General features: G+C 61.1%; 206 protein-coding genes and 4 pseudogenes (2 of these 210 cut by a window edge). 139 read left to right on the forward strand and 71 right to left on the reverse strand.

Features of this window, described 5'->3' with window-relative positions; translation table 11 throughout:
• The 5 genes from hemA to NKJ93_RS12575 all read left to right on the forward strand — a co-directional run.
• On the forward strand, positions 1–1,337 hold the 3' portion of the coding sequence (gene hemA, locus NKJ93_RS12550) for a 5-aminolevulinate synthase (RefSeq protein ID WP_502904385.1). It extends 22 nt beyond the left edge of the window; 1,337 of the gene's 1,359 nt are visible here — the last part of the coding sequence; its start codon lies beyond the left edge, outside the window; its stop codon occupies positions 1,335–1,337.
• A 54-nt stretch (positions 1,338–1,391) separates the two neighbouring features.
• The gene (gene groL / locus NKJ93_RS12555; protein WP_352494533.1) at positions 1,392–3,035 is read left to right on the forward strand and encodes a chaperonin GroEL; all 1,644 of its coding nucleotides are present in this window, start codon (positions 1,392–1,394) and stop codon (positions 3,033–3,035) included.
• 605 nt (positions 3,036–3,640) lie between these two features.
• Complete coding sequence (locus NKJ93_RS12560) at positions 3,641–4,060, forward strand: aquaporin (RefSeq protein ID WP_352515656.1); 420 nt, start codon at positions 3,641–3,643, stop codon at positions 4,058–4,060.
• Between the two features lie 812 nt (positions 4,061–4,872).
• Complete coding sequence (locus NKJ93_RS12570; RefSeq protein ID WP_352589344.1) at positions 4,873–5,379, forward strand: recombinase family protein; 507 nt, start codon at positions 4,873–4,875, stop codon at positions 5,377–5,379.
• Positions 5,380–5,387: 8 nt separating this feature from the next.
• Positions 5,388–6,578 (forward strand): recombinase family protein, encoded by a 1,191-nt coding sequence (locus tag NKJ93_RS12575; RefSeq protein WP_352589624.1) that lies wholly within the window; start codon positions 5,388–5,390, stop codon positions 6,576–6,578.
• Between the two features lie 604 nt (positions 6,579–7,182).
• Here the strand turns inward: NKJ93_RS12575 and NKJ93_RS12580 are convergent.
• From NKJ93_RS12580 to ltnD, 6 genes and pseudogenes are all read right to left on the reverse strand, one after another.
• Positions 7,183–7,389: an SDR family oxidoreductase gene (locus tag NKJ93_RS12580; RefSeq protein ID WP_084642602.1), complete on the reverse strand. Its 207-nt coding sequence runs from the start codon at positions 7,387–7,389 to the stop codon at positions 7,183–7,185.
• Positions 7,314–7,562 carry an SDR family oxidoreductase gene (locus NKJ93_RS12585; RefSeq protein ID WP_023718657.1) on the reverse strand — a complete coding sequence of 83 codons (249 nt, stop codon included), beginning with the start codon at positions 7,560–7,562 and terminating at the stop codon, positions 7,314–7,316. The genes NKJ93_RS12580 and NKJ93_RS12585 overlap by 76 nt, the downstream gene beginning before the upstream one ends.
• Positions 7,552–8,307 (reverse strand): SDR family NAD(P)-dependent oxidoreductase, encoded by a 756-nt coding sequence (locus NKJ93_RS12590; RefSeq protein WP_352494531.1) that lies wholly within the window; start codon positions 8,305–8,307, stop codon positions 7,552–7,554. The genes NKJ93_RS12585 and NKJ93_RS12590 overlap by 11 nt, the downstream gene beginning before the upstream one ends.
• Positions 8,308–8,467: 160 nt before the next feature.
• Positions 8,468–9,734, reverse strand: a pseudogene (gene otnK, locus NKJ93_RS12595) (3-oxo-tetronate kinase).
• Entirely contained in the window at positions 9,731–10,513 is a 783-nt protein-coding gene (gene otnI, locus NKJ93_RS12600; protein ID WP_023718654.1) for a 2-oxo-tetronate isomerase, read from the reverse strand. The pseudogene otnK and the gene otnI overlap by 4 nt, the downstream one beginning before the upstream one ends.
• Before the next feature lie 13 nt (positions 10,514–10,526).
• Positions 10,527–11,456, reverse strand: a complete 930-nt coding sequence (gene ltnD, locus NKJ93_RS12605) for an L-threonate dehydrogenase (protein WP_352494530.1) — start codon at positions 11,454–11,456, stop codon at positions 10,527–10,529.
• 154 nt (positions 11,457–11,610) lie between these two features.
• Here ltnD and otnC point away from each other — a divergent pair, with 154 nt between their 5' ends.
• The 15 genes from otnC to NKJ93_RS12680 all read left to right on the forward strand — a co-directional run bounded on the left by otnC (position 11,611) and on the right by NKJ93_RS12680 (position 23,703).
• Positions 11,611–12,276 (forward strand): 3-oxo-tetronate 4-phosphate decarboxylase, encoded by a 666-nt coding sequence (gene otnC / locus NKJ93_RS12610; RefSeq protein WP_023718652.1) that lies wholly within the window; start codon positions 11,611–11,613, stop codon positions 12,274–12,276.
• A gap of 94 nt (positions 12,277–12,370) precedes the next feature.
• Positions 12,371–12,880: a flavin reductase family protein gene (locus tag NKJ93_RS12615; RefSeq protein ID WP_023718651.1), complete on the forward strand. Its 510-nt coding sequence runs from the start codon at positions 12,371–12,373 to the stop codon at positions 12,878–12,880.
• Positions 12,881–12,932: 52 nt separating this feature from the next.
• Positions 12,933–14,081 carry an LLM class flavin-dependent oxidoreductase gene (locus NKJ93_RS12620; RefSeq protein WP_352494529.1) on the forward strand — a complete coding sequence of 383 codons (1,149 nt, stop codon included), beginning with the start codon at positions 12,933–12,935 and terminating at the stop codon, positions 14,079–14,081.
• A gap of 1 nt (position 14,082) precedes the next feature.
• The gene (locus NKJ93_RS12625; RefSeq protein ID WP_031193900.1) at positions 14,083–14,907 is read left to right on the forward strand and encodes an ABC transporter substrate-binding protein; all 825 of its coding nucleotides are present in this window, start codon (positions 14,083–14,085) and stop codon (positions 14,905–14,907) included.
• Between the two features lie 56 nt (positions 14,908–14,963).
• Positions 14,964–15,626: an amino acid ABC transporter permease gene (locus tag NKJ93_RS12630; RefSeq protein WP_352494528.1), complete on the forward strand. Its 663-nt coding sequence runs from the start codon at positions 14,964–14,966 to the stop codon at positions 15,624–15,626.
• Between the two features lie 2 nt (positions 15,627–15,628).
• Positions 15,629–16,285 carry an amino acid ABC transporter permease gene (locus NKJ93_RS12635; protein ID WP_023718647.1) on the forward strand — a complete coding sequence of 219 codons (657 nt, stop codon included), beginning with the start codon at positions 15,629–15,631 and terminating at the stop codon, positions 16,283–16,285.
• Positions 16,282–17,040 (forward strand): amino acid ABC transporter ATP-binding protein, encoded by a 759-nt coding sequence (locus tag NKJ93_RS12640; RefSeq protein WP_352589348.1) that lies wholly within the window; start codon positions 16,282–16,284, stop codon positions 17,038–17,040. Before NKJ93_RS12635 ends, NKJ93_RS12640 begins: the two co-directional genes overlap by 4 nt.
• 36 nt (positions 17,041–17,076) lie before the next feature.
• Positions 17,077–17,838, forward strand: coding sequence for an SDR family NAD(P)-dependent oxidoreductase (locus NKJ93_RS12645; RefSeq protein WP_352589351.1), 762 nt, complete (start codon positions 17,077–17,079; stop codon positions 17,836–17,838).
• Positions 17,839–17,856: 18 nt separating this feature from the next.
• A complete protein-coding gene (locus NKJ93_RS12650; RefSeq protein WP_352589654.1) occupies positions 17,857–18,198 on the forward strand; it encodes a RidA family protein in 342 nt (113 codons plus the stop codon).
• Positions 18,092–18,316, forward strand: coding sequence for a RidA family protein (locus tag NKJ93_RS12655; RefSeq protein WP_352589627.1), 225 nt, complete (start codon positions 18,092–18,094; stop codon positions 18,314–18,316). The genes NKJ93_RS12650 and NKJ93_RS12655 overlap by 107 nt, the downstream gene beginning before the upstream one ends.
• A gap of 106 nt (positions 18,317–18,422) precedes the next feature.
• A complete protein-coding gene (locus NKJ93_RS12660; protein WP_352589354.1) occupies positions 18,423–19,172 on the forward strand; it encodes a GntR family transcriptional regulator in 750 nt (249 codons plus the stop codon).
• 117 nt (positions 19,173–19,289) lie between these two features.
• Complete coding sequence (locus NKJ93_RS12665) at positions 19,290–20,240, forward strand: MurR/RpiR family transcriptional regulator (protein WP_245278568.1); 951 nt, start codon at positions 19,290–19,292, stop codon at positions 20,238–20,240.
• 267 nt (positions 20,241–20,507) lie between these two features.
• Entirely contained in the window at positions 20,508–21,584 is a 1,077-nt protein-coding gene (locus NKJ93_RS12670; RefSeq protein ID WP_352589358.1) for an ABC transporter substrate-binding protein, read from the forward strand.
• Positions 21,585–21,645: 61 nt separating this feature from the next.
• Positions 21,646–22,461 (forward strand): ATP-binding cassette domain-containing protein, encoded by an 816-nt coding sequence (locus NKJ93_RS12675; protein ID WP_023718640.1) that lies wholly within the window; start codon positions 21,646–21,648, stop codon positions 22,459–22,461.
• Positions 22,462–22,500: 39 nt separating this feature from the next.
• Positions 22,501–23,703, forward strand: coding sequence for a sugar ABC transporter permease (locus tag NKJ93_RS12680; RefSeq protein WP_023718639.1), 1,203 nt, complete (start codon positions 22,501–22,503; stop codon positions 23,701–23,703).
• 218 nt (positions 23,704–23,921) lie between these two features.
• Here the strand turns inward: NKJ93_RS12680 and NKJ93_RS12685 are convergent, their stop codons facing one another.
• Entirely contained in the window at positions 23,922–24,956 is a 1,035-nt protein-coding gene (locus NKJ93_RS12685) for a LacI family DNA-binding transcriptional regulator (protein WP_352494546.1), read from the reverse strand.
• A gap of 172 nt (positions 24,957–25,128) precedes the next feature.
• Between NKJ93_RS12685 and NKJ93_RS12690 the strand changes: the two genes are divergently transcribed.
• The 14 genes and pseudogenes from NKJ93_RS12690 (at position 25,129) to NKJ93_RS12755 (ending at position 37,781) form a co-directional block, all read left to right on the forward strand.
• Complete coding sequence (locus NKJ93_RS12690; RefSeq protein WP_023718637.1) at positions 25,129–26,175, forward strand: sterol desaturase family protein; 1,047 nt, start codon at positions 25,129–25,131, stop codon at positions 26,173–26,175.
• 97 nt (positions 26,176–26,272) lie between these two features.
• Positions 26,273–27,238 carry a sugar ABC transporter substrate-binding protein gene (locus NKJ93_RS12695; protein ID WP_352494524.1) on the forward strand — a complete coding sequence of 322 codons (966 nt, stop codon included), beginning with the start codon at positions 26,273–26,275 and terminating at the stop codon, positions 27,236–27,238.
• Positions 27,239–27,339: 101 nt separating this feature from the next.
• Complete coding sequence (locus tag NKJ93_RS12700) at positions 27,340–28,392, forward strand: ABC transporter permease (RefSeq protein WP_352589361.1); 1,053 nt, start codon at positions 27,340–27,342, stop codon at positions 28,390–28,392.
• Positions 28,389–29,411, forward strand: coding sequence for an ABC transporter permease (locus NKJ93_RS12705; protein WP_502897180.1), 1,023 nt, complete (start codon positions 28,389–28,391; stop codon positions 29,409–29,411). The genes NKJ93_RS12700 and NKJ93_RS12705 overlap by 4 nt, the downstream gene beginning before the upstream one ends.
• Before the next feature lie 127 nt (positions 29,412–29,538).
• On the forward strand, positions 29,539–30,384 hold the full coding sequence (locus tag NKJ93_RS12710) for an ATP-binding cassette domain-containing protein (protein WP_352589364.1): 846 nt from the start codon (positions 29,539–29,541) through the stop codon (positions 30,382–30,384).
• 86 nt (positions 30,385–30,470) lie between these two features.
• Positions 30,471–31,475 carry a Gfo/Idh/MocA family oxidoreductase gene (locus NKJ93_RS12715; protein WP_023718632.1) on the forward strand — a complete coding sequence of 335 codons (1,005 nt, stop codon included), beginning with the start codon at positions 30,471–30,473 and terminating at the stop codon, positions 31,473–31,475.
• Positions 31,472–32,431 carry a sugar phosphate isomerase/epimerase family protein gene (locus NKJ93_RS12720; protein ID WP_023718631.1) on the forward strand — a complete coding sequence of 320 codons (960 nt, stop codon included), beginning with the start codon at positions 31,472–31,474 and terminating at the stop codon, positions 32,429–32,431. The genes NKJ93_RS12715 and NKJ93_RS12720 overlap by 4 nt, the downstream gene beginning before the upstream one ends.
• 11 nt (positions 32,432–32,442) lie before the next feature.
• A complete protein-coding gene (locus NKJ93_RS12725) occupies positions 32,443–32,751 on the forward strand; it encodes a MocE family 2Fe-2S type ferredoxin (RefSeq protein ID WP_023718630.1) in 309 nt (102 codons plus the stop codon).
• Between the two features lies 1 nt (position 32,752).
• On the forward strand, positions 32,753–33,535 hold the full coding sequence (locus NKJ93_RS12730; protein ID WP_352547748.1) for a TIM barrel protein: 783 nt from the start codon (positions 32,753–32,755) through the stop codon (positions 33,533–33,535).
• 9 nt (positions 33,536–33,544) lie between these two features.
• A complete protein-coding gene (locus NKJ93_RS12735; protein WP_352589367.1) occupies positions 33,545–34,369 on the forward strand; it encodes a 3-methyl-2-oxobutanoate hydroxymethyltransferase in 825 nt (274 codons plus the stop codon).
• Between the two features lie 127 nt (positions 34,370–34,496).
• Positions 34,497–35,498, forward strand: coding sequence for an inositol 2-dehydrogenase (gene iolG, locus NKJ93_RS12740; RefSeq protein ID WP_352589369.1), 1,002 nt, complete (start codon positions 34,497–34,499; stop codon positions 35,496–35,498).
• Between the two features lie 137 nt (positions 35,499–35,635).
• Positions 35,636–36,482: pseudogene (gene folD / locus NKJ93_RS12745) on the forward strand (bifunctional methylenetetrahydrofolate dehydrogenase/methenyltetrahydrofolate cyclohydrolase FolD).
• Between the two features lie 21 nt (positions 36,483–36,503).
• Positions 36,504–37,388 (forward strand): formyltetrahydrofolate deformylase, encoded by an 885-nt coding sequence (gene purU / locus NKJ93_RS12750; protein WP_352589372.1) that lies wholly within the window; start codon positions 36,504–36,506, stop codon positions 37,386–37,388.
• 84 nt (positions 37,389–37,472) lie between these two features.
• Positions 37,473–37,781 (forward strand): MurR/RpiR family transcriptional regulator, encoded by a 309-nt coding sequence (locus NKJ93_RS12755; protein ID WP_084642600.1) that lies wholly within the window; start codon positions 37,473–37,475, stop codon positions 37,779–37,781.
• Between the two features lie 414 nt (positions 37,782–38,195).
• Here NKJ93_RS12755 and NKJ93_RS12760 read toward each other — a convergent pair whose 3' ends face one another.
• The 5 genes from NKJ93_RS12760 to iolD all read right to left on the reverse strand — a co-directional run bounded on the left by NKJ93_RS12760 (position 38,196) and on the right by iolD (position 44,246).
• Positions 38,196–39,329, reverse strand: coding sequence for a Gfo/Idh/MocA family protein (locus NKJ93_RS12760; RefSeq protein ID WP_023718623.1), 1,134 nt, complete (start codon positions 39,327–39,329; stop codon positions 38,196–38,198).
• Positions 39,330–39,361: 32 nt separating this feature from the next.
• On the reverse strand, positions 39,362–40,432 hold the full coding sequence (locus tag NKJ93_RS12765) for a sugar phosphate isomerase/epimerase family protein (protein ID WP_031193888.1): 1,071 nt from the start codon (positions 40,430–40,432) through the stop codon (positions 39,362–39,364).
• 125 nt (positions 40,433–40,557) lie between these two features.
• Complete coding sequence (locus NKJ93_RS12770; protein ID WP_352494519.1) at positions 40,558–41,373, reverse strand: SDR family oxidoreductase; 816 nt, start codon at positions 41,371–41,373, stop codon at positions 40,558–40,560.
• The gene (gene iolE / locus NKJ93_RS12775; protein ID WP_352589375.1) at positions 41,370–42,275 is read right to left on the reverse strand and encodes a myo-inosose-2 dehydratase; all 906 of its coding nucleotides are present in this window, start codon (positions 42,273–42,275) and stop codon (positions 41,370–41,372) included. The genes NKJ93_RS12770 and iolE overlap by 4 nt, the downstream gene beginning before the upstream one ends.
• 126 nt (positions 42,276–42,401) lie before the next feature.
• The gene (gene iolD, locus NKJ93_RS12780; RefSeq protein WP_023718619.1) at positions 42,402–44,246 is read right to left on the reverse strand and encodes a 3D-(3,5/4)-trihydroxycyclohexane-1,2-dione acylhydrolase (decyclizing); all 1,845 of its coding nucleotides are present in this window, start codon (positions 44,244–44,246) and stop codon (positions 42,402–42,404) included.
• A gap of 108 nt (positions 44,247–44,354) precedes the next feature.
• Between iolD and iolG (NKJ93_RS12785) the strand changes: the two genes are divergently transcribed.
• From iolG (NKJ93_RS12785) to NKJ93_RS12810, 6 genes are all read left to right on the forward strand, one after another.
• A complete protein-coding gene (gene iolG, locus NKJ93_RS12785; RefSeq protein WP_023718618.1) occupies positions 44,355–45,374 on the forward strand; it encodes an inositol 2-dehydrogenase in 1,020 nt (339 codons plus the stop codon).
• Positions 45,367–46,803: an NAD-dependent succinate-semialdehyde dehydrogenase gene (locus NKJ93_RS12790; protein ID WP_023718617.1), complete on the forward strand. Its 1,437-nt coding sequence runs from the start codon at positions 45,367–45,369 to the stop codon at positions 46,801–46,803. Before iolG (NKJ93_RS12785) ends, NKJ93_RS12790 begins: the two co-directional genes overlap by 8 nt.
• A gap of 12 nt (positions 46,804–46,815) precedes the next feature.
• A complete protein-coding gene (locus NKJ93_RS12795; protein WP_352589378.1) occupies positions 46,816–47,628 on the forward strand; it encodes an HpcH/HpaI aldolase family protein in 813 nt (270 codons plus the stop codon).
• Positions 47,628–48,593 (forward strand): hydroxyacid dehydrogenase, encoded by a 966-nt coding sequence (locus NKJ93_RS12800; RefSeq protein ID WP_352589381.1) that lies wholly within the window; start codon positions 47,628–47,630, stop codon positions 48,591–48,593. The genes NKJ93_RS12795 and NKJ93_RS12800 overlap by 1 nt, the downstream gene beginning before the upstream one ends.
• Positions 48,594–48,890: 297 nt before the next feature.
• On the forward strand, positions 48,891–49,640 hold the full coding sequence (locus NKJ93_RS12805; protein ID WP_023718614.1) for an ATP-binding cassette domain-containing protein: 750 nt from the start codon (positions 48,891–48,893) through the stop codon (positions 49,638–49,640).
• 55 nt (positions 49,641–49,695) lie between these two features.
• Positions 49,696–50,721: an ABC transporter permease gene (locus NKJ93_RS12810; RefSeq protein WP_502895039.1), complete on the forward strand. Its 1,026-nt coding sequence runs from the start codon at positions 49,696–49,698 to the stop codon at positions 50,719–50,721.
• A gap of 118 nt (positions 50,722–50,839) precedes the next feature.
• Here the strand turns inward: NKJ93_RS12810 and NKJ93_RS12815 are convergent.
• Together NKJ93_RS12815 and NKJ93_RS12820 are read right to left on the reverse strand one after the other, a co-directional pair.
• Positions 50,840–51,043, reverse strand: a pseudogene (locus tag NKJ93_RS12815) (FAD-dependent oxidoreductase); the annotation flags it as partial.
• A 61-nt stretch (positions 51,044–51,104) separates the two neighbouring features.
• On the reverse strand, positions 51,105–51,917 hold the full coding sequence (locus tag NKJ93_RS12820) for a class I SAM-dependent methyltransferase (RefSeq protein WP_352589386.1): 813 nt from the start codon (positions 51,915–51,917) through the stop codon (positions 51,105–51,107).
• A gap of 143 nt (positions 51,918–52,060) precedes the next feature.
• Between NKJ93_RS12820 and NKJ93_RS12825 the strand changes: the two genes are divergently transcribed.
• From NKJ93_RS12825 to NKJ93_RS12835, 3 genes are read left to right on the forward strand one after another with little or no spacing between them, the layout of a single operon-like run.
• The gene (locus NKJ93_RS12825; protein ID WP_352589630.1) at positions 52,061–53,170 is read left to right on the forward strand and encodes an ABC transporter substrate-binding protein; all 1,110 of its coding nucleotides are present in this window, start codon (positions 52,061–52,063) and stop codon (positions 53,168–53,170) included.
• Positions 53,160–54,239, forward strand: coding sequence for a FecCD family ABC transporter permease (locus NKJ93_RS12830; RefSeq protein WP_352589389.1), 1,080 nt, complete (start codon positions 53,160–53,162; stop codon positions 54,237–54,239). Before NKJ93_RS12825 ends, NKJ93_RS12830 begins: the two co-directional genes overlap by 11 nt.
• Positions 54,233–55,072 (forward strand): ABC transporter ATP-binding protein, encoded by an 840-nt coding sequence (locus tag NKJ93_RS12835; protein WP_023718607.1) that lies wholly within the window; start codon positions 54,233–54,235, stop codon positions 55,070–55,072. The genes NKJ93_RS12830 and NKJ93_RS12835 overlap by 7 nt, the downstream gene beginning before the upstream one ends.
• Before the next feature lie 88 nt (positions 55,073–55,160).
• Here NKJ93_RS12835 and NKJ93_RS12840 read toward each other — a convergent pair whose 3' ends face one another.
• Entirely contained in the window at positions 55,161–56,039 is an 879-nt protein-coding gene (locus NKJ93_RS12840) for a GNAT family N-acetyltransferase (RefSeq protein ID WP_023718606.1), read from the reverse strand.
• A 238-nt stretch (positions 56,040–56,277) separates the two neighbouring features.
• Between NKJ93_RS12840 and argE the strand changes: the two genes are divergently transcribed.
• The 5 genes from argE (at position 56,278) to NKJ93_RS12865 (ending at position 61,425) form a co-directional block, all read left to right on the forward strand.
• On the forward strand, positions 56,278–57,402 hold the full coding sequence (argE, locus tag NKJ93_RS12845) for an acetylornithine deacetylase (RefSeq protein WP_031193881.1): 1,125 nt from the start codon (positions 56,278–56,280) through the stop codon (positions 57,400–57,402).
• A 17-nt stretch (positions 57,403–57,419) separates the two neighbouring features.
• Positions 57,420–58,343, forward strand: a complete 924-nt coding sequence (locus NKJ93_RS12850; protein WP_023718604.1) for a 2-hydroxyacid dehydrogenase — start codon at positions 57,420–57,422, stop codon at positions 58,341–58,343.
• Between the two features lie 14 nt (positions 58,344–58,357).
• Complete coding sequence (locus NKJ93_RS12855) at positions 58,358–58,714, forward strand: cupin domain-containing protein (RefSeq protein ID WP_023718603.1); 357 nt, start codon at positions 58,358–58,360, stop codon at positions 58,712–58,714.
• Between the two features lie 173 nt (positions 58,715–58,887).
• Positions 58,888–59,931, forward strand: a complete 1,044-nt coding sequence (locus NKJ93_RS12860; protein WP_023718602.1) for a tartrate dehydrogenase — start codon at positions 58,888–58,890, stop codon at positions 59,929–59,931.
• An 18-nt stretch (positions 59,932–59,949) separates the two neighbouring features.
• On the forward strand, positions 59,950–61,425 hold the full coding sequence (locus tag NKJ93_RS12865) for an NAD-dependent succinate-semialdehyde dehydrogenase (protein WP_352589392.1): 1,476 nt from the start codon (positions 59,950–59,952) through the stop codon (positions 61,423–61,425).
• A gap of 156 nt (positions 61,426–61,581) precedes the next feature.
• Here NKJ93_RS12865 and NKJ93_RS12870 read toward each other — a convergent pair whose 3' ends face one another.
• Positions 61,582–62,271 (reverse strand): haloacid dehalogenase type II, encoded by a 690-nt coding sequence (locus tag NKJ93_RS12870; protein ID WP_352547741.1) that lies wholly within the window; start codon positions 62,269–62,271, stop codon positions 61,582–61,584.
• Positions 62,272–62,593: 322 nt separating this feature from the next.
• Between NKJ93_RS12870 and NKJ93_RS12875 the strand changes: the two genes are divergently transcribed.
• Complete coding sequence (locus tag NKJ93_RS12875) at positions 62,594–62,830, forward strand: hypothetical protein (RefSeq protein ID WP_023718599.1); 237 nt, start codon at positions 62,594–62,596, stop codon at positions 62,828–62,830.
• A gap of 96 nt (positions 62,831–62,926) precedes the next feature.
• Complete coding sequence (locus NKJ93_RS12880) at positions 62,927–64,303, forward strand: aspartate aminotransferase family protein (protein WP_031193879.1); 1,377 nt, start codon at positions 62,927–62,929, stop codon at positions 64,301–64,303.
• Positions 64,304–64,629: 326 nt separating this feature from the next.
• On the opposite strand, the gene NKJ93_RS12885 is transcribed toward NKJ93_RS12880, so the two are convergent.
• Positions 64,630–65,106, reverse strand: a complete 477-nt coding sequence (locus tag NKJ93_RS12885; RefSeq protein WP_023718597.1) for an Lrp/AsnC family transcriptional regulator — start codon at positions 65,104–65,106, stop codon at positions 64,630–64,632.
• A 10-nt stretch (positions 65,107–65,116) separates the two neighbouring features.
• Positions 65,117–66,190 carry a tartrate dehydrogenase gene (locus NKJ93_RS12890; RefSeq protein WP_023718596.1) on the reverse strand — a complete coding sequence of 358 codons (1,074 nt, stop codon included), beginning with the start codon at positions 66,188–66,190 and terminating at the stop codon, positions 65,117–65,119.
• An 846-nt stretch (positions 66,191–67,036) separates the two neighbouring features.
• Between NKJ93_RS12890 and NKJ93_RS12895 the strand changes: the two genes are divergently transcribed.
• The 5 genes from NKJ93_RS12895 to NKJ93_RS12915 all read left to right on the forward strand — a co-directional run bounded on the left by NKJ93_RS12895 (position 67,037) and on the right by NKJ93_RS12915 (position 73,698).
• Complete coding sequence (locus tag NKJ93_RS12895) at positions 67,037–68,701, forward strand: ABC transporter ATP-binding protein (protein ID WP_023718595.1); 1,665 nt, start codon at positions 67,037–67,039, stop codon at positions 68,699–68,701.
• A gap of 23 nt (positions 68,702–68,724) precedes the next feature.
• Entirely contained in the window at positions 68,725–70,395 is a 1,671-nt protein-coding gene (locus NKJ93_RS12900) for a peptide ABC transporter substrate-binding protein (protein WP_031193878.1), read from the forward strand.
• 78 nt (positions 70,396–70,473) lie between these two features.
• Positions 70,474–71,424: an ABC transporter permease gene (locus NKJ93_RS12905; protein ID WP_023718593.1), complete on the forward strand. Its 951-nt coding sequence runs from the start codon at positions 70,474–70,476 to the stop codon at positions 71,422–71,424.
• A 32-nt stretch (positions 71,425–71,456) separates the two neighbouring features.
• The gene (locus NKJ93_RS12910) at positions 71,457–72,335 is read left to right on the forward strand and encodes an ABC transporter permease (protein WP_031193877.1); all 879 of its coding nucleotides are present in this window, start codon (positions 71,457–71,459) and stop codon (positions 72,333–72,335) included.
• A 112-nt stretch (positions 72,336–72,447) separates the two neighbouring features.
• Complete coding sequence (locus NKJ93_RS12915; RefSeq protein ID WP_502899443.1) at positions 72,448–73,698, forward strand: NAD(P)/FAD-dependent oxidoreductase; 1,251 nt, start codon at positions 72,448–72,450, stop codon at positions 73,696–73,698.
• 140 nt (positions 73,699–73,838) lie between these two features.
• Here NKJ93_RS12915 and NKJ93_RS12920 read toward each other — a convergent pair whose 3' ends face one another.
• Both NKJ93_RS12920 and NKJ93_RS12925 read right to left on the reverse strand, forming a co-directional pair.
• Positions 73,839–74,354 carry an ornithine cyclodeaminase family protein gene (locus tag NKJ93_RS12920; protein WP_352589398.1) on the reverse strand — a complete coding sequence of 172 codons (516 nt, stop codon included), beginning with the start codon at positions 74,352–74,354 and terminating at the stop codon, positions 73,839–73,841.
• Positions 74,355–74,418: 64 nt separating this feature from the next.
• Positions 74,419–74,733 (reverse strand): annotated as a pseudogene (locus tag NKJ93_RS12925) (ornithine cyclodeaminase family protein); the annotation flags it as partial.
• A gap of 121 nt (positions 74,734–74,854) precedes the next feature.
• Here NKJ93_RS12925 and NKJ93_RS12930 point away from each other — a divergent pair.
• From NKJ93_RS12930 to NKJ93_RS12990, 13 genes are all read left to right on the forward strand, one after another.
• Positions 74,855–75,892 (forward strand): GNAT family N-acetyltransferase, encoded by a 1,038-nt coding sequence (locus tag NKJ93_RS12930; protein ID WP_352483210.1) that lies wholly within the window; start codon positions 74,855–74,857, stop codon positions 75,890–75,892.
• Positions 75,893–75,903: 11 nt separating this feature from the next.
• Positions 75,904–77,082, forward strand: coding sequence for an alanine racemase (locus tag NKJ93_RS12935; protein ID WP_023718587.1), 1,179 nt, complete (start codon positions 75,904–75,906; stop codon positions 77,080–77,082).
• Between the two features lie 56 nt (positions 77,083–77,138).
• Positions 77,139–78,413, forward strand: a complete 1,275-nt coding sequence (locus NKJ93_RS12940) for an NAD(P)/FAD-dependent oxidoreductase (RefSeq protein WP_352589401.1) — start codon at positions 77,139–77,141, stop codon at positions 78,411–78,413.
• On the forward strand, positions 78,410–79,864 hold the full coding sequence (locus NKJ93_RS12945; protein ID WP_352589404.1) for an aldehyde dehydrogenase family protein: 1,455 nt from the start codon (positions 78,410–78,412) through the stop codon (positions 79,862–79,864). Before NKJ93_RS12940 ends, NKJ93_RS12945 begins: the two co-directional genes overlap by 4 nt.
• Positions 79,865–80,358: 494 nt before the next feature.
• Entirely contained in the window at positions 80,359–81,681 is a 1,323-nt protein-coding gene (locus NKJ93_RS12950; protein ID WP_352589633.1) for an NAD(P)/FAD-dependent oxidoreductase, read from the forward strand.
• Complete coding sequence (locus NKJ93_RS12955; protein ID WP_352589407.1) at positions 81,668–81,874, forward strand: hypothetical protein; 207 nt, start codon at positions 81,668–81,670, stop codon at positions 81,872–81,874. Before NKJ93_RS12950 ends, NKJ93_RS12955 begins: the two co-directional genes overlap by 14 nt.
• Before the next feature lie 297 nt (positions 81,875–82,171).
• Positions 82,172–82,813 carry an NADPH-dependent F420 reductase gene (locus tag NKJ93_RS12960; protein ID WP_352589410.1) on the forward strand — a complete coding sequence of 214 codons (642 nt, stop codon included), beginning with the start codon at positions 82,172–82,174 and terminating at the stop codon, positions 82,811–82,813.
• Complete coding sequence (locus tag NKJ93_RS12965) at positions 82,810–84,309, forward strand: aldehyde dehydrogenase family protein (RefSeq protein WP_352589413.1); 1,500 nt, start codon at positions 82,810–82,812, stop codon at positions 84,307–84,309. Before NKJ93_RS12960 ends, NKJ93_RS12965 begins: the two co-directional genes overlap by 4 nt.
• Positions 84,306–85,076: a type 1 glutamine amidotransferase domain-containing protein gene (locus NKJ93_RS12970; RefSeq protein ID WP_031193870.1), complete on the forward strand. Its 771-nt coding sequence runs from the start codon at positions 84,306–84,308 to the stop codon at positions 85,074–85,076. The genes NKJ93_RS12965 and NKJ93_RS12970 overlap by 4 nt, the downstream gene beginning before the upstream one ends.
• A 144-nt stretch (positions 85,077–85,220) precedes the next feature.
• On the forward strand, positions 85,221–85,565 hold the full coding sequence (locus NKJ93_RS12975; protein ID WP_023718579.1) for a hypothetical protein: 345 nt from the start codon (positions 85,221–85,223) through the stop codon (positions 85,563–85,565).
• 74 nt (positions 85,566–85,639) lie between these two features.
• Complete coding sequence (locus NKJ93_RS12980) at positions 85,640–86,434, forward strand: helix-turn-helix domain-containing protein (protein ID WP_023718578.1); 795 nt, start codon at positions 85,640–85,642, stop codon at positions 86,432–86,434.
• A 46-nt stretch (positions 86,435–86,480) separates the two neighbouring features.
• Positions 86,481–86,696, forward strand: coding sequence for a YdeI/OmpD-associated family protein (locus tag NKJ93_RS12985; protein WP_036244599.1), 216 nt, complete (start codon positions 86,481–86,483; stop codon positions 86,694–86,696).
• Positions 86,697–86,881: 185 nt separating this feature from the next.
• Complete coding sequence (locus NKJ93_RS12990) at positions 86,882–87,697, forward strand: MBL fold metallo-hydrolase (protein ID WP_352589416.1); 816 nt, start codon at positions 86,882–86,884, stop codon at positions 87,695–87,697.
• A gap of 82 nt (positions 87,698–87,779) precedes the next feature.
• On the opposite strand, the gene NKJ93_RS33615 is transcribed toward NKJ93_RS12990, so the two are convergent.
• Together NKJ93_RS33615 and NKJ93_RS12995 are read right to left on the reverse strand one after the other, a co-directional pair.
• The gene (locus NKJ93_RS33615; protein ID WP_156948055.1) at positions 87,780–87,881 is read right to left on the reverse strand and encodes a DUF2274 domain-containing protein; all 102 of its coding nucleotides are present in this window, start codon (positions 87,879–87,881) and stop codon (positions 87,780–87,782) included.
• Positions 87,882–87,979: 98 nt separating this feature from the next.
• A complete protein-coding gene (locus NKJ93_RS12995) occupies positions 87,980–88,849 on the reverse strand; it encodes a LysR family transcriptional regulator (protein WP_352589419.1) in 870 nt (289 codons plus the stop codon).
• A 213-nt stretch (positions 88,850–89,062) separates the two neighbouring features.
• Here NKJ93_RS12995 and NKJ93_RS13000 point away from each other — a divergent pair, with 213 nt between their 5' ends.
• Positions 89,063–89,218 carry a YjiS-like domain-containing protein gene (locus NKJ93_RS13000; RefSeq protein ID WP_352589422.1) on the forward strand — a complete coding sequence of 52 codons (156 nt, stop codon included), beginning with the start codon at positions 89,063–89,065 and terminating at the stop codon, positions 89,216–89,218.
• Positions 89,219–89,228: 10 nt separating this feature from the next.
• The gene (locus tag NKJ93_RS13005) at positions 89,229–90,212 is read left to right on the forward strand and encodes an aldo/keto reductase (protein WP_352589425.1); all 984 of its coding nucleotides are present in this window, start codon (positions 89,229–89,231) and stop codon (positions 90,210–90,212) included.
• Between the two features lie 168 nt (positions 90,213–90,380).
• Here NKJ93_RS13005 and NKJ93_RS13010 read toward each other — a convergent pair whose 3' ends face one another.
• From NKJ93_RS13010 to NKJ93_RS13020, 3 genes are all read right to left on the reverse strand, one after another.
• Positions 90,381–92,540 carry a calcium-binding protein gene (locus NKJ93_RS13010; protein ID WP_352494506.1) on the reverse strand — a complete coding sequence of 720 codons (2,160 nt, stop codon included), beginning with the start codon at positions 92,538–92,540 and terminating at the stop codon, positions 90,381–90,383.
• Between the two features lie 381 nt (positions 92,541–92,921).
• Positions 92,922–94,031, reverse strand: coding sequence for an acyltransferase family protein (locus NKJ93_RS13015; protein WP_352484581.1), 1,110 nt, complete (start codon positions 94,029–94,031; stop codon positions 92,922–92,924).
• Between the two features lie 64 nt (positions 94,032–94,095).
• A complete protein-coding gene (locus NKJ93_RS13020; RefSeq protein WP_352589428.1) occupies positions 94,096–94,944 on the reverse strand; it encodes a class I SAM-dependent methyltransferase in 849 nt (282 codons plus the stop codon).
• 428 nt (positions 94,945–95,372) lie between these two features.
• Between NKJ93_RS13020 and NKJ93_RS13025 the strand changes: the two genes are divergently transcribed.
• The 8 genes from NKJ93_RS13025 to NKJ93_RS13060 all read left to right on the forward strand — a co-directional run bounded on the left by NKJ93_RS13025 (position 95,373) and on the right by NKJ93_RS13060 (position 106,543).
• Positions 95,373–96,083 carry an AAA family ATPase gene (locus tag NKJ93_RS13025; RefSeq protein ID WP_023718570.1) on the forward strand — a complete coding sequence of 237 codons (711 nt, stop codon included), beginning with the start codon at positions 95,373–95,375 and terminating at the stop codon, positions 96,081–96,083.
• A gap of 89 nt (positions 96,084–96,172) precedes the next feature.
• Positions 96,173–97,453, forward strand: a complete 1,281-nt coding sequence (locus tag NKJ93_RS13030) for a hypothetical protein (protein WP_352589430.1) — start codon at positions 96,173–96,175, stop codon at positions 97,451–97,453.
• Between the two features lie 278 nt (positions 97,454–97,731).
• Complete coding sequence (locus NKJ93_RS13035; protein WP_084642590.1) at positions 97,732–97,965, forward strand: Trm112 family protein; 234 nt, start codon at positions 97,732–97,734, stop codon at positions 97,963–97,965.
• A 337-nt stretch (positions 97,966–98,302) separates the two neighbouring features.
• Positions 98,303–99,526: a glycosyltransferase family 4 protein gene (locus NKJ93_RS13040; protein ID WP_352589433.1), complete on the forward strand. Its 1,224-nt coding sequence runs from the start codon at positions 98,303–98,305 to the stop codon at positions 99,524–99,526.
• A complete protein-coding gene (locus NKJ93_RS13045; RefSeq protein WP_023718567.1) occupies positions 99,523–100,779 on the forward strand; it encodes an O-antigen ligase family protein in 1,257 nt (418 codons plus the stop codon). Before NKJ93_RS13040 ends, NKJ93_RS13045 begins: the two co-directional genes overlap by 4 nt.
• A 4-nt stretch (positions 100,780–100,783) precedes the next feature.
• A complete protein-coding gene (gene asnB, locus NKJ93_RS13050) occupies positions 100,784–102,781 on the forward strand; it encodes an asparagine synthase (glutamine-hydrolyzing) (RefSeq protein WP_352484587.1) in 1,998 nt (665 codons plus the stop codon).
• A gap of 1 nt (position 102,782) precedes the next feature.
• A complete protein-coding gene (locus NKJ93_RS13055) occupies positions 102,783–105,005 on the forward strand; it encodes a GumC family protein (protein ID WP_352484589.1) in 2,223 nt (740 codons plus the stop codon).
• Entirely contained in the window at positions 105,002–106,543 is a 1,542-nt protein-coding gene (locus NKJ93_RS13060; protein ID WP_352484590.1) for a lipopolysaccharide biosynthesis protein, read from the forward strand. The genes NKJ93_RS13055 and NKJ93_RS13060 overlap by 4 nt, the downstream gene beginning before the upstream one ends.
• Positions 106,544–106,725: 182 nt before the next feature.
• Here NKJ93_RS13060 and NKJ93_RS13065 read toward each other — a convergent pair whose 3' ends face one another.
• The gene (locus NKJ93_RS13065; RefSeq protein WP_352589636.1) at positions 106,726–107,808 is read right to left on the reverse strand and encodes an NAD-dependent epimerase; all 1,083 of its coding nucleotides are present in this window, start codon (positions 107,806–107,808) and stop codon (positions 106,726–106,728) included.
• A gap of 305 nt (positions 107,809–108,113) precedes the next feature.
• Complete coding sequence (locus NKJ93_RS13070) at positions 108,114–108,824, reverse strand: helix-turn-helix transcriptional regulator (protein WP_031193850.1); 711 nt, start codon at positions 108,822–108,824, stop codon at positions 108,114–108,116.
• Positions 108,825–109,113: 289 nt separating this feature from the next.
• On the opposite strand from NKJ93_RS13070, the gene NKJ93_RS13075 reads away from it, so the two are divergent.
• Positions 109,114–110,853, forward strand: coding sequence for a PAS domain S-box protein (locus NKJ93_RS13075; protein ID WP_352589436.1), 1,740 nt, complete (start codon positions 109,114–109,116; stop codon positions 110,851–110,853).
• Between the two features lie 182 nt (positions 110,854–111,035).
• Here the strand turns inward: NKJ93_RS13075 and NKJ93_RS13080 are convergent, their stop codons facing one another.
• Positions 111,036–111,710: a LuxR C-terminal-related transcriptional regulator gene (locus NKJ93_RS13080; protein WP_352484593.1), complete on the reverse strand. Its 675-nt coding sequence runs from the start codon at positions 111,708–111,710 to the stop codon at positions 111,036–111,038.
• Positions 111,711–112,219: 509 nt separating this feature from the next.
• Here NKJ93_RS13080 and NKJ93_RS13085 point away from each other — a divergent pair.
• From NKJ93_RS13085 to NKJ93_RS13105, 5 genes are all read left to right on the forward strand, one after another.
• Positions 112,220–112,942: a nucleotidyltransferase family protein gene (locus NKJ93_RS13085; RefSeq protein ID WP_031193847.1), complete on the forward strand. Its 723-nt coding sequence runs from the start codon at positions 112,220–112,222 to the stop codon at positions 112,940–112,942.
• Between the two features lie 47 nt (positions 112,943–112,989).
• Positions 112,990–114,126: a DegT/DnrJ/EryC1/StrS family aminotransferase gene (locus tag NKJ93_RS13090; protein ID WP_352589439.1), complete on the forward strand. Its 1,137-nt coding sequence runs from the start codon at positions 112,990–112,992 to the stop codon at positions 114,124–114,126.
• A complete protein-coding gene (locus NKJ93_RS13095) occupies positions 114,123–114,797 on the forward strand; it encodes a sugar transferase (RefSeq protein ID WP_031193846.1) in 675 nt (224 codons plus the stop codon). The genes NKJ93_RS13090 and NKJ93_RS13095 overlap by 4 nt, the downstream gene beginning before the upstream one ends.
• Positions 114,798–114,871: 74 nt before the next feature.
• A complete protein-coding gene (locus NKJ93_RS13100) occupies positions 114,872–115,876 on the forward strand; it encodes an SDR family NAD(P)-dependent oxidoreductase (RefSeq protein WP_023718555.1) in 1,005 nt (334 codons plus the stop codon).
• A gap of 66 nt (positions 115,877–115,942) precedes the next feature.
• The gene (locus NKJ93_RS13105) at positions 115,943–117,205 is read left to right on the forward strand and encodes a polysaccharide biosynthesis/export family protein (protein WP_023718554.1); all 1,263 of its coding nucleotides are present in this window, start codon (positions 115,943–115,945) and stop codon (positions 117,203–117,205) included.
• A 47-nt stretch (positions 117,206–117,252) separates the two neighbouring features.
• Here the strand turns inward: NKJ93_RS13105 and NKJ93_RS13110 are convergent, their stop codons facing one another.
• Entirely contained in the window at positions 117,253–118,551 is a 1,299-nt protein-coding gene (locus tag NKJ93_RS13110) for an HlyD family type I secretion periplasmic adaptor subunit (protein WP_352589441.1), read from the reverse strand.
• Positions 118,552–118,793: 242 nt separating this feature from the next.
• The gene (locus tag NKJ93_RS13115) at positions 118,794–120,545 is read right to left on the reverse strand and encodes a type I secretion system permease/ATPase (RefSeq protein ID WP_352589444.1); all 1,752 of its coding nucleotides are present in this window, start codon (positions 120,543–120,545) and stop codon (positions 118,794–118,796) included.
• A gap of 408 nt (positions 120,546–120,953) precedes the next feature.
• Here NKJ93_RS13115 and NKJ93_RS13120 point away from each other — a divergent pair, with 408 nt between their 5' ends.
• Positions 120,954–121,646 (forward strand): N5-glutamine methyltransferase family protein, encoded by a 693-nt coding sequence (locus NKJ93_RS13120; protein ID WP_023718551.1) that lies wholly within the window; start codon positions 120,954–120,956, stop codon positions 121,644–121,646.
• A gap of 87 nt (positions 121,647–121,733) precedes the next feature.
• Here the strand turns inward: NKJ93_RS13120 and NKJ93_RS13125 are convergent, their stop codons facing one another.
• The 9 genes from NKJ93_RS13125 to NKJ93_RS13165 form a co-directional block, all read right to left on the reverse strand.
• Entirely contained in the window at positions 121,734–122,000 is a 267-nt protein-coding gene (locus NKJ93_RS13125; protein WP_023718550.1) for an acyl carrier protein, read from the reverse strand.
• A 56-nt stretch (positions 122,001–122,056) separates the two neighbouring features.
• The gene (locus NKJ93_RS13130; protein ID WP_023718549.1) at positions 122,057–123,613 is read right to left on the reverse strand and encodes a class I adenylate-forming enzyme family protein; all 1,557 of its coding nucleotides are present in this window, start codon (positions 123,611–123,613) and stop codon (positions 122,057–122,059) included.
• Positions 123,610–125,631 carry an asparagine synthase (glutamine-hydrolyzing) gene (asnB, locus tag NKJ93_RS13135; RefSeq protein WP_352494500.1) on the reverse strand — a complete coding sequence of 674 codons (2,022 nt, stop codon included), beginning with the start codon at positions 125,629–125,631 and terminating at the stop codon, positions 123,610–123,612. Before asnB (NKJ93_RS13135) ends, NKJ93_RS13130 begins: the two co-directional genes overlap by 4 nt.
• Before the next feature lie 3 nt (positions 125,632–125,634).
• Positions 125,635–126,618 (reverse strand): NAD(+) synthase, encoded by a 984-nt coding sequence (gene nadE, locus NKJ93_RS13140; protein ID WP_031193946.1) that lies wholly within the window; start codon positions 126,616–126,618, stop codon positions 125,635–125,637.
• Entirely contained in the window at positions 126,615–129,353 is a 2,739-nt protein-coding gene (locus NKJ93_RS13145; protein ID WP_352494499.1) for an AMP-binding protein, read from the reverse strand. The genes nadE and NKJ93_RS13145 overlap by 4 nt, the downstream gene beginning before the upstream one ends.
• Before the next feature lie 267 nt (positions 129,354–129,620).
• Positions 129,621–129,869 carry a hypothetical protein gene (locus NKJ93_RS13150; RefSeq protein WP_023718545.1) on the reverse strand — a complete coding sequence of 83 codons (249 nt, stop codon included), beginning with the start codon at positions 129,867–129,869 and terminating at the stop codon, positions 129,621–129,623.
• Positions 129,870–129,881: 12 nt separating this feature from the next.
• Entirely contained in the window at positions 129,882–130,313 is a 432-nt protein-coding gene (locus tag NKJ93_RS13155) for a hypothetical protein (protein WP_352494498.1), read from the reverse strand.
• 98 nt (positions 130,314–130,411) lie between these two features.
• Positions 130,412–131,311 carry a proline iminopeptidase-family hydrolase gene (locus NKJ93_RS13160; protein WP_031193844.1) on the reverse strand — a complete coding sequence of 300 codons (900 nt, stop codon included), beginning with the start codon at positions 131,309–131,311 and terminating at the stop codon, positions 130,412–130,414.
• 172 nt (positions 131,312–131,483) lie between these two features.
• A complete protein-coding gene (locus NKJ93_RS13165) occupies positions 131,484–132,209 on the reverse strand; it encodes a LuxR family transcriptional regulator (protein ID WP_023718543.1) in 726 nt (241 codons plus the stop codon).
• Positions 132,210–132,510: 301 nt separating this feature from the next.
• On the opposite strand from NKJ93_RS13165, the gene NKJ93_RS13170 reads away from it, so the two are divergent.
• The 10 genes from NKJ93_RS13170 (at position 132,511) to NKJ93_RS13215 (ending at position 143,205) form a co-directional block, all read left to right on the forward strand.
• Positions 132,511–134,184, forward strand: a complete 1,674-nt coding sequence (locus tag NKJ93_RS13170; RefSeq protein ID WP_352589447.1) for an ABC transporter substrate-binding protein — start codon at positions 132,511–132,513, stop codon at positions 134,182–134,184.
• Positions 134,185–134,291: 107 nt separating this feature from the next.
• On the forward strand, positions 134,292–135,320 hold the full coding sequence (locus NKJ93_RS13175; protein WP_023718541.1) for an ABC transporter permease: 1,029 nt from the start codon (positions 134,292–134,294) through the stop codon (positions 135,318–135,320).
• Positions 135,320–136,294, forward strand: coding sequence for an ABC transporter permease (locus NKJ93_RS13180; RefSeq protein WP_023718540.1), 975 nt, complete (start codon positions 135,320–135,322; stop codon positions 136,292–136,294). The genes NKJ93_RS13175 and NKJ93_RS13180 overlap by 1 nt, the downstream gene beginning before the upstream one ends.
• On the forward strand, positions 136,284–137,306 hold the full coding sequence (locus NKJ93_RS13185) for an ABC transporter ATP-binding protein (RefSeq protein ID WP_352589450.1): 1,023 nt from the start codon (positions 136,284–136,286) through the stop codon (positions 137,304–137,306). The genes NKJ93_RS13180 and NKJ93_RS13185 overlap by 11 nt, the downstream gene beginning before the upstream one ends.
• Entirely contained in the window at positions 137,303–138,289 is a 987-nt protein-coding gene (locus tag NKJ93_RS13190) for an ABC transporter ATP-binding protein (RefSeq protein ID WP_023718538.1), read from the forward strand. The genes NKJ93_RS13185 and NKJ93_RS13190 overlap by 4 nt, the downstream gene beginning before the upstream one ends.
• Positions 138,290–138,634: 345 nt before the next feature.
• Entirely contained in the window at positions 138,635–139,843 is a 1,209-nt protein-coding gene (locus tag NKJ93_RS13195) for an ABC transporter substrate-binding protein (protein ID WP_352484604.1), read from the forward strand.
• Positions 139,844–139,854: 11 nt separating this feature from the next.
• Positions 139,855–140,628, forward strand: coding sequence for an ABC transporter ATP-binding protein (locus NKJ93_RS13200; RefSeq protein ID WP_023718535.1), 774 nt, complete (start codon positions 139,855–139,857; stop codon positions 140,626–140,628).
• Positions 140,621–141,331 carry an ABC transporter ATP-binding protein gene (locus NKJ93_RS13205; protein WP_352484605.1) on the forward strand — a complete coding sequence of 237 codons (711 nt, stop codon included), beginning with the start codon at positions 140,621–140,623 and terminating at the stop codon, positions 141,329–141,331. The genes NKJ93_RS13200 and NKJ93_RS13205 overlap by 8 nt, the downstream gene beginning before the upstream one ends.
• A gap of 7 nt (positions 141,332–141,338) precedes the next feature.
• Complete coding sequence (locus tag NKJ93_RS13210; RefSeq protein ID WP_031193840.1) at positions 141,339–142,226, forward strand: branched-chain amino acid ABC transporter permease; 888 nt, start codon at positions 141,339–141,341, stop codon at positions 142,224–142,226.
• A 1-nt stretch (position 142,227) separates the two neighbouring features.
• A complete protein-coding gene (locus NKJ93_RS13215; protein WP_352484608.1) occupies positions 142,228–143,205 on the forward strand; it encodes a branched-chain amino acid ABC transporter permease in 978 nt (325 codons plus the stop codon).
• Between the two features lie 19 nt (positions 143,206–143,224).
• Here NKJ93_RS13215 and NKJ93_RS13220 read toward each other — a convergent pair whose 3' ends face one another.
• Genes NKJ93_RS13220 through NKJ93_RS13235 form a run of 4 tightly spaced genes read right to left on the reverse strand, consistent with a single transcriptional unit; the run spans position 143,225 to position 147,251 of the window.
• Positions 143,225–144,397 (reverse strand): ABC transporter ATP-binding protein, encoded by a 1,173-nt coding sequence (locus NKJ93_RS13220; RefSeq protein WP_352589453.1) that lies wholly within the window; start codon positions 144,395–144,397, stop codon positions 143,225–143,227.
• Complete coding sequence (locus NKJ93_RS13225) at positions 144,390–145,532, reverse strand: extracellular solute-binding protein (protein ID WP_352484610.1); 1,143 nt, start codon at positions 145,530–145,532, stop codon at positions 144,390–144,392. Before NKJ93_RS13225 ends, NKJ93_RS13220 begins: the two co-directional genes overlap by 8 nt.
• A gap of 22 nt (positions 145,533–145,554) precedes the next feature.
• The gene (locus NKJ93_RS13230) at positions 145,555–146,376 is read right to left on the reverse strand and encodes an ABC transporter permease (protein WP_352589456.1); all 822 of its coding nucleotides are present in this window, start codon (positions 146,374–146,376) and stop codon (positions 145,555–145,557) included.
• Positions 146,373–147,251, reverse strand: a complete 879-nt coding sequence (locus NKJ93_RS13235; RefSeq protein WP_023718528.1) for an ABC transporter permease — start codon at positions 147,249–147,251, stop codon at positions 146,373–146,375. Before NKJ93_RS13235 ends, NKJ93_RS13230 begins: the two co-directional genes overlap by 4 nt.
• Before the next feature lie 247 nt (positions 147,252–147,498).
• Here NKJ93_RS13235 and NKJ93_RS13240 point away from each other — a divergent pair, with 247 nt between their 5' ends.
• The 7 genes from NKJ93_RS13240 to NKJ93_RS13270 all read left to right on the forward strand — a co-directional run bounded on the left by NKJ93_RS13240 (position 147,499) and on the right by NKJ93_RS13270 (position 154,460).
• Positions 147,499–148,425 carry an ArsR/SmtB family transcription factor gene (locus NKJ93_RS13240; protein WP_352494491.1) on the forward strand — a complete coding sequence of 309 codons (927 nt, stop codon included), beginning with the start codon at positions 147,499–147,501 and terminating at the stop codon, positions 148,423–148,425.
• Positions 148,426–148,429: 4 nt separating this feature from the next.
• A complete protein-coding gene (locus NKJ93_RS13245; RefSeq protein ID WP_156948152.1) occupies positions 148,430–148,591 on the forward strand; it encodes a hypothetical protein in 162 nt (53 codons plus the stop codon).
• Positions 148,592–148,609: 18 nt separating this feature from the next.
• Positions 148,610–150,121 (forward strand): arabinosylfuranosidase ArfA, encoded by a 1,512-nt coding sequence (gene arfA, locus NKJ93_RS13250; protein ID WP_352484061.1) that lies wholly within the window; start codon positions 148,610–148,612, stop codon positions 150,119–150,121.
• A gap of 50 nt (positions 150,122–150,171) precedes the next feature.
• Positions 150,172–151,263 carry an ABC transporter ATP-binding protein gene (locus NKJ93_RS13255; RefSeq protein WP_352589459.1) on the forward strand — a complete coding sequence of 364 codons (1,092 nt, stop codon included), beginning with the start codon at positions 150,172–150,174 and terminating at the stop codon, positions 151,261–151,263.
• 19 nt (positions 151,264–151,282) lie between these two features.
• Positions 151,283–152,200, forward strand: a complete 918-nt coding sequence (locus tag NKJ93_RS13260; RefSeq protein WP_051409714.1) for a carbohydrate ABC transporter permease — start codon at positions 151,283–151,285, stop codon at positions 152,198–152,200.
• Positions 152,197–153,045 (forward strand): carbohydrate ABC transporter permease, encoded by an 849-nt coding sequence (locus tag NKJ93_RS13265; RefSeq protein WP_352484059.1) that lies wholly within the window; start codon positions 152,197–152,199, stop codon positions 153,043–153,045. Before NKJ93_RS13260 ends, NKJ93_RS13265 begins: the two co-directional genes overlap by 4 nt.
• 95 nt (positions 153,046–153,140) lie before the next feature.
• On the forward strand, positions 153,141–154,460 hold the full coding sequence (locus NKJ93_RS13270) for an ABC transporter substrate-binding protein (RefSeq protein WP_352589462.1): 1,320 nt from the start codon (positions 153,141–153,143) through the stop codon (positions 154,458–154,460).
• A 181-nt stretch (positions 154,461–154,641) separates the two neighbouring features.
• Here the strand turns inward: NKJ93_RS13270 and minE are convergent, their stop codons facing one another.
• The 9 genes from minE to NKJ93_RS13315 form a co-directional block, all read right to left on the reverse strand.
• Positions 154,642–154,914 (reverse strand): cell division topological specificity factor MinE, encoded by a 273-nt coding sequence (gene minE, locus NKJ93_RS13275; protein ID WP_023720709.1) that lies wholly within the window; start codon positions 154,912–154,914, stop codon positions 154,642–154,644.
• The gene (minD, locus tag NKJ93_RS13280) at positions 154,911–155,726 is read right to left on the reverse strand and encodes a septum site-determining protein MinD (protein WP_023720708.1); all 816 of its coding nucleotides are present in this window, start codon (positions 155,724–155,726) and stop codon (positions 154,911–154,913) included. The genes minE and minD overlap by 4 nt, the downstream gene beginning before the upstream one ends.
• Positions 155,727–155,745: 19 nt before the next feature.
• Positions 155,746–156,465: a septum site-determining protein MinC gene (minC, locus tag NKJ93_RS13285; protein WP_031194495.1), complete on the reverse strand. Its 720-nt coding sequence runs from the start codon at positions 156,463–156,465 to the stop codon at positions 155,746–155,748.
• A 233-nt stretch (positions 156,466–156,698) separates the two neighbouring features.
• On the reverse strand, positions 156,699–157,700 hold the full coding sequence (locus NKJ93_RS13290) for a substrate-binding domain-containing protein (RefSeq protein ID WP_352589465.1): 1,002 nt from the start codon (positions 157,698–157,700) through the stop codon (positions 156,699–156,701).
• A 107-nt stretch (positions 157,701–157,807) separates the two neighbouring features.
• The gene (locus tag NKJ93_RS13295) at positions 157,808–158,860 is read right to left on the reverse strand and encodes an ABC transporter permease (RefSeq protein WP_352484056.1); all 1,053 of its coding nucleotides are present in this window, start codon (positions 158,858–158,860) and stop codon (positions 157,808–157,810) included.
• Positions 158,860–160,377, reverse strand: a complete 1,518-nt coding sequence (locus tag NKJ93_RS13300; RefSeq protein ID WP_352484055.1) for a sugar ABC transporter ATP-binding protein — start codon at positions 160,375–160,377, stop codon at positions 158,860–158,862. The genes NKJ93_RS13295 and NKJ93_RS13300 overlap by 1 nt, the downstream gene beginning before the upstream one ends.
• Positions 160,374–161,372 carry a LacI family DNA-binding transcriptional regulator gene (locus NKJ93_RS13305; RefSeq protein ID WP_352484067.1) on the reverse strand — a complete coding sequence of 333 codons (999 nt, stop codon included), beginning with the start codon at positions 161,370–161,372 and terminating at the stop codon, positions 160,374–160,376. Before NKJ93_RS13305 ends, NKJ93_RS13300 begins: the two co-directional genes overlap by 4 nt.
• Positions 161,373–161,630: 258 nt before the next feature.
• The gene (locus NKJ93_RS13310) at positions 161,631–162,737 is read right to left on the reverse strand and encodes a glycosyltransferase (RefSeq protein ID WP_352484054.1); all 1,107 of its coding nucleotides are present in this window, start codon (positions 162,735–162,737) and stop codon (positions 161,631–161,633) included.
• Between the two features lie 8 nt (positions 162,738–162,745).
• On the reverse strand, positions 162,746–164,296 hold the full coding sequence (locus NKJ93_RS13315) for a GumC family protein (protein WP_352484053.1): 1,551 nt from the start codon (positions 164,294–164,296) through the stop codon (positions 162,746–162,748).
• Positions 164,297–164,621: 325 nt separating this feature from the next.
• Here NKJ93_RS13315 and NKJ93_RS13320 point away from each other — a divergent pair, with 325 nt between their 5' ends.
• Entirely contained in the window at positions 164,622–165,689 is a 1,068-nt protein-coding gene (locus NKJ93_RS13320) for an acyltransferase family protein (RefSeq protein ID WP_023720700.1), read from the forward strand.
• Positions 165,690–165,844: 155 nt separating this feature from the next.
• On the forward strand, positions 165,845–167,155 hold the full coding sequence (locus NKJ93_RS13325) for a VpsF family polysaccharide biosynthesis protein (protein WP_023720699.1): 1,311 nt from the start codon (positions 165,845–165,847) through the stop codon (positions 167,153–167,155).
• Between the two features lie 19 nt (positions 167,156–167,174).
• On the opposite strand, the gene NKJ93_RS13330 is transcribed toward NKJ93_RS13325, so the two are convergent.
• On the reverse strand, positions 167,175–168,482 hold the full coding sequence (locus tag NKJ93_RS13330; RefSeq protein WP_352494486.1) for a glucosamine inositolphosphorylceramide transferase family protein: 1,308 nt from the start codon (positions 168,480–168,482) through the stop codon (positions 167,175–167,177).
• Between the two features lie 336 nt (positions 168,483–168,818).
• On the opposite strand from NKJ93_RS13330, the gene wecB reads away from it, so the two are divergent.
• From wecB to NKJ93_RS13345, 3 genes are read left to right on the forward strand one after another with little or no spacing between them, the layout of a single operon-like run.
• Entirely contained in the window at positions 168,819–169,973 is a 1,155-nt protein-coding gene (wecB, locus tag NKJ93_RS13335) for a non-hydrolyzing UDP-N-acetylglucosamine 2-epimerase (RefSeq protein WP_023720696.1), read from the forward strand.
• Positions 169,966–171,297 carry a UDP-N-acetyl-D-mannosamine dehydrogenase gene (gene wecC, locus NKJ93_RS13340; RefSeq protein WP_352484049.1) on the forward strand — a complete coding sequence of 444 codons (1,332 nt, stop codon included), beginning with the start codon at positions 169,966–169,968 and terminating at the stop codon, positions 171,295–171,297. Before wecB ends, wecC begins: the two co-directional genes overlap by 8 nt.
• Positions 171,294–172,097 (forward strand): WecB/TagA/CpsF family glycosyltransferase, encoded by an 804-nt coding sequence (locus tag NKJ93_RS13345; protein WP_023720694.1) that lies wholly within the window; start codon positions 171,294–171,296, stop codon positions 172,095–172,097. The genes wecC and NKJ93_RS13345 overlap by 4 nt, the downstream gene beginning before the upstream one ends.
• 211 nt (positions 172,098–172,308) lie before the next feature.
• Here the strand turns inward: NKJ93_RS13345 and NKJ93_RS13350 are convergent, their stop codons facing one another.
• From NKJ93_RS13350 to NKJ93_RS13360, 3 genes are all read right to left on the reverse strand, one after another.
• Positions 172,309–172,590, reverse strand: coding sequence for an isocitrate lyase/phosphoenolpyruvate mutase family protein (locus tag NKJ93_RS13350; protein WP_352589468.1), 282 nt, complete (start codon positions 172,588–172,590; stop codon positions 172,309–172,311).
• A 1-nt stretch (position 172,591) separates the two neighbouring features.
• Entirely contained in the window at positions 172,592–173,128 is a 537-nt protein-coding gene (locus NKJ93_RS13355; RefSeq protein ID WP_352589471.1) for an isocitrate lyase/phosphoenolpyruvate mutase family protein, read from the reverse strand.
• Between the two features lie 229 nt (positions 173,129–173,357).
• Positions 173,358–174,797 (reverse strand): lipopolysaccharide biosynthesis protein, encoded by a 1,440-nt coding sequence (locus tag NKJ93_RS13360; RefSeq protein ID WP_023720692.1) that lies wholly within the window; start codon positions 174,795–174,797, stop codon positions 173,358–173,360.
• 169 nt (positions 174,798–174,966) lie between these two features.
• Between NKJ93_RS13360 and NKJ93_RS13365 the strand changes: the two genes are divergently transcribed.
• Positions 174,967–176,085 carry a glycosyltransferase family 4 protein gene (locus NKJ93_RS13365; protein ID WP_352589474.1) on the forward strand — a complete coding sequence of 373 codons (1,119 nt, stop codon included), beginning with the start codon at positions 174,967–174,969 and terminating at the stop codon, positions 176,083–176,085.
• Here NKJ93_RS13365 and asnB (NKJ93_RS13370) read toward each other — a convergent pair.
• Both asnB (NKJ93_RS13370) and NKJ93_RS13375 read right to left on the reverse strand, forming a co-directional pair.
• Complete coding sequence (asnB, locus tag NKJ93_RS13370) at positions 176,059–177,984, reverse strand: asparagine synthase (glutamine-hydrolyzing) (RefSeq protein WP_352589477.1); 1,926 nt, start codon at positions 177,982–177,984, stop codon at positions 176,059–176,061. The two genes, NKJ93_RS13365 and asnB (NKJ93_RS13370), sit on opposite strands and share 27 nt — an antisense overlap.
• Positions 177,985–178,157: 173 nt before the next feature.
• Complete coding sequence (locus tag NKJ93_RS13375) at positions 178,158–179,399, reverse strand: glycoside hydrolase family 5 protein (protein ID WP_352589480.1); 1,242 nt, start codon at positions 179,397–179,399, stop codon at positions 178,158–178,160.
• Positions 179,400–179,515: 116 nt separating this feature from the next.
• On the opposite strand from NKJ93_RS13375, the gene NKJ93_RS13380 reads away from it, so the two are divergent.
• From NKJ93_RS13380 to NKJ93_RS13390, 3 genes are all read left to right on the forward strand, one after another.
• Entirely contained in the window at positions 179,516–181,444 is a 1,929-nt protein-coding gene (locus NKJ93_RS13380) for a heparinase II/III family protein (protein ID WP_352589483.1), read from the forward strand.
• Positions 181,445–181,643: 199 nt separating this feature from the next.
• Positions 181,644–182,639 carry a sterol desaturase family protein gene (locus tag NKJ93_RS13385; RefSeq protein WP_352589486.1) on the forward strand — a complete coding sequence of 332 codons (996 nt, stop codon included), beginning with the start codon at positions 181,644–181,646 and terminating at the stop codon, positions 182,637–182,639.
• On the forward strand, positions 182,636–183,805 hold the full coding sequence (locus NKJ93_RS13390; RefSeq protein ID WP_352589489.1) for a GNAT family N-acetyltransferase: 1,170 nt from the start codon (positions 182,636–182,638) through the stop codon (positions 183,803–183,805). Before NKJ93_RS13385 ends, NKJ93_RS13390 begins: the two co-directional genes overlap by 4 nt.
• A 20-nt stretch (positions 183,806–183,825) precedes the next feature.
• On the opposite strand, the gene NKJ93_RS13395 is transcribed toward NKJ93_RS13390, so the two are convergent.
• From NKJ93_RS13395 to NKJ93_RS13415, 5 genes are all read right to left on the reverse strand, one after another.
• Positions 183,826–184,137 (reverse strand): UBP-type zinc finger domain-containing protein, encoded by a 312-nt coding sequence (locus NKJ93_RS13395; RefSeq protein WP_352589492.1) that lies wholly within the window; start codon positions 184,135–184,137, stop codon positions 183,826–183,828.
• Entirely contained in the window at positions 184,134–185,822 is a 1,689-nt protein-coding gene (locus tag NKJ93_RS13400; protein ID WP_352589495.1) for an FAD-dependent oxidoreductase, read from the reverse strand. The genes NKJ93_RS13395 and NKJ93_RS13400 overlap by 4 nt, the downstream gene beginning before the upstream one ends.
• A 315-nt stretch (positions 185,823–186,137) precedes the next feature.
• Positions 186,138–187,064, reverse strand: coding sequence for an NADP-dependent oxidoreductase (locus NKJ93_RS13405; RefSeq protein WP_352589498.1), 927 nt, complete (start codon positions 187,062–187,064; stop codon positions 186,138–186,140).
• Positions 187,065–187,209: 145 nt separating this feature from the next.
• Positions 187,210–187,647 (reverse strand): CBS domain-containing protein, encoded by a 438-nt coding sequence (locus NKJ93_RS13410; RefSeq protein WP_352524889.1) that lies wholly within the window; start codon positions 187,645–187,647, stop codon positions 187,210–187,212.
• 527 nt (positions 187,648–188,174) lie between these two features.
• The gene (locus NKJ93_RS13415; RefSeq protein WP_352589639.1) at positions 188,175–188,972 is read right to left on the reverse strand and encodes an AraC family transcriptional regulator; all 798 of its coding nucleotides are present in this window, start codon (positions 188,970–188,972) and stop codon (positions 188,175–188,177) included.
• Positions 188,973–189,249: 277 nt separating this feature from the next.
• On the opposite strand from NKJ93_RS13415, the gene NKJ93_RS13420 reads away from it, so the two are divergent.
• The 6 genes from NKJ93_RS13420 to NKJ93_RS13445 all read left to right on the forward strand — a co-directional run bounded on the left by NKJ93_RS13420 (position 189,250) and on the right by NKJ93_RS13445 (position 198,256).
• Positions 189,250–190,716 (forward strand): alpha-glucosidase/alpha-galactosidase, encoded by a 1,467-nt coding sequence (locus NKJ93_RS13420; RefSeq protein WP_352589501.1) that lies wholly within the window; start codon positions 189,250–189,252, stop codon positions 190,714–190,716.
• 122 nt (positions 190,717–190,838) lie between these two features.
• Complete coding sequence (locus tag NKJ93_RS13425) at positions 190,839–192,923, forward strand: ABC transporter substrate-binding protein (protein ID WP_352589504.1); 2,085 nt, start codon at positions 190,839–190,841, stop codon at positions 192,921–192,923.
• Positions 192,924–193,027: 104 nt separating this feature from the next.
• A complete protein-coding gene (locus NKJ93_RS13430; RefSeq protein WP_031194486.1) occupies positions 193,028–194,035 on the forward strand; it encodes an ABC transporter permease in 1,008 nt (335 codons plus the stop codon).
• A gap of 1 nt (position 194,036) precedes the next feature.
• Positions 194,037–195,170, forward strand: coding sequence for an ABC transporter permease (locus tag NKJ93_RS13435; protein ID WP_352589508.1), 1,134 nt, complete (start codon positions 194,037–194,039; stop codon positions 195,168–195,170).
• Positions 195,171–195,179: 9 nt separating this feature from the next.
• Entirely contained in the window at positions 195,180–196,847 is a 1,668-nt protein-coding gene (locus NKJ93_RS13440) for an ABC transporter ATP-binding protein (RefSeq protein ID WP_352589643.1), read from the forward strand.
• Between the two features lie 20 nt (positions 196,848–196,867).
• On the forward strand, positions 196,868–198,256 hold the full coding sequence (locus NKJ93_RS13445; protein WP_352589511.1) for an alpha-glucosidase/alpha-galactosidase: 1,389 nt from the start codon (positions 196,868–196,870) through the stop codon (positions 198,254–198,256).
• Here the strand turns inward: NKJ93_RS13445 and NKJ93_RS13450 are convergent.
• Positions 198,242–199,444: an ROK family transcriptional regulator gene (locus NKJ93_RS13450; protein ID WP_352589513.1), complete on the reverse strand. Its 1,203-nt coding sequence runs from the start codon at positions 199,442–199,444 to the stop codon at positions 198,242–198,244. The genes NKJ93_RS13445 and NKJ93_RS13450 overlap by 15 nt on opposite strands.
• 595 nt (positions 199,445–200,039) lie before the next feature.
• Here NKJ93_RS13450 and NKJ93_RS13455 point away from each other — a divergent pair.
• The 3 genes from NKJ93_RS13455 to NKJ93_RS13465 all read left to right on the forward strand — a co-directional run bounded on the left by NKJ93_RS13455 (position 200,040) and on the right by NKJ93_RS13465 (position 203,340).
• On the forward strand, positions 200,040–200,927 hold the full coding sequence (locus NKJ93_RS13455) for a c-type cytochrome (RefSeq protein ID WP_352589516.1): 888 nt from the start codon (positions 200,040–200,042) through the stop codon (positions 200,925–200,927).
• A gap of 147 nt (positions 200,928–201,074) precedes the next feature.
• Positions 201,075–202,316, forward strand: a complete 1,242-nt coding sequence (locus NKJ93_RS13460; protein WP_352494541.1) for an acyl-CoA dehydrogenase family protein — start codon at positions 201,075–201,077, stop codon at positions 202,314–202,316.
• A gap of 7 nt (positions 202,317–202,323) precedes the next feature.
• Complete coding sequence (locus NKJ93_RS13465) at positions 202,324–203,340, forward strand: phosphotransferase family protein (protein WP_352589519.1); 1,017 nt, start codon at positions 202,324–202,326, stop codon at positions 203,338–203,340.
• A gap of 44 nt (positions 203,341–203,384) precedes the next feature.
• Here NKJ93_RS13465 and ftsZ read toward each other — a convergent pair whose 3' ends face one another.
• Both ftsZ and NKJ93_RS13475 read right to left on the reverse strand, forming a co-directional pair.
• The gene (ftsZ, locus tag NKJ93_RS13470; RefSeq protein ID WP_352589522.1) at positions 203,385–204,392 is read right to left on the reverse strand and encodes a cell division protein FtsZ; all 1,008 of its coding nucleotides are present in this window, start codon (positions 204,390–204,392) and stop codon (positions 203,385–203,387) included.
• A 210-nt stretch (positions 204,393–204,602) separates the two neighbouring features.
• Complete coding sequence (locus NKJ93_RS13475; protein WP_352589525.1) at positions 204,603–205,721, reverse strand: NAD(P)/FAD-dependent oxidoreductase; 1,119 nt, start codon at positions 205,719–205,721, stop codon at positions 204,603–204,605.
• A gap of 142 nt (positions 205,722–205,863) precedes the next feature.
• On the opposite strand from NKJ93_RS13475, the gene NKJ93_RS13480 reads away from it, so the two are divergent.
• Positions 205,864–207,240, forward strand: a complete 1,377-nt coding sequence (locus NKJ93_RS13480; RefSeq protein ID WP_352589527.1) for an aspartate aminotransferase family protein — start codon at positions 205,864–205,866, stop codon at positions 207,238–207,240.
• Positions 207,241–207,245: 5 nt separating this feature from the next.
• Here the strand turns inward: NKJ93_RS13480 and NKJ93_RS13485 are convergent, their stop codons facing one another.
• The 4 genes from NKJ93_RS13485 to NKJ93_RS13500 all read right to left on the reverse strand — a co-directional run bounded on the left by NKJ93_RS13485 (position 207,246) and on the right by NKJ93_RS13500 (position 211,906).
• On the reverse strand, positions 207,246–208,346 hold the full coding sequence (locus NKJ93_RS13485) for an alcohol dehydrogenase family protein (RefSeq protein WP_352589530.1): 1,101 nt from the start codon (positions 208,344–208,346) through the stop codon (positions 207,246–207,248).
• A 32-nt stretch (positions 208,347–208,378) separates the two neighbouring features.
• On the reverse strand, positions 208,379–209,758 hold the full coding sequence (locus NKJ93_RS13490) for an aspartate aminotransferase family protein (RefSeq protein WP_352494465.1): 1,380 nt from the start codon (positions 209,756–209,758) through the stop codon (positions 208,379–208,381).
• A 35-nt stretch (positions 209,759–209,793) separates the two neighbouring features.
• The gene (locus NKJ93_RS13495; RefSeq protein WP_352589533.1) at positions 209,794–211,287 is read right to left on the reverse strand and encodes an NAD-dependent succinate-semialdehyde dehydrogenase; all 1,494 of its coding nucleotides are present in this window, start codon (positions 211,285–211,287) and stop codon (positions 209,794–209,796) included.
• Positions 211,288–211,414: 127 nt separating this feature from the next.
• Positions 211,415–211,906, reverse strand: a complete 492-nt coding sequence (locus NKJ93_RS13500) for an Lrp/AsnC family transcriptional regulator (RefSeq protein WP_352589536.1) — start codon at positions 211,904–211,906, stop codon at positions 211,415–211,417.
• An 82-nt stretch (positions 211,907–211,988) separates the two neighbouring features.
• Here NKJ93_RS13500 and ehuR point away from each other — a divergent pair, with 82 nt between their 5' ends.
• The 10 genes from ehuR to doeB all read left to right on the forward strand — a co-directional run bounded on the left by ehuR (position 211,989) and on the right by doeB (position 221,709).
• Positions 211,989–213,374, forward strand: coding sequence for a MocR-like ectoine utilization transcription factor EhuR (gene ehuR, locus NKJ93_RS13505; RefSeq protein WP_352589539.1), 1,386 nt, complete (start codon positions 211,989–211,991; stop codon positions 213,372–213,374).
• 122 nt (positions 213,375–213,496) lie between these two features.
• Complete coding sequence (gene ehuA, locus NKJ93_RS13510; protein WP_352589542.1) at positions 213,497–214,282, forward strand: ectoine/hydroxyectoine ABC transporter ATP-binding protein EhuA; 786 nt, start codon at positions 213,497–213,499, stop codon at positions 214,280–214,282.
• A 65-nt stretch (positions 214,283–214,347) separates the two neighbouring features.
• Positions 214,348–215,199, forward strand: a complete 852-nt coding sequence (gene ehuB / locus NKJ93_RS13515) for an ectoine/hydroxyectoine ABC transporter substrate-binding protein EhuB (RefSeq protein WP_352484026.1) — start codon at positions 214,348–214,350, stop codon at positions 215,197–215,199.
• Between the two features lie 188 nt (positions 215,200–215,387).
• Positions 215,388–216,047, forward strand: coding sequence for an ectoine/hydroxyectoine ABC transporter permease subunit EhuC (gene ehuC, locus NKJ93_RS13520; RefSeq protein WP_023720654.1), 660 nt, complete (start codon positions 215,388–215,390; stop codon positions 216,045–216,047).
• Between the two features lie 16 nt (positions 216,048–216,063).
• The gene (ehuD, locus tag NKJ93_RS13525; protein ID WP_023720653.1) at positions 216,064–216,723 is read left to right on the forward strand and encodes an ectoine/hydroxyectoine ABC transporter permease subunit EhuD; all 660 of its coding nucleotides are present in this window, start codon (positions 216,064–216,066) and stop codon (positions 216,721–216,723) included.
• On the forward strand, positions 216,720–217,493 hold the full coding sequence (gene eutA / locus NKJ93_RS13530) for an ectoine utilization protein EutA (RefSeq protein WP_352589545.1): 774 nt from the start codon (positions 216,720–216,722) through the stop codon (positions 217,491–217,493). The genes ehuD and eutA overlap by 4 nt, the downstream gene beginning before the upstream one ends.
• A 10-nt stretch (positions 217,494–217,503) precedes the next feature.
• Entirely contained in the window at positions 217,504–218,496 is a 993-nt protein-coding gene (gene eutB, locus NKJ93_RS13535; RefSeq protein WP_352589548.1) for a hydroxyectoine utilization dehydratase EutB, read from the forward strand.
• Positions 218,493–219,485, forward strand: coding sequence for a cyclodeaminase (locus NKJ93_RS13540; RefSeq protein WP_352484023.1), 993 nt, complete (start codon positions 218,493–218,495; stop codon positions 219,483–219,485). The genes eutB and NKJ93_RS13540 overlap by 4 nt, the downstream gene beginning before the upstream one ends.
• Before the next feature lie 38 nt (positions 219,486–219,523).
• The gene (gene doeA, locus NKJ93_RS13545) at positions 219,524–220,702 is read left to right on the forward strand and encodes an ectoine hydrolase DoeA (RefSeq protein ID WP_352484022.1); all 1,179 of its coding nucleotides are present in this window, start codon (positions 219,524–219,526) and stop codon (positions 220,700–220,702) included.
• A gap of 5 nt (positions 220,703–220,707) precedes the next feature.
• Positions 220,708–221,709 carry a N(2)-acetyl-L-2,4-diaminobutanoate deacetylase DoeB gene (gene doeB / locus NKJ93_RS13550; RefSeq protein ID WP_352484021.1) on the forward strand — a complete coding sequence of 334 codons (1,002 nt, stop codon included), beginning with the start codon at positions 220,708–220,710 and terminating at the stop codon, positions 221,707–221,709.
• Between the two features lie 2 nt (positions 221,710–221,711).
• On the opposite strand, the gene NKJ93_RS13555 is transcribed toward doeB, so the two are convergent.
• Positions 221,712–222,371: a GntR family transcriptional regulator gene (locus tag NKJ93_RS13555; RefSeq protein ID WP_352589645.1), complete on the reverse strand. Its 660-nt coding sequence runs from the start codon at positions 222,369–222,371 to the stop codon at positions 221,712–221,714.
• 322 nt (positions 222,372–222,693) lie between these two features.
• Here NKJ93_RS13555 and NKJ93_RS13560 point away from each other — a divergent pair, with 322 nt between their 5' ends.
• The 8 genes in view from NKJ93_RS13560 to atzF are tightly spaced (at most 20 nt apart) and all read left to right on the forward strand, a layout consistent with a single transcriptional unit that may run on beyond the window.
• Positions 222,694–223,821, forward strand: coding sequence for a BMP family ABC transporter substrate-binding protein (locus NKJ93_RS13560; protein ID WP_352484020.1), 1,128 nt, complete (start codon positions 222,694–222,696; stop codon positions 223,819–223,821).
• Between the two features lie 20 nt (positions 223,822–223,841).
• Complete coding sequence (locus NKJ93_RS13565; protein ID WP_352589551.1) at positions 223,842–224,966, forward strand: ABC transporter permease; 1,125 nt, start codon at positions 223,842–223,844, stop codon at positions 224,964–224,966.
• Positions 224,966–225,892, forward strand: a complete 927-nt coding sequence (locus NKJ93_RS13570; RefSeq protein ID WP_023720644.1) for an ABC transporter permease — start codon at positions 224,966–224,968, stop codon at positions 225,890–225,892. Before NKJ93_RS13565 ends, NKJ93_RS13570 begins: the two co-directional genes overlap by 1 nt.
• Before the next feature lie 14 nt (positions 225,893–225,906).
• Positions 225,907–226,608 carry a biuret amidohydrolase gene (biuH, locus tag NKJ93_RS13575; protein WP_023720643.1) on the forward strand — a complete coding sequence of 234 codons (702 nt, stop codon included), beginning with the start codon at positions 225,907–225,909 and terminating at the stop codon, positions 226,606–226,608.
• A 10-nt stretch (positions 226,609–226,618) separates the two neighbouring features.
• A complete protein-coding gene (locus NKJ93_RS13580; protein WP_023720642.1) occupies positions 226,619–228,151 on the forward strand; it encodes an ABC transporter ATP-binding protein in 1,533 nt (510 codons plus the stop codon).
• Positions 228,151–228,819: a cysteine hydrolase family protein gene (locus NKJ93_RS13585; protein ID WP_352589554.1), complete on the forward strand. Its 669-nt coding sequence runs from the start codon at positions 228,151–228,153 to the stop codon at positions 228,817–228,819. Before NKJ93_RS13580 ends, NKJ93_RS13585 begins: the two co-directional genes overlap by 1 nt.
• Positions 228,812–229,162, forward strand: coding sequence for a cupin domain-containing protein (locus NKJ93_RS13590; protein ID WP_023720640.1), 351 nt, complete (start codon positions 228,812–228,814; stop codon positions 229,160–229,162). The genes NKJ93_RS13585 and NKJ93_RS13590 overlap by 8 nt, the downstream gene beginning before the upstream one ends.
• A protein-coding gene (gene atzF / locus NKJ93_RS13595) for an allophanate hydrolase (RefSeq protein ID WP_352589557.1) crosses the window boundary here: on the forward strand, positions 229,159–229,611 show its beginning. The gene runs 1,356 nt beyond the window's last position; 453 of the gene's 1,809 nt are visible here — the first part of the coding sequence; its start codon is at positions 229,159–229,161; its stop codon lies off the right edge, out of view. Before NKJ93_RS13590 ends, atzF begins: the two co-directional genes overlap by 4 nt.

Below are 229,611 nucleotides of genomic sequence, written 5' to 3' on the forward strand. Positions count from 1 at the left end.
ACACCGGCAAATCTGGCGGCGTAAAGAACGTCATTGCGCCGCGACGATTTGGACCTCCGATGACCGGAGATGCGGGCGATACGGCCGATGGGCAAGGCGGTATCTTGGAGCCAGGCATTACGAGTTATGACGGTTTCTTTGCGGATGCGATCGCGCGTCTGCAGGGGGAATGGCGCTACCGTGTGTTCGCGGACCTGGAGCGCATCGCCGGACGCTTTCCCAATGCCGTGTGGCATTCCCCGCGTGGACCGAAGGACGTCGTGATCTGGTGCTCCAACGACTATCTCGGGATGGGGCAACACCCAAAGGTGGTCGCCGCCATGGTGGAGACTGCTACCCGCCTGGGAACGGGGGCCGGCGGGACGCGCAATATCTCCGGCACCAGCCATCCGCGCGTAGAGCTCGAGGGCGAGCTTGCCGATCTCCACGGCAAGGAGGCGGCACTGGTCCTCACGTCCGGCTATGTTTCGAACCAGACTGGCATCTCGACCATCGCCAAGCTGATCCCCGGTTGTCTGATCCTGTCCGATGCGCTCAACCACAATTCGATGATCGAGGGCATCCGCCAGTCCGGTAAGGAGAAGAGCATCTTCCGCCATAACGACGTCGATCATCTCGAGGAATTGTTGAAGGCGGCGGGTCCGGATCGGCCAAAACTCATCGTCTTCGAAAGTCTCTATTCGATGGGCGGCGACGTCGCGCCAATCAATCGCATTTGCGACATCGCCGATCGTTACGGCGCAATGGCCTATCTCGACGAGGTCCATGCTGTGGGCATTTACGGCCCCCGCGGCGCCGGCATCGCTGCGCGCGACGGCGCCATGAACCGGATCGATGTGATCGAAGGCACGCTCGCCAAGGCTTTCGGCTGCCTCGGCGGCTATATCACGGGAAGTGCTGTGCTGATCGATGCGATTCGTTCCTATGCTCCGGGTTTCATCTTCACCGCCGCGTTGCCGCCGGCGATCTGCGCCGCGGCCACAGCGGCGATCAGGCATCTGAAAGCCTCGCAGTGGGAGCGCAAGCGCCAGCAGGACCGCGTCCGGCGGGTCAAGGCGGCGCTAGGGGCCGCTGCGCTGCCGGTCATCCTGGGCGACACCCATATCGTTCCGGTGGCTGTCGGCGATCCGGCGCATTGCAAAGCGGCGAGCGACCTGCTCCTGAGCGAGCACGGCATCTATATCCAGCCGATCAATTATCCGACCGTGGCGAAGGGAACTGAGCGGCTGCGCATCACGCCGACACCCTGTCATGAGGACATCATGATTGATCGGCTCGCGGCAGCTCTGTTCGATGTCTGGAACCGGCTCGGGCTGCCACGGGACAATCTCGCCTGAGCGGCCGAATGAGGCGTCGCCGTTCCCGAAAATTGGGTCTTAAGGATCAAGGAAATGGCTGCCAAGGAAATCATGTTCTCGTTCGAGGCTCGCGACAGAATGCTGCGCGGCATTGACACCCTGGCGAATGCGGTGAGCGTCACGCTTGGCCCGCTAGGGCGCAACGTCGCGATCGGTAGGGAGCACGGCGCGCCGCGGGTCACGAAGGACGGCGTGACCGTCGCCAGAGAAATCGAACTCGACAACAAGTTCGAGAACATGGGCGCCCAGATGGTGCGCGAGATCGCAACAAGAACTTCCTATCAGGCCGGCGACGGCACGACCACCGCCGTCGTGATCGCGCATGCGATCGTCCGGGAGGGCGCCAAGGCGGTGGCCGCCGGCATGAATCCCATGGACCTGAAGCGCGGCATCGATCTCGCGGTCGAAGCCGTCGTCGCGGAACTCAAGAACAACGCCACGAAGGTCACCTCGAACATCGAAATTGCGCAAGTCGGCACCATCTCGGCCAACGGCGATAGGGAGATTGGCCGCTGCCTAGCCGACGCCATGAAGAGGGTCGGCAATGACGGCCTGATCACTGTCGAGGACGGGACGTCGCTCGAAACCGAACTCGAATTCGTCGAGGGCATGCAGTTCGACCGCGGCTACATCTCGCCCCATTTCATCACCAATCGCGCAAAGATGCGGGTCGAGATGCAGGATGCCTATGTCCTCATCAGTGAGAAGAAACTGTCCAGCCTGAACGAAATACTGCCGCTGCTGGAGAAGGTGGTGCAGGCCGGCAAGCCGCTGCTCATCATCGCCGAGGATGTCGAGCGTGAGGTGATTGCGGCGCTGGTGGTCAACAAGTTGCGCGGCGCTCTCAAGGTTGCAGCAGTCAAGGCGCCGGCCTACGGAAACCGCCGCAAGGCGATGCTGCAGGATCTCGCGCTGATGGCCGGCGGAACGGTGATCTCGGAGGATTTGGGCATCAAGCTCGAGCATGCTTCCCTCGATATGCTCGGGCGCACCAAGAAGGTGATGATCGACAAGGCAAACACCACGATCGTCGGCGGCGCCGGCAAGCGGGCAAGCATCGAGGCCCGCATCGCTGAGATCAAGCTCGAGCTTGCGGAAACCACCTCCGATTACGACCGCGAGGAGCTCCAGGAGCGGCTGGCCAGGCTCGCCGGTGGCGTCGCCGTGATCCGGGTCGGCGGTGCCACCGAAGTCGAGGTCAGGGAAAAGAAGGATCGCATCGATGACGCGATGAACGCGACAAGAGCCGCGGTCGCAGAGGGCATTCTCCCGGGCGGCGGGGTCGCCTTGCTGCGCGCCGGCAGGGCGCTTAAGAAGCTCAAGGGCGGCAACGAGGACCAGCAGGTCGGCATCGCGATCGTCAGGAAGGCGATCACCTGGCCGGCTCGGCAGATCGCGATCAATGCCGGCCTGGAAGGCTCGGTCGTCATCGCCGGGATCCTCGAAAACGACGACAACGCCTATGGCTACGATGCCCAATCGGGCGTGTACGGGGATCTGGTGTCAAAGGGCATCATCGACCCGGCCAAGGTGGTGCGAACGGCGCTCCAGGGCGCGGCCTCGGTTGCGGGTCTTCTCCTTACAACGGAAGTCATGGTGGCCGAAGTGCCTGGCCCGCCGCCGCCGGAGCTTCCCGGTCACGAGCATCATCATCACGACATGGATATGGATTTCTGAGCGCATTGCGGGCGGCGGAAGCACCGAAGTGTCCGGACTGGATCGCCGCTGGCGACTGCTAGAGAAAGCCCACTCGTCCGAACCGCGGCCAACACAGCAGTATTCGGGATCAACTCCTGGAGGCACTCCCGGCTGAGCCATGATCATCGGTCGGCGATTCCGACGTGACGGTGACAGGCGGGGTGGTTCAATTTTGGGGTGCCTATCGTCCAAAGAGGACCGGGCTGCATCGCGCGTTCTGGCCGAGACTATCGCGGGCCTGCGCGAAGTTCAGGATCATCGGGTCTCGATCGAAAAAATCCCCCCAACCGCGTCTGACGCCACCCGGCAAGCGCGTCGCTTGGTATCCTATCCGTCCGTGTGCGGTAGAGATCTAGCTGCACACAGCCGCATCTTCCGCTTACTGTCGTGGCGGACGGTTGTCCGCGCGCGCAGTGGCTACCCGCTGCGCTGCGGCAAACAAATCCGGTCCATGGCCGCAGCGGCGCACTGCATTCGGCTCCAAGTCGTGAAGAGTGAGGCCTCACAATTCCAAGGGGATATGCTCATGAAAGCGTCGCCGCCGAGCTTTTCGGCACCTTCTTGTCTTCGGCTGCGCGTCAGTGGTGACAGGCGGTTTTGGCGGGCTGCTGCCGGCTCGGTCGCTTGGCATCGGCCTCAGCTTCGGCATCGCTGTAACCGCCCTGGCTTACGCGATTGGGCCACTCTCGGGCGCGCACCTCAATCCGGCCGTCACGCCGTGGACGCCTCCCACAAGGGCCACTTTGTATCCTGTTTCCCACATCGCCGCAGTCCTCAACGAAGGTCTACAGATGGCGCATTTGGTCCTTATCGGCTGCCGCAGAGCCAATCGCTCTCGAGTGCAGGCACTCCAGTGGAGTCCAGACGTTGGATTGGACCTCGACCTCTACAAAAGCACACTGAGCTTCCGGTCGGGCTACGACGGCATTCCGAAGCGATCGCTTCGGCGAGAAGTCGTCGTTCTCAATCGGGCGACCGGGGATACATCGGCGAAGACGGCATAAGGGAGGATGGGCCAGACCGAGCCGACGGAAAGGTCGTAGCCAAGGCCTTGGGGCGCATAGCGCCTGGCCGGGAGGCCGCCGCCAGTCAGACTGACGCGACGCGTCGTTGAGCGAGGTGGAGACCCGAGCGGGCTCGACGAGGGTCCACGGCGGTCACAATGTTGTGGTGATGATCGCAGTAGACGCGATCCGGCGAAGTTGGCCCAGCACAAAAACGATAACCGCCGGGTACTGACGGGTCTTCGCTCACCGGGAAACGGCACTGATAGAGGCCTAGCTGAATGAGGGGGACGTCTCTCGAAGTTAGTCTGATATTTTCAGGCATGATGGTTTCCTAGTTCATAGCAATTGCCGGCTGACGGCCGCAGTGCGACCCGTCGGGGCGAGCTAGGACAACGGTCGAAGCCAGTCCGTGATTTGAACCTATGGCTTCGGATCGACAATCAGCGGGTTGGCCGCATCCAGGTGGCAAGTGTCCAACAAACTCAGCAGATGATCTTGCTGGCGGCTGTCCTTTTCACACGTCGTCGCATCCGATCTGTACGACCATGCGCCTGGCCCTCTTCCTTAGCACCGCACGGCCTCACATCCTTCACTCCGATGAAACAGTCGGAGAACAAACGGAATGCTGCGGGGCCAAGTGCTTGCATGCGTCAGGCGTTGGAGCATGCGCTCGATCCCACGTTAGTTCAGTTCGTGGAAGCTCTTGCGATTGCCGACGCTAGGCGCGATCATCTCGCTGTGAGGCTATCTGCTTCGACACCTAACTTGGATGTCGTCGAAGCAATTGGCTGCAACGGCGAGGTTCGTGAATGATACGCGCAGCCATTTACGCCCGGTTCTCGACCGAGCTGCAGAACGAGAAATCCACCGATGACCAGATCGTCCTTTGTCGCGCGTATGCAGCACGGCATCAGCTTGATGTGGTTGCGGCTTACGAGGACAAAGCTCGCTCGGGAGCTTCGATGTTTGGCCGTGCCGGCCTCATGAGATTGATGGATGCGGCGCGCGAACGAAAGTTTGATGTCGTCATTGTTGATGCACTCGATCGCCTTTCGCGCGACATGGAGGATCTCGCTGGACTGCACAAACGACTGTCATTCCTAGGGATCGAGATCCAAGCTGTTCACGACGGCACAGCTGACGCAATCTTGATCGGAATACGAGGTTTGGTGGGCGAGGATGGCGCAAAAAAGGTACGTCGAGGAATGGCCGGAGTGGTTCGCGACGGGCGCCACGCCGGCGGTCGCGCATTCGGGTATCGGGCAGTTCTTGGGCGTCCCGGTGACTGGAGATCGTTGAAGAGGAGGCTGAGGTAGTTCGCCGGATCTTTGCGGCCTACACCTCTGGCCGGCCACCACGCGAAATCGCACAAGATCTCAATCGCGAGGGGGTTTGTCCGCCTCGCGGCACTCGTTGGAACGCCTCTACCATCAACGGAAACGCACAACGCGGCGCGGGGCTGATTTTGAACGAGCTCTATTTTGGGCGCATCGTCTGGAACAAGGTTCGGATGGTTAAGGACCCAGATACCGGCAGGCGTCTGTCCCGTCCGAATAGCCGCGACCAGTGGCAGACGATTGATGTCCCACACCTGCGTATCGTTGACGAAGAGATATGGCGACGCGCGCAGGACTTGAAGACAGAAAGATCTCGTCTGAAATTGAACGTGAAACGTCGGCCACCGCATCTCCTCTCGGGCCTGTTGCGATGTGGCTGCTGCGGTTCGGGCATGTCGGTGCACGATCGCGACAAGACTGGCAAAACACGAATCCGCTGCTCGACAGTTCGTGAGAGCGGCAGCTGTCCCAATCGTCGCATAGTTTACCTGCGGAGCGTGGAGAATGCTGTATTGGATGGAATGCGTGACGAGCTGAAGGACCCGCGTCTCATTGAGATCTACGTCCGGAATTATAATGAAGAGCGTCAACGGCTAGCAGCCCGTGCGTCCAACGTTCGGGTCACCCTTGAGACAAAGATCGCACGGATTGAAGCCGAGCGACAACGCAGCATTGACCTGGTGGTCAAGGGAATTATTGGTGATGACGACGCCCGAGAGCGTATCGCCGAGTTGAAAGATCGACGCATCGAGGCGGAGGCAGAACTTGCCAGTCTTGAAGAGGCGCCATCGACCCTTACTCTGCATCCGGCAGCGATAGAGAAGTATGTCAAAACGGTCGATGAGCTCGCTTCGGTCTTAGCTCATCACGCCGAGGCGGATGACGATCGGGGCGTGCTGGTCAAGAGCTTCCGCGCGCTCGTTCATTGTGTGACGGTTCATCCCAAAGGGCCGCGACAGGATATTGAGATCGAGGTCAAAGGCAAGCTTGCCGCCCTCATCGGCGGCAACACATTCCCCCAAGCGCGGTATGCTGGAGAACGCGCGGTGGCCGAGGAGCGCCACAGGCAAGATCCCACTATTACGTACGATAGTGGGTTTAGGGTGGTAGCGGGAGAGCGCTACCGCCTTTCCCCCCACTCATCGAACCACCAGTTCCGGCTTCGTTGCTGCGGCTGAGCGAGATAAGTCGAGCGGCGACAATGCCTTTGGTCGCCGAAGGCAGACCGTCGTCGCCGATCAGCCGCCGGACTTGTCGAGAACTGGAACTGTGCGCGATTTCGCCCGGTCGGCTTCCATCGTGACGCAAAAAATGCGGACCGCCGCGGACGGGTACAGTCGGTCCCGCGTCTCGGTCTGCGGCCGGCGCTATGCTGACGCTCCTACGGCTGTCCCGTTCACCGCCCGCGGCGGGGGCGAATTTCCTCCGTCCCGCGCGCGACAACTGTCCACTGTTGCGGACGCGCGCAGGACTGCGGGTTATACGCCATCTTTCTTAGAGCGCCGACGACCGCCGGCGCGAAGATCAACGCGGTGCGTCGTTTGGAAAGACGAATGAGGACGGCGTCATCGCTACTATTCGCTCCCGTCGATTCTCTCCTCGATGGGACGCACCGGGAGATAGGCGTTCGTCTCCAGCCATTCGCGCAATAGAGAGCCCATCCAACTACAAATTTGGGAGGCAGGGCTTGCTCTCCGAATTCTTGCATCCAAGGTCAGCGATGGGAGTGTCGTGCGCACCCGATGGTGAGGTTCACTATCGGCCGTTCCCGCTCGCATCGGGTCAACTCCCCAGGCCACCATCCACCACGTGCACCTGGCCGGTAACGTAGCTGCTCATTGAGGATGCCAGATAGAGGGCGACGCTGGCCACCTCGTCAGGGTCGGAGTGGCGCTGCAACGGAACGGCCTTGTTCACCGCCTCCGTGACATTGACGCCGCTGATCGCGCTGATGCGGTTCTCGATTTCGTGCTGGAACGTGTTGTGGATCGGACCTGGATTGAGGCATTGACGCGGATGCCGCGCGGCGCGAGCGCCCGGGCCGCCGCGCAGACCACGCCGACCTGCGCATGCTTGGCGACGGTGTAGCTGATGTTCTGCCCCGCACCTTCGCCACCACGCAGGCCGGCGAGGCTTGAGATGACAATGATGCTACCGGGCACTGTAGCCGCCGTCGGCCATCAAGATATGCCCTGTCACGAATGACGCGTTCGGACCAGCAAGATAGACAAGGGCATCGGCGATTTCACTAGGTTCGGCCCAGCGGCCAATGGGATGGGCGCTCTTGATGGCCGCCTCGCCTGCGGCTGGGTCGTCCAGGCCTTCGAGGTAGCGAGTCAGGAACGGCGTATTGATTGATCCTGCTCCAACAGCGTTCACACGGATGCCTCGGGAAGCATAATCTACGGCCATCTGTCGTACCAGTTGAAGCAGGGCGCCTTTGGCCGCGCAATAGGCTGCCTGTTCCGGCAAGCCGACGACGCTTGAAATGGATCCCGTCGCGACGATCGAACCGTGGCCACGCGCGAGCATCGAAGGCAGCGCGCGCCTCGACATCAGGAAGAAGGATTTGGCGTTCGCATTCATGACAGCGTCCCACTCATCCTCGCTGGTTTCGTGAGCGGACTTCGAAATGATGAAGCCGGCGTTGCTGACGAGCACGTCGACCGGACCGAACCGCTGTTCTGCCGTCGTGAATATTTTCTCGACGTCAGCGACCTTGGTGACATCAGCGGCAACCGCGACGACATGATCGGGCGAGTCTCGTTCCAGTTCGTCGACGGCCGGGTTAAGATCTGTTGCGCATACCTTGGCACCGTTTTCGATGAAAAGTGAAACTGCAGCCCGGCCGACACCTCCCGCCGCTCCTGACACGACGACGGTTTTGCCCTCAAAGCTACTGGTCATGATGGTTCTCCGATCGTTGATGTTGGTACTAAATTGTAAGCGGCTGGCTCGGGGGTCGCTCACAGAGAGAAAGCAACCCTGTCTATCAGGCGGCCAGAGCCGAAACCGACGGATCAGCCCGACCCACGTTCCTTTCGGCCGTCGTATCCTCTCTTCGTTTTCAATCGAGCCTCGCAAGCGCTTCCGCAAAGAAGTTTACGTCGCCGAAATTGCCGGATTTGAGTGCCATCATCAGTTCGCCTCCCGGGTATCCGATGGTGCGCAGCATCGGGACGCCGGGGGCAAGTTCATCGCCGACCTCGAACGAGCCGATCGCCAGCTTGTCCACCACGGCGCCCGAGGTCTCGCCTCCCGCCACCACGAGCCGCCGAACGCCGGCGTCGACGAGCCCGATGGCGATTTCCGCCAAGGCGTTCTCGATCGTCTGCCCGGCCTCGTGCTTGCCGTGCTGCCGCTGGAGGGCTGCAACCGCATCGGGGCTGCCGGAGGACGCGATGAGCACTGGCCCAGCCGCGAGCTGCCGTCGAGCGAATTCAAGGGCCTCTTCGACGGCGCCGCCGCCGCCGGAGACAATGCGCTGCGGATCAAGGCGTAGCACCGGCATATGTCTTTCGGCGGCATCGATCTGCTCCAGTGTCCGGGCGGAACAGCTGCCGGCAATGACCGCCGATCGGCCACCGACAGCAGCAAGGTTCCATTGATCCCCGGGCTGGGCGTGCGGCCAGAGCGGCCCTTGCGAGTCCGTAGCCAAGTCCGGACGCACCCGTCGAAACGGCGCCGCCGGACGCCAATTGGCCGAGGACATCGAGATCGCTGTCCCAGATGGCGTCGGCGATGATCGATTTCCGCCGGCCAGGCATTGCGGCGATCTTCGCTCTGCAGCTTTCCAGGCCAAGTGCGACCGTCTGGCAGTCGAGACTGTGAACAGCGTGCTTGGATTGCCTCGCAAGAACACGCGTAAGATTGGCGTCATGCATCGGGTTCAAAGGATGGTGCCGCAAGGCGCTTTCGTTGAGTGGGACATCGTTGACGAACAGGTGCCCCTTGTAGACGGTGCGTCCGGTTTCCGGAAACGCCGGCGTAACCACGGTCCAGTCCTGTCCAGCCCGCTCCATGAACGCATCGGTAACCGGACCGATATTGCCCGCATCGGTCGAATCGAAGGTCGAGCAAATCTTGTACATGACGTGGCGGGCGCCGATCCGCCGGAGCAATTCCTCGGCGGCGAGCGCACTTGCGACCGCATCGACAGCCGGCACGGAACGGATCTTCAGCGAGACCACAAGCGCATCAATCGTTTCGAACAGACGGCTATCGACCGGGACTCCTATGGTCTGGACGGTTCGAAGGCCGCATTTGCGCCAGGTGTTCGCAAGATCTGAGGCCCCGGTGTAGTCGTCGGCTATGGCTGCGAGAATGACCGTCACTGCCTGCGCCCCCTATACGGCGCAAACCAGCCAAGGCCAGCTTTCGTCTCGCCAGCGGGCTGATACTCGCAGCCGACAAAACCGGAATAATTGCTCGTCTCAAGCTGTTCGAAGAAGTGCCGATAGTTGACCTCGCCGGTATCCGGCTCGTGCCGTGCAGGCACCCCAGCTATCTGGACGTGCCCGATGAGCGGCTGCAGATGCCGGAAGCTCTCGGTGATGTCACCATGCATGATCTGTCGATGGAACACGTCGAACTGAAGCCTGACGTTCGGGTGATCGAGTTCCTCAATAAATGCTGCGGCACGCGCAAAGTCGTTCAGGAAATAACCGGGCATGCTGCGGCCGTTGATCGGTTCCAACAGAAGGTTCAGGCCTTGGGCGGCCAGCTTCGATCCGGCGAAGTCCACGGCACGCCTGTAGCTTCTCAACGCTTCTGCGTCTGACGGGTCCGCAAGGCCGGCCATCATGTGGAGGGAGCGCACGCCAGTCGCCGGGGCGTAGTCCAGCGCCTTGTCGACGCCTGACTGGAACTCTTCGAAGCGATGCGGCAGGGCAGCGATGCCGCGTTCGCCCGCAGCCCAGTCTCCGGGAGGAAGATTAAACAACGCCAGTTCGAGTTCGCATGCCCTCAGTCGGCTGCCTACGGTTTCGGGTGCGAATTCATAGGGGAACAGGAATTCCACGGCTCCGAAGCCGGCTTCCGCGGCAGCCTCGAAGCGGTCAAGGAACGACCATTCCGTGAACATCATGGTGAGGTTGGCGGCGAAGCGTATCATGCGGCGAGATCGATCATGATGCCGCCTTGGCTGTTGGCAGCGATGCGCCGGACAACTTGGCATAGGTGCGTGCAACCGACGCGTCGTCGTCATGTCCCATGCCTGCGCCCGAGGTCGCGAGATACATCTGGAGGGCCGCCGCTGCGAGCGGCACGGGATATTGTTCGGCCCGAGCCATGTCCTGGAGAATGCCCAGATCCTTGACGAATATTTCAACCGAACTCAGCGGCCTGTAGTCGCCATCGAGGATATGCGGGACACGGTTCTCGAACATCCAGGAGTTTCCCGCGGACGCGGTTATGACCTCGTAGACAGTGGAGAGGTCCAAGCCGAGCTTGGATGCGAGCACCATGGCCTCGCATGCGGCCGCGATATGGATTCCTGCCAGATGCTGGTTGATCATTTTCACCGAAGCGCCGATGCCGGGTTCGTCGCCCAGGCGATAGACCTTCGCCGCGACCGCATCCAGGACATGCCGCGCCCGTGCGAAGGCATTCGGGCTGCCCGACGCCATGATCGTCAGGGCGCCGTTCGCGGCTTTCGCTGCGCCGCCCGAGATCGGGGCGTCGAGATAGAGGATTTCGCGCTCCGCGAGGCGCGAGGACAGGCGTTTTGCCTCCGACGGCGCCATGGTCGCTGACGAAATGAATACCGAGCCCGGTGGCATCACCGGGAACACGCCGCCGTCGCCGAAAAGCACCGCGTCGGTCTGCGCGCTGTTCACGACGACGCAGAGGACGACGCTCGCATTGGCAACAGCTTCGCTCGGTGATTCCGCTATCCGCGCGCCGCTTGCAACCAGCCTTTCCGCAGCGGTCGCGGAGGGATCGTAGCCGACGACCGCGTGTCCGCGTCGCACAAGCGAACTCGCCATGCCAAACCCCATCGAGCCCAACCCGATGACGGCGACGTTTGATTTTTCCGCGCTTTTGCCAGCAGACATGCGTATCCAACCTCTTGCTTTCAATCCAATCATAATGCAGATTATCTACAATCTGCAACGGGCTGTCGCCGCACTTTTGAGATTTTCAGGTTGGCGTCCGTGGGTAAGCTCAGTGCGTTTGGCTTCGTGCCATGCGCCTAGAATCTCGGGTGATATGGATCAGACGAAACTCTGTGAACAGATTGTCCGCTTCGGCAGGTCGCTGTTCGATCGCGGACTCACCCCCGGTTCCTCGGGAAACATCTCTGTTCAGCTCGACGAAGGCGGCTGGCTTGTGACCCCGACAAACGCGTCGCTCGGATTTCTGGATCCAGCGTCCATTTCCCGCCTTGACGCAAAGGGCAATCTTGTCTCGGGCGACAAGCCGACGAAGGAGATCCCCCTGCATTCCGCGCTCTACGACACAGTCAAAGGATCTCGGGCTGTGGTGCATCTGCATTCGACGCATTCGGTCGCCGTCACGATGCTTCCCGAGATCGATCCGAAGTCGGTGCTGCCGCCGATGACGCCGTACTATCTCATGCGCGCTGGCCGAACGGCGCTGGTGCCGTATTTCAGGCCGGGCGATCCGGCGGTCGCCGGGGCCATCAAGGGATTGGCCGGCAAATATACGTCGGTCCTGCTGGCCAACCATGGGCCGGTCGTGACCGGCAAGGACCTTGAGGGCGCCGTCTTTGCGATCGAGGAACTCGAGGAAACAGCAAAGCTGTACCTTCTGCTGCGCGGTCTCAACCCGCGATATCTATCTGCGGAGCAAGTCGAGGATCTGGCCAGGCAATTCCCGCTCCCGGGCCCTGACGGAGCGCACGACCACCATTAAACAAGGCAGTTTCGTCTGGAGCGGGTGGTCCAAAAACACATTGACAGATTGTAGACAATCTGCAATTTTGAAGATGGGAACAAGGAAGCAAATAATGCTCTCGCAGGACCTGAGTACCGAGCATTTCCGGCAATCGATGCGGCGCGTGGCGTCGACGGTCTGCGTGATCTCGTGCAGGCACGACGGGCGCCGATATGGCATTACCGTCACGTCGGTCACGCCGCTCAGCTTCGCTCCCATTTCGATCCTTGCGTGCGTCAACCGCAACTCGTCGATCAATGTGCCGCTCAAGGAAGAGGGGCAATACTGCATCAACGTGCTTCGGGCCTCGCAGGCTGACATATCCAACTCTTTCAGTGGCGGACGGCCGTCCGAGAGGCGTTTCGACATTGGCGAGTGGACCGAAAAGGACGGCATCCCCTACCTGGCAAGCGCGCAGGCGAACCTGTTTTGCGAGATGGATCAGGCGATCTCCTATGCCACGCACGACATCATCATCGGGCGGGTCGCAGGGGTGGCATTTGCCTCCGATGTCGACCCGCTGATCTACCATAACGGCGCCTACGCGCTGACTTCACCCATGGTCCTGCAGAAGGCTGGATAGGACTGTTTACCAACGTCGACAGCCGTCGCCGAGGGATCTTAGGAGCAAATGAATGCAGCTTGGCCTTTTTAACCTGATGACGCTTCGCGATCATCCCGACGGTGCCCAGGGCGTGATGCGCGATACCCGCAAAATGGTGGAGACCGCCGATGAGCTCGGCTTCGATGTCGCGTGGTTCGCCGAACACCATTTCGCCAACTATTCGAGTTCGCCGTCGCCGCTGATGATGTGTTCCTACGCGGCCGGATGGACCAAGCGGATCAAGCTAGGCCCGGGCGTTATCGTGCTGCCGCTCTACAATCCGCTTCGTGTCGCCCAGGAGATCGCGGTCGCCGACACACAGACCGAGGGCCGCCTCGTCATCGGCCTGGGTACCGGCTATCAGCGCTATGAGTTTGATCGCTACAACATCGTGCTGGACGACAGGGTCGACGTTTTCCTTGAGTATTGGGACGTCATCGAAAGAGCGCTCGTCGATGGCGAGGTCGAGTACAAGGGAAAGTACATTTCCCTCCCCAAGACCAGCTTCGCGATCAGCACCCAGCAGAAGCCTCTTCCCCCGATTTTTGTGACCTCCTCCCACCCGAAGCTTCTCGATCGCTTCAAGAAGTGGAAGGCGGTCCCGTTCCTTGCAGCCAGCACGCTCGGATCGCCCGTGCTCTACAAGATGGTCGACGGGCTCAACGACGCCTGGACATCCATCGGCGAGCAGCCTTCGACCAAGCCCTTGGCGATCATGCAGTACCTGGCCATAACCGACAGCCGCAGCGAGGCATTGGTCGTGGCGGAGCGGGCCCGGTACGTGGGGCGTATGGCGCATTATCTGCGCCAAGCCTCGCCGCCGCTGGACGACAACAGCTACATCAGCAACCAGACGTTCGAAGGCGAGTACACGCTCGACCAATATGCGGACAACATGGTGGTAGGCGATCCGCACGCCGTTGCCGAGAAGATGGTCGCGGACATCAAACGTCTCAATCCAAGCAACTACACCTGCAACTTCTCCTTCGGCTGCATGCCAATCGAGTTGGCGCATCGCTCGCTCGTTCGATTCAAGAACGAAGTCGTGCCCCTGATCGAGAAGGAAGTGGGACCTATCGAAGCTCGGCGTGACACCCAGGCTGGCGAGAAAGGCGAGTTGAGCGGTCTCAATTGCTCAGCCAACAAACTACTTGGTCTGCAACAAAGAAAAGGGGAATGAAATGAAAATGGTTATGAGGGCTCTGCTGGCTACGGCGGTCGCCACATTCACGCTGGCTGGTCAGGCGCATGCCGACTCCGCGCTCGACACGATCATCAAGAACAAAAAGCTGCGTTGTGGCATCATGCTGGACAGTCCGCCTGCCGGCTTCCGCGACTCGAACAACGAGCCCGACGGGTATGACGTGACGTACTGCAAGGACATGGCAAAGGCGCTTGGCGCAGAGCCGGAAATCATCGAGACGCCTTCGCCGGATCGTATCCCGGCGCTGGTTTCGAACCGCATCGACGTCCTTATCGCCTCGACTACGCCGACCCCGGCACGTGCGCTGACCGTGGCGTTCACCCAGCCATACACCAACAACGTCATGGCAGTCGTGACCCGCAAGGACACCGGCATCGCCAAATACTCTGACCTGGCATCCAAGAAGCTTGGTGGTGTCGTTGGCACCACGCCTGAGCAACTCTTCAAGGATGAGCTGGGCAAGGGCTGGGAGGGTACGGGTGCGACCTACACCGGCTTTGCGAGCGATGCGGAAACCTTCCTGGCTCTGCAGCAGGGCAAGATCGACGCCATCGTGATCAATGTCGCCGTCTTCAACTCGCTATCGCAAAGTGGTCAGTTCCCAGAGTTCGTGATGGCCGGACTTGCCCCTCTCGCCGACTTCGGATCGATTGCCGTCAAACGTGACGACCAACAATTCCTGAACTGGGCGCGGGTTTTCGTGTTCACTCAGGTTTCGAACGGGCGTTGGGCCGAGGTGTACCACAAGTACTACGGCAATGGTCCGCTGCCGCCGCTGACAGCTGAAGGCATTAACTTCTAAGCATAGAGCTTATGCCGGCAGGAAAACCCTGCCGGCATGAGCATGGGATGATTGGCATGAACGGCTATCAGTTCTACTGGTCCATAGTCTGGGATTCACTGCCCCTGCTGCTGGCCGGAGCCTGGGTGACGATCCAGATCACCATTCTCGCCTTCATTATCGGCACGCTCATTGCGATGCCCATGGCTGTCGCGCGCCAGCAGGGCGAGGGATGGGCCTACCGGTTTTCGACCTGGTGGGTGGAGCTGTCGCGCAACACGCCTGCTGTCTTTCAGCTCTATCTATTTTATTTCGGGCTGGGCGCCTTCCACATCAACATCCCCAGCTACGCCGCCGTCCTCATCTCCGTTTCCTTCAACAACGCCGGATACATGACAGAAATCTTCAGGGGTGGTCTCAACGCCATCCCGCGACAGCAGCTGTCGGCTTCGCGCTCACTCGGCATGACCAGCCCGCAGAGCTTCATCCATGTGATCTTTCCACAGATGTTCAAGGTGATCTTCCTCGCCTATGTCACTCAAGGCATCTGGGGAATGCTGAACACCTCGCTTGGCATGCTGGTCGGACTGCAGGAGCTCTCGGGCGCCACGCAGTACGCGCAGTCCGCATCCTTCCGGACATTCGAGTTCTTTCTGGTCACGGCGCTGATCTATTACCTCATCGCCAAAGGGCTGCAGTTCTCGTCCCACCTGGCCTTCCGCCTCATATACAGGAGCTAGGCGTGCAGTTTCAGTTCGCAAACCAAGGCCTCGCCTGGTCGGATGCTTATTTCCTGGCTCAGGGGCTGCTCAACACCGTCAGGCTGGCCGCCGCAGCAACCCTTGTCGGCACCCTTGCCGGGATCGTCCTTGGCTGGTTGCGCACCGTGTCAATGACCGTGAGGATCGCCACGGCCCCCTTCATCGACATCCTGCGCAGCGTGCCGATGATCATCCAACTGATACTCGCCAACAGCCTTCTATCGATCCTGGGCTTCGGCACTTCACCCTTTTGGTTCGGTACCGTCGCACTTGGTGCCTGGATGTCGGCAGTAACTGCCGAGGTGGTCCGGGCGAGCCTGCTCTCAGTCCCGGTTCAATACCGCAAGAGCGCTCGCTCGCTCGGCATGAACGGCTACCAGGAGCTCTTGTACATATCCATGCCCCTGGCATTCAGGACGGGTCTGGCTCCGTGGATCGGGCTCGTCCTCAGCCTGATCAAGGACAGCGCTCTCGCAGGCGTGGTCGGCTACATCGAATATATGCGTTCCACCCAGATACTCATCACCAGGACACATGAGACCTGGCTGCTGCTGATGGGTGCGGGGCTTTTCTATTTCCTTATCTGCTATCCTGTTTCCCGGTACAGCCGGCACCTCGAAAGAAAGGTCCGCGTATGATCCGCATCAGCAACGTCCAGAAGGCCTTCGGATCGGTGATCGTGCTCAAGGGCATCGATCTCACGGTCGAAAAGGGCGAACTCGTCTGCCTCATTGGCGCGAGCGGGTCGGGAAAATCTACGCTCCTGCAATGCATCAACGGGCTCGAACCGATCCAGGGTGGCGAGATCCTCGTAGACGGCATCAGCGTCCACGATCCGAAGACGGATATCAACAAGCTGCGCAGCAAGCTGGGCATCGTCTTCCAGCAGTACAACGCCTTCCCGCACCTCACGGCGCTGGAAAATGTCGCGCTGGCACCCCGGGTGGTCTCAAAGCGAAGCCGCGCTGTGGCGCGCGCACTTGCGCAGAAGCACCTCGAGCATGTGGGGCTGGGCGACAAGGGCGACAGCTTGCCGTCTCAGCTCTCAGGCGGCCAGCAGCAGCGTCTCGCCATCGCCCGAGCGCTTGCAATGGAGCCGAGCTACATGCTCTTCGACGAGGTCACCTCCGCCCTGGATCCCGAACTTGTCGGCGAAGTGCTTGAGACCATGCGCCTCCTGAAGAGCGAAGGCATGACGATGGTGGTTGTCACGCACGACATCAATTTCGCTCGGGAATCGGCGGACCGCGTGGCCTTTCTCTGCCAGGGCGAAGTCTGCGAAATCGGCACGGCCGAAGAGGTGATCGACAATCCCCGCAAAGAACAGACACAGAAGTTCCTGCGGCGCGAGAATCGTAAGCCTATTGAAATCGTCAGAAGCTCAGTCGCCTAGCGAATTCCATCCAAACGCAGCATCGAAGGGTAACTCATGATCTCGTTCAATCTCACGGGAAAGGCGGCGCTTGTCACCGGGGGCGCGTCGGGCATCGGCCTCGAAACCGCGCGGATGATGGCCAAGGCAGGCGCCAAGGTCGCAATCAACTATCTACCGGCCGACCAGAGGGGCGAGGCTGCTCTCGCTGGGCTCCAAAGAGAGGGGCTCGACGTCATCGGTGCTCCAGGCGATGTCGGCGACGGCGGGCAGGCCAAGGCAATGGTGCTCGAGGCGGTGGCGAAGCTCGGCCGTCTCGATCTGCTTGTCAACAACGCGGGAATACCGGGCGTGAAGGTCCCGGTGCCGATCAACGACCTGGACAGCATAACGGAGGAGCTTTGGGCAAATCTGCTGAACGTCAACCTGATGAGCGTTTTCAGGTGCTCGAAGGCCGCGGCGCCTGCTCTCAAGGTGGCCAAAGGTTCGATCGTGAACACCGCTTCCATCGCCGGCTTCGGCGCCGTGGCCAGCACCATAGCCTATAGCGGCTCCAAGGCCGCGGTCATCAACCTGACGAAGAACCTGGCGCGTCCGCTCGCGCCCGATGTGCGGGTCAACGCGGTGGCGCCCGGCGTCGTCGAAAGTTCGTGGGCGATTGAATGGTCGGAGGAGCGTCGCCAGAGCACCCTCGCCAGCACACCTCTGAAGAAAGTCTGCACCACTGCGGATGTCGCGGAGCTTATCGTCTTCCTCGGTTTCGCCGGCGCGCTGATCACCGGTCAGACGGTGGCGATCGATGGCGGCATCTCGATCTGATCAGCACTGGAGAACGGCATGGAACTCGTGAAGCTAAAGTCCGGCAGCATCCTGGAAGAGAAGGAAGGCTATTCGCGGATCGTCGCCCTCGACAACTGGATCTTCATGTCCCTGACCGCAGGACGCGACTACAAGACCCGTGTGATGCCTGAGACGGTCGTCGAGCAGGCAAGGCAAGCGATGAAGAACGTCGAAGGCGCGCTTGAGGCGGGTCGGCAGCAGCCTTGCGGATGTTGTGCGGCGACGCATCTTCATTCCGCGCCAGGAAGACGTCCCGGAAGTCATGGCCTATATGGGCGAGAAGTTCCGGGACATCTCTCCGGCAAGCTGCGTCAGCTGTGGTCCGTTGGGCGGACCTGAGTATCTCTTCGAAATAGAGCTCACTGCGTATCGTGGTGCTGGCTCCCGGCGAAGAACCTGGTGGTCTCGCTCTAACGGCAAGTCAGGCGGGACAGAACGTTTTCCACTTATTCCGTAAGGATAGCTTAGTGGCAGGCTTCTCATTAGATTATCGCATTCGTATATAGTCTACATTCCGAATGCCTGTGCAGCCGATCTCCTGCGGTCGCCTTATGAGGATCTTGATGCGACACGCGAATGAAACAGGCGCCATTCTGGCTCCCATGACGCAGATGGAAAGCACGCAGTTCGCTGCGGAGCAAATCCGGAACGCGATCATTGCCGGGCACTTCAAGCCCGGCGACCGGCTCGTCGAGCAACAGCTTACCGACATGTTGAACGTCTCCCGGCATCCGGTCCGGGAAGCATTGCGCCTGCTTGCTCGCGAGGGGTTCGTCGAGATCAAGCGGAACAAGGGAGCATCTGTCAGGGCGGTGGACGCAGACAGCGTCATCGAAGTCTACAATATCCGGATGGCCCTAGGAAAAATTGCCCTGGACCATCTGCTCGCGGAACCAGGTAGCCTAGCTTCGGTTGACCTCAAGCGTCTCGAAAAATTGGCTGAGAATGCCGTCAAGTTTGCTAACCTCGATAGCCAGGTCGAGACCGTTCGCAACGATCTTGAGTTCCAGCAAGCGATCATTGACGCGACGGGATTGCAGCGGACCATCCGCTACTTTTCCGAGCTGACCGCAGATGTGAGGCGCTTCAACCATCAGTTGGGCGTTGTCTATACAGACCGAAAGGGCGACGCCGAGAAGTATGTCGTCAAGCTACTCGAAAGCTTGCGCGACGGAGATCTCCGCACTGCGCATGAGATCTGGCAAGCCAAGTTCTCGAAGGCTCTCGAGCGCTACCTTTCGCTGATTGCCGACAGTGAATCAGATGGGGCGAGCCGCAACAGCGTGAAGACCGGTCGACCCTCACGTCGGTAGCAAGGGACGGCCTCGCACGAAGCATCTTCGCGCGTTGATTGTCCTCCCGATTTCGGCATCTAGGTCATGATGCGGCTCGGGCTTGATCGCCAACATGCACGCGCTTTTGCTTAAACAATGTTGCACCTGATTTCACTAGCAGAATCGACGCAGACGCGTCATTGTGCAATGAATATTGCGAAAGAGTGCAACATGAAACCGACCGCTGAAGCGCCGCGTGACTATGAAGAGCTCATCCGGCTCATCCACGACCGCTACGACGAAATGAGCAAATCCTACCAGAAGATCGCGCTCTATCTCACCCAGAATCCTAACGACGTTGCTGTCAGGTCGGTGAATGCAATTGGGGATAGCAGCGGAGTGCATGCCTCAAGCTTCGTGCGCTTTGCGCAGGCGCTCGGTTATGAAGGCTTCAAGGAACTACAGTCTCTCTTTCAGAAGCGCCTGTCGACCGCCGCGCCCGGCTTCGAGGCTCGTATCAAGGCGCTGGAAGGCGAATTGGGAGCGCGAACAGATCGTAGCGAAGTCGGATTCATGCGCGACCTCGTGGTTCGCGACATTGCCTCGCTTCAGGACATGCTGACACAGATACCACCCGAGGATCTGGCCAAGGCAGTGACCCTTCTCGAAAAGGCCGACGCGATCTACCTGATCGGGCAGTTGCGATCGACGCCTGTGGTCGAACTTCTCCGCTATATCTTGACGATGCTGGGCAAACGTTGCGTGCTGCTTGATCCCGGCGGCGGACTTGCTACGCATATGGCGCGCATGATCCGCAAGACCGATGTCTTGTTTGCCGTGTCCTTTCGCTTCTACGCCAATGAAGTGGTCAATGTCGTGGAAGAGGCCGCTCGCAGCGAAGTTCCGATAATTGCTATTTCCGACAGCACGCTGTCTCCGCTAGCCAAGAACGCCAGTGTTCTCTTCGCCGTACCGGAGCATGAATATACCTTTTCCCGTTCGCTTGCCGCCCCAATGTGCCTCGCCCAGGCGCTGACGGTTGCACTCGCGGCGCGACTGCAGAACAACGCTGTCAGTCCGCGCATACCCACCGTCACCGGGCAGTAGCGGTTCCCCGACAACAACCCGGGCGTTCCGCGTCCTTGGCATTCCGGTTGCGAACCAAGCGCGCCAGGTGCACTCGAGCCTGGATGTCGCAATAGAAATTGCGCGTTTCGCATGATGCAAAGATTTCATTGTCGCATCGTTGACACATCGTTCATTGCGGAATATTTATATCTTGCAATTTTCGTTGCAGCCTATCCTTAAACCGGTTCGGGGGTGCCCCGTGCCGTCGTGAAGGGGGGCGAACTGAGTATTCCATGGGAGGAAACTATGAAGCGACTTCTGACCGCATTTCTGACGGCAACCGCTATGGCAAGCGCCTTGGCGGCGGCACATGCTCAAGATGCCAAGAAAGTGTTCTTTTTACTGCCGAATACCACGACAATTCGCTTCACAAGCCGGGACGCGCCGTTCTTTGTCGCGGCAATGAAGGAGAAGGCGCCGGACGCTCAGGTGACCGTGCAGAATGGCGAGGGGGATCCGGCGCGGCAGCAGCGGCTGGTCGAAGACGCCATCACCCAAGGCGCCAGCGTGATCGTGCTCGCGGCGACGGACGCAAACCTCGCCGCTGGCAGTCTTAAGGCGGCAGCTGATGCGAAGGTGCCGGTGGTCCTTTATGATCACGACGCGGTCGGCGGCAAGGCCGAAGCGCACGTCGTCTTCGACTCATTGTCAGTTGGCCAAGCCCAAGGCAAGCGCGCCGCCGAGCTGATCAGCGCAATGAAGAAGTCGCCGGTCAAGGTTGCGCGCGTGAAGGGTAATGAGGGCGAATACGGTACAGGCCAGTATGAAAAGGGCCAGAACGAATTCCTTCAGCCGTTGATCGATTCCGGCAAGGTGAAGGTCGTCTGCGAGCAGTACACGCAGAACTGGGATCCGGCGCTGGCTCAATCTTTCGCCGAAGACTGCCTGACCCGCAATGGCGGTGATGTCGATGTCTTCCTCGGCATGAATGACGGTACCACCGGAGGCTCGGTTGCCGCTCTGATCAGCCAGGGGGCCAAGCCTGGCGACAAGCTGGTGACCGGCGGACAGGACGCGACCGTTGAAGCGTTGCGGTACGTCGCACAGGGATGGCAGGACAACTCCGTGCTCAAGGATCTCAAGGTTGAAGCGACCTATGCGGCGGACGTCGTGGCTTCGATCCTGGATGGCAAAGGAGTGCCAAAGGATCTGATCAACGGCAAAGTGAACAACAAGTTCATGGATGTGCCGGCTGTCTTCCTGCCGGTGAAGAACATCACCTTGGATAATCTCTCGGACGTCGTCACCGCCGGCGTCTGGACCTGGCCAGAAATCTGCAAGGGCATCGAAGACACCGAAGTCTGCAAGAAGAACAACAAATAGCGAGATCGACCGAAGGACAGCGGCGCTCGCTGTCCTTCGGTCACCTGATGGGAGGAGCCTGATGGTCAAAGCGGCAGCAACGCGCGGCGGCGCCGATGTTCGTGCGGCGCATAAATCCACGCCGCTAATTTCGATGCGCAATATCCGTAAGTCGTTCGGGTCGGTCCATGCTCTTCAGGGGGCTTCGGTGGACGTCCACGCCGGCGAGGTGGTCGCCCTGGTCGGCGACAACGGCGCCGGCAAGTCCACGCTCGTCAAGATCATGGCGGGCGTCTTCGGCTTCGACTCTGGAGAGTACACCATCGAAGGCCAACCGGCGAAAATCGGCAATCCTGCCGACGCCACTGCCCTTGGGATCCAGACCGTCTATCAGGATCTAGCGCTCTGCAACAATCTGGACGCCGTGCAGAACCTGTTTCTCGGGCGCGAGCTGACCGGTCCGACATGGTTCGGCCGACGGATCCGGCGTGCCGAGTGCGAAGTTCGTGCCCGCGAGGTGCTGACGCGCATGCGACTCGGCCAGCTGTCACTGACGCGTCCTGTCGGAGCAATGTCTGGCGGCCAGCGACAGAACATAGCCATCGCACGTTCCATTCTGTGGACGCCGAAGGTCGTCATATTCGACGAGCCGACAGCCGCACTCAGCCACTCCGCAGCCGAACAGGTCTCGGCCCTGGTCCGCACGTTGGCCGACGAAGGGCTCGGCATAGTCGTGGTTAGCCACGACATCCACAATTTCGTCGTCAACGCCACCGACCGCATAGAGGTCATGCGCCTGGGCGCGAACGTCGCGAGTTTTAAATCGAGTGAAGTGACAGGCGAGCAAGTGGTCAACGCGATGGTCGGTGGCAACGAGGCAGTCAACCTCGCTGGCTGAGCCCCGCGGGGCGAAAAGTATCAGAAGGATACGTCAAGAATGGCAAACTCGGCCGCCGCTTCCGGTGACGTCAAACGCCGCACCATCGGCGAAGTGCTCAACAGCGACATGCGTGCGCTGCCCGTCATAATCGGGCTGGTGGCGCTGTGGGTGTTCTTCGCGCTCCAGAGCAATGTCTTCCTGACACCGCAGAACCTGTCGAACCTGCTCGTCCAGAGCACGGTTGTGGGCATCATGGCGATCGGTCTGATGTTCGTGCTGCTGGTCAAGGAAATAGACTTGTCGGTCGCAGCGATCAACGGCGTGACATCGGTCCTGATGGCCAAGCTGGTTGTCGACTACGGCGTTTCGCCCTGGCTGGCGGTGACGGTCGCAATCGTAATGGGTGCTGCTATCGGCAGCTTTTCGGCGCGCTGGGTCACGTTTGTCGGCGTACCGTCCTTCGTGGTGACGCTGGGGCTCGGACTGGCTCTCAATGGCTTGCAACTCGTGCTTTTGCCTCCGACCGCCCGCTACGGTTTGATGGGAACCGGTATCGACAAGATTGCAGAGACTAAGATTTCGGGGATCACGTCATGGAGCGCGCTGGCGATTGGGCTCGTCGCGTTTGCCGCTCTGGTCCTGTCGGGCATTGCCCGCAGAAAGCGCGCCGGTCTGGAAGCTTCCCTGTTCAGCCGATTTGTGCTGCCGCTCGGCGCGGCCGCGATTTTTGGCGCCATCGTCGTGATGATCCTCAACGCACATCAGGGCATACCAGTTGTGGTTTTGATCTTTGCGATCCTGCTCGGGATAGGCGGGTATATCCTCAAGGAAACCCGGTTCGGCCTCTATCTTTATGCGGTCGGCAACAATGACGAGGCTGCGCGACGGGCCGGCGTCAAGGTTGCGCGCATCAAGATGGCGGCCTTCGCTATTGCCGGCGCTATCGCTGCGCTGGCTGGCGTACTGGGCGCGTCGCGGGCACTAGGCGTTGGCGTCTTCTCCGGTGGCGGAGTAGGGGGCGGCACGCTGCTGCTGGAATCAATTGCCGCCACCGTCATCGGCGGCGTCAGCCTGTTCGGCGGCCGCGGCTCCATTCACGCGGCCCTGTTGGGCGCGCTTGTTATCGGAACAGTCCAGAACGGGCTCAACCTGATGGGCGTCGAGAACTACGTTCGCCTCATCGTGACGGGACTGCTTCTCGTGCTGGCGGTATCGATCGACAAGCTGATCGAAAAGGCCATGGGTCAGCAGAATTTCTGATTTGCTTCAAACCCACTCTGAACGACCGAATTCGATACCTTGGCGGTCGTTCAGTTTCGAAGGTTCGATGACGCGATCTGACCCGAAGCAGACTCGCAGGTGAAGCAGGGCATAGCCGCTCCGCGCCCAAATATAGCCGTTGAGGTCCGTTTGTGCGTCACCTGAAAGCGACATCCTATCGGGTCGCAGGACGCCCGCGCCAGTAGCTGACATCTGCGTCAGATATTCTCCGGCGTGACGATTTCAAAAGGTATGGATCGCTGAAGGGTGGCAAATGGTGCTTGCGGTCCAATGACATCGATCATCGTTTGGACAAGAAGGGCCGAGGTCGATTCGAGCGGGTGGCAAAGAGCTGCAGTGATCAGGCCCTCAGACAGTCCCTTTCGAGTTTCGGGTCCAATGTCACGGCATACTACTTTGATACCCGACCGCCGCTCAGGAGACACCTCCCTCAAGGCACGAAGTACACCAGTTATTCCGCCGCCGACGATCAGAATTCCGACAAGATCGTCAGTCGATTTCAGAAGCTCAGTCACCATTCGATAGGCCTCACTGGCTTCCTCGTGGGTCGGACGGCTTTCCTCTACCGCTAGCCGTGGAGCGTGCTCGCGCAAATAGGAACGGAAACTGGCGTCTGACACATCCTGGCATTGATACCGGTGGTTGCCTATGAAAACCGCTATACGACCCGGTCCGTGAGTGGTTTGGGTAATCAGGAAGGCTGCAGTGCGCCCCAGCTTCCAGTTGTCGGTGCCTACATATGCGGCCCTTTCCGGCGCGGACTGATCCGTGATGTAGGAGACAACCGGTTTGCCCATCTCGTTCAGCGAACGGATGGCCTGGCCAATGATGGGATGATCTGCCGCGACCACCGCAACGGCGTCGCATGAATCGCCCAGCGCAATCAGACCGCTCGCGATTGTCTCCGGCGTCAGCAGATCCACGAAGTCGACTATTGGATCGATGACCTCGTCGCGACGCTCGCGACAGGCGGCAATAATCTTCTTCCCGAACAATTGGTAGAGATCACGGGTCGACTGCTGAAGCAGGAAGCCCAATCGGTAGTGTGGAGATATTTTACGAGCCCGATCATCAATGGCTCCGATTCCGTAAAACCCAATTTCCTCCGCTGCGCTTTGTACTCGTTGGACGGTCTTCGGGCGTACTGAAACGGTGCCACTTAGAATTCGATTCACGGTCGCCACCGAAACGCCTGCCGCAGTAGCGAGATCGTGGATTGTCGGTCGCCTCATGAGCTCCATCCCATCTATATCATCATGACTGATATTAAATGATACAAATGTCGCTTTGATACTATTTTCGCCTTCTAGAAATATCAAGCCTCCGATATGAATGCCACCCAATTGAGGGCCGATGTTTGGACGAGCCCAGTTGGGAATAGCTCCGCAGGGAGGCGCTGTTACGATGGATGACCTTCAGTATGGAACGCGCGATAAACGCGGTAACTGGGCTCCGCATCGCCGGGCCGAGCCGGCGCCAATCTGGCATCATCCGTTCAATGCAAAGAAGGTGGTGGCGTGGATTCCTGAATTTCTCTGGCCGTGGAACGCCTTTCATATTGCCACGTCGATTATTTGGGTGAACTTCCTTATCCCAAGCTGGCAGAGCCTCGCGACCTTCTCAGTTCTCAACTACTTCTGGCTATACGGCCTAAACGCCGCCGGCATATTCCTTTTCTATGGCTTCTTCGAGCTGCGCTATTACTTCCAGCGGAAGCAACAGAACCGCTTCAAATATAATCCAAAATTCCCTTCGGACGCGCCGTCTGACGTGTTTTGGTTTCAAAGCCAGAACATCGACAATTTCACCCGCTCGTTTTTCGTCACGATACCACTATGGACAGTGGTCGAGATCGTGATGCTGTGGGTCTATGCAAACAGCTGGGCGGTCTGGCTGCCATGGACGACGAATTGGCTTTACCTCTCGTTCCTGGTGCTTATCGCGCCGGCCGTGCATGAGGTCTATTTCTTCTTCCTTCACCGGGCGATCCATTGGCCGCCGCTCTACAAATGGGTGCATTCGGTCCACCATAACTCGATCAATCCAAGTCCCTGGTCGTCGCTGTCGATGCACCCAGGCGAAGGCTTCCTCTATCATGCTGAAGCCTGGCTGCACCTGTTGATCCTTTCTAATCCGGTCTGCGCCTACTTCACGCTGCACGGAGCGGGATTTGGAGCGGTGAACGGCCACCTCGGCTTCGAGACATTCGAAATCACCGACAAGGTTAAACTCGATAGCCATTCGTACGTGCACTACCTACACCACAAGTATTTCGAGGTGAACTACGGCGGTGATGGGCTGGTACCCCTCGATAAGCTGTTCGGCACTTGGCACGACGGCAGCAAAGAAGCCGATGAGGTCATGAAGGCCCGCTTCCGCAAGAAGAAGGAAAAAATGCGTGGCCAGCAGGAAGGCCGCAGCGATCCCACGTCTGGAATGCCGGCGGAATAACGATCCAAACGCTGTTTCGACTGCGCCTGAGAGGAGTGGGCCCGGGACAGCAAGACTTTTTTGTTGAGACCCCACGGGGTAAATTGGGAGGAAGATTATGAAGCTTTTCAAGACACTCGTGTCGACAGCGGTGCTGATTGGATTCAGCGCCGGCGCGACGCTCGCTGCCAATATCTTCGTGGTTGGCGGCAAGCCGGACGATCCGTTTTGGTCGATCGTAAAGCGCGGTGCTGAAGACGCTGGCAAGGTCGTCGAGGCCCAAGGTGGCAAGGTCACCTGGCTCGGGCCGCAGAACTATGACAATCTGGGCGTGGACGCCGCCGAATTGATCCGTCAGGCCATCGATCAGAAGGCCGACGCCATCGTCGGCCCGGACTGGGTGCCGGAAGCGATGGACCCGGCGTTCAAGGCAGTGAGGGATGCTGGCATTCCCCTGATCATCTACAACGCCGGCGGGCTGAAAGCGGCCGATCGTCTTGGCGCCATGAACTATGTCGGCTCAGACGACTACAAAGGCGGTGTCGCGGCTGGCGAGTACCTCACCAAGGCCGGCAACAAGAAGGGCGTCTGCATCAACACGCTGCCCGGCGCCGCCAATATTGAGGCCTTCTGCGGCGGCTTCAAGGAGGGGATGAAGAACGGCGGTGGCGAAGCCGACGTCCTGCCATTGCCCGCTACATCCTTCGGCTCGGCAACGGCCGTCGCCCAGGCGGTCAAAGCCTATCTGCTGCAGCACCAGGACGTGAATGCCGTCTTTACCATCGGCAACGTTGACGCCAACTCGGCCATGAACGGCCTTACCCAGGCCGGCAAGGTTGGGAAAGTGCAACTCTGCGGCATGAACTTTGACGAAACCATCCTGAACAACATCAAGGATGGCAAGCAAGCCTGCGCGATCGACCAGCAAGGCTACCTGCAGGGATACCTAGCTGTAGCGATCCTGAACGGCCACGTCAATTACGGCTTGGCGGTGCCCACCCGCGAAATCCTTACGGGACCAGGCATCATCGACAAGACAAACGTCGACGCCACCATCGCCGGTGTGAAAGCAGGGGCGCGATAATCCTCCCGCCTGGGCCGCCCTCGCTTTACAGCGGGCGGCCCTTTTTCCCTCTCTCTGCGGCGGCCACATCGCGGCCGGCCGCGTGATCGCGGATTACCCTAATGGCACATCCCGTGACGTCCACATTAACCCCGGCGCCTCACCGCACGCGGTCCGGACTAGCCCTCGGCCGGCTGGCGCGTCGACCAGAGGCGGGCTCGTTCCTCGGGCTGGTCGCAGTTCTGCTTTTCTTTGGCCTGTTCGGCGGAAGTGCCTTCACGTCGGCAGCCGGCACGGCCAGCTGGTTGAACATCGCGTCTGAGATCGGGATCATCGCGCTGCCGATAGGGTTGCTGATGATCGCCGGGGAACTCGACATCTCGGTCGGTGCCGTGATCCCCGCGGCGTCTCTCACCGCTGCCATCGTCTCGGGTCACTATGGGTTGCCCAACTGGCTTGGCATAACGGCCGCGCTTGGTCTCGGCCTCGCTGTCGGCTTTCTCAACGGGCTGTTCGTGACGAGAACCACCATCCCGTCGCTCACAATCACCATTGGCACCATGTTCCTCACGATGGGTCTGACGCTAGGTCTCACCGTCAAGATCGCCGGCAGCACCGGCGTCTCGCTCGTGCCGGACCCGCTCACCAAGGTAATCTTCGGCGACTATCTCGGCGGCATGTTTCAAGTCACGATCCTATGGTGGGTGGTGTTCGTGATTGGCTTGTTCTGGCTATTGCACATCTCCCCGATAGGCAACTGGATCTATGCACTCGGCGGTGACAAGGAGAGCGCGCGTAATGTCGGCATTCCGACCAAACGGCTGACCATTGGTCTGTTCATGCTGTCCGGCTTCAGCGCCGCTTTCGTTGGGGTCAGCGAGGTGATGGTTTACCAGAGTGCGCAGGTTCTGGCCGGTCAGTCCTTCATCTTCAATTCCATCATGTGTGTGGTCATTGGGGGCGTTCTGCTCACGGGCGGCTTCGGCTCGATCGTTGGCATCGTGTTTGGCACGATTACCTTCTCGATCGTGAACCAGGGCATCTACTTCACGAGCATGGATCCCAACATCGGTAGCGTCATAATTGGCGCGCTTCTTTTGATCGCGGTGCTGACCAACGACACCTTCCGGCAGCTGGCGCTCAGCTATTCGTCGAAGAAGGGGCCGCAGTCATGATGGACGCAATCAAATCGGTGCTGCGCCGTCCCGAAGCCGGCTCGATCCTCAGTCTTATCGGCGTCGTGCTGTTCTTCGTTCTGTTCGGCGGCGCCAGTTTGGGCACGCTCGTTGGTGCAGCGAGTTGGGTCAATTTCGCGGCCAATCTGGGCATTGTCGCCATTCCAGTCGGGCTGCTGATGATCTCGGGCGAACTCGACATCTCCATCGGCGCTTTGATCCCCGCGGGTTCCATGACAACCGCCATACTCACCGGCTATTACGGACTGCCCATTGGGGTGGGAATTGCTGGGGCGCTGACAGTCGGCGTGGCGGTCGGCCTGGTCAACGGCCTGCTGACGATCCGCACCTCCGTGCCCTCGCTAATCATTACTCTGGCCACGCTGGTCGCCATGCAGGGGGTGGTGCTCAGTGCTTCGGTGCTTCTGACCGGGACTGCCAGCGTTGCCCTGACCGCGCCGGGCTGGGCCAAATTCCTGTTCGGCCAGTTGATCGGTGGCAGTCACCAGGTCATCATCATCTGGTGGATCGCATTCGCCGTGATCATCGGCTTCGTTCTGCACAAGACCCGTTACGGCAACTGGCTGTTTGCAATGGGCGGCGATCGTGTCAGCGCCCGCAACGCCGGAATTCCGACAGACCGCATGACCATTGCGCTGTTTGTGTTGTCCGCAGTCAGCGCCACCTTTGTTGGCATCTGCCAGGCGATCCTGTTCAATTCCGCCCAAGTCTCCGGCGGCATGAACTTCATCTTCAACGCCATCGTGTCCGTGGTGGTGGGCGGCGTATTGCTGACCGGCGGTTTCGGGTCGGTTGTTGGTATCTTCGTCGGCACCATCACCTTCGCCATAGTCAGCCAGGGCATCTACTTCACCCAGATCGACCGAAACTGGTCGAACCTGATCATCGGTGTGATGCTCTTGGTGGCCGTGCTGATGAACCAGTCGTTCCGCGATTTGGCTTTGTACTTCAGACCGCGGGGTAAGCGAAGCCTGCCGCGGGAGCCAGCAAACCCATGAGAAACGAGTTGTTACAGCAGCCGGGCCCTGAACTCGTTTCCGTCAACGGGCATCGAGCTTCGATGAATACCCTGGCCGATCAACCGCATCAGCCAAGCCGGTTCGCAGATGAAGAGGTGCGCACGCCATGAACGACAAACCTGCCATTCTCGAGCTGAAAAGCCTCAACAAATCCTTCGGGCCGATCGATGTCCTGCACGATATTTCGCTGAGGGTGCGCGCCGGCGAAGTGCTTTGCCTTCTCGGCGACAATGGCGCCGGCAAGTCCACCCTCATCAAAACCCTGGCCGGGGTCCACAAACCAACCAGCGGCCAGATACTGATGGATGGTCAGCCGGTGACCTTTACTGGGCCGAGTGATGCGCAGGGACGGGGCATCGCCACGGTGCACCAGTTCGGCGGCACGTTTCCGCTGATGAGCATCGGGCGGTCCTTTTTCGTCGGCGTCGAGCCGACCAAAGGTTGGGGACCGTTCAAGATCTACGACCGCAAGCGCGCCAACGAGATCGCGGTGAAAGCGGTCCGGGATTTCGGAATTACCCGCATTGATGACGGTGACCGCCTAGTCGGCGGCCTGTCGGGCGGAGAGCGCCAGTCGCTTGCCATTGCCCGCGCTGTGTATTTTGGAGCGCGCGTGCTGATCCTGGATGAGCCGACCGCGGCGCTCGGCGTCAAGCAGGCCTCCCACGTGCTGCGTATCGTCAATGAGTCCAAGAAGCGTGGCTTGGCGGTGGTCTTCATCACCCATCAGGTCATGCACGCCATGACTGTCGGCGACCATTTCGCGGTGCTGATCCGCGGCGCCATCGCCGATGATTTCCGCAAGGGCCAAAGGTCCCGCGAGGAGATCACGGATCTGATGGCTGGCGGCGAGACCATGGCCGGCCTGGAAGCCCAGGTCGAAGGTTACATGGCCGAGCATGAAGGCCATCCGCCGTCCTTCCAGGTGCTGGAGGGATCAGCCGCTCCGTAGACCCTTCCCTGGAGCCCCGGCAAGTCGGCTGCGCATCACGGCGCGCCGCTGCCCGGTAAATTAGAAACGCAAAGAATAGGACTAAGATGACAATCCGCATTGCGGTGATCGGCGCCGGCCTGATGGGCGCAGATCATGCCAAGATAGTCGCCGAGGAGCTTCCAGGCGCAAAGCTCCAATTGATCTGCGACATGGATCAGCAGCGCGCTCGCCTGGTCGCCGATGCATGTGGTGCCGTCGACATTGCCACCGACCCCAACGGCGCCATCGCGCGGCACGACGTGGACGCCGTGATCATTGCGAGCCCCGATTTCACGCATGCACCTCTCTCGATGGCCTGTATTGCCATGGGCAAGCGCGTTCTGTGCGAAAAGCCCCTTTCACAATCGTCCGCTGACTGCATCGCCGTGATGGAAACCGAACAGAAGGCAGGGGCGAAATTCGTCCAGCTCGGCTTCATGCGGCGTTACGACCGCTCCTATCAGGAAATGAAGCAAGCGCTCGATAATGGTCATCTCGGCCGGGCGCTGATGATGCACAATTTTCACCGCAATGTTGAGACACCTGCGGCCGATTTTACCGGCGCTATGGCCATCACGAATTCGGCACCGCACGAATTCGACGTCGTGCGTTACGTGCTCGGGACAGAATATGCCTCTATTTCCGCGTTCCAGCCGCGCCGCTCGGACGCGCGTGTCGCACCTGTCGTCATGGTGCTGGAGACGGTGGACGGGCAGCTCGTCAATATCGAGATCAACAACAACGCCGCCTACGGCTATGACGTCCGCGCCGAACTGATCGGCGAGCGCGGAGCGGTGGCGACGAACAACATTGCCTACACCCACAGGGAGTCGGCGCTTGCCCAAAGCACAAGCTACGACGCCGACTGGCGGACCAGGTACTATGATGCCTATCGCCGCCAGAACCGCGACTTCCTTCGCTTTGTCATGACCGGTGAGTTCCCCACGACCGCCTCGGATTGCTGGGACGGCTATTGCGCCGCAATCGTTGCCGAGGCTGGCGTGAGTGCGTTGAAGGAAGCCCGTCGTACGCCTGTGCAGATGATTGCAAAGCCGGAGTTCTACGCGTGAAGCTGGGTTTCGTTTCAGACAGTCTCGGCAATCTGCCGTTCGACGCGGTGCTTAATCATGCCCAGCGCATGGGGGTATCCGGCATCGAAGTAAACGCCTGCGGCTGGTCGACCGCCCCGCATTTCCGGCTTTCGTCCATGCTGGGTAACAGGGAAGCGCAGAAGCGGTTTGCTGCAGCCTTCGAGGAACGCGGCCTGGAGATCATCAGCCTCAACGCAAACGGCAATCCGCTGCACCCGACCGATCCGGCCCAAGGCCAAGGATTGAAAGACACGATCCGCGTCGCCGGAGAGATGGGCATTCGCACCGTCTGCACCATGAGCGGTCTGCCGGCTGGCAGCGCTGGCGACAGCATGCCGAACTGGGTCGTCTCGTCTTGGCCGCCGGAAACGCAGACCATCCTTAGATATCAATGGGAAGATAAGCTGATACCCTTCTGGACCGAGATCGCGGCGCTGGCGAAGGAAAACGGTGTCGATCGCATCGCGCTCGAACTCCACGGCAATCAGTGCGTATACAACGTGCCCTCGCTCCTGAAACTGCGGGAAGCGGTCGGACCTGTCCTAGGCGCCAATCTCGACCCCTCGCACCTGTTCTGGATGGGCGCTGATCCTCTCGCTGCCGCCGACGCGCTAGGCGAGGCCGTCTATCACGTTCACGCCAAGGATACGATGCTCAACCGGCCGGTTCAGGCAACGACCTCGCTGCTTGAGAATGGGAGCCTGATGAACATTCCGGCACGGTCCTGGAGCTACATTACACTTGGGTTCGGGCACGGCGAGGAGTGGTGGCGGCAGTTCTGCTACCGACTCAAGATGGCTGGCTATGACGGCTGGCTTTCCATCGAGCACGAAGACGTCCTTCTGAATTCGCTGGAGGGACTCGAGAAGTCCGTCGCGCTGCTCCAGGGCGTGATGCCGTCCGCTCCCGCAGACTTCAAACCGCAAGATATCTGAGGAGAGAATCAATGCCCTGGGTTGACGCTTGTGCCGCTGATGAAATCGAAGCCGAGGAAGCTAAACGCTTCGAGAATGGCGACCGTACCTTCGCAATCTTCCGCAACGACGCGGACGAATTCTATTGTACAGACGGGCTTTGCACGCATGAGAAGATCCACCTTGCCGACGGTCTTGTCATGGGGAATACGGTGGAGTGCCCCAAGCATGCTTCCGTTTTCGACTTCACGACCGGCGAAGTAGAGACGCCACCGGCGTGCGAGAACCTCAAGACTTACAAGACAAAGGTCGAGGACGGCCGCGTGTATATCGAGGTCTGACATGTCCGATACCTTTACGCTTGCGGCATGCGCCGAGATGCTCTGGCGCGACCGGCCGATGGAATGGCGCGTCAAGCGCCTCACCGAAATAGGCTTCCAGGTCGGCCTCTGGAACTGGCCCGATCACGACCTCGCAATGCTGGAGAAATCCGGCGCGATCTTCTCGATCATGAACGGCTATCTGCGCGGCAGGCTTGCCGACGACGAGGGTGCCGCCGAACTGTTGAAGACAGCAAAGGAGACGGCGGCGGTTGGCAAGCGCCTCGGCGTCGCGCGGCTCAATTTGCACGGCACCGGGCTCGGCGATGGCGGCATGCCGGTCACGCCTTGCGAAACGATAACCGGCGCGATGTGGCTGAAGGCGCGCGAGACGCTGAACCGTATCGCGGATCTAGCCGAGGCCGAGGGAGTGACCTTCACGCTGGAGAATCTGAACCTTCCGGTCGACCATCCCGGCGTGCCGTTTGGGCGCGCCGAAGACACACTTGCGCTGGTGTCGAGCGTCAACCGACCGGGCCTGCGCCTCAATCTCGATCTCTACCATGCGCAGATCGGCAAAGGGAATCTGATCGCGCTCTGTCGCGCCTGTCTGCCTTGGATCGGCGAGGTCCAGGTGGCCGACGTTCCCGGACGCATGGAGCCCGGCACCGGCGAGATCAATTACCGGGGCATCGCCCGCGCGCTTAAAGACATGGGCTACCGCGGGCCGGTTGGGATGGAGGCGTTTGCCTCCGGTGATCCCGAGGCGGCGCTACTAGCCTTCCGCGAAGCTTTCACCGTCTGAGGAACAAGAATGGTCACCAAGAACACCCGGCCCACCGTCGCAGACATTCGCGCCATGAAGGCGCGCGGCGAGAAGATCTCGATGCTTTATGTCACCACGGAAGAAGAGGCCGCGGCCGCGAACGCGGCGGGGATCCAGATGCTGTCGATCGAGGGGCGCTTTTTCAGTCCTCAAATGCGTGAGGCGGCTGGGCGCTGCTTCGTCCAGGTCGGTCTGCCGTATGGTGGCTGGGGAACCTTTGAGGGCCGACCTCTCGCAACTGCCGAGGACTATCTGCGAGCAGCTTTCCACTTCGCAGCGATGGGAGGTGACTGCTTCTATTGCGCTGCCTCCTATGACATCCAGAAGACATTATGCGATAATCACGTGCCAATCGTCGCACATGTCGGCCTCATTCCTTCCTACATCACCTGGACAGGCTTTCGGGCGGTGGGCAAGACCGGGCAGGAAGCCCTGAAAGTCTGGCAGCAGGTGAAGCAGCTTGAGGCCATCGGCTGCTTCGGCGCCGAGCTTGAAGTTGTCCCTGACAAAGTCGGTGCATTCATCTCGAAGAACACTTCGATGATCATGCTCGGCATGGGGGCCGGGCCGGGAGCCGATGCGCAATATCTGTTCGCCGAGGACGTGCTTGGCCATACCGATCGCCATAAGCCGCGCCATGCCAAGACCTATCGCAATTTCGCGGCCGAGTATGCGCGGCTCCAACAGGAGCGGATTGCGGCGTTCAAGGAATTCGTCGCCGACGTCGGTTCGGGAGCCTACCCGCAGCCGCAGCACAATGTTGCGATCGCGGAGGCGGAATACCGCCAATTCCTGGAGCAGGCGAAAGCCTAAACCAGATCCAGAGACATCCTTCAAATGGGGAGGGACGGGCTCGTCCCCCATCAGCGGGCAAGCGCGTTCAAAACTTTCTCGCTGATCTAAAGATCAACCAGACACACAGCAAAGCTAGAGGACAACTATGCTCAAAGTCGGCCTTCTCGGTGCCGGACGTATCGCCGGCGTTCACGCGACGGCTATCTCGTCGCATCCCGACAGCACGCTCGTCGCGGTGTCGGACATCAATGCCGCAGCCGCGGAAAAGCTCGCTTCCCAGTATGATGCCGAGGCTCGCACCACTGACGCCATACTCAACGATGTCTCGATCGACGCGGTGCTAATCGCAACTTCGACCGATACTCACTCCGACCTGATCGAGCGGGCGACTGTCGCCGGCAAGGCCGTGCTTTGCGAGAAGCCTGTGGATCTGAGCCTTGCCCGCGCACACGCTTGCCAGAAAGTTGCCGCCGGAACTGGCCGCCCGGTGATGATAGGATTCAACCGCCGCTTCGATCCGAACTTTGCATCTCTGAAGGCGGCCGCTGACAGAGGTGAGATCGGCAAGTCCGAACTCCTGTCGATTACGTCCTTCGACCCGGCGCCGCCTCCGGTTGCCTACATCAAGGTATCTGGTGGCCTGTTCCGGGACATGATGATCCACGATTTCGACATGGCGAATTTCATCATGGGAACTGCTCCCGTAGCGGTCACGTCGGTGGCATCCTCTATCGTCGATCCGGAGATCGGGGCAGCCGGAGACGTCGACACGGCTGTCGTCACGTTGACCTACGCGGACGGCCGGATCGCGGTCATCAAAAACTCCCGCCGCGCTGTCTACGGCTATGATCAGCGCGTGGAACTTCTGGGGTCCGAAGGGCTACTGCAGGCGCAGAACATGCTGGAAAACACGGTGGTGAAGTCCACCACCTCTGGCGTGACGGGGGCCAAGCCGACCTACTTCTTCCTGGAGCGCTACATGCCGTCCTATGCCGCCGAATGGGCCGGTTTTGTCGAGGCAGTCAATGGTGGCAAGGCGGTTCCCGTCACCCTAGACGACGGCATTGCCGCGCTGGCGATGGCAGAGGCAGCAACGGTGTCGGCGAAGACCGGTGCCCCCGTCAGTCTAGCGAGCGTTCTGGGCTGAGCCGGCGGATCACCAAACGTCGGGACTCTTGCCGGATCAGAAAGCATGGGCCCTCCGGCTTCGTCATTCGGAACCGGTGCAGGCAGTATCTAGCGTTTTGGAAAACAGGATTTGCCATGGAAAGTCCACGTCCTGAAATGATCATCGACGGGAAGGCCGCTGCGGCCGTTCTGGCGGGCAAGGTCACCGCTGATGTTGCGACACTCAGAGCGAAGACCGGCCTGGTGCCTGGTCTGGCGGCCGTACTGGTGGGTGACGATCCGGCCAGCGCCGTCTATGTCTCCTCAAAGCATCGCCAGACTGTTGCCGCGGGGATGGCTTCCTTCGAGCACCGGCTGCCCGTGCGGACCACCGAAGATGACCTCCTCGGGTTGATTGAGAAGCTGAACGGCGATCCCGCAGTGCACGGCATCCTCGTGCAACTCCCGTTGCCGCCGCAGATCGATGCAAGCGCCGTGCTCAATGCCATTGTGCCGAGCAAGGACGTTGATGGATTTCATATCCAAAATGCCGGCAGCTTGGCGACCGGCCAGGAGGCGCTGGTGCCGTGCACACCACTTGGTTGCCTGATGCTCCTGAAGGAAAGGCTCGGCGACCTGTCCGGACTGCATGCCATCATCATCGGCCGCAGCAACATCGTCGGCAAGCCGATGGCCCAGTTGCTGCTGTCCGAAAACTGCACCGTCACCATCGCGCACTCGCATACCCGCGATCTGGCGCCGGTCAGCCGACATCCTGGTGGCAGCAGTGGGAAGGGCAGAGATGATCCGAGGCGATTGGATCAAGCCAGGTGCGGTCGTGATCGATGTCGGCATCAACCGCGTGACGCGAGACGGTAAGCCGCAGCTCGTGGGCGATGTCGCATTCGCAGAGGCGGCCCACGCCGGCGCCATAACGCCGGTCCCTGGCGGCGTCGGCCCCATGACGATCGCCTGCCTGCTTTCCAATACGCTGACGGCGTTCCGCCGCAGCCTTCAGGCGTAAGTCCGCCCAGGAAGAGAGCCAATGTTGAACTTTGCACTTCGCGTCAAATGCCGCTCGACCAGGGGGATTGTCGCGGCGATCTCGACGTTCCTCGCCGACCAAACCTGCAACATTACTGACAGCGCGCAGTTCGACGACGCCGACACCGGCAACTTCTTCATGCGGGTGAGCTTCCGCTCCGAAGGCGGATGGGGGCTGGAAGAACTCCGTTCGGGCTTCAAAGCAATCGCCTCGCAGTTCGGCATGGAGTGGGAATTCTTCGACGAGAGCGTCAAGCGCAGGGTCATCATAATGGTCTCGCGGTTTGGCCATTGCCTCAACGACCTTCTGTATCGCTGGCGTATCGGAGCGCTTCCGATTGACATCGTCGGAGTGATCTCCAATCACATGGACTACCAGAAGGTCGTCGTGAACCACGACATCCCGTTTCACCTCATCAAGGTAACGAAAGAGAACAAGGCCGAGGCAGAGGCACATCAGATGCGCGTGGTCGAGGACGCGGGCGCCGAGTTGGTCGTCCTGGCGCGGTACATGCAGGTTCTCTCGGACGAGATGTGCCAGAAAATGTCTGGCCGGATCATCAACATCCACCATTCCTTCCTGCCCTCGTTCAAAGGCGCCAATCCGTACAAACAGGCCCACGACCGAGGTGTGAAGCTGATCGGGGCTACGTCGCATTACGTGACGGCTGACCTGGACGAAGGACCCATCATCGAGCAGGACACGATCCGCGTGACGCATGCGCAGTCCAGCGAGGACTATGTCAGCCTCGGCCGCGACGTCGAGGCACAGGTGCTCGCCCGGGCAATCCACGCCCATATCCATCGTCGGGTTTTCCTCAACGGGAACAAGACCGTCGTATTCCCCGCGTCGCCTGGATCGTTTGCTTCAGAGCGATTGGGCTGACGTGGCTCGTGAACGCCTTGCCGTCATGGGCTGGATTTCAGGGCTAGCTGGCTACCGATTCTTCGAAGGTCTGGAGGGTTTCGGATGAAATCGCCTGTACTTGCACACAGACCCAAATGTCTTGATGAGATCAAAACTGCGATCGCGAAGCGCGAGCTTCGATTGACCCCCGCTCTCGAGAAGGTAGCTCGGCAAGCACTTGAAAAGCCGGAGATCATTGCATTTGAAAGCGCGGCCGCGATTGCCCGCCGCTGTGGCGTGGGCACTACTGCGCCGACAAGGCTTGCCCGCTGTTTTGGATTCTCCGCTTTTCGCGAGATGAAGAAGTTCTTTCAGGATAGTATGCGCGTTCGGGGCGGGCGTCCTTTGCCGCCAAGCCACGAACGTGGTTGACCAGCCTGAAAATCTTCGACACGCGTGCAGAGCTAGCGTTGGTCGTCAGATTGCTATGCCGACTAATCAAATCGCATTGAGTAGCGCCGGCGGCATGATCGCGTTCCGTTTACGCCGCAGACCGGCTGGAACTCAATGCTAGAAAAGGTCAGGTGGTGACGACGTCCACCCCACCTACGGTCCGCTCTCTAAGGTCAGTAGCACGAGAGCTGCCATTCCGCGTCCAGCCCCAATGAAGTCATTCCGGAACATGCCTCCGAACGGCCGCCATTGGCGCTAACTTCTCGTTCCGGCAGCGGGCAACTCCCCTTCCATCCTGACCACTTGGGTAGCCAGCTACTTGAGTTTTGACCCAGACTCCCCGGAAGGATTGAGGGCCCGCCGACCTTGCGTCGGCGCACCCCCGATGGCCTGTCAGACGGCGTGAGGTTTCAGCCATGGCTGCCCTTCGGCTTCGGCGCTATCGACGACTGCATCGACGAATGCCACACCCTTCAGCCCGTCATAAGCGGTCGGCACGTTCAACCCTATTGCCGCTGCCTTGCGCCCCTCGCGACGGGCGTGGATGGCTTCGGCAAAGCCGCGATAGAGATTGGCGAAGGCCTCCAGATAGCCCTCGGGATGGCCGGGCGGTGTGCGGGTTCGCACCTTCGCTGCCTCACTCAGATCGTCAGCACCCCGCTTGATGGTCTCGGTGCGACCGAACAGCGGTGAGAAAATCAGCTCGTTCGGTTGCTCCTGGAACCAGGTTAACCCGCCCTTTTCGCCGAAGACACGCAGCCGGATCCCGTTCGAGCAGCCGAGTGCGACCTGTGACGACCAAAGCAGCCCTCGCGCGCCCCCTTCGTAGCGCAGCAGCACATGGGCGTTGTCGTCAAGCACGCGTCCCTCGACGAAGGAAGCGAGGTCTGCTGTCAGGGACTCCAGCTTCAGCCCGGTCACGAAGCCAGCCAGATGATAGGCGTGCGTGCCGATGTCGCCGATCGAGCCGCCACGCCCCGATCGCTTCGGGTCGGTGCGCCAGGCGGCCTGGACATTGCCGGCGGTCTCGATGGCCGTCGCCATCCATTCCAGGGGATACTCCACCTGCACGATGCGGATCGCGCCAAGCTTGCCTGCTGCCACGATCTCGCGCGCCTCATGCACCATCGGATACCCCGAATAGGTATAGGTCACGCCCATGAAGCGTCCGGTCTCGCGCACCAGCTGCTCGAGCGCGATCGCGTCTTCGAGTGTGTTAGTCAGCGGCTTTTCGCAGATCACCTCGTAGCCGGCCTCGAGAAAAGCCTTGGCGATCGGAAAATGGGTGTGGTTTGGCGTGCAGATCGCCACCACGTCGATGCGATCCTCGCGATCGTTTTCCGCGGCGATCATGGCCTTGAAGTCGTCATAGGATCGGGCGGGATCGATACCTTGGGTTGCCGCGAAGCGGTGGCCGCGCGCTGCATCCGCGTCGAACGCGCCGGCTACAAGCTGGAAGGCGCCATCGAACCGGGCGGAGATGCGATGGATGTTGCCGATATAGGCGCCTTCGCCGCCGCCGACCATGCCGAGCCGAAGCGGTCGCTGAAAATCAGCAGTCACGAGCGTGCCCCCCTGTCGATACCTAAAATGGCATCGTTGATCGTGCGGTCCGCACTGGCCTTGACGAAGTCGTCGAAGGCGCGTTCGGAAACGCGGATGATGTGATCGGCGATGAAGCGGGCTCCCTCAGCCGCGCCGTCCTCTGAATTCTTGAGGCAGCATTCCCACTCGAGCACCGCCCAGCCGTCGAAGTCGTAGCCGGAGAGTTTCGAGAAAATCGCCTTGAAGTCGATCTGTCCGTCGCCTGGGGAGCGGAAGCGGCCGGCGCGCCGGATCCAGGGCTGGAAGCCGCCATAGGCGCCGGTCTTACCGTCCGGCCGGAACTCGGCATCCTTGACGTGGAACATTTTGATGCGCTCGTGATAGTGGTCGATGTAGGCGAGATAATCGATCGCCTGCAGCACGAGATGGCTGGGGTCGTACATGATGTTGCAGCGCGGATGGTTGCCGACGCGCTCCAGGAACATCTCGAAGGTCAGCCCGTCATGCAGGTCTTCGGCAGGATGGATTTCGTAGCACAGGTCCACGCCACTCTCGTCGAAGGCATCAAGGATTGGCCGCCAGCGCCGAGCCTGCTCATCGAAACCGTCGTCGATCAGCCCATCCGTCCATTGCGGATAGGGATAGAGGAACGGCCACAGCAGCGAACCTGAGAAGGTGACATGGCGGTCTATGCCGAAACGCCTCGACGCCTTGGCGGCGAGATGAAGCTGCTCGACTGCCCACGCCTGCCGTGCGGCCGGATTGCCCCGCACCTCGGGTGCGGCGAAGGAATCCGCCGGATGATCGTAGGCGGGATGCAGGGCCACAAGCTGACCTTGCAGATGCGACGCCAGTTCGGTGACAACCAGGCCGTGTTCGGCGAGCTTGCCGGCATAGTCATCGCAATAGGTCTGGCTTTCAGCCGCTTGCTTCAAATCGATGACGCGCTTGTCCCAGGTCGGTATCTGCACGCCCTTGAAGCCCTTGGCCGAGGCCCAGCCGGCCAATCCCTCGATGCTGTTGAACGGTGCTTCGTCGCCCGCGAATTGAGCCAGAAACACAGCTGGCCCCTTAATGGTCCGCATCTTGCTCTCCTTCTGGCGGCAGGGCCGCCGGTTCATCCGTTATCGGAGCCGCCCAGAAGAGTGATGTGGGTCCTCACAGGGCAGCTGCTTTCTTTTCCGTCTCCGCTTCGACGGTTCCAATGGCTTCAGAGCGCCATCGCCTTCTCAGGCACGGCCATGGGACCGGGTGCGGCGCCAAGCACGGTCTGGTCGTAATCCACCACCGCACCCGTCATGAGACCCGCATCGTCCGAAACGAGAAAGTTGACCGCTCGTGCCGCCTCGCGGGGGTCGATCAGGCGTCCGAAGGGCAGGTGTGCAACGGCTTTCGCTTCCCAGTCGGGATCGCCCTTCTCGCTCGCCTGCAATTCCCGCTCGTGGTCGGACGCCATCCAGCCGATATCCAGCTGGTTGACGCGGATGCGGTTCTTCATGACGGAAAATGCCGTGTTGCGGGTCAGTGTCGCCAGTGCCGCCTTGGTGGCGCAGTAGACGTTGATGAAGGGCTGGCCGGCCTGCTGCGAAATCGAGCCGATGTTGCAGATCGCACCCTCGATGCCATGGCCGATCATGTGCCGGATGGCTTCCTGCATGAGGAAATAAGGTCCGCGTACATTCACGGCGAACAGGGCGTCGAACAATTCTGGCGATGTGTCGAGGATCGTGCCTCGGTCCGTCCGCGCGCCTGCATTGACCAGCACGTCGATTCTTCCGAAAACGCGCTCCGCTTCCGCGATCACGCGGCGGCAATCCTCGACATTGCCAAGATCGGCGTTGACATAGTGCACGGGCACGCCCGTGGCGTGCGAAATGTCTGCGGCCACCGCGCGGCCCTTGGTTTCGTTACGACCAAGTGTGACGAGGCCAGCGGCTCCGGCTCGGGCGAGCTGGCGAGCGATAGCCGCGCCCAGTCCTTGCGTCGATCCGGTGACGACGCAGATCTTACCATCCATCCGGTTCATGCCTTGTCCTCCACTGTGTAGCCAGCCGCGGCCATGACGCGCAGCAATTCCTTGTGACCTATCTTCGCCATTTCGAGCGGCGGGCTTTTGACGGGATCCTGCTCGGCTTCAACGACGAACCAGCCTTCGTAGCCGTGGCTCGCCAAGCGCTTGATCATCGCCTCGAAGTCGAGCGAGCCGTCGCCGGGCACGGTGAAGGCTCCCTTGACCACCGCGTCGAGAAAACTTTCCCGGGTGCGGTCGAGCCCGTCCACGACTGCCTGGCGGATATCCTTGGTGTGTACATGCGAAATGCGGGCGTGGTGCTTGTCGACCACCCGCAGCACGTCGCCGCCGGCAAAGGCCATGTGGCCGGCGTCGTAAAGCAGGGCCAGACCCTCGCCGGAATGTTTCATCAGGAAGTCGAGCTCTTCCTCGGTCTCGATCGGCGCGGCCATGTGGTGGTGGTAGGAAATCGGCATGCCCTCGTCCGAACACCATTCGGCGAAGGCAGTCATCTTGCGACCATAGATTCTGATCTCGTCTTCCGAGAGCCGCCGCTTGGTGGAAAGCGGCGCGGAGCGATCACCCTGTATGGTGCCTGCAGTCTCGCCGTAGACGATGCAGGGGGCATCGACGGCCTTGAAGAGCTGCATCTGCTGGGCGATGCGGTCTTTCTCCGCTTCGATATCGCCGTCAAGCAGCAGACCGGAGAACCAGCCGCCGCAGACGCTCATGCCGTGCTGCCTCAGAATGGGCTCGAGAACCGCCGCGTCCATCGGGAAGCGGCGGCCGGTCTCCATGCCGGTGAAGCCGGCCTCACGGGCCTGCCGCAGATACTCCTCCAGCGAAACGTCGTCGCTCAATTCGGCGAGGTCATCGTTCCACCAGGCGATCGGCGCGATGCCGAGCTTGGCTCTCATCTTGATCTCCATCATCATTCCAGCTGCCGCCGCCCACTTTTGGCGCCGCGAAAAAACTGCCGGAACAATGCTCAGGGAGTGTGGCATCGTTCCGGCAGAGGACGCCCCAGGGGGCGTCCGAAAAACCTAGACTCCGATGCGCTGCCGTTTGCGGCCTTCGGCTTGAACCGAATGGGCCTCGCGCACCTCGGCCCGCTCGCTGACCTGCGGCACGCCGACATCCCACCAGGCGTCGCCGGGTGTCCAGGTGTAGCCATCGGAGACGATGGTGATCACGGTGGTGCGATCCGTCCCTTTGGCCCACTCCACAGCCTGGCCGAGATCGGCAAGGCTCTCTACCCGCCGCGTGAGGGCGCCCATGGCCTCGGCGTGCTTGGCGAAGTCGACCGAAAACGGCTCCTTGACCCGGCAATCCTTGATCATGTTGTTGAACGACGCGCCGCCCTTGGCATTCTGCAGCCGGTTGATCACCGCATAACCGCCATTGTCACAGACGATCAGGATCATCTTGTGGCCGGCGAGGACCGATGAGTAGACGTCGGAATTCATCATCATGTAGGTGCCGTCGCCGATCATCACGATTGGCGTGCGGCTCGGATCCGCCATCGCCGCACCCCATCCGGCTGAGATCTCATAGCCCATGCAGGAAAATCCGAACTCGCAGTCGAAGGTGTTCGGCTCTTTCACGCGCCAGTTCTTCATGACTTCCCCGGGAAGCCCGCCTGCCGCGGTGATCAGCAGATCCCGCTCGCCGGCCTTCGCGTTGACCACGCCGACGACCTGCGCGTAAGTCGGAACCGGGTCATTCGTGGGTTTTTGGAATCCGTCGAGCGCGGTGTTCCACTTGGCAAACTCGACCTTGCCTTTTTCGGTCCAGCCGCTTTCGGCTTTCCAGTCACCGAGCGCGGCCTCGACCTCGTTGATGGTTTCCAGCGCATCGCCGACCACGGCGAGAGCCCGGTGCTTCGTGGCATCCCACCGCGCGGCGTTGATCGAGACGAATTTGGCGTCGGGGCTGAACGCACTCCACGATCCCGTCGTGAAGTCCATGAGCCGCGTGCCGACGGCCAGGATCACATCGGCCTCACCCGCAAGCGCGTTCGCCGATGTCGAGCCGACGATGCCAATGGGCCCGACATGGGCAGGATGGTCGTGCGTCACCGTGCCCTTACCGGCGATGGTTTCGGCAAGCGGAATACCGCGCGCCTCGGCGAATTTCGCAACAGCAGCCTCCGCACCGGAGTAACGCACGCCGCCGCCTGAAATGATCAGCGGACGCTTTGCCGCCTTGAGAAGACGCACCGCCTCTTCGAGACGCGCGCGATCCGGCCGGGGGCGCGGAATCGCATGGACCGTGGGTTCGAAGAAGGACTCGGGATAATCCCAGACGACCTCCTGCACGTCTTGGGGAAGGGCGATGAAAGCCGGCCCGCAGTCGGCCGGATCAAGCAGAACCGCGACCGCCTGGGGCAGCGAGGAGATGATCTGTTCGGGATGGACAATACGGTCCCAGTAGCGAGTCACCGCCTTGAACGCGTCGTTGACGTTTACTGTAGGATCGCCGAAGTGCTCGACCTGCTGCATCACCGGATCCGGCCGGCGGCTGACAAAGGTGTCGCCGGCAAGCATCAGTACCGGAAGCCGATTTGAATGGGCGACGCCTGCGGCGGTCACCATGTTCAGAGCGCCCGGGCCGATAGAGGTAGCGGCGATCATGATCTGGCGCCGGCGCTTCGCTTTCGCGAACCCGATCGCAGCCAGTGCCATCGACTGCTCGTTCTGGCCGCGCCATGTTGGCAGGACGTCCTGCGCGGCCTCCAAGGCCTCGGACAGGCAGGTGACATTGCCGTGACCAAAAATGGCGAACACGCCCGCAAACAGCGGAGCCTTGCTGCCGTCGATAACGGTGAATTGATTGCTTAAATAGCGCACGAGCGCCTGCGTCATGGTCAGACGAATGGTCTTCGTCATCGCTTCCTCCCTGGCGAATTTCCGTTGTGCAGACTATTACGAAATAGCCATTGACAAATCAACCTCTTTGCAACGATCATTGCAAAAATATTGTTGCGGAGGAATGCAATGCTGAGAATTGGCGTGCTCGGTTGCGGGCGCATCGGGCGCATGCATGCGGCCAATATCGCTGCACACCCACGAACGAAACTGGCGGCGGTGTATGACGTCAATCGCGCCGCCGCCGACGAAGTGTCAGCCATGCTCGGCCTTCCCGCGTTGGACTCGGCCGACGCCATGTTTGACACGGACGATGTGGACGCCGTGTTGATCGCGACGGCCACCGATACCCATGTCGACTACATTGAGCGGGCAGTGGCGGCCGGAAAGCCAGTGTTGTGCGAGAAGCCCATCGACCTTGACCTGATGCGTGTCGATCGCTGTGCCGCGAACATCCGTGGAAGCAAGCTGCCCATCATGATTGGCTTCGTCCGCCGCTTCGATCCCGGGCATGCTGCGGTGCGGGCGGCTCTCCAGAGTGGCGAGCTCGGCGAGCGCCACCAGGTGATCATCACGTCGCGGGATCCTGGCATGGCGCCAGCTGCCTACATACGCGTGTCCGGCGGCATATTTCGCGACATGACAATCCACGATTTTGACATGGCTCGCTTCATGCTCGGTGAAGAGCCCGTTGAGGTCTTTGCGACCGGCAGCCGGCTGGTCGACCCGGACCTGATGGCCGAGACGAATGACTGGGATACGGTGACCGTGGTTTTGCGCACCGCCAGCGGCAAGCAGTGCATCATCAACAACTCACGACGCGCGGTCTATGGATACGATCAGCGCGTCGAGGCTTTCGGATCGGCCGGCATGGCGATTTCCGAGAACCGACGCGCGCATGAGGCCCGTATCTATGCCGATGGGCTGAGCGATCGGGCGCAGCCATACCTTCACTTCTTTATCGAGCGATACAGGGAAGCGTTCAACGCTGAAATCGACGACTTCGTCGACGCCATCGAAAATGGACGCCAGCCGTCGGTCGTATTCGAGGACGGACGCCTTGCGCTGGTCCTCGCCGAAGCAGCGATCAAATCTGTCGCAGAGCGTCGGGTGGTCAGCACCAGCGAGATCGGTGACGGCAATGTATGACAAATACGGACTTTTCATCGACGGTGAATGGCGCGCCGCTTCCGACCGAAGCACGGCGACCGTAGCCAGTCCCGTCACCGAACGCTCACTGGGCGACACTCCAACCGCGACGCTGGACGATACACAATCTGCCTTGGCGGCCGCCGAACGTGGCCTTTCTGCCTGGCGAGCAAAGAGCGCGTTCGAGCGCGCCGACGCGCTTCACGCTATCGCCGACGAAATGGGCCGGCGCAAGGACGAAGCCGCCCGCATGATTACGCTGGAGACGGGCAAGCCCATTGCCCAATCCGAACGCGAGTGGGTTCTGGCGACGGATCAGTTCCGGTGGTACGCCGAGGAGGCTCGGCGTGTTTATGGCCGTATCATCGAGAGCCGTGTCCCCGGAGGTCGCTTCGAAGTGCTGCATGAGCCGATCGGCGTCGTGGCGGCCTTTACGGCATGGAATTTTCCGGCCGCGCTCGTCGCCCGCAAGGTCGCCCCGGCGCTTGCCGCCGGTTGTTCGGCCATCCTTCGGCCTTCGAGCCAGACGCCAGGGGTCGCGATGGTGATGATCGACTGCCTGCGTGCGGGCAGGCTCCCCCCAGGCACGGTCGGTCTTCTCGTCGGGTCCACGGCCACAACCTACGTGCCGCTGATGGCGTCGGCGCTTGTGCGCAAGGTTTCGCTGACCGGGTCTACACGGGTCGGGCAGCAAATGCTGCGCGACGCAGCCGATACGGTGAAGAAGGTGTCGATGGAGCTTGGCGGTAACGCGCCTCTCATCGTCTTCGACGACGCGGATATCGAAAGCGCGCTCAACGTGTCCGTGCCCACGAAGTTCGCCAATGCCGGGCAGGTTTGCGTCACGCCAGACCGCTTTTTCATCCACGAAAAGGTCCATGATGCTTTCGTCGACGGGTTCGTCACGCGGGCGAAGGCCCTGAAGCTGGGTGATGGTCTCGATCCGACGGTGCAGATGGGCCCCTTGATCAATGCCAGGAGGACCGACGAAATCGAACAAATCGTTACCGACGCGGAAAAGGCCGGTGCCAGGATTGCCGCAGGCGGCCGCCGCTCGCCGGCGTTCAACGCCGGTCATTTCTTTGAGCCGACGGTCCTTACCGATGTTGCTGACGACATGACCGTGTTTGCCGAGGAGAATTTTGGTCCGATCGCGGCCATCACCCGTTTCTCGTCCGAAGAGGAGGTCCTGGGACGGGCAAACGCCTCGAAGATGGGGCTTTCTGCCTATGCCTTCACCCGGGATGCGGGGCGCGCCCGCAGAGTTGTCGCGACGCTCAAGGCCGGAATGGTCGGCATCAACAGCTTTGCGCTAGCGGCTTCCGAGGCGCCGTTCGGCGGGACCAACCATTCCGGCATGGGCCGGGAAGGCGGCGCGGAAGGTATCCGGGACTATCTCGATACCAAGCTGGCTCATATCGTATTCTAAGGAGCGTTTTTCATGATCAAGTACAGGCTCAAGCAGCTTTGGGCCGATGGGAAGCCCACCATCAATGGCTGGCTTTCGATCGGCAACAGTTTCACCGCCGAGATCATGGCGGCGCAAGGTTACGACTGCATCGGCGTCGACCTCCAACATGGAGCGCTCGATTACAGCGGCCTGCTGCTAATGCTCCAGGCGATGCGTGCCTCCGCTACGGTGCCGCTCGTCAGGGTGCCTTGGCTGGAGCCAGGCATCATCATGAAAGTGCTCGACGCAGGTGCTTACGGCGTCATCTGTCCGATGGTGAATACCGCCGAACAGGCGGCCGAGTTTGTCAGCTACGTGCGCTATCCGCCACTCGGCAGCCGAAGCTTTGGTCCGACACGTGTGAATTTCGCGGCCGGTGCCAATTACGCTTCTGAATCCAATGGCGAGATACTTGCCTTTGCCATGGTTGAGACGGCCGAGGCGATGGACAATCTCGACGCGATCGCTTCGACCCCTGGACTGGACGGGATCTACGTTGGTCCGGCCGACCTGACCCTCGGCATGACCCAGGGCCGCTTGCCGCCTGCCTTCGACCGCGAAGAACCGGAGATGATCGAGGCCATCCAGCATATCGTGGCGGCCTGCAAAAAAGCCGGCATAGCCGCGGGATTGCACTGTGGAACTCCGGCTTACGCGGCGCGTGCGATCGGGTGGGGCTACAACATGACCACCGTCTCCAACGACGTGCGCATGCTGGCCGGTGCGGCGGAAGCGAACGTCAAAAAGTTCAGGGAACTCACGGGCGGATCAAGCGTCAGCGCCGGTTCCAAGGGAGGGTACTGATGCCGCATGTTCTAGTTGCCGGGAAACTCCATCCGGCTGGAATTTCCTTGCTCGAACAGGCCGCCGGCATCACCTACGATTACGTGGAGGAAGTCTCCGAGCCAAGTTATGCCCCGCTGATCGACAAGGCCGACGGGCTGGTGATCCGCACACAGCCTCTCTCGGCGGCGACCGTTGAGATGGGGCACAGGCTCCGGATCGTGTCCCGCCACGGTGTCGGCTACGACTCTGTCGATTTGCCGTCCCTCAACAAGCGTGGGATCACGCTCGCCGTCGTCGGAGACGTCAATTCCATATCTGTCGCCGAGCACACGATGATGATGCTCCTTGCCTGCGCCAAGCATGCTGTGCGCGGCGACCGGTCAGTTCGCGAGGGTGTGTGGAATTGGCGCAACCGGCTGGAAGCTTCGGAACTGGCCGGCAAGCGCCTGCTGATTCTTGGCTACGGCCGCATCGGCCGGCATCTCGCGAAGATGGCGGCTGCCTTTTCCATGGAAGTCGCCGCCTACGATCCGTATCTCGAAAAAATCGGATGGCCGGAAGGCCCTGCTAAAGCCGTCTCCGATCTGGCGTCGGCCCTTCAATGGGCGGATGCGATTTCCGTCCATGCTCCCAAGGGCGATGCTCCTGTGATCGGCGAGCGCGAGTTCGCCCTTCTGAAGCCGGGAGCCTGGCTCGTGAACACCGCGCGCGGCGGCGTCGTCGACGAAAAGGCACTTCTTGCAGCCCTTGCGTCTGGCAAGGTGGCGGCCGCTGGCCTCGACGTGTTCGACGAGGAACCCCCCGCCGCCGACAATCCGCTTCTGTCCTGCGATCAGGTGATCCTGTCGCCGCATATTGCCGGCCTCACCGCCGAATGCGGTGAACGGATGGCCGTGTCAGCTGTGCGCAATGTGCTCGATTTCTTCGAGAGCAGGATCGACCCGATGCTCGTGGTCAACGGCAAAGAGCTGAACGGCCATTGATAGCATCGCAGCCGCTAAGCAACCACCGGAAGCCGCTACCCAAGGTCTGTCAGTCCGGTGCAACAGGAAACCGTTGCAACAAAGCAGATGCCGCAATTGGGCAATCGCTTGAAAGCGATTCCGCATGAAGTCGCGCAAAAACATATCATATTAAAAACAGTTAGTTAATTGACATCAAAATAGTTGTTGCAAATTATAAAACTCTGCAATAAGCATTGTTGCACAAGAACTTCATATGCAATTTCCGTTGCAAAATGAGGCGAGGCGAGACTCCAAGAGCCGCCGGTCCACGGGAGGATGAACCACGTGTCTTTGCTTGAAGTGCAGGGCGTCGGCAAAAGCTTCGGAGCAATCCGCGCGCTGTCCGACGTCAGCTTTTCGATCGAACCCGGTGAAGTGGCCGGCCTGATGGGGGACAACGGCGCCGGCAAGTCGACAATGGTCAAACTGATTTCGGGAAATTTTCCCCCGACCGAAGGGCAGATCAGAGTCGGCGGCAAGGCCTGCCACTTCCATAAGCCGCTCGATGCTCGCGCCGAGGGGATCGAGGTCGTGTATCAGGATCTCGCGCTGGCGGACAATCTAACCGCCGCGCAGAACGTGTTTCTAGGCCGAGAACTCAAAAAGGGCATCTGGCCTTTCCGAATACTCGATAAGCAGGCGATGATCGATCGCTCCGCGGAGCTGTTCAGCGAACTGAAGTCAGAAACGCGGCCACGCGATCTCGTAAAAAAAATGTCGGGCGGTCAGCGCCAGGCAATTGCGATTTCACGGACCCGTTTGTCCAACGCCAGACTCGTCATTATGGACGAACCGACCGCTGCGATTTCCGTGCGCCAAGTTGCTGAGGTCCTGGAATTGATCCGGCGCATGAAAGCGCGCGGTGTCGCGGTGATCCTGATTAGCCACCGCATGCCAGACGTTTTTGCCGTGTGCGATCGCATCGTCGTTCTACGGCGCGGAACGAAGGTTGCCGACAAACCCACCCTTCAGACATCTCCGGAAGAAATCACCGGACTAATCACGGGAGCGATCCGTGCAGCCTAGTCAACCCGAAGCGATCCAGGAAAGCCACGCCTCGATTGCCGACGTCGTCGGCATCATGGAACAAACTGCGCTTCAGAAGTTGAGAAGTAGCCAGGCCTTCTGGGTCTCGGTCGCGCTCTTCGTCCTTGTCGCGTTTATGGCAGTGTTGGAACCGAGCTTCGGCACAGCCGAAAACGCAACCAACATCACCCGGAATTTCGCGCTGATCGCCATCATGGGCCTGGGCATGACCGTGGTGTTGATTACGGGCGGGATCGATCTTTCCGTTGGGTCAGTCATGGGCCTCGTGGCCATCGTGGCCGGTCTTCTACTGACCTGGCATTATCCTTGGTACGTGGCGTTCGCCTCCGGCCTTCTCGCTGGAGTTGCCTGCGGCGCGTTCAACGGCTTTTTCGTCGCCTATATCGGCATGCCGTCCTTCGTGGTCACACTCGGCATGTTGTCGATCGCTCGTTCCCTTGCCGTGGTGCTGTCAGGCAACCAGATGCTCTACCAATTCGGACCTGACGCGCCGATCGTGAAAGCGATCGGCCAAGCGAAGTGGCCGGTGCACTCGCTGGAGGGATGGGCTCCTTACTGGATACCGCAGTTCTCGTCCCATTTCTGGGTGATGGTGATCATGGCGCTAGCCCTCGGCTGGGTATTCATCTTCACCGCGTGGGCCCGCCATCTGTTCGCGATCGGCGGTAACGAGAATGCGGCACGCATGACGGGCGTGCCCGTCGATCGGATCAAGTTCCAGGCGTATGTTTTCTCGTCCTTCTGCGCCTCGATCGCATCCCTGCTGCTGCTTGGCTATAGCGGTTCGGCGATCAACGCCGTCGGCACCGGGTATGAATTGCGCGTCATCGCCGGCACAGTTATCGGCGGCGCAAACCTGATGGGGGGCTACGGCACAGCCTTCGGCGCGGTCATCGGGTCGGCCTTCCTCGAGGTCATCCGCAACGCCCTATTGATGGCAGGCATCGATTCCAACTGGCAGGGTGCCTTTGTCGGCATCTTCATAATTCTCGCTGTGCTTCTGGGTCTGGGTACTTCCGGCAAATCGCTGAAGTCCTTCTTCACCATCAAGCGTGGCTAGAGCTCTGCCGGCTTATGCCGGTGGAATATCCTGAGGTGAACACAACAAACGGAGGAACATCGATGAAGAAATATCTGTTGGCGGTGTCGGTCGGCCATATTGGGGCCTCTCGATGGAATCAAGTTAGCATGTCCTTTAGCCGATAATAGGTGCCTACCATCGGCAGGAACCACGGCCTGCCGGTATGCAGCGGGACTGCATTCCAGTGCATGCCATCGATTGGATTGGTATCCGTGCGGCCCATTGCAATGTCTGCTAAAACACTTCCGATCAGCGTCGATAATTGCGCGCCATGCCCCGAATAGCCCATGCCGTAGATCAGGCGGCACCGAGTAGCTGGGGGCTGGCGCCACCGGCCTCCGGAGCACGATGCCCGATGCTGGTCAGCGTGTCGGCGAACCCATGCGCAAGGCCGGCTTCGTCACGCAGATCGCGTAGCGATGTTGCATCGACCGTTCCAGGACCTTGAGGAAGTTCATGTGCCGCGCCTGCGCGCGATGAATCGCGCCGAGCCGGGTGTCGACCACAGGTATTTCGAAGCCAGCCTCGACGAGAAGCACGCAGACCTCGTCCGCTTTGGCGCCGTGCGAAAAGTGGAGCCGTGACAGGATGCTGCGATGGCGGCCCACCATCGCCTGATCCACTCCGTGGACTGGCCCGACTGTCCGGCCAACAGCCCTTTCCAGGACTTGTCGCAGAGGGGTTACCCAGGTCCTACTGACGAAATCACCATCAATGATCAGCAGCCGTCCGCCAGGCTTGAGCAGCGACAACCATTCGGCGAACGCCGCTCGCGGATCCACCAACGTCCAGACGAGATGACGGGTGACGAGGACGTCGTAGCTTTCTCCTTTTTCAAGGGTGCGCTCGGCGTCGCCGATCAGAAACCGGATGCCGCTTTCCCTCTGCGTCGCCTTTGCACGCGCGCGGGCAAGCATGGCCTCTGACCAATCGAGCCCGGTCACGGCATAACCCAGGTCGTGCATGAGATGGGATACAACCCCGGTGCCGCAAGCGAGGTCGAGCGCGCGACGCCCATCCCCGGGGCCCAAGTGCTTGAGCATCAGCCTGTGCCAGGCCATGCGTTCCCGCTGTGAGAAGATTTCATGCCCCACCGAAAGGTCGAATGTTTCGGCGCGCGTCGACCAATAGTCGCGTATCTCGTCCCGCAGCGAATAATTGGGCTCGCCCGCCATTCCAGACCCCTTGTCGTCGTACCAGTCTGGAATTGCTCTAAAAGATATTTCTTGAGAATTGAAGTCATCTTTTATAAGGCACCTCTGGCTAATCCACTTCAAGAGAGGGCGCGATGAATTTCGGAAAGGTCCCAGCAGGGACGATGGCGGCCGCTATCGTCGCCCTGTCGATGACGCTGGCCGCCAGGGCCGAAATGGTTGCAGTGACTGACATCACGGGCCGCCAGGTCGAGGTGAACGTCCCGGTCGAGAGGGTAATCCTAGGTGAGGGCCGGCAGGTCTATCTCGTCGCGGCGCTCGACACCGAGGACCCGTTCAAGCGCATCGCTGGCTGGCGCGAGGATTTTAGCCAAGCGGATCCGGACAACTACGCCGCCTATCTCGAAAAATTCCCCAGGATGGCGGAGATCCCCACCTTCGGCGGTTTCAAGGACGGCACTTTCGACGTCGAGCAGGCGGTGTCGCTCAAGCCCGACGTCATCCTGATGAACATCGAGTCGAAGCAGGCCACGGAAGACGCCAAATATATCGAGAAGCTCGCCGCCGCCGGCATTCCGTTGGTCTATGTCGATTTCCGCGAGCGTCCCTTTACCAACACCGAACCCAGCATGCGCCTGTTCGGCAAGCTGTTCGGCAAGGAGGAGCGCGCCGAGGAATTCATCACCTGGCGCGCCGCCGAGATCGCGCGCGTTACCGACGTCATCGAGAAGGCCAAGCCGGAAAGGCCCAAGGTCTTCATCGAACGCGCCGGCGGCTATTCGGACGATTGCTGCATGAGCTTCGGCGACGACAATTTCGGCAAGTTCGTCGAGATGGCGGGCGGCGACAACATCGCCAATGACATCATCCCCGGCACGTTCAGCACACTCAATCCCGAACAGATCATCGCCTCCGACCCGGATCAGATCATCGTCACCGGCGGCTCGTGGGAAGCCTATGTGCCGGGCGGTGCCTGGGTCGGCGTCGGCCCCGGCCGTGATGAGGCAGAGGCGCTGCGCAAGCTGAAGGCGCTGACCGAGCGGCCGGCGCTGACCGGCGTGAAGGCCGTCGAGGACGGCGCCGTGCATGCCATCTGGCATCAGTTCTACAACAGCCCCTATCAGTTCGTCGCCATCCAGCAGATGGCGAAGTGGCTGCATCCGGATCTTTTCGCCGATCTCGATCCCGAGGCGACCTTCAGGGAGTTGCACGAGAAATTCCTGCCCGTCGCATACAGGCCCGGCCACTGGGTCTCGCTGACCGATGTCGATTGAATCGACGGCCATCAGCACCGCGCTCGACAGCACCGATGGACGAGGGCGTTACCGCGCTCTCGTCTGGCGGCGGCAGTTGATCCTTGCCGGCCTCGGCGCTGCCCTGCTCTTCAGCCTGTGCGTCGACCTTGCGGTCGGTCCCGCCCGCTACGGACTTGCCGAGGTCGTGCGGGCGCTTGTGTTTCCCGACACGGTGCCGCAGCAGGTGCGCGTGGTGCTCTGGGACATCCGCATGCCGGTAGCCCTGATGGCCATCGTCGTCGGGGCGGCGCTCGCCGTGGCCGGCGCACAGATGCAGACCATCCTCAACAACCCGCTGGCGAGCCCCTTCACGCTCGGCATATCCGCCGCCGCGAGCTTCGGCGCCGCGCTTGCACTTGCCTTCGGGGTGAGGCTTATCCCCGCCGCAGTCGAATATGTAGTGCCGATTAACGCCTTTGTGATGGCGATGCTGGCGGCCTTCCTCATTCACGTGCTGAGCGTAAAGCGCGGCGTCAGCGCGGAGACCATCGTGCTGCTCGGCATCGCGCTGGTTTTCACCTTCAATGCGCTGCTCGCGCTCGTCCAGTTTTTCGCGTCGGCGGAAGCGCTGGCGGCGGTCGTCTTCTGGACAATGGGCAGCCTCACCAAGGCCACCTGGCCCAAGCTTGCAGTCACCACATTCATTCTCCTCGCAGTCTTACCCATTTTCGCCCGGCGCACCTGGGCGCTGACGGCGTTGAGGCTTGGTGAGGACAAGGCGGCCAGCTTCGGCGTCAAGGTCGGCCGCCTGCGGCTTGAGACGCTGATTCTGGTGAGCCTTCTCGCCGCCATCCCCGTTGCCTTCGTCGGCACCATAGGCTTTATCGGACTTGTGGGCCCGCACATCGCGCGCATGGTCATCGGCGAGGACCAACGCTTCTTCCTGCCCGCCTCGGCCCTGTCGGGTGCGCTCATCCTGTCGGCCAGTTCGGTCGTCAGCAAGTCGCTTATCCCGGGGACGGTCTTCCCGATCGGCATCGTCACCTCACTCATTGGCATCCCGTTCTTCATCTCGCTCATCCTGTCTAGCACGAGGCGCTCATGGTGACGATCCGGCTCGAGGCGCTCGGCGCGCGCTACGGCACGAGCCTCCGGCTTCGGGATGTGACGACGCCAGCGTTCGAGGGCGGAGACATCGTGGCGGTGATCGGTCCGAATGCCGCCGGGAAGTCGACGCTCTTCAGGCGCATCGCCGGCCTCCTGCACGGACCGGGAGCAATGCATGTCGAGGGGGCCATTCGCGGGAAGAGCGGCATCTGCTACATGCCACAGGAAACGTCCGCCAACGCGGTGCTCACCGTCTATGAGTCAGTGTTGCTCGCCCGCAAGCAGGGTATGGGCTGGTCTGTGAGCGACGATGATCTGGCTCGCATCGACGAGACCCTGGCGGCGCTCGGCATCGCCGATATCGCTTTCCGCAACATCGGCGAGCTTTCCGGCGGCCAGCGGCAACTCGCCAGCCTGGCACAAACGCTTGTGCGTGAGCCCGAGGTCCTGCTGATGGACGAACCGACATCAGCACTCGATCTGTCGCGGCAGGTGGAAGTGCTCGGTCTCATGCGGGAACTTGCTCAGGCGCGAGGCATGGTCGTGCTGATCGCCCTGCACGACCTCAATCACGCCCTGCGCTTCAGCGATCAGACAATGGTCATCGCGGACGGCCGGCTGGTCGCATGCGGGTCATCGCCGGACGTCATCACATCCGATCTGCTGCGGGACATTTATCACCTCAACGCGCGCATTGAGCCCTGCTCGCGCGGCATCGGCCATGTCATCGTGGATGGCGTGGCGGATGGGCGTCGGACGGTCATAATGCCGGCAGCGGAAACCGAATCCGGGATTAGGAGCAGATTCGAAGCGGCAGCCGTTCCGGCCGCGTGACGGCAACCGAATTATGCCGGTTGATCGACGCGCGCACTGATCGACCTGATCCTCTGGCCGCTGGTTGAAGGCGACAGTGTGCTTGCATTCAACTCAAGGCGTGGCCGGCCAATCCATAGACCCAAGGCCCATTGTCTTCCCGGTTCAGAAAGCGGTGCCCTTTGGACATGGTCGTAACGGTCTCGGCGATGCCGAGGCCGCACTGCTGGAGAAACGCGGCAAACACGCCATCCTTCTCGCGCGTATCGACGCGGGCGAACCGTCCTGCCAGTTCCTTCAGATGCACGGCTGTGAGATGGACCGCGTCTAGATCGTTGCGCGCGACCATGGGGCCGATCACGTGGCCACGCCCGAACTCGCGACACATGGAATAGCCGACGATCTCGCCGCCACGGCTCAAAGTGCAGATTGAGGCATCGGCCGCGAGCAACGCGAGCAGCCTCTCGCGGTTTGTCCCAAACGCGCGCGTATCCAACGCCGTGATCTCCTTCAGCCTGTCGCTCGATAGCGCCTGCAATTGACCGTCCAGGGCCGGCATTGTTGGGGGTGTCTGTGGGACCTCCCCCTGGCGCATGTATACGATCGCCTCGGTCGTGAAACCGAGTGAGACATAAAGAGGATAGGCAGCATGGGTAGCATTGAGTGCCAAGTTGCGATCGCCGCATTGCTCGAGCACCAAGTCCATGAGCCATCGGCCGCCTCCTTGCGCTTGCGTGCGCGGCGTTGTGATCACTACGCCGATGGTGGCGAAATCGTCCCCGTGGGGAAACCACATCGCGCTCCCGAAAACGCGTCCAATACCATCAACGGCAACAATGCCGCGGCCGGCGCGGCGCAGAAAGTCCCAATCCTTCGGCCGATGAGGCCAGCGGACTGAGATCGACAGCGCGTGCAGTAGCTTGACGTCGACATCATCAATGTCCCGCGCGACCAGTTCGAAGGATTTCAGGCGTACTGATCTCTGCATCTCAGTCGATCCGGTCCTTCAACGAATGCGCAAGGCACGCGGTGCTAAGGCTCCGATTGCCATGTTTGCGACAGGCCTCTTTTGCAGCATCTTTACAGGGGAAAGCCAGCAGGTTTCGCTGGTTTGAGGTGCTTTTTCGCAATCTTCGGCCAAAGCACGGCGCGATTCGGCAGGGAACACTTCTCCATACGGGTAGGCTGGTCGCGACCGGTGATAGTGTGCAAGCAGAGCGACCGCCATGAACGTGGAAGAAATCCTCGCGACTCTGGTTGCATTTCCCTCTGTTGTGGGCACGCCAAACAGCGCGATCGTCGATTGGATCCGCGACTACTGTCAGGCGGCAGGAGCCGAGGTGACAGTTCTCCCCGGACCCGAGGGTGACCGGTCCAACCTCTTCGTCACGATCGGCCCGCGCCAGGCTCGGGGCTATATCATCTCTGGACATATGGATGTCGTGCCGGCCGGCGAGCCGGAATGGAACTCGGATCCGTTTGTCCTGCGCCGCGAGGGCGGCAGGCTTTACGGCCGCGGCACCACCGACATGAAGGGCTTTCTCGCCTGCGCATTGGCCGTGCTTCCCGAACTTTTGGCGATGAATCTGCGACAGCCAGTTCATCTCGCGTTCTCCTATGACGAAGAGGCGGGTTGCCGTGGCGTGCCGCACCTCTTAGCGGCGTTGCCGAGCTTATGCGAGAAGCCGCTTGGCGCGATTATCGGCGAGCCGAGCCGGATGCAGCCTGTGCGCGCGCACAAGGGGAAGGCGGCCGCACGGCTCGAGGTGATCGGGCGATCCGGCCATTCGTCACGCCCCGATCTCGGACTCAATGCGGTGCACGCCATGGCCGGTGTCATCACGCACGTCGTGGCCTATGGCCAATCCCTCGCCGACGGGCCGTTCGATGATAATTTCGAGCCCCCATATTCTTCCTTGCAGGTGGGCGTCATCGCCGGTGGACAAGCCGTCAACATCATCCCCGACCGTTGCACCGCTGACGTCGAGGTGCGTGCCGTGCCCGGCGTTTCTCCATCCTCCCTGCTTGAGCCGGTCAAGGCCCGGCTTTTCGATCTGCGCGACAGTGGCTTCGATGTGGCGTGGCACGAGTTGAGTTCCTATCCCGCCCTTGCGCCCGCGAATGGGAGGGATCTAGCGGCCGTTATGACGGAGCTGACGGGGCAGGAGCCGCTGGCAGCCGTCAGCTTCGGTACGGAGGCCGGGCTTTATCAGCAGGCCGGAATCGATGCGGTCATTTGCGGCCCCGGCGATATCGGCCGTGCCCATCGTGCCGACGAATATATCGAGATCGGTGAACTCGCCGCTTGCCGGAAGATGATCGAGGGGCTCGGCGCGCTTCTTGCGGCCTGAAGGAAGGGGCGGTCACCATGGCGTTTCTTTTCAATTCCGATGCCGCGCGTGCCGCGGTCTTCCGCGAGATATTTGCGCGCCAGATCCCGGATCTGGAATTCCTCCATTCCGGCGATGAAATGGAGCCAGAGAAGGTGCGCTATCTCATTACCTGGACGGTGCCGGACGAGATTTCGCGCTGCCGCAATCTGGAAGTGCTGTTTTCCACCGGCGCGGGCGTCGACCAGTTCAAGCAGGACGTGGTGCCAAGCCATGTGAAGCTGGTGCGCATGGTCGAGGATGGCATCATACGCATGATGCAGGAATACGTCGCGCTCGGCGTGTTGGCGCTCCACCGGCAGATGCCCGCCTATCTCGAGCAGCAGAAAAGGTGCCTCTGGCAACCGATTGCCGGTCGACAGGCGGCCGAACGCCGGGTTGGCTTCCTCGGCCTTGGCATGCTGGCCCGCGCGGCTATCGAGCGCTTGAAGCCGTTCCAGTTTCCGCTTGCCGGGTGGAGCCGCAGCGAAAAGCGGATAGAGGACGTCGCCTGTTTTCACGGCAGGGACCAACTCGCGGGCTTTCTGAAGCAAACGGATATTCTCGTCTGCCTGCTCCCGCTCACGGAACAAACGCACGGCATGCTCGATGCAGAGTTCTTCGACTTACTGCCCGTCGGGGCGCAGCTGCTGCATGTCGGCAGAGGTCCGCAACTAGACCAGGCCGCGCTGATCAACGCGCTCGACATCGGTCATGTATCTGCGGCGATGCTTGATGTCACTGATCCAGAACCGCTCCCGGAAGACCATCCGCTCTGGTCGCATCCGAAGGTGATGATAACGCCGCATATCGCCTCGGTGACGCAACCGCATACGGCGGCACAATCCGTCGTGGACAATATCCGGCGCCACCGCGCCGGAGAAGAACTGATCGGCCTCGTCGATCGGACACTCGGCTACTAACCAGGAAACATCACATGTCACTTCTGATCACGATCGACACAGTTCCAGACTTCGCGCCGAAGGAGGCATTACCGGCTCCGGAGCGGCTCATTTCCGGCACTCCATCCTTCAAGACCTGGGCGCAGGATGCCTCAAAAGGTGAGAAAGTTCTGACCGGCGTCTGGGAAGCGACGCCCGGCGAGACGCATTCGATCAAGGGAACTATCTACGAGTTCTGCCACATCGTTTCGGGTCTCGTCGAAATCGAGGAGAAGGGCGGTGAGACCAAGACCTACCGCGCCGGCGACAGTTTCGTGATGAAGCCGGGTTTCGTCGGCGTCTGGCGCACGATCGAGACCGTACGCAAGATCTACGTCAGCGTTTATGACTGAGTTCAGTGCTCAAGGTCCGGCCGAATAGAGCGCGCGGCGGTTCCAGAACAATCGGCTTTCCAAGTTCCGCCTGACGCGATTCGACGCCGTCGGGCGGCTCATCCTCGACCGAAAATGCGGCGGGCGATCCACTATTGTTCCGATGACGCTAGTGCGAACGAGGACCTCCATCAATGAAGACCTACAAGATAGCGCTCATCCCCGGCGACGGCATCGGCAAGAACGTGACGCAGGCGGCATGGCAGGTGCTGCAGGCGGCGGCTAAGCGGGGCGGTTTCGCCCTTGCTGACACAAGATTCCCATGGTCGTGCGCCTACTACCTGGAGACCGGTGCAATGATGCCGTCAGACGGCATCGAGACACTTCGAAAATTCGATGCGATCTATCTCGGCGCTGTGGGCTGGTCCGCAGAAGTGCCCGACTCAGTATCGCTTCACGGATTGCTCCTGCCGATCCGCAAAGGGTTCACGCAGTACGCCAACATACGACCGCACCGGCTGTTGCCGGGCGTTCAGGGGCCCCTCCGCTCCGATGGTTTCGACATCCTGTGCATCCGCGAGAATACGGAAGGCGAATATTCCGGCGCCGGCGGGCGCGTCCATTCCGGCACAGCCAATGAGGTCGCGATTGAGACAGCAATCTTCACGCGTGCGGGTGTCGAACGGATCATGCGTTTCGGTTTCGAACAGGCGCGGGCGCGCCGCAAGAAGCTGGCATCTGTCACCAAATCCAACGCGCAGAAACATTCCATGGTTTTCTGGGATGAGGTCACGCGCGAGATAGCGAAAGACTATTCCGATGTAGAGGTCTCGCACTACCACATCGACGCCATGGCTGCCCGCATGGTGCTGGCGCCGGAAAGCCTCGACGTAATCGTCGCCTCGAACCTGTTTGGCGACATCCTCACTGATATTGGAGCGGCCATCCAGGGCGGGCTGGGTTATGCCGCCTCTGCCAATATCAATCCCGATCGCAGCGCGCCTTCCATGTTCGAGCCGGTCCATGGTTCGGCGCCCGACATCGCGCATCTCGGCGTCGCCAATCCGATCGCCGCGATCTGGTCCGGTGCGATGATGCTCGGGCATCTGGGTGAGGGGCAGGCTGCGGCAGAAGTGATGTCGGCGATCGAGTCCGCAACCGCGCGGGGGATTGGCACGATCGCAGGCAAGGACAGGACTGAAACAATCACGCAGGCCGTGCTGGCAGGATTAACCTGAAAGAGCAGAGGAAAGACCATGAATGCGATGACGAAGATTGGTATGTTCAACGATTCCGACCTTTTCCGCCAGCAGGCGCTGATTGGCGGTGTCTGGTGGGATGCGGAAACGAAGGGCGTGGTCGATGTCATTGACCCTGCCAGCCAAAGTGTTCTCGGCACCGTTCCCGAAATGGCGGAGAACGAGACGAGAGCCGCAATCGACGCTGCGGCTGAGGCCTTCAAAGGCTGGAAGAAAAGGACCCATGCCGAGCGTGCAGGATTTCTGGAGCGCTGGCACGACCTCATCCGCCAGCACGAACAGGATCTCGCGCTCCTGCTGACGCTGGAACAAGGCAAGCCGCTTGCCGAGGCGTTGGCGGAAATCCGCTACGGCGCATCTTTTGTGAAATGGTTTGCGGAGGAGGCGCGCCGGATCGGTGGCTCGACCATTCCGTCACCCACGGCCGATCGCCGCATTCTGGTGCTGAAAGAACCCGTCGGCGTCTGCGCCATCATCACGCCGTGGAATTTCCCCAACGCGATGATCACGCGCAAAGTAGCACCGGCGCTGGCCGCAGGTTGCACGGTTGTCATCAAGCCGTCGGAATTTACGCCATTCTCGGCGCTCGCGCTCGGCGTCCTGGCGGACCGAGCCGGCATCCCGGCAGGCGTTATCAACATCGTAACCGGCATGCCGGCGGAGATCGGCAAAGAGCTGATGGCCAACGAGACGGTGCGCAAGATCTCGTTCACCGGTTCGACCCGCGTCGGTGCGCTGCTCATGCGTGGCGCGGCCGATAGCATCAAGCGGCTGAGCCTGGAGCTTGGCGGCAACGCGCCCTTCATCGTCTTTGACGACGCCGATCTGGATAAGGCAATTGAAGGGGTGATCGCATCCAAGTTCCGCAATGGCGGTCAAACCTGCGTTTGCGCGAACCGGATTCTCGTGCAGGAAGGCGTTTACGCCGCTTTCGCCGAAAAGCTGAGCCAGCGCGTCACGCGGATGAGGGTTGGCGCAGGGACCGACGAGGGCACTGAGATCGGCCCGATCATCAACGCGGCCGCGATCGACAAGATCGAGCGTCACATCGCGGATGCACAGGCGAAAGGTGCGCAGATCATCGCCCAGAGCGAGACGGTGCCGGAGGGCAAGCAATATGCACGGCCCGTCGTGCTGGGAGAGGCTACTACCGAGATGCTCCTGGCATCGGAAGAGACGTTCGGTCCGGTGGCGCCGCTTTTTCGCTTCGAGACGGAGGAAGAGGCCATCGCCATCGCGAACGGTACGCCGTTCGGCCTTGCCGCCTACTTCTACACCGACAACCTCCAACGGTCATGGCGTGTTGCCGAGGCGCTGGAGTTCGGTATGGTCGGGCTCAACACAGGCATGATCTCGACCGAGGTTGCGCCTTTCGGCGGTGTCAAGCAGTCAGGAGTGGGGCGCGAAGGATCGCAGCTCGGCATCGAGGAATATCTCGAGGTCAAGACGCTTCATGTTGGCGGGCTTAACTAGTTATCTTGCAAGCAGGTGGAAACACTTGCAGCCCCTAAAGCGTTGGAACAACAAAGAAAGGGGCGGTGAAAACCGCCCCTTTCTCTATTGCGACCAGTGATTATTAACGTTTTGGGAGCACCTCAGTCTGGCGCGACTGCGCCAGCAAACAGACGTTCAGGCGAATTCCCGAACGGGCTCCAGTCCGATGGCGCCGGCCAGACCGCCGATATCCTTGATTTCGGTATATTCGTAGAAGGGGTTTGCAGGCTCGTGGCCGCGGTTCACCCAGACCTTGCTCTTGATACCGAGATCATAGGCGGTCATGAGATCATAGCGAAATGAGGACGACACGTGCGTAATGTCCTCCGGGCCGCAGCCGAGCTTCTCGAACATATATTCGAAGCCCTTCATCAAAGGCTTGTAGGCGCCGGTCTCCTCGGCCGTGATGACCATGTGGAACGGCGCGCCGAGTTTTTCCACGTTCGACATGATCAGGCTCTTCATGGAGTTCGACAGGATCACCAGCGGGATTTCCTTGGCGACCTTGGCCAGGCCCGCCGGGACATCCGGGTGCGGACCCCATGTCGGCACTTCCGCATAGATGCGCTGGGCATCCTCGGGCCGGAATGCGACGCCGTTGCGTTTGCAGGTCCGTTCCACAGAATTGTGCACGACCTCGCTGTACGGCTTCCAGGCGCCAAGAACCTCATCGAGGCGATAGGCCGAGAAATCCCTGATGAACTGCGCCATCCCAGTTGGAGAGAGCTGCGCGCCGTATACGCGTCTCGCCGCGCCCGCCATGTCGAAGTTGGTCAGTGTACCGTAGCAGTCGAAGGTGATGTATTTCGGTCTGAACTGGGTCATGAGCGTCGATCCTTCCAATCCTGTCGGCACAGCGTGCCTTTAACAGCAAGGATCATAGTGAGAACCGAGAAGACTAGTCGCCGCATTCGATGTGCCCTGAAGCAGATTGTTTTGTATTGCGTGAGAGCTTTGGCAGAGAGTTGCGCCTGAGTTCGTTTCGAGCTTCGGCGGGAGCGCGACCTTTCAGCCGTGCGTCGGCATAAGATACGGCGCCAGCGGCAAAGGAAAGTCAAAACGCCTATCGCTCAGGTTCTGGTCGGGAGGAACTGCTGTCCGCGGCAGCCTATCTTGGGCCTAGGAGAATTCAGGCCCGGAATGAACCATGACCGCGCAGCAGATCACGCTGGAAACGATGACAATGGCGCATCTGAGCGGTGTTGTCGAACTGTCGCGGCAGGTTGGTGGGCCGGTGGTGGCGAGAAGCAATTCCGAAGCACCGAACCTGATCGACTTCCTGCTGGCCGACAGTGCGGGCGAGTTTGTCCGTATCGACACCGAATCTACAGATATCGGCGAATGGCTCACCCGTCCTGCCTGGCTCACGTCGTCGGTGGCATAATGATGCGACGAACCGCAGATGAGCTGAAGGACGAAACCACACCACACCGGACTTATGCTCTCGTCAGTCAGGCACTACGCTGAATCGGAGGAAGAAATGCTGGCAAACTCACTGATCGAACTCGATCGCGCACATCTGGTTCACCCGTTTTCATGCTATCGGAGCCACGAGGAGACGGGCGTGCGGGTGCTCAAATCCGCCAAGGGCGCAACAGTGACCGATGCAAGCGGGAAAACCCTGCTGGACGGATTCGCCGGTCTATGGTGTGTAAACATCGGATACGGCCAGGAAAGCGTCGTTGAAGCAGCCGCAAAGCAGCTAAGAGAGCTTCCCTATGCGACGGGATATTTCGGGCTAGGATCCGAGCCTGCCATTCGCCTTGCTGCCAGGCTTGCCGAACTGGCGCCCGGCGATTTGAACCATGTCTATTTCACGCTTGGCGGCTCCGACGCGATAGACAGTACGATCCGCTTCATTCGCTATTACTACCATGCCACGGGTACGCCGCAAAAGGACCAGTTCATCTCGGTCGAGTATGGCTACCATGGATCCTCGACGGCAGGGTCAGGTCTGACCGCGATCCCGGCTTTCCATGCGGGTTTCGGCGTGCCATACGACTGGCAGCACAAAATTCCTTCGCACTACGCCTATCGCAATCCCGTCGGTTCCGACCCGCAGGCGATCATCGATGCATCGGTCGCGGCCCTGCGGGCCAAAATCGCGGAACTCGGCGCGGGCCGCGTTGCGGCCTTCTACGCCGAACCCATCCAGGGTTCGGGCGGTGTCCTCGTTCCACCAACGGGTTGGCTGAAGGCTCTGCACGCCGTGTGCAAGGAACACGACATTCTGTTCGTTGTCGACGAAGTTATCACTGCCTTTGGCCGTACCGGCCCCCTCTTCGCCTGTGAGGAAGACGAGGTCGTGCCGGATTTCATAACCACGGCGAAGGGACTGACCTCGGGCTACGTGCCGATGGGCGCCGTCTTCATGTCGGACCACGTCTACAATACCATCGCGGACGGAGCCGGCAAAGCGGCTGTCGGCCATGGCTATACTTATTCGGCCCATCCCGTGAGCGCGGCGGTCGGGCTCGAATGCCTCCGTCTCTATGAAGACAGCTTGCTCGAGAATGGGCGCAAGGCCGGGAAGCGCCTGATGGACGGCCTTCGCTCGCTCACCAACCACCCGCTGGTTGGCGACATCCGCGGTCGCGGCATGCTGGCAGCAATTGAGTTGGTCACCGACAAGGAGCGCAAAACGCCGCTGCCGGCGGCGGCCGATCCGGGGCGCCGCATCTTCGAGCGCGCGTGGGCGAACGGCCTTGTCATCCGCTCCTTCAACAGCGGCATCCTCGGCTTTGCGCCGCCGCTCTGCTGCACCGAGGACGATATTGATGGAATCCTCGAACGTACCCGAATGACGCTGGATCAAACCCTCGAAGACAAGGACGTTCGGTCAGCGATGAAGGGATGATCATTGCCATCGCCGAAGCGACCTCGGTCACTGCGGTAGACGCCTAATGCATGTCGCGCAAAAGTGTGCAGCGGTTTTGCGATAACGACATGCATCAAAACAAGAACCTAAAGAAAACAAGAACCTAAAGCGCGTCGCACGAGGCCGGTCGAACGCGACGCGCGTTAGCGGCCCCAAAGCAAATCCTCAGGTGATGCCGCCGTCTGCCAAGTGCAAAGCAATTTGCCGGTATGTGGATTCTCTTGCCGTTGCACAAGCGCAGCGAAAACAGCAACAGGGAGCGCTGGCGCGCGGCTCTCCAGGTCCAAGACTGCGGAGCAGCTTTCTCATTTGTCGAAAATGATGTCGAGAGGCAAATGGGATTTCACGATTGGGGACTTCAGCACGACGAAGCTGAAATATTTGTCGATTCCGATATCCAATTCGATCATGCGCTCCATGATCGTCTGGTACTCGCTGATGCCCGCTGTGACAAACTTCACTAGGTAGTCGTAACCGCCTGAAACCAGATGGCATTCGATGACAGAATCGACTTTCTGAATTGCGGTGAGAAATCTCGCGAAGTCGTTCTGTTGATGGTGCTTGAGCGTGACTTCGGTGAAGATCGTTAGAGTCTGTCCGAGCTTGGACACGTCGATCTGGGCGGAATAGCCGGTGATGAAGCCTTCCGCCTGAAGCTTCTTCACCCGCATCAGGCAAGGGCTCGGCGAAAGGTTGACCAGGTCGGCTAGCTCGACATTCGTGACCCGCCCGTTCTTTTGCAATTGGGATAAGATCTTGATGTCGATCTTGTCGAGCTTCATTGGAAATCTGTCACACGTTCGAACCGCGGATCGTCCGGCAGACGGCGTCCGTCACTTCCTGCGTGGTCGCTGTCCCTCCCACGTCGGGCGTCAGCACCCCTTCACTCGTCGCCGTTTCCACAGCGCTCATCAACCGGACGGCCGCTGCGCTCTCGCCCAGATGTTCGAGCATCTGGGCAGCGGTCCAGAAGGTGGCGACCGGGTTGGCGATACCCTTGCCGGCGATGTCGAATGCCGAGCCGTGAATTGGCTCGAACATCGAGGGATAGCGCCGCTCGGGATCAATGTTGGCGGTCGGTGCAACGCCGAGACTGCCCGCGAGCGCGCCTGCAAGGTCCGACAATATGTCGGCGTGAAGATTGGTGGCGACGATCGTATCTAGGCTCCGAGGTTTCAACGTCATACGCACTGTCATAGCATCGACTAGCATCTTGTCCCACTCGACGTCGGGGAATTCCCGCGCCACCTCGGCTGCGATTTCGTCCCACATTACCATGCCGTGACGCTGCGCGTTGGATTTCGTAACAACAGTCAGGAGCTTTCGCGGCCGTGACTGCGCCAGCCGGAATGCATAGCGCATGATGCGGGTGACGCCGACGCGCGTGAAGATCGCGACCTCGGTTCCGACCTCCTCGGGGAGGCCGCGATGGGCGCGGCCGCCGTGGCCCGAATACTCGCCCTCGGAATTCTCACGCACGATCACCCAATCCAGATCGCCAGGGCCAACGCCCGCCAGCGGCGAAACAATCCCGGGCAATATCCTGGTCGGCCGCACGTTGGCGTACTGATCAAAGCCTTGGCAGATCGGCAGCCGGAGGCCCCAGAGCGTGATGTCGTCGGGCAGATCGGGAGCGCCTACCGCGCCAAAGAAGATGGCGTCGAAGCGCTTCAGTTGCGCCACTCCATCTTCGGGCATCATCCGACCATGGGCCTTGTAATAGTCTGAGCCCCAGTCGAAGTGCTGGACGCGCAGCTTGAAGTCGCCGCAGCGCTGCTGCAGCACCTCAAGCGCCTGGAGACCTGCGGCAATCACCTCCGGGCCGATCCCGTCGGCAGGAATGGCGGCAATCTCATATTCGCGCATCGTTACTTCCCTGTTTTTGGTGCTGGCCGCCTCGTGACCTCAATCTCGTGCGCGACCGATTGTACCTTGGCAAGACGGTCTTCTCAGAATTCAGTGACCTGGCCCCACGCCACGGTCTTCAGGCGCTTCGGTCAACTAGGACGCGGATCGACACTGGTCTCGCTGCCCAAGCGCAGCCTAGCGTATGGGCCTCAGCCGTAAGCCGTGAACTTTGTACGAGGGCGGAACATCCTGCCGTTTGAGGGATGAAAGACGGGCAATTGTTGCGACGAATGACCGGTTGGGTCGCACCTCACCTGCGGAGTCGATCATACACTCATTGCATCGGATCGACCCCGGATGAGTATGAGGGTGACACGGTAATGAAGTTTGCTTCCTACTGGCACGATACTTCGGTTCCATTGGCGGATCCGTGGCCGATCCGGTCTCGGGGGATTTCGAGGTGGCCGTGATTCACACCGGCAAGCCATGGTTTCCTCCCATGCCTCCCACGGTAGGCACATACTATCGTCTGAAGGATGCGGTCGCGTGACCCGGGCGGCGGAAAACGCGCAGAGTGAAATGCCAAATTTGGCCTCCTTTGCAGAAGTTCCTGCTGCCTGCGTGCTAAGTTTCAACGACTCTGCCGGCCAGAAGGGGTCACACTCATTGTCGACTAAGGTCCGTTACTCCCCGGACATCCGCCAAGAGGCAGGCAGGCTCCGCAGGGCCACGACAGGGAGGCTTGAAAGTGAGCCGGAGAGCTCACGATAGGGAACAGTTTGACCGATTGATCGCCACGAGGCGGAGATCGAAAACGCAATCCGCAGCGGGCTAAAGAGCGCGGCTGAGAAGGGAGAGGTCTCGATGATCGCCAGCATCCAAGCTGTAGCTCCTCATGAAGTTGCGCTTTCGGTGCGCGACCTGACCGTAAGCCTGCCGGCCGGCATGGAGCGGGTCCATGCGGTCGAGAATATCTCGTTTGATCTGAAACGCGGCCAGATCCTCTGCATCATAGGCGAGTCCGGATCGGGTAAGTCGGTCACGGCGAACGCGATCATGGGGCTTCTGCCAAAGGTGATCCGCCTCTCATCGGGTGTCATCCAGCTGGAGGGGATGAACATCATCGGCATGTCGCCAGACAAGCTGCGCAACCTGCGTGGACGGGTCGTATCGATGATCTTTCAGGATCCGCTCTCAGCGCTCAATCCCCTGATGACGGTGGGCGCGCAGATTGACGAGGTCATGGCCGCGCATGGCTTCGGTACGCCACAAACCTGCCGCAACCGCGCCGTTGAGCTGCTCACTGAAGTGGGCCTACCAGATCCCCAACTCATGTATCACCAGTATCCTTTCCGGCTTTCGGGCGGGCAACGGCAGCGCGTCATGATTGCCATGGCCTTGGCGCTCGAGCCGACGGTGCTGATCGCCGATGAGCCAACCACCGCCCTCGACGTCACCACCCAGGCACAGATCCTGCAACTGATCAGCGACATTCAGCGGCGCAAGGGCATGAGCGTGATGTTCATCACCCATGATTTCGGTGTGGTGGCAGAGATCGCCGACAGCGTCGTGGTGATGGAAAAGGGCCACATCGTCGAACAGGGTAGCGCCGAGCAGGTGTTGAAGTCGCCCAAGCATCCTTATACCCGGCGCCTGATCGCGGCCGTACCGCATTTGACCGGCGAAGATCGCCCTCGTCTGGAGTCGGCCAGCAAGGAGCCGATCCTGAAGGTTGAGGGTCTGGTGAAGACCTATCGTGGTGGCAGCGCGCTGTTCGGCGCGCAGCGGACTGTGACAGCGGTGAACGAGGTCTCGTTCGAACTCGCGCCCGGCCGCACGCTGGGGGTCGTAGGCGAGAGCGGTTCGGGAAAGTCGTCGCTGGGCCGGCTGTTGATCAAACTGCTGGACAGCGACGGCGGCGGGATTTTGTTCGAGGGATCTGACATAGCCAAGCTTTCCGAAGCGAAGTTCCGCCCTCTTCGACCGCGGATCCAGATGATCTTCCAGGATCCCTTCGCGTCGCTGAACCCACGCTCAACGGTTGGCCACATCATGACGGTAGGGCCGGTGGCACACGGGATGCCTTATGCCCAAGCGCGCGAGGAAGCGCGTGCGCTCCTGGCTCATGTCGGTCTCGATGCCGGCGCCTTTGGCCGCTATCCGCACGAGTTCTCGGGTGGGCAACGCCAGCGCATCGGCATCGCTCGTGCGCTGATGTTCAAGCCGAAGCTGCTCATTGCCGACGAGGCGGTCTCCGCACTCGACGTCTCGATCCAGGCGCAGATCCTGCAGCTTCTGGACCAGATCCAGCGCGAGACCGGCGTGTCGATGGTTTTCATCACACACGACCTGCGCGTCGCCAGCCAGATCTGCGACGAAATCGCTGTGATGCAGAAGGGCCGGATCGTCGAGCGCGGACCGCCCTCGCAGATATTCCTGAACCCGCAAGCAGCCTACACGCGCCAACTCGTAGCGGCAATTCCAGGAGAGCGGCCGGGCAATGCCCGTCCAGTTGCAGCAAACGCATAAGAAATAACAAGAGAGGAACTACCATGACCAGAAATTCATCGACTACGTCCAACTACTCGAGGCGCGAAGCGCTGCGACTGATGGCGATAGGTGGGGCTGCAGGCCTCATCGCGCCCAACCTGCTGGGCAAGCCCGCCTTCGCCAAGACCCCTCCTGCGGGCCCGGCCGGTCGCGTCGTCGTCGGCCTCTCGCAAGAGCCGACCGTGTTCAATCCGTTGATGGCGCATATCGAAGTCGATGACGCGGTCCATTTCTCGGTTTTCGACGCGCTGGTCCGCATGGATCCCCAAGGTGGCCTACATCCAAACCTCGCAGCCGAGGTGCCAAGCCAGAAGAATGGCGGCATTTCGGAGGACGGTCTCAACTGGCGCATCCGGTTGCGTGACAATGCCCGCTGGCACGATGGTGAGCCCTTCACGGCCGAGGACGTGAAATTCACCCTTGAGCTCATCACGAACCCGAAGTTTCGCGCTTGGCGCACGAGCGGCCATTCGCTCGTGCAGGACATCACAGTGGTTTCGCCCACCGAGATCACTTGGCGGATGAAGGAGGCTTTTGCGCCCTATCTTTCGTTCTTGGCCGAAACCTTCATCGTGCCCAAGCACATTCTGGAGAAAGAGGCCGATCCGAATACAGCCGCGTTCAACCAGGCGCCAGTCGGCACCGGCGCATTCAAATGGAGCCAGCGCGTCGCGGGCGATCATATCGAGCTCGTCGCCAATCCTGAGTACGCGGGCGAGGGCCCCTATATCGAGCAGCTCATCTTCAAATACATCCCCGATATGACGGTGCTCTACACGCAGTTCAAGAGCGGCGACGTGGACCTGGTCGATCAGTCGTTCATCACCGCCGACCATTATACTGAAGCCCGCGAACTACCAGACCGCGTGGTGACACTGGAGACAGGGGCATCCTTGGAGTCGATCTACCTCAATTTGGGCCGCCCGCAGTTCAAGGAGTTGGCAGTGCGCCAGGCGCTCTACGCCGCGTTGGACAGGAAGGCGATCGTCGACACGATCTATTACGGCGTGGGCACTCTCACCGAGACCTTCATGCCGAAGGAGTCCTATTACTACGACCCGAACCTGCCGGTTCAGGAGTTCAATCTGGACCGGGCGCGCCAAATCCTGGATGAGGCCGGCTGGGCGCCGGGGCCGGATGGAATCCGCGCCAAGGATGGGGTGCGACTGTCCTTCTCCAACTCAACAACTTCTGGCAACAACCTCCGCGAGCAGACGCAGCAGTTCCTGCAGCAGACGTTTGCCGAGATCGGCGTCGAGATGACGATCTCGAATTTGCCGGCTGCAGTCATGTGGGGCGAGTTCTGGCTGAAGTCGCAATTTGACACCGCCATGGTGGGCGTCACCTATCTGATTGCCGCGGACCCCGACGCCACAAACCGGCTCCATACGAAGGCAATCGCCGCTCAAGGCGGACACGGTTCGAACACCGGGCAATATTCCAACCCTGAAGTCGATGCCCTGCTCGAAAAGGGTGCTCGCAGCTTCGATCCGGAAGAACGGCGCGGGATCTATAATCGCGTGCAGGAAGTGGTGCGCCATGATCTGCCCTTCCTGCCGCTGTTCGCGTACACAATCGTCCTTGGGCGCAAGAAAGGGTTGGACGGCTTCGAGCCCAACGCCAACACCCGCACCGCGTCGTGGGATGCCGCGGCCTGGCAGTGGAAGGCCTAATCCACGCAGTTGCCGCCGCCCGATCCACTGCGGCGGCGGCAACACACTAAGATCATCAACCCACAATGGAGGACTCGGATGCGCGGCTTCCTGCTCAATCGCCTCTCGCAGAGCCTGGTGCTGCTTGTGATCGTCTCGATCATCGGCTTCGGCATTCTGAACCTCCTCCCCGGCGGCCCCCTGGCACAATTCGGACTCGATCCCGGAATGACCCAGCAGGATATCGAGCGCCTCAAGGGGCTGCTGGGCCTTGATCGCCCTATATGGATCCAATATCTGGACTGGGCATGGCGGCTGGTGCGGGGCGACTGGGGTCACTCCTTCCGCGACGGAGCGCCGGTATTGGAGATCATTGGCAGCCATCTGTTCGCCACGCTGCTGCTGATGGGGTCCTCAACCGCGATTGCGATCTCCATTGGCGCCTGGATTGGAATTCGGGGCGCCACGCGCCGCTACTCACTATTCGACTATCTCGCAACCGTTGGCGCCATGGTCGCATTGTCGGTCCCTACCTTCTGGTTCGGCCTCGTAGGCATCTACATCTTTTCCTTGAAGTTAGGCTGGCTGCCCGCGGGCAATATGTCCGAGATCGGCGATAGCTCGATCCTGGGCTATCTCCACCATCTGATCCTGCCAAGTGTCGTATTGTCGCTGGTCCATGTCGCGATCTGGAGCCGCTACATGCGGACGGCGACACTCGACGCCATTAGCCAGGACTTCGTTAAAACGGCTCGGGCCAAGGGGTTGAGTGAACGCCGGATTCTGATGAAGCATGTCGTTGGCAACGCGCTTTTGCCGATGATTACCTTGGCCGGGATGCAGCTTCCCAGCATTCTGACCGGCGCGCTGGTGACCGAAACCGTCTTTACCTGGCCGGGAATGGGACGGTTGTTCCTCGATAGCCTTGGTTACAGCGACTATCCGGTTGTGATGGGGCTACTGATGTTCTCCGCCATCCTCGTTCTGCTTGGAAACCTGATCGCCGACATTGTCGTCGCTATTGTCGATCCGCGCATTCGTCTGGCCTGAGCGCGCAACTTCCCCGACAGGAGACAGCCGATATGACCGCTCTCACCGCAAATGCAGCTCCAAGCCGATGGAGAAACAACCGCGCGGCACTTCGTTTCATGCGGCATCGCTTGGCGCTGCTCGGGTTGGCGATGATCATCTTCCTGAGCCTCGCTTGCGTCCTCGGCCCCCATCTCCTGCCTTATGACTCCCTGTACATCGATCTGCGGGCCCGCTTTGCCCCGCCGCTGACGGGTTATCACTTTCTAGGTACCGATCCGCTCGGCCGTGACCTTGCGGCAAGACTCTTGATGGCGGGACGAATCTCGCTGCTGGTGGGTTTCTTCGCCATGGTGTTGTCGACGCTCATCGGCACGCTGGTCGGCGTGATTGCAGGCTATCGCGGCGGCTGGGTTGGGGCGGCGCTGATGCGCACCGTCGATGGATTCCTGTCGTTCCCATCGATCTTTCTGCTGCTGGCGCTGGCTGCGGCACTGAAGCCCAGTCCTGTGATGATCACCATCATTATTGCCCTCACCAGTTGGATGGAGGTTGCCCGCATCGTCGAAGCGGAGGTCCGCTCGTTACGCGAACGCGAGTTCGTCCTGGCTGGCCGAATGCTGGGGCTGAGCGGCACGCACATCATGTTCCGCGAGATACTGCCCAACGCAATGGGCCCGATTATCGTCGCTTCCACCTTGACGGTCGCGCGCGCCATTCTCATGGAAGCCTACATCAGCTTCCTCGGCTACGGGATCCAGCCGCCACTGCCCAGCTGGGGCAACATGCTCAATGGCGCCCAGCAATATCTGGGCAGCGCACCTTGGCTGGCAATCATTCCCGGAGCTGCAATCACCATCGCGGTAACCAGTTTCAATTTCATTGGTGACGGACTGCGCGACGCGCTGGACGTACGAGATGACCATATTTGAGGTACCGCGACCGATCGCTTTCTTAATCCCTGGAACATCAAGAGAAGTCAGTCACGTGCACGAGCCCAAAATCGAGAAGAACACGCCCTATTGGTGGGAAGCGGCGCCCGTCATGCCGCTGCCGCGGAAGCCCCTCGCAAAAAAGCTTGACGTGGCAATTGTCGGCGCCGGTTATGCCGGGCTTTCGGCCGGGCTTGTGCTGGTGCGCGAAGGACGCTCGGTCGCAGCCTTTGATACGATGAATCCGGGCGAGGGTGCTTCTACACGCAACGGCGGAATTACCAGCGGAAGCATCCGGCCGGACTATGCCACGATCACCCGGCGCTTCGGTGAAGAGAAGGCCATGGCGATCGAGGCCGAGGGCAAGATCGCGCGCGAATTCCTCTACGACTTCATCAGGACCGAAGGGCTGGACTGCGACTTCCGACTGGTTGGCCAGTTCAAGGGCGCTTTTGGATATCAACAGTATGAGAAGATGGCGCGCGGCGCCGAGACGCTGGCGAAGAAACTGGGGATCGAGTCCTTCGCCGTTCCGCATGCTGAGCAGCGAAATTATATCGGAACCGATTTCTACCGCGGCGGAACCGTTCGGATGGACATTGGCGCGCTGCACCCCGCAAAATTCCACGCTGAACTCCTGCGGGTGGCGCTCGCATCCGGGTTGACGGTCCATTCGCATACAGTGGTCAAGTCGATCGAGAGGAATGGTTCGGGGTTCCGCGTCGCGACTTCGGCAGGGACGGTGGATGCACGGCAGGTTCTGGTCTGTACCAACGGCTATACCGACGGCGCCGCTCCCTTCCTTCGGCGCCGCCTGGTTCCGGTCCGCAGCCGGATCATCGTGACCGAGGAACTTGCGCCCGATGTCATGGCGCGACTGATGCCGAAGCTGATGACGATCACCGAGAACCGGCAACTCGGTTTCTATTATCGTCCCTCGCCCGACGGAAAACGCATTCTGCTGGGGGGACGTGACAGTTCTCGCGTCGGCGACCCGGCGGCGCCGAAACTTCTCCTACGCAAGGGCCTCGTGAACCTTTTCCCGGAGTTGGAGAACGTGCGCCTTTCGCATTGCTGGTTCGGCAATGTGGCGATGAACCGAGACATGCTGCCCCGCATCTTCGAAAAGGACGGTATGGTCTATGCAACCGGCTTCTGCGGTTCGGGCGTGGTCTGGGCGCCATGGATCGGTATGCGTGCGGCGCACAAGCTGATGGGGCATGGCGAGCAGTCGCGCACGGCGTTCGACTTTCGACCGCCTTCGGCCGTCCCGCTCTATCGTGGCAATCCGTGGTTCATGCCGGCGATTATCCAGGGCTATCGGTTGCAGGACCGTCTCGCCTTCTGGCGCGCCAGACGCTAGTCGCCGACATCGGGGGCGATCCGTGGTTCATGCGGGCACCCTTTGGCGCGCCCGCCGCTGACACGACTGCGGGATCGCGCGGGGTCACCTTGTTGCCGTGTCGAAAAATCCGTCGGGACTGGGGCCTGGGGCGAAACTGATCAGCGGTGGGACGCCTTTGCGCGGATCAGCGCGTCGGCCATGTAGAGGTCCTGCAGGGAGATGCCGGAACTGTCGAAGACGGTGATCTCATTGTCGAAGCAGCGTCCGAGCGCACGCCTTTCAATAACGTCGCCGATTGGTGTTACCGCAAGCACGCCGACGTCGATCTCGTCGCGCACGTATTGGAACTCGCCGATCTGGACGGACTGGGAAAGCAGATCACAAAACAGACGTGCCTTGGGAAACAATTCGCTCGGCAATTCGCGTTTGCCTGGAGCATCCGACCCGATGCTGACGATATGGGTTCCGGGTCCCACCCAAGCGGCATCGAACAGCGGTTCGCGTGCGGGTGTCGCCGTCACCACGATGTCGGCCGTGCGCACGGCATCTTCCGGCAAGGCAGCGCGCGCCTTCAGTCCCCTTTCGCCGATCTGATCGACAAAAGCGTCGCGCCGCGGCGAAGGCCGGGCCACGACCAGCACGGTTTCGATTGGGCGGCTGCGTGCCAGCGCCATCCACTTCGAAGCTCGCCTGGTTGCCGGCCCCGAAGATCGCCAGAACCTTGGCTTGCTTGCGCGCAAGAAGATCGGCCGCAACCGCGTCGGCGGCGGCCGTCCTGTAGGCGTTGACCTTCCCGGCCTCGACTACGGCGCCGAGCCGACCTGTATGCTGATCGAGCAGCACGATGGTCGAGTTGTGGCGGGGAAGGCCACGTGCCGGGTTGCCCGACCAGAAGGAGCCAATTTTCACGCCGGTCAGTTCGTCCGACGAACCGGATTTGATTGAGAAAGTATTGGTCGCATCATGCGTGCGCCCGAGAACAGCAGGAAAGACCCAATTCTGCCGCGATGCTGAGACGAGGGCGGCTGACTCCTCTTCGCTGATGTAGATCATCCAAAATTCCTCCTGAGCATCAAGCGTTTCATCGCCGGGGAGTGTTGCGGCTATGCCATTGCCATTGGGGATCGTGCGGACGTGACGCCGATCACGGGCAACCACAAAGCGGCGATTCAAAGTGCCAGGTATTCCTCGCCTGATTTGCGCGATTTGGCATGCCGAGGAACTGCTTAAAACGAACAATCCCGCTGATTTGAAGGGGCAAAACAGCAGCGAAATCTGTCCGCCGGGCGCGACTCTAAGGTCCGACTTCAATCCGACTCTGGATCAAGTGACAGCGTTGCACCTTATGACCGTTGAGCATGACAGAGATATCGTCAGCGCCCCGACCGAGCTGATGAAATTGGAAACCCGCCATTTGCCGGGCGCGCTGAAGCTGTCGCAGGAGATGGCCTGGCCCTACCGCCAGGAGGATTGGGAATTTGCCCTGATGGTCGGCAATGGCCTGGTCCTCGAGAGGGCAGGACAGGTGATTGGCACGGCCATGTCCTGGAATTACGGACATTCCTATGCCACGGTCGGGATGATCATAGTTACTGGCTCCGCGCAAGGCGGTGGCAACGGCGCCCGGCTCTTTGATGGGTTGCTTGAGGCGACACACGGCCGCAACGTGCTGCTCAACTCAACCGAAGAGGGGCTGGCGCTCTACAAGCGACGCGGCTTCACTGCCTGGGGCACGGTGCTTCAGCACCAGGGCTCGCTGACTGTCCCCGTGACGCGGAGTACCGGCGACGACATCCGTCAAGCGACAGCCTCCGACCTCACGCCGATCCAGGCCTTCGACGAATCGGCCACGGGCATGCCCCGGCTGGCGATGGTGGCTGCGCTCGCCGATGTGGGCAACGCACTGCTCATTGAGCGCAGGGGACGGATTGCAGGCTACGCTATCGCGAGGAGGTTTGGCCGCGGCTATGTGGTCGGCCCTTGTGCAGCCGAGAGCGACCAAGACGCGCGGCTTCTGATCCTGGCCCAGCTTTCGAAGCTTCACGATCAATTCGTTCGCATCGACGTCTATGCCGAGGATGGATTGGGTGACTGGCTTGAGAGCCTTGGCCTTCAGCGGTCCGGCAGTGCGACCGCCATGGTCAAAGGGCAACGGCCCGCCGTCGAGGGGCCAGCCCATATATATGCATTGGCAAACCAGTCGTTCACTTAGGAAATGAGATTATGAACAAGGTGGCGGCAAACCTGGCAGTGAGCGAGACGGCTAGGACGATCGACGCCTTGGTCACCCCGGCGCTGCTTCTGGACCGTGGCCGGCTCGAGCAAAACATCCAGGGTCTGGCTGGGCGCGCCAAGAAGCTTGGCGTGGTGCTGCGCCCGCATATGAAGACGGCCAAAAGCATCGACGTCGCCCGATACGCGTTCCACCGCGAACCCGGTCCGATCACGGTTTCGACCATCGCCGAGGCGGAGTATTTTGCGGGCCATGGCTTTCGAGACATGACCTATGCGGTCGGCATCTCGCCGGCCTCGGCCATGCGTGCCATGGAGCTTTGTCGCCGAACCGGCGCTGATGTGAAGCTGTTGCTCGATTCCGTGGAGCAGGCCGACGCCCTGGCCGGCGTGCGCGAAGCCACCGGCATGACGCCATCTGTTTTCATCGAACTGGACTGCGATGACCATCGCGGTGGCTTGAAGCCGGACGACCCGAAGTTGCTCGACGTGGCCAGCAGGGTCGTCGCTGCCGGTGCCAACCTCGCCGGCGTCCTCGCCCATGCAGGCGAGTCCTATGGCTTGAACACGCCCGATGCGCTGGTCAAGGCAGGCGAGAACGAGCGTTCAGCCACCGTTCGCGCCGCTGAAATCCTGCGCGCCCATGGCCATGCCTGCCCGATCGTCAGCGTCGGCTCGACGCCGACAGCGCATTTCGCCGACAATCTTGATGGAGTCACCGAGCTGCGCGCTGGAGTCTACATGTTCTTCGACCTCGTCCAGCACGGGGTTGGGGTCTGCAACCGCGACGATATCGCCATTTCCGTATTGGCCACGGTGATCGGCTCCAAGCCGGAAAAGGGATGGGTGCTGGTTGACGCCGGGTGGATGGCGCTTTCGCGCGACCGGGGAACCGCAAACCAGCAGATCGACCAGGGTTACGGGGTGGTCTGCGACGAAAAGGGACGGGTGCTTGAAGATGTGATCGTGGCCCAGGCCAGCCAGGAACACGGTATCCTCGCTATTCGTGCCGGTTCTGGAAAGTCCATGCCCGAGTTGCCGCTCGGGTCTCGGGTCCGGATTCTGCCCAATCATGCGTGTGCGATGGCCGCCCAGCATGATTTCTACAGCGTCGTCAACGGAGCCAGCCCCAAGATTGAAGCGCGTTGGGAGCGGATGCGCGGCTGGTAGGCGCGCAACTTCGCTCGGACGTCGCCCTACTCAAATCAACACTGGTGGTCAAGAAAATGAAGTTTACCTCTTATTGGCTGGATACGTCTCAGCGGTTCAATGAAGGGTCGTCCAAACCGCTCGAAGGCCACTATGACGTGGCGATTGTGGGCGGCGGCCTGACCGGCTCCTCGGCCGCGCTGGCCCTTGCCAAAAAGGGCGCCAGGGTTGCCCTGTTGGAGGCCGAAACGATCGGCAACGCCGCGTCCGGCCGCAATGGCGGGATGTGCAACAACGGCTTTGCCCAGAATTATGCAATCATGGCTGGCAAGCACGGCAAGCCCGCCGCAAATGCGCTCTACAAGGCTTTCGACGCTGGCGTCGATATGGTTGAGCGGTTGGTGCAGGAAGAAAAGATCGACTGCAGCTTCTCCCGCGTCGGCAAGCTCAAGCTTGCCGCCAAGCCCGAGCATTACGACATGCTGGCGCGCAGCCAGGAACTGCTGGCGGCCAATGTCGATCCCGAAACGAGGATGATCGCGCGCGACGACCTGCGAACCGAAGTCGGCACCAACCGCTACCATGGCGGGCTGCTCTTTCCCAAGAGCGCGGGCATGCATGTCGGCCGGTTCGTCCGGGGCATCGCGACCGCCGCTGCCCGGCGTGGCGCAGACGTCCATGAACGCTCGCCCGTAATGGCGATGCGCAAGGTTTCAGGCGAGCATGAGGTAACGACGCCAAAGGGCAAGATCGTCGCGCGGCAGGTCCTGTTGGCGAGCGGCATTTCCCAGGTTGGTCCGCTCGGCTGGATCCGCCGGCGCATGATCCCGGTCGGCGCATTTCTGATCGTGACCGAGCCGCTATCGCCCGACCACCTTAAGCGCCTCATGCCGACCGGGCGCATGGTCGTCGACACGCGCAATCTCGTTGTCTACTGGCGGCTCACGCCGGACAATCGCCTTCTGTTCGGCGGGAGGGCGCGCTTTGCCGTGTCCAATCCTCAATCCGACGAAAAAAGCGGCCGGATACTGAAGGCGGCGATGGTCGAGGTTTTTCCGGAACTGGCCGGCACCCGGATCGATTACTGCTGGGGCGGCATGGTCGATATGACCCGCGACCGCCTGCCGCGCGCCGGAGAGCGCGATGGCATCTATTACTCAATGGGCTATAGCGGACACGGGACCCAGATGTCGACGTTGATGGGCACCATCATGGCCGACGTCATGGACGGGCACCCCGAGCTCAATCCCTGGAAGAATTTCGACTGGCCAGCGATCCCCGGTTATTTCGGGCGTCCCTGGTTCCTGCCGATTCTCGGCGCCTATTACCGCATGAAGGACCTTGTAGGGTGATGACGCCCCTCGAACACCTGTCCCGCAATGGCCACCTGGACAGGTTTTTCATCGACGGTCAATGGGTCGAGCCGAGCGGCACCGCGACGGGCGTCGTCGTCAATCCCGCCACAGAAGAGGTCGTGAGCCAGTTTCCGCTTGGCAATGGCGAGGACGTGGACGCGGCCGTTGCAGCGGCTCGCAGGGCATTCGCCACCTGGAGTCGGACCACGCCAGAAGATCGCGCGGGTCTGCTCGATCGCCTGCAAGCGCTGCTTGAGGTGCGCGGCGAACTGCTGGCTCAATGCCTGAGCCTCGAAATGGGCGCGGCGATCGGCTATGCGCGCAGCGCGCAGGTGCCGCTGGCGATCACGCATGTTAAGGTCGCTCGCGATGTGCTGACAGCCTTTCCCTTCGTCAAGCAGCGGGGTCAAACCGCCGTCACTCACGAACCGATCGGTGTCTGCGCCTTGATCACTCCGTGGAACTGGCCACTTTACCAGATCACCGCCAAGGTTTCGCCGGCGCTCGCGGCAGGCTGCACGATCGTGCTGAAGCCGAGTGAGCTTTCTCCCTTGGACGCCCTGCTGTTCGCCGAGTCGATCGAGGAAGCCGGCTTCCCTGCCGGGGTTTTCAACCTCGTGCAAGGTGACGGTCCAGGCGTGGGTATGGGTCTCGCCTCCCATCCAGATGTCGACATGATCTCCATTACCGGGTCCACCCGCGCGGGCATTGCTGTGGCCCAGGCGGCAGCGCCAACGGTCAAGCGTGTCGCGCAGGAACTCGGCGGCAAGTCGCCGAACGTGATCCTGCCGGACGCCGATCTCGATCGCGCCGTTTCTCTGGGCGTAGTCGCCGCCTTCCGCAATCTCGGCCAGTCATGCAGCGCCCCGACGCGCATGATTGTGCCACGCGTGCTGCTCTCCGAGATCGAGGAAATCGCCAAGGGGGCCGCGGCCCAGATCGTCGTCGGCGATCCTCTTTCGGAAGCCACAACTCATGGTGCAATCGCCAACCGCGCCCAATTCGATCGCATCCAAACCATGATCGGCGTCGGCATTTCTGAGGGCGCCAGGCTCCTCACCGGAGGACCGGGTCGTGCGCATGATCTGAACGTCGGGTTCTATGTGAAGCCGACCATTTTTTCCGACGTGCGTACGAGCATGCGCATTGCCCAGGAAGAGGTCTTCGGGCCAGTTCTCTGCATCATCCCCTACGCCACAATCGAGGAGGCCGTCACCATCGCCAACGACACGGTGTACGGCCTGGGGGGCCATGTGCAGGGCGAAGATGTGAACGCCGTCAGGGACGTGGCCTCACGGATTCGCTCCGGTCAGGTGCATCTCAACTACCCGGCCTGGGATCCGCACGCCCCGTTTGGCGGTTTCAAGCAGTCCGGAAACGGACGCGAATATGGCATCGAGGGCATGTTGGAGTATCTCGAGGTCAAATCCATCCTCGGCTATTTCTAGGCGACATCTTCACCCAGCGCAGACGGCGGGATGCCGAGCAACATGGGCAATCCGGGCTCAACCCGGCGATGTATCGGCTCAGGAACCGGATCGGACGACCAGTCTGGCTCTGTCGTCGGGACCACATCCGTGTGACCGGACAAAATGCAGCCGGCGACGTCAGGCGGGCCTACCGTTGCGAAAAGGTCGCTACCGTCGCGCTGCCGGGCCGGGGCAACACAATCGCGGCAGCGCCGCAGCTGGCGGCATCTTGCTGGAGTCCACGATTTCCCCATTGAGCCTGCCAAGGACCGTGGGAAAGACACGAGGCGCAGCGATTTTTCGGCAGTCCACGGAGCACCAGGACAGTTCGAGTGGGAAAACTGACACTACGAAAGAAGCGCGCGTTCCGTGTCACGATATTCGGCGAAAAATACCGAAAATCGGCGCCAGTTGGAGCATTTCTGCGGCACCAATCGCCGATACTGCTAGCTCCATTGATCGCCGAGGCCGCCATGTCCCCTGTTATCCACCAAATCAGTAGCGATAAAGCGCTACCCGAGTCAGGAGACGTCGTGGTGGTCGGCGGCGGGATTGTCGGCGCCAGCGCAGCCTATTTCCTGGCGCGGCGCGGCCTGTCGGTGGCGCTTGTCGAAAAGGGGTATGTCGGCTGCGAACAGTCGAGCCGGAACTGGGGCTGGTGCCGTCGGCAGAACCGCGATGCACGTGAGTTGCCGCTTGCCAATCTGTCGATGCGCCTGTGGGAAGAGCTCACCAAAGAGATTGGGCACGACCTTGGCTTCCGCCGTTGCGGGCTCACCTATGCGACAAACGATCCGAAGCGGCTCGCCGAATGGGACAAGTGGCGCGAGGTTGCGCGGCGGTTCGACGTCAATACGCGGATGCTTACCGCCGCCGAGGCTGCTGCCGCCGTTCCAGCGGCGGGCGGCAAATGGCTGGGCGGCGTCTACGCAGCAGACGATGGCAAGGCCGAACCCTGGCTTGCCGCCCCTCGGATCGCCGAGGGCGCGCGCAAGCATGGCGCGACTATTCATCAGAACTGCGCGGCACGCGGCCTGGATATCACCAATGGGCAAGTGAGCGGCGTCGTCACCGAGAAAGGCCTTATCCGCACCAGCGCGGTGCTATGTGCCGCCGGCGCCTGGGCTTCTGCTTTCCTGCGCATGCATGCGGTTTCGCTGCCGCAGGCCAGCGTCCGTCAGACCGCCTTACGGACCGCTCCTGCACCGGATTTTGGCGAGGCTGTCTATACTTCCGACTTTGCCATGACGCGCCGGCTCGATGGCAGCTACACGATCGCGGTCAGCGGCAGGGCGACCCTCGAGATCACGCCGCAGGGGATCCGCTATGTCCGCCCGTTTCTGCCGATGTTCATGAAACGGCTGAAGGCCGTCGAGATCGGCATAGGCCGCTCGTTCTTCCAGGGCCCGGAAACACTCCGTCGCTGGCATCTCGACAGGCCGACCCCCTTTGAGCGAATCCGCGTCCTCGATCCTGCGCCGGACAAGCGAATGGTGGCAACCATCATGACGCGGGTAAAAGCCCTGTTCCCCACCGTTGCCGATGCCGGCGTCGTGTCCTCCTGGGGTGGATATATCGACTCCACACCGGACGCCGTACCCGTGATTTCACCGGTGGACAGCATCGGTGGAGTGTTCGTCGCCGCAGGCTGTTCCGGACACGGCTTCGGCGTCGGCCCTGGAATTGGCCATCTGGCGGCGGATCTGGTCGCAGGTGACGCGGCAAGCGTCGACCCGACTCCATTCCGCCTGTCGCGCTTCACGGACAGATCGAAAATTGAAGTTGGCGACTTCTGATGCAATTTTGCCGCGTAGCGGCAGCAAAGAGCGCTGGGTCTGGCCGCATATCTACGGGCTCAAGCGCGATCTGGACCGTTTCGTGACCGCTATGGCCGATGCGGTCGCACAGGTGCATCGCAGGGAACTCGCACTGCAGGAGCTGACGGTCGCGGATACGTGCGGCCAGGCGATCAGAAGATGGGCGAGATGATCCGTGATCTTCCTGGCAACTATGCCGCGGTCTTCTGGCAAATCATGGCTCGGTATTGCAACCCAAGACCTGGAGAGCGCCGTCGACGGAGCCGATGAACTGGAAGAAACCGCCAACGTCTGCTGCAAGGCGCCGGAAGAGGATTCTCGCGCGAGACCAGGTTGATGAACTGGTCCAAACATCCGGTTCCGCCGCCGATCCATGTGACGAGTGCGCCCGATCGTGCAAGGGCAATTCGTGAAATAAGCGCGACTGCAATGGTGCTAGGCAAGCCCGACCGCGTGTCGGGAGGCAGTTGTGAAAGTTGCGATCATCGGACCAGGCTCGCTCGGCAAGGCCTTGGCGAAATGTCTTGGCCTCGCCGGGCACGAAATTCGCCTCAGCTTCAGTCGTGACGAAGGCAAGTTGCGCGCAATCGCGGCAACCCTCCGTGTTGACTTCGGTGCCCCTGACGAAGTGGCGAGATGGGCCGACGTAATTGCCCTGGCGACGCCATGGCCGGCTCTCGAGTTGGCAATGGACGCGCTTGGCGATTTGTCGGGCAAGATCGTCTGGGACAATACCAATGCAGTCGCGCCTGATCTTTCCACGATGCTGGTCGGCACTACGACGTCGGTAGGCGAGGAGGTTCAGAGGCTCGCGCCGGGCGCGCTTGTCGTCAAGTGCATTCCGACCTTTGCCGAATTGCTTGACAGGGATGATCCGCGTCTCAACGGCGATCCGGTAACGAGCTATGTCGCCGGCAATGACGCAGATGCCAAGGCGGCGATTTGCCGGCTTCTCGCCGATCTACCGACAATGCCGGTCGATGTCGGCGATCTCACGGCCTCGCGCCTGATCGAGCCGATGATGCTGCTATTGGTCCAACTCGCCTATCGGCGCGGGATGGGGCCGAGAATTTCCTTCAATCTCATTCGACAGGACGGGACCGGTTCATGACTGATTATCTACCCGCGCGGCGCAAGGCGATTCCAGTAGGACGTCTGCTGATCGATGGCCAATGGCGCGATGCTGTCAGTGGCGAGACGTCGACGACTTTTGATCCGACCACGGAGGCGGCGATCACCAATATTGCGAAGGCTGGCGTCACCGACACAAGCGATGCCGTCGCGGCCGCGCGGCGGGCTTTCGAGCAAGGACCCTGGGCGCGGATGCATCATGAGGAGCGCGCGAAGGTCCTGTTCCGCATCGCCGATCTGTTGGACGAGCGCGCCGAGGATTTCGCGGTGCGCGAGGCGATGGACATGGGTATGCCCTATCGCGATTTCCGCGATATCATCATGCCGCACTGCTCGGGACTGTTCCGCTTTCATGGCGGGCTCGCCATGAGCGCAATGGACGGCGCCTATCGTACCAGCTACGAACCAAATATCAGGATCCTGACGCGGCGTGAGCCGCTCGGCGTGGTCGCTGCGATCACCCCGTTCAATTTTCCCCTCGCGCTGTCCTGTTCGAAGATCGCGCCGGCACTCGCGGCGGGTAACACGGTCGTTCACAAGCCTGCGACCGACACGCCCCTGACGGCCCTCGCCTTGGCGCAAGTCATCCTCGACGCAGGCGTGCCGCCAGGCGTCTACAATCTCGTCACCGGCCCAGGCGGCACCATCGGCGACGCGCTGGTCAACGATGCCCGCGTCGACAAGATCGCCTTCACCGGGTCGACCGCCGTTGGCCAGGGCATCATGCGCAACGGTGCCGGGACGATGAAACACCTGACCATGGAGCTCGGCGGCAAGAGTCCCAATATCGTTTTCGCCGATGCCGATATCGATGCCGCGATACAGGCAGCCTTCTGGGGCATCTTCTGGAACAAGGGCGAAGTCTGCGTGGCCGGATCGCGCCTGCTGGTCGAACGCGCCTGCTATGACGAGGTCGTCGAGAAGCTGAGCGCCATGGCGAAGTCGGCGACGCTCGGCGATCCGCTGGACCCTGCGCCGATGATCGGGCCGATCGCGTCGCGCGGCGAGTATGACAAGGTCTTGAGCTATATCGAAGAGGGCAAGCGCACCGCGCGACTGACCGCGGGCGGCGGCACCCGCCAGGTCAACGGCAAGGGCCTTTTCGTCGAGCCGACTATCTTCGCCGATGCGACCAACGACCTAAGGATATCGCGCGAAGAGATTTTCGGCCCCGTCCTGCCGGTGATTCCATTCGACAGCGAGGAGGACGCGATCCGGATCGCAAACGACACGAGCTACGGGCTCGCCTCGGGCATCCAGACCAGCGATCTCGGCCGCGCCTTGCGGCTCGCCGACCGGATCAAGGCAGGCACGGTCTGGCTGAACTGCTGGCACAAGTACCATACTAATGCGCCGTTCGGAGGCTTCAAGATGAGCGGCTATGGCCGCGAGCAGGGCCGCGAGGCGTGGGAAAGCTACACCCAATACAAGACGATTTGGGCGAATCTTGGCGAACCAGTCGAGATGGCGCGATGAGCGTGCGTGATCCCAACCCACTCGACCCGCTGCATCCAAAGCGGGTCGCGATGGTCCTTTCAAACCCGGCTGTATCAACCACCACAGGCTGGCCGGTCGGGTTTTGGTGGAGCGAGTTAACTCATCCCTGGCTCGCCTTCACGGAGCGCGGATACGAAGTCGCGATCTTCTCGCCTGAGGGCGGCAAATGCGAGGCGGATGTGTTGAGCGACCCGCGTGATCCGTCCGGCTATTCGGATACGGATCTGATCTCGCTCGGTTTCCTGTCGACGCCGAAACTGGCGGCGCTGGTGGAGACGACCCGGCCCATCGCAGAGCTGTCGTTCGACGCGTTCGACGCGATCGTCGTCGCTGGCGGCCAGGCGCCGATGTTCACCTTCCAAGGCGCGACTGAGTTGCAGCGGCTGTTCGTCGCCTTTCTTGCGGCCGGCAAGGTCGCGGCCGCCTTGTGTCATGGCGTCGCGCTGCTGCGCTACGCGCGCCTCTCAACCGGCGAGTTGCTGGCCAAAGGGCGCACTGTCACAGGTTTCGCCAATGTCGAGGAAGACTTCGCCGATAATGCCGTCTGGGAGATGGGCGCGCTGCCGCACGGTACGCATCTGATGCCATGGCGGATCGAGGATGAGATGCGTGCGCTCGGCGCGAACTATATTCAGGCCGGGCTGTGGCGCGATTTTGCCGTGCGCGACGGCAATTTGATCACCGGCCAGCAGAACTTCTCCGGAGCTGCGACCGCCCGTCTTGTCATCGAGGCGCTCGGTGGCTGAGGACCAAAGGCCGCTCCTGTGGGTGAACTTCGGGAGTCAAACTCGCGGTCAGGACAGCGATGCCAAACGACATCGGCCCAATAGATTCGGGGCCCGTCCAAGAACTCCACTTCAAACAACCATTATCAGCAGCGAGGATGAACCATGGCCGTAGTGACGACACTTGATATTGCCGGCCTGACGGCCGAAGATTATAGCCGCATCCTCGATCGGATCGGCGTGGAGAAACGGCCCGCTGGCGGCATCTACCAGCACATCGCGCATGCCACCGACGATGGCTATCGCATCATCGAGATATGGGACGACAAGGCAGGCCTGGAACTCTTCTTGCAGGACACATTGTTTCCCGCCGCACAGGAACTGCAAATTCAGCGTGAAATGACCATTATGACCCAGACACTGCACAACATCTTTGTGCCCCGGATCGGTGACCTGACTGCCCTGGCAAATGATGCCCCTGGTGGACCAGTCAAACGGGCAAAAGTGTAGGCGTCAAGGATCGAGGATGCGGCGATCGATCATCGAAGTCCTGGAGGAACTTGCGTCCGGACGCCCGGTACACGATGGTGACCGCGGCAAGTGCAAAGAGGTTGTTCTTTCCTGCCGGCGACTATCGCCATGCACCGGCCGGAGTCGTTCAGCTGCGTGTGATTCGCAGCGGTTCATCCTATGCAGAGATCGATCTTGGCCGCGGGCTGCGGCGCGTCTTCACGCGCCCCGGTGATCTGCTGCTCAGTCTTCCCGAGCGGGCCACGCGGTTCAAGATCGAGGAGCCGCGAGAGCTGACGATGATCACCGTTGACTCCGCGCTGGCGTCAAGGCTCCTGGTATCCGCAGCCGGGACCCTTGAGGACCTGGTGATCCTGACCGATCGACCGATACGCGATTCGCTGGTTGCCGAGTTGTGCCGACGCCTCGAAGGCGACCCGCCAGCCAATGCCATCGTCCGTGAATGGACGCTGGGCCTGATTTTCGTGAACCTGCTCCGTCTCGGGCATGCACGCCAGCGGCGGCAGAAATCTCCGCTCCTGACCTCGCAGCGGTTCGACCGGGTCCTCGCTGCGATTGACGGCGATCTGGAAAAGGGGATCTCGATCGACCATCTTGCCGGAATCTCGGGAATGCCACGACGCGTCTTCACCGCCGCCTTTCGCGAGGCGACGCAATTGCCGGTACATCAATTCATTTTACGCCGCCGCGTTGATCGCGCGGTCGAGCTTTTGGAAAATAGCGATCTGCCGCTGGCCGAGATTGCTCAACATGCGGGTTTCACTCACCAGGCCCATATGAATCGCGTCGTGACCCGATTGAAAGGGCTGTCGCCAGGCCGGCTGCGGTCTCGCAGGCGCGAGGGCTGACTTGTGATCTATTCCATCATCAGAATTCGAATAGCGGAGACGTGATTTGCTGAAACGTCCGTTGGCTAAAATGCCCGACAGTTTGCGTGCAGAGCTCGAGGCCGCAAATCTGATGCCTGCTTTCAAGCAACGGCCTCCCTATCAGCGCAATGATTACTTGCACTGGATCGCGCGCGCCCGTCACCCGGAAACACGCCGAAAGCGCATAAATCAGATGATTGAAGAGCTTACGAAGGGAGGAATCTACATGGGCATGCAATAAGAGCTGGCATCGCCACGAAGCTAGCAGGTCGGTCAACGATCATTTTCCAATCCGTCGCTTATCGAGATCTGATGCTTTCCGGATTGATCTTCACCGGTTTCCCCACGACTTTGCGTAGAGGGTGCAGAGAGCCAATAGTGACAATCGAACCTATCCTCCATTTTCGTTTGCGGCAGGTGGCCTTAATGATCGTGACATCGCAAAGCAGCAACGTGCTTGGCAGCACGTCGGGAAGGTGGCGCGTCTGGTCGCTCTCGGACGGTTACATCGAGATGCCGGCGGACCTTCTGCGGGATCCGCAGGATAATCCGGTGCCGCAAGCTGCGCAGGCAGGGGCGCTTCGCCTGTCTGTCAATTGCTTCGCCCTTGCAGGTCCAGGCGTTGACGGCGTTCTTATCGACAGCGGAGGAGGGGGCTGGGCCCCGACAGTGGGGCGTCTTGAGCAGGCCATGGCGGAAGCCAGGATTGACCCGGCTTCGATCACGGTCTTGGCGCTCACCCACGCCCATCAGGATCATGTGCACGGACTTTTGACCCCCGACGGCCGAGCGCTCTTTCCAAACTTGAAGGCGATCGTAATTCCCGAGGCGGCTGTGGAGAGCTTTTTCGCTTACGCGCACCTTGCGCAGTTCCGGCCCCTGCTGAAGCCCGTCCAGAATGGCGACCAGGTGGGTGAGCGATTGAGGGCGGTCGCCCTGCCCGGTCATGCTGCCGGCCATACCGGCTACGCGTTCGACGCGGACGAGGACCGTTTCCTATTCTTCGGGGACATCGTTCATGTGCCGGCCTTGCAGTTCGGCAATCCCGCGTTCAGTTGGGGCTATGACGACGATCAGCTGACCGCGCGCGCAACCCGCCTAAAGGTTTTCAGTGACGCGGCCGAGGCGGGGACGTGGATCGCCGGCGCGCACCTTGGCTGGCCGGGCATCGGTCGCGTGGCGCGTAAGGGCGAAGCATACGGCTATGAGCCGGCTCGAGCGATGCCGCCGCGTTCAAAGTGATACCGCATCTTTCCCGTCGCGCTGTGCCTTGGCTAAACCTCGATCCCTGGCCATGAAATGCTCTATCACGAAGGAATGCGCTTTATGGGACGGGAGACGTGTTTGCCTGGCTCCAGCGCAGGACTTCAGCATAAGTGACCAACGCCCGATGCACCGCCGCCGAAAGCTCTTGCGTCACCTTCATTTTGGCACACGAAAAGATCAATTAAATCAACGGCAGCGGCATCTCGTCCGGCCCACCAAAGTATTCTTGATCCACTGCGGCCGATCGACACCTGAGGCTTACCGGAACGGCGTCTCGCCACGAAACAGCGGCTGGTGCGCCCGCATCAAGGCGACAATCCGGTCGGCGACTTTTCGTACCGGCGGCGAGTGACGTTCCTCGTGATGGGTGACGATCCATTGGTCGGTTTCGAGTTCGGGGATAGGCTGAGCGACGCGAACCAGCCGCGGATCACTGTCACCGACGAAGCACGGAAAGATCGAAAGGCCGGCGCCGGCGGCTACCAGTTCGCGCACCGAATGGGTGTTGTTGCCGCGAACGGCGATGCGGTCGCCGTGGTGGGCTTGCAGCCAGCGCGCCGAGGCAATGTTTGCCCCTTCGCCGGTGACGCCGACGAACAATCCGGCGGCGATGCCGTTGATCAGGTGGCGTCCGGAATAAATGGCGTGGGCGACCTTGCCGCTCAGACGGCCGGCCAGCCACTGCTCGGTCGGGCGCTCGCTGCGGATGCCGATGTCGGCGGCGCGGCGGCCGATGTCGACCCGGTCGGTGGTGGTGACGAGTTCCACCCTTATGCCATCATCGACCGTCCAGATCTCGCCGATATGGGCGGAAACGAAGGCCGAGGTCCATGGCCCAGCCGAGACGCGGACAATGCGGTCGGGCAGGTTTCCCTCGCGCCAGCGGGTCAGCGACTGCATTGCTGCCTCGACGTCTTCGGCGCGCCGCAGCAGTTCTTCCCCGACCGGGGTCAGCCGGTAGCCGGTCTGCTGGCGCACGAACAGCGGTTCGCCAATCTGCTTTTCGAGCGCGGTGACGCGTCGTCCAAGGGTGGCTGCGCTGAGGCGCGTGGTTCCCGTCGCTGCGCTCAAGCCACCCAGCCGCGCAACGTCGAGAAACAACCTCAGATCGTCCCAGCCAATATCCATTTTGCAGAAATGAAAAACTCCTTGCGACCGTGGCTGTAGCGCGAAGCGGGCATCGCGCGCAAGTATGCAGGAATTGGAGGCGTTGGATATAAGCGCCTCGGCTGGCCAAGAAGCGAGCGCCATCTTTTCGATCGAGCATGCGATTCGCGCAGATGCTTTGCGCTTTCGATCAACCCAGGCGCGCGGGCATTCTGCGCGCCAAAGGAGACGACCATGTTGTATGAACTTCGATACCGTTTCACCCGCTGGATTGCCTATCGCCAGACGCTTGCGAGCTTGAGGCAGGCCCCGGACAGCACACTGGTGGATGCTGGCATTTCCCGCGATGAGATCCGCGAGCGTGCCCGCCATGCCAGCCTGCGTCATTGAGGAAACGGGCATGGAGATGATGGAGCTTTGGGATGGCCGATCGGTGCCGCGCATCGGGATCGGCACCTGGGCAGCGGGGGGTGCCGCGCGCTGGCGCGACACGGCGACAATCTATGGCGAGGTCGACGATATCAGGTCGCAAGCCGCGCTGGCGATGGCCTATGACATCGGCGCGCGGGTGTTCGACACGGCTGCCGCCTATGGCGCCGGCAATGCCGAACTAATCCTCGGGCGGGCGTTGAAGGGTAAGGACGAAGCCGTCATCGTCACCAAGGTCGGCTATTTCGGCGATCCCGAAACGCGCAAGATCGCTCCCGAGGATGCCTCTGCCGCGGCGATCCGGACATCGATCGACAATTCGCGGCAGCGCCTGCAGCGCGATTTTGTCGACGTCGTGCTGCTATACATCAACGAATATCCGATCGAACGCGCCGGCGAGGTGTTCGATACGCTCGGCCTGTTGCGCCAGGAGGGCAAGATAGGCGGCTTCGGCTGGAGCACCGATCACTGCGAACGGCTTGCGGCCTACGCGCCGCGCGAGGGTTTCGTCGCCGTAGAGAACGACTTCAATGTGTTTACCCCGGCGAACGAGCTGATGGCCGTTGCGGCGCGCGAGCACCTCGTCTCGTTCAGCCGGCTGCCGCTGGCAATGGGACTGCTCACCGGCAAATACACGCCGGCCATGAGGCTGCCCACCGATGACGTGCGCGGCGGGAATGCCGATTGGATGGTGTTTTTGAGGGATGGCGCCGCCAACCCGCAGTATCTGTCAAGGCTCTCGGCAATCCGCGACCTGCTCACCTCGGGCGGACGCACGCTTGCGCAGGGTGCGCTCGGCTGGATCCTCGCCAAGTCGGCAATCGCCTTGCCGGTTCCCGGCTTCACGCGGCCCGAGCAGGTCGCGGACAATCTCGGTGCGCTGGAAAGAGGGCCGCTGCCGGCAGCGGTGATGGCCGAGATCGACGCCGTGCTGAAAATTGCCGAGACCGCTTAGTGTTGCGAATCCGAAATTCGCATTTGGTGATGATGCCGACCAACTTCGATCTCTCCGATGTCCGCCGGTATCTTATCTTCCCTTGGCCAAGCTTCCGTGGCGCAATTGAACAAAGACGGAGCGGCGGACCCGACTCCATTTGAAGGTCCGCCACTCCGGGTTTTCAGATCACAAAGACTGATGCTGCCACGGGAAATGGGTAGCGAGCTGCGCTTGAGCTGCGCCGCCGACTTCATCGCTGTCGATAGAGAGCGATCCGGTTGTACTGTCAAAGATGATGTGGTGGGAACCATCATCGGCGGCCGTATCAGCAGAGGAAGCATGCAATGAAAGCCCGCCCGACTTAAGCTCGGTAAGAGCGGGTTGATCGAGGTGGAGCTTGTCCTGGAGCTTGCTGAAGTCGAAGGCGTCGTTGCCTCCGTGGCCGGACATGATCTCGGCGGCGCCATTTTTTGCCTGGGCGCCGACATTTTCATCGGGCTGGACGGTCTGCGCGAACCCGTGGCGAACCAGGCTGGTTGCCGTTGTGTCGGACGGGTCGTTGGTCGGGAGAAGCTCCGAGCCGGCCGAAAGAGAATGGTTCAACGCAGCCAATATGCGGTCAACGCTGCTGCCCTCGCTTACCTTGTCGCCGGCATTATCGTGGGTGGTGTCAGTCGAACTGCCGTCGCTGGCAAGGAGGTGCGAAAGCGCGGTCTTGCTATCACTGCCATCGCTTGTGGTGGCGCCGGAAGCGGCGGTATCAGTCGAACTGCCATTGCCAGCGAGGAGGTGCGAGAGCGCGGTCTTGCCATGACTGCTATCGCTGATGGTGGCGCCGGAAGCGGTGGTATCAGTCGAACTGCCATTGCCGGCGAGGAGGTGCGAAAGCGCGGTCTTGCCATGACTGCCATCGCTGGTGGTGGTGCCCGAAGCGGCGGTAGCAGTCGAACTGCCGTCGCTGGCGAGGAAGGGCGAAAGCGCGGTCTTGCCATGACTGCCATCGCTTGTGGTGGCGCTGGAAGCGGCGGTATCAGTCGAACGGCCATTGCCGGCGAGGAGATGCGAAAGCGCGGTCTTGCTATCACTACCATCGCTTGTGGAGGCGGCGGTGTCGGTCGAACTGCTATTGCCAGCGAGGAGGTGCGAAAGCGCGGTCTTGCTATGATTGCTATCGCCGGTAGTGGTCTCGGCAGGGGCAGTCGCAGTCGAGCTGCTATCGCCGGTGATGGCCCCGGAAGGGGCGGTGGCAGTCGAGGTGCTGTCGCTGGGGGTGGCCCCGGACGGGGCCGTGGCAGTCGAGGTGCTGTCGCTGGGGGTAGCCTCGGACGGGGCCGTGGCAGTCGGGGTGCCATCGCCGGTGGTGGCCTCGGCAGGGGCAGTCGAGGCGCTATCGCCGGTGGTGGCCTCGGACGGGGCCGTGGCAGTCGAGGCGCTATCGCTGGGGGTGGCCTCGGACGGGGCGGTGGCAGTCGAGGCGCTATCGTTGGGGGTGGCCTCGGACGGAGCCGTGGCAGTCGAGGCGCTATCGCCGGTGGTGGCTTCGGAAGGGATGCTCGCCGTAGAACTGGGATCAGTAGCCGCGGCTTCGGAAGGAGCAGTCCCTCCAGTGTTGAGATTGTGTTCCCGGAAAACGGCCTGCAGTTCCGAAGAGCTCTCCAACGCTGTGTCGCCTCGCTGCGAACCCCAGGCGTATGCGTAGTCGAAGGCGGGTGACGGAACCAGCTTGGCCCAGTGGTCCATCATGGTTTCCATCTGGGTGGCGGTGGGCACGACATATTTGCCACCCATGTCGGTGTTATAGTCGCCACCTCCAAACGTCTGGTAGCCTGGAATGATCTGGCTCGTCGGGATGCCCGATGCCTGAGCGGCGGCGACGAATTTGTCGATCATGTTGTAGTCGACCGCGCCATCCGTGCGGACAGGATAGACATCCACGCCGTAGTAATCGATACCCGTACTGGCGGGATTGTAGGTGTTCGAAAAATCTGGATTCGCCGACGTCCCCAGGCTCATCATCGTGATATAGGTCTTGGCATCCGGCACATTGGAATGAATCCAGTCGGATTCTGCCTTCAGATTTGCGGCAGAGGCGTAGGTACCCCATTGGCCGGTGGGATCCGGCTCGTCAACCAGGAAGAATCCGAACAGCTTTGGATTACCGATGAAGGGCGTGACCTTGTCGACAAAGGAGGAGGTTACTCCGTCGGTTTCGTTCAGATAGACCATGCCTTTCATACCGTCCGGCAGCGCATTGAGTTGGTCAACGGATGAAACGTCAGCCAGATTGAATCCGGCTTGAGCAATTTCCGTGCCCGATCCACCTGACGTGTAATGCAGAGTTGTCATCCAATATTCCTTTTTCTGTTTCGACAGCGCCCTACCTACAGACTGCGTATATTAGCGCCAAATCACATACCGGCACCCCGTGAGAGAAACTTTGATCGTAAGTTGATACACACAGTGCGACCTTCTCCCCGATAAGCCCTTCGATGCGGTGCCAGGTCGCAAGAGAGTCTTGCGCCATGTGCCGGACCTGGCGTGCGCTATTTGGAGTGCGCTTCGCTGCTCTTGAAGCCTCGTCATGCGGGGTGCTGGGGAATCGGCTGAGCCGTCAATGAAACCGGAAGCGGGACACATCCAGTGTGCCGTACAGCGTGCCAAGCCCGGATACCCCGGTGTTTCGCGATTAACGCGAATCTTTCTGGGACACCCGCCGAGCGCCTCTGATCACGATGTTCGTGCGGACGAGGTTGGCCGGATTGGCTGCGAGGCTGGTGCAAGGCGATATATCCCAGACACCAGAGCGCGAACGAGCGGCTTGCGTACCGGCGTCTCGATGAAGCGCCAGACGAGAAAAGAGGCAAGAAGAATCCCGGCAAATACAACGAAGAATGCGGCGTTCTTTCCGACATGCGGCGCCAGCGCGTTAAGCGAGATGTAGCCAATATACTGATGCAAAAGATATAGCGGATAAGTCAATCCTCCGAGCATCATGACAACCTTGGATGGAGCAATCACGGAGCGGAGCAGTATCGCGCCAGAGAAGACTCCGTAGACCACTATATTGGCAGCGAGGAGAGCAGGATACGAAATGGCAGCGCCAAAGTGCTCATGCATCCAGTTGTGAGAGAAGATTATGGTCTGGCAAGACACCAGGAATGCGACGGCAAGAAGCAGGAACGCAGCCGGCGAACGGCCCCTTGCAACGATGTCTTCCGCGAGGATGCCGGCGGCAAACAAAGGCGCATAGTTTGTAATAAAGAGAATGCGTATCACCGCGTTCTCAAAGAAGAACTCGTTGCTTGCCGAAATTGCGAGCCAGATGGCAGCGATAGGTATTTTCCAGCGCTGAAAGGCACCCGCAAAGATCAGCACTGCAACCCAGCCGTAGAACAGGATCTCGAGCATGATCGACCAGTAGGCCCCATCCATGGATGGTCTGCCGAAGAGGCGGGCGAACATAGAGAGATTGGCTACATAGGTCGCAATATCGGTCGGAAAACGCTGGTCTTTGGCGACGACGAGAACAACAAAAGTTGCGGTCATGCAGACGAGGAATCCGGGATAAAGCCGGGCGAAGCGGGCGACCGCGAATTCCTGCCAGGTTCGACCTTCGGCCGACCACGCGATGACGAAACCGCTGATCAGGAAAAACAGATTGACGCCGAGATAGCCATAGATGGCGTAAGGTGCTGCGGCAGGATATTCCACATCGAGACTTCCGGCGATCGCGCCGCCAAAAAGATAATGATAGAGCACGACCGCGAGGGCTGCGGCCAAGCGCAGCAGGTCGAGTGATGCCATGCGCGCCGGAATGGCCTTGCCTGCCGGTTCCACAGCCACCTCCCGTCGCCGTTTCAGCTTTTGACACCCATCAGCGGCTTGATCCGCAATGCCAGTGCTAACGCAAAGGCTGCAAACCGGCGGCAGGCCACGCCTTTACCTTCTCAAGTACGAACAGCTGCTCGCAGGACAGGAACCGGAGGACGCTGAAAGAGCGTACCAGTTCGAGCCCCGCCTCTGCGAAATCCTGTCGTGCAACGTTAAGATTGACGGGATGAGGCGCCGACAGCCTTCCGGTGATTATCTTCCGCAGCCTTAGTCGCATTCTCTGGAGGCGGGTGCCAACGCCGTAGGATACGATCAGACGGCGGCTGGCAACGCGCGCGAGCTCCATGATAATGTCGCGCCTGAGATGTGGCGGGATAAGATGGATGAGGCGAAGACAGACCACCGTGTCAAAGCTTTCGTCGGCGAACGGCAGTTGCGTCACGTCACATCGGATGAATCCCCGAAATCCGGGCTGACCTTCATATGCTGACTTAGCCAGGGCCATCATTTCCATTGAAATGTCTGCAGCCAGCACCTGACAATCATGCCGGCCCAGCACGCCAGCCAGCTTCCCGGTTCCGCATGGGATATCGAGCACCTGGGATGGAGGCGGGCTGCACCTCTCCAGCGCCTTGGCGATGCAGCGCTGCTCCCGTCGCGCAATGACGTAGGATGCAATTGTAGACAGCTTCAAGCGGCCTGCATATCCGTCCAGGTACCAGCTCGCAAAGCTCGGATCCTGATATCTCTGCTTTGTTGGGAGATCATAGGCCGCGGCCGCGACTTCGGCGTCGTAACTAGTAGGCATAGCGGCTGTAGCCCCTGCTGACGGATATGACTTGAGGTCCTCGCTCATCTGCCCGCTTTCATACGATTTCTCCTGAGATGGAATCGAAGATTTTTTGTCCAACCTATTCATTGGATGCCCCACCAAGCTGTTCTATTGGCGATAGAGGCGGCAAAAGATCAGTTCTGGGTGGGGCCATCGCAGAGGTAAGGTTTCCAGATGGCTGGGTATCTCGCATCCCCCGAACGGATGAGACATGCCGAACTTATGACTACTGAGCCCCGTGGAGGTGCGCTGGGGCATTGGGCTACTGCACAGCCCTGTCGGGGACGGAACGGCAAACGGATGGAAGGCAATCGGGAAGGATAGTGACCGAAACGCACTCCTTCCGTTCACGATTATGGCCTTCGTCGATATCCTAACGTGACCACACCGTCATTCATACGGATGGCGCGAATTCCTGGCTCGTCGGCTAGACATCCCGGGAAGAGATGGGCGTTCGCTTCAGCAAATGGACATAACATCACTGCCGGAAGGCTTCCCTCAGTCTGGATTGAAAGATGATCTTGGAGCTATTTGGGCCGTCCGGTGCTGGTAAGACGACGTTGGCGTGCGAGCTGGTGCACGTTCTGCGAGCTCAGGGCTACTCTGTTGTTTTGCAGACCGGCGACCGTCGACACCCGGTTAGAAGAGCCGCCTTCAAACTAGTCTCCGGCTTGCATTCAAAGTGGATTGGACAGCGTTCTCTCGGTGCAGAAGTGCTTAAGATCCTTCCACCCAAGAATGAGCTGTGGGCCGCTCGTCTGAACTGGCATCTTGAAGCTCTTCTACAAGCCTGGCGCGCGGCAATAGCGTCCAAGGACACGATCTCAATTTTTGACCAGGGTATGGTGCAATTCGTGTGCTCGCTGGTTTTGTTCAGCGGCATAACGGATCGTGAAAGGGTGTCGTGCGCCCTCGAGCTTCTACCCAAACCGGACCTGCTTGTCCGATTGCAGGCGCCACGAGAGATTCTAGAGGCGCGGTTGAGGGAACGCCGGCGTAATCTCGGCATCATTCAGAAGTTCCTCGAAGTTGATCTGCAGAGCAGTCTTGATCATATCGACCACGTTAATCTTATCGAGGAACAACTTGGATCGTTCCCGGTACCGACAACTTGCGTTGAAAGCTTAGATTCAGACGGGCTCGCTGCCGCCACCGAAATAATAGCGCGTGGAGTAATTGACAAGTTTGGCGCGGCGCGGGCGAAATTTAAAAGGGTTGAAGCTTAGAGAGATACGGTTTTGAAGCGTCGAGAAGAAGGTATCCAATAAAAACGGAAATCGAACTATTGAGACGGAACCGCGTGAGTTGACACGACATGCGCTTTTTTCGCTACCAAATTGTCTTGGCGTTGACGCTAGCTGCCAGCGCGACATCCATAGATCTGCGCGGAGCGGTGAGTGAAGAGGATGTGGCATCGACAAAGTTCGTCGCGCCGGTGGCCATGGACCTGCCTGATTACCTGCACCCGGCGAAGGATGCGGCATTTGGCACAACTTTCACGCGAATAACCAAACCCGGAATCCTCGGCGCCGGCGTCGCATGCGGGAGCAAATATTGCAGCCACCGCTATTCGAGCGCTCAGGCCTGGAATTCGGATCAGAGCCTTCTTGTCATCAGCAACGGCTGCGGCGGCTTATGCTTCCTGGATGGGCGCACCTACGCTCCGCTTTTTCGCCGTGTTCGATCGATCGAATGCGAATGGCACCCTCGCGATCCCCACCTGATGATCTGCGTCGGTGGTCGGAAAATCTCGACGTGGGCGCCACGCACCAATCATGAGGAGGTCCTGTTTGTTTCGACTGACAGTAGCGATCTCCAGTTCGGCCCTTATAAAGGCAATCCGAGCCGTGACGGCAGCCGTATAGCCGTGCGCGCGGTTCGCGGGGACGGCAAAGCGGTCGTCTTTGCCTACGATCTCAAACAGCGGCGGAAGTTTCCGGAAATCGATCTCGCACAGCTTGTCGGGACCAACAGCGCCTGCTCAATCTCGCCGCTAGGCGTCAACATCTTATGCATTCAGTACCTAAAAGACGAAACTGAACAGACGTTCATCTTTTCGGTTGACGGCGTTCTGCGCCAAAAATGGACCGAGCATCATCGGCCTGGCCATGGGGACATGACGGTCGATGCCGACGGCAGCGAAATCTATGTGGGGATCAGTAAATCCGATCCGGACATATTCCAGGTGGTCAAGCGAAGGCTGTCAGATGGGAAAGTCACCTCGCTGATGAGATATGGCGAAGCACAGCATGCATCGCTCAGGTCACTGGACAGGCCGGGTTGGGTGTTCCTTAGCTATTCCGGCGACCCGGACGAAGTATCGAAATATCCGAATTGGGCGCCGTATGCGCGGGAAGTCATCGCGCTGCGCATCGACGGCAGCGGAGAGGTTCGACGTATTGTGCAGACGAAGAACGCTCCATTCGACTACTGGAGTGAGACCCACGCCTCGCCGTCCCCAGACGGTTCACAGGTGGTCTGGTCAAGCAATTGGGGAGTACCCGGCGGTCCGGTTTACGATTTCGTCGCCCGTATTGACTGGCCGGAACGGTCAAACACTGGCTCGAGAGCATTAACCGCGAGCGGTCTTCAATAACGAAACCTTCCGGTCACCTATCACGGTTGTCTCCGATCGTGCTTACCCATTGTGCGTTCAACACCTCACCTCCAACTTCGCCGCCACGCAGCTCCGTTCAATGTCAATTCATTCAAACAGACGACGACAGGTGGCCAAGCCTGCACCTACCGTGAAAGTGCAGTTTGCAAGGCTTATGACACTTGCCGGAACTCTACGATTTACAGAAATGACTCGAACGTCGGGTGATGGCTTTTGTGCGAAAGACGCTCGCGTCGGAGCCGAGAAAGGAATAGCAGATGGATGCGGATAGGCGAGCCGAAGAGAATGCCTCTTTCAATCCTGAGTTGTTGAAACGGTTAGTATGCCCAGTGACCAAAGGCTCACTTGCCTGGGATGGGGATCGCGACGAACTCGTATCGAAGAGCGCAGGACTTGCCTACCCGGTACGCGACGGCATTCCGATCCTGCTAGCATCGGAGGCACGGGCGATCATCTCCCGCGTGGTCAAACTTCGCGCATCCAGAGGATGAGCTAGCCGCGCAAATTAGGCGGCATTCCGACGGCAACCAGCACCAAGACAGGAAAGTGCCGCGGAGCGCGAGCCGTTTGTCAACGGACCACTCCGTGCTCGGGCATCTGGGCAGTGCCGACCTTTTTGATGCAACGCGCGGCTACCTGAACCGGCTGGGCACGGCGATCCGTTTCCGGGACACGGTGTGTGTCATTCAAACAGACGAGGACAGTGGCAAGGCCTGCCCCTACCGTGATCTTGGGCGTGATGGGTAACGAAACCAACACTATGAAAGCAAATTCAACGGCCGGCCACTTCGCGCGATCGGGCTACGGCGAACGGTCAGGAGACGCAGGATGAATCCGCACCTCGTGTGTGTTGGAGGCGAGGATCACGCCCTGCGAATCCCCTTCCTGATGTCGCTGCGAGAGAAGGGATTCCAGGTTACTGCGGTTTCGAGCGGCGGTGAAGCCGCATTCCTGCGGCATGGCATTCCGCATCGCAGCTACGGTTTCGACCGCTTTTCCAGCAGCAGCGGGGAATGGGCCGCCATCAAAACCATTCGAAAGCTGATGGCGGAACTCCGGCCGGATATTATCCAAAGCTTCGACACCAAGCCCAACCTGGTGACGCCACTTGCGGTGCGCGGGAGCGTTCCAGTCGTGCGCACAATCAACGGTCTGGGCTGGACGTTCTCGTCCCTGGAACCGCGCGCCCTGGCCCTGCGCCCAATCTTTTGCGGACTGCAATGGCTTTCGTCCTTATGGACGGCCGCTACGGTGTTCCAAAATCGGGACGATCAGTCATTCTTTGAACGCTACCGACTGATCATACGTGGCAGCGGACGAGTGATCCGCAGTTCTGGAATCGACGTCGATGCGTTCGCCATGGCAAGGCATCTTGCCCCGTCGGCGATGAAAATGCGCGAGGAGCTTGGGCTCCAATCCGCCGAGATCGTAATTTTTGTCGGCCGGCTAACTCGCCAGAAAGGCATCCCGACACTCCTCAAGGCAGTCCCTCGCATTTTGGCTGAAAGGCCCTATGCCCGTTTCGTGCTTGTCGGGCCATTGGAATCCGAGGGCCCATTTGCGGTGGACAAGGCGGAGATTGATCGACATGCGCCCCATGTCATCGCCTTGGGCCCACGACGCGACGTTCCTGCCCTGCTTGGCATGGCCGATCTGTTCGCCTTTCCGACACAATATCGCGAAGGGATTCCGCGCGTCCTGCTGGAGGCAGGGCTTGCAGGATTGCCTATCGTCGCCTCAAGGATGCCTGGCTGCAATGAGGTGGTCGAAGACGGATGGAACGGCCATCTCGTCCCACCGCACGATCCGAACAGCCTTGCATCTCGAATTATAGACCTCTTGTCCGACCGCCGGAAAGGAAGGACCATGGGCGCTCGCTCTGTCGAGCTGGTCCGGACGCAGTTCTCGCTGCCCTGGGTGGTCGAGCAATATTGCGATCTCTACGACAATGTCCTTAGCGCCAAATCCCATGGCGGCTTCGCTCGACCGGCGTCGCCCGCGTTGCTTGAAGAGGCTGCTGCAAACCGCGCATTGGGTGGAGCGCGCCGATGATCCGCGACGCGTTGCTGGCCTGCGGCGTTGCGATGTCCTATGCGGCGCAGCTCACCATTCCGGGAGTGCCACTCGGCTATGGCGAGCTGTTTCTCGCGCTTTGGATCATGCTGTCGATCGGCCGGGTGCTCGCCGGCGGTCATTTGGTAGTCAGGCCCGCCCTGATCCGTGTCGCGGGCTTCTGGCTGATCATGACGCTTGCTCTGGGGATTGGCACCATCGTCGGCTATCTGACCACGGTGCTGTACCTGTCGGTGGTGATGCACGATATGATAGCCTACCTGCTGCTGATCTGCGTCACCTGCCTAGCCGCCGCGGAGCCCGAGGCTGATCGTCATCTGCGCAGTACTGCCTGGTGGGTGGTCGCGATCGCGAATGCAGGCTTTATTGTTCAGCTGGCACTTGGATGGGGTTGGATCCACCAATCCGGCGTCGATCCGTGGTACTGGGATCGCTTCCGCGGCTGGTCCGAGAACCCGAACCAGCTCGCGCTCTATTGTGCACTCTTTGGCCCATTCGCCTTGCATCTTGCGACGACCACAAGCAATCCGTGGGCGAGATTGGCCGGGCTCAGCAGCCTTATCCTGACCATCTATATCGGAAGGCTGACGAAGAGTGATACCTATCTGTACACGACGGTCCTGGCCTGCTTGATATTTCTTGGGCTGCGGGTTCGGACATGGCTCGCAACCGGTGACGGCAAGGCCAGCTTTTCCCGGCAAGTTACCCTCCTGTTGATGATTGGCTTCCTTCCGTTGGCCTTGTCGATGACGCCCTACATTCTCACGGAAGCGGGCAGCGTCGAACAGTTCGCCTTAAGTCTCACCAAGGACAAGGGCGGCGACGCAACCGCCGAAACCGCCGCACTTCGCCTCCATCTCTGGGGAGATGCATTGGGCAAGGGCCTGACGTCAGGATCCCTGGGCCTTGGTCCTGGGCCGCATCTGGAGCGCCCGCCCATTTCCTACAGCCAGTTTCTGCCCCGGCCTTTCGAGGCTCACAACACGATTCTCGATCTATACACTCAAGGTGGTTTGATTGCGGTCCTAGCCCTGGCCTGGATTGTCGGCGCGGCGGCTTTATGCGCATGGCGTGCAAAGCTCGATGCCCTGTTCGTGCTCGTCGTGTCGATCGTTATCTTCGGGATGCCACATCTGATCATCCGCCATCCAATCGTGTGGTTTGCGCTGACCATTTGCCTTGTTGCCGGAACGCCGCAAACGGTTTCGGCAACCTCGAGCGACCGGAGGTGATGGCATGTGTGGGATTGCCGGAATTCTCCTTGCACCCGATGCAGCCAGTGCCAGGCCGCTCACGGCCATAGGGCAGATGACGACGGGCCTTCGTCATCGCGGGCCTGATGGTGAAGGCTTCTGGGTCAACCGTGAAGCCGGCATCGCCTTCGGCCACAGGCGTTTGGCTATCGTCGATCTATCGGAGGCGGGACGCCAACCAATGCATTCGGCAAGTGGCCGATATGCCATTACGTTCAACGGCGAGATCTACAATTTCCGCGATCTGCGCCGCGAACTTGAAGGCGCTGGCCATCGGTTCCGTGGCGCCAGCGATACCGAAGTCATGCTGTGCGCAATCGAGAGTTGGGGTCTCGACACCGCACTGACGCGCCTCGCTGGCATGTTCGCATTTGGATTGTGGGATCTGAAGACCAGGACCCTCCATCTCGCCCGCGACCGAATGGGCAAAAAGCCGCTCTATGTTGCTGCAACACGCGATGCGCTTGTTTTTGCCTCCGAGTTGAAGGCGATCAATCGTTTTCCAGGGTTCTGTCAGGAGCTCGATCTCGACGCGGCTGCGACGATGCTTTCGAAGGGATGGGTGCCGGGTAACAGTTGCATCTGGCAAGGCGTATTCAAGTTACCTCCTGGCTCGGTTCTGTCTGTGACGGCGGCAGATTTTGCCGAGGCGCGCAGTGCCGCATCCCTTTCGCAACGCGTCCGACACTGGTGGTCGCTGCCTGAAGTCGCCGCGAACGGTCGACTGAATCCAATCGCCGGCACCGACGAAGAACTGACCGACGAACTCGACGACCTGCTGCGACTTGCCGTTCGGGAACGCATGGTAGCCGATGTGCCGCTGGGTGCCTTTCTGTCTGGTGGCATCGACAGCTCCGCCGTTGTGGCGCTGATGCAGGCTCAGTCGCCGAAGCCGGTGCGCACATTCACGATTGCTTTCGGAGAAGGCGGGTTTGATGAGGCTCCCCACGCCGCGGAGGTTGCGCGGCATCTGGGCACCAATCATACTGAACTACACCTTTCGGCCGCCGCTGCGCGCGAGGTCATTCCAGAATTGCCGCAGATCTGGGACGAGCCGTTCGCCGACGAATCGCAGATACCAACTTTGCTGGTGGCGCGGCTCGCCCGCCAGCATGTTACCGTGGCCCTGTCAGGCGACGGTGGCGATGAATGCTTCGCCGGTTACGCCCGCCACTTCATGGCGGCGCGGTTGAAACGACAGCATGCGCTGCCGTCGCCGCTGCGTCACACGCTTGCTGCAGGGGTCGAATTGCTGGCCCGTGCGGCGCGCTACGATCTCGTCAGCAAGCTGCCGCTTTCGGCGAGTGCACGGCTCGCGCTGCGGAGCGATCGGCTGCACCGCCTCGCTCGGCTGCTCGCCGCAGCAGATGAGGACGAATTGTATCAACGGCTGACCGGAGTATCGACCGAGAGCCTCACACTCCACAAGCCGCCCACATCAATTCAAGAGTCACCCCGGCTTGATGGCCTGCTGTCCCGTCTCTTGTACGACGACATGGCCGGCTACCTGCCCGACGATATACTGGTGAAGTTGGACCGTGCCAGCATGGCCAACAGCCTCGAGGGCCGGTGCCCGCTTCTCGACCATCGGGTTGTCGAATTCGCTTGGCGGCTGCCCGCACATGCGAAGGTTCGCAATGGCAAAGGCAAGTGGATACTTCGTCAGTTGCTGAGCCGCTATCTTCCGCAACGGCTGATCGACCGGCCGAAGCAGGGTTTCGATGTTCCCATAGCGGTCTGGCTGAGAGGCCCGTTGCGCGACTGGGCCAGCGATCTGGTCGCCGATATGCGCCTCTCCGGAGATGGGATCTTCGACTTTGCGAAGGTCGCGATGTGCTGGCGCGACCACCTTGACGGAACACAGGACCATTCTCGTGATTTGTGGCCCGCATTGATGTTCCAGGCCTGGCGCAACGAGGCCGGGCGGCCCCCAGGGCCGGCAACGGGCATGTCTACAGTGCTCGAACTGACAGGAGTATAAGATGGAAGGTTCCATAGTCAGCCGCATTCACCTTCCGCGCGCCACTGAAATGCACGTGCCGACGCGCGAGATCAACCCGCGCATGAGGCCATTCCTGCGCGAACAGATCGACGCGCAGACCCCCTTCCATCAACTCCTTATTACCGTCGCGAGGAGAAAATGGTTCCTGCTTGCAATGGTGATTTTGGGCGGTGTGTTGGCTGGGCTTGCGGGTTTTGCGCGTCCCGTCCTGTTCGAGTCGACCGCACAGGTGATTGTCGATGCTCCTGGCAGGAATGCGGCTCCCGGAGGCGCAGATTCTGCGCAGGAGATGCTGGATGCGAGCATTGATGACCACTTAACCATGCTCTCTTCGCAGGGGCATCTGCGTCGCGTGGTGGCAGCCCTGCGCAAGACGGAGGTTGGTAACATTGCTGAGCAAGGGGATGTCGTAACCGGAAATTCACGCCCCGCTCCGGCCGGCGGCGACTTGCAGAACATACGCACCTTCGCAGCCGGTCTGCTGGAAAGCATTTGGCCGCAGGGCAAGCCGGCGGCCGCCGATGAAGACGAACTCAAGGCATTACGGAAGGGCATGAGGGTTGGACAGGAACTGCGATCAAGAGTGATCACGGTCGGCTTCACCGACAACGATCCGGCGCGAGCCGCCCTTGTGGCCAATACGTTCGTCCAAGTATACATCGACGATCTCGCACAGAAGCGCAGGGCGTCAGACAGACTGGAACTCGCCTCGATCGTCGCTAGCCTACCGGTCGTACAAAGCGACTTGGCGAAAGCAACCGACCGCCTGGAAAAGTATCGGCTGAGCCATGGCGCGGTCGATCAAGGTGCGGCGGACAACGCTGCCAAGGAGACAGCCGAGCTCAGCCAGCAGATATCTTTGTCGAAGGCGGATCTCTCCGCAACGGAATCTCGCCTTCAACACATCGAGGCTTTGCGAAAGGAAGGAGCATCGGTCGCGGCGCTCGCCGAAGCGATCGGGTCACCGGTACTGGCCGACATGGCGGCTCGCCAAGCCAACGACAATGCGGATGCGGGCCTGAGTACTGCAATCAACCGCGAGATCGAACAAGGCACTGGTCGCATTGCTGCGGAGGCGAACATCTACCGTGCCCAGATTGCGGCTCTGGAGGGGCGCAAGAATGTGCTTGATGCGGTGGTGGCCGACACAGCCGGCCGGCTTTCCGGCTTGCGTGCGCTCGAGCCGCAGGTCAGCATCTTGACGCAGCGATACAACCAGCTACTCACGCAACAACAGGATCTGGTGCAGCGTATCGCAACCCCCTTGCCCGGAGTCTCGATCCTTTCAGCGGCGTGGCCGCCGACGAATCCAAAAACCCTGCCGCCCATCTTCCTTATTCCGCCCGGCATGATCGTGTTTGGTCTCATTGGCGGGATCTTCGTGATGGTCCGCAGCCGCCTCAATCAGACCTTGTGCGGCGAGGCCGAAGCTGAAGCCGCGCTCAGGGTCCCATGCCTGGGGCTGATACCGGAAGCGCCCACAATACACGCGAAACGACTTCAGCAGCTGGTTCTTGGCCAACGAAAGTCCAGCTACAGCCGAGCCATCACTTCCCTCCTCGTCACCGTGACACTCAACAAGGCGAGGGGCCGCGCTTCGCACGTCATCCTCGTAACGTCCAGTATCCGGCATGATGGCAAGACCGAGCTTGCATGGAGCCTGGCGTTGGCAGCTACCCGACTTGGGGGACGAGTGCTTTTTCTCGATCTTGACAGCACGGGGGCCCGCCTCACGAACGAGTTCCTGAACGAATTCGGCGCGCTCCGGCCGCATAAATCCTTTGGAGACTATATGAACGACCGTTGTCCCCTGCACGACGCGGTCACGGGAATGCCTGAAATTGGAATCGACTTCATGGCGCTGGCACCATCAGAGGATCTGCTGCCGCAGCTGTCCATGATCGACGGATCCCTGGTCACAGATGAGCTGCGCTCAATCTACAGCGTCGTCATTATAAATGGACCGCTGGGACTTGGAGGACCTGAGGCCAGGCTACTGACGGGCTGGGCTGACGCGGTTCTGTTCGCCGTTCGCTGGGGCAGGACGCGTCGCAGCATCGCGCGCGGTGTTCTGCAGCTGCTGACGGAGGACGAGACGGCTCAGGTCCCCGTAGGCAGCGTTCTCACGCACGTCAATCTACAGAAACACGCTGGCTATCGGTTTGGGGACAGCGCAGATCTCTTGCTCGAGAGAACATCATGAGTGTCACATGCGGGCTTCCGCGTAACGACCGTCGCGGCAGTCAGTCTGTCGAGCGGAAGATAATATCGAAGAGTTCGCAGACCGGAGCTGGGCCCGCCGGCGCAAGAGACATCGACGATTGCAGCGATCCGAAGCTCGCCCGCTTCCCTGCGGCCTCCGTTGCTCCAACAAATATGGTTTTGCCGCACAAGGAGGACACGGGCCGGGGTCTCGGCTATGCCAGCATCTTCGCTCTTTTGGTCTATATCGGGGGTGCGGGCTTGACCAGCTTGGCGCAGTTATTGATTGCGCGCATCGTTGGCTCCACCAGCTATGGCATCTACTCCTATGTTCTGGCCTGGACCTCGGTGCTTGCCTATCTTGCAACGCTTGGGTTCCATGTATCCTTGCTGCGTTTCGTCTCCGCCTACAGTGCCAAAGGGCGGCTTGACCTGGTACACGGGGTAATCAGGTTTGCTCTGCAAAGGTCGCTGGCGGCAGCGACACTATTCGGCATCATTGGCGCCGCCTTGGTCTTGTTCTTTTCGGATTCTTCTCACAAGGAGCTTCAAACCAGCCAGCTGCTAGGCATGGCAGCAGTGCCTTTGGTCACCGCCTACGCGTTGGGCGCAACACTTGTTCGTGCTTTCGGCGGCGGTGTCTCGGCCCTCATGCCGGAACGCATCGTGCGCGACGGCCTATTGTTGACGTTGCTGGGAATGGCGGTCTTATCCGGATCATGGACCCCCAACGCACCGCTGGTGATGCAGGCGGTGCTGGCAAGTTCAGCCATCACGGTCGGCCTGGTGTTCATCATGGCGGCAAAATTTCAGCCGCCCGGCTTGCGGCAGGTTCAGCCAGGCAACGAGTCGCGGGAATGGTGGTCCGCGGTTCCGCCAATGATGCTCATGGCCGGGCTCGATGTTTTCATCAGCCGGGCCGGGGTCATGGTGCTGGGCTGGACGCATCACATTCGCGAAGCGGGCATTTTCGCCTTGGGATTGAACGTCGCATTGCTTGTGAGCCTTTCCCTGGTCGCTGTCTCGACGATGTTTGCGCCGACAGCGGCCGCCCTTCATGCCCGAGGCGATCGGATGGCTCTGCAGCAGCTTTTTTCACGGGCCGCCCTACTTTCCTCTGGCGGCGCCATAGCGATGGCCATCCCGATGCTTGCGATTATTGAACCTCTGTTGAGCTGGTTCGGCGGAGATTTCAGTACAGCGGCACCCGTCGCGCGGATACTCATTCTCGGATATGTCTTTGTCGCGCTATGCGGACCCCAGATGCTCCTCTTGATGATGACTGGAAACGAATGGGCGGCAGCCGCAACCATGATCGCCGGCGCCGCGGCCAGCATCATGGGCTGTGCCGCAGGAATTGCACTCTACGGCGCGCCGGGCGCCGCAGTGGGCCTCGCGCTTGCGTTGGCGATTTGGAATGTGGCGATGTCGATTTATATCAGCAAACGGCTGAAAATTATCCCTGGGCTGATCTTTGCGCTGGCGTCGCTCAGAACGCGCGCAGTCGAAGGCCAGCCGCCTCATTGGTTCCTGCGCTGATCTGATGTTATCGCGCCCGATACTCGACGGCATCAGCGTTCAGGAATTTCGAGTCCAAGATTGTGTCGGATAGAGGCTGGCGGGGGCGGCTTTGGGGCCGACACTCGCTTTATTCTCTGTCCGAAAAAAATGCGAAATCTCAAATTTGCCGAGTGGCAGATCGTTGCCCGACAAGGCGCGGCCTACACTGTGGCCTCATCATTCACCGACGTTTGTTGCCGTATGCTGACCGCGTCATCCGTTCCATGAAAGTCCCGGTACCATTCGACAAAGCGTTGCACTCCGTCCTCAAGCGGTGTCGCCGGGGCGAAGCCGACGGCCTTGCGGAGATCGCTGACGTCGGCGCGCGTCTCCAGAACGTCGCCAGGCGGCAACGGCACATCCACGCGAAGCGCCCGGCTGTCAAGGGCGGTCTCGATGATCGAAATCAGTCGGTTGATTTCCTCGGGCCGGTCGTTGCCGATATTGTAGACGCGACACGGCGCGGAACTTGTAGCAGGGTCGGCGGTGCAAGGGTCCCAATTCGGATCGGGCCGCGGCGGTGCAGCGAGTGCCCGAACCACGCCCTCAGCGATATCGTCGATATAGGTGAAGTCTCGCCAGACGCGGCCGGCATTGGCTACTTCGATTGGCTTGCCCTCGATGATCGCGCGCGTGAACAAATAGACTGCCATGTCGGGCCTGCCCCAGGGGCCATAAACGGTAAAGAAGCGCAGTCCCGTCACGGGCAGGTCGAACAAATGGCTGTAGGAATGCGCCATGAATTCATTCGAACGCTTGGTGGCGGCGTAGAAGCTGACGGGATGATCGGCGCCGTGGTGCTCGGAAAACGGTATGGTTCGATTTAAGCCGTAGACGGAGCTCGAGGAGGCGTAGACGAGATGACTGACGCCGTAATGCCGGCAGCCCTCAAGGACGTTTAGAAACCCCACTATGTTCGATTGCACGTAGGCGTGCGGGTCAACAATTGAATGACGCACGCCGGCCTGAGCCGCGAGATGGACAAAGTGTGAGGGGCGAACGTTTGAAAACAGCAACTGAACGCGCGCGGCATCCGCCAGATCCATTCGTATCGGCGTGAACTCCGCCTCGCTACAGAGGCGTGCAAACCGCGCTTCCTTGAGCCGCAGATCGTAATAGGGTGTGAAATTGTCGACGCCCACGACTTTGACACCCAGACGCAAAAGCCGCGAGGCCACGTGAAAACCAATGAAACCTGCTGCGCCGGTGACGACGATCGGTCCTGTCCGTGCAAGTCTCTTCACCGCTTGATCCGAACGCGATCGGGCGATTTCCACCTTCTCCGTTGCGGCAAGGACAGACTCGCTGCATAGATCGTTGTCCAACTTGTCGCCTTTCGAATTCCGTTCGACAGTACCGAATTGCCGGTCCGAGATTCCAGCTTCCGATATTTACGTCAGCGCATCGAACCTGGTGGAGTTCAGGCGACGTCGGTGCCACGAACCGCGCAACGCGATGCACGACCTGCCAAATCATGACACTCCAAATTGCGTCGTCTGGATCCCGGGCGGACGCCGACGTCCGGCGATTGCATTTAAGTGGCCGGCCCTTATGGCAGGACCGAAATACGCCCAAGAAGGGCCACCAGTTCCGCCTGGCGTTTCGTTTCGGTCTTGGCGAACAGCGAGGCAAGCTGGGAGCGGATCGTGGTGCGGCTGAGACGCCAGCTGCGAGCGATCTCCAAAGGTGCGTCGCCCTGAGCCAAACGCAAGGCGAGGTGCGTTTCTGCGCTCGTCAAGCCAAACATTCTTTGCAACGTGCGAGGATTTGGCCCCGACCTGTTGTCCCGGTCCAGCAACGCCACGATGCTCGTTCCGTCGGGAGCAATAACTCCGTTCTCGTTCAATATCACCGGCCGGTCGCCCCTGCTGCGGATTACCACCCAGGATAACGAGCCCGGCAGGAATTGGCCCGGAACATTCGCGATCAGCCGCCTTAGTGCGGCCGTAAGCCCGCTCGCCGTGTCAGCCGCTTCGCCCTGGCGCTCAAGCGTGGTTTGGGCGGCTGCGTTCCACTCGACTACTTTTCTTTCGCGATTCAGCACGAGATAGCCACAGCCAATGCGATCAAGCACGCCGGTTATGGATTCCAGACTGCGGCCTTTTGGTTCCCCAAGCCGTGCGTCCAATGGATCCGATGCGCGATCGGGAAGGTGACCAGAAGAGGGTCGCGTATTCCGCGCGTCAAAATCGTACTTGGTCCTCGTAGCAATGTACCTACCGCCCGAAGAAGCATCAACATGTCTATCGATCAGATTCATTTTCTACCCCTAACCCAAAGTTTCACACACGCCCGAAAATAAGTATTCGGGATTCGGATAGTCTTTTATGTTTAGATGGATTCTAGTCTTCTATGCGCTGACGGATAACGTGTTCATCACCACCTTGAAAACTCAATATGATCTGACAGTTCTAAGGCAGCTCATAGCCCCTGCTGCATCCGATAAAATGCGCGCTATGATAGCGGTATGGCAATCCGGCAGTGGTACTAAGCTGTACGTTTTTTGCTCTAGTCTCGACGGGCTAGTCAGAAGGTTGTAGTCTGTGTCCATGAGCTCGCAGTCGCGCAGGTCGAATTCGAAACCGTCGGGCAGATTGCTAACTCATATTGCCTCTGCATCCGTACTAGCTGCCACACTGATATTTGAAATAAAATCGTCAGCCTATATTGGGCAAGGCGCCAGTTTTCTGGAATTTGTTCCGGCTATTATTATTATCGCTTATCTCGAAGATCGTGTGCCTGCGCTCGCTGCGACCATTCTGATGGTGGCGGTCGGCCTTTGGGCGCGAGGATACGATCAGATTTCAAATGGCGATTGGGCACGCGCAATCCTGCTTCTGGTTTCGGGTGGGGTGATTGCCATGACGTTCCATCGCCTGCGGCAGGACTTGCGTGAGCTGCTGGAAGTCGCGGAGGCCAGGCTCGCTGCCGTCGAGGCGACCGAAAGCCGCTATCGTTGGGCCTTCGAACGTGCTGCCATGGGATTCGCGAACACCAACGAGAAAGGTGAGTTGCTGCAATCCAACAGACGCCTTTGTGAGATGACCGGGTACAAGGAGGAGGAGCTTGCCCAATTGCAGCTCGATACGCTCGCCCACCCGAACGACCGGGACACCTTGGCGCAATTGTTGGCGGGCCTAGGCAACGACATTGCTTCGTTCGTTTCGGAGGTCCGTCTTTTAAGAAAGGACGGTACGGCATTCTGGGCCAGGCTAACGCTTTCTTCGTCCGTGCCCGAGGGGGGACTCTCGGAGAGCATCTTCGTGGTGGTCGACGATATTTCGGAACGACGAGCTGTTCACGAAGCGCTTCGGGCTCAGAAGGAATGGCTAGACCTCGCTCTGTCTGCTGGACGCTTGGCCACGTGGCGGATCGACCTTAAAGACGGGACAGTCACAGGCTCGGACACGTTCTGGGACGTTCTCGGCTTGGCCCAGGCCAATAGCCGCAGTTTGGAGGAACTATCAGCTGTCGTTCATCCGGCGGACTGGCCAAAGCTGGCGGCATCGAGAAAGTCCGCATCATCGGTCATGAATTACGATGTTGAGATACGCGTCCGTCGACCGGACGGGCATATCCGCTGGGTTGCCCTGCGCGGAAGGGAGGAAAGACAGGGTGATGGAGGACAGCGGCTTGGAGTGGCTGCCGACCTGAGCGAGAGACGACAAACCACGCTGCTGCGCGCCGCGGCAAAGAAGCGGGAGCGCATTATGCTCGAACAACGCCACAGGTTCGGCAACGTTTTCGCGGTGATCACGGCGCTCGTGAAAATGGTCGATGTTCCTGGAAACAATGTTGCCAAATACAAGGAAATGCTGATCGACCGGATACGCGCGCTCGAGGCAACCCATCTGCTTCTTTCACGCAACGGCAGCGTATCGGGGGCGCTAAACGATCTCGTTGCTCAAGAGTTGCAACCATATATGGGAACACGCGCCATATCGGTCAGCGGTCCTTCCGTGGTGATGTCGGGAGGCGCCGCCGAGAGTTTTGCAATGATCGTCCACGAGCTTGCCACCAATTCCATGAAATATGGAGCGCTTGGCGATCCAAAAGGCCGGATCGACGTAAGCTGGACATTTGCACCTGAAGACACAGGCAGTGAGATCGTGTTCGAGTGGGTGGAATCGGGACGGCGGCGGACCTCGAGCGTAGTCCGTCATGGCTTCGGTTCCATGATAATCGGAGTAGATGGAGCGCCGCTTGTCGGTCACTCTCCCAAACTGGAAATAACTGACCACGGGTTGCGGTATTCGCTGCGGCTATCACGCAAGGAAATCGGATCCTAGTGCAGTGCTCCGATCGAAAAGCAGATACCTAAAAGACGCGTCGCGCTGAATGGCCTTGGAGATGCGCTTAGGTTCTTTTCCAGGGATGTCGTTGGCCAAAGGCCGCAGCGCAGTTTCGGTATATGCAGTATATGCATGAAACCTTGGGCGCCGTTTGCATGTCCAAAAGGACGCGCGGCGCTCTAGCTGGCATGTCTCGAAAGCCATGTCTTCAGCATAACGGCAGCTTCTGTCCGATTGCGTACCCCCAACTCACGCAGGACCGCAGCAGCGTGGATTTTCGTGGTCGCCTCTGCGATTTCCAGGTCGCGAGCAATTTCCTTGTTTGAATAGCCTTCCGCCATCAGCTTGAGGACTTCCTTTTGCCTCGAGGTCAGCCTGCCAAGGTTGAGGCCTGTGGTACGTCGCTGTGGGCCTTTCTCGGAGTGTGTATGCGCGTGGGTTGTTTGCGTTGCACCCGGGCGTGACAGAAGTGCAGGAACATAGATGCGGCCGGAGAGGATTTCATTGACAGCCAAAACGACCTCTTCGTCCGTCTGCGACTTTACGATGTAGCCATGAAGCCCGATCGAAAGAGCCGTGAGTATTTCCGAGCGTGAATCGTTTCCGGAAACGATCGCAAATCGCGTGTCCGGATAGGCGGACAGGATCCCGCCGAGCACCTCCTGATTGAACAGGCCCGGCATATTCAGGTCCAGGATCGCAAGATCCACGAACGATTGCTCTGCCAGCAAACTGAGCACCGCGTCGAAACAAGACGCTTCAAATATCTCCACACCTGGAATGCCTGCGGTCAGTGCCAATCGCAAGCCACGACGATACAAGCCGTGATCGTCGGCGATGACGATTCGATACATTGAACTACCCCAACGCGTATCTGAATGGATTGAACGGTGATGGGCCTGAAAGTCGTAGCCATTCACTCGTCGATTCATCCAGCCGACGCCGCGGCACCCCAACGCCGCAAACGCCAGATTTCTAATATAATCTTAAATGACGGGAAACGCTCCTCTTTTTTTGCCCCTTGTGAGCGAAACCCGCCGAACGTCGTCGAACATGTGTTCTGACCTCTTGGAAAGCTGACAGATCGGCTGGTCTCAGCACTGCCATAGGTCTGTAGGTATAGAACAGCAAAACGGCTGAATTGTTACCATTCGAATGCACGACGACACGCACCCCGACGGCCACATACCATCCAGATGCAATGTCCGGATCAGGGATCGGTGGGGAAATCTCACCGGTCTTCTACGGGAAATCTCACCGGTTCTTCTGAGGGGACAAGAACGCGTTTCCCGGGTGCTGACCAGGGTAGGATAACCGGCCCGTGACGATGGCGTTCAGGCCGAATGAACAAGGGAGGACCAGGATGAAAGCGGTGATTCAATGTGGTGGAATGGGAACACGCCTCCGCCCCTTCACTTCGATCTTGCCGAAGCCGCTCATGCCGATCGGTGCACGGCCGGTTCTCGAGATGCTTCTGAAATGGTTGCGACGCAACGGTATTCAGGAAGTCTATATTACAACCGGATATCTCGGCCACTTGATCCGCACCGTGTGTGGAGATGGCTCGCAGTGGAACCTGAAAATTCGATACACGCAGGAGATGGAGCCGCTGGGCACCATCGGGCCATTGTCTTTGATCAGGGACGAACTGACGGAGCCATTCATCGTTCTCAATGGCGATGTCCTTACGGATCTAAGCCTCAGTCGATTTGTAGCAGCGCACCGTAAGCACACCGATCCAGTGACGATCGCAACAGCCTGTCGCCTGATCAAGATGGATTTCGGCGTCATCGACGAAGTCGACAATACCGTGCAGACCTTTCGCGAGAAACCGACGCTGTCGCATCTGGTCAGCATGGGGATTTACTGCATGAATCCAGACGTTCTGCAGTTCATCCCGTCCGGCATACCCTTTGGGTTCGACGACCTGATGCTCCAGATGATGCAGAACGGCACAACCGTGCACGTGTACAAGCATGAAGGTCTCTGGCTCGATATCGGGCGCGTCGACGACTTTCAGAACGCACAGACCATTTCCTGGGAAGACCAGTCGGCCTCGATCGAGGTCACTGCGACGGCTGCATGATGAAGTCACCAGCGCGGTTCCCACAGTTATCAGTCTAGGAGGTTGTGATGCTCTTGGTCAGTGCCCCGATCTTGGGTGTGCCGGAGAAGACTGCTTTGACCAAGGTCATCGACAGCGGCTGGCTGACCATGGGGGAGCAGGTACGAGCCTTCGAACAAGCCTTTGCCGACGTGCATGGTGCGGAGGATTGCGTCGCGGTCAGTTCTTGTACCGCAGCGCTTCATCTCATTTTGCACGCACTTGGTATCGGTCCGGGCGACGAGGTGCTGGTCCCATCCTTGACTTTCGTGGCGACCGCAAATGCGGTCCTCTATGTTGGTGCGACCCCCGTTTTCGTCGACATCGAGTCGGCCGATGTGCCGCTGATGTCCATCGCGGAAGCCGAAGCGAAATGCACGGCCCGCACCAAGGCAGTCATTCTCGTCCATTTCGCCGGCTACCTCGCCGATCGGGAACAATGGCAGAAGTTCGCCCGTGCCCGTGGGCTGCATATCGTCGAGGACGCGGCGCATGCGCCCGGCCTGAAGGAGGTGGGGACATTTGGTGCCGCGGCCGCCTTCAGCTTCTACGGCAACAAGAACATGACCACGGCGGAAGGCGGGGCGGTGATTGCCAGGGATGCCGGTCTGCTCGAGACGATCCGCCAGGCGCGTGGACATGGGATGACCACCGGGACACGTCAAAGGCTGAACAGCCGCACCCCGCAGTATGATGTCACCATGCTCGGATTCAATTATCGCATGGATGAATTGCGGGCTGCGATCGGATTGGTCCAGCTGCAAAATCTGCAGGAGTGGAATGAGATCAGGCGTATCCTGGTGATGCTGTATCGCCGTCTCATCGCGAAGCATTGCCCGGCCGTGACCATCCCGTTCCACGAGCCGCGGACGTCGGCCTACCACATCATGCCTATCCTTTTGCCGCGTTACGCCGACAGGCAAGACGTCATCGACGCACTGCGCGCGCAAGGGATACAAACCACTATCCACTACCCGCCGGTGCACCAGATGACGCTCTATCGTGAGCTCATTCCCGGTACTCATTTACCGCGCACGGAAGATTTCGCCCAGCGCGAACTCACTGTACCGCTGCATCCGCAGATCACCGCACCTTTGGTCGAAACGGTAGTGGTCGCTCTTGCCGCGGCGGTCAATAACTGCGCTCAGACAGGAACAGCCGCATGAATGCCCTGGACCTAGCCATTCACCGGCCTAACGTCTCGAGCGCCGCCCACGGGGCTGTGAGACGAGCAATCGATCTCGTCATTGCTGCAGCCGCGGCGATCGTCTTCGCTCCGCTGATGCTGCTGATTGCCCTGGCGCTGCTGCTGGAAGGCGGTCGGCCAATCTTCTTTACGCAGACCCGCGTCGGGGCCGGTGCTCGCCCATTCCGCATGTACAAATTCCGCAAATTCAGAGTGCGATGCGATCCCGGTGGCCTGGCGCTGACCATGGCCGATGACAGCCGCATGACGCCAATCGGGCGGTTCCTCGCCGCCACCAAATTCGACGAGCTGCCGCAGCTATGGAATGTCTTCAGAGGCGAGATGGCAATCATCGGTCCACGCCCGGAGAGCCTTGCCTTTGCCGATTGTTTTCGTGGGGGCTTTGAGGACATTTTACAATACAAGCCAGGCTTGTTGGGTCCGGCCCAGGTTCTCTTCCGGAATGAAGCGCATTTTTATCCGCGATCCGTGGACCCGCTATTGTTCTACCGCCAGGTTCTGTTTCCTGCCAAGGCCAGGCTCGACCTTTCCTATTATCCGCAGCGCACGATCGTCTCTGATGTCGTCTGGATGGTGCGCGGCTTGCTGGCGGTGCTTGGCGTCGTTTCGCCGCCGCCGATCGGAACGTGAGAGCAGGTAGAATACCCGCGCTCTCGTGGATTTGCAAAGTCAGTGCCTCACGTCATAGGGGGAACGCTTGGGTCATGGCATACAAGGGCAGGAAAGTTCTGGTTACCGGTGCCGATGGGTTCATCGGGTCGCATCTCACCGAAGCACTCGTCCGTAGCGGCGCGGATGTCACTGCGCTGGCTCTCTACAATTCGTTCGACAGCCACGGCTGGCTGGACGATTTGCCGGACACCATTCGAAGCCAGCTGAACCTCATCCGCGGTGATGTTCGTGACAGCGCGTTCCTTAACCGGATCGTGCGTGGCCAGGCGGTGGTGTTTCATCTCGCCGCACTGATCGCGATCCCATATTCGTATGCCGCGGCCCAGTCCTATGTAGAAACCAACATCCTGGGCACGGTCAACGTCCTCGAAGCGGCGCGGCAATGGGAGACGGAGCGGGTGGTGCACACCTCGACAAGCGAGGTTTATGGCACCGCGCTGACAATGCCCATCAGCGAATCACACCCGTTGCAGGGACAGTCACCATATTCGGCATCCAAGATCGGTGCGGACATGATGGCGGAGTCGTACGCCAGATCGTTCGACGTCCCCGTGGTCATCATGCGGCCCTTCAATACGTATGGCCCACGCCAGAGCGAGCGGGCCATCGTACCGACCATCATACGTCAGGCTCTCGACAAGAAATGCTCGGCGATCATGGTGGGAGACACCAGCCCGATCCGCGATCTTACTTTCGTGGAAGACACTGCGGCGGCGTTTTTGACCGCAGGTTCGGCCGAGCTCGAATTTGGCCATGCCTACAATGCCGGAAGCCAGCGCGCCGTGACGATCTCGGACATATTGGATCTGGTGGTCGAGTTGAGTGGCTGCAAGAAACCAATTCACCGCGACGAGCGCCGCCTGCGGCCGCAGAATTCAGAGGTGCGTGCCTTGCTGGCTGATTCTTCGCTCCTCGAAAGCAAGACTGGATGGCGCGCCCAGACCAGCCTGCGCGAAGGGTTGGAGCGGACCATCGGATGGTGGCAGGGACGCCTCAGCGAAGGCCGGGTGCGCCATGAGATGGGTTACATGACATGAGCTTTCGCCTGGGTGGATTGGCTCCGCCGTTGTCGCTGGATTCGAACCAGAAGGAGATTGTCACCAATGGTCCTTGTTAACCGAATCCTTCTTGTCGTGCTCGGCATGCTGGCTGCCATGGATACGGCCGCTGCAGCGGAAGCGCAGGTCGCCTATCGACTTTCCGCCGGCGACACCGTCGAGATAGGAATTGCCTCCATCCCGGAGCGAACGCAACGTGCCGTGGTCCAGATGGACGGCACGATCGCGCTTCCCGAAGTCGGGATGGTTTCGGTGGGCGGCCTAAGCCCGGCCGAACTGCAAACACGCATGCAGACGATCCTGCCAACCAAGATATTCCACCATCGTCTGCCTGACGGGCGGGAGCAAATGATCGTCATCAAGCCGACAGACGTGACCGCCGTGGTCGCAGAATATCGGCCGATCTATGTGACAGGGGATGTGCTCACTCCCGGACAGCAGGCCTACCGGCCGCTGATGACCGTGCGGCAGGCGATTGCCGTGTCAGGTGGTTTCAGCCTTTTGCGGTCCCGGGCAAACCAGGTTGGCCCCGATCCGGTGGATCTGCGGCGCGATTACGAATCGCTTTGGGGGGAATACACGAGAGACTACTATCACAGCGCCCGCATTCGCGCCGAACTTCAGGGCAAATCGAGCTTCGACATGCAGCCACCACAAGGATCGCCCTTGCCGGCAGTTTTTGCATCGGCGATCGCCCAGGCCGAAGCAGAAGGGCTGAAGCTCTCGTTGGACAACTTCCAGCAAGAGCAGAGCTTTCTCGATAAAAGTGGCAAGGATGCCGCTGCACAAACCGAGACCTTGCTCAAACGCGAGCAGGCCGAAGCGGATGGCGTGAAGGCGGACGAAGACGAGCTGGCGCGCGTAAGGAAAGCGTTTGAGTCCGGAAATCTCACCAATAACCGGCTCGCCGACGTCCGGCGCGCTTTGGTACTCTCTTCCAGCCGGGCACTCGAAACGTCGGTTGAACTTATGAGAGCACGACGTCAGCAGGCTGATTTTGCCAGACAGCACGAACGCAATGACAACCAAAGAAGGATAGGTCTGCTGACTGAGTTGAAAGATACCAATGTGCGTCTTGCCGACATCAATGCAAGACTTCGCGCCGCCAGCCAGAAGTTGCAGCCCACGGGAGCTGCCGCCCTGCCGTTGCCGGTTGCCGGTGAGACGATCCAAGCCGAGGTCACGATCGTTCGCAGGGTCGGCGAAGAATGGCGGAAACAGCCGGCCCAAGAAGACACCGAGGTCATGCCGGGAGACACGATCGAGGTAAGGTTCAGCAGCGCTCTCGAGAGCGCGGCGATCCGATAGATCGGCTGCGCCTCGAGCCAAGCGGCCGCCACTGGGTTGGCAGCCGCTTACTGCCTGAAAGCTCTGGAAAATTGGTCGGTAAGAGGTTTCATCAAGTAGGACCAGACACTGCGCTCGTCGGTTCTTATATGGACTTCGGCGGGCATGCCCGGTTTGAGGATTTTCTCTCCTGTCAGGCAGGTCGCTTCGTTCTCGACATCGATGCGCGCCGAAAAATAGGAAAGCTGACGTTGCTGATCCTTGATCAGATCTGCGGAGACGCGGTTGACCGAGCCTTCGCAAGCCGGTGTAGTGCCGGCGTCGAACGCCGGAAAGCGGATCGACACCTGCTGTCCGGGATGGATCTCATCAATGCGCGACGGAGGAATGGAAGCGTCTACGACAAGGTTGTCGGAATCGGGCACAATCATCATGAGCACCTCTCCGGCGCCAATCACGCCTCCGACGGTGTGGACCGAGGATTCTTGTACCGTGCCTGATTGCGGGGCGCGAATGTCTGTCCTGCCGAGCTCGTCTTCGGCCACCACCTTGCGCTCACTGAGTTCGGTCTGCTTGGCTTCCGTTTCGCGAAGTTCGTTGGTCACGTCGCTCCGCATTTGTTCGTCGAGCTGAAGCACCTGCAGGTCCGTTTCACTGATGTGAGCTTGTACCTCCGCTATCGCTGCGACAAGGCGTCCCGATTCGCCGCGAGTCCGGGTCTTCTCCAGGCTGACAGTGCTCAACCTCTCCTTGGAGACCAACTTCTTTGCGTAGAGAGATTCAACGTCAGCAAGGTTCTTGGTCAGCAGATCCAGAGACTCATCCGTCGCAGACTGCTGCGATTTGAGGCCATCGATCTGACGTTCCAGCTGCTTCGCGCGGCTTTGCAATTGTGCCTTCTGGCCAGCCAGCGCCGCAGCACGGCTTTCGAACAAGGCACGTTCGCCACTGACAAGCGCCGCCACTTGCGGGTCACCCATTTGAACCCGAAGGCCAGGCGGGATCTGCATTTCCGGCAGACCCTGGCGCTCGGCTTCCAGCCGGGCCAGACGAATGGTGGCTCGATTGAGGTCCTCGGTGATTATCTGCAGGTTTGCTCGGGTCAATGTGTTGTCCAGCCTGACCAACACGTCGCCGGCCTTAACGTGATCGCCGTCCTGCGCGAAGATTCCGCCGATGGTGCCGCCGGTTTGATGCTGGACTTTTTTTATGTTGCTTTCGACCACCACAGTTGCAGGCGCAATCACCGCGCCGGCAATCTTGGTCAATCCCAACCACAGCCCTCCGCCAAAGATCAACAGCAAGCTGGTTGCCAAGCCCAAGAGCAGATTGGCCCGGATGCCATCCGGATCCGGCTTCGTTTCCAACGAACGGCTTTCGCCACCGGGCGCGGCGTATGGCGACACGGTAACAGTAGAGCGATACCTCACATATGCCCGGCTGCACCTCTGTGCAGCGGAACGAGAATGTTCTGCCAGGCTCCGGAGCAGATTGCCCCAGGGTAAATTGGCTCGAATGCCATCCGGCTCTGGCTTCGCCCCGGTCGGCTGGCCTTCGCCAGCGACCGCAGCATATGACGACATGGTCACGTTAGACACTAAGCAATACCTCACGCATGCCCGCTTGCACCGTGCTGCAGCGGAACGACAATGTTTGGCTTGTCCGGACGCGGGAAGGGCCGGATCACATTTGCCAGAACGTCTTCGCGCGAACCGAACGAATGGAGCATCCCGTTCGACAGGACGAGTACCTGATCGATGTTGACGAGAGCGGAGGGGCGATGCGCAACGACGATCACGATACCGCCGCGCTGACGCACTGCCAGGATCGCGCCGGCCAAAGCAGCATCGCCGTCTGCATCCAGATTGGAATTTGGTTCGTCAAGAACGACGAGGAATGGATCACCGTAAAGTGCCCTGGCAAGTCCGACGAGCTGCCTCTGCCCAGCCGACAGGGCTGCGCCGCCTTCTCCGATGCGTGTTTGAAAACCCTGCGGAAGACGCATGATCATCTTGTCCACGCCCGCAGCTTTGGCAGCTGCCAACACGCCCCTTGCGTCGCTTTTGCCGCCGAACCTTGAAATGTTGTCGGCGATCGTGCCGTCGAACAGCTCAACGTCCTGCGGCAGGTAGCCAATATGAATGCCGAGCAGCTCTGAATTCCACTGATCGAGCGAGGCGCCGTCCAATCTTACCGTTCCTCGAATCGGCTTCCATGCCCCGACCAAAGCGCGCACGAGCGTGGTCTTGCCGGAGCCGCTCGGGCCGACGACCGCCAACCCTGCGCCCCTCGCCAAGCGGAAGCTTACATTGAAGATTGTTGGCTTCTGCAGACTTGGTGGCGCGACCGTCAATTCCTCGACCGCAAGCTCCGCCTTTGGGCGTGGCAGTTCCATTGGCTCTTGCTGGCTATCAAAAGCATCCAGCGCTGCCGCCAGCTCGGAATAGCTTTTGCGGGTTGCCAGAAACCCTCTCCAATTTGCGATCGCCACATCGACCGGCGCCAGTGAGCGGCCCAGCAATATGGACGACGCTATGATCACACCCGGCGAGGCCTCGCCCCCGATCACGAGGTAGGCACCAAGCCCCAGCACGCATGATTGCAAGGCCATTCGGAGCGTCTTCGACAGTGAGCTCGCTGCGCCAACGACGTCGGAGAGCCGTTCCTGGTTCTTCAGATAAAGATGACTGACCTCGTTCCAGCGCCGGCTAAGCGGGGCGGACAGGCCCATAGCCTGAACAACCTCTGCGTTGCGGCGGCCGGAATCGGCCAGAAGCCGCTGCGCAACGAGTGTTTCAGACGCACGAGCCGCAGGTTTGCGGCCGATGATCTCCGCAGCCACCGTCAAAAGCACAACGGCGCATGCGCCGAGCGTTGCCAGCACGCCAAGCGCAGGGTGCAGCAGATAGATGACCACCATATAAAATGGTATCCAGGGAGCGTCGAATAAGACTGTCGGCCCCAGTCCGGAAAGAAAGCCACGTAGCTGGTCCAGATCACGAAGCGGATGTACCCGGTTCGCATCCGGCCCGGCAACGAGGGGCAGGGAAAGCGAGGCTGCGAACGCCTTTTGCTGCAGATTTCTATGCAGGCGGCTGCCGATGCGGACCAACAGGCGAAGCCTCACGAAATCGAGGAGCCCGTAGGCCGCGTAAAGTCCCAGCATCCCGACTGTAAATCCGACAAGAGTCGGCACGCTCTGCGAAGGCAGCACGCGATCGTAGACCTGGAGCATGTAGACGGAGCCGGTCAAGGCGAGGATATTTATCAATGCGGAGAAAACGCCTACGCCAACGAGGCCGTGCACACAGCCGAACATCGCGGATCGTAGATCGAGCGAGCGCCCTTTGGTTGACTTCATGATATGCGCTCTTTGACGCGAAATTGCCGCGCAATCTCGTCGGTTCTTTCGATGAGGGACAAACTTTAACCTTCCGGGAAGCAGCAGCTCCGCCCTTCGCTGCTGGAACATTACGAATTGCTTACATATGTGCCTTCTTTGATTAAAATGTAGCAAAATCGTGACGCCAGGCTGAGAATTCGGCAACTGGCTCGCCAGGCTGGGGATAACCGGGTCTGGTAAGGAGATATTCCTAATCATGACACAGCGCAGAAGCTTATGGTCATCTTTGTAGCATCAAGGCGTCGAAGCGTCTGGGGACGGATGGGTTTTGATTTTGTCGATCGAGAGTTAAACGGTTTTGAGATACACTTCATCGGAACGCAATTGTCGGCCACCAACGCCGGCTAAAACGGGGAGGCGAGTGTCGTGAGCGAAGAGATCAATGTTGCCGACGCCTACGGCAGGGGCCGCAGCACCTTCATGGGATTGCAGCTGCTGGTCTCGCCCGGTGCGCTTGTTCCTCGGCCGGAAACGGAACTGCTCGGCAACGCCGCTCTCGATGTTCTGAGCCAACTGAACTTGCCGGTGCCTCGCGTTGTCGACATGTGCTGTGGGGCGGGCAATCTGGCGTGCGCCATCGCGCACCACGCTCCCACCGCGCGCGTGTGGGCAAGCGATCTTACCGACGGATGCGTGGAGGTCGCGCGCCGCAACGTCACCCATCTTGATATGGAGGAGCGGGTAACGGTGCTTCAGGGCGACTTGTTCGGCGCCTTCTCCGGCTTGGAGCTTGACGGCACGATCGACGTGATCGTTTGCAACCCGCCCTATATTTCGGAAAAACGGCTCGAGGGCGATCGTTCGCATTTGGTCGAGCTCGAGCCGCGTGAAGCGTTCGCAGCCGGACCCTACGGTCTGAGCATCCATATGCGAGTGCTCAAGGACGCGCCGCGTTATTTGCGGCGCGGAGGCATCCTGCTTTTCGAGGTTGGGCTTGGCCAGGACCGGCAGGTCATGAGTTTGCTCGAGCGTTCCAAGGCTTATGAGAGTATCCGGGCAGTCACCAACCAGGCCGGCGAGGGCAGGGTGGTTGTGGGGCATACGAAGGCGCAGGCGTAAGCACCGCCGTCGCGACAGGCCTAGACGCGCTGTCGCAACCGGAAACGGTCGGGGACTTGAAACAGAGTTGCGCGAGATGTCGGCAAATCAGTTTCTCTTGCGCATGACATATTGCGCAATTCCCTCGATGGAATCGAGATTCTCGGGCAGCAGCTCGCTGTCTTCGACCGTGATGCCGAAGGTCTCCTCGATGAAGCCGATAACCTCGAGCACCCCCGTCGAGTCCACGATGCCTTGGTCGAGAAGCGAGGTGTCGCTCTCCAGGCTCTCTGGATCGGCTATATAGAAATTCGACGCCAGGAAAGCGCGAATTTGATCGCTGCAGGTATCGGTTCTATCCTTGGTAGACAACATTGATTTCGCCTCCGGTACAAAAAATGAATGCTGATCAACTTCGCCCTGATACCGACTCATGACAGGGCGGTTTTTTTGAGTTTGCCCGTGTCGGTCATCGGCAGACTGGGTACGATGACGATCGACTTTGGAACCATGAAGTTTTCCAGTCGTCTCTGGCACTCTTTCTGCAACTGCTTTTCACCGATCATGCTTCCTTGCTCCATCACGACAAATGCCTTCACTGCTTGTCCAAGCAACTCGTCCGGAACGCCGATGACCGCGGCTTCCCGTACGCCCGCAATCTCCATCAACACGTTTTCCACCTCCTTCGGCGCTATCTTCTCGCCCCGCGATTTTATGATCTCGTCGCCGCGACCGACAAAGTAGAGGTAGCCCTCGGCGTCCATCCGGCAGTAATCGCCGGTGTACAGGACCTGCTCGCCCGGCAGCGGTCCGGGCTTGAGCTTCCTGGCCGTCGCCTCCGGCTTGCCCCAGTAACCCTTCATCACCGTCGCTCCGCGGATGACGAGCTGGCCAACGACACCGTGGCCGACCCGCCTGTCATGCTCGTCGACAATCCACATTTCCGTATTGGGGATGGCGATCCCGACGCTCAACGGCTTTCGCTCGAGATCCTCCGGCGGCAGGTAGGTACAGCGCTTGCATTCGGTAAGGCCGTACATCGAATAGATACGGGCACGAGAAAATAGCTCCTGAAGCAGGAGAATGTGCTTGAGCGGCAGAGCGGCCGCAGTGTTCGTGACATAGCGAATACTCGAAAAATCCTGATCCCTGAGAGACTTGAGCTCCCCGAGTGCGGCGAAGATGGTCGGTACGCCGGGAAAGCCCGTCACCCTTTCTTGCTTGATCAGCCCAAGGATCTGCGCGGGGAAGGCGAACGAGCGTTCAAGCACCAGCCGGGCGCCCGCGCCGAATGCCATGATCATCTGGTACAGGCCGTAGTCGAAGGCGAGCGGCAGGACGTTGAGGATCACCTCGTCTTCAGCAAGCGCCAGGTATGAGGAAATCGAGGCGCACGCGGCAACCATGTTTCGGTGCGTCAGCATCACGCCCTTGGGCTCGCCCGTCGAGCCGGACGTATAAATGATTGCAGCAAGATCGATATCGATGCAGCGGCGCGCGGGCGGCGTGCTGCGGGCTGCCGCGACCGCAGTTTCCCAGCGCACAGCATGCGGCAGTTCTTGCAGGTCGTCGCGTTCGATCGGCCCGGAGACGATCATGCAGCGCAACGATGGGCAATTCCGCGCCGGCTCCCTGAAAATCGAATGCAGGTGGTTGTCGGTGATCAGTGCCGTCGGGCGGCAATCGTTGAGCAGATAACCAAGCTTGTCGCTTTTGGTGAGTGGATTGACGATGCACACCACGGCGTTGGCCTTGAGCACGGCCCAGAAAGCGACGACGGCCTCGACAGTGTTGTCGGCGAAGATCACCACCCGATCGCCGCGCGCGATTCCGGCCTGGCTCAAATGATGCGCTATGGCGTTCGAGCGCATATCGAGATCGCCGTAGGTGACACGTTGATTACCGCACACCAGGGCCACCTTCCCGCCGAGCCGGCTGGCAGAGTGGATGAGATAGTCGTGCAGGAGCGGTACGGCGCCATGCATCATGCGAGCACCTCTGCGCGATGCTCGCGGTCGATATCGACGCTGAGCTTGAGCGTGCGAGCTCCACTTGGTCGGCTCGCGATAAATTGCTCATGAAGAAGCTGCGTCGACAGCACCCCGACCAGCGCCATATTGTCGGAGTTGGACAGGTCGGCGCCGCCGGCGCTGGCCTGGCACTTGCTCAGGAGACGGGCAACCGACTTAGGATCGAAGACGTTTGCCTCGCGCAGCGCCGCCTCCGAAAGTGCTTCGCGAATATAGGCCGGAGCGCCATCGGCGACGAAGCAAAGCGCGTTGGGGGCCCGGTAGGGCTGCTTCTTGCGAGTGACGATTTCCGACGGCACAATCGGTTGCGCCACACGCTTCAGAACATGCTTTTCATCGAGCACGCGCAGCTTGTAGGCGGCCGGAAGCGAATTCGCGAGCCTCACGAGTTCATGATCGAGGAATGGGAAGCGCCCCTCGACGGAATGGGCCAAGAGCATCCTGTCCCCTTGCGATGAAAGCAGGTATCCCGACATCAGCGTCTGGATCTCGATATGCTGGTCCTGCGCAAGGGAGTCCCATCGCGAAAACTCCGCCGGCAGGCGGGCAAGCAGCTCGGACACGGCGTTGCGGCGCTCCGTTTGGGCGCGCATGTCTGCCGAAAACAGCCGCTTGATGGCGCTCGTGGTACGCCAGCGCGTGCCATGCGCAAAACCAGGTGCGTCATGGGCGTGGATGTCGCGCCCGAAGAACTGGCGTGCCATCGCCTGCTGTTGCACCGGCGAGCGGCTGAGATAGGGATAGAGGCGCTCCAGCAGCCGGGAGCGTCGCGTCGAGGCGGGCTGGCGTCCCCAGAAACGGCGGACCTTGCCCTCGCGGAACAGATCGTAGCCGGCGAACATTTCGTCGGCCCCTTCGCCGGTCAGCACGACCTTGATGCCATGCTGACGCACCAGTCTCGATAGCAGGAACAGCGGCGCCGGCGCGGTCCTGAGGATTGGCCGCTCGGTGTGGTAGATCACCTCAGGGAAGATGCCAGCGATATCGCTGCGCGAAACAACCACCTCATGGTGCTCGCTTCCCGCCACGCCGGCAACCAGACGCTGGAAATGAGTCTCGTCATACTCGGCGTCGGCAAAACGCAGGGAGAAAGTCTGGAAGCGCCCGCCGGCGAAGCGTCTCCCAAGCGCGGCGACCAGCGAGCTGTCGAGCCCGCCGGACAAATAGCAGCCGACCGGCACGTCGGCGCGTACTATCCTGAGCGCCGTAGCGGCTTCCAGGGCGCCGCGCACTTCCTCCACCGCGTCATCAAGTGAACCGGCGAATTCGTCATCGCCGGGTCCGTCAACCTCTGGATAGCTTGGCTTCCAAAAAGCCCGCTCGCGAACGATGCCACTGTCATAAATGCGAATGTGCCCTGGAGTGAGTTCGCTTACTCCTCCAAACACGCCTTGTGGCGGCACGACAGTCCAGAGCGTGAAAGTCTGATCGATGCCGGCTGGATCGAAGGCGCGGGGTATATCCGCATCGGCCGCGAAAATGGCCTTCACCTCGCTGGCGAAGTAAAGCCGTCCGCCGTGCTCGCAAAAATGCAGCGGACAGATGCCGAACCGATCCCGCGACAAGACGAGTCGACCCGCCACGGAGTCCCATATGGCGACTGCCCATTGCCCATTCATCCGCTCGAAGGCGGCCTCGCCCCAGGCATGATAGGCATGGACGATGACTTCCGTGTCGCTGCGTGTGCGGAAGCGATAACCGAGCGCGACCAGGTCTTGTCGCAGCTCGATGTAATTGAAGATTTCGCCGTTAAAGACGATCCACATTGTGTCGCCCGCGCCAGCGAGTGGCTGCTGGCCACTGGCGAGATCGATGACGGACAGACGGGCATGCGCCAATCCCGCACGTTTGTCCCGGTAAAGACCGCGCTCGTCCGGGCCGCGATGCGCCAGTGTGCCTACCATGCGCATCAGCGCATCACGGGAAGGGGGCGCCGCGGCGGCGCTCAGCGACACAATTCCGGCGATGCCGCACATCGCCTAGCCCTCGCCCATTGAAGAGGACACCAACGGCCGCGCGTGAAGATAGCGTGCGGCGCGCCGTTTGCTGTCGATATCCTTGAAAACTTTCTGAACCTGCACCACGGTGAGACCGGTGGCCTCGGCGACGTCTTCGCTAGCGATCCCGTGGTTTAACCCGTAGAGGCACAAATCCATCAGATAATAAGGCAGTGCGAAGTAGAACTCCTCCTGGCTCTGCGCCATCGAGAAGGTGTCCGTGGTGGGCGGTCTGCGCCGGACCTCTTCCTCCACCCCAAGATATTCGGCCAACTGGTAGACCTGGGTCTTGTAGAGGTGAACGATTGGCATCAGGTCGGCGATTCCGTCGCCCTGCTTGACGAAGAAGCCCTGGTCGTATTCCAGGCGGTTCGGCGTGCCCGCTACCGCGTAGTTGAGGCGGTCGGCATGATAGTACTCGGTCATCTTGCGCAGGCGCTGCTTGTAATTGGTTGCGGCGACGATCTGCAGATAGGCTGCCGACGGCAGACGCACCGTGTCGGTCCTGCCCTCAGGGTCCTGAACCGTGAGGCGCGTGATGTTGAGACCATTGCTCTCGAGAACTGAGGCCAGCACCAGCTTGCATTTCCAGCCGTCCCCATAGTCGGGAACGACAGTCTGGATTGCCTCGGTCTGCCGACAATAGGCGCCGATCGCTTCGAGGGCCGGTGTTATGTCCTCCAGGATCGCATCGATGCCAAGCTGTGCGGCGACAGTGCGGCCAAGCCTTAGCGAGTCACCGGAGGAGTGGCGCTCCGGCATGAATATTCCGAGGACCTTGTCTTTCCCAAAGGCGCGAACACACAACGCCGCGACGACGGAGCTGTCGATGCCGCCTGAGAGGCCGACAACCGCGCCTCGACGTCGCAGCGTGCCAAGGACCTGCTGGCGCAGGATCTGGACGATGCGATCGACCTCCGCAGCAGCGTCGAGCACAAGCGCGTCCTTGCTGAATGTTGAGATCAGGTCGATAGCTTGTACTCCAGTTTGCGAGACTCGGTTGGCGAATAGGTTTGCGCCACCGCTTTCTCGATAAGCGGGCGGTTGGTGGCGAGGTGAGGTTCTACGACCAGATCGATGTGGCTGCCGACGATCGGAATCACGTCCAGATGTCCGAAAGCGCGATCCCAGCCGATGGCCAGAGGCATTCCGGGTCGAGCACAGCGGAACAGGGTGCCTGTGATCGGCAGCGCCGGCTTTGGCTCGGCCACCCACTGGAAGAAGGCTCGCGCGCGCAAAACCTCTTGCAGTTCCAGTTTGGTTCTAAAACTCGTCGCGTTGAACTGTCCCTGAGCGAAACGATCGAGAAACCGGACCAGTTGCGCCTCGCGCCGCATTGCCACGGCGACTTTCGCGAGGGCCCGGCAAGCCATCCGATAAGCGGATACGCGGTTGGTTCGGATTCGATTGAATGTGCGCGTAAACGTCTCCCAGCGAGCGCTTCGCTCGCCGACGAGACTGGTGTCGAGAATGCCAAGGAACCTTACGGTCCGCCCCGCGGCCAGCAGCCGCGCCGCAACTTCGAAAGCGACAGCACCGCCGAGCGAATGACCGAGAAGTCGTATATGACCCGCGGGTTGAGCGCGGCGGATCTGCTCGACGGCGGCATCGGCCATGTCGGAGAGGCTGTTTTGCCCGCGCAGGATCATGGTCAGGGCTGGGTACCTGATCGGGGCAACGCGGGTGATCTTGCCCATCGCTGCTGCAAAGGCAGCAAGGCTCGGGCCGTAGCCGACGGATCCCGGGAACAGAAAAAGAATTGGAGGATCATGCTTCTGGGCGCGCGCGCTTTGGTCGCCTGCCTGTGCAGACGCGACCGCCTTGACCATCTCGTCCAGGCTCATTCCAACGGTGAACGCCTCAAGGCCGAGTTCCTGCCCGATGGCGCTTTCGATTTCCATGACGCAGTGCAGCAGCTTCAGCGAGTCTCCTCCGGCGTCATCCCAGCGTCCCGCCGCTACGCGCGTATTGAGGATGCTGGTCCACGCCCGCTGGACGATCTGCTGCGCCGTCAGCTTGCCTCGCGGCTCGAGCGGACGCGCCGTCGCTGCCGTCCCTCTGGCTGAAAGATCCATCTCTGCAAGTGTCGAGATGTCCACCTTGCCGCTTGGCAGACGCGGGATCTCGGCGATCGTGTGTAACCGCAAGGGACGCAGCGGCGGTGGCAGATTGGTCCTCACAAGCTGGCGAAGCTCGTCCGAAAAGCTCGCTTCGGCCGAGCGCCGAGGAACGGCAAAGGCGACAAGCTCATTGGCCGCAGTCACGATTGCCACGGCATCCGCAACAGCAGGCGCGCAACGCAGCACCCGTTCGAGTTCGGCTGGCTCGACGCGTCGACCGTTGATCTTTACCTGCCGTCCCTTGCGACCGACGATGTGCAGTAAGCCTTGATTATCAAGTCGGACGAGGTCACCTGTCGCGAAAATCCGAAGGCCTGGATCGTCCGGGTCTGATGTCGCCGGCATAACCGCCCCATCCTCCCAATGGCCAAGCAAGACATACGGGCTCCTGATCAGAAGCTCTCCGCTGCGGCCCGATTGAACGCAGCGGCCCGCTTCGTCGACAATTGCGAAGGTGATTCCAGGCAGCAGCCAACCAACTGGAACCGAATCTCCATGCTCCGGCCAGTCTCGCGGCAAGAACCATTGTGAGCCGGTGGTCTCGGTTGACGAGTAACCGATCTGGATGAGGCACGTATCGGAGACGGCCTTGCGCAGCAGTGCGATGTCGGTCCAGGGCACCTTCTCGCCACCGATCCGGGCGACTCTAAGCGAATGGAACGCTTCAGCAGGTCCGTCGGCCATGAGCGCGCGAAGCAGCGCCGGCACCAGATAGGTGATTGTCACGCCTTCGGATCGCACTAGGCGCTGAACGGCGCGCAAGCCGACCGCTTCGACTTCGACCAGATGCAAAGTGGCCCCGGTGAGAAGGGCTGCAAGAATCTCCCGGTACCCGGCGATTGTGGCGGGTCCGGTCAATGGCAGGAAAACATCATCCGAGTTGATGTGGCATGCATCGACATATTGCTGGACCCGGCACAGCAAGCTGCGCTGGCTGTTAACGATGCCTTTGGGGCGGCCTGTGCTCCCTGACGTATAAAGCACGATGGCGGGCGCATCGACCGAGACGGGGTAAGGCTGAGGCACTTGTACCGATTGCGAGGCCGCACTGGTGGGCACATCGATCCAACTGACTTGGTGAGGCAAACCGGCGGGTCGGACATTGCCCTCGCCCAGGATGGCCGAGAGCCGCGCCCCCGCCACGATTTCCAGGATCCGCGAGCTGGGATCTCGCGCGTTGAGTGGCACCGAAAGTCGCCCAGCCGTCATGCTTGCCAGGATGGCGATGGGATACCAGGCCGAGTTGGCCTGAAGAATCCCTATCGCCTGTCCGTCTGGGACGGCGGCAGCGATCTGGTAGGACAGCGTCTCAACTGACCGGAGAAGCTGGGAATAAGTCAGACGATTGGCGCCGTCGCTGATTGCGAGCTTGTCGGGGTACTGGCGGACCATATTTCTCAGGTGATCGAATACGGCAACGTTGGTAAAATCGGTGCCCAATCCTTGAAATGGGCGCAGTACCGGACCACCCTGATCCAGTGCGTATTGTGGAACACTTGACCATTTATTGGAGGTCGTTGTCTGACAATCCACCGCTAGATCCTGATCCGCGACTTCTGATCCCAAATATGCCGAAGACATGAGTTGCCCACGCTAAGATTAGGATCACTTATCGCCTCCCGCCCCAATCTTTTCATCGATCATTCTGATGATGCCCCGATCTTCGCCCAAGGACGCTTGGTTAGTCACTTCGCCTGTTTCGCAAGCCGCCGGCAGAGCCAATCATGCCGGGCTCGCGTGGTGCGCTTGACGCAGCGAGCACTGGCGTTCGTGCCAAGTTGGCAACGCCTGTTACACATCTGCCAAGGTGGGATCGAAGACGGAATCGCCGCTATTCAGGCACATTGCCTATTCTGTGGTTCTCCCGGGCGATACCGGCAATGGTTCAGTATCGGAGTAGCTGCCGGCGACAAAACAATATGCATAGATCTGTCCCCGATTTTCGTCAGTCACGCGGATCCAGTCTTTTTCCCACTTTCGGAAGGTAATATGTCCATCGGTCACCATGGCCGCAGCCTTGAACGGACTCGGCGCGTTGACGACGCGCACCGAGATCACATCGTCGCCGTCCATACGCTCGACGAGATACGTCTGCATGAAAGCCTCCCGCTAAACCACCCGCACTTTAACGCCGGCTAATAGATTCGGTTGCAACGTGCTTGGCGAAACTTGGGGTGGACACGTTCCATACCTGCAGGCACCTTCGCACTCGGCGTCGGCCGCGATGGTCTCGCCTGTCGGCAACGGTTCGCGCGCCCTGAGCGTCGAGACCAAAAGAAGCTCAAGACAGCTCAGCGGGCTGAGATATCGGCCGGATGGCTGAGCGCGCAGCCTGCGCGCCGCCCAGACCGGCACCATCGCCGCGCCGATTTCGGACGTCACCAATCCCTTTTTCGCCGAGTTCGTACGCGGACTGGAGACGCAGCCCACCAGCGCGCCGAGCGCTATAATATTCTGCTGTTCAGCACCGAGGAGAAACACGGCACGCGAAGCGCGCGAGATCGACCGGGTGCTGGAGCGCCGCATCGACGGCATCGTCATGGCACCGGCGGCGGCAACGAGGAGTTGCTCGCCGACCTCGCCGAGAGCGGACTGTCACTCGTCTTCGGCCACCGCAGGCTGAAGGGCGTGCTGGAACGTCAGTCGTATTTGGCCAGGAAGCGCCCGACGGCGGCGAGGCAGTCGTGCTTTTCCTCGACATGCGGCATGTGGCTGGAATTCGGGAAGACCAAACCTTCGACGTGCGGGATAAGATCCAGAAAGGGCTGGACGCAGGCCTCGGTCGCTTCGTCGTAGAAGCCGCGGAAAACCAGGGTCGGCGCCTCGATCTGATGCAGGCGGTCGACGATGGTCCAGTTCCGCATCGTGCCGATGACGTGGAACTCATTGGGACCATTCATGGTGTGATAGACGGTCGGATCTTCCTCGATTGCCGCAAATGTCCGGGCGACCTCTGGCGGCATCGGAACGACGCGACAGACATGGCGGTCGTAGAAAGCCTTCGTCGCCGCAACATATTCCGGATGATCGGTGGTTCCTGCCGCTTCGTGCCGGTCGAGCGCGCTTTGCACATCGGCTGGCAGCCCGGCGCGCAATTGCCGGGCTCCTTTCACCCACAGCACCATCGAGGCCAGCGAATTGGCCAGGATCAATGCCTTGAGCCCCTCCGGGCGGCGCACCGCGTGCTCGGCCGAAAGTATGCCGCCCCAGGATTGGCCCAGCAGGGCGTAGCGGCTGGCAATGCCGAGATGGGCGAGCAGCGCATCGAGTTCGCCCAGGAAGAAATCGACGGTCCAGAAGTCACCGCCCTTATCCGGCAGATGGGTCGATTTGCCATTGCCGATCTGGTCGTAGTGGATGACGGCTCGTCCGGTTTCGGCAAGCTCCTTGAATGAATCCACATAGTCGTGCGTGCAGCCCGGTCCACCATGAGCGACGATCAGGGGCAGCTTGCCCGAGGTGAGGTTTCCGGTCACTCGGTACCAGGTGCGATAGCCCTGGTATTGGCTAAATCCTTCGGTGATCGCATGCGCCGTCACAATCAAAGCTCCGCATCATGGCGCGGCAGGAGCCGAAGTGTGGACCCTCCCAAGCCTTGTTTTGCGGCCGACGGTACTAAGCGGCCCGGCGCATTTACAGCTAGCACTATTTATAGGTTTGCCGGTTATGAGTTTGCCCGAGGCAAGGCCGATCGCCCGCAGGTCGAGAGCCTCAATGCTCCGGTTCAAGCAGCCGGTAATGGGCGGCGAGCGCGATGGCATGGAAGCGGTTGCGCGCGCCAAGCTTTCGCGTCGCCGCGTTGAGGTGCAGCGTTGCGGTAGGCACCGCGCGGCCAATCTCACGCGCGACCTGCTTGGCCGTCAGTCCGGCAGCGGCCAGGCGCAGGCACTGGCGTTCGCGCGACGTCAGATGGACATGTTGGCAGGTGCGGATTCCAGCATCGAAACCGGCATAGACGGAATCATGCAGCAGATGACCCAGATCGCCGATCTCGGCGATGAAGGGTCTGGCTTCGGCCTCGAACCCGGCCTCCGGATCGGCACGGATAGCGGTGAAGGTGGCGAGATCGCCGCCGGCAAGGCGAATGGGTACGGTGACGCCGCAGGTCATCCTCGTGTCAAGCAGATAGCTGACCACAGGATCGTGCTTGGACTGAAGCACACGCTGCATGACGTTGCTCTGAACACCGTTGTGCGACCAGAGAAACGGTCTCGATACCGCGAGCGCGGCCTCCTGCACCGGGTCGAGCTGATAATATCCGCCCTTGCACCAGAGATCCTGCATGTCGCGCGGCACGTTGCGCAGAGCCATCAGCGAGGGCGTGATAAGCTCGCCCTTGTGGCTGACCGGCACCGGCGTATAGTCGTAGATGAATGCGGTGAAACCGATGGGCTCCAGCACCTCCGTCGCCATCGCCATGGCAGCGTCGATGCTCATTCCAGTTCGGAACCGGCTCTCTAGATCGCCTGGAAGGCTTTGCATCCGGCAAGCTTACCCGCTGATGATTGCTTGTCAAATAGCCATGTCGGGCGACTGCTCAACAAATAGGCGGGAATAAGCCTGTCCGACCCTATCTATCTTAATAGCTATCCCGTCCGGCTTCGCTCGCCGTAGTCTTTTGCGATTGGGCGAAGTAGCGAACGCCGTTCGCAAACCCAGGACTGTTTTCAGCCGCGCGGCGGTCGATCGACCGGATTCAGCGCGGCAAAAGCCGACACGCCTCCATGAGGGAACAAATATGCGACCCCAAAAAGCATTTGCAGCGTTGATACCCGGGCTGGCTCTGCTCGGCGTGACGATGATGTCGCCGGCAAGCGGTGCCTTGGCCGCCGAGGGCAAGCCAGGCGGCACGCTCCGATTGCTGGCCAATGCCGCGGCAGGCACCGCCGATCCGCACATCAATTACACGCTGCAGTATTTCCAGATCAATTATATCCTCTACGATGGCCTGGTGACCTACAGGAAGGCCAGAGACAAGACCGGCTTCGAGGTCGTCGCGGACCTGGCGGAAAGCCTCCCGCAGGTCGAGAACGGCGGCAAGACCTATGTCTTCAAGCTGCGCAAGGGCATCAAGTTCGCCGATGGCTCGGACGTCACGACCAAAGACGTGGTCGCTTCGTTCCAGCGCATCTTCAAGATCAGCGGGCCGACGGCCGGGACCTTCTACAAAGGCATCATCGGCGCGGATGCATGCTTGAAGGCGCCCGCGACATGCTCCCTCGAAGGTGGCCTGTCTGTCGACGATGCGGCCGGAACCATTACCTTCAACTTGGTCCAGCCGGATGCCGAGTTCCTGCAGAAGCTTGCCGTTCCACACGCGTCGATCCTGCCGGCGAGCGCGCCGCTCAAGGACGCCGGCACCGATCCGATTCCGGGCACCGGACCCTATATGATCGCCAGTTACGACCCCAACAAGCTGATGAAGATTGTGCGCAACCCTCACTTCAAGGAATGGAGCAAGGAAGCGCAGCCGGCCGGATATCCGGACGAGATCGACTATGAATTCGGCCTTACCGACGAGGCGGCGGTGACGGCGGTCGAGAATGGCCAGGCGGACTGGATGTTCGATCCGCCGCCGTCCGACCGTCTCGCCGAACTCGGCACCAAATATGCCAAGCAGGTCACGGTTCACCCGCTGACGGCGATGTGGTACGCGCCGATGAACACCAATCTGGCGCCGTTCAACGACATCCGCGTTCGCCAGGCGGTGAACTTCGCCATCGACCGCGCCGCGATCGTCAAGCTTTTCGGCGGCAGCAATCTGGCGCAGCCGGCCTGTCAGATCCTGCCGCCGGGCTTCCCGTCATTCGCAGCCTATTGCCCGTTCACCGCCAATCCGGGTGAGAAGTGGTCCGCGCCGGATATGGATAAGGCCAAGCAATTGGTTGCTGAATCGGGAACCGCAGGTCAGGAGGTGACGATCATCACCGAGGACACCACTGTCTCCAAGGCGATCGGCGTCTATCTGCAGGACGTGCTCAACCAGCTTGGCTACAAGACGTCGGTCAAGCCGATTTCGCAGAACATCCAGTTCACCTACATCCAGAACACCAACAACAAGGTGCAGATTTCGATCTCGCAATGGTTCCAGGATTACCCGGCGCCATCGAATTTCCTGCAGGTCTTGTTCAGCTGTGCCTCGTTTACGCCAGGTTCCGACGCCTCGGTCAATATTTCGGGGTTCTGCGACAAGTCGATCGACGCATCGATGGACGAGGCAGAGGCAGCCACCATCGCCGATCCGGCCAAGGGCGCGACACTCTGGACCGCCATTGACAAGGCGGTGACGGACAAGGCGCCGGTCGCCGTCCTGTTCACGCCGAAGCGGGTCGATGTCATCTCGTCCAGGCTGAAGAACTTCACCTTCAGCCCACAATTCTACTGGATCGTCAGCCAGTCTTGGGTGGAATAACCTCCCGGAGCCAATGCGACGGAGCGCCGCCGGCTCTCCGTCGCATTTCCTTTTCCGGCGGATCAGCGCATCTTTCAGGCCGAGATTTTTCCTAGGCAATCCTGTTCATGGTCAATGTCATTGCGGATCAGCCCGCCATCTCGGTTCGCCGGGCCACCGATGGCCCGTGGCGCACGGCATGGCGCAAGCTGAAAGGCGATCGTTCGGCAATATCGGCATTCGCCGTGCTCGTCGTCGTCGTGATCGCCTCGCTCGCGGCGCCGCTTTATGCGCGGTACGTCTCCGGCACCGATCCATTTGTGACCAATCTCAATGGCGAGGTCGTCGTCGATGGGGTGACCCAGCCGGTGCTGCAGCCCTCCACAGAAGGCCTTGGCCTCGGCATGACGCCGATCGGGCCGACGTGGCGCATCGGTCCCTACCTGCTCGGAGCCGACAACCAGGGCCGCGACGTCGCGGCGCGGCTGCTTTACGGCGGACGGGATTCGCTGTTGATCTCGGGTGCTGCAGCCGCGCTGTGTCTCGTCCTCGCGACGTTTCTGGGGGTCGTCTCCGGGTTCTTCGGTGGCATCGTCGACATCGGCCTGTCGCGCATTCTCGACGTGCTCTGGGCCTTCCCGATTTTCCTGCTGGCGATCTCGCTGTCGATCGTGCTGATTGCGCAGAGTATCCAGATCGGTCCATTCGAAATCCGCTCCGGCAGCCTGTGGCTACCGGTCTTCATCATCGGCATCGTCTATGTGCCCTATGTGGCGCGGCCGATCCGTGGCCATGTCCTGACCTTGATGCATGCCGAATTCGTGACCGCTGCGATCGGCCTGGGCGCGTCGCCCTGGCGCATCCTTTTGCGCGACATCATGCCCAATGTGGTGACCCGGATCATCGTTTTCGTGCCGTTGATCCTGGCGCTCAACATGATGACGGAATCCTCGCTGTCGTTCCTGTCGATCGGCGTGCAGCCGCCGGATGCCAGCTGGGGCACCATCATCCAGGACGGCCAGGGCCTGCTCTATTCGCGGCCGGTCGTTGCACTGGCGCCGGGGCTGGCCATCGTCATCACGGTCCTGGCCCTCAACATTCTGGGCGACAGCGTACGCGACGCGCTCGATCCGAAATCCTCGCCGAGGGGCGTCTAGTGGTTGCCGCGCTCGGCTTCCGGCTTGGCCAGATGGTGCTGGTCATGTTCGGCATAAGTGTCGTTGCTTTCCTGATTTTCTTTGCGACGCCGGGCGCCGATCCGTCGGCGCGCATTGCCGGCCGCAATGCTTCGCAAGAGACGTTGATCCAGGTGCGCCACGATTTCGGTCTCGACCGGCCATTGCCTGTGCAATATGGGCTGATGATGAACCGGCTTTTTGTCAGCCGTGATCTCACCTCCTTCGTCAATCGCGGGCAGCGCGTCATCCCGACCGTGATAAGCGCCATTCCGGTGACGCTGTCGCTGGTCGGCGGCGCGGCAGTGCTGTGGGTGCTGGGTGGACTGATTGTCGGGGTGATCGCAGGCGCAACGCGCGGTACATTCGTTGATCGCGCGCTGATGATCCTGAGCCTGGTCGGCGTGTCGATCCCGGTCTTCTGGCTGGGCGAGGTCGCCAACCTGCTGACACAAAGCCGCTGGCACGACAGCTGGCTGTTTTCCTGGGTTCCTCCGCTCGGCTACATCCCCCTGACCGAGAATCCCTGGGGCTGGTTCAAGGCGCTCGTCATTCCGTGGTTCACGCTGGCAACCCTCTATGTCGGCCTCTATGGACGGGTGCTGCGCGCAAGCCTGATCGAGATGATGCAGGAGGATTTCATCCGCACCGCCCGGGCCAAGGGGATCGGCGAGCGCCGGGTGTTGCTGCATCATGGCCTCAGGACCTCGCTGGTCGCGTTCGTTACCATGTTCGGCCTCGATTTTGGTGCCCTGGTCGGCGGCGGCGCACTGTTGACCGAAGTGGTCTTCGGATTGCAGGGTGTCGGGAAACTGACCTATGAGGCACTGCAGACCCTCGATCTGCCGATGATCCTGGCCACGGTGATCTACGCCGCCTTCTTCGTGGTGATGGCAAACTTCATCGTCGACGTCGTCTTCGTCATCATCGACCCGAGGGCACGCAATGTCGGCTGATGCTCCTCTTCTGGTGGTCAAGGACCTCACCGTCTCCTTCCGCAGCGACGAGGGCCTGGTGCGGGCGGTGGGAGGCGTCTCGTTTGCCGTCGAGCAGCGCGAGATCATCGGGGTGGTCGGCGAATCCGGTTCGGGCAAAAGCCAGACCTTGCTCGCCATCATGGGGCTGATCGACAGCCCCAACGCTATCGTCTCCGGTTCCATCCGTTTCATGGGACAGGAGCTGATCGGGCTCAGCCGGCGTGCGCTCGATGCCATTCGCGGCCGCCAGATCGCGATGATCTTCCAGGATCCGATGTCGGCGCTCACTCCTGTGCATACGATCGGCAACCAGATCGGCGAGCAGGTGCGCGCGCATGAAAAAGTGTCGGCGAAAGCCGCGCGGGCGCGGGCCGTGCAATTGCTGGATGCGGTCGGCATCGCAAATCCGGATCGGGTCGTCGACAGCTACCCGCACCAGCTTTCCGGCGGCATGCGCCAGCGCGCGGTGATTGCCATGGCACTCTCCTGCAACCCGGCGCTGCTCGTCGCGGATGAACCGACCACAGCCCTCGATGTTACCGTGCAGGCGCAGATCCTCGAGCTGATCGGACGATTGCGCGACCAGTTCGGCTCGGCGGTGATCCTGGTCACGCATGATCTTGGCGTCGTTGCCGAAGTCGCGGACCGGGTGCTGGTGATGTATGGCGGACGCTTTGTCGAGGAGGGCGGCAAGAGCAGCGTGTTCCGGGCGCCGCTGCATCCCTACACATGGGGCTTGTTCGGCTCGATCCCGCCGATGGGGGGACCACGTCCGGCCCGGCTTGCCGCTATCCCGGGGATTCCGCCCTCGCTCTCCAACCTGCCGAAAGGCTGCGCCTTCGGCCCCCGGTGTGCCTTTCGCCACGACGCCTGTCTGGTCCAGCTGCCGATCATGCAAGGCGAGAGCCATCGCGCCGCCTGCGTGTTGCCGGAGTCCACGCGCAGACAATTCACTGTCCAGAAGGCTGGCGGCGTGGAGATGCAACGATGAATGCCGTGCCGCGCCCGCTGCTTCGCGCCGGCGATCTGTCGAAACGTTATAGCGTCGGCCGGTCGATCTTCCCGGCACAGCGCCGGACCGTACATGCGGTCGATAAGGTGTCTCTCGACATCTGGCCCGGGGAAACGCTCGGCATCGTCGGTGAGTCCGGTTGCGGCAAATCCACGCTTGGCCGGTGTCTGGTGCGTCTGACCGAAATCAGCTCGGGGTCGCTGGAATTCGAGGGCCGCGACATCAGCGATGCCTCCCAGCGCCAGCTTCGTCCGTTGCGGCGGCAGATGCAGATGGTCTTTCAGGATCCCAGCGCTTCGCTCAATCCGCGCCGGCGGGTCGGCGATCTGCTGGCCGATCCATTCCGTATCCATGAACGCCTCTCGGCATCGGAAATGGCGGATCGCGTGGCCGACCTTCTGCGCCGGGTCGACTTGTCGCCCCAGCACGCATCGCGCTATCCGCACGAATTCTCCGGCGGCCAGCGCCAGCGTATCGGCATCGCCCGTGCGCTGGCGCTGCGGCCACGGCTGATCGTGGCCGACGAGCCGGTCTCGGCGCTCGACGTGTCGATCCAGGCGCAGATCGTCAATCTGCTCGCCGATCTGCGCGAGGAGTTCAACCTGACCTATGTGTTCATCGCTCACGACCTTTCCGTGGTGCGTCAGATCTCGAGCCGTGTGGCGGTAATGTATCTGGGATCGATCGTGGAGAGTGGGCCGACCGACGAGGTCTTTGCGGCGCCCAGACACCATTACACCGCGGCGCTGCGTTCCGCCGTCCCGATACCCAGCATCGACCGGGCGCGGCGCGGGCGGTTGGTACTCAAGGGCGACCTGCCCGGCCCGATGAACCCACCTTCGGGATGCCGGTTCCACACCCGCTGCCCAGCCGCCACCTCCCTCTGCCGCAGCGAGCGTCCGCTTCTTCAAAGCATCGGCGATGGCCGCCTGGTTGCATGCCATCATCCAGCCGGCGGTTGAGAACACACGTTTCTCGTTCAGCTGCATCATCTGATCACGACCGCTCGGGCCGGGATTTCATCACGGCACGTCGGCTTCAGAGAGATCAGACGCCATCTGGACCCTGCACGATCCGGCCCTATGTTGCGCTTCGACGTCCGCGGCATGGGCACCGCGAGCCTAATACTAAAGTAACTGTTCTCGCGTTGCCGCGCGATGCTACGATTTGAGGGACGGGCATAGGCGGCCGTACAGCGCTGCGATTTTCCGCCGGAGAGGACGGAATATGGGAGGCCACTCTTCGTGCCGCAGCAGGCAGCCGCCGACATGTTGCTCGGTTGTCGACCATAAGGGAGGAAGTCACCAATGAAGATATCGTACCTGGCCTCGGCCGCGCTTCTTGCAGCGACTGCGATGCCTGCCGCAGCCGCCGAGATTTCTGACGGTAAGGTCAAGATCGGCATTCTCAACGACCAGTCGGGCGTCTATGCCGATTTCGGCGGCAAGTGGTCGGTCGAGGCCGCCAAGATGGCGGTCGAGGATTTCGGCGGCAAGGCACAAGGCGCGCCGATCGAGATCGTCAGCGCCGACCACCAGAACAAGCCGGACATCGCCTCCAACATTGCGCGGCAGTGGTATGATACCGAACAGGTCGATTCCATCATGGAACTGACCACCTCCTCGGTGGCGCTGGCCGTCCAGGGGATTTCCAAGGAAAAGAAGAAAATCGACATCGTCACCGGCGCCGCAACCACCGAGCTGACCGGCAAACAATGCTCGCCCTATGGCTTCCACTGGGCCTATGACACGCATTCGCAGGCGGTAGGAACCGGTGGCGCTCTTGTCCAGCAAGGCGGCGACAGCTGGTTCTTCGTCACCGTCGATTATGCATTCGGCTATTCGCTCAAGGAGCAGACCGCCAAGTTCGTCGAGAGCCATGGCGGCAAGGTGGTTGGCGAGGTGCGCTATCCGCTCGGCTCGACCGATTATTCATCCTTCCTGCTGCAGGCGCAATCGTCGGGCGCCAAGGTCGTCGGGCTGGCGAACGCCGGCCTCGACACCTCCAACTCGATCAAGCAGGCGGCCGAGTTCGGTATCGTGCAGGGCGGTCAGCGGCTTGCAGCGCTTCTGTTCACGCTGGCCGAGGTGCATGGGCTCGGCCTCGAGGCAGCGCAAGGCGTGGTGCTGACCGAAGGCTTCTACTGGGATCGCGATGACAAGAGCCGCGAGTTCGCCCAGCAGTTTTTCAAGCGCACCAACCGCATGCCGAACATGATCCAGGTCGCCACCTACTCGGCAGTGACGCAGTATCTGAAGGCGATCGACAAGGCCGGCACCGACGCGACTGAAGCCGTCGCCAAGGAATTGCATTCGATGCCGGTGAACGACGTCTTTACGGCGAACGGCAAAGTGCAGTCCGACGGCAACATGGTCCACGATATGTATCTTTATCAGGTCAAGTCGCCGAGCGAGAGCACCAAGGAATGGGACTATTACAAACCCCTTGCCACGATCCCCGGTAACGAGGCGTTCCTGAGCCCCAAGGAAAGCGGCTGTCCTACGGCCAGCGAGTGATTGGCGGGCCGATGGCGCCGCCCGAACCGAATGGGCCGCGGGTGGTGCTTTCCGCCCGGGGCCTGCGGCGCGACTTCGCCGGTTTCGTCGCGGTCAGGAATGTCGATCTCGACCTCTACCATGGCAACATCCACGCGCTGATCGGGCCCAACGGCGCCGGCAAGACCACCGTCTTCAACCTGCTTACCAAGTTCCTGCCGCCGACGAGCGGCAGGATCGAACTGCTCGGCCACGACATCACCCGCACGTCGCCGGCCAAGGTCGCGCGGATGGGCCTGGTGCGCTCGTTCCAGATATCGGCGGTGTTTCCGCATCTCAGCGTGCTCGACAATGTGCGCGTTGCATTGCAGCGGCCGGGCGGGCTCAGCGTTCAGTTCTGGCGCTCGCTGGCAGCGCTCGATCGATTGACGCCGCGCGCCGAGGAGCTTTTGCGGTCTGTCGGCCTCGACGATGCCAAGAACAGGCCCGCCGCCGATCTCTCCTATGGCAGGAAACGCGTGCTCGAGATCGCCACGACGCTGGCCCTCGATCCGAAAGTGCTGCTGCTCGACGAACCGATGGCCGGCATGGGGCAAGAGGATGTGCGCACGGTTTCAGACATCATCCGCTCGGTCGCCAGGGATCGCGCCGTGCTGATGGTCGAGCACAATCTGACTGTTGTAGCCGATCTTTGCGACTGGATAACCGTCATGCAGCGCGGCGAAATCCTTGCCGCCGGCGACTATGCCACGGTCAGTCGCGACGAACGGGTGAGGATCGCCTATATGGGCACCGCCGATGAGTGACGCCGCGCCTCTTCTTGCAGTCCGCGGCCTCAACGCCTGGTATGGCGAAAGCCACGCGCTTCACGGCGTCGATCTGGAGGTCTTTCCAGGTGAAACGGTGACATTGCTGGGCCGCAACGGCGTCGGCAAGACCACGACATTGCGCGCCATCATCGGGCTGATCCGCCAGCGGACCGGCCAGATCGCTTTCGACGGCAAGGATCTGATGCCCCTGCCACTGCACCGGACGGCGCATCAAGGCATTGGCCTGGTGCCGGAGGAACGCGGCATCTTCGCGACGCTGACCGTGGACGAGAATCTGGTCCTGCCGCCGATCGTAGCCGAGGGCGGCATGAGCGTGGAGGAAATATTCGATCTCTTCCCCAATCTGAAGGAGCGCCGCAACAGCCCCGGCACCAGGCTGTCGGGCGGCGAACAGCAGATGCTGGCGATCGCGCGCATGCTGCGGACCGGCGTGAAAATGCTGCTTCTCGATGAACCGACCGAGGGACTGGCTCCCGTTATCGTGCAGCGCATCGGCGATCTGCTGGCGACGATGAAAAAGCGCGGCATGACAATCCTGCTGGTCGAGCAGAATTTCCGCTTTGCCAGCCGTGTCACCGATCGTTTCTATCTGATGGAGCACGGCAAGGTAGTGTCGGGCTTTCCGGTCGGCGAACTGCCTGATCGCATGACGCTGCTGCATGAAGTGCTGGGTGTATGATGGCGCCATGACGATGATCTTCGGAATACCCGTTCAGGCATTCCTCGGCCAATTGCTGGTCGGCCTCATCAACGGCTCTTTCTACGCCATGTTGAGCCTCGGCCTGGCTGTCATATTCGGCCTGTTGCGCGTCATCAATTTCGCTCACGGCGCGCTCTATATGCTCGGCGCCTTCATCGGCTATCTGCTGCTCACCCGGTTCGGCATCGGCTATTGGCCGGCTCTGATCCTGTCGCCGCTGATCGTCGGCGGCTTCGGTGTCGTGGTCGAGCGCCTGGCGCTGTCGCGGCTTTACGATATCGACCCGCTTTACGGTCTACTTTTCACCTTTGGCCTCGCGCTCGTGCTCGAAGGCGTGTTCCGGTACTACTATGGGGTATCGGGAAGTCCTTATTCCGTGCCGCCGCTGCTGTCCGGCGGCACCAATCTCGGCTTCATGTTCCTGCCAAATTACCGCGGCTGGGTGGTGGTCGCCTCGATGATCGTCTGTTTCGGCACCTGGGTGCTGATCGAGAAGACCAAGCTGGGCTCCTATCTGCGCGCGGCAACGGAGAACCCCCGCCTGGTCCAGGCTTTCGGCGTCAACGTGCCGTTGCTGCTGACCCTTACCTACGGCCTCGGCTGCGCTCTTGCCGGTCTCGCCGGCGTTCTCGCCGCGCCGATCTATCAGGTAAGCCCGCTCATGGGATCTGACCTCATCATCGTCGTGTTCGCCGTTGTCGTGGTCGGCGGCATGGGATCGATCCTCGGGGCGATCGTTACCGGTTACATGCTTGGGCTCGCCGAAGGCCTGACCAAGGTTTTCTATCCCGAAGCCTCCAATCTGGTGGTCTTCGTCATCATGGCGATCGTGCTTCTGGTCCGGCCCGCCGGTCTTTTCGGAAGGGACGTCTGAGATGGCCGAACTCTCACTTCGCGGGACGCGCGCCAAAAGTTCGGTATGGCTTGAATGGACGCTGGTGGGGCTCGGCATCCTAGCGCTGCTGGTGGCGCCTTTCTTCGTCTATCCGATCTTCCTGATGAAAATGCTGTGCTTTGCGCTGTTTGCCTGCGCGTTCAACCTTCTGCTCGGCTACACCGGGTTGTTGTCCTTCGGCCATGCGACGTTCTTCGGCGGGGCAGCCTACTTCAGCGCATATGCGGTCAAGGTCTGGGGCTGGCCGCCGGAAGCGGGCATCCTGCTCGGCGTCCTGGGTGCCGCGCTGCTTGGCCTTGTGATGGGCTTCTTTGCCATCCGCCGGCAAGGCATCTATTTCGCCATGATCACGCTGGCGCTGTCGCAGATGTTCTTCTTCTTCTGCGTGCAGGCGCCGTTCACCGGAGGTGAGGACGGCATCCAGGGCGTGCCGCGCGGCAGGCTGTTTGGAATGCTCGACCTGAACGTCTCGATGAACATCTACTATTTCGTTCTGGCGGTCTTCCTGATCGGCGTGTTCGCCATCTGGCGCATCATCAACTCGCCTTTCGGCATGATCCTGCGTTCCATCCGCGAAAACGAGAGCCGGGCAATTTCGCTTGGCTATTCCGTCGCCAACTACAAGCTGGCGGCTTTCGTCATGTCGGCAACATTGGCCGGGCTGGCGGGCGCGCTCAAGGCGATCGTTTTTCAGTTTGCCACGCTCACCGACGTCACCTGGCAGATGTCGGGCGAGGTGATCCTGATGACGCTCCTCGGCGGCATCGGCACCATGGTCGGGCCGATCATCGGCGCCAGTCTGGTCGTCGGCCTGGAAAACACGCTCGCTACCTCGAATTTTCCGGTGACCATCGCCACCGGCCTGACCTTCATGGTCTGCGTGCTGGTTTTCCGGCGCGGTATTGTCGGTGAGGTCTATGCGCGGTTTCTCGGGCCAAGGGGTGACGCGAAAGACTGAACGGCTCAGCGCCTCGTCGCTACGCGATACGTACGCCTTGCGCGTCGAGAAGCACGCAACCCAGCGGGTCGAAGCAGGCATCGACCGTTTCGCCTTCACGCAGCGGCTGGCCGTCGATCAGCGTGTTGGCGCGCAACGGCGTGCCAGCGCCGATGTCGATCTCGTAGACCGCATTGCCGCCGAGATAGGAGGTCGAGACTATTCGTCCCGACAGCCTGTTGGCAGCACCGGCGGTGCCGACGGTAAGCTTCTGCGGGCGAACGACGACGGTGATCGCGCTGCCGGCCGTGAGCGCCTTCGGTGCGGCCGCTTTTACGACATGGCCGCTGGCCAGCGCGATCGTTGCCATGTTGCCGTCCATCGCCGTCACGCTGCCGGGCAGCATGTTGGCCTTACCCAGGAAATTGGCGACGAATGCGGTGGCCGGCTGGTCGTAGACCTGCGCCGGGGAACCGATCTGCTCGATCAGGCCGGCGTTCATCACGACGATGCGGTCGGACATCGACAAGGCTTCTTCCTGGTCGTGCGTCACAAAGATGGCGGTGATGCCCGTCTCCCGCTGGATTTTCTTGATCTCGACGCGCATGTCCTCGCGCATATTGGCGTCGAGCGCCGACAAGGGCTCGTCTAGCAGCAGCACTTCCGGTTCGAAGACGATGGCGCGGGCCAGTGCGATGCGTTGCTGCTGGCCGCCCGAGAGCTGTGACGGCAGCTTTGTCTCACTGCCGGGCAGCCGCACCATATCCAGCGCCTTCTTGACCCGGCGCACGATTTCCGGTTTCGGCACGTTCCGGTATTTCAGCCCGAATGCGACGTTGTCGAAGACGTTCTTGTGTGGAAAGAGCGCGTAGTTCTGGAACACCAGGCCGATGTTGCGCTTGTAGATCGGGATGTCGTCGACGCGCTTTCCGCCGATCGAGATCTGCCCGCTGGTGATATCCACCAGGCCGGCGATCGATCGCAGGATCGTGGTCTTGCCGCATCCGGACGGCCCCAGCAAGGTGACGAAACTGCCCTTGCGGATCGCCAGTGAAAAATCGCGCACGGCGGCGAACTTGCCGTAGAAAATATCGATGTCGCGAAACTCGACCGCAGGCTTTCCTGTCGGCTGGCTTTCGCCCCGAGCGAGCGGGTCGCGATCAGCCCCGGCCGATGCCGGCCGGGGCTGATCGTGGCTGTTATCGTCATGCACCTTTCGACACCCTGTCCCATTGCTTGGTCCAGGCGTCTTCGTTCTTCGCCCAGTAGAGCGGATCGGCGAAGGTCAGCGACTTCATCGATCCGGTCGGGTCGAAGGCCGGAAGCGCTGCGATCTTGTCGGTCAGCTTCACCTTGGTCGGATCAAGCGAGGGTGGATAATTCTGGCCTTCGGCGACAGCGATCGACGTGGCCGGATCCAGCATGAAGTTGATCAGTTCCTCGCATTCGGCCATCGGCGATCCCTTGAGCACCAGCATGTCCTCCATCCATGCGTATGAGCCGGCGGGGTCGAGATAGCCGATCGGCTGGCCCTGCTGCTGCAGGGCGGCGACGCGTCCGGACCAGGCGTCGGTAACGACGATTTCGTTGCGCGACAGGAGGTCCATCAGTTCCGCGCCGGAACTCCAGAACTTCTTGGCCAGGTCGCGGGTCTCGCGAACCTTGGCCCAGACCGCATCCATGTCCTGGATGTTGTTGGGGTCCTGTTTCGTCTGCAGCGCCGCATACCAGACGCGCGTCGTCATATCGGCGTAGCCGCCGACCTTGCCGGCATATTTCTTGTCGGTAAGCAGGTTGGCGCCCTTTTCCTTGGCTTCCTCCGGCGAGATGACCTTGTTGTTGTAGGCGATGCCGGTGGTGCCGTAATCATATGGCACTGCCGACAGCTTCGGCGTGATCTTGCGGAACGGCTCGATCATGGCGGTCAGCACATTCGCCATGTTCGGAATGTTCGCCTCGTTGATCTCCGAGTTGAAGCCGCCATTGACGTATTTGATGTAGTAGTTGACGCCGGAAGAATGGACGATCTGGAAGTCGCCCGGCTTCGACGTCTTGATCTTGGTGATGATCTCGTTCTCGTCGCCAAAGGTGCCCTGGACGACCTTGACCTTGGACTTGGCGGTGTAGGGCTGGAACGCGTACTTATCGATCGCCTCCTGCACCACGCCGCCCCATCCGTCGAAGCGCACTTCCGAAACCGCGGCCAGCGCGCGTCCCATCCAGGGCATGGAAAGCCCGGTGGCGGCGGCAGCGGCGGCCGTCAGCGTCAGGAATGATCGCCGGCTGATGTCGCCATTGGCATAGCGTTCGTTGAGCCGTTCCAGTCGTTTGGTGGTTGTCAGTTTCATTTTCATTCTCCCATTTTCATTTTCACTTGCCTGCCTTGAACCAGGTGAGGCTTTGCAGGATGAGCCCACCAGCCAAGGGAATGCCGACCGTCAAAAGGATCATGACAGTGCCCAGCGCGTTCACCTCGGGGCTGATCGAGATCTTCAGCATCGAGAGGATTTGCGTCGGCATGGTCTCGACGCCCGCCGGTCGCCAGAACAGGCTGGCCGAGGTGTTGTCGAACGAGATGGTGAAGGCGAGCAGCACGCTGGCAAGCACTGCGGGAATGAGCAGCGGCAGCGTGATCTCGCGGAATGTCGACACACGCGGCGCCCCGAGCGACAGTGCCGCCTCCTCATAGGAACGTTTAATGCCGACCATGCGCGCCTGAACGATCAGCACCACGTAGGGGAGCGTGAGCAGAATGTGGCCGAGCACCAGAAGCGTCATGCTGCGCGGTTGGTCGACGGCTTTGATCATGACCAGCAGGCCGACGCCCAGTATCGTCTCGGGGACCAGCGCGGGAAGAATGACAAGCGTGTTGATCGCCTGCTTGCCATGGAACTCGAAGCGCACCAGCGCCAATGCCGCCATGATGCCGAGCAGCGTCGTCACCGTTGCCGTCACCAGGGCAATCCACATCGATGTCCGGAAGGCATCGAGGACCGGCCCGTTGGTGAGCAGCTTCTCGTACCAGCGCAGGCTGAAGCCGGTGAGGGGAAAGCCGCCAAACATCGAGGCGTTGAAGGAAAGCACGACCGTGGCGAGGATCGGCGCGAACATGAAGACATAGACGCACACCGTGATCGCGCCGGTTAGCCGCCACGCCCATCTGCCTTCGCGATCGGGATGCTCCGCTCTCATGCACTGAGACCCTTCATGATCTGCGACAGGCCCATATAGCGGCTGTAGGCGGCCGCGGCCGCACCGAGCAGAACGAACAGGACGATGGAAAGCGTGGCGCCCATCGGCCAGTTGAGCTGCCCCATGATGGTGTCGTAGATCAGGTTGCCGAACAGCGCGTCGCGGCTTCCCCCGAGCAATTGCGGCGTCACATAGGAGCCGGCCGCCAGCACGAAGCAGAGCAACAGTCCGGCGCCCAGCCCCGGAATCGACAGCGGCAGGGTCACTTCGCGGAACGCCTGTGCGCTGGTGCAGCCCATCGAGCGGGCGGCGGCGATCAAGGTGCGGTCGATGCCCTCCAGGCTGACATAGACGTTCAGGATCATGTAGGGCAGCAGAAAATGCAGCAGCCCCATGATGACGGCGCCCTCGGTGTAGAGCATCGGCAACGGCTCGTTGATGACCCCCAGCCGGATGAGCACGACGTTGATCAGCCCCTGTTCGCCGAGAATGTGGATCCACGAGAATGTCCGGATGGTGAAGCTGATCCAGAACGGCACGATGAGCAGCAACAGCAGCAGCCATTTGTGCTTGAAAGTCGTGGCCCAGATGAAATAGGCGGGGAAATAGCCAAGGATCGCGCAGATCACAGCGGTGATGGCGCCGACGCGAACGGTCTTCCAAAGAAAGCCGTGATAGTAGCTGTCGGTGAGGAATTCCTTCCAGTTGTCGAAGGTCAGCACCGCCGACTCCACCCCAGCGGTAACGAAGGTGAAAAACGTGTAGACAGTCATCATCGCGATCGGCAGCAGCAGAAGCAGGGTAAGCAGCAAAAGCACGGGCGCGACGAGGACCCAGGCCAGTCGCTGATCATATAATTTCCACCCTTTGGTCACGACCCGTCCAACCACTTCATGTCCAAGCCGCCATCACCGGGCTCGGCTCCGGACTAGATTGGGCGATCGGCGTTCAGGTGTCCACTCTGCATATGGCTCCTGCACAAATTCTGTGCAGGGCCACCGCGCGACCGTCGCCCTGCTGGATTTAACAAATTGCTCGGGTTCGCCTGCGCATTGATTAAATCAGATATCCCGATATACAGGATAATTTCGGATATAGATTTGGCATGGGCCCGGGCATTTCATGAGTCGCAATTTTCTGGTGATTGAACCTGAGGAAGGCATTGCCGTGCTCAAGGGGCTTGCCTCCTCGGCGCGTATCTCGATGCTGAAACTGCTGCATGAGAAGGGGCCGATGAATGTCAACGAAATCGCCGCCGTGCTGTCGCTGCCGCAGTCGACCGTCTCGACCAACATCCAGGTGCTGGAGGATGCGGGGCTGATCCGCACCGAGAACCTGAAAGCGAAGAAAGGCAGCCAGAAAATCTGTTATCCGACGGCCGAAGAAGTGCTCGTCGTGTTCAAGAGCGAATATCGTGCGGTCAAGAACGACGCGATCGAAGTGTCGATGCCGATCGGGCTTTACACCGGCTTCGAGGTTACCGCGCCCTGCGGCCTTTGTTCGCCGGACGGCATCATCGGCTTGCTCGATGTACCGAACACTTTCCTCGATCCGGATCGTATGAAAGCCGGGCTGTTGTGGTTCACCCGCGGTTTTGTCGAATACCAGTTTCCCAATAATGCCAAGCTCGCCAATGCCGAGATCACCGAGCTCGAAGTGGCGATAGAGCTGTCTTCGGAAGTGCCGGGCACCAGCGCCGATTGGCCCTCGGACATCACGCTGACGATCAATGGCGTCGATGTCGGCACCTGGACGTCGCCGGGGGATTTCGGCGACAAGCGCGGCGTCTTCACGCCGTCCTGGTGGAAACTCAAGGGTTCGCAATACGGCAAGCTCAAGAACTGGCGAATTGCCAATGACGGCACCTATGTCGACGGCCTCAGGATTTCCGAAACCGGCCTCGCCGCACTCGATCTGAAGAGCCATCATTCAATCCGCGTCCGTATCGGCGTCAAGGACGACGCCAAGCGCCCCGGCGGGATCAACATTTTCGGCAAGGGCTTTGGAAATTACGATCAGGACATCCTGCTCCGGATCAAAACTGGTTGATATCATGAAACCGGGTTCTGAAGATAACGCAGCAATTTCAATGAACTGGCTTTCTGCTGAGCCAAAACCTTCGTCTAATTGTCCTACTTTTGGCTATTTTGGCTTGACGAAGAGCTGCCAATTCCTCTTTGATATCGGGCAAGATGATTTAAATCATCGTTTGTGATATCGATGGGAGGAATGCATGAAGGCAGCCGTTACGGCACATCCGCATTATGTTGTCTCGGAAATCGATCCGAGGCTCTACGGATCCTTCATCGAGCATCTCGGGCGGGCAGTTTATACCGGCATCTACGAGCCAGGCCATCCGACGGCGGATGCCAATGGCATGCGTCAGGACGTCATCGATCTCGTCAGAGAACTTAATGTTCCGATCGTCCGCTATCCCGGCGGCAATTTCGTCTCCGCCTACAATTGGGAAGACGGCATCGGCCCCAAGGAAGAGCGCCCGGTGCGGCTCGACCTCGCCTGGCATACGTCGGAAAGCAACGAAGTCGGCCTGCACGAATTTGCCGATTGGTGCACCTCCGCCAACACCGAGATGATGCTTGCCGTCAATCTCGGCTCGCGCGGCCTTGACGAAGCCCGCAACCTTCTGGAGTACGCCAACCATCCCGGCGGCAGTACATGGAGCGACAAGCGCATCGCCAATGGCCGCAAGGAGCCCTTCGACGTCAAGCTCTGGTGCCTCGGCAATGAAATGGACGGCCCCTGGCAGATCGGCCACAAGACCGCGGACGAGTATGGCCGCTTAGCGCATGAGACGGCCAAGGCAATGCGCGCCTTCTCCAAGTCGCTCGAGTTGGTGGTCTGCGGCTCTTCGAATGCCAAGATGCCGACCTACCCTGAATGGGAAGCGACGGTTCTCGACCATACCTACAACGAGGTCGACTACATCTCGCTGCACATGTATTTCGACAACGAAGCCAACGACGCTTCGAACTATCTCGCCATGAGCGAAAAGCTCGACGACTACATTGTCTCGGTCGCCGGCGTCATCGACTATATCAAGGCCAAGAAGCGCTCCAACAAGCAGGTCTACATCTCGTTCGACGAATGGAACGTCTGGTACCATTCCAAGGAGCAGGACAAGAAAATCCTCGGCGGCAGCGACGGCTGGCCATTCGCCCCGCCGTTGCTCGAAGACATCTATAATTTCGAGGATGTGCTGCAGGTCGGCCTGATCCTCAACACCTTCATCCGCCGTTCCGATGTCGTCAAGATCGCCTGCCTGGCACAACTGGTCAACGTCATCGCGCCGATCATGACCGTTCCGAATGGCCCGGCATGGCGGCAGACGATTTTTTATCCCTATCTGTTTGCTTCTAACTACGGCCGCGGCAATGCGCTGGATCTCAAGGTGGAAAGCCCGACCTATAAATCCACCGTTGCGGGCGACGTCGCCTACGTCGACATTGCCGGCGTGCACGACACGAAGACCGGCCACGTCACCTTCTTCGCCGTCAACCGCCATTCGAGCGAGGCAATCGAAACAGTGGTCGACCTCACCGGCTTCGGCGAAGCGGAAATCGTCGATCACCGGGTCGTGGCGCACGCCGATCTGAAAGCCGTCAATTCGGCCGAGAACCCAGGCAATGTCGGCCCAAGGAAGGGTGAGGGCGCCTCACTCGCCGGCGGCAAGCTGAGCCTGTCGCTGCCGGCCTATTCCTACCAGGTCATTCGCCTGAGGCTCTGAGTTCAGGCGGATCATCGAGACAAGCGCAAGCGCTGAGGAGGAGCGTCGACGTGACGGCCGATATCGAGATCAGAAACGTGAGCAAGCAGTTCGGTGCCATGACGGTGCTGGATCATCTGTCGCTCTCCATAAGGGCACGCGAATTCATCGTGTTCCTGGGGCCGTCCGGTTGCGGAAAATCGACGCTTCTTCGAATGATTGCCGGTCTCGAAGCTGTCGATAGCGGCGAGATTGCCATCAACAATGAGCGCATCGATCATCTGCCGCCGGGCAAGCGCGGCATTGCCATGGTGTTCCAGTCCTATGCGCTTTATCCGCATATGACGGTGCGCGCCAACATGGCCTTCGGGCTTGCGAATATCGGCGTTCCAGGCAAGGTCATCGAGGCGCGCATCAACGAAGCCGCCCGCATCCTCGAAATGCCGCATTTGCTCGATCGCAAGCCGGGCCAGCTCTCCGGCGGTCAGCGCCAGCGCGTCGCCATCGGCCGTGCGATCGTCAAGGAGCCGAAGGCGTTCCTGTTCGACGAGCCGCTCTCCAATCTCGATGCGGCGTTGCGCACCCGCACCCGCATCGAACTTGCCCAGCTTCATCAGCGCCTGCAGTCGACGATGATCTTCGTCACCCACGACCAGGTCGAGGCAATGACGCTCGCCGACCGCATCGTCGTCATGAACAATCGCAAGATCGATCAGATCGGCACTCCGATGGAGATCTACGAGCGTCCGGCGACCAAATTCGTCGCAGGGTTCGTCGGTGCGCCGGCGATGAACTTCGTTGATGCGACGCTCAACAAATCCGGCGAGAACGCCACGGCCAGGTTTGCGGACGGCATCTCGGTGCAGACCGAGATCGCCTCCAGCCAATTGACCGATGGCAAGTACACTTTCGGCATCCGTTCGGAAGACGTCCGTATCGTTGCCGCCGGACAGGGCAATGCCGATGGCGTGGTCGATGTGCTCGAGCGGCTCGGCGAACGCACCCTGATCTACGCGCGGCTGGGCGATGGCCAGCAGATAGTCGGTTCCGATGCCGGCAACAGTCGCGTCGCCGTCGGCGACAGGATCGGGCTCGCCTTCGACGGCCAGAAATCGCATCTGTTCAATGAGACCGGCCGCGCCTGGCATGCGAGGGAGGCCTGAGATGGTTGACCGGCTGGCGATGTCCCCGACCGCGACGCTTGCTGTCGGCGCCAGAACGCCGACCGCCGACATCTATGCGCCGCAATGGCGAAACTTCATTTTCGTTGCGCCATTCTTGTTCTTCTTCACGACGCTGCTGCTCTTCCCGCTGCTCTGGGGGATGTGGCTGAGTTTCCACAAGGCCGACACGTTCTCGTCCGGAAATTTTGTCGGTTTCGGCAATTACGTCAGGCTGTATCACGATAAGGTCTTCCTGCAATCGATCTGGAACACCTTCTACTTCGTGCTGCTGACGGTGCCGACGCTGGCGCTGATCGGTCTTTTCCTGGCGCTTTGCCTCAATCGCCGGACGCGCACTGCTGCGGTTTTGCGGACGCTGTTCTTTTCCTCGTCGGTGCTGTCGGTCACCATCGTCACGCTGATCTGGCGCATCGTCTTCATTCCGAATGTCGGCCTGTTGTCGACGATCTACGGATGGTTCGGCGCGACCGCGCCGGCTTTCATTTCCGATCCCAACCTGGCGATGGTCGGCATCGCCATTGCCACCATCTGGTGGTGCATCGGCCTGCCGATGATGCTCTTTCTCTCGGCGCTCCAGCAGATTCCGCAGGATATCTACGAGGCGGCGGCGCTGGACAATGCCAATCGCTGGCAGACGCTACGCTCGATCACGCTGCCGTCGATCAAGCGGACCTTCATCCTGGTGATCATTATCCAGATCGTGCTGCAATTCCAGCTGTTCGGCCAGGCTTGGCTGATGACGCGGGGCGGTCCGAACAACCTGACCAAGCCGATCGTGCTCTACATCTACGACACCGCATTCCGCCGCTGGGATCTCGGCCTGGGCGCCGCTGCATCGGAAATCCTGTTCATCCTCATCCTGATCGCGGCCATGGCCCAGTACCTGGTGACACGCAGCAGGGGAGACCAGGCATGAGCGCTCCAGCCGCTTCCATCAAGGGACGGGCATTTGGCGACCATTTGTTATTGGCCCTGGTCCTCCTGCTTTCGATCGTCATGATCGCGCCGGTTCTGTGGGTCATCGGCCTGTCACTCAAGGACAATGCGGAGCTGATGGCAGATCCGAATTCGGTGTTTCACGCGCCCTATACGCTGAAGAACTACATCAACACGGTCGGCACCTCGTCGGTGTTCATCTGGGTGCGCAACAGCATCATCGTCTCGGGCGGATTGACGCTCGGCACCTTGATCCTGTCGTCGCTCGCCGGCTACGGCTTTGCACGGCTGAATTTCCCCGGCCGAGACGTGCTGTTCGTGATCGTGCTGTTCGGCCTGGCGGTCCCGGAGCAGGCCGTGCTCGTCGCCCGTCACCAGATCTTCAGCATGCTGAAGTTCCACAACACCTATCAAGGGCTCATTCTGCCGGGCCTTTCGGCTCCGTTCGGCGTCTTCCTGATGACCCAGTATTTCAAAGCCATCCCGAAGGAGTTGGACGAAGCCGCCATGCTCGATAACGCCAGCCGGCTCAGGATTTTCTGGAAGGTGCTTCTGCCGCTCACGCTGCCTGCGCAGGCAACGCTCGGCATCTTTACCTTTCTCGGCGCGTGGAACGATTATTTCTGGCCGCTGATTTCGGCAACGAGGAAGGACATGTTCACGCTGACGGTCGGCATGGCCTCGACGCAGACCAACTTCGCCCAGTCCGAAGGCATCGGCTTCCTGATGGCGCAGGCGGTGTTTGCCGGTGCACCGATCCTGATCGTCTACCTGTTTTTCCAGAAATACATCGTCACGGCGGTCTCCGGCGCTGCGGTGAGATAACGAAGATTGCCTGACGGCCGGGGGGAATGCGCAGCGATTGAAGCACGAAGGCCAATCCAGGGTGGAGCGGCGGAAACTCAGTAGGAGGAACTGATATGAAACTGAAGAAAATGCTGTTTGCCGCAGTCTCTGCGGGCGCAATGATGCTCGCAAATCCAAGCTTCGCGGCCACGGAACTGAGCGTGCAGCGCTTTTTCGGCGCCTGCGATGCCGATTTCGGCACCAACACCGATCCCACCAAAGCCGTTGGCGAATGCGGAATCATCACCTCGCTGATCAACAAGTTCAACGCCGACAATCCCGATGTCCACGTCAACGTCACCACCGTGGAATGGCCCGGCTACGATCAGCTGACCGCGCAGTTCGCTTCAGGCGACGCTCCGGACATCGTCACGATCCATGAATCCGTACTGTCGGATTATCAGTCGAAGGGCCTGTTGATGCCGCTCGACGATCTCTTGAAGTCAGTCGGCGTGACACCCGACGCCTTCACCGACGCGGCGCGCAATGGCGCCACCAAAGACAGCAAGATCTATGGCCTGCCGATCGACAGCTGGACGATGCTCTATCATGTCAACATGGATCTTTTCAAACAAGCCGGCCTCGTCAGTGCCGACGGCACGCCGATTTTTCCAAAGTCGCCCGAGGAACTGCTCGCCCAGGCCGAACAGTTCAAGCAGAAGACGGGCAAGCCTTATTTCGTCCAGAACCTGACCAATGAGACTGCGCTCTACACACGCAATCTCTACACTTATCTTTTCCAGCAGGATTCCGATTTCTTTGCCGATCCGAAGCATGTGAAGTTGAATACGCCGGAAGCCAAGAAGGTCGTCGAGATGTACAAGGCGATCTTCGAGAAGGGCTACACCACCAAGGACCTCGATTATGGCGGCTCGATCAATGCCTTCCTTGCCGGCGAGGGTGGCGTCCACCTCAACGGCACCTGGGTGGTCGGCGATTACAACGCCCAGTCCGAAACCAAGGGTACGGCGCTCAACAAGGGCGGCTATGCGGTTTATCCGTATCCGCAGCTGTTTGGCGGCACCCACGCGCAATATGCCGACGGCCACACCTGGGCCGTGTCGCAGAAAGACCGCACGCCCGAACAGATCGCGGCCATCGGCAAATTCCTGAAGTTCTTCGCCGACAACGACTTTGAGTGGTCGCGCACCGGTCACCTGCCCGCCTACAAGGCCGTCATCACCTCGGACGCCTTCAAGGTCCTGCCGCATCGCAACACGATCTCTGCGGTCGCCGACCTCGGCAAGCCGCTGCCGTCGGCCGTACAGCGCCAGTTTGCGATCCAGGACATTATCGGCGAAGAGATGAGTGCAGCAATCAGTGGCCAGAAGGACGTCGACACCGCCCTTGCCGACATGGAAAGCCGCGTCAACGAATTGCTCGCCAACATTTGACCACGGGTTTCGAAAGGCCCTCCCAAGGCGCCCCCGCGGCTGGAAACGGCCGCGGGGTTTTGGTGAGGCGGTGGTTGCAGTGGTTATTGCGTGACTTGCCCGTGGCGACCGGGTCGAACACGCCAATCACGGCGCCGCAACCTCGGCAGCAGCCGACGCGAGCCCTGACTGGAGGATTCCGCTAGAACGCCGCGGCCATGGGCATTGCGATCTTGTTGGGGATCTGGATGTCGATCTCCAATCTCGACGTCGTTTCGCCGTGATCCATGCTCACCTGCAGGAAATCCTGGTCGACCTGAACATGCCGGGCGATCACCGCCATGATCTCCTCGCGCAACACGGAGACGAGATCGGGCTGGTTGCGGCTTCGACGCTCGTAAGCCAACAGCAGTTGCAAGCGCTCGCGCGCCACGGGCGCGCTGCCGCGGCGCTTGAAGATATCGAGCAGGTTCATGCTGCCCTCCTTCCCAACAGCCGGTCGAGGAGGCCCCTCCGCTCGAAAGGCAGAACGACCGGCAGGTCCTCGCCCTCGAGTCTTCTTGCCGCGTCGATATAGGCGCGTGCGGCGGGGTTGGTGTTTTCGCTGAGCGTAACCGGCGCGCCCACATTGGATGCGCGCAGCACGTCCTGGCTCTCGGGAATTATTCCCAGCAGAGGCGTGGACAGGATCTCGAGAACGTCATCAATGCTGAGCATCTCGCCGCGGGCAGCGCGGGCAGCGTCATAGCGCGTGACGAGGACGTGTTTGGCAATCGATTCACCTTGCTCGGCTTTCATCGTCCTGGAGTCGAGCAGGCCGATAATGCGATCGGAATCGCGGACCGAGCTCACTTCCGGGTTGGTCACGATTACCGCCTCGTCGGCAAAGCGCATGGCAAGTTGCGCGCCGCGCTCTATGCCGGCGGGGCTGTCGCAGAAGACGTAGTCGAAAACCGATCGCAGCTTGTCGATGACATCGGCGACGCCTTCCTCGGTGAGGGCATCCTTGTCGCGCGTTTGCGAGGCCGGCAGCAGGAACAGCGTGTCGAGCCGCTTGTCACGGATCAGCGCCTGCGAAAGCTTGGCAGTTCCCTGAATGACGTTGACGATATCGAAAACCACGCGCCGCTCGGCGCCCATGATCAGATCGAGATTGCGCAGGCCGACATCGAAGTCGACGAGGGCCACCCGCTTGCCGGTTTTCGCGACCGCCGCGCCGAGAGCGGCCGTCGAGGTCGTCTTGCCGACACCCCCTTTGCCGGATGTGACAACCACTACCTTGCCCATATTTGTGCCTCCAATGTTGTTAGTTGAGCGGTGCGACGCAAAGTGCGCCGTCCTCGAGAAAGGCCTGTACCGGCCTTCCTCGCGAGGAGGCGTCCATCTCCTCGGCGGTGCGGTACCAGCCGTCTACCGCCAGAAGTTCGGCTTCATTTTTCCGGCAAAAGATACGAGCCGCAGAATTTCCCGTGGCGCCGGCGAACGCACGCCCACGCAGCGTGCCGTAGACGTGGATCGACCCCCCGGCGATGATTTCGGAACCGGAACTGACGGAGCCGACAATGACCACATCGCCATCGGGGTGAAAGATCGACTGGCCGGAGCGGATCGGTGCCTTGATCATCAATGAGTTCGGCGCCTCCGGCTCTTCCGTCTTGGCCTCAGCGGCGGCTTTTGGGTCCGGCTGCACGTAAAGCGCGTCAGCGGTGGCCTCCTTGGCGCCAACGAGGAGCGGCGGCAGATCAGCATCGAGACCAACATTGCCGTCCGCCTCGATCGCGTAGATGCGAATCCCGCGCTCCGCGAGCTGTGAGACCAGATCTTCGATCTCGCCCGCCTCGGGCTTGAGCATATTCAGGTCGAGCACGACCGGGCGACCGGCAAAGAAGCCGGGAGAGTTTTCGGTCCAGTGATCCAGGCTTTGCAGCCATTCCCCCAACGGGGCCTCAGGGGTGAGGGTGAAGGCTACAAACGAGCGCGCTCGAAAGCGTATGGACTTGTTTTGGATGGGAGCGACGCAGGTCACAGAGGCGACTCCTTACTGATTGGTTAAGGCTAGCCCGGCATGGTTAACGAACAGTTAATGGCGGCCTTCCGAGGCTTCCATTCTTGCTGTTTCGGAGCGCACCGACGGTCGATCTGATTGGACCCTGGAGACCCTCGCCGTTGCCGAAGACCGGCCGATGGGCGGAAATGAGGCGTTGCGACGGTGCGGAGGTGCCATTCGACCTCCGCACCGCAATCGCCATGGCACTTTTGTCAGTTACCCATCATCTGCTTGGCGTTTTCCGGCGTGATCGCCGTCGTTGCAACTGTGACCGTCGGCTCGACGGATGTGGCGCAATCGAGAAGAACCGAGTTTGCCATATCGATCGCCTCCTTGGCGCCCGTCGGATAAGTGAAGGTTGCAGCCCATTCGCCTTCGGCAACGGCCCGGATGCCGCCGGCAGGACCTGGCAATCCGTCGGTGCCGATGATCTTGATCTGCCCTTCCTTGCCGGCGCCCTTGGCGGCAAGGCGCGCTCCGGCGGCCATCATGTCGTTGCTGGCGTAGACCATCTTGATATCGGGATTGGCCTGCAGCATGGCTGCGAACGCCGTCTGTGCCTTGTCCGGCAGCCAGTCCGCCGCCTGCTCAGCGACGACCTTGATCTTGTCGTTCTCCTTGACGCCGTCCTTGAAGCCGTTGAGCCGTTCCACGGCAGGGGTCGAACTGGGCAGCCCTTCCAGAACGGCAACTTCACCGCCGTCAGGAAGCAGTTTCGTGGCGGTGTATTTGCCGGCTTCGAAGGCGATCTTGTAATTGTCGCCGCCAATAAAAGCCGTGTAGTCCTTGCCCGGATCGCCAACCGTCTTGCGGTCGAGCTCGATGACGGGGATGCCGGCCTCCATGGCCCGCTTCACCGCCGGCGTCAGCGGCGATGCTTCGAAGGGCGATATCAGCAGCAGGTCGACCTTCTGGGTGATGAAATTGTCGACCTGTGAGGTCTGGGTGTTCACGCTGCCGGCGCCATCGGCGATCTGCAAGGTGAACTGGGACACTGCCTTGGCGGCGGCGGTGAGTTCGTCATTGACGTGCTGGCGATACGGCTCGGCATTGTTGGCCTGAGAAAAGCCGATTACGAATTCGCCGGTCTTGGAGCAAGCCTTGACCAATGGTTCCGCAGCTTGAGCCCCTCCGGCGGCTGCGAGAAAGGTCCCGGCAAGCAGACACGTTTGCCAGGCCCTTTGTCTGCTATTGCGTGTGCTCCTGATAACCATGGTTGTTTCCTTCCTGTCGATGCCCTTGGCTCGACTGTTGGTTTGCTGAGCTTCACTCTCCCGACGCCGGGTAAGCTGGCGTTCAGGGGTCTTCCAATGTCGCCCACTTAACGGACCAGACCTTCGCGGCGACGGACGAGGGACTGAAGAACCGCCGCCAGGATGATGATCGCGGCTGTCGCGAGCAATTGCAGGGCGGGTGTGATGTTGTTGAGTTGCAGGACGTTGGCGAGCGCGCCGAGCATGATCGTGCCGGCGACCGTGCCGACCATCGATCCGGCTCCACCGAACAGGCTGGTACCGCCGATGACGACCGCGGCGATGGCGGTAAGTTCGTACCCGGCGCCGTCATTGGCACTGCCGAAGTTGAACTGCCCTGCATGGACGATGCCGGCGAGAGCGGCCGCGAAGCCGGTGATCGCATAGACGGTGATCTTGACGGCGGACACCGGAACGCCCGAGAGGCGCGCCGCCCGCTCATTGCCGCCGACGGCAAAGACATAGCGGCCAAAGCGGGTCGTGTTGAGAACCACTGTGGCGATCGCCGCAAAAGCGATGAAGACGATGGTTGCCACCGGCACCACATTGTTGAACAAGCGCTCGCCCAGAATGGCAAATACCGGAGGGGCAAGCCCGGGTCCGTCGCCATAGGAGATGTTGATGTACTCGTTGCCCGAGACGACCAGGGCCAGACCGCGCGCGGCCTGAAGGCCCGCGAGGGTGACGATGAAGGGCTCAAGGCGGAAGCGCGTCGAGATCGAGCCCTGAACGGCACCGAAGACCACGCCGGCAAGAAGCACGGCAAGAATCGTCGGCACGAGGCCAACACCGCCATTGATCATCATCGTAGCCGTGACGACACTGGCCAGGCCAAGCAAAGCGCCAACCGAGAGGTCGATCCCCGCAGTGATGATGACGAAAGTCATGCCGATCGCGATGATGCCGGTCTCGGACACGGCGCGTACGATGTTGGCGATGTTGTCCGGGGCGATGAACAGTATCTGTCCGTGCCGGCGCGGCGAGAAGATGATGCCGCCGATCACGACGACCACCAAGCCGATCAGGCTCTGGAAGCGGACGATGAGTGCAAGCGGATCGCGCCGCTTCTGAGCTGTCTTGCCGCTCGGCAGTTCGGTATCCGCCGTGCTGGTGTCGGACATCAGGAGGCCTTTCCGGTTGCGGCGGCAAGCACCGTGTGTTCATCGACGCCGCGCTCGAATTCCGCCACGTTGCGGCCCTCCCGAAGAACCACGATGCGATCGCATAGGCCAATCAGCTCAGGCATTTCGCTCGAGGCGACGAGTATGCCGAGGCCTTGCGATGCCAGATCGCGAAGCCTGGCATAGATTTCCGCCTTGGCGCCGACGTCGACGCCACGCGTCGGTTCATCCAGCAACAGCAGCCGCGGATTGCCGAGGATCTCCTTGGCGAGCACCACCTTCTGCTGGTTGCCGCCCGACAGCGCGCCGACCGGGATGGCCGCATTGCGCGGTCGTATGTCGAATTGGCCGAACGAGCGCGCCACAGCGGCTGCTTCGCGTGCAATCGACATGAAGCCGCGCGGTGAGATTCGTCGCAGCACCGACATGACCAGGTTGCGGCCGACCGTCGTACGCAGCATCAGTCCGCTTCCTCGCCTGTCGTCGGTGACGAAGGCGACGCCGGCCCTGCGCGCAGCTCTGATGGACTCGAGGCGCACCGGGCGATCGTCGACCTCGACGGTGCCGGCCCAACGGCCTGCCAGGCCGGTGCCATAGAGCGCGCTGAGCAACTCGGTACGGCCGGCACCCATGACGCCCGCCAGCCCGACAATTTCGCCCTCATGCACGTCGAGCGAAACGTTTTGGGGAACCTGCCAGCCGGCGCTGGCTCGAGCGGGATGGAAACGGGCGTCCTTGAGATGAAGGAGCCGGCGACCTACCGTGCGTGTGCGTTTCGGGTAAAGGTCCTCCAGAGGCCGGCCGACGAGAAGGCTGACCAGTTCGGCCTGTGGTGCGTCCGGGGCTGTCGTCCCGGCCACGCGGCCATCGCGCATCACCGTTACCCGGTCCGCAACTTGGGGAACCTCCTCAAGCCGATGCGAGATGTAGATGATGCCCACGCCGGTGGCACTGAGCTTGCGCATGATGGTGAAGAGCCTGTCCACCTCGCTGACCGTCAGGGCCGCCGTCGGCTCGTCCATGATCAGGACACGCGATGCATAGGACAGTGCCTTGACGATCGCCACGACCTGACGATGCCCGATCGACAGTTCGCCGACGGGCCGTTCGACATCGATGTCCAACTCGATGGCGGTCAGCCGGGTGCGGGCTTCTTCGCGCATCCTTGCGACATCGAGAAAACCGCCGGGCTTCACCAACTCGCGACCGAGGAAAAGATTGGCCGCGACATCGAGGCCAGGCACGAGATCGAGTTCCTGGAAGATCGTGGCGATGCCGGCGGCCTGCGCTTCGCGCGGATTGGCAAAATGCACCGGTGCGCCATCGATCGTGATCGTTCCTTCGTCAGGGGCGTGCACACCGGACAGGATGTTCATCAATGTCGACTTGCCAGCGCCGTTCTCGCCCAGCAGGGCATGGATCTCGCCCACGCGCAGTTCGAAATCGACGCCGCGCAAAGCGTGAACGCCACCGAAACGTTTAACGACGCCATTCATGGTCAGAAGCGGCGAAGTCATGCCGGTCTTCCGCAGGATGCGCGCAGGCGCAGCGTTGGCTCAAGGCGAACCGTGCGTCGTTGGCCATCTGGAAGTCCAATCCGCTCAATCAGCAACGCGGCTGCCTGCCGGCCCAAATCCTCGCAGGGCTGTTCGACCAGCGTCAGTCGCGGCTCGAAGTAATCGGCCCATTCGAAATCGTCGAAGCCGACCACCGATATGTCCCTGGGGACAGCGAGCCCTCGCTCACGGACCGCGCGCATCACGCCTATCGTCGACAGATTGTTGCCGGTCACCAGGGCAGTCGGAGGCACCAGCAGCGACAACAGCGCATGGGCGGCGGTGCTCGCACTGGCGGTGGTCGCGTTTCCCGTCACGACGTAGTCCGGCACAAACTCCAGGCCGTTGGCCTCCAGTGCCGCGCGAAATCCGTTCATGCGCTCCAGCGTGGTGGCAAATCCCCGCTGTCCGGCAACAAAACCGATGCGGCGATGTCCGAAGGACACGACGTGGTCGATCAGCGCGCGGATGGCCTCGAAATTCTCGACACCGACCTGATCAAAGCGATCGTCAGGTAGTCGGTCGATCAAGACGCAGGGCAGGGACCGTTCCGAGAGATATCGCAATGCAGCTTGCGGCGCGGCAGAGGGCGCCAGGATGATCCCGTCGACGCGTCGCTGGTGCAGTGCCTGGACGACAGCCAGTTCCTTGTCGGGATCGTCCTGCGTATCCGACAGGAACACCATGAGGCCAAGGCGCGCGCACTCGGTCTCGACGGCGCAGATGATGTCGCTGAAATAGGGGTTTGAGATCGCCGAAATCGCCAGGCCGACACTGCTCGTCGAGGCCAGCTTTAGCGAGCGTGCGACACTGTTGGGCATATAGCCGAGAGCAGCGATCGCCTCGCTCACCGATCTGGCAGTGGCCGGGGAGACATAGCGGGTTTGATTGACGACGTGTGAAACGGTCGACACCGACACGCCTGCCCTGCGAGCGACCTCGACGATCGTCGTCATCGCGGAGCTGTCGCGCTCGACGTGGTGACGGGCAAGCGCACGCACGCTCCTCCTCGAATCTTGCGTTTCCCAGTCTCACAATCTTTGAATCCGCCTGGGCGGCCGTTGTGACTTTCCGAAAGCTAGCGCCATCGAAACGTTTGCGCAACCGGTTTTCTGGCTTGATGTGACTTGCTTGCGCCGAAATCAGCCAGGACTTCCGTGCCGGCCATCAGCTGCGGCTGGATGCCACCGCGATCTGTTGGCCGGGCGCGACAACTAGAGCAAGGCTTCGTACCGATCGCCAATCGTGTCGACTGTGAAATCCGCCGCCCGGCTTTTCAGGACGGCAGCAGGGGTGGGGTGGTCCAGCATCTCGGCCATCGCCTTCGCCAGGGCTGCGGCGTCACCGACCGGCACCAAGGTGCCGAAACGGCCGTCACCGAGTATCTCGCGCGGGCCATGCGGAGCATCGGTGGAGATTACCGGGACACCGGCAGCCATGGCCTCGACCAACACGTTGCCAAAGCCTTCGCTGGTGGATGTAAGGACGAACAGATCGGCTGCGGCATAACAGGCTGCCGGATCGTTGACGTAGCCGGCAAAGAGCACTTCCCCGCCTATGCCGGTACCTTCGGCATAGGCGTGCAATTCGGCAGCCAGCGGACCTTCGCCGAAGATGACAAGCCGGGCAGGGCGGCCGGCGCGCAGGGCAGCGAAGGCCCGCAGCAAAGTCCGGTGGTCCTTGACCGGCACCAGGCGCCCGGCGGTGGCGATGACCGGGCCATATCCCATCGCTGCCAATTTTGCCTGCCAGGCATAGGAAGTCCCCTGCGGTGCTTCAGCCGGCGGCAGCGGGTTGCTGATGACCACGACCTTGGATTCGGGGAAGCCGCGGGCGATGATGTCACGGCCGACACCCGCCGAAACGGCGATGGCTTTGGTCGCGCGCGCTGCAACCAGCGCGGAAAGCCAGATCGCCAGCCTCGCGCCGAGGCCGCTCGCAGGCAGCGAGGCGGCGGCGTGGAAGCTTGGAAAGAATTTTGCGCGGCTTCTGGCCAACATGAGTGACAGCGCCATGACCAGATTGGCGAATTCCGGGGCACTATAGACCGCATCAGGATCAAGGCGGCGGAACAAATTTGCGCTTCGCACGATGCCTTTTAGCGTCGCCGACTTGGCGTAACCCTCGCCGCGCAAGAGAAGGCCGAAGTCGACCAGATGCACGGCGGCGGAGCGCAGCGCCGCGTTAGGCCCTTGCGCGTTCCAGGTAAAAAGCGTGACCTCGTGGCCACGCGACGCCATTTCATTTGCCATCAGGACGAAGACACGCTCGGCGCCGCCGCCTCGCAGGCTGGCGATGTGGAAAACGATGCGCTTCGCCATGCCTTGCTTCAGGCTCGGCTGGCAGCAAGGTCTGATCTGTTCGGCGGCCGGCGCATGTCGCGGATAATGCCCATGCCAATGGCCAGCAGCATGCCCAGGGCAAAGCCTGCGAACGCTCCTGCGCCTGCCACCAGGGCAGTGCGCGGGGGCCATGAGCGCCCTGGCGGGGGCACCGCGGTCGAAATCACCTGTACGTTTGTGGTGTCGATCTGCTCGCGCTCACTGATTTGGCGCGCACGTGACAGAAAGCTCTCATAGACCGCTCTCTTCGAGGCCGCATCGCGTTCAAGCTCACGCAGGGCGACTTCGGACTCGCTGTCGGTGAAAACGTTGCTCTTCAGATCGTTCATCCTGGCGTTGAGAGAGGCCAACGAGGCCCTGGCCTTGTCCAGGCTGGACTTTGCCGTTCCGACGGTGCGGGAGAACTCGGCTCGGAGTTGCGAGTTGACGGTCTCGAGCTCCGTCCTCAGCCTGACAATCGTCGGGTGGCGCGGACCGAAGGTCATCGACTGTGAGTCGATCTGCTGTCGCAGGCTGTTTGACCTGTCGCGCAGCGCCGCGAGCGCTTCCGAAACCGTGGGGTCGGGATTGGCCCCATTTATACCGGAGGCAACCAGGGCGTCGTAGCTTGCCTGCGCGGCGATCACGCGCGATTGCGCATCGACGATTTCGCCGTTGAGCTGCGTCATCGTCTGCGAACTGACGAGCTGGCCATTGCTGGAGGACAGGTTGTGGCTGCGCCTGTAGCTCTCGACCTTCTCTTCGGCTGCCTGGACGTCGCTCTTGAGTTGGCCAAGCCGGCTGTCGAGGGCAGCCGCGGCACGGCCGGCACCGGCAGCTTCGGCCTTGGCCAGTTCTTCCTGGAAGTTTTTGACTATGGCCTGCGAGATCAGGATCGCTTTGGCAGTGGTTTCCGCGGATACCGAGAGGGTTGTGACAAACGAGGTTGGGTCCGCAGCGGCGTTTACCCGGTCCGCCAGGTTCTTCAAGGCGATAAGCTTCGGGTCGGGCTTCGCCACCGCGCCAGACGTAGACGTGCTCCGGTCTGGATCGAAAAACTCTGGATCGTGAGTCAGATTCAGTTCGTCCACCACACGGGAAAGCACGTTGCCCGAGGTCAAGATGCGCTGCTTGCTGCGTGTGTTGAGCAACTGGCTATCGACCTGGCCCGGTTGTGAGTAGAGGTCGTTTTCCACAACCTGCAAATTGGAGGGGTTGATGAGTACCTCTGTCGTGACGGTGTAACGCTGCTTGCTCAGCAATGCATAGGCGCCGCCGACAATGCCGCCGATTACCGCCAGCATGAACGCCAGGGCGAGACCGGCCCGCAGCCAGACGAACAGGCGTCGAAAATCGAGCTCGAGGAAATCGCCGATCTTGTCCAGGGTCACCGTCGCGACAGGCTCGGATGGTTGCGGCGTCACCGGTGCGGAGCTGCGCGCCGCGACTGGGTCATGCTGTTGCAGCATCGCCCTGCGCCGCGCATTGGCGATACGCTCGAACGCACTGTTATTGGAAGCCGTCGCGGAGATCGGGGGTGTGCCGGAACCGGCAGACATGGTGACAACCCTTGTTAAATCGTTACGCTTGGCCTGCTCTACAGAAACATCGTTAATATCTTATTTTCCAAGCTGGCCCATTTTGCCGTTCATCCCCCCTTCCGTCCGGCGGACGTTGAAGGGATTCGTTGCCCAGAATTTGGCGCGCATTCTTGCCGTCGCCCGATTTGCGTCCGCAACCGGTGAGTGATTTTCATGAAATCGGTAACGCGCACTTAACGGCGCGGTTGTATTGAAAAGATGGCAATGCCTTTTGAATGACATCTGAAGCACTGACCGCGACCTGCAGGATGGCGTCAGTCGCCTGCAATTGCAGGAGAGGAACGTGACGAAATTCTATTCGGTCCAGTATCTTCGCGCCTGCGCCGCTTTGTTGGTTCTGTTCGCGCACGCTTTTTCCTACCAGATCGGCATAGATAATCCGATTATCGTGACTGCGGGCCGCCTTGGTGTCATTCTGTTCTTCGTCATTAGCGGATTCATAATGGTCTATATTACGGGGAGCGGTCCCTTCTCTGCTCCAACCTTCCTGAAACGCCGAGCGATCCGGATCATCCCCCTCTACTGGCTTTTCACAAGCGTCGCCGCACTTCTGGCAGCTCTTGCACCAAGTCTCTTCCAGAAGACCGTCTTTACGTGGCCCCATTATCTCCAGTCGCTGTTCTTCGTTGTCCACCAAGCGCCCGAACGAGATGGCGTCAGCCCAATTTTGTCACTCGGCTGGACGCTCAATTATGAGGCCTATTTCTATATCGCATTCGCGGTGCTCGCATTCCTATCGGTGACCGCGCGCGCATTTGTGTTGACGGTCTTTTTCATTGCGATGTGGCTGGCCGGGCTGTTGATAGCTCCCACCAACCCTGTTCTCCAGTTCTATCTGAACGCTTCGCCGGTGGCCTTCGTCGTCGGCATGTGGATAGGCCGGCGCTATCTGGACGGCGGCTTTGCTTCCGACACACGCCATGTCTGGCTACTCGGCCCTATGGCCGCTGCAGGCGTGTTGCTTGCATTCGTCGATGACGGCACGCCGCTGATGAGCCAGATCAGCTTCGCGGGGCAGGTAATGTGGGCCGCCAGCCTGCTTCACCTTGGTCTCATTCTGGAACCGAAACTGAAGCACTGGAGCCTGCTCGAAGAGCTCGGCAACGCCTCCTACGCGCTTTACCTGTCGCATATCTTCGTGATCGGCGCCGTAGCCTACCTGGCCAGGCGCACCATCGGCTACGACCATCCGGCAACAGTGTTGCTGGTCTCGGTGGTCAGCATCGTGACTGCCTGCATAGCCAGCCTGGTGATCCACCAGATGATCGAGAAGCCGATTCTTCTCATTCTGAACGGCAGAAGGAAGGTTAGAGCCACATCGCTTCCTTACGCTGCCACGGGGAACAAATAAGGAGACCGTGCAAACGTCCGGGCATCGAACTTAACGGTTGTGGCAAACGCATGGCCCGGCATATTTTGACAACACACACGCCGCATCCGTTCGGCAGTCTCTTGAATGGATCTCGTGGCCGGAATGCCGTTTGAATACCTTCACTTGGAGGGGCCATGAGCTATCCTGCTGCCGCATCGGAACGATTGTTGTCCAGCCAGGCGCGCCGTCAAAACGCGTTGTCGCTGCTGTTTTTCCTATGCGCCGCATTCGCGTTCCTGCTGCGCTTTACGGTGTCGCCGCAGGTGATGAACATGGTCGTCGACTATACGGCCCAGGGAGGCTCGTTCTACGAGAAGCTGCATTTCGGCACTTACGCGATCTTCCTGCTGCTTGCTGTCGTTCTTTTCAGCCGACCGTTTCTGCTGCAGGGCGACGAAATTGGAATATTCAAGGCGTTGATGCGCTATTCGGTGCTGATGTTCGCGCTGGTGCCTTATCTGTTCATTACCGGCCGTGCGGGCTCCTCCGGGTTCATCATCGATACCTATCTGGTGGCCGGCGCCACAGGCCTGTTGATGCTGGCATTAAACGCGGAGTCGCGGCGGGCGCTGGGCGACGTAGTGCTTGGAATGGCCATCCTGAGCGCCGTGATCGGCACTATCGAAGCGGTGACTCAACATCGATTCCTGCCTTACGGCATCAACGAACTGCAGTTCAGGCCGATCGGCTTAGCGGCCCATCCGCTGTCACTAGGCGCGCTCTGCGCCACAGTCATCGGATTCGTACCGCTGACGCGCTGGCGCATATGGGTGCGGGTGGTGGCGATTTTCGTATTGGTCGTCGGTTGTGCTGCATCGGGCGCTCGCGCCGCGCTTCTGCTCGCTGCCGGAGAAATCCTCATTCTGCTGCTGTTCGTGCCTTGGCCGGGCCTGTCGCTCAAGTATGAGCGGCAGGCCAAATTTGTCGTGCTGATGTTCACTATGACAGGCGGCGCGGTGCTTGTTGCGATGCTGTTTGCTGGCGGTCTGCTGAACCGGTTCAGCAACACCATTTTCGACCAAAATTTTATGGCGCGGGTGACGATCTACCAGGTGTTCGGACTTGTCAGCTGGAAAGACATCCTGTTTGGCATGAACGGCGACGAACTCCTGGCGATCGTCAACGAGAAGCTGCATCTGCCGTTCATCGAGAGCGCGCCGGTGGTCATCGTCATGCTCTTCGGCCTGCCCATAGCCGTGCTCTTTACGGTGCTGATATTCTGGTTCGTTTTTCGGCTGCTGCGCGGGGCGCCGCTGCCCGCATGGATAGGCATCATCACCTTCCTGCTTGCTGCGCTGTCGAACAACGCGCTCTCATCAAAATCGCCTGAAATCGCGATTATTGTGGTGTTGCTGCTTGCCTATAGGAAGCAGCCCGATAGAGGCCAGCTCGAGAGCATGCCTTCGGCCGCTGCATCCCACCCAAACCCGGCCGGGTCTCGTTAAGCACGGACCTCGGATCCGGTCAGCCGGCGCTATCCACGACCTCGACATCGCCGGCGCGATTGAGCGTGTGGATACCCGCCCGCGCCCATGCCGGCCCCGGATCGATTGGGCGGGGCAGTTCAAAACGGACGTCGAAATCATTAAGCCGATCCAGCCGCATCAACCCCAGGCCACCGCCATAGGCTCTCGAGCCGTTTTGCACCGGCAGCAGCAAGGCGTCGCCCTGACGGATGAAAGCGCCGCCCGGCCGAGTGGCCGAGTGATCGACGGCGACGGGATTGAGCGCATGCGCTACCCAAGGCCCACGCAGCGCCGTGGCGGAATAGACGGTCATCGTGTCCGACGCGCTGCCGTGACCGAACCGCTCCGTCCCCAGCAACCAGAAGCGGCCGTCGGATTCTAGCAGCGTGGCGTCGTTGAAATCCCTGTCCGCGATCAGCACCGTATCGCGTACCCAGCGATCCGGAAACTGCACGGCACGGTAGAGCACCAGTTCGCGTGCCGTAGCGCTTTCAGGAATCATGAAAATTTCGCCGGAGTGGGCGAACACCTGCGGATATGACAGGTGATGCGCTTCCTCCAGCACCAACCTCGGCACGCCGAAAACGCCGTCGTCGCCAAGTTCAGCGACGGAAATCACGCCGCGGCCGGTGGCGTAGGGGAACTCCTCGACAAAAAGATAGTGGCGGCCGTCGCGTTCGAGAACGAACGGATCGGCGTAGAATCGCTGCCCGTCATCGGCAAGCACGGTGAACGGCTTGCCATCCAGCTGTCCGGTTTCGGCGACGCCTGGACCGTCGATCAGCCGGTAAGCAACCTGCCAATAGAAGGGGCGCCGGCCACGTCGCAGTTTTTGCACGGCACGGTCGACCAATCCCCTGCCGAAAAAGGGCAGATAGTGCCGGATAAATCCGCCTTTCTGCAGGGGTGGCGCCGGGCTCTCGGCAATCGGCGCAAGTTTGCCCGTGGAAAAGCGGGCGACACATTGGGCAATCAGGGAGATGGCGCCGGCGAGTAGCTCGTTGCTGCTGCGGGACAGCCAGAGCCGATCGCTGATCATCGGCCGCGCCCTGGCGATGGCAACGCCGTCGAGGCGGGCGGTGAGTTCGGGTAGCCGCCCGCTCGCCAGTATCTCGGTCATGCCTGCGGCAAAGCTGCTGCGGCCACAAAATTCGAGCGTCAGGACAGGCGTGCCCCGTCGTGCGGCGGTAGCGGTGAGATCGACTATAAGGTCGGCGGGGCCGGTATCGCCGGACGGCAACGGCTCGGAACGGCTTGCCAGTGAGGGGCCGAAGCGCCGGCCCTCGAGCGCCAGCACATTATCCATCCCGCGCGCGTTGGCTTCAGGCGTCGGCGCGCGGCAACTCGAGACAACGTGTCCAGCCGCGCTCAACCGCACCAGAAGCTCATTTTCCCAGCGCCGGGATGCGTCGGCGTGGCCGATGATTAAAATATTAGTCAATCCAATATATTCTTTTTCAAGACTACTACCATAGACTATTTGTCAGCCCGACCTTTCACAAGAGTTAACCCGGGAGAACGCGGCCTTGGTTGTTAATCATATATTAAGAATTGAGATCACGAAGGCGTTTTCCGGCGCTATTATGGCTGTTGCGGACAATAGTCGGCATGTTTCGAGTGCTGCAGGCGGCCAGGATCAGCAATGAACGTCCTTTCACGTCCAAAACTGCCGTCCAGGCGGAAACTGCTGATCGTGTTCGGCACGAGGCCGGAGGCGCTCAAATGCTTTCCGGTGGCGCGCGCCGCCCTTGCTCATCCAGGCTTCATCACCGAAATATGCATCACCGCCCAGCATCGCGAGATGGTCGACCAGGTTGTCGAACTGACCGGCCTGCCGGTGCATCACGATCTCAACATCATGCAACCCGGCCAGTCGCTGTTCGACGTGACCTCGCGCGTGCTCTTGGGCATGGCCGAGGTGCTGGACAAGGCGAAGCCCGATATCGTCATGGTACAGGGCGACACCACCACGGCGATGGCCGCGGCTCTGGCTGCCTTCTACAAGCGCATCCCGGTCGCTCATGTCGAAGCAGGATTGCGCAGCCACAACATCAACTCGCCGTTTCCTGAAGAACTGAATCGCAAGATTGCCGGCGACATCGCCACCTGGCATTTTGCGCCGACCGTTCAGGCGCGCGACAACCTCATCGCCGAAGGAAAAGCCGAAAGCACTATCTTCGTGACCGGTAACACCGTGATCGACACGCTGTTGCATTTTTCAAGCGCGATCGATGCCGACAGGTTGATGAACGCGAAGCTCGCCGCCCGTTTCCCCTTCCTCGACTCTACGAAGAAAATGATCCTCGTCACCGGCCATCGCCGCGAGAATTTCGACGGCGGCATCCAGCGCATCTGTACGGCGTTGAAAGGATTGGCGGCGCGCGGAGACGTGCAGATCGTCTACCCTGTCCATCCAAACCCCAATGTGCGCTCGGTGGTCAACGCAGAGCTGGAAGGCGTGCCGAACATCCATCTGGTCGAGCCGCAGGACTATCTGCCGTTCCTGTATCTGCAGAAGCAGAGCTATCTGGTGCTTACCGATAGCGGCGGCGTGCAGGAAGAAGCGCCTTCGCTCGGCAAGCCGGTGCTGGTGATGCGCGAGAATACCGAGCGACCCGAGGGGATCGTGGCCGGCACCGCCCGCCTCGTCGGCACCGATGTCGAGAAAATCCTGTTCAACGCCAATCGCCTGCTCGACGATCAGGCTGCCTATCGCGGCATGGCGGAACGACACAACCCATATGGCGATGGCCGGGCCAGTAACCGGATTGTTGAGGAACTGCTGCATCATGGCTGAAATCAAAACCGTTTCCGTAATCGGCATGGGCTATATCGGCCTGCCGACCTGCGCCATTTTCGCCAGCCGAGGGCTCGACGTCATTGGCGTCGATGTGAACGGAGCGGTCGTCGAGAAAGTCAATCGCGGCGAAATCCACATCGTCGAGCCGGACCTTGACGGCCTGATCCAGAAGGTCGTGGCGAACGGCAAGCTCAAGGCCTACAGCACGCCGCAGCCGGCGGATGCGTATATCATCGCCGTGCCGACCCCGATGACCCACGACCATAGGCCGGACGTGACCTACGTACTGGCGGCGGCACGAAGCATCGCCCCGGTGCTGAAGCGGGGAGACCTTGTGGTGTTGGAATCGACATCGCCGGTCGGCACGACACGCATCATGAACGGGCTGCTTGCCGAGTTGCGGCCTGACCTCAAATTTCCTGTCCTGCATGACGAAGACGCCGATGTGCTGGTCGCCTATTCGCCCGAGCGCGTGCTGCCGGGAAAGGTGCTGACCGAGCTGATCAATAACGATCGCTCGATCGGCGGATTGTCCCGCAAATCGTCGGAACGGACCGCGGCACTCTATTCAACCTTCGTCACCGGCGACCTGTTCATGACGACGGCCGAAAGCGCTGAGCTGGTGAAACTTACCGAGAACGCGTTCCGCGACGTCAACATCGCCTTCGCCAATGAGCTTGCCGCAGTGTGTCAGGACCTGTCGCTCAATGTCTGGGAAGTGATCGATCTCGCCAATCGGCACCCTCGCGTGAACATCCTCCAGCCGAGCCCGGGCGTTGGCGGTCACTGCATTGCGGTCGATCCATATTTTATCATCGACGCCGCACCCAACAGCACGCGGCTGATGGCTTCCGCACGCCGGATCAATTCCGAGCGGCCCATGTCGGTGGTCAGGGATATCGAGGCTTTGCTCGACCCCTCCCGCAAGCAAACGATCGCCTGTCTTGGCCTCAGCTTCAAAGCCAATATCGACGATTTGCGCGAGAGCCCGGCCGTCGAGGTGGTGAAGCTTCTGTCCGATAACCCCAATGTGAAGATCATTGCGGCTGAACCCAACACAAATGCGCTGCCGCAGGAACTCGAGGGCAGGGGCATCGTGTTCACCGACGCACTTTCGGCCATCGACAAGTCCGATATCGTCGTCCTCCTGGTCGACCATCGGCAGTTCAATCTGGTCGACCCCGAAGCGCTCAAGGACAAGAAGCTCGTCGATACAAGGGGCCTATGGACCTGGCGCAAGGCACGCAAGCCCGACGCCCGTATCGAAGGCAAGAAACCAGAAGTCGCACAAGTGACGCTCGCAAGGGAGCAGGCTGCATGAACGCGCACGACCCGGCTTGGGCGCAGCATTCCCTGTTGGCATCACGGCGCCGGGAGTTCCTTGGCGCACCGATCCATGCGCTGACCATGGCCGAGACGCTGGCCATCGCCGACGAGGCGATGACCGTGCGGCGGCCGCTGCATCATGTGGTCGTGAATGTCGCCAAGCTGGTGACCATGCGCCAGAATGCCGAACTGCGCGAGGATGTTGCAGGGGCGGACGTGGTCAATGTCGACGGGATCGGCGTGCTTTGGGGCGCACGTCTGTGTGGCGTCGCGCTGCCCGAGCGGGTGGCGGGCGTCGACATCATGATCAATCTGCTGAGCCTCTGCGCGAAGCGTGGGTTCAGGCCCTATCTGCTGGGGGCCGAACAGCACGTTCTCGACGCGGTTGTAGCGAGACTTGCCAAGGACCATCCGAGCCTGGTCATAGCGGGGATGCGCAACGGCTATTTCAAGCCGGAGGATGAGGCCGGGATCGTCGCGGCGATCAACGCGTCGGGCGCCGACTGCCTGCTGGTGGCCATGCCGACACCGCGTAAGGAGCGATTTCTCAAGCGCTACCGCGACGAACTCGCCGCAAGCTTCGTGATGGGCGTGGGCGGCAGTTTCGATGTCTATGGCGGCAAGGTTGCCCGTGCGCCGAGGCTGATACAAGCAGCCGGCCTGGAGTGGCTGTTCCGCGTGGTCCAGGAGCCGCGACGCTTGTGGCGCCGCTACTACGACACCAACACTGCCTATGCCGGGCTGCTGTGCCGGGAGTTCTGGGAGCGTCGCTGGCGCCGAAACGCCGGTTTATAGGTTCGCGTTCACCCATAAAACAGGCGTTGGCCGTGGGAGCGACGTTCGAACTCCCGAGACTAAGGCCGTGACTTGGAAAACGGCGCTTAACATTGGGTTATCTGAGTGTCACGATCGTAGATGCCGGTCTCCGAATCATGGCCTCTCAAATATCAAGGTAAGCGCCCGCCTTGCGGCATGTTGCAGCCGGGGGCGCGTCACCCTTTCGGACTTAGATTACGGGTTTAGGATCGCGAAGGCTGTTCCAGGCCGGAGCGCTTTCCAACGCCGCATAGTTCCCCATTGCGATCTCCTGGACTATTTTCATTAGTGCTCCGCCAGCCGCGCGCGCAAGTGACCCGCCCACGCTTATCCGCCGTACGCCCGCCCCGGCAATCTGCTCAAACGTGAGACCGGAAACACCTTGGCCGAGGACATGATTGACCGGCACGCTGACAGAGCTGCAAATCTGCTCGAGAGACGCCAGATCCGGGACACCCGGCGCATACAGCACCTCAGCGCCAAGAGCCTTCGAAGGCCTTTAGGCGGCGAATCGCCTCGTCGAGACCATACACGCCTTTACCCACCCCATCGGCGCGGGCGGTGAGCACGATGTCGTATTTTCGAGCAGCTGCAACCGCCGCCGCTACACGTGCCACCGCAGCATCAAAATCGCGTATTGGCTGGCCAGGCTTTGGTTGTCGATCTTCGATCGAAAGTCCAGCCAATCCCGATTCGGCGGCAAGCCGGACGGTTTCAGCCACGCCTTCTGGTGTGTCTTCATAACAATCTTCCAAATCGGCAGTGACCGGCACGGTCGTCGAGGCGGCGATCTCGGCGGCATATGCCAAGCTTTCGTCGCGGCCGACTTCCTTTGCTCCGTCCTTCTTTCCCTTCAAGAAGGCGTAACCCGAAGATGTTGTCGCAAGCGCCCTAAAACCCAGACCAGCCATCATTCGCGCGCCGGCTACGTCCCATGGGTTTGGGATCAGGAAGCAGCCGGATTTATGAAGAACGCGAAATTGTTCAACCTTCTTGGATCGGGAAGTCACGCTGCCCCCTCAGACTTGGAAAAAAAGCCGGGTTCGACTAAATGCCGATGATTGCAGCTTTTCAATCGTCCGTTTTTCCGCCGAGCGCGACGTGCGGACCACTATGGCGCCTCCTCTCATGACCCGAACACCCGGAGATTGAATGTCCGGTATGCAAGAGCCCGTCTCCGGCAAGGTACACCATGTGTTGTAAGCCTCGGAAATACCCGCTTACAGATCGCTTGCGAAATTACGCGATCCGTAGCCGCGCCCGCAGCTGGGCGAGGAATTGCGTCGCTGCCACAGGGTGGAATAGCGAGGTCAGCCCGAAGAAAACCGCAGCTCCGGCGGTGCCGCCGGCGATAAGCGAGAAGATTGCCGGCACATCGCCGGCCACCATGCTGGCAAGCTTGGCGGCCACCCCTGTGCTGAGCGAGATGATTGCCGAAACGCCAATGTCGCGCCACGGCACCGGCACCGGCGTGAGCCGTTCGCTGATGATGATGCAGGTTATGGAGCCCACCACCGAGCCGCCCGCCAGCGCCAAAGCGGCGCCGATCTCCGCCATCGAAGGGATCAATAGCAGAGACAATGCGATTGTTGCCGCCGAGCCGAAGAGATTGGCGATGATCAGCAGCCACGGCCGTTTGTGCGCGTGCACCACGACGCCATAGACGAAGCTGGTGAGGTTGGCACACAGCACGCTGAAGGCGATGATCGGAAACAGCAGGCCGAAGCGGCCGTGATATTGCGAGGGCAGCATGAGCTCAGTGATATCGCTGCTGAGCGCGACCAGCATAGCTGCAATCGGCAGGCAAAGCCGCATCATCAAGGCCATCAACTGCGATAGCAACCGACCCGATGCGGCGGGCCCGTCCTCGTCGAACCGGCTGACCACCTCGGGAAAGGCGCCCATGTTGATGGCGTTAGCGACCATGTCGATCGGTTGGCGGGCCAGCGCATAGGCTGCGGCGAAGATCGCCACAGCGCTGGCATCGTAATAGAACTTGAGGAACAGACGCTCCGCGCTGTTGAGCCCGAAGCCAACCAGCGCCATGATGATCAGCGGCACACCGAGCGCAAAGAAGTCTCTGTGGGTGAAGCGCGGCGGACCGGTAACGACGCGTCGGGATGCCATGATGCCCGCCACGATGCCGGCAATCAAGGCGCCGAGGCTCGAGCCGAGCGATACCGTCAGAAAGCTATCCTGGAAGATAAGGATGGCGCCGATCGGCAGCGCGAGTTGCAGCAGGGCACGCAGGGCTTCGAGCATCGAATAGACCGAATGGCGCTGCTGCATCTGCAGCACCGTCAACGCGAAGCGGCTGATGGACCCGGCGACCAGATAGCCGCAGACCGCGATCGCGAACTCGACCCAGCGTTCCGGCACGACCACCGCCGACGCGCCTACCGATATGACCAGCGCCAGTGCCGTGGTGGCAAGCAACACCTGCCCGGCCAGCATCAGGCTGCCGCGGCTGACTTCGCCCTTGCCGCCGAGCCTGAGCAAGGCGATGCGCAGCCAGTTGGTGACGGCAATGTCGGTCATTTCGCCGACGGTCACCACCAGAGTGAGCAGGCCATACTCGGTCTGGTCGATCAAACGCGTCACGACGACCAGCAGGAGCAGCGCCGAGATTCGCGTCAGCAGGATCGCCGGAGCATAAATGAGCGTGGAACGGAGCAGCAAAGGCGTGTCCCTGGAAAATTCACCTTCGACTAGCCGCCGACTGGCGGAAAATCCAGCGCGATGACGGCGAAGGGTGAACAGATTCAGTTTGAACTAAAAGATTTGCCGTAAACCTTATCGGGAACGTTTGCTTTGCAGTTACCCGGTCTGTGTTATTTAGAGTACCATCATGTTGCAGCGCCTCATATCCGATCGAAAAATACATGTCCTGGTCGCGACGCCGTCGGGCGTTTCGGGCCAGGGCGGCATCGACCGCATCATGGGGGCGCTGAAGCAGGAGTTCGAACGGCAAGAAGTCACCGACATCGATGTGCGCTTCCTTGCCAGTCGTGGCTCGGGGCATGTCGGACTTTCGATCTTCTATATGCTCGGCTTTTGCTTACGGATGCTTAAAGCGCGTCTGGCTGGACGCGCCGATGTCGTTCATATCAACATCTCAGTCTCCGGCAGCACCTATCGCAAGATGGTGATCGCCGCCTGCGCACGGCTGCTGTCGATACCCTATGTCCTGCATTTGCACGGGGCGCAGTATCAGACATTCTGGAAAGACGATCACGGGTTCATAAGCCGCCGTATCAAAGCTCTGTTCGAGCATGCCGATCGGGTGATCGTTTTGGGCAGGCTTTGGCGCGATTTCGTCGCCAACCGGGCGCCAGGCGCTGCCGGCAATATCGTGATCGTGCCCAATGCGACCGAAGTCCCGTCGCTGGCGCATGTCGGTGGCGGCGGCCACGTGCATATCCTGTTCCTGGGTCGTATCGGCGACCGCAAGGGCGTACCGCAATTGTTGGACGCGCTGCATCGCATGAACCCCGTCAAGAACTGGCGCGCCACGATTGCCGGCGATGGCGAAATCGATGCGGCACGGGCAAAATCGGCCGGGCTGGGGATCGCAGACCGGATCGCCTTTCCGGGTTGGGTGGGGCCCGACGATGTCGCGTCGCTGATCTCTTTCGCGGATATTCTGGTTCTTCCCTCCTTCGCCGAAAACCTGCCTATGTCGGTGATCGAAGGCATGGCAGCCGGTTTGGCGGTGGTGGCAACCCCGGTTGGCGCGGTCGAAGATATAATTACCGACGGGCAATCCGGGCTGCTGGTGCCGCCAGGCGATGTTACTGCGTTGACCGACGCGCTGGGCCGCCTCGTGGAGAGCCCAGCACTGAGGGCGAGGCTTGGTGCCGGTGCCATGGTCGTACATCGGGAACGGCTTGAACTCGCCCCGTTTGTCGGCGCAATCTGCGATGTCTGGCGGTCGGCGGCGTCAAGCCGTCAACCGGTCAAGCGCTGAGGCTGATGATCGCGGCGGCGCCTCAAGCCCGAATTCGCGGTGGAATATCTCCAAATTCAACAGCGCCCATATCAGCTTTTCGTGGTCTGCGGCACCCGTGGTGTGTTCCGAGACGATTTGATCAAGCTGTTTCGGGCTCAAATAGCTGCGAATGACGGAGTTAGGCGAGCAAAGGTGGTCGTGCACGTAGTTCCTCATCGACCCCCGAAACCATTCGGCGACGGGCACCTTGAATCCGATCTTGCGGCGGTTGAGAATTTCCTCCGGAAGTATGTTGGCCATGCTGCTGCGCAAGATCAGCTTACCCTTCCGCCAACCCACCTTGTAGCGATCGGGCAATTTGCTGACGAACGCAACCAGATCGCGATCGAGGAACGGCATTCTTCCTTCGATTGAACCGGCCATCATCATCCGGTCGCCTCGTTCCAGGAGATTGTCGGGCAACCACGATGTCTGATCGAAAAATAGCGCGCGGCGAAGATGGGATGCTGTCGCGCTTGAGGAAAACGGTAAGTTGTTGCGTCCATTGCGGCAATTGGCCGGCGCACCGATGAGGCGACTGTGTTCCTGCTCTGTCATGGCTCCAAACCAGGAGATCATCCGGGTGGCAAAGTCCCTTTCACCCGCGCTTCGGGCAAATGTATCGAACTTGGCCGATGCGCCAGGCATGGCACGTATCAAAGGGGCGAGGAGGTTGTTGTGGAGCAAGGCTGGAACGAGCGACCGGTAGATTCCAGCCAGTGACTCTGCGCGATGTTTGGGATACCCGCCGAGAACCTCGTCTGCCCCTTCACCTGTGAGCACCATCTTGACGTCCTGTGAGGCTCGCTCCGACATCAGGTAAATCGGAATGTCCGAACTTTGTGAAACGGGCGCCCCCAGATGGCGAATCAACTTCGGCAGGTGGTCAATCAGGTCGTCCGCTTCTATGACCAGTTCGCAATGATCGGTCTTGAAATGATCGGCGACGCGTCGGGCGAATGGAAGTTCACTATAGGCCGGTTCGCTGAAACCGACCGAAAATGTGCGAATGGGCTTGTCGCTGTGCTTGGTCATCAGGGCCACGATTGCTGACGAGTCGAGGCCTCCGGAGAGAAAGGCGCCGAAAGGTGCATCGCTGCGCATTCTGATCTCGACGGAATGGTCGAGCAGTTCCAGAAATCGTCGCTTGGCGGTTTCGTGGTCGATGTCCTCGGTCAGGTCCGTTTGATCTGGAGGCGTATAATAGCGCGTTTCCGTCACAGTCCCTTGCGACCAAACGGCATAGCTTCCGGGGTTGAGCTTGCGGATTTGTTTAAAAAGCGTGCGCGGTCCAGGCACGTAACGCCAGCGCAGGTACTCGTGCACAGCGTCCAAATCGAGTTGCTGCGCATTTGGCTGCGATGACAACAACGCGTTGATCTCTGAGGCAAAGGACAGCAGTTTTTCGCTTTGCATGAGGTAAAGGGGCTTTTTGCCGAACGGATCACGGGCGAGGATCAATTCGTGCCTCTGAGCATCCCAGAGCGCAAAAGCGAACATGCCGCTCAACCGTTCGAACATGGACAAGTGCCACTGATCATAAGCTCTGAGCAGCACCTCGGTATCGGAGCGCGTTCGAAAATGATGGCCGAGGCCGATCAGTTCCTGGCGCAGCTCGATATAGTTGTATATTTCGCCGTTGAAAATTATTCTGAGATGGCCGTCCTCGATATGCATCGGCTGATTTGACTCTGGCGCTAAGTCAATAATCGCCAGGCGGCGATGGACCAATGCCAATTGTTCCTCGCCAGTATTCAAGTCCAAGAACTCGATGCCTTCGGCATCGGGACCGCGATGCCGCAATGCATTTGACATTCTGGCGGCCCGCTCTTGTGGATTCTCGGCCCTTCGGCCGATCCACCCGGCAATTCCACACATTGTTCCCCCTAGGCGCGCGTATTCCTCACTCCAGTACAACAAATGTATTAAACACTTCGTGGCTAACAGATCGAGCCGCGAGGGAAAAACTGCCACAGGCCATTCTCGATCCAACCTGGCGTTGAGAGGATCGAAGTTGACGGCTGCTCATCCGCGACGAGAACTGACGGCAATTAGGGCAGGCCCAGTGCCTGCAGCATCTCCGGGTCGGGCACCGGGGGGCCATCGGGCCGGATGAGGCTCATCCCATAGCGATTGGAGAACTCCCAGACAGACCATGGGATCGCGAAGCGTTCGGCCTCTCGGCGCACCGCCTTGAGATAGCGCGAACGGTCGGCCTCGAAGGCGCCCATGCGGCCGTCCGCTGACATGAGGATAGCGCCGAATTCGCCCATGAAGAGCCGCCGGCTTGGAATGCCATGGCCTTCAGCCCAGTCGACGGCCTGACGAAAGCTCGTCTCGAGTTGGCTCTGCCCCCAGTTCTGCTCGAAATATTTCGCTACTGCTTCGCGCGCGGTGGCCATGTTCATCATCTGCTCGACCCTGCTCAAGCCGGCAGCTTCCATCCGCGCCCTAAGGGTTTCGGTCACCACTTCGGGTGTACTGCTGTCGGCAGGCCAGGGAAGTCCCGAAACAAAGCTGTTTGTGTCGTCGGGCCGCTGGTGGGTGAAGCTGTGCGGCTCATACATATGGAAGCTGTAATAGAGGTTTGGGTCATCGAAGCCGGGGCTGAGGTTGACCAGTCCGGCAATGCTGCCGCCGCAGGCGCCGGTCGCAACGATGGTGAGTTCGCTGCTGACCGCTCGAATGTCGTGGACGGTCCCCGCCATGATCCGCTGCCAGTCATCGCTGCCGCTTGGATCGCAAGGGTAATATGCTGGCTCGTTGTAAGGTTCGAGGGCGACTTTGTCGGTGCCTATCTTGACCAGCATGGCGGCGACCGCCACAACCATCTGGCGGTAGCCGGCAACGCCCTCGCTGTCGGCGCCGCCGTAGATCATCTCCATGCTGTAGTCCGGAACCTGAGTGACGCCATGCAGGTCGAAAACCACCTTGAGGCCGGTCGACGTGATCCGCTCGACGGCGGCGGCAAGTATGTCCAGCGCCTGCTGCAGCCTGGCGCCCTCGCTGGCAAGCAGAGGGCCGGGATCGACGCTCAGCCGGACGAAGTCGAAGCCCATCGATCGGATGTGGGCAAACACCTCCCCGGCCGGCCAATCGGTGAACGGCCTGCTTCCCGCAAGCCACTCCTTTTCGCTGCGATAGGGCGGCCAAACGTAGGTTCCGTCTTTCTCCACCGGCGACCAGTTGAGCCACTCATGCACGCCAACGCCGCGCTTGAGAGGGATGGGCGCTGCCTCGGCCGCCATAACCAAGGCGAGCACCCAGGCAACAACACACACCGCTTTTCTCATCGCTCTCTCCGCATGGTCGCCGGAGATATTAACCGCAACGAACGGGAAAGAAGATTGCCGGCGCGCAGCTTTTCGACGGCATGGTATACAAGGACCGAAACGTTGACGGGGCGTGCATGAGAATCGGCTGGTACATCAACCGATTGCGCAGCATGGGACCGGCCGAGGTGTTGCACCGGCTGAGCGAGCAACGTCGAAGGATCGCGTCGCGCCGCCGCGATGATGGGTGGGAGCGCTATCCATCGCCGCAGTTGCACCCGGTGCTGCCGGGATTTCGCCACGCTGTGCTGGCAGCGACCGACGCTCAACGGCAAGCCATAGCGGCGGCCGCGCAAGAGACGCTTCAGGGCCGGTTTTCGGCACTCGGGCGGACATGGCCAAAGCGCGAGCCCGATGTTTTGTTTCCTGCTGAGCTTTGGCGTCTTGATCCGGTGACCGGCAGGCTTTGGCCTGGCTCCGAGGCTCATACTTTCGACATCGATTTTCGCCATGGCGGCGACCTTGGCGATATAAAATATGTCTGGGAAATCAACCGGCTGCAGCAATTGCCGCCACTGGCTGCACACCTGCTCCTCAGCGAGGACAATCGGTCCCGGAGGGCCATCGAGGTGGCAATCGGCAGTTGGCATTCCGCCAATCCGCCGTTCCGAGGCATTGGCTGGGCGTCCGGCATCGAGGTAGCGCTGCGAGCCATCAGCCTGATCGTCACCCTGGACCTCGTTGGCGACCGGCTTGACCCGGCGACCCTGCGGAAAGCCGGTGAGATACTCGCGGCAAGCGCCTATTGGCTGCCGCGGTTTCCATCGCGATATTCCTCCGCCAACAACCATCTCGTCGCAGAATTGGCTGGCGAATATCTGGTCGGCCTGGCGCTCGGGGCCGAATCCGAAATCGCCCACGGCGCCCTCCTGAATGAGACGCACAAGCAGATACTCGCCGACGGCGCCGGTGCCGAGCAAACGCCGACCTACGCAGCCTTCAGCGCCGAACTCATCTTGCTGTGCGCCGCCGCGGCACGCCAGGCGGGAACGCCGTTTCCCCCCGCTGTCGAAGCGCGTCTGGGTGCCTTCGCCAATTTCGTCGGCTGGCTGCCACTGAAAGCCGCCCGCTTCGGCGACGACGATGAGGGCCGCGTGCTGAAGCTGGGGGACGAGCCGAACTATATCCGATCCGTCGCGGCCGCCATCCAAAGCTTACTGGGGACGCCGGGCAACGCGCCGGGGCCCGACGACTTTCGTTCGCTTTTCTTTGGTGCGCCGTCGGGCCCGGCACCGGCGGTGCATGGCTTGCAGACATTCGCGCGAGGTGGGCTCTCCGTCTGGCGCGGAGCAATGAATGGCCGCGATGTCGAACTGACGTTCGACCATGGGCCGCTCGGCTATCTCTCGATAGCGGCGCACGGCCATGCCGACGCGCTGTCGCTCACCCTGTGCATCGACGGTGAGCCGGTGCTGGTCGATCCGGGCACCTGGCTCTACGGTTCGGGAGGCGCATGGCGCGACTGGTTCCGCTCCACGCCGGCGCACAACACGCTGAACATCGAGGGTAAAAACCAAAGCACCATCGCTGGGAATTTCAACTGGTCGCACAAGGCAGTTGCGACGCTGGTGGACAGCGAGCCTGGAACGCACTGGAGGCTGTGTGGCCGGCACGACGGGTATAGAAGCCGCTTCGGCGTCATGCATCAGCGCACTTTGGCGCGCCAGGCCGATGGCATCCTCATCACCGACCAACTGCTCAGCGGCAAGCATCAGTCCGAGATCGTCTTCCAACTGGCCGCCGGCCTCCATACCGACCGGCATGAAAACACGGTCACGGTGTTGCGCGGCGACGAGGCGCTATTGGCCATCCGCTTTCCTGATGCCGCGCTCGATATCCGCGCCGGCGGTGACATGCCGGGGCAAGGCGGTTGGGTTTCACTGCGTTTTGGCACCAGGCAGCAAGCCGAACGCCTCGCCTGGCACGGTGAAGTGGGCGAAGCCGGAATCCATATCCATCTTGCCCCAATTCACCCGCCGCAACGGCAAAAACCGGCGCCAACGTAGAGTTGCCGGGCGAGTTCCAGCCGTATTCGACATTAATTACGTTGCGACATTTAGCGGTTTCGTTACCGTTGATCTGCTAGTCTCGCATCATCCAGCCTGCTTTGCCCGCTGCGCCCGCAACAGCCACTGGTTGCAGGCGGCGTAGCAGGTGTGGCGGGGATTTCGTGCTTTGCAATTCGCCCCAGGAGCCGCTGCAACGATGTTTTCCGAATTTGCCAGAGCGATTGTGGAAAAGCTTTCGAACGTCAATCTGACCACGCTCGGCCTGCTTCTCCTCACCGCACTGGGCAGCGCGGTGATCGCCTACTGGCGAACTGCCGAACATAAGTCCCTCAGGGACTTTTTCGACTTCGCCTTCCCGGCGGAAGTCATCCTGCACCCGTCGGCGCGAGCCGACGCCCTGTTCTGGATCACGAAACGGGCGATGATGCCTTTCCTGCTCATTCCTGCCGGCGTCACCTTCGTCGTCGCGGTGGGCTACGGCACACGCGAGGCAATCGGCTGGCTCCTTAACATCCACGCGCCGCTTCTCGGCGGCCCGGCGGGACCGATGACGATCGTCATCTTCACCGCAACCATGCTGGTCGCCTATGATATTTCCTACTACCTCTACCACGTCGCCCAGCACCGCTTCCCGTTCCTGTGGGAATTGCACAAGGTGCATCATTCGGCCGAGGTGATGGTGGGGATCACCAAGGACCGGGTTCATCCGCTGGACGATCTGATGAACCGTATGTGGGATGGCGTCATCCCGGGCATCTGCTTCGGCATCTGGAGCCTCATTGCACTCGATCCGGTAGAGGTCGCTATCTTCGGCATCAACGTCTACGTCATCCGCAACATCCTGATGATGGATTTTGTTCGCCATACGCATCTCAAGATCTCGTTCGGCCCGTTGAACAACATCATCCTGTGTCCGCACTGGCACCAGGTGCATCACAGCATCGACCCACGTCATTATGACAAGAATTTCGGCCTGCTTTTTTCGTTCTGGGATCGGCTGTTCGGAACGCAATTTGTCCCGGAGCCTGATGAAGACCTGAAATTTGGCCTGATCGATCGCGATGTGCGCGATTATCAGTCGCTCTTTGGGCTCTACATCCTGCCGCTCAAGAAGATGACAAGGCATGTCATGCGACTGTTTCACAGGCGGCCCAATGTGGTCGCGCAGCCACAGGACAGTTCTCCTTCATGAACACCGTTGTTTCCATCGACGTCCTAGGCGCGGAGCGTCTGGAAATCGTCCGTTCGGCGGATCGCCTGGCGGCGGTCGAAGCCGCTTGGATGGACCTTTGGCATCGTACCGACGGGCTGATCTTTCAAAGCCATGCCTGGATTTCGGCATGGTGGAGTACCGTACAACGCCGTGACCAGCGCGCGTTGCGGATCGGCCTGGTGTGGAAGGGCGAGAAACTCGTTGCCGTCGTTCCGCTGGCGATCGGCAGGCGCAGGGGGCTGCGGTTTCTCGAATGGGCGGCCGGCAGCTATACCGACTATGGAGATATTCTCGTTGCCCCGGACTGCTCGTTGTCGGCGCTGCAGGAGCTATGGAGCCAACTCTGCGATGCCGGTGGCTTCGATCTTGCCCTGATCAATCGTCTCTCACCGGATGCGGCGGCCCGCAAAATTTTCACGCCGGGAGCTTCCTGCGGCATCAGGCTTCGTCCGTTTCACCGAACGGAAGTCAGCTATCGCGTTGCCGGACAATGGGAAAGCGGAGCGGCATGGTTCGCGGATCAGTCGAAAAAGACGCGCCAGAACTATCGGCGCGGCATCAAAGTGCTGGAAGAAACCGGAGAGGTGAGATTTCGCCTGCTTGCCCCCGACGAGCCGCTGCAACCGGTACTGGAGCGCCTCGCGGCCTTGAAGCGGAAATGGCTGACCGAGCGCATGCGTGAGTCCGACCTGTTCGAAGAGGGCGTGCCGGTACTCGCCGCGCTCGTCGACGCGCTGGCGCACGCCGGCGTGCTGCATATCTTCGTCCTGGAATGCAATGGCATAATGGTCGCGGTGTCGATCAACTTCGTCCAGCACGACGTGATGATGGCCTTCGTAACGACCTTCGATCCGGATTTCGGCCGGGCGTCGCCGGGTGTGATCCTGTTGATGGATTACGTACAGTGGTCGATCGATCACGGCTTGAGCGTGGTCGATTTCCTCTGTGGTGCAGAGTCGTTCAAACACAAATTCTCAACGCAGGCGGTTACGCTGGAATCCGTCATCGGAACGCGCACGGCACAGGGCGCGCTTGCATCCCTTGCCGATCGTGTCCTTCAGACCGTCAGGCACATGCGCGAGCGTTCATTGGCACCACCAGAGGGGCGCGATATCCCCGCCCAAGCCGAAGCAGCCTTGGACTAGCGGGACGCTGGCAAAAAAGCTCAAATGAAGCGCGGTATTGGACCGTTTTGCGGCGTAGCGCGGTCGCCGAGGTCGAGGAAGATTTCGTCGATGTAGCACCATCCCCAGCCTTCCGGCGGATCGTAGCCTTCGATGACGGGATGGCCGGTTGCCCGAAAATGCTTGGTGGCATGACGGTTGGGCGAGTCGTCGCAGCAGCCGACATGGCCGCATGTGCGGCAGAGCCGCAGATGCACCCACTGCGAACCGCTCTTCAGGCATTCCTCGCAGCCGAGCGCGCTCGGCGTCACGTCGCGAATGTCCCCGGCATGCCTGCATTCGTCCGCCATCATGCGCTCCTGGCCAGTTGAGGCGCCACGGCGAGACTGCCGCCTTGCGCGAGATATGCATGCAGCGCCGCAACCACCTGGGCACCTTCACCGACGGCAGCGGCGACGCGCTTGATCGAGCCAGCGCGCACGTCGCCGATGGCGAACACGCCGCTGCGGTTCGTCTCCAGCGCACCCGCTTGGCCAATGTCCGGCCCAGTGCGCACGAAGCCCTTCGCGTCCAACGCCAAGCCGCATTGCGCCAGCCAATCGGTGTTCGGATCGGCGCCGATGAACAGGAAGAGATGGTGGATCGGACGTGCTATCTCCGTGTCGCGGTTGCGCCAGCGTACATTGCCAAGATTGCCGTCGTCGCCTTCCAGCGCCGTGATCTGCGTCTCAGCCAGCACCTCGATGTTCGGCTGTGCCCTGACGCGCTCCACCAGATAGCGCGACATGCTCGCATCCAGGCTGCTGCCGCGCGCCAGCAGCCATACCTTCTTCACATGCGCCGCCAGATAAACAGCAGCCTGGCCAGCCGAATTGCCGGCGCCGACCAGGGCCACCTCTTGCCCGGCGCAAAGCCGGGCTTCGATCGGCGAAGCCCAATAGTGCACGGAGGTTCCCTCGAATTGCGCCAGGTTTGCCATATCAATGCGGCGATAGCGCGCTCCGCTGGCGATCACCACCGACCGTGACCGCACGGTCTCCCCGCCGCCGACGGCGAGCGTGTAATGGGCGCCCGGCGTGTCGCTTGCACTGCCCAGCCGCTTCGCCTCGTCCGGTATCACCATTTCGACGCCGAATTTCTGCGCCTGATTGTAAGCGCGCGCCATCAGCGCCATTCCCGAAATGCCGGTCGGGAAGCCGAGATAGTTCTCGATGCGCGAGGAGGCGCCCGCCTGTCCACCAAAGGCACGGCAATCGAGCACGATCGTCGACAGCCCTTCGGAAGCCGCATAGACGGCCGCCGCGAGGCCGGCTGGTCCGGCGCCGACAATGGCCACGTCGTACAGCTTGTCGGCGTCGATCGGCCTCACCAGGCCGATGCAGCGGGCGAGCTCGTTCTCTCCGGGATTGAGCAGCAGCTTGCCGTTCGGGCAGAGCACGATCGGCAAATGGTGGATATCGACATGGAAGCGTTCGATCAGCGTCTTGGCGCAGGGATCGGTAGCGGAATCGAGAACCCGATGCGGCTGACCGCTGCGGGCTAGGAAACCTTGCAGCCGCAATACGTCACCGCTGTCGACCGGTCCGACAATGATCGGTCCGGCTGTGCCGCTCTCGAGCAGGCCGACACGGCGCAGGATCAGCGCCCGCATGATGCGCTCGCCGAGGTTTGCTTCCTGTACCATCAGGTCCCGCAGCCTTTGCGAGGCGATGACGAGCGCCTCGACCGGCTCGACCGCCTCCACATCCACCAGTGAGGGCCGGGCTGAAAGCTGCGCCAGCTCGCCAACGAAATTGCCCGCACCGTGCGTGACGATCGTTTCGCGCCGGCCGAAGCTGCCGCCCTGGATTATATCCACTTTGCCGGACAGGACCACGATCAGACCGGGCGCCAGCTCACCGGCTTTGACGATCTGTTCGCCTGCAGCATAGGACACGGCTTCGCCGAAACGGCCCATGCGGTCCAGGTCAGGTTCAGCCAGCGCGGGAAACATCTGGTCGCGACGGGCAATGGAGATCGGATTGGCAGATTGAGACATGGTTCGAGCCTATCGCCGCTGTCCGACAGATTGAAGCGGTTTTTTGCGGCTTGCGGGCCGTAGGAACCTAACCCGCCTGTCGGTAAACGCTGCGCCCTTCGCTTCGCATTTCACTGACAGCGGCCCGTGCGCCGGTGCCGGCGCGAGGTGCCTCACATTCCGTTGCATCTCCCTGATTTGTTTGATTTGCGTATTCCGGCAAACCCGACATGCTGCTTCGGCCGGCGCCTGTCTAAGCCGGCCAGGCCCGGCGCGCCGTCCTGTGTCAAACTCTCGGCCGCCGGGCTTCTGAACAGGAGAAACGGCCTGCGTCCGCTAGGCGGCCACCTGAAGCACGATCTTGCCGCGCGTATGCTGCTTCTCGAGCCGTTCCTCGGCTTTGGCGACGTCCTCGAGAGGATAGATTGCCTGCACGAACGGCCTGACCTTCCCGGCGTCGATGAGGCGGCTGATTTCGGCAAGCTGTGCTGCGTTCGGCTTGGTCAGATAGGAGACGCCGCGAGCCCGATGCTGGCGGGCCTTTTCCGCCGACGGTTCGGAAAGCGTCGAGACGAGCGTCCCGCCGGGTTTGAGCACGTCCCACGAGCGGTCCTGTGTTTCACCCGCTACAAGGTCGAAGACAACGTCGACGTCTTCGACGACCTCCTCGAAACGCTGGTTCTTGTAGTCGACCGCCTGGTCGGCGCCAAGCGCGCGGACGAAATTGAAATCCTGCGCGGAAACGGTCGTCGCGACGAAGGCGCCCGCAGCCTTTGCAAACTGCACCGCCAGATGACCGACGCCGCCGGCGCCACCATGGATGAGGACCCGCTGCCCGGATTTGAGGCCGCCGTGATCGAAAAGGCCTTGCCACGCGGTAAGGCCCGCAAGCGGCACGGCGGCGGCTTCGGCGTGGTTTAAGCGTTGCGGCTTCGCCGCCGCCTCCGTTGCCTTGACGACGACATATTCGGCGTTGCCGCCGCGGTCGTTGCCGAGCATGGCATATAGCGGATCGCCCTTCTTCAGCGTATGGGCCCGCGTGCCGCACAGTTCCACCACGCCGGATACGTCACGGCCGAGCGTGACGGGCAGATCTGCGCCTGACGAGCCTTCGCGAACCTTGTAGTCGACTGGATTGACGCTTGCCGCGCAGACCTTGAGCGTGACCTCATCGTCGCGCGGCTGAGGCAACGGAACGTCGTCCAGCGAAAGAACCTCCGGCCCACCAAAATCGTGGATACGGACTGCCTTCATGGTAATCATGACTTGCTCCTCGTCGGTTTGCCGTCCAGTTCAGCCTCTGAACAGTTTCGCCGGCAGGCCGGTGTCCATCCGGTCTTCCGGGGCGGCAGCTCGGTCACGGGCCATAGGCCCGAAGATGCCGCCCGGTTCGGCCGATGGTGCGCCGTCAGTGTATCGTTTGCGAATGCTCGCCGCCGGGTTGCGATATGCCGCTTAGCGCTTCACCTGCTGTCGCCGTCTCGCTGTTAGTGGCGAGGTCGCCCAGCGAAACGATGCCGACCAGGCGCTTGTCGCGATTAAGCACCGGCAACCGGCGCACTTTCAGGTCAGCCATGTGGCGCAGAACATCCTCCGCGTCTTCGTCATCGAAGCAATACCTGACCTCGGTACTCATCACTTCCCGCACCTTGGCGTCAGGTGTCTTGCCTTGGGCGACGCCGCGGATTGCGATGTCGCGATCGGTTATCATGCCGACGAGCCGGTCGTTCTCGCCCACCGGCATCGCGCCGGCATCGAGGCGCGCCATCATTTCTGCCGCATCGCGCAGGGTTTGCTGCGGATTGGCGATCTCGACGTCCTTTGTCATGCAGTTGCCAACTTTCACTTTAACCTCCTTTGGTTGCAGGGTCCGCCGCCGAATTGCATGATGGAAGGGTGAATGAGCGCCAGCGCAAAACGTTCCATGGCAAGACCCGTTTCGAGCGCTTCGCCGAGATCACCCTGCCATCCTCCACCCCGACCGCCCTTCAGGCGGTCGGCCCGGGAAAGGTCGGTTCCGAAGGAATTTCGGACGGGGTGCCGGGAGGAATCTCAATCGGCTCCTGGTCCGGCGACGGAACAGGATCAGGCGAAGGCGGCGGTACGCCTGGAGGTTCACCCGGCGGAGTCTCCGGCGGGGTGGGCGGCCGAGCTGGCTCCGGATTGGGATTGTCCGGCAGCGGATTCGGGTCGTTCGGATCGGGATTGTTCATCGATCACTCCCTGAAGTCTGTTCTTACCCGAGAGTTACGGCTTGATCTCCGCGGCGAGCGCCGATCATGGCGTTGCCAGCGGCGGCGAACAGGCACTCCTGTCTTAAACCAAGGGGAAGCAAAAGCGTTCCCGCACCCGACGCCAAGCGCGGCGCCAAAGCTATCGGGGCGGTCCCATGCTGGCGTACATTCCGTTGGTGCGGAATTGCGTCGGGTTGATGCCGTAGAGGCGGCGGAAGACCTTCGAAAAATAATTGGCATCCTCAAAGCCGCACATGATGGCGACCTCCTTCACCGGCAGGAAATCGGCTTTCGTCAGCAACTTCGCCGCGCGCTGCAGTCGCTGCTGCAGCACGAATTCGGCAGGTGGAAGACCCTCACTCTCGGCGAAGCAGCGCGAGAAATGCGCACGGCTCAGCCCGCTGATTTCGGCCAGATCGGCAACACGGAGCGGCCTGTCGAGATTGGCCTTGACGTGGTCGATGACCGGTTGCATGGCGCTCTTTTCGTCGGTGACGGCATGCGAGCCGAAGACATCGTCGTAGAGCGCCATGGCTGCTTCATAGGCGACGGCCGAGGCGGCTCCAGACGAGACCGCTCCCGTGATCAGGCGCACGCTGCAATCGGCGAGATGATCGATCGTCGATGGCTGCAGCCGTAGCACCGGACCGACGGCGGCAAGGATCGACTTGTGGATGCGCAGCGCCTCCTCGCCGTTCATTGATATCCAGAAATATTCCCAGCGGTCCCCCTTGGCCAGCCAGTAACGATGGTTGTGCGGCACGAGAACCAGCAACGTATCGCCCTTTTGCAGGCGGTAGTTGCGGTTCTCATAGCGCAATTGGCCGGTACCGCTGATCGTATGCTGGAGTACCGTAAACGGCGTCTGGCCGCGCTTGCGCCCATCCCAGTCGTAGACCTCGTTTTCGCGCACTTCATAGCCGGTGCTTGTCGGCATGGTGTGCAGGCGCTGGCGGCCGCGCGGCAGCGATACCGTCCTGCCCGCCGGCCCGGTGTCGATCAAGTTCCGCAGCACAAAATTACCCCTGAAAGCATAATCCTTCTCTGGTCCCTTGCTGAATTAGGCGCATAATCCCCTGAGAAAAGCAAAAGAAACTGCGGTCAAAGAGCGGACGGGAGGAAGTGCCGGATTCCAGCCTGCATGCCAGGGCAGGTGGGCCAGGCCTCTTTTCACCGCCTTTGCCCTTACATTCGATCAGGTCGAGGTGAGACTGATGAGTTTCAAGATCGCTATCATCGGTGCGGGAAGCGTCGGGTTCACCAAGAAGCTGTTCACAGACATTCTATGCGTTCCTGAATTCAGGGATGTCGAATTCGCGCTGACCGATCTCAGCGAGCACAACCTCCAGATGATCAAGTCGATCCTCGACAGGGTCGTCGAATTCAACAGGCTGCCGACCAAGGTTACGGCAACGACCGACCGTCGTGCTGCCCTCGAGGGTGCCCGCTACGTCATCAGCTGCGTTCGCGTCGGCGGTCTCGAAGCCTATGCCGACGACATACGCATTCCGTTGAAATATGGCATCGACCAGTGTGTCGGCGACACAATCTGCGCCGGCGGCATTCTTTACGGCCAGCGCAATATCCCGGTAATCCTCGATTTCTGCAAGGATATCCTCGAAGTCGCCGAGCCCGGCGCGAAATTCCTGAACTACGCCAACCCGATGGCCATGAACACCTGGGCGGCGATCGAATACGGCAAGGTCGATACTGTCGGCCTCTGCCACGGTGTCCAGCACGGCGCCGACCAGATCGCCGAGGTGCTCGGCGCCAAGTCGCGCACCGAGCTCGACTACATCTGCTCCGGCATCAATCACCAGACCTGGTTCATCGACCTGCGTCTCAACGGCCGCAAGATCGGCAAGGACGAGCTGGTAGCCGCCTTCGAGGCGCATCCGGTCTATTCGCAGCAGGAAAAGCTGCGCATCGACGTCCTGAAGCGCTTCGGCGTCTATTCGACCGAAAGCAACGGCCATCTTTCCGAATACCTGCCCTGGTACCGCAAGCGGCCGGACGAAATCACCCGCTGGATCGACATGTCCGACTGGATCCACGGCGAGACCGGCGGCTACCTTCGTTATTCGACCGAAACGCGCAACTGGTTCGAAACCGAGTTCCCGCAATTTCTGGAATCCGCCGCGAGGCCGATCGACCCCGCGAAGCGCTCCAACGAGCACGCCAGCCACATTCTCGAGGCGCTGGAGACGAATCGCGTTTATCGCGGCCATTTCAACGTCAAGAACAATGGCATCATCACCAACCTGCCGCAGGATGCGATCATCGAGTCGCCCGGCTTCGTCGACCGCTTCGGCATCAACATGGCCGCCGGCATCGCGCTGCCGGAGGCCTGCGCCGCCACTTGCATTTCCTCGATCAACGTCCAGCGCATGTCGGTTCATGCGGCAATCTCCGGCGATATCGACCTGCTGAAGCTCGCGGTCCTGCACGACCCACTGGTCGGCGCGGTTTCGACCCCGGAAGAGGTTTGGCAAATGGTGGACGAGATGGTCGTCGCCCAGGCCCGCTGGCTGCCGCAATATGCCGATGCGGTGCCGGCCGCGAAGGAACGGCTTTCGAAATCCAGGGTCAAGACCCGAGAATGGGCCGGTGCGGCACGGCGCGACGTCCGTTCGATCGAGGAATTGCGTGCGGAAAAAACGGCTCTCAAGCAGGCCGTCTGAATTTCATCGGGACGGATTGCGGTAAAGTTTCGGAGGGATTTTCGGCGCCGCACCGTCTGCATAGCGTTCGAGGAGAAATGGAGCGGCGTCAACGCGCTCCTGAACAACAGGGAGGAGAGACGATGAGGAATTTTCGAAACATTGGCATTCTCGCAGGGCTGGCGCTTGGCGTCTCGGCCTCGGCGCTGAGCGCATATGCATCCGAGCCGACCGTGCCGCCGGTGCCCGCGCAATTTCCCGCCGAGGGAAAGATCAAATATGTCGCGCGCGACTCCATCCTGGAGTTCAAGGCACTTCCAGAATACCACGAACCCGATTGGGTCACCGACAAATACGTCAAGCAAGGCAAGCTGCCGCCGGTCAAGGACCGGCTCCCGAAGGAGCCGCTGGTCTTCAAGACCGGCAACATGCCGGACGGCGTCGGCGTCTACGGTGACACGATGCGCCATGTCATCGGCGGCCGGCCGGAGGGCTGGAACTACGGCGCGGGGCAGACGCAAGGCTGGGGCGGCATCGACATCGGCCTCTCCGAATGCCTTACGCGAACGGCCCCGCTTTTCCAGGTCGAAGCCAAGGACACCGAGCCGCTGCCGAACCTCGCCAGGGGCTGGGACTGGTCGAAGGACGGCCACACGCTGACGATGCATCTGGTCGAGGGCGCGAAATGGTCGGACGGCGTTCCGTTCAACGCCGACGATGTGATGTTCTACTGGGACGACGAGGTGATCGACCCCAATGTCTCGCCGCTGAACGGCGCCACGCAGGAGACCTTCGGCGTCGGCACGACGCTGAAGAAAATCGACGACTACACCGTCGAGTGGACCTTCAAGGACGCCTTTCCGAAGCAACACCTCTACGCCATGGCTTACGGCAAGTTCTGCCCCGGACCGTCGCACATCCTCAAGCCGCAGCATCCGAAATACTCGAAGAACACTTACGAGCAGTTCAAGAACGCGTTCCCGCCGGAATATATGAACATGCCCGTGATGGGTGCCTGGGTGCCGGTGGCATACCGCCCCGACGACATCATCGTCATGCGCCGTAATCCGTACTATTGGAAGGTCGACGAGAAGGGCAACCAACTGCCGTATCTCAATGAACTGCACTACAAATTATCGACCTGGGCCGACCGCGACGTTCAGGCGGTGTCGGGGGCGGCCGACATCTCCAATCTGGAGCAGCCGGAGAATTTCGTCGCCTCGCTGAAGCGGGCGGCGCAAAAGGACGCGCCGGCCCGGCTTGCCTTCGGTCCGCGGCTGATCGGCTATAATCTGCGGATGAACTTCTCCGCCAACGGCTGGGGCAATCCCGACGAGCGTGGGCAGGCGGTTCGCGAGCTGAACCGCAACGAGGATTTCCGCAAGGGCGTTACCATGGCGCTCGACCGCAAGGCGCTCGGCGACTCGCTGGTCAAGGGTCCGTTCAACGCCATCTATCCGGGCGGCTTCTCCTCGGGTACGAGCTTCTACGACCGGAAGTCGACGGTCTACTACCCCTTCGATCTCGAAGGCGCCAAGGCGGAACTCGCCAAGGCAGGCCTGAAGGACAGCGACGGCGACGGCTTCGTCAATTTTCCTGCCGGCACCGCCGGCGGAAAGAATGTCGAGATCGTGATGCTCGTCAACAATGACTACACCACCGACAAGAGCCTCGCGGAGGGCGTCGTCGGCCAGATGGAGAGGCTAGGTCTTCGCGTTGTCCTGAACGGGTTGAACGGCGTCCAGCGCGACGCGTCCATGTATTCTGGCCGTTTCGATTGGATGGTCAGGCGCAATGATGAGGAGCTCACCTCGGTCGTACAGAACACCGAGCAACTGGCGCCGATCGGCCCACGCACAAGCTGGAACCATCGCGCTCCGGAAAACGGCCAGGTCGATCTGATGCCGTTCGAGAAGGACCTCGTCGACATCGTCAACAAGTTCGTCTCGGCGCAGGACAACGACGAGCGCGCCAGCCTGATGAAGCAGTTCCAGAAGATCTCGACGCAACACGTCTATACCGTCGGGCTGACCGAATATCCTGGCGCGCTGATCATCAACAACCGCTTCTCCAATATCCCGCAGGGAACGCCGATCTTCATGTTCAACTGGGCCGAAGATTCGATCATTCGTGAAAGGGTCTGGGTCGCTGTCGACAAGCAGCAGAAATATGAACTGTTCCCCGAACAGCTTCCCGGAAAGCCCGGCGACAAGGGTCCGACGAACTGAGTTTCCTCCCCTGACTTGAAAATTCCCGGCCGCGCTGCTGGCGCGGCCGGGACAAAGCCAGCGGCAAGGGGATAACTGAAACCGAGCGAGGAGAGAAACGGCCGATGCTGCGATTTCTGCTTATGCGCATAGCATCCGCATTACCGGTTCTCGCCATTTTGAGCGTGGTTACCTTCGCGATCATCCAGGCCCCGCCGGGCAACTATGCCGACTACATCCGCTTGCAGCTCATCAACCAGGGTGGAGCCTCCTTTGCCGAGGCCGATGCGCAGGCGAAGGCTTATAGCGTGGAGCATGGCCTCGATAAGCCGGTTCCGCTCCAATACCTGAACTGGATCGCCGGCATCGTCACCCGCGGCGACTTCGGCTACAGCCTGTATTACAACAAGCCCGTCGCCGACGTGGTGGGCGAGCGGCTGCCGCGCACGCTGCTGCTTGCGCTTGTCTGCCATCTCTTGGCTTCGGTGCTGGGCATCGGCTTTGGCATCTGGGCGGCGACCAGACAGTACAGCTGGATCGACAGTACGCTGTCAGCGATTTCCTTCCTCGGCATGACGGTGCCGCGCTTCCTGATGGCGCTGATCATCGTCTACCTGCTGGTCTTCCAGTTCAATGTGTCCGAGATCGGCAGCTTCTTTTCGCCGCAATTTGGCGGGGCGCCGTGGTCCTGGGCGAAGTTCGTCGATCTCGTCCGGCATGTCTGGCCGGTTGTCGCCATCGCCACCTTTGGCGGGCTCGCCTACAACATGCGGGTGATGCGCGGCAATTTGCTCGACACGCTGAACGCGCAATATGTCGAAACCGCTCGCGCCAAGGGTCTCAGCGGTGGTGCGGTCGTGATGCGCCATGCGGTGCCCAATGCGCTGCATCCGCTGGTCATGTATCAGGGCGTGGTGCTGCCCTATATGCTGACCGGCGAGATCGAGACTGCGATCATCTTTGCCCTGCCGACCGTCGGCCCGGCGATCGTCGGTTCGATGGCGGTTGGCGACGTCTATGTCACGGCGACCTTCATGATGGTGCTGTCGGCGACGCTGATCGTCGGCAACATCATCGCCGACATGCTGCTCGTCATGCTCGATCCGCGTGTGCGCCAATATGCAGGGTCCTGAGATGCTTGTGTTCGAGCCCTCGCTGCCGCCACTTGCCGAGGAGCCGGCCAAGATCAAGCCGCGCGGCAATGAGAGCTACATCGCACTCGTCTGGCGCCGCCTGAAACGGTCCTGGACCGGCATGGCCGGGCTCATCCTGGTCGCGTTTCTGGTGCTGCTGGCGGTGTTTGCCGACTTCTTCGCACCGATGGATCCCAAGGTGACCGATGTCGGCTTCGCCCCGCCGCAGATGACGAGCTTCCATGACAAGGACGGCAACTTCGTCTTCCAGCCACGCGTCTATGCCCTGGCGGATTCGGAAGACCTCGACCCGGTTACCTTCCAACCCGTCGTCGGGCCGGACTACGACCATCCGCGGCTGCTCGGCTTCTTCGTCAAGGGAGCGGAGTACAGACTGCTCGGCCTGCTTCCCGCGAACCGGCACTTCTTCGGCTCGACCGACGGCCAGCCGGTGCACTTCCTTGGCACCGACAAATTCGGCCGCGATGTGCTGGCTCGTGCGATTTATGGTTCGCGCATCTCGTTGATGATCGCATTGACCGTGGTTTTCATCGTCACCGTGATCGGCACGACGGTCGGCATGGTGTCGGGTTATTTCGGCGGCACATTCGATGTCTGGGTCCAGCGCTTCGTCGAACTGGTGCTCGCATTTCCGCAATTGCCGCTTTATCTGGCGCTAACGTCGCTGGTTCCGGTGACGGCGCCGACAAATGTCTTCCTGGCCTTCGTGATCGTCGTCATGTCGGCGCTTGGCTGGGCGCAGATGTCGCGCGAGGTGCGCGGCAAGACCCTGGCGCTGGCGCGAATCGACTACGTCCGTGCGGCGATGGCGGTCGGCGCCACGGATGGCCGCATCATCATGCAGCACATTTTCCCAAACGTGATGAGCCACGTGATCGTTGCCGTCACATTGGCGATCCCCAGTGTCGTCCTGCTCGAATCCTTCCTCGGTTTTCTCGGCTTCGCGGTGAAGCCGCCACTGATCTCCTGGGGGCTGATGCTGCAAGACACCGCCACCTATTCGGTCATTGGCACCTATCCCTGGATCCTCTCGCCGGTCGGCTTCGTGCTTGTCACCGTCTTCGCGTTCAACGCGCTTGGCGACGGACTGCGCGATGCAGTCGATCCTTATTGACGTGACATGATGCAACACGCGCTCGTCAAATCTTTCGCACCGCCTGTCCGGCTCGACCATGATGGACGTTCGGAAAACCCGGTCATCGATGCCCGCAACATCGCCGTCGATTTCAAGGTCGAGCACGGCATGGTGGAAGCGGTCAAGGACATCTCCTTCCAGCTCTATCGCGGCGAGACGATCGCCATTGTCGGCGAGTCCGGATCGGGCAAGTCGGTGACGGCGCGCACCGTCATGGGACTGTTGTCGAAGCGTGCGGTCGTGTCGCCGAAATCGACCGTCGAATACAATGGGGCGAACATCCTGAAATTTTCCGAGCGTGCCCGGCGCAAACTGCGCGGCGACCGCATCTCGATGATCTTCCAGGAGCCGATGAGTTCGCTCAACCCGATCTACACGATCGGCAGCCAGATCGTCGAGGCGATACGGGTGCATCGCAAGATGAGCCGCAGGCAGGCCGAGGCAAGGGCGCTCGAGCTGCTGCAGCAGGTGCAAATTCCTGAGCCCCAGGCGCGGCTGAAGCAGTATCCGCACCAGCTTTCCGGCGGTCAGCGCCAGCGTGTGATGATCGCCATGGCGCTGGCCAACGATCCGGACGTGCTGATCGCCGATGAGCCGACGACGGCGCTCGACGTGACGGTTCAGGCGCAAATCCTCAATCTCATCCGCAACCTGCAGAAGAAACTGCGCATGGCGGTGATCCTGATCACGCACGACCTGACCGTGGTGCGGCAGTTCTCCGACTATGTCTACGTCATGCAGCATGGGGAGATGCGCGAGCACAATGTGACGGAGAAGCTGTTCGCCAATCCGCAGCATCCCTACACATGCCACCTGCTTGCCTCCGAGCCGCGCGGCCAGGCAAATCCGTTGCCGGAAGGCGCCGACGTCATTCTTGAGGCCAAGGGTGTGCGCGTCTCCTTCATGCTGCGGCACGGCACGTTCATGAAGCCGGATCTGCGCGAACTTGTCGCCGTCGACAGCCTCGGCCTGACCCTCCGGCGGCACGAGACGCTGGGCCTCGTCGGCGAATCCGGATCGGGCAAGACCACGTTCGGCGAGGCGTTGCTCAGGCTCAACACCACGGACAGCGGCGAGATCTATTTCGATGGCCAGCCGATCCATGGCTGTTCGCGGGCGCAGATGCGGCCGCTGCGGTCGCGCATGCAGGTCGTCTTCCAGGACCCGTTCTCGTCGCTCAACCCGCGCATGACGATCGGCCAGATCATCGAGGAAGGGCTTGTCGTCAACCGCATCGGCGCCACGAGGAACGATCGGATCGAGCGGGTGCGCGAGGCACTGATCAGCGCCGGCATGCCGGGCGATATCCTGTCGCGCTTCCCGCACGAGTTTTCCGGCGGCCAGCGCCAGCGTATTGCGATTGCCCGCGCCGTCGCGCTCGAACCGGAATTCATCGTACTCGACGAGCCGACATCGGCGCTGGATCTCTCGGTCCAGGCGCAGATCATCGAACTGCTGCGCAAGCTGCAGCGCGAACGGGGCCTGAGCTACATCTTCATCTCGCACGATCTCAAAGTCGTGCGGGCGCTGTGCCATCGCGTCATCGTCATGCAGCACGGCCGGATCGTCGAAGAGGGGCCTGTCGACGAAGTCCTGTCCCATCCCAAAACCGCTTACACCGAACGGCTGGTCAAAGCCGCTTTCGAGGTAGCCTGATTGTTATGCCGGAGGTTATTGTGGCAAGAAATCCCAAGGTCGCTTTCATCGGAGCTGGCTCGACGGTGTTCATGAGGAACATCGTTGGTGACATATTGCAGCGTCCGGCTTTATCCGGCGCGACGATCGCACTGATGGACATCAATCCGCAAAGACTTGAAGAAAGTGCAATCGTCGTCGGCAAGTTGATCTCGACGCTTGGCGTAAAGGCCAAAGCCGAAACCTATTCGGACCAGCGCAAGGCGCTGGCGGGCGCCGATTTCGTCGTCGTCGCCTTCCAGATCGGCGGCTACGAGCCCTGCACGGTCACCGACTTCGAAGTTCCGAAGAAATACGGGCTGCGCCAGACCATCGCCGATACGCTCGGCGTCGGCGGCATCATGCGAGGCTTGAGAACCGTGCCGCATCTGTGGAAGATCTGCGAAGACATGCTCGCGGTCTGCCCGCAGGCTATTATGCTGCAATATGTCAACCCGATGGCGATCAACACCTGGGCGATCGCGGAGAAATACCCCGACATCAAGCAGGTCGGCCTCTGCCATTCGGTGCAAGGCACGGCAATGGAGCTGGCGCATGATCTCGACATTCCCTACGAGGAGATTCGCTATCGCTCGGCCGGCATCAATCACATGGCCTTCTACCTGAAGTTCGAGCATCGCCAGCCGGACGGCACCTATCGCAACCTCTATCCGGATCTGCTGCGCGCCTATAGCGAAGGGCGGGCGCCGAAGCCGGGGTGGAACCCGCGCTGCCCGAACAAGGTGCGCTACGAGATGCTGAAGCGCCTCGGTTACTTCGTCACTGAAAGCTCCGAACATTTCGCGGAATACACGCCCTATTTCATCAAGGACGGGCGCGAAGATCTGATCGAGAAATTCGGTATCCCGCTCGACGAGTATCCGAAGCGCTGCATCGAGCAGATCGAACGCTGGAAGGGGCAAGCGGAAGCCTATCGCTCGGCTGACAAGATCGAAGTGGAGCAGTCGAAGGAATATGCGTCCTCGATCATGAATTCGGTCTGGACCGGCGAGCCGTCGGTGATCTACGGCAATGCCCGCAACAATGGCTGCATCACGTCATTGCCATATAATTGCGCGGCCGAGGTGCCGTGCCTCGTCGACGCCTCCGGCATTCAACCCACCTTCATCGGCGACCTGCCGGTGCAGCTTACTGCGCTAATCCGCACCAATATCAACGTCCAGGAGCTGACGGTCCAGGCGCTGATGACCGAGAACCGCGAGCACATCTATCACGCGGCGATGATGGACCCGCACACGGCGGCTGAGCTCGACCTCGACCAGATATGGTCGCTGGTCGATGATTTGCTGGTTGCGCATGGCGATTGGCTGCCGGCCTGGGCGCGCGGAGCGCGCAGGGCTGTCTATTTCACTCGCCTATGCCGACCATAAAGCCCGCTTTGAAAGCGGCGCGGCGTTGCCGGCCGATGTCTCGAAATCGAAGAGCTTCTGCGTCACCAGTGCAGCCGCCCCTCTTGCCCAGGAATTGTCCTCCCAGCCCAGCAGCATTGGCGGTGCTTGTCGAAAGGTGTTTTGCCCGAGCATCACCCGCATCGGGCCAAACAGCGCGTCGCCAAACGATACCGCTTCACCGCCGACAACAATGACCTCCGGGTCGGTGATGTTGACAAGATTGGCGAGATGCCGGCCGATGCCACGTCCGGCTTCTTCGAGAATGGCGACGGCTCGCGGTTCGCGGTCTGCCAAGGCTGCCATAAGGGTCGCTTTGCAATCCGCTTCGTCGTGCCCGGTGGCTTCGCGCCAGGTGCGCAGGATCGCCGGCTCGGCGTAATAGGCCATCAGGCAGCCGCGTTTTCCGCACTCGCAAAGGCGGCCGTTCTCCTCATAGGAGGTGTGACCGAATTTGCCGGCAGCGCCGTTCGCGCCGCGATAGAGTTTGCCTTCGAAGACGAGCGCACAGCCGATCCCGACACCGATCGCCAGCACCGCCATATTGCGGTGCTGGCGTCCGAGGCCGAAGAGTTGCTGGGCAATGGCATAGGCATTGGTGTCGTCCTCAAGCCACACGGGGACGTCCACCCGTTCGGCCAGCATCGGGCCAAGGGGAACGTTGTCCCAGTTGTAGCGATTGCTGCGGATACACACGGCCTTCTGGTTGTCTATAACGCCAGGCATTGAAACGCCGATCCCGGCAAGCTTGGCGCCGGGCCGATCGACAATCGCAATCAGCTCCGGCACCGCCTTGGCCAACGCCTTTGTAATACGATCGGGATCGCTGTCCGAGAGCTTGACGCGCATGGAACCCAGCGGATTGGTCGCAAGATCGGTGACCACGCATTCGACCGACCCGACCATCAGCTTGAAACCTATGGCGAGGCCGTTTGCGTAGTTGATATCCACCGGGATAGGGCGGCGCCCGGCCGAGCCCACGACTGTCTTGCCCTCGATCAGCAGGCCATCCTCGATGAGGTCCGCCACGACGAAGGTGACGGCCGCCGGACTGAGGCCGGTAACGGACGCTATGTCGGCCCGGCTGCGCGGACCCTCCTGCCGCAAGAGATTGAGGATCAGTCTCCGGTTCATCGCCCGGGTCGTGCTCGGGTCACCCTTGAGCTTCACGGATTTATTCCTTAATTTTGTAAATTAATTATTGCCCCTCGATCAAACATATGCGTAAGTTTGCCCAACTGTTCAACACCCGAACCGATCGAGCAGGCGCTTGCGCCGCATATCTGCCGTTGCACCGGTTATGTCCGCTATTACGAGGCCGTTCGTGACGTGATCCTGAGCACGCCCGGGCTGGTACAGGGCTGAGGCGCGATGATGAGGCGCCCCTGGATATTCCGCCTGCCGCGCTTTCTAATTCTCGGTCTGGCGGTCACTGTGATCGCAGCGCTGGCGGTCTTCCTCGGCCTGTTCGAAAAGAGCGCCGTCAGCGCGGTGGTCGATAGGCCGTTGTCAGCCGAGGAGATGCAAAAATTGGCTCCGCAGGGCCGGTATCTTGCCCAGGCGGCCGATTGCGCCGCCTGTCATACGGCGCCGGGCGGCGCGCCCTTCGCCGGCGGTCTCGCCTTTGCCATGCCCTTCGGCACGCTCTACGCCTCCAACATTTTCGCCGAACAAAGAGACCGGCATCGGCGCCTGGACCCGGGCCGACTTCCATCGCGCCGTCCGCGACGGCCTCGGGGCGCATGGCCGGCATCTTTATCCGGCCATGCCCTATACGTCCTATCGGCGGCTCACGGAGGCAGATGTCGATGCGATCTACGCCTTCCTGATGACACGCGAGCCGATCCGGCAGGCGAATCGGGCGGGCAGCTTTCCGTTCCCCTATGTCCGCCGGTTCATGACCTTCTGGAACCTGATTAATCTTCCCTCCCGAACGGTTGCCGAGGACGCGGCCAAATCGCAGGACTGGCATCGCGGACGCTATCTGGTTGATGCACTCGGCCATTGCGGCGAATGCCACACGCCACGCGATTTCACCATGGCCACGATCCCGAGCCGATATCTCCAGGGCGCGCGGATCGACAATGTCGACGCACCGGACATCACCACGGCCAGTCTGGCGCGGTTCGGCTTCGACCGCGACGGTCTCGCCGCTTACATGCGCGCCGGGCTTGGGCCGGAGGGGGTGATGAGCTTCGGCATGTTCGACGTGGTGCACAATTCGACACGGCATCTGGACGAGGCGGACGCCAAGGCGATGGCGACCTATCTGATCGGCGAGGCGGCGTCCGCACCCGAACCCGGCAAGCCGTCTGCCGCGACCGAGGCTGCCGCCGGCCGACGCGTCTATGTCGAGGCCTGTTCCGGCTGTCATGGCCTGAACGGCGAAGGCACGCCGCATGTCGCGCCGGCAGTGACCACCAATGTGTCGCTGCGCCTGCCGAGCGCCCACAATTTGCTGGTAATCGTGCTGGACGGCCTTCCGGCTCGCATCTATCCGCACGGCGAAGCGCGGCAGGACATGCCGGGCTTTCGTGAACTGCTGACCGACCAGGAAGTCGTGGATCTCGGCAATTACTTGCGCGTCAAGTGGGGCGGGACCAGTCCCGACATTACGCCGCAAAGCGTCGCGGACGTGGCAAAACGAAACTGAGTAAGCCTGATCCTGGAAGTCGACCGGTATCGGCAGCTCACAGGCTGGTATCGCCATTGCCGTTGCTCACATTCGATGCCGGCAGCTACACTACCGTTTCGACCATCGAGATCGATGGCGGCATCTCGTTTCATCGTTGTGAGCGCCATGAATTTCGACATCCCCGTCCGCACCGAGGCCTTCCGCAGCCGGATCGCCGATTTCGTCGAGCGCGAAATCCTGCCGCTCGAGGCAGACAAGGCTTCCTATGACGGCCATGGCAACATCGCGCTGCCGCTGCTCGAAACGCTGCGGCCAAAGGCGAAGGCGGCTGGCCTGTGGTGCCTGCAGTTGAAACCCGAGACTGGCGGGGCGGGCCTTTCCAAGGTGGATATAGCTGTCTGCTATGAGGCGATGAACCGCTCGATCTTCGGTCCGGTCGTGTTCAATTCCGCGGCTCCCGACGACGGCAACATGATGGTGCTGGAACGGTTGGGGACGCCGGAGCAGAAACAGAGATGGCTGAAGCCGATCGTCGATGGCAAGGTGCGCTCGGCTTTCGCAATGACGGAACCGCATCCGGGCGGCGGGTCGGACCCGTCGATGATCATGACCAGAGCCGAGCGGCGCGGCGACAGATATGTCGTCAGCGGCCGCAAATGGTTTATCACCGGGGCGCAAGAGGCGAGCCATTTCATCCTTGTCGCACGCACCTCGGACGATCCGCGTCACGGCCTTTCGGCCTTGCTGTTCCACAAGGACCAGCCGGGCTGGCGGATCCTGCGGCGCATCGAGATCATGGGACCGGAAGAACATGGCGGCCATTGCGAGCTGGAATTCGACGGGCTTGAAATCCCGGTCGAGGACGTGCTTGCCGGCGAAGGCAGCGGCCTCAGGGTTACCCAGGTCCGGCTCGGTCCGGCGCGGCTCACCCATTGCATGCGCTGGCTCGGCCTTTCCAAGCGCTGCGTCGAAATCGCGCGCGCTTATGCCGCCGAGCGTAGCGGCTTCGGGCAGCTTTTGGCCGACCGCGAGAGTATCCAGCTGTTGCTCGGCGACCTTGCCATGCGCATCGAGATCGGTCGCTTGCTGGTGATGAAGGCGGCCTGGGAGCTCGATCGCGGTGGCTTTGCCCGCAAGGAGGTTTCCATGGCCAAGATCCAGGTCGCCAATGTGCTGCATGACGCCGCCGACGTGGCGATCCAGATCAACGGCGCCCGCGGCTATTCGAAAGACACTGTGCTCGAATGGATCTACCGCTATGCCCGCCAGGCTCGCCTGGTCGACGGCGCCGACGAGGTTCACAAGATGGTGCTCAATCGCTTCCTCAACGAGGAAGGTACAGGCTTCTGGCGCTGGCATGTCGAAGCCGGCACGCAAGATGACACAGGTCGCAGCGGGAACGGCTGAGCCGGCAATGAGGACGGATTTCGATCCAACGCGCCTGGAGGATTTTCTGAGAGCGCATTTTGGCGATGGCCAGATGTCGCTTGAGCGGATCGTCGGCGGCCAATCCAATCCGACCTATTTCGTCGACTATGGCGGCCGCCGCATGGTGCTGCGCAAGAAACCTCCGGGACCGATCCTGCGCGGCGCTCATGCCGTCGATCGCGAATACAGGGTGATCGAAGCGCTCGCGGAGACAGAGGTGCCGGTGCCGCGGCCGGTGCTCTTTCACGACGGCGACGAGCCGCTTGGCACGCCGTTCTATCTGATGCAGCGGCTCGACGGCCGGGTGTTCCACGATGGTGCGTTGCCGGGACTGGCGCCGGACGAGCGGCGCGGCATCTATTTCGGCATGGCCGAGGCGCTGGCAAAGCTGCACGCAGTCCGGCCGGAAGAAGTCGGGCTCGGCGATTATGGCCGTCCCGGGAACTATTTTGAGCGACAGATCGCGCGCTGGACCAGACAGTTGCGGGAATCGCCGAGCGAGCGCATCACCGCGCTCGAAGCCGTCGCCGAATGGCTGCCGCGACATCTTCCGCCAGATGACGGCCACGTCTCGATCGCGCATGGCGACTTCCGTTTCGGCAATCTCATCTTCCATCCCGAGCGGCCCGAAGTGATCGGCATACTCGACTGGGAGTTATCGACGCTTGGCAATCCGCTTGCCGATCTCGGCTTCTGCTCGATGCCCTGGCATTCCTCGCCTGACGAATATGGCGGCATCCTCGGCCTCGATCAGGCCGCGCTGGGGATTCCGACACAACGCGAATTCCTCGATCATTACTTCGCCCACGCCGTGCCGACGGCGCCGCTGCAACGGTTCCATCTGGTGTTTGCCATGTTCCGCTTTGCGGTGATCTTCGTCGGCATCGCCGACCGCGTGCTGGCCGGCAGCGCGGTTGCGGCCGATGCGGCGGATGTGGCACCGCTGGCCGGCCATTTCGCTGCACGCGCCATGGAAGTCATCGACGGCGCGCGGCCCTGGTGAGGAGAGGCTGGCAATCGGCTGAGCGAGCCGCACGCGATACGCGTTCAGTTCATTCGAACTTCCGGTTCCGCCAGCAGTGGAATCTCCAGGCCACGCCGCAAGCCGGTGGCGACGACCGACACCCTGAATTTTCCGGCGAGTGCCTTGTCGAAGATGGCGCCGACGATGATGTCGGCATCGTTGTCGACCTCCTCGCGGATGCGGGTAGCCGCTTCATCGACCTCGAACAGCGTCATGTCCATGCCGCCCGATATCGAGACAAGGACGCCCTTGGCGCCCATCATCGAAGCTTCGTCGAGCAGCGGGTTGGCGATTGCCGCTTCCGCCGCCTTCTTGGCACGGCCTTCTCCGGCGGCCTCGCCGGTTCCCATCATGGCGCGGCCCATGTCGCGCATCACCGACTTCACATCGGCGAAGTCGAGATTGATCAGCCCTTCCTTGACGATCAGATCGGTGATGCAGCCGACACCTGCATAGAGAACCCGGTCGGCCATGGCGAATGCGTCGGCGAACGTGGTTCTGGCGTCGGCGATCCTGAACAGGTTCTGGTTGGGGATGACGATGACGGTATCGGCGCTTTCGCGCAGGCGCTCGATGCCGTCATCGGCAGCGTGCATGCGGCGCCTGCCTTCGAAGACGAATGGCTTGGTGACGACGGCGACGGTCAGTATTCCAGCTGCCCGCGCTGCCTGCGCTATAACAGGCGCGGCACCTGTTCCGGTTCCACCTCCCATACCGGCGGTCACGAAGCACATATGCGTTCCAGCAAGGTGATCCATCATCTCGTCGATGGATTCCACGGCCGCGGCACGGCCGACCTCGGGCAGGGACCCGGCGCCCAGACCTTCGGTGATATGAGCGCCCAACTGGATCAGCCTCGTTGCCTTCGACATGGCAAGGGCCTGGGCATCGGTGTTGGCGACGATGAATTCCGCGCCCTGCAGGCCTTCGGCGATCATGTTGTTGACGGCGTTGCCGCCGCCGCCGCCGACCCCGACGACGGTGATCTTAGGCCTCATCTCCGAGATTACCGGCCTCGTCGCGGTGTTCATTGCCGTTCTCCCTGGATACGCCGAGTGGTCGCTGGAAGCTTGTCCCGGGCGCACTGCGAAAACTTTGAACCGGGCAGTGCGAATCAGAACAGCCCAGAATGCAGGGAATCAGAGCGCGGAGCGGGCTGCAAGTGCGCGATGTGCCTCTTAGGCGACTTGCGCCTGAAAGTTCACGCAATGCGCCTCAGATCGTGGCGCGGGCGCCGCACGCTACAACTTCGGCGCGAGGCGCTGCGCGACATGATCGGCAATCGCCAGGCAGGAGGTCAGGCCGGGGCTTTCGATGCCGAACAGGTTGAGCAGGCTGTCCACGCCATGCACCGCCACGTCCTGGATGACGAAGTCGGCATTGGCCTCACCGGGACCGGACAGTTTTGGCCGGATGCCGCTATAGGCGGGCTGCAGGCTGCCATCGGCCAGGTCCGGCCAGTATTTGCGGATCTCGCTGTAGAAGCGCTCGCCACGAGCTGGATCGACGCGATAGTCGAGTTGATCAGTCCATTCGACGTCCGGCCCGAAGCGGGTGACGCCGTCGAGATCGAGCGTCAGATGAACACCGAGTCCGCCTGGTTCGGGTACTGGATAGATCAGCCGCGAGAAGGGCGCCCGGCCGGCCACCGAAAAATAATTGCCTTTGGCGTAATGGAGCTTTGGCACGAACTGCTGATCTAGCCCTTCAAGCGAGCGGGCAAGCGCTGCGGCGCTAAGCCCGGTCGCATTGACGAAGCGTGTGGTAGCGATCTCGAAGCGCTCGCCGCCGGTAGCGTCCACCGTGTCGAGCACGACGCGGCCCGCTTCGATGCGGCCGGCGGCGACGCGGGTGTTGAGGCTGAGTGCCGCCCCGTGCTCCTCGGCATCAGCCAGCAAGGCAAGCATCAGGGCATGGCTGTCGACGATCCCGGTGGCCGGCGACAGCAGCGCCGCCGTGCACTTGAGGCTGGGCTCCAGCGCATGTGCCTCGGCTTCGCTCAAGGGCGCCAGGTCGCCGGCGCCGCAAGCGCGCGCATTGGCCCGGATCGAGGCGAGCACCGGCTCCTGTTCGGCATTTGTGGCGACGATGAGCTTGCCGCAGCGCAAATGCGGGATCGCACGCTCGTCGCAGTAGCGATAGAGCTTTTCCCGGCCCGCCACGCAGAACCGGGCTTTCAGCGATCCAACTGGATAGTGGAGGCCGGCGTGGATGACCTCGGAATTGCGCGAACTTGTTCCGGTGCCGATGGCGCTCTCGGCTTCCAGCACCAGCGTGTCGATGCCGCGCTTCGCCATCTCTCGCGCGATCGCCAGGCCAACGACGCCGGCGCCGACGACAATGCAGTCGATTTGGTCCACGATCAGGTCAAGCCGAAGTTCTGCATGCGTCCATCCATCCGCTGGCCCTGTCGAAAGCGCTTGACACTATATCGTTCGAGAAAGATGCATCAAACCGCATAATGCACGGGGCCTGCCGATGCGGACCCGCACAGGAGCCATCATGGACGCACGACCGAACTCCCCCGAAGCCCGCGACATAAGCTTTCACATGCATGGCTACACCAACGCCCGCAAGCATCAGGAGGCAGGGCCGCTCGTCATCGAGAAGGGCGACGGCATCTATGTCGAGGACCTCGCCGGCAACCGCTATATCGAGGCGATGGCCGGGCTTTGGAGCGTCGCGGTCGGTTTTTCGGAGAGGCGGCTGGTCGATGCGGCGGTACGGCAAATGTCGAAGCTGCCTTACTATCACGACTTCGGCTCCAAATCGCATTCACCGCTGATCGATCTTGCCGAGAGACTGGTGCAGATGGCGCCGGTGCCGATGGGCAAGGCGTATTTCACCAATTCCGGCTCCGAGGCCAACGATACGGCCATGAAGATGATCTGGTACCGGTCGAATGCGCTCGGCCAGCCGGCGCGCAAGAAGATCGTCAGCCGCAAGAAGGGCTATCACGGCGTCACCATTGCCTCGGCGAGCCTGACCGGACTGCCCAACAACCACATCTCGTTCGATCTGCCGATCGCCAATGTGCTGCATACCTCGACACCGCACCATTGGCGCGAGGCGCTGCCGGGTGAAAACGAAGAGCAGTTTTCGAGCCGGCTCGCCGACGAGCTGGAAAAGCTGATCCTGGCCGAAGGACCGGAAACCATCGCCGCCTTCTTCGGCGAACCGATCATGGGTGCTGGCGGCGTCATTGTTCCGCCTTCCGGCTACTGGGAAAAGATCCAGGCGGTGCTGTCGAGATACGACATCCTGCTGGTCGCCGACGAGGTGATCTGCGGCTTCGGCAGGACAGGTGAGATGTTCGGCTCGCAGACCTTCGGCATCAGGCCCGACATCATGGTGCTGTCGAAACAGATCTCTTCGTCCTATCTGCCGATCTCGGCCTTGCTGATCAACGACAAGGTGTTCCAGCCGATTGCCGACGAAAGCAATCGTATCGGCACCTTCGGCCACGGCTTCACCGGCGGCGGCCATCCTGTTGCGGCAGCGGTCGCGCTCGAGAACCTGAAGCTGATCGAGGAGCGCGACCTTGTTGGCAATGCGCGTGCGGTCGGCGCGCATATGCAGAAGCGGCTGCGCACGCTCGCTTCGCACCCGCTTGTCGGCGAGGTGCGCGGCATCGGCCTGATCGCGGCGGTCGAACTGGTCGGCGACAAGGCGAACAAGGCGCCGTGGGGGAAGACCGGTGAACTGGGCGGGCTCGTCAACGGCTTCATGCAGCATAACGGCGTCATCTCGCGCAATATGGGCGATGCGCTGGCTTTCTGCCCGCCGCTGATCATCACCGAGCCGCAGGTCGACCAGGTGATCGACGCGTTTGAAAGATCGCTCGAGGCTGCCGTCAAGCAGGTCCGATCGCCAAGCTGATCGCGCTATTTAGCGATGCCGACCGCATCCGGCACGACGACCAGCTTGCCAACGAAATCCTTGGCGATGAAATCGGCTTGGGCGCGATGGAAATCGGACAGCTTGTAGACGCCGCCGACCAGCGGCCGGATCTTCTTCTCCTCGATGTAGCGCACGATGCGGCGGAAATCCGCCCGTGTGCCCTGGCTCGAGCCATGCAGTTGCAGCTGTTTCAGATACATGGTGCGCAGATCTAGCTGCACGACGGGGCCGGCAATTGCACCAGCCGTGGTGTAGCGGCCTTCCGGCCTCAAGATGCGCAGGAGGTCGTTGAAGATCGCGCCGCCGACCAGATCGGCGACGACGTCGATCGGCTGGCCCCCGGTCGCCGCGCTGACGGCGGCCGGCAGATCGGTAACGCCACGGGTGATCACCGCCTCGGCGCCGATGTCACGCACGGCCTGTTCCTTGCCCTTGCCGGCAATTGCATAGGGAATGGCGCCGCGCGCCCGCGCCAGCTGCACGATGCCGGAGCCGACGCCGCCCGAGGCGCCGGTGACCAGCACACGCTCGCCGGCTTTCAACGCGGCGCGTTCCAGCATCTGCTCGCCGGTGAGATAGGCGCAGCAGAAAGTGGCGAGCTCGACATCGCTAAGATCGGTGTCGACGACATGGGCGTTCTCGGCAGGCACTGTCTGGTATTCGGCATAGCCGCCGTCGCGGCCATGGCCCATATAGTCGATGTCGGCCAATGAATCGTCGTCGCGATTGTAGATAGAGAAATCGACCATTACCCGCTCGCCGATGCGGGCCCGCGACACGCCGTCGCCGACGGCAACGATGTTGCCGACCGTGTCGGTGCCCTGGATGCGCGGGAAGGTCAGCGTATTGCCCTGTCGACGCCAGGTCGACACAGCGGCGGCATCCTCCTCAGTGCCATACGCGCCCTGTCGCACCCAGACATCGGTGTTGTTCATACCGCAAGCGGTGACCTTGACCAGCACCTCACCCGGGGCGGGCGAGGGTACTTTGACGTCGGTGCGGTAGACGAGCTTTTCCGGTCCGCCGTGCCCGATCAACTGCACGGCGGCCATGGTGGCGGGGATGGTCTTGGTCATGGCATTCATGTCGGTTCTTCAGATGTTGGCATGTCGGTTCTTCAGATGTTGGCAAACACGCTCTTCACCGCATCGGCCGTCTTGGAGACGACGATGTCTGCCTCTTCCCGCGTCAGGCAGAGCGGCGGCGCAAAACCGAGAATGTCGCCCTGCGGCATGGCGCGGCCGATGACGCCGCTTGCCGCAAGCGCGGTCGCGATCTGCGGACCGATCTTCTGCGAGGCATCGAAGAACACGCGATCGTTCTTGTCGGCGACGAACTCGATTGCCGCCAGCATGCCGTCGCCGCGCACCTCGCCGACGTTTTTGTGGCCACCGACGGCTTTCGTCAGCTCGGCGCGGAAATAGGCGCCGGTCTCGCCGGCGTTCCGTACTAGGTCCATCTCGTCGATCAGTTCCAGGTTGGCGACGCCGGCGGCGACGCAGATCGGATGCGCCGAATAGGTCCAGCCATGGCCGAGCGAGCCGAGCTTGTCGGAACCCTGCACCAGCACCTGCCAGACCTTGTCGGAGACGATGACTCCGGAGAGCGGCGCATAGGCCGAGGTCAGGCCTTTGGCGATGGTAATCAGGTCGGGCTTGATGCCGTAATGGTCGGAGCCGAACATGGTGCCCAGCCGGCCGAAGCCGGTGACGACCTCGTCGGCAACCAGCAGCACGTCGTACTTCTTCAGCACCGCCTGGATCTTCTCCCAGTAGCCGGCCGGCGGCGGCACGATGCCGCCGGTGCCGAGGATCGGCTCGCCGATGAAGGCGGCGACCGTTTCCGGCCCTTCGGCCAGGATCATCTCCTCGAGCTTGTCGGCGCAGTATTGCGAAAACTGCTCCTCGCTCAGCGAGCGGTCGGCGCGGCGGAAATAGTAGGGCGCCTCGGTGTGCAGGACCGGCGCACGCGGCAGGTCGAAGGCGTTGTGGAAAAGGTCGAGGCCGGTCAGCGATCCGGTCATGATGCCGGAGCCGTGATAACCGCGCCAGCGCGAGATGATCTTCTTCTTCTCCGGCCGGCCGAGCACGTTGTTGTAGTACCAGATCAGCTTGATGTTGGTTTCGTTGGCGTCGGAACCGGAGAGCCCGAAATAGACCCTCGACATGCCTTGCGGCGCGCGGTCGATGATCATCTTGGAAAGCGTGATCGATGCCTCGGTGCCGTGGCCGACATAGGCATGGTAATAGGCGAGGTTCTTGGCCTGTGCGGCGATGGCGTCGGCGATCTTCTGGCGGCCATAGCCGACATTGACGCAGTAGAGCCCGGCGAAGGCGTCGATGCTCTTCTTACCGGTATTGTCCCAGATGGTGACGCCTTCGCCACCGGCAATCACACGCGTCGGGCTCTCGCCACGCGCATGGGTGCCCATATGGGTCGAGGGATGGAAGAAGTGATCGCGATCCCAGGCGGCGAGTTCGTTTGACTGGTCGAGCATTTTTTTACTCCTGAGAAAAATGTGTCGGGCGCGGCTCACGCAACGTCGAGGCAGAGATATTTGAGATCGGTAAAGGCTTCGAGCCCGTGACGCGAGCCCTCGCGGCCGATGCCGGACTGCTTGACGCCGCCGAACGGGATCGGCGCGCCGGTGATCTTGAAGCGGTTGATGGCGACCATGCCATAGTCGAGCGCGCGACCCATGCGCAATTGCCTGCCGCCATTCTCAGTCACGACATAGGCAACCAGGCCGTATTCGGTGGCGTTGGCGCGGGCGATGATCTCGTCCTCGCTGTCGAAAGGCGTCACTGCCGCAACCGGACCGAAGGTCTCCTCGCGCATGATCAAAGCGTCGTCTCCAACGTCGGCAAGCACGGTCGGCTGGTAGAACAGCGGCCCGGCCGGATGGCGCTTGCCGCCGGTCAGGCAGCGCGCGCCTTTGGCCAGCGCATCGGCCACCTGCTCCTCGACCTTCTTGACGGCGCGTTCATGCATCAAGGGTCCGATTTCGGTGTCGTCAGCCAGGCCATTGCCGGCCCGCAATGCCTGGACGCGTTTGGCGAAAGCAGCGCAGAACCGATCGTATAGCGGACGCTGGACATAGATGCGGTTGGCGGCGAGGCAGTCCTGGCCGGAGGTGGCGAATTTGGCGTCGACCGCGATGGCCACAGCCTTGTCGAAATCGGCGTCGGCGAAGACGATCAGCGGCGCATGACCGCCGAGCTCCATCACCAGACGCTTCATCGTCGGCGCACTCTGCGCGGCGATCAACCTGCCGACCTCGGTCGAGCCGGTGAAGCTCATGGCGCGAACGCGCGGGTCTTCGCACATCCGCCCAACGATGGTCGAAGCCTTGCCGGTGAGGACGTTGAACACGCCAGCCGGCAGGCCGGCACGTTCGCCAAGCTCGGCCAGCGCCAGTGCGGACAGCGGCGTTTCCGAGGAAGGGTGCGCGGCGATGGTACAGCCGGCGGCAAGAGCGGCAGCCGCCTTGCGGGTCAGCATGGCCGCTGGAAAATTCCACGGCGTGACCACGCCGACGACGCCGAGCGGCTCGCGCCGCACCATCATCTCCGCGCCCGGCAGATGACTGGTGACGCTTTCGGCGTTGAGGCGTTTGGTCTCCTCGGCATACCATTCGACAAAAGAGGCGGCGTAGTCTATCTCGCCGAGCGATTCCTTCAGCGGCTTGCCTTGTTCTAGCGTCATCAGCAGCGCCAGGTCATTTTTGGCGGCGATGATCAGATCGAACCATTTTCGCAGTATTTTGGACCGTTCCTGCGGCAGCAATGCGCGCCAGGCAGGAAAGGCGCGCGATGCCGCATCGATCGCCAATGTGGTCTGCCGGGCATCGAGCGCGGCAACGAAAGCGACGGTGGATCCGGTGGCCGGATCGCTCACCTCGAAACTCTCCGCGGTCTCGCTTGCCGTCCAGTGGCCATCGACATAGGCGAGTTCGCGCAGCAGCCGTCGGTCGGCGAGGCGATCAAGCGCTTCATGGCGCTGCGAGCGGGCAAAATGTGCGGACATCATCGGGCTCCCGGTTCGGGTGATGCCGCAAGACTATCTCTGCCGCGCAAACAGAGAGGCTGTTTCGGTGCCTGCACGTAGAGAGATTGTCTCTATTGCATCGCCCGGGCAGACGATCTCTCCTGTATCAGGAAGATGCGGGCAGCAGATCGGCCACTGGCAGCACACTCTCCTCCTTCACCGTCTTGGTGACGATGTAGGTGAAATAGCGGTCTATGCCGATCTCGCGTTCGAGCAGAGTGTCAATCAGCCGCTGATAGGCGTCGATGTCGCGGGCCATCACCTTCAGCAGGTAATCGACGCCGCCACCGACAGACCAGCAGGCGACGATCTCGGGGATGTCGCGGATGACGCGCTCGAAACGGTCGAAATCGGCCTGGCGGTGGCTGGCCAGCGTCACCTCCATCAGCACGGTGGCGACCGGCGCGATGGCACGCATGGCGATCCTGGCGTGATAGCCGGAGACGATGCCGGCCTTTTCCAGCTTGCGCAGCCGCATCCAGCACGGCGTCGGCGACAGGCCGACCTTCTCGGCCAGCGCCAGCTTGGTGATGCGCCCGTCGCGCTGGATGGCGTCGAGGATTTTCAGGTCGATCGGATCGAGTTTCGCTGCAGCCATGATCGTCCACTTCCAGTGCCGGACACCATGATGGCGCATTATTTCGATTGTCAATTGCACTGATTTCGATCTCTAATAAGTCATGACATTATGGCGACCAGATCCCGCTCTTATCCGGCGGCCGGCCTACCAATCGCTCGCCGACCAGTTCGCGCGGGCCATCCATGACGGGCGCCTGGCCAATGGCGCTCGGTTGCCGACACACCGGCAGTTGGCCGACGATCTCCAACTTTCCGTGCAGACGGTCAGCCGCGCCTATGAGGAGCTGATCCGCCGCGGGCTGGTGTCCGGCGAGGTCGGCCGCGGCAGCTTCGTGCAGACGCAGCGCCGCGAGCCGGAGCCGCCCTATTTGCCGGAGCGGCTGGGTGAGGTCATCGACCTCTCTATCCTGAAGCCGGTCTGCGAACCGATGCATCTGGAGCGGCTGAAGCAGGCGCTGGGCTGGCTCGCCGAAAACCTGCCGTCGAGCTCGGCGCTGTCGTTCAGGCCGAACATGGTGTTCCCGCGCCACCGCGCGGTGGGTGTCGAGTGGCTACGCTTCTGCGGCCTCGACGCGTCGCCGCAGAACATCAGCCTGACCAACGGCGCCACCGCAGGGATGACAGTGGCGCTGATGAGCGTGGCGCCGCCCGGTTCGACCGTCGCCACCGAGGCGATCGGCCATCACACACTGATCCCGCTGGCGCGTTATCTCGGTTTCAACCTCGAGGGTTTGCCGATCGACGACAATGGGCTGATCCCGGAAGCGCTGGACGAGGCCTGCCGGCTGTCGGACATCCGCGCGGTGTTCGTGCAGCCCTCGGTGATCAACCCTACGGCGACGCTGATGGACGCCGCCCGGCGCGAACAGATTGCCGCCGTTGCGCGCAGGCATGACATCGCCATTATCGAAAACGACGTCCTCGGCCCGCTGGTCGAGGACCGGCCGCCGCCGGTCGCGGCGTTTGCACCCGAGCGCACGCTCTACGTCACCTCCTTCACCAAGATCGTGGTGCCGGGCCTGCGCATCGGCTATCTCGCGGCACCCGATCGTTATGTCGCCGCGGTTGCCAACCGCCACCTCGTCTCGAACTGGATGGCGACGCCGCTGGTGGCCGAGATCGCCACCAAATGGGTGACCGACGGCACCGCGATGGAACTCGTTCGATGGCAGCGGATGGCTTTGCGGCGGCGTCTGGACATCGCCGCCGAGGCGCTCGCCGGAGTGGACTATCGGGCTCATCGCGACGGGCTGCATGTCTGGCTGCAACTGCCCGCTGATCGCGGCGAGGAAGGCTTTGTTTCCCAGGCCCGCCTGCAGGGCGTGGCGATCGCGCCCGGCACGTCGTTTCGCATTTCGCAGATGCCTTGGCATCCAGCCGTGCGGATTTCGCTGGGCTCGACCACGGAGGGGGAACTGCGTGCCGGTCTCGGCGTTGTCACCAAACTTCTGCTCGGCGATCCCGAGCATCTCCTGCTTGCGATCTAGGAAACAATTGGCGGGGAATTGTGCGGAGTCCGAAATATTGTCATGATATTATTTTCTTGATTGACATGATTTGCCGCGATCCGCATCGTTAAAGGCACAGCTTCTCCATCACGGGAAATTCATTGTCGGCGCCCATCATCAAGATCGACGGCATTTCGAAAAGCTTCGGCACCTTCAAGGTGCTGGATGGCCTCTCGATGCAGGTCATGCCCGGCGAGAAGCTGGCGCTGATCGGCCCGTCGGGTTCGGGAAAAACGACGATCCTGCGCATCCTGATGACGCTAGAGCGTATCGACAGCGGCCATATTCAGGTCGACGGCGAGCAGCTGTACCACATGGAGCGTAACGGCCGGCTGCTGACGGCGGATGAACGGCATTTGGCAAGGATGCGCCAGAAGATCGGCATGGTCTTCCAACTGTTCAATCTGTTTCCGCACAAATGCGTCATCGACAATGTGACGCTGGCACCGATGCTGACCAAAGCCATGCCGCGGGCCGCCGCCGAAAAGCGGGCGATGGAGCTGCTCGACATGGTCGGCATGGTCGACAAGGCCAAAGCGATGCCGGCGCAGCTTTCCGGCGGACAGAAGCAGCGCGTCGCGATTGCCCGGGCGCTGGCGCTGTCGCCGAAGATCATGCTGTTCGACGAGGTCACCTCGGCGCTCGACCCGGAACTCGTCGACGAGGTGCTCAACGTCATGCGCAAGCTCGCCGCCGAGACCGACATGACCATGCTGCTGGTCACCCACGAGATGGGTTTCGCCCATGACTTCGCCGACCGGGTGCTGTTCTTCGATCGCGGCAGAATAGTCGAGGAAGGCAAGCCCGACGAGATTTTCCGCCATCCCAAACAGGAGCGTACGCAAGGTTTCCTGAAGAAGATCATTGCGGCCGGACATCGGGTCTGACTGCCATGCGAGGCGGCGACGCCTCAAGCAAGCCAAGAAGACAGACAAACAAGGAGTTGGGAACAATGAAGAAATTTGCCATTTTGGCCGGCGTCGCCGGTATTGCGCTGACGGCGGTGCTGGCCGCCTCGACGACCGGCTCGGCCGATGACAGCAAGCTCGAAGAGCTCAAGGCGCAAGGCTTTGCCCGCGTCGCCATCGCCAACGAGCCGCCCTATACGGCGGTCGCCGCCGACGGCAAGGTCTCGGGTGCGGCGCCTGACGTTGCCCGTGAAATCTTCAAACGCCTTGGCGTCAACGACATCGTCGCCTCTATCTCGGAATATGGTGCCATGATCCCCGGCTTGCAGGCCGGCCGTTTCGACGTCGTCACCGCCGGCCTGTTCATGAAGCCGGAACGTTGTGCTGCGGTCGCCTATTCGGAACCGGTGCTGTGCGACGCCGAGGCGATGCTGGTGAAGAAGGGCAACCCGAAGGGCTTCAAGAGCTACGAGGACGTCGCCAAGGACACCAGCGCGACGATCGGCGCACCCGGTGGCGGCACAGAGGAAAAGCTGGCGCTCACCGCAGGTGTGCCGCGCGAGCGCGTCATCGTCGTGCCGGACGGCCAGAGCGGCCTGAAGATGCTGCAGGACGGCCGCATCGATGCCTATTCACTGCCAGTGCTGTCGATCAACGACCTGGTCAAGAAAGCCAATGATCCGAACCTCGAAGTCATCGCGCCGGTGGTCGGTGCGCCGGTCTATTGCGATGGCGCGGCCTTCAAAAAGGGCGACGAAGCGCTACGTGATGCCTATGATGTCGAGCTGGCGAAACTGAAGAAGTCCGGCGAGTTCGCCAAGATCATCGAACCCTACGGCTTCTCGGCGGCGGCGGCGATGTCGACGAGCCGCGACAAGCTCTGCTCGGCGAAGTAGGCGCGTTCTTCCTTCTCCCCGTTGACGGGGAGAAGGTGGCCCGAAGGGCCGGATGAGGGGCGACGCCCAGCTTTTGACAGATTGGCTCTGCCCCTCATCTGCCTGCCGGCATCTTCTCCCCGTGAACGGGGAGAAGGACGCTGAAGTGATCGCCTCGCCAAATATCCAATGCGGAGCCCTTTCGACCAATGACCCAATGGTCCGGCTATTTCGGCCTGATTTTGCAAGGAGCGCTTGTCACCATCGAGCTGACGCTGATGGGGTCGGTGCTGGCCTTGATCATGGCCTTTCTTGCCGGGCTGGGGCGGCTGTCGCGGTTTTTTGTGCTACGCGCGCTGGCCACCGCCTATATCGAGTTCTTCCGCGGCACCTCGATCTTCGTGCAGCTGTTCTGGGCCTATTTCGTGCTGCCTTTCGCCGGCATCTCGCTGACGCCGCTGCAGGCCGGCGTGCTGGCGCTGGGCCTGAATGTCGGGGCCTATGCGGCGGAAGTGGTGCGCGGCGCCATCAAGTCGATCGGCCGCGAACAATACGAGGCCTGCACCGCGCTCAATCTCGGCCGCTGGCAAGCCATGCGCCATATCATCCTGCCACAGGCACTGCTGGTGATGCTGCCGACCTTCGGCAACAACGCCATTGAATTGCTCAAGGCCACCGCCGTCGTCTCGCTGATCTCGCTTGCCGACCTGACCTTCCAGGCGCAGGTGGTGCGCTCGCAGACCGGCAACACGCTGGTGCCGTTCAGCACCATTCTCGTCATCTATTTCGTGCTGGCGCTACTCATCTCATGGGGCGTGCGGTCGCTGGAACGCCGCATGGCGCGCGGCCTCGACGGGGTGCGCGTCTGATGGATCGGGCTCTGTAATGGAATGGGATTGGGATTTTGTCCGGCAGATCCTGCCGACGCTGATCCAGGGGGTGAAGATCACCATCCTGGCGACGCTGCTCGGCTCGGTGCTGGCGGCCATCGTTGGGCTGGGCATCGCGTTGGCGCGCCGTTCGCCGAACAGGGCTCTGTCGCGCACGATCGGCTTCCTTGCCGAGTTCATCCGCGGCACGCCGCTATTGGTGCAGCTCTATTTCATCTTCTACGTGCTGCCGGATTTCGGCGTCCTGTTGCCGCCGCTGGTGGCGGGCGTCATCGGTCTCGGGCTGCATTACGGCACCTACACAGCCGAGGTCTACCGCGCCGGCATCGATAATGTGCCGCGCGGCCAATGGGAAGCGGCCAAGGCCTGCAATCTGAACGCCACGCAGACCTGGACGCACATCATCATGCCGCAGGCGATCCCGCCGATGATCCCGGCGCTTGCCAATTATTTCATCGCCATGTTCAAAGAGACGCCGCTGCTGTCGGCGATCACCGTGCTGGAACTGATGAACCAGGCCAAGAGCGTCGCCAATACCTATTATCGGTATATCGAACCGATCACCTTGGTCGGCGCCTTCTTCCTCGCCATCAGCCTGTTCTCGGTGGTGCTGCTGCGCTGGCTGGAACACCGTTATGGGCGGATCGAACGATGAGCGCTGCACCCGATATCCGCCTGCGCTCGGCCCGTCCAGCGCTCGATGCACGTCCGCTGGAAAAGCGGGTCGGCCTGATTATCCTTGCCACCGACCATACGAGCGAACCGGATTTTCACCGCATGGTGGCAAGCGATCGTATCGGCGTCTATGTCGCGCGTATTCCCTACGCCAACCCGACGGCGCCGGAGAATTTGCGCAAGATGCAGCCGTCACTGACGGCGGGCGCGGCCCTGATCCTTCCTGACGAACCGCTCGATGCGATCTGCTATTCCTGCACCTCGGCCTCCGTCGTGATCGGCGATGCCGAAATCGAGGCGGCGCTGAAGGCCGCGAAACCCGGCGCGCCGGTGGTGACGCCGCCGATGGCCGGAGTGCGCGGCCTGAAGGCGCTGGGCGCCAGGACAATCAGCATCCTCACCCCCTATACGGTCGAGACGAGCCGGCCAATGGCGGCCTATTTCGCGGCACACGGTTTCGAGATCGCCAGCTTCACTTGCCTCGGCTTCGAGGATGACCGCGAGATGGCGCGGATTGCGCCGAAATCCTTGGTCGATCTGGCCCGCGAGGCGACGGCCCCGCAGGCCGACGCGCTGTTCGTGTCCTGCACGGCGCTGCGGTCGGCGCTGGCAGTTGTCGGTATGGAAGAAGCCATCGGCCGTCCCGTCGTCACCAGCAACCAGGCGACAGCCTGGAATTGCCTGCGGCTTTGCGGCGACGACGAGCCACGCCCCGAATTCGGCCGCCTGATGACGCTGCCGTTGAACTGATTGCAGAGCCATGACCACGTCCAGGATAAGCCTCTCCGACATCCGCGCCGCACGCGAGCGCATCGCAGGCAACGTCGAGCGCACGCCGACCGTCACTTCCCCGAGTCTTTCCCAGCACTTGGACGCTCCTGTTTATCTCAAGCTCGAACATCGGCAGACCACCGGCGCCTTCAAACTGCGCGGTGCCTCGAACGCTATCGCTTCGCTGACAGAAGAGGAGAAGGCGCGTGGCGTCGTCGCGGCCTCGACCGGCAACCATGGCCGGGCGCTTGCCTATGCCGCTCGACTGCAAGGTATCCACGCGACGATCTGCATGTCGCGGCTGGTGCCTGAGAACAAGCTCGAGGAGATCCGTCGGCTCGGCGCCGAGATCCGCATCGTCGGCAACAGCCAGGACGATGCGCAGCGGGAGGTCGAACGGCTGGTCGCGGAAGAGGGGCTGATCATGCTGCCGCCTTTCGATCATCCTGCGGTCGTTGCCGGGCAAGGAACACTTGGGCTGGAGATCATGGAACAAGTTGCGGACGCCGCGCTGGTGTTGGTGCCGCTTTCCGGCGGTGGGCTGGCGGCTGGCGTTGCCGCTGCCGTCAAGGGCGTCAGCCCGGCAACGAGGGTCATCGGCGTTTCGATGGCGCGCGGTGCGGCGATGAAGGCAAGCCTCGACGCCGGGCATCCGGTGTCGGTCGAGGAACTGCCGACGCTGGCCGACTCGCTCGGCGGCGGCATTGGGCTCGACAACCGGCTGACCTTCGCCATGTGCCGTGATCTGCTCGATGATGTGATCCTGCTCAGCGAGGACGAGATCGCCGCCGGCATCCGCCATGCTTATGAGCAGGAGCGCGAGATCGTCGAAGGCGCCGGCGCGGTCGGCATTGCGGCTGTGCTTGCCGGCAAGGTCGGGGCGAACGGCCCGACGGTGCTCGTGCTGTCCGGCCGCAACATCGACATGACACTTCACCGCAAGATCATTTGCGGCGAAGCAATTGCGGAGAGCGCAGCATGAGCCGGATGACGATCCTCACCGAAGCTGAATTGCGCAAGATCGTGAAGCTCGATCTCGATGCCGTCGCCTGTGTCGAGAACGCGTTTCGCGCGCTCGCCACCTTGCCGGTGGCGATGCCGCCGATCCTGCGGCTCGACATTCCCGAGCATCGCGGCGAGGTCGATGTCAAGACCGCCTATGTGCCGGGCATCGACGGTTTTGCGATCAAGATCAGCCCCGGCTTTTTCGATAATCCGAAGCTCGGCCTGCCTAGCGTCAACGGCATGATGGTGCTGCTGTCGGCGAAGACCGGGCTGGTCGAGGCGCTGCTGCTCGACAATGGCTATCTCACCGACATCCGCACGGCGGCGGCCGGCGCGGTCGCCGCCAAACATCTGTCGCGTCCGGACTCCTCCGTTGCCGCAATCTTCGGCGCCGGTGTTCAGGCCGGACTGCAGCTCGAGGCGCTGATGCTGGTGCGGTCGATCACCGAGGCTCGGATCTGGGCAAGGGATGCCGCCAAGGCCGAAGCCGCGGCGGACGCATTGTCCGAAAGACTGGGCATCGCCGTTCACGCCGAGCCGGACGCGGCAAAGGCTGCGGCCGATGCCGACATCATCGTCACCACGACGCCGTCGACCGAGCCGCTGATCAAGGCCGGCTTCGTCTCCGCCGGCCAGCACATCACCGCGATGGGCTCGGACGCGGAGCACAAGAACGAGATCGCGCCGGCGATCCTGCGCATGGCCGACCTCTACGTCGCCGACAGTGCGAAACAGACGCGGCGCCTGGGCGAACTGCACCATGCCATCGTGGCGGGCGTGATGGCGGCCGATGCCGAGATCACCGAGCTTGGCCACATCATCGCCGGCGAAAGGCATGGCCGGCGTTCGGACAGCGACATCACCATTGCCGATCTGACCGGCACCGGCGTGCAGGACACGGCGATCGCCACGCTCGCCCGCGACCGTGCGCGTGCAGCCAAGACCGGTACGATTTTCGAAAGCTGATACCGGCCGCAAGGCCCAACAAACGAGGACCAAGAACAATGCAGCCTAATTTGAAATTCTCGCGCGGCGAATATGCGGAGCGCCTCGCCAAGACGCGGAAGGCGATGGCGGCCAAGGGCGTCGATCTGCTTGTTGTCAGCGATCCGTCCAACATGGCCTGGCTGACCGGCTATGACGGCTGGTCGTTCTACGTACACCAGGCGGTCGTCGTGCCACCGTCGGGCGAGCCGGTGTGGTACGGGCGCGGCCAGGACGCCAACGGCGCCAAGCGCACCGCCTATCTCGCGCACGACAACATCGTCGGCTATGCCGACAACTATGTGCAGTCGACCGAGCGCCATCCGATGGATTTTCTGTCCAGCGTGCTCGCCGATCGCGGCTGGGGCAAGCTCAGCATCGGTGTCGAGATGGACAATTACTGGTTCTCGGCCGCTGCCTTCGCATCGCTGCAGAGGCACTTGCCCAACGCCCGCTTCGTCGATGCCACGGCACTGGTCAACTGGCAGCGCGCGGTGAAGAGCCCGACCGAAATCGACTACATGCGCAAAGCCGCCCGCATCGTCGAAGCGATGCACCAGCGCATCGTCGACAAGATCGAAGTCGGCATGCGCAAATGCGACCTGGTCGCCGAGATCTATGATGCCGGCACGCGCGGCGTCGACGGCATTGGCGGCGACTATCCGGCGATCGTGCCGCTGCTGCCGTCAGGCACTGATGCATCGGCACCGCATCTGACCTGGGACGACAGGCCGATGAAATCGGGCGAGGGCACTTTCTTCGAGATCGCCGGCTGCTACAACCGCTACCATTGTCCGCTGTCGCGCACCGTCTTCCTCGGCAAACCGACGCAGGAATTCCTCGATGCCGAGAAGGCGACGCTGGAAGGCATGGAGGCGGGACTTGCCGCGGCCAAGCCCGGCAACACCTGCGAGGACATCGCCAACGCCTTCTTCGCGGTCCTGAAGAGATACGGCATCGTCAAGGACAACCGTACCGGCTATCCGATCGGGCTTTCCTATCCGCCGGACTGGGGCGAACGCACGATGAGCCTGCGCCCAGGCGACCGCACCGAGCTCAAGCCCGGCATGACCTTCCATTTCATGACCGGCCTGTGGCTGGAGACGATGGGGCTGGAGATCACCGAATCCATCCTGATCACCGAAACCGGCGTCGAGTGCCTGGCCAATGTGCCGCGCAAGCTGGTGGTAAAGAATTGAGCCCGATGTCCAGCCTTCGCCCATCACCGATCACGCCGAGCGTCGATTTCGAGCGCGACGGCGTGCAGCACGGTTTCTTGCGCCTGCCTTACAGCCGTGACGATTCCGCCTGGGGATCGGTGATGATCCCGATCTGCGTCATCCGCAACGGCAACGGGCCGAGTGCATTGCTCACCGGCGGTAATCATGGCGACGAATATGAGGGGCCGCTGGCGCTTTACGATCTCGCCCGCACGCTCGATCCGAAGCAGGTCAGCGGCACGGTCATCATCGTGCCGGCGATGAACTATCCGGCGTTCCGCGCCGGCACGCGCACCTCGCCGATCGACAAGGGCAATCTCAACCGCAGCTTTCCCGGCCGGCCCGACGGTACGGTGACCGAGAAGATCGCCGATTATTTCCAGCGCGAACTTCTGCCGCGCACCGACATCGCGCTCGATTTCCATTCCGGCGGCAAGACGCTCGACTTCGTGCCGTTCTGCGCCGCCCATATCCGGCCCGACAAGGTGCTGGAAGAGAAGGGGTTCGCTGCGGTTGAAGCTTTCTCGGCACCCTGGTCGATGAAGATGCTGGAGATCGACGCGGTCGGCATGTTCGACACTGCCGCCGAAGAGATGGGCAAGCTGTTCATCACCACCGAGCTCGGCGGCGGCGGAACTTCGCGCGCGGAAACGGTGCGGATCGCGCGTCGCGGCGTGCTCAATGTGCTGCGCCATGCCGGCATCGTCGCCGGCGCGGTCGAGATGCAGCCGACCCGCTGGCTCGACATGCCATCGGGAGATTGCTTCTCGTTCGCCGAGGACGACGGGATGATCGAAACCATGATCGATCTCGGCGAGCCGGTGGCAGAAAACCAGGTGCTGGCGCGCATCCATTCGATCGGCCGCACCGGCGGCGCTCCGCAGGAGATCCGGGCCAAGATGTCCGGTCTGTTGGCGGCGCGGCATTTCCCCGGATTGGTCAAGGCCGGCGACTGTGCTGCCGTGGTGGCCGTGCTGGTCGATTGAGGCTAGGAGGCCGATGTCGGAAACGGCTCGGCCTTGCCTTTAGGGCGGTCGCCGATGGCAAAGACGGCGCTCGCCTCGCTGACGATCGAGACATGGTCCTTGGCGGCTGTTCCGGCGGCCGTACTGTCGCCGCGCATGATTGCGGTAACGATGGCGTCATGCTCTTGCCAGGACTGGGCCAGCCGGCCGGGCAGCATGAATTGCGCGCGCCTGAACGGCGCCAGCCGGCCGCGGGTCATGACGGTCAACTCATAAATGTGCTTGCTGTGGGCGCCGCGATAGAGCCGGGTGTGGAATTCGGTGTTGAAAAGCTCATACTCTTCTTCGGCACCGAGCTGCACGAAGCGCGCCGAGGCCTGGTGCTCGGCCTCCAGCGTGCGGCGTTCGCCGGCGGTCATGCGCTCGGCCGAGAACCGCGCGCAGATCGCTTCGAGCTCGGCCATGCTCTCGAACATCGAGGCGAGGTGCTCCTGCGTCATCACGGCGACGGTGGCGCCGCGGTTGGGCCGCCTTTCGACCAGTCCCATGGCACTGAGCCGGCTGAGCGCTTCCCGGATCGGCGTGCGTGAGACGTCGAAGCGGGCGGCGAGCGAGGCTTCGTCGAGTTTTTCGCCGGGACGCAGGAAACCGGTGACGATCCGGTCGCTGATCGCCCTCACCATCTGATCGACGGTCGTGCCCGACCTGATCAAATTGCGCTTTGCCGACACGTCTCCTCCGTCCAGTCTCTTCGCGCAGCCATAAGCCACGCACCGGCTTCGATTCCTGCGCAGCTCTGTATGCCTATGTTTTAGCCTTCATGTCAAATTGGCCGTTTTAGAGGCAAAAAGTGTATGCAATTGCTCCGGCTTTGTGCAGGCTACATCGGCACACTCGTTGATATTGCTGAATAAATCCCATTTCTGAAACTGGCACGCTGATTGCATACACTTCTTTCATTGAGGTGTTAACCGGCCCCAAAGGCCCCATAGAGGGAGCATTCACATGACCGAGCGATTCATGCTTAGCCGCCGCGACCTGCTCAAGACTTCCGCCGCCGGAGCGGCGCTCGGTCTTGCGTCCGCATCGTTTCCGATCAGCAGGGCCTTCGCCGCGACCGCAACCGTCGGCTTCATCTATGTCGGGCCAAAGGACGATTACGGCTACAACCAGGCGCATGCCGAAGGCGCCGCCACGCTGAAGGGGATCGAAGGCATTTCCGTCGTCGAAGAGGAGAACGTGCCGGAGACGGTCGACGTGCAGAAGACGATGGAATCGATGATCAATCTCGACGGTGCGTCGCTGATCTTCCCGACCTCGTTCGGCTATTTCGATCCGCATATGCTGGCCATGTGCGCGAAATTCCCCGACGTGCAGTTCCGCCATTGCGGCGGCATGTGGAACAAGGACAAGCATCCGATGAATGCCGGTTCCTATTTCGGCTATATCGGCATGGGCCAGTATCTGAACGGCGTCGTCGCCGGCCACACCAGCAAAACCAAGAAGCTCGGCTTCGTCGCGGCAAAGCCGATCCCGCAGGTGCTGCTCAACATCAATTCCTTCCTGCTCGGCGCGCGCTCGGTCGACCCGACCATCACCTGCCAGGTGATCTTCACCGGCGAGTGGTCGCTGGCGGTCAAGGAGGCGGAGGCCACCAATGCGCTGGTCGACCAGGGCGCCGACGTCATCACCTGTCATGTCGACAGCCCCAAGGTGGTGGTCGAGACGGCGGCCGGGCGTGGCGCCTTCATCTGCGGCTATCATGCCAACCAGAGCCCGCTGGCGCCGGAGAAATACCTGACCGGCGCGGAATGGAACTGGGCCAAGGTCTACAAGATGTTCGTCGACGATCTGGTGGCCGGCACGCCGCTGCCCAATTTCACGCGCGGCGGCCTGGCAGACGGTTTCGTCAAGATGAGCCCGCTCGGCCCCGCCGTCGGCGAGGCCGCCCGCAAGCAGTTCGACGGCACGCTGGCCGAAATGATGAAAGGCGGATTTTCGGTCATCAAGGGTCCGTTGAAGAGCAACAAGGGCGTCGTCGTCGCGACCGAAGGCCAGGCCTTCGTCGAGACCGCGCTCGAACTGGAAAGCATGGACTACCTCGTCGAGGGCGTGGTCGGTTCGACCGCCTGAACCGGATCGGAGACGGGGCCATGGCAGACACGGTCAGTACCGCGAGCGCACCAGCGCTGTTTGGCGCCAGGAATTATCCGGCGGCACTCGAATGGGTGGCACGGCGGGCGGAAGCCTTCGTCATACCGCTCGCGGCGCTGATCGTCGGCATGGCGCTGTTCAGCCTGTTCATCGCGCTGGTCGGCAAATCACCGGTGCAACTCTACGTGACGATGTGGCGCGGCGGCTTCGGCTCCTGGTTCTCGATCCAGAACTCGCTGTCGCGGGCCGCACCGCTTTTGCTGGCAGCGCTCTGCGTGGCGCTGCCGGCTCGGCTCGGCCTCGTCGTCATCGGCGGCGAAGGCGCGATCGTGCTGGGCGGCGTTGCCGCCGCCGCCATCGGCGTCGCGGCGAATGGCGCGCCGGCTTTCGTGGTCATCCTGTTGATGGGCGTGGCGGGCGTGGTCGCCGGCGGCATCTGGATAGGTGCCGTCGGCGCACTCCGCCACTACCGCGCCGTCAGCGAAACGATATCCAGCCTGCTGATGGCCTATATCGCCATCGCGCTGATGAACCATCTGGTCGAAGGGCCGCTGCGCGATCCGGCCTCGCTCAACAAACCCTCGACCGAGCCGCTGGCGGATGCCTACCGCATCGGCAACATTCCAGGCATGGACGTGCACTGGGGCCTTGTCGTCGGCATCGTCGCCTGCGTCCTGTCCTGGCTGTTGATCGAAAAGACGCGCTGGGGGTTTGCCGCCCGCATTGCCGGCGGCAATGTCAGGGCGGCCCAGGTGCAAGGGCTTGCCGTCGGCCCGCTGATCGTCGGCTTTACCGGGCTCGCCGGCGGCTTTGCCGGACTGGCCGGCATGCTGGAAGTCGGCGCCGTGCAAGGCAGCGCCAACGCCTCGCTCGCCGCCGGCTACGGCTATACCGGCATCCTCGTCGCCTTCCTCGCCCGCCACAATCCGCTCGCCATCATCCCGGTCGCTTTCCTGCTCGGCGGCATCGGCGCTTCCGGCGGGCTGATCCAGCGCCGCATGGACCTGCCCGACGCCACCGTGCTGGTGCTGCAAGGCATGCTCTTCGTGGTCATCCTGTTCAGCGAAACCTTTTACGGCCGCTTCAAGGTTTTCAATCCCGATCTGTGGAAGAGGGGCTCCTGATGGACGCGACCGAGATCGGCCTGTGGGGCGTGCCGCTCGCCATTCTCGGCGGCGCCATCCGCGTCTCGACGCCGTTCATCTTCGTGTCGCTCGGCGAAGCCATCACCGAGCGCTCCGGCCGCATCAATCTCGGCCTCGAAGGCACGCTGGTCTTCGGCGCAATGACCGCCTATGCGGTAGCAGTGGTGACCGGCTCGCCATGGCTCGGCGTGCTGGCTGCCGCCGGTGCCGGTCTTTGCTTCGGGCTGTTCCATGGCTGGATCTGCAAATTCCGCGGGGTTAACGACATCGCCATCGGCATCGCGCTGATGCTGTTCGGCTCGGGTCTCGCCTTCTTCTTCGGCAAGCCGTTCATCCAGCCCTCGGCGCCAGACCTGCCGGCCATCGCCTTCGGTGGCTGGTCGAATATTCCGCAGGTGCAGGCGGCGCTCAACGTCAACGTGCTGTTCCTGATCGGGGCCGCACTTGCGCTGTTCCTGTGGTGGGCCTTCCGTAACACCCGCGCCGGCCTGATCGTACGCGTCGTCGGCGACAGCTCCGATGCGGCGCGCGCCATGGGCCTCAATCCCAACACCGTGCGCCTGCTTGCGACAGGCGTCGGCGGCGCGCTCGCCGGCATCGGCGGCGCCTATCTGTCGCTCTATTACCCCGGCAGCTGGACCGAACGCATCTCGTCGGGGCAGGGGCTGATGGCGGTGGCGCTGGTCATCTTCGCACGCTGGAACCCGCTCGGCTGCTTTGCCGCGGCACTGTTGTTCGGCGGCGCCGGGGCGCTAGGCCCGGCGTTGCAATCGGTCGGGGTAACGCAGGGCTACTATCTCTTCTACGCCGCACCTTACATCCTCACGCTCATCATCATGATCGCCACCTCGTCGCCGAGCCGCTCGCTTGCCGGCGCGCCGGGCGAGTTGTCGATCACCAAATGACTGGAGTTTTCCCGATGAACGCCAGAGCCGAGATCACCCAGCGCTACATCGACGCCGACCCTTATCCATGGCCCTACAATGGCGAGCTGCGGTCGGACAATACGGCTCTGATCATCATCGATATGCAGACCGATTTCTGCGGGCCGGGCGGCTATGTCGATCATATGGGCTACGATCTTTCGCTGGTGCGGGCGCCGATCGAGCCGATCAAGTCGGTGCTTGCAGCCATGCGGGCCCAGGGCTACACCATCATCCACACGCGCGAGGGCCACCGGCCCGATCTCGCCGACCTGCCGGCCAACAAGCGCTGGCGCTCACGCCGCATCAATGCCGGCATTGGCGACCCCGGACCTTGCGGGCGCATCCTGGTGCGCGGCGAACCAGGCTGGGATATCATCCCCGACCTCTATCCGGCGGCGGGCGAACCGATCATCGACAAGCCGGGCAAGGGCTCGTTCTGCGCCACCGATCTGGAGCTGATCCTGCACCAGCGCGGCATCGAAAACATCGTGCTGACCGGCATCACCACCGATGTCTGCGTCCACACGACCATGCGCGAGGCCAATGATCGCGGCTTCGAATGCGTGATGCTTGAGGACTGCTGCGGCGCGACCGACTACGGCAACCATCTCGCCGCGATCAAGATGATCAAGATGCAGGGCGGCGTGTTCGGCGCGGTGTCGAGCTCGGCGTCCTTCGTCGCGCAGCTGCCGTGAGGGGGCGATCTTGAGCGGAACCATCGTCAAGAAAGCCGTCGGCGTCGAGACTATCGGCATGACCATGCGCTTCGGCGCCTTCACCGCGCTGGACGATGTCTCGATCAAGGTGCCAGCGGGATCATTCCATGCGCTGCTCGGCGAAAACGGTGCCGGCAAGTCGACGCTGGTCAAATGCATGATGGGTTTTTACCGCCCGACCGCCGGCGACATGCTGGTCGATGCCCGCGAGGTCGCGATAGCCAGCCCGAAGGATGCCTCGGCGCTCGGGCTAGGCATGGTCTATCAGCATTTTACCCTCGTCCCGTCGCTGACCGGTGCGGAAAACCTGGTCATTTCCCGCGAGAAAGTGCCGGGCGTCATCGACTGGCGCAAGGAGCGCGCCGCACTTGCGCAATTCATGCAGCGGATGCCGTTCAAGCTGCCGCTCGACGTCAAGGTGGCGGAACTTGCGGCCGGCGAGAAGCAGAAGCTCGAAATCGTCAAGCAGCTCTATCTCGGCCGCAGTTTCCTGGTGCTCGACGAGCCGACTTCGGTGCTCACCCCTGGCGAGGCACAGGAAGTGCTTGGCCTGGTGCGCGACATGACCAGGACAGGCGACCTCACCGTGCTGATGATCTCGCACAAATTCCACGAGGTGACGGCCTTTGCCGACGACATCACCGTGTTGCGCAAGGGCAGGCTGACCGGAACCGGAAAGGTCTCCGAACTTTCGCACAAGCAGATGGCGGCGATGATGATCGGCGACCAACCGATTGCAGCACTCGACAGTCGCGCTCCGGTGCCGGCCGGCGCCAGGCAGGTGCTGACGGTAAAGTCGCTGAAGGCGCCTGACCGCACCGGCTTGAAAAGCATCGACATCGGCGAGCTCGACGTGAAGTCCGGCGAGATCGTCGGCATCGCCGGCATCTCCGGCAACGGCCAGAAGGAGTTTCTCGAAGTCCTTGCCGGACAGCGGGCACGCAATGCGGGCGACGTTCTGGTGAAAGGCTCGCCCTATGGTGCCAGCCGCAGCGAGGCGCGCACGCTCAATGTCCGCTTCATTCCGGAGGAGCCATTGCGCAATGCCTGCGCACCGCGGATGACGGTGGCCGAAAACATGGCCTTCCGGACCTTCGACCTCAACGAGGCCGGCAAGCCGGTCAACTGGATCAGGATGAGCGCGATCAGGGACTACGCGGCCCGTCTTGTCGAACAGTTCAAGGTCAAGACGGCCTCGCTCGCTTCGCCGATTTCATCATTGTCGGGCGGCAATGTGCAGCGCGCGGTGCTGGCGCGGGAACTGACCGGCGAGGTCGATTTGCTCATCGTGTCGAACCCCTGCTTCGGCCTCGACTTCTCCGCCGTCGCCGAAATACGCGCCCGCATCATGAAGGCGCGCAATGCCGGTGCTGCAGTGCTTTTGATGTCGGAGGACCTCGACGAGCTGCTTGAGCTCTCGGACCGCATCTTCGTCATGTCGGATGGCGCGCTGGTCTACGAGACGCCGATCGCGCAGGCGAGCGTGCAGACGATCGGCGAGCACATGGCGGGACATCATTGATGGCGGAGATCGAGGCGCTGCCGTTCCCGTTTGCCTTCAAGCCTGAGGCGATGGCGCTGGTCGTCATCGACATGCAGCGCGATTTCGCCGAGCCCGGCGGCTTCGGCGCCAGCCTCGGCAACGACGTCAGCCGGGTGGTGGCGATCGTGCCGACGGTGAAGAGATTGATCGAGGGGTTCCGCACCGCTGGCCTGCCGGTGATCCACACGATGGAGTGCCACAAGGCAGATTTTTCGGATCTGCCGCCGGCCAAGCGCAATCGCGGCAATCCGTCGATCCGCATCGGCGATATCGGTCCCATGGGTCGCGTGCTGATCGTCGGCGAACCGGGAACGGCGATCCTCGATGAACTTGCACCATTGCCTGGCGAGATCGTCATCGAAAAACCCGGCAAGGGCGCGTTCTATGCCACCAGCTTCGGCGATGACCTCAAGCGGCTCGGCGCACAGCAACTGGTCTTTGCCGGGGTGACGACGGAGGTCTGCGTGCAGACGACGATGCGCGAGGCCAACGACCGCGGCTATGAATGCCTGCTGGCGGAGGATGCGACGGAGAGCTATTTTCCGGAGTTCAAGACGGCAGCCCTTGCCATGATCAGGGCGCAGGGCGCGATCGTCGGCTGGACGGCGACAACGGACCAGGTGCTCGAGGGAATTTCCAATGCCTAACATTGCATACCAGGCCCTCATCCAAGGGGGCTGGCGTGATCTGCCATTCGAGCCTTTTCGCGAAGGCATCACGGTGCATTGGCTGCTCAAGGGGGGATCGACGGAACCGTCGGTCGCGATTCTCAACTACCGGGCGGGCGCCGGCGTGCCGCGTCACCGCCACGCCGGGCTGGAAACGATCATCGTGCTGGAAGGCTCGCAGAGCGACGAGAACGGCGATTATGCAGCGGGCAGTGTGATCCTGAACCCGGTTGGAACCGAGCATTCGGTGTGGACAAAAGACGGCTGCGTCGTACTCATCCAGTGGAACCTGCCGGTCGTCATTCAGGGCGAGGCCGAATGAGCGACATCCGCTTCGACATAGCGAGCCTGCACGCCGCCTATCAGGCCGGCCTCAGTATTGGCGATATGATCGATACGGTCCATGCGCGGCTCGCGGCGGCCGATGACCCGGGCATCTTCATCCATCTGGCGAGCAGGGCGGAGATGCTTGCCGAGGCGGAAAAGCTCGGCCCGTTCGATCCGTTGGCAAAGCCACTGTGGGGCGTTCCGTTCGCGGTCAAGGACAACATCGATGTTGCCGGCATGCCGACCACGGCGGCCTGCGCGGAATATGCCTACTCGCCGGCGAACGACGCCACCGTCGTCGCGCGGCTCAAGGCCGCCGGCGCGCTGGTCGTCGGCAAGACCAATCTCGACCAGTTCGCTACCGGCCTGGTCGGCGTGCGCACGCCCTATCCAATCCCGAGGAATGCGATCGACCCGACACTGGTGCCGGGCGGCTCCTCATGC

The sequence above is a fragment of the Mesorhizobium sp. M0028 genome (genome assembly GCF_040323855.1).
Lineage (GTDB): Bacteria > Pseudomonadota > Alphaproteobacteria > Rhizobiales > Rhizobiaceae > Mesorhizobium.

What these genes read in the sequence shown, in the direction of transcription:
- NKJ93_RS13100 (WP_023718555.1), top strand. Translation starts at nt 114,872, where the DNA reads ATGGCATACAAGGGCAGGAAAGTTCTGGTTACCGGTGCCGATGGGTTC.
- iolG (WP_352589369.1), top strand. Translation starts at nt 34,497, where the DNA reads ATGCTCAAAGTCGGCCTTCTCGGTGCCGGACGTATCGCCGGCGTTCAC.
- argE (WP_031193881.1), top strand. Translation starts at nt 56,278, where the DNA reads ATGAACGTGGAAGAAATCCTCGCGACTCTGGTTGCATTTCCCTCTGTT.
- NKJ93_RS13115 (WP_352589444.1), bottom strand. Translation starts at nt 120,545, where the DNA reads ATGAAGTCAACCAAAGGGCGCTCGCTCGATCTACGATCCGCGATGTTC.
- biuH (WP_023720643.1), top strand. Translation starts at nt 225,907, where the DNA reads ATGAACGCCAGAGCCGAGATCACCCAGCGCTACATCGACGCCGACCCT.
- NKJ93_RS12900 (WP_031193878.1), top strand. Translation starts at nt 68,725, where the DNA reads ATGACCAGAAATTCATCGACTACGTCCAACTACTCGAGGCGCGAAGCG.
- NKJ93_RS12630 (WP_352494528.1), top strand. Translation starts at nt 14,964, where the DNA reads ATGAACGGCTATCAGTTCTACTGGTCCATAGTCTGGGATTCACTGCCC.
- NKJ93_RS12850 (WP_023718604.1), top strand. Translation starts at nt 57,420, where the DNA reads ATGGCGTTTCTTTTCAATTCCGATGCCGCGCGTGCCGCGGTCTTCCGC.
- NKJ93_RS12825 (WP_352589630.1), top strand. Translation starts at nt 52,061, where the DNA reads ATGGCGGCCGCTATCGTCGCCCTGTCGATGACGCTGGCCGCCAGGGCC.
- NKJ93_RS13055 (WP_352484589.1), top strand. Translation starts at nt 102,783, where the DNA reads ATGGAAGGTTCCATAGTCAGCCGCATTCACCTTCCGCGCGCCACTGAA.
- NKJ93_RS12690 (WP_023718637.1), top strand. Translation starts at nt 25,129, where the DNA reads ATGGATGACCTTCAGTATGGAACGCGCGATAAACGCGGTAACTGGGCT.
- NKJ93_RS12725 (WP_023718630.1), top strand. Translation starts at nt 32,443, where the DNA reads ATGCCCTGGGTTGACGCTTGTGCCGCTGATGAAATCGAAGCCGAGGAA.
- NKJ93_RS13070 (WP_031193850.1), bottom strand. Translation starts at nt 108,824, where the DNA reads ATGAATCTGATCGATAGACATGTTGATGCTTCTTCGGGCGGTAGGTAC.
- NKJ93_RS13540 (WP_352484023.1), top strand. Translation starts at nt 218,493, where the DNA reads ATGAGCCGGATGACGATCCTCACCGAAGCTGAATTGCGCAAGATCGTG.
- NKJ93_RS13420 (WP_352589501.1), top strand. Translation starts at nt 189,250, where the DNA reads ATGAGTTTCAAGATCGCTATCATCGGTGCGGGAAGCGTCGGGTTCACC.
- NKJ93_RS13060 (WP_352484590.1), top strand. Translation starts at nt 105,002, where the DNA reads ATGAGTGTCACATGCGGGCTTCCGCGTAACGACCGTCGCGGCAGTCAG.
- NKJ93_RS13325 (WP_023720699.1), top strand. Translation starts at nt 165,845, where the DNA reads ATGAGCTATCCTGCTGCCGCATCGGAACGATTGTTGTCCAGCCAGGCG.
- NKJ93_RS13005 (WP_352589425.1), top strand. Translation starts at nt 89,229, where the DNA reads ATGGAGATGATGGAGCTTTGGGATGGCCGATCGGTGCCGCGCATCGGG.
- NKJ93_RS12865 (WP_352589392.1), top strand. Translation starts at nt 59,950, where the DNA reads ATGAATGCGATGACGAAGATTGGTATGTTCAACGATTCCGACCTTTTC.
- wecC (WP_352484049.1), top strand. Translation starts at nt 169,966, where the DNA reads ATGGCTGAAATCAAAACCGTTTCCGTAATCGGCATGGGCTATATCGGC.
- NKJ93_RS13125 (WP_023718550.1), bottom strand. Translation starts at nt 122,000, where the DNA reads ATGTTGTCTACCAAGGATAGAACCGATACCTGCAGCGATCAAATTCGC.
- NKJ93_RS13205 (WP_352484605.1), top strand. Translation starts at nt 140,621, where the DNA reads ATGAGTGACGCCGCGCCTCTTCTTGCAGTCCGCGGCCTCAACGCCTGG.
- NKJ93_RS13130 (WP_023718549.1), bottom strand. Translation starts at nt 123,613, where the DNA reads ATGATGCATGGCGCCGTACCGCTCCTGCACGACTATCTCATCCACTCT.
- NKJ93_RS12975 (WP_023718579.1), top strand. Translation starts at nt 85,221, where the DNA reads ATGGCCGTAGTGACGACACTTGATATTGCCGGCCTGACGGCCGAAGAT.
- eutB (WP_352589548.1), top strand. Translation starts at nt 217,504, where the DNA reads ATGACCACGTCCAGGATAAGCCTCTCCGACATCCGCGCCGCACGCGAG.
- NKJ93_RS12795 (WP_352589378.1), top strand. Translation starts at nt 46,816, where the DNA reads ATGATCAAGTACAGGCTCAAGCAGCTTTGGGCCGATGGGAAGCCCACC.
- NKJ93_RS12995 (WP_352589419.1), bottom strand. Translation starts at nt 88,849, where the DNA reads ATGGATATTGGCTGGGACGATCTGAGGTTGTTTCTCGACGTTGCGCGG.
- NKJ93_RS12590 (WP_352494531.1), bottom strand. Translation starts at nt 8,307, where the DNA reads ATGACCAGTAGCTTTGAGGGCAAAACCGTCGTCGTGTCAGGAGCGGCG.
- NKJ93_RS12875 (WP_023718599.1), top strand. Translation starts at nt 62,594, where the DNA reads ATGACCGCGCAGCAGATCACGCTGGAAACGATGACAATGGCGCATCTG.
- NKJ93_RS13215 (WP_352484608.1), top strand. Translation starts at nt 142,228, where the DNA reads ATGGCCGAACTCTCACTTCGCGGGACGCGCGCCAAAAGTTCGGTATGG.
- iolD (WP_023718619.1), bottom strand. Translation starts at nt 44,246, where the DNA reads ATGACGAAGACCATTCGTCTGACCATGACGCAGGCGCTCGTGCGCTAT.
- NKJ93_RS13075 (WP_352589436.1), top strand. Translation starts at nt 109,114, where the DNA reads ATGAGCTCGCAGTCGCGCAGGTCGAATTCGAAACCGTCGGGCAGATTG.
- NKJ93_RS13230 (WP_352589456.1), bottom strand. Translation starts at nt 146,376, where the DNA reads ATGAGAGCGGAGCATCCCGATCGCGAAGGCAGATGGGCGTGGCGGCTA.
- groL (WP_352494533.1), top strand. Translation starts at nt 1,392, where the DNA reads ATGGCTGCCAAGGAAATCATGTTCTCGTTCGAGGCTCGCGACAGAATG.
- NKJ93_RS13495 (WP_352589533.1), bottom strand. Translation starts at nt 211,287, where the DNA reads ATGTCCGCACATTTTGCCCGCTCGCAGCGCCATGAAGCGCTTGATCGC.
- wecB (WP_023720696.1), top strand. Translation starts at nt 168,819, where the DNA reads ATGAACGTCCTTTCACGTCCAAAACTGCCGTCCAGGCGGAAACTGCTG.
- NKJ93_RS13570 (WP_023720644.1), top strand. Translation starts at nt 224,966, where the DNA reads ATGGACGCGACCGAGATCGGCCTGTGGGGCGTGCCGCTCGCCATTCTC.
- NKJ93_RS12800 (WP_352589381.1), top strand. Translation starts at nt 47,628, where the DNA reads ATGCCGCATGTTCTAGTTGCCGGGAAACTCCATCCGGCTGGAATTTCC.
- minD (WP_023720708.1), bottom strand. Translation starts at nt 155,726, where the DNA reads ATGGGCAAGGTAGTGGTTGTCACATCCGGCAAAGGGGGTGTCGGCAAG.
- NKJ93_RS12680 (WP_023718639.1), top strand. Translation starts at nt 22,501, where the DNA reads ATGGCAAACTCGGCCGCCGCTTCCGGTGACGTCAAACGCCGCACCATC.
- ehuD (WP_023720653.1), top strand. Translation starts at nt 216,064, where the DNA reads ATGGAATGGGATTGGGATTTTGTCCGGCAGATCCTGCCGACGCTGATC.
- NKJ93_RS13400 (WP_352589495.1), bottom strand. Translation starts at nt 185,822, where the DNA reads ATGTCTCAATCTGCCAATCCGATCTCCATTGCCCGTCGCGACCAGATG.
- NKJ93_RS13190 (WP_023718538.1), top strand. Translation starts at nt 137,303, where the DNA reads ATGAATGCCGTGCCGCGCCCGCTGCTTCGCGCCGGCGATCTGTCGAAA.
- NKJ93_RS13270 (WP_352589462.1), top strand. Translation starts at nt 153,141, where the DNA reads ATGAAACTGAAGAAAATGCTGTTTGCCGCAGTCTCTGCGGGCGCAATG.
- NKJ93_RS12950 (WP_352589633.1), top strand. Translation starts at nt 80,359, where the DNA reads ATGTCCCCTGTTATCCACCAAATCAGTAGCGATAAAGCGCTACCCGAG.
- NKJ93_RS12940 (WP_352589401.1), top strand. Translation starts at nt 77,139, where the DNA reads ATGAAGTTTACCTCTTATTGGCTGGATACGTCTCAGCGGTTCAATGAA.
- NKJ93_RS13240 (WP_352494491.1), top strand. Translation starts at nt 147,499, where the DNA reads ATGAGTCGCAATTTTCTGGTGATTGAACCTGAGGAAGGCATTGCCGTG.
- NKJ93_RS12570 (WP_352589344.1), top strand. Translation starts at nt 4,873, where the DNA reads ATGATACGCGCAGCCATTTACGCCCGGTTCTCGACCGAGCTGCAGAAC.
- NKJ93_RS13080 (WP_352484593.1), bottom strand. Translation starts at nt 111,710, where the DNA reads ATGTATCGAATCGTCATCGCCGACGATCACGGCTTGTATCGTCGTGGC.
- NKJ93_RS12765 (WP_031193888.1), bottom strand. Translation starts at nt 40,432, where the DNA reads ATGCGGACCATTAAGGGGCCAGCTGTGTTTCTGGCTCAATTCGCGGGC.
- NKJ93_RS12705 (WP_502897180.1), top strand. Translation starts at nt 28,389, where the DNA reads ATGATGGACGCAATCAAATCGGTGCTGCGCCGTCCCGAAGCCGGCTCG.
- NKJ93_RS12965 (WP_352589413.1), top strand. Translation starts at nt 82,810, where the DNA reads ATGACTGATTATCTACCCGCGCGGCGCAAGGCGATTCCAGTAGGACGT.
- NKJ93_RS12910 (WP_031193877.1), top strand. Translation starts at nt 71,457, where the DNA reads ATGACCGCTCTCACCGCAAATGCAGCTCCAAGCCGATGGAGAAACAAC.
- NKJ93_RS13315 (WP_352484053.1), bottom strand. Translation starts at nt 164,296, where the DNA reads ATGTCTGCCGGTTCCGGCACACCCCCGATCTCCGCGACGGCTTCCAAT.
- doeA (WP_352484022.1), top strand. Translation starts at nt 219,524, where the DNA reads ATGCAGCCTAATTTGAAATTCTCGCGCGGCGAATATGCGGAGCGCCTC.
- asnB (WP_352484587.1), top strand. Translation starts at nt 100,784, where the DNA reads ATGTGTGGGATTGCCGGAATTCTCCTTGCACCCGATGCAGCCAGTGCC.
- arfA (WP_352484061.1), top strand. Translation starts at nt 148,610, where the DNA reads ATGAAGGCAGCCGTTACGGCACATCCGCATTATGTTGTCTCGGAAATC.
- NKJ93_RS13295 (WP_352484056.1), bottom strand. Translation starts at nt 158,860, where the DNA reads ATGTCCGACACCAGCACGGCGGATACCGAACTGCCGAGCGGCAAGACA.
- NKJ93_RS13430 (WP_031194486.1), top strand. Translation starts at nt 193,028, where the DNA reads ATGCTGCGATTTCTGCTTATGCGCATAGCATCCGCATTACCGGTTCTC.
- NKJ93_RS12695 (WP_352494524.1), top strand. Translation starts at nt 26,273, where the DNA reads ATGAAGCTTTTCAAGACACTCGTGTCGACAGCGGTGCTGATTGGATTC.
- otnI (WP_023718654.1), bottom strand. Translation starts at nt 10,513, where the DNA reads ATGATACGCTTCGCCGCCAACCTCACCATGATGTTCACGGAATGGTCG.
- NKJ93_RS13500 (WP_352589536.1), bottom strand. Translation starts at nt 211,906, where the DNA reads ATGGCTGCAGCGAAACTCGATCCGATCGACCTGAAAATCCTCGACGCC.
- NKJ93_RS12790 (WP_023718617.1), top strand. Translation starts at nt 45,367, where the DNA reads ATGTATGACAAATACGGACTTTTCATCGACGGTGAATGGCGCGCCGCT.
- NKJ93_RS12770 (WP_352494519.1), bottom strand. Translation starts at nt 41,373, where the DNA reads ATGAACCGGATGGATGGTAAGATCTGCGTCGTCACCGGATCGACGCAA.
- NKJ93_RS12835 (WP_023718607.1), top strand. Translation starts at nt 54,233, where the DNA reads ATGGTGACGATCCGGCTCGAGGCGCTCGGCGCGCGCTACGGCACGAGC.
- otnC (WP_023718652.1), top strand. Translation starts at nt 11,611, where the DNA reads ATGGATCAGACGAAACTCTGTGAACAGATTGTCCGCTTCGGCAGGTCG.
- NKJ93_RS13290 (WP_352589465.1), bottom strand. Translation starts at nt 157,700, where the DNA reads ATGGTTATCAGGAGCACACGCAATAGCAGACAAAGGGCCTGGCAAACG.
- NKJ93_RS13200 (WP_023718535.1), top strand. Translation starts at nt 139,855, where the DNA reads ATGGCGCCGCCCGAACCGAATGGGCCGCGGGTGGTGCTTTCCGCCCGG.
- NKJ93_RS13560 (WP_352484020.1), top strand. Translation starts at nt 222,694, where the DNA reads ATGACCGAGCGATTCATGCTTAGCCGCCGCGACCTGCTCAAGACTTCC.
- NKJ93_RS13260 (WP_051409714.1), top strand. Translation starts at nt 151,283, where the DNA reads ATGTCCCCGACCGCGACGCTTGCTGTCGGCGCCAGAACGCCGACCGCC.
- NKJ93_RS13305 (WP_352484067.1), bottom strand. Translation starts at nt 161,372, where the DNA reads ATGACGACGATCGTCGAGGTCGCTCGCAGGGCAGGCGTGTCGGTGTCG.
- NKJ93_RS12670 (WP_352589358.1), top strand. Translation starts at nt 20,508, where the DNA reads ATGAAGCGACTTCTGACCGCATTTCTGACGGCAACCGCTATGGCAAGC.
- NKJ93_RS13090 (WP_352589439.1), top strand. Translation starts at nt 112,990, where the DNA reads ATGCTCTTGGTCAGTGCCCCGATCTTGGGTGTGCCGGAGAAGACTGCT.
- NKJ93_RS12700 (WP_352589361.1), top strand. Translation starts at nt 27,340, where the DNA reads ATGGCACATCCCGTGACGTCCACATTAACCCCGGCGCCTCACCGCACG.
- NKJ93_RS13590 (WP_023720640.1), top strand. Translation starts at nt 228,812, where the DNA reads ATGCCTAACATTGCATACCAGGCCCTCATCCAAGGGGGCTGGCGTGAT.
- NKJ93_RS13030 (WP_352589430.1), top strand. Translation starts at nt 96,173, where the DNA reads ATGCGCTTTTTTCGCTACCAAATTGTCTTGGCGTTGACGCTAGCTGCC.
- NKJ93_RS13225 (WP_352484610.1), bottom strand. Translation starts at nt 145,532, where the DNA reads ATGAAACTGACAACCACCAAACGACTGGAACGGCTCAACGAACGCTAT.
- NKJ93_RS12840 (WP_023718606.1), bottom strand. Translation starts at nt 56,039, where the DNA reads ATGCAGAGATCAGTACGCCTGAAATCCTTCGAACTGGTCGCGCGGGAC.
- NKJ93_RS12640 (WP_352589348.1), top strand. Translation starts at nt 16,282, where the DNA reads ATGATCCGCATCAGCAACGTCCAGAAGGCCTTCGGATCGGTGATCGTG.
- NKJ93_RS13300 (WP_352484055.1), bottom strand. Translation starts at nt 160,377, where the DNA reads ATGACTTCGCCGCTTCTGACCATGAATGGCGTCGTTAAACGTTTCGGT.
- NKJ93_RS13405 (WP_352589498.1), bottom strand. Translation starts at nt 187,064, where the DNA reads ATGATTACCATGAAGGCAGTCCGTATCCACGATTTTGGTGGGCCGGAG.
- NKJ93_RS13025 (WP_023718570.1), top strand. Translation starts at nt 95,373, where the DNA reads ATGATCTTGGAGCTATTTGGGCCGTCCGGTGCTGGTAAGACGACGTTG.
- NKJ93_RS13175 (WP_023718541.1), top strand. Translation starts at nt 134,292, where the DNA reads ATGGTCAATGTCATTGCGGATCAGCCCGCCATCTCGGTTCGCCGGGCC.
- NKJ93_RS13040 (WP_352589433.1), top strand. Translation starts at nt 98,303, where the DNA reads ATGAATCCGCACCTCGTGTGTGTTGGAGGCGAGGATCACGCCCTGCGA.
- NKJ93_RS12675 (WP_023718640.1), top strand. Translation starts at nt 21,646, where the DNA reads ATGGTCAAAGCGGCAGCAACGCGCGGCGGCGCCGATGTTCGTGCGGCG.
- NKJ93_RS13480 (WP_352589527.1), top strand. Translation starts at nt 205,864, where the DNA reads ATGGACGCACGACCGAACTCCCCCGAAGCCCGCGACATAAGCTTTCAC.
- eutA (WP_352589545.1), top strand. Translation starts at nt 216,720, where the DNA reads ATGAGCGCTGCACCCGATATCCGCCTGCGCTCGGCCCGTCCAGCGCTC.
- NKJ93_RS13415 (WP_352589639.1), bottom strand. Translation starts at nt 188,972, where the DNA reads ATGCCGACAAGCACCGGCTATGAAGTGCGCGAAAACGAGGTCTACGAC.
- NKJ93_RS12665 (WP_245278568.1), top strand. Translation starts at nt 19,290, where the DNA reads ATGTTGCACCTGATTTCACTAGCAGAATCGACGCAGACGCGTCATTGT.
- asnB (WP_352589477.1), bottom strand. Translation starts at nt 177,984, where the DNA reads ATGTGTGGAATTGCCGGGTGGATCGGCCGAAGGGCCGAGAATCCACAA.
- doeB (WP_352484021.1), top strand. Translation starts at nt 220,708, where the DNA reads ATGTCCAGCCTTCGCCCATCACCGATCACGCCGAGCGTCGATTTCGAG.
- NKJ93_RS13210 (WP_031193840.1), top strand. Translation starts at nt 141,339, where the DNA reads ATGACGATGATCTTCGGAATACCCGTTCAGGCATTCCTCGGCCAATTG.
- NKJ93_RS13395 (WP_352589492.1), bottom strand. Translation starts at nt 184,137, where the DNA reads ATGATGGCGGACGAATGCAGGCATGCCGGGGACATTCGCGACGTGACG.
- NKJ93_RS12935 (WP_023718587.1), top strand. Translation starts at nt 75,904, where the DNA reads ATGAACAAGGTGGCGGCAAACCTGGCAGTGAGCGAGACGGCTAGGACG.
- NKJ93_RS13555 (WP_352589645.1), bottom strand. Translation starts at nt 222,371, where the DNA reads ATGGTGAGGGCGATCAGCGACCGGATCGTCACCGGTTTCCTGCGTCCC.
- NKJ93_RS13455 (WP_352589516.1), top strand. Translation starts at nt 200,040, where the DNA reads ATGCCCTATACGTCCTATCGGCGGCTCACGGAGGCAGATGTCGATGCG.
- NKJ93_RS13170 (WP_352589447.1), top strand. Translation starts at nt 132,511, where the DNA reads ATGCGACCCCAAAAAGCATTTGCAGCGTTGATACCCGGGCTGGCTCTG.
- NKJ93_RS13085 (WP_031193847.1), top strand. Translation starts at nt 112,220, where the DNA reads ATGAAAGCGGTGATTCAATGTGGTGGAATGGGAACACGCCTCCGCCCC.
- NKJ93_RS12920 (WP_352589398.1), bottom strand. Translation starts at nt 74,354, where the DNA reads ATGGCGCTGGCACGCAGCCGCCCAATCGAAACCGTGCTGGTCGTGGCC.
- NKJ93_RS13195 (WP_352484604.1), top strand. Translation starts at nt 138,635, where the DNA reads ATGAAGATATCGTACCTGGCCTCGGCCGCGCTTCTTGCAGCGACTGCG.
- NKJ93_RS12820 (WP_352589386.1), bottom strand. Translation starts at nt 51,917, where the DNA reads ATGGCGGGCGAGCCCAATTATTCGCTGCGGGACGAGATACGCGACTAT.
- minE (WP_023720709.1), bottom strand. Translation starts at nt 154,914, where the DNA reads ATGAACCTGCTCGATATCTTCAAGCGCCGCGGCAGCGCGCCCGTGGCG.
- NKJ93_RS13365 (WP_352589474.1), top strand. Translation starts at nt 174,967, where the DNA reads ATGTTGCAGCGCCTCATATCCGATCGAAAAATACATGTCCTGGTCGCG.
- NKJ93_RS13045 (WP_023718567.1), top strand. Translation starts at nt 99,523, where the DNA reads ATGATCCGCGACGCGTTGCTGGCCTGCGGCGTTGCGATGTCCTATGCG.
- NKJ93_RS12810 (WP_502895039.1), top strand. Translation starts at nt 49,696, where the DNA reads ATGGAACAAACTGCGCTTCAGAAGTTGAGAAGTAGCCAGGCCTTCTGG.
- NKJ93_RS13390 (WP_352589489.1), top strand. Translation starts at nt 182,636, where the DNA reads ATGAACACCGTTGTTTCCATCGACGTCCTAGGCGCGGAGCGTCTGGAA.
- NKJ93_RS12625 (WP_031193900.1), top strand. Translation starts at nt 14,083, where the DNA reads ATGAAAATGGTTATGAGGGCTCTGCTGGCTACGGCGGTCGCCACATTC.
- NKJ93_RS13105 (WP_023718554.1), top strand. Translation starts at nt 115,943, where the DNA reads ATGGTCCTTGTTAACCGAATCCTTCTTGTCGTGCTCGGCATGCTGGCT.
- NKJ93_RS12620 (WP_352494529.1), top strand. Translation starts at nt 12,933, where the DNA reads ATGCAGCTTGGCCTTTTTAACCTGATGACGCTTCGCGATCATCCCGAC.
- NKJ93_RS12880 (WP_031193879.1), top strand. Translation starts at nt 62,927, where the DNA reads ATGCTGGCAAACTCACTGATCGAACTCGATCGCGCACATCTGGTTCAC.
- NKJ93_RS12660 (WP_352589354.1), top strand. Translation starts at nt 18,423, where the DNA reads ATGCGACACGCGAATGAAACAGGCGCCATTCTGGCTCCCATGACGCAG.
- NKJ93_RS13000 (WP_352589422.1), top strand. Translation starts at nt 89,063, where the DNA reads ATGTTGTATGAACTTCGATACCGTTTCACCCGCTGGATTGCCTATCGC.
- NKJ93_RS12650 (WP_352589654.1), top strand. Translation starts at nt 17,857, where the DNA reads ATGGAACTCGTGAAGCTAAAGTCCGGCAGCATCCTGGAAGAGAAGGAA.
- NKJ93_RS13490 (WP_352494465.1), bottom strand. Translation starts at nt 209,758, where the DNA reads ATGCTCGACCAGTCAAACGAACTCGCCGCCTGGGATCGCGATCACTTC.
- NKJ93_RS12830 (WP_352589389.1), top strand. Translation starts at nt 53,160, where the DNA reads ATGTCGATTGAATCGACGGCCATCAGCACCGCGCTCGACAGCACCGAT.
- NKJ93_RS12685 (WP_352494546.1), bottom strand. Translation starts at nt 24,956, where the DNA reads ATGAGGCGACCGACAATCCACGATCTCGCTACTGCGGCAGGCGTTTCG.
- NKJ93_RS12870 (WP_352547741.1), bottom strand. Translation starts at nt 62,271, where the DNA reads ATGACCCAGTTCAGACCGAAATACATCACCTTCGACTGCTACGGTACA.
- NKJ93_RS33615 (WP_156948055.1), bottom strand. Translation starts at nt 87,881, where the DNA reads ATGAAGGTGACGCAAGAGCTTTCGGCGGCGGTGCATCGGGCGTTGGTC.
- ehuC (WP_023720654.1), top strand. Translation starts at nt 215,388, where the DNA reads ATGACCCAATGGTCCGGCTATTTCGGCCTGATTTTGCAAGGAGCGCTT.
- NKJ93_RS12805 (WP_023718614.1), top strand. Translation starts at nt 48,891, where the DNA reads ATGAACCACGTGTCTTTGCTTGAAGTGCAGGGCGTCGGCAAAAGCTTC.
- NKJ93_RS13310 (WP_352484054.1), bottom strand. Translation starts at nt 162,737, where the DNA reads ATGGCGAAGCGCATCGTTTTCCACATCGCCAGCCTGCGAGGCGGCGGC.
- NKJ93_RS13245 (WP_156948152.1), top strand. Translation starts at nt 148,430, where the DNA reads ATGAAACCGGGTTCTGAAGATAACGCAGCAATTTCAATGAACTGGCTT.
- NKJ93_RS12890 (WP_023718596.1), bottom strand. Translation starts at nt 66,190, where the DNA reads ATGCGCGAATATGAGATTGCCGCCATTCCTGCCGACGGGATCGGCCCG.
- NKJ93_RS13435 (WP_352589508.1), top strand. Translation starts at nt 194,037, where the DNA reads ATGCTTGTGTTCGAGCCCTCGCTGCCGCCACTTGCCGAGGAGCCGGCC.
- NKJ93_RS13585 (WP_352589554.1), top strand. Translation starts at nt 228,151, where the DNA reads ATGGCGGAGATCGAGGCGCTGCCGTTCCCGTTTGCCTTCAAGCCTGAG.
- ltnD (WP_352494530.1), bottom strand. Translation starts at nt 11,456, where the DNA reads ATGTCTGCTGGCAAAAGCGCGGAAAAATCAAACGTCGCCGTCATCGGG.
- NKJ93_RS13010 (WP_352494506.1), bottom strand. Translation starts at nt 92,540, where the DNA reads ATGACAACTCTGCATTACACGTCAGGTGGATCGGGCACGGAAATTGCT.
- NKJ93_RS12915 (WP_502899443.1), top strand. Translation starts at nt 72,448, where the DNA reads ATGCCGCTGCCGCGGAAGCCCCTCGCAAAAAAGCTTGACGTGGCAATT.
- NKJ93_RS12615 (WP_023718651.1), top strand. Translation starts at nt 12,371, where the DNA reads ATGCTCTCGCAGGACCTGAGTACCGAGCATTTCCGGCAATCGATGCGG.
- NKJ93_RS12980 (WP_023718578.1), top strand. Translation starts at nt 85,640, where the DNA reads ATGGTGACCGCGGCAAGTGCAAAGAGGTTGTTCTTTCCTGCCGGCGAC.
- ehuR (WP_352589539.1), top strand. Translation starts at nt 211,989, where the DNA reads ATGACATTATGGCGACCAGATCCCGCTCTTATCCGGCGGCCGGCCTAC.
- iolE (WP_352589375.1), bottom strand. Translation starts at nt 42,275, where the DNA reads ATGAGAGCCAAGCTCGGCATCGCGCCGATCGCCTGGTGGAACGATGAC.
- iolG (WP_023718618.1), top strand. Translation starts at nt 44,355, where the DNA reads ATGCTGAGAATTGGCGTGCTCGGTTGCGGGCGCATCGGGCGCATGCAT.
- NKJ93_RS13145 (WP_352494499.1), bottom strand. Translation starts at nt 129,353, where the DNA reads ATGTCTTCGGCATATTTGGGATCAGAAGTCGCGGATCAGGATCTAGCG.
- asnB (WP_352494500.1), bottom strand. Translation starts at nt 125,631, where the DNA reads ATGTGCGGCATCGCCGGAATTGTGTCGCTGAGCGCCGCCGCGGCGCCC.
- NKJ93_RS13165 (WP_023718543.1), bottom strand. Translation starts at nt 132,209, where the DNA reads ATGAGCATCGACGCTGCCATGGCGATGGCGACGGAGGTGCTGGAGCCC.
- NKJ93_RS12895 (WP_023718595.1), top strand. Translation starts at nt 67,037, where the DNA reads ATGATCGCCAGCATCCAAGCTGTAGCTCCTCATGAAGTTGCGCTTTCG.
- NKJ93_RS13440 (WP_352589643.1), top strand. Translation starts at nt 195,180, where the DNA reads ATGCAACACGCGCTCGTCAAATCTTTCGCACCGCCTGTCCGGCTCGAC.
- NKJ93_RS12855 (WP_023718603.1), top strand. Translation starts at nt 58,358, where the DNA reads ATGTCACTTCTGATCACGATCGACACAGTTCCAGACTTCGCGCCGAAG.
- NKJ93_RS12715 (WP_023718632.1), top strand. Translation starts at nt 30,471, where the DNA reads ATGACAATCCGCATTGCGGTGATCGGCGCCGGCCTGATGGGCGCAGAT.
- NKJ93_RS13035 (WP_084642590.1), top strand. Translation starts at nt 97,732, where the DNA reads ATGGATGCGGATAGGCGAGCCGAAGAGAATGCCTCTTTCAATCCTGAG.
- NKJ93_RS12730 (WP_352547748.1), top strand. Translation starts at nt 32,753, where the DNA reads ATGTCCGATACCTTTACGCTTGCGGCATGCGCCGAGATGCTCTGGCGC.
- NKJ93_RS13095 (WP_031193846.1), top strand. Translation starts at nt 114,123, where the DNA reads ATGAATGCCCTGGACCTAGCCATTCACCGGCCTAACGTCTCGAGCGCC.
- purU (WP_352589372.1), top strand. Translation starts at nt 36,504, where the DNA reads ATGTTGAACTTTGCACTTCGCGTCAAATGCCGCTCGACCAGGGGGATT.
- NKJ93_RS13020 (WP_352589428.1), bottom strand. Translation starts at nt 94,944, where the DNA reads ATGAATAGGTTGGACAAAAAATCTTCGATTCCATCTCAGGAGAAATCG.
- NKJ93_RS13375 (WP_352589480.1), bottom strand. Translation starts at nt 179,399, where the DNA reads ATGAGAAAAGCGGTGTGTGTTGTTGCCTGGGTGCTCGCCTTGGTTATG.
- NKJ93_RS12760 (WP_023718623.1), bottom strand. Translation starts at nt 39,329, where the DNA reads ATGGTCGGCGGCGGCGAAGGCGCCTATATCGGCAACATCCATCGCATC.
- NKJ93_RS13380 (WP_352589483.1), top strand. Translation starts at nt 179,516, where the DNA reads ATGAGAATCGGCTGGTACATCAACCGATTGCGCAGCATGGGACCGGCC.
- NKJ93_RS12885 (WP_023718597.1), bottom strand. Translation starts at nt 65,106, where the DNA reads ATGAAGCTCGACAAGATCGACATCAAGATCTTATCCCAATTGCAAAAG.
- NKJ93_RS13460 (WP_352494541.1), top strand. Translation starts at nt 201,075, where the DNA reads ATGAATTTCGACATCCCCGTCCGCACCGAGGCCTTCCGCAGCCGGATC.
- NKJ93_RS12735 (WP_352589367.1), top strand. Translation starts at nt 33,545, where the DNA reads ATGGTCACCAAGAACACCCGGCCCACCGTCGCAGACATTCGCGCCATG.
- NKJ93_RS13345 (WP_023720694.1), top strand. Translation starts at nt 171,294, where the DNA reads ATGAACGCGCACGACCCGGCTTGGGCGCAGCATTCCCTGTTGGCATCA.
- NKJ93_RS13155 (WP_352494498.1), bottom strand. Translation starts at nt 130,313, where the DNA reads ATGACGATGCCGTCGATGCGGCGCTCCAGCACCCGGTCGATCTCGCGC.
- ftsZ (WP_352589522.1), bottom strand. Translation starts at nt 204,392, where the DNA reads ATGAACACCGCGACGAGGCCGGTAATCTCGGAGATGAGGCCTAAGATC.
- ehuB (WP_352484026.1), top strand. Translation starts at nt 214,348, where the DNA reads ATGAAGAAATTTGCCATTTTGGCCGGCGTCGCCGGTATTGCGCTGACG.
- NKJ93_RS13265 (WP_352484059.1), top strand. Translation starts at nt 152,197, where the DNA reads ATGAGCGCTCCAGCCGCTTCCATCAAGGGACGGGCATTTGGCGACCAT.
- NKJ93_RS13385 (WP_352589486.1), top strand. Translation starts at nt 181,644, where the DNA reads ATGTTTTCCGAATTTGCCAGAGCGATTGTGGAAAAGCTTTCGAACGTC.
- NKJ93_RS12970 (WP_031193870.1), top strand. Translation starts at nt 84,306, where the DNA reads ATGAGCGTGCGTGATCCCAACCCACTCGACCCGCTGCATCCAAAGCGG.
- NKJ93_RS13330 (WP_352494486.1), bottom strand. Translation starts at nt 168,482, where the DNA reads ATGGATAATGTGCTGGCGCTCGAGGGCCGGCGCTTCGGCCCCTCACTG.
- NKJ93_RS13485 (WP_352589530.1), bottom strand. Translation starts at nt 208,346, where the DNA reads ATGAATGCCATGACCAAGACCATCCCCGCCACCATGGCCGCCGTGCAG.
- NKJ93_RS12990 (WP_352589416.1), top strand. Translation starts at nt 86,882, where the DNA reads ATGATCGTGACATCGCAAAGCAGCAACGTGCTTGGCAGCACGTCGGGA.
- NKJ93_RS12860 (WP_023718602.1), top strand. Translation starts at nt 58,888, where the DNA reads ATGAAGACCTACAAGATAGCGCTCATCCCCGGCGACGGCATCGGCAAG.
- NKJ93_RS12905 (WP_023718593.1), top strand. Translation starts at nt 70,474, where the DNA reads ATGCGCGGCTTCCTGCTCAATCGCCTCTCGCAGAGCCTGGTGCTGCTT.
- NKJ93_RS13425 (WP_352589504.1), top strand. Translation starts at nt 190,839, where the DNA reads ATGAGGAATTTTCGAAACATTGGCATTCTCGCAGGGCTGGCGCTTGGC.
- NKJ93_RS12755 (WP_084642600.1), top strand. Translation starts at nt 37,473, where the DNA reads ATGAAATCGCCTGTACTTGCACACAGACCCAAATGTCTTGATGAGATC.
- NKJ93_RS13185 (WP_352589450.1), top strand. Translation starts at nt 136,284, where the DNA reads ATGTCGGCTGATGCTCCTCTTCTGGTGGTCAAGGACCTCACCGTCTCC.
- NKJ93_RS12710 (WP_352589364.1), top strand. Translation starts at nt 29,539, where the DNA reads ATGAACGACAAACCTGCCATTCTCGAGCTGAAAAGCCTCAACAAATCC.
- NKJ93_RS13465 (WP_352589519.1), top strand. Translation starts at nt 202,324, where the DNA reads ATGAGGACGGATTTCGATCCAACGCGCCTGGAGGATTTTCTGAGAGCG.
- NKJ93_RS12645 (WP_352589351.1), top strand. Translation starts at nt 17,077, where the DNA reads ATGATCTCGTTCAATCTCACGGGAAAGGCGGCGCTTGTCACCGGGGGC.
- NKJ93_RS13565 (WP_352589551.1), top strand. Translation starts at nt 223,842, where the DNA reads ATGGCAGACACGGTCAGTACCGCGAGCGCACCAGCGCTGTTTGGCGCC.
- NKJ93_RS13150 (WP_023718545.1), bottom strand. Translation starts at nt 129,869, where the DNA reads ATGCAGACGTATCTCGTCGAGCGTATGGACGGCGACGATGTGATCTCG.